This is a genomic window from Streptomyces spiroverticillatus (assembly GCA_014650415.1).
GTDB classification, from domain to species: Bacteria; Actinomycetota; Actinomycetes; order Streptomycetales; family Streptomycetaceae; genus Streptomyces; species Streptomyces spiroverticillatus.
Genome location: BMUX01000017.1, coordinates 1 through 195593, shown reverse-complemented (window position 1 = coordinate 195593; position 195593 = coordinate 1). Strand labels below are relative to the sequence as shown.

The window sequence follows — 195593 nt, the reverse complement described above, 5'->3', positions numbered from 1 at the left end:
CGGCTTCCTGAAAAGCGCAGCAGCGGTTCGGGGGTGACGGGTCGTCTGCGCTGGTTCAGGGTGGTGGGGCTTGAGCTGAGAGGCCGCTCCGCTTCTCCCCCTCAGAACCGGGGTCCTGGTTCTGAGGGTAGTGGGCTCGTTTGGTTTGGGGTGCAGGGAAATCTAAGTGGTCTTCGAGAGATCGGGGGGGGGCTTTCTGTGGTCGTGCTGGGCGGTGCGGTCCAGTTCCCGTGGAGGTTTTCCTGGATCAACTGGCTTTGTTCTTCGGTTAGTTGACCGTTCTTGTGTGTGGTGCGGATTTTGGAAAGCCACGGGCCGATCATGATGCGCTCGCTGTCCGCCTCGATCCATTCCCGGGCGCTGGGGTGGGCGGCCGTGGCGTTCCACGAAGGCCCGGAGTAGCAGGGTGTGTTGTGCGCAGGAGCGGCGGCGCGTGGGCTGGGAGTTGAAGAAGTGGGGAGCGGGACTTGGTCGGGGGTGGGGCCGAGGCGGGTGAGGAGGTCGCGTTGTCCGGGGTGGAGTGGGGCCGTCTCCGTGCCACGAGGCGGCCAGTCGGCCGCCGACGGTCCGGATCGGGTCTCGGTGGAGGGTGCCGCGCTCGCCCCGGTGGGGTGACCGCGCTGGTTTCGTCCGGTGCCGTTTCACCACCCGCCGGTGACCGGCCGTTCGGCGCGGGCGGGCCCGGCGGGCTGTGGCTCAGACGACCAGGACCCGGCGCCCCCTAGTGTGGCCGGTGCGGCTGTCCGTGTGCGCCGCCGCTGCCTCGCTGAGCGGGTACGACTTCTCGACCGGGATATAGAGCCTGCCCCGGGAGATAAGGTCAACGGCCTCAGCAAGCGCATCCGGCACACTTCCGGCCACACCGGAAAACCGAACGCCCCACTGCGGCGCACCAAGGTCAGCGATGGAGACAACCCGGCACGGATCCCCCGTCAACTCGACAAGCTCACGGACCACACCCGAACCAGACAGGTCGAGAGCCGCGTCGACCCGGCCCAGGTGCCGGACCCGTTCGACCCAGCCCTCGTGGTAGGTCGTGGCGAGGGCGCCCAGGCCGCGCAGGTAGTCCTGGTTGGTCGCCCCGGCGGTGCCGATCACCGTGATGCCGCGTGCGTGGGCGATCTGTAGCACTGCCGATCCGACGCCGCCGGACGCGCCGCTGACCAGCAGCGTCTGCCCGGGTTGCACGCCGACCTCGCGAATGATGCGCAGTGCGGTCTCCACTACCGACGGGTACCCGGCCGCCTCCTCGAAGGGCAGTCCCTCGGGTATTCGGGCCCAGGCCGACAGCACGGTGAATTCGGCGTATGTGTCGGTGCCTTCGCCGAACACGCGGTCGCCGATCTCGATCCCCTCGACGCCTTCGCCGATCTCGTCCACCACCCCGGCGGCGTCCAGTCCGACGCCGGCGGGCAGCTCGACGGGATGGGCTCCCAGGATCTGGCCCTCCCGGATCCTCCAGTCGGCGGGGTTGACGCCCGCGGCCCTTACGGCGATGCGTAGTTGGCCGGGGCCTGCGTGGGGCTGTTCGGCTTCCACCAGTTGCAGGACCTCGGGACCGCCGAACTCGGCGTAACTGATTTTCTTCATGCGGCCGAAGATAGACCTAACGGTTACTGTTTTGCAACGGTTAGGTATTCGTACCTGGTAGTGTCAGGGCATGACCGAGCCGTCCGGACGCCGCGAACGCAAGAAGGCCGCGACCCGTCAGAAGATCGCCGACACCGCGCTGCGGCTGTTCCTGGAGCGCGGGTACGACGCTGTGGGCATCCGTGACGTGGCGGCCGAGGCCGACGTGGCCGTCACCACCGTCTTCGCCCACTTCGCCTCGAAGGAGGCGCTAGTGTTCGAGCGCGACCAGGACTTCGAGCAGCGCCTCACACGGGTGGTGACCGACCGGCGTCCGCACGAGCCGCTTATCCCGGCGCTGCACCGCGAGGTCCAGGCCTTGGTGCGGCACTGCACGGCGGAGGGCAGTGCCCCCGTCCGGCGCATGATCGAAAAATCACCCGCGTTGTTGGAGTACGAGGAGTCGATGGGCCTGCGTCACGCGCAGGCACTGGCAGCGGCGCTGGCCGCCGACTCCCACCTGGCCCGGAGCACGACGGCCTGCCGGGCGACCGCACGGTTCGCCATCGACGCCTACGCGCTGGCCTGCCGGGCGGACGATCCCGGGGCCACGGTCGACGAGGTCTTCCGCATGATCGAGGCGGCCTGGGAAGCCACCGCGCCCTGAACCCGGGGAACGCGGCACGCGGCGGCCGGCGATCGGCGGCCCACAGCACCGGACCGAGCCGCAAACACCCGCACAGACACTCCATCCGGCCGGACAGCTCTTGGCCCACCGGCTGGGCGGGGCAAGGCCCCGAATCACGTCATCCACCGCAACGGGGCCCGCGAGCTGATGCGGGGCGGAGACGGCCACCCGGCAACGGCGTGCAACGCGGGCACCCTCTACCGCACCCGGGAAGCCGGCCTGCGGTACACCCAAGTACTCGCCGGACCCGACTGGGAGGCCGGGGTCACAGGTGATCTGTGAACCCGGCCTCGGCTGTCTTCGGTCAGAGTCAGTTGGGCGGGTGGAAGGGCTGTCNGTTGGGCGGGTGGAAGGGCTGTCCGGTGGGGGGAGTTCTTACGCCGGGTTCAGGGTGAGCTTGGATTCTGCGTTTTCGGTGATCGCTGATTCGCTGTAGAGCAGCGGGAAGTATTCGCCCGCGCCCCACTTCTGTGCGAGGTCGTCGTAGTGCGGGCTGCGTTCGTCTCCGGACTGGCCTGGTGCGTTGATGGCGAGCGAGTTGTCCCAGGAGCCGACGTCGAGCGCCATTTTGAAGGTCGGTCCCACGACCTGTATCCGGGGGGAGACGCTCGGGAGGTACATCGACATGCGGACCGTGTGGGAGGTGCCGTCCACCGGGATGGGGCCGACGTTGGGGCCGCCGAGGGGGTGCTGGAAGTACTGGATCTGTGCCGCGTCCCAGCGCCACTTGCCCGGGTCGGTGCCGAGGAATCCGCTTACCTGGTCGTACGCCTTGGGCAGGGTGTCGAGGAGCAGCTTGTCTCTTGCTTGGGCACCGCCCGTACCGAACCACTCCTTGGGATCGGCGAAGGATTCGGTCACGACTCGGAAGTCCTCGATGATTCCGCCTCGGGTCAGGTATTCCGCGGCCGGCTTCGGGAGCATCGTCTCAGCCCATGCCGGGTAGAGCACGTTGGTGATCCAGGTCTCGAAGAGAACTGTTTCCGCGGAATCTTTGCTCGCGATTCCGTCGTAGCCTCGCAGCAGGTCAAGTGCCTTCTTTGTGGTCGGGTCCGATGATTTCAGGTCGCTCAGGTAGGGCAGGATTTCTGTGGCGACCAGTGACTTCACATCGTTCTGCAGATCTGTGGTTCCTTTGATGGATACTTTGGAGGCGTTGGACAACACGTTGTCGATGCGGTCCTTGCGGTAGCGCTCTGCCCACTCGAGCCCGGGGGGGTTGTAACCGGCCGGGAAGTTGTATTCGTTGGCTGTGGCGAAGAATTCGGCCTTTGGGTTGAGCGCGCTGGGGAAGTCACTGCTGTTGCTGAAGCCGGTCCACTCGTAGCGTCCGTCGCCGGGCACGGGGAGCAGTCCGTCGTAGCCCTTTCCCTCGCGATTCGGTGAGAGTGCGCCGGGCACCCAGCCGACGTCCCCCTTCTTGTCCGCGTAGAGGAAGTTGGAGCCCGGAGTTTTCCACTTGCGCATTGCTGCGGAGAACTCCGTGAAGCTCTTGGCCTTCTGGAAGTTGAGACTGCCCAGATAGGCCGAGGTGCCCGGCTGTGTCCAGACCGTACGGATTGCGTACGCTTTATTCTTCGCCTTGTCCACCTTGATGACCGGGCCGTGGTGGGTGAAGGTGAGCAACGAATTCTGGTGGCCTTGGCCGGCCACCGGAATGTTTTCCTCTACGGTTTTCATTGGCGCCCAGCCGCCGAGGTGGCGGTACTTGGATGGGTCGTCCGGTTTCAGGTCGTACACGTAGAGGTCCGACTGGTCGGCGGCCAGGTTGGTCAGGGCGAACGAGGCGCTTCCGTTGTGCCCCATGCTGATGCCCGGGTTCCACGGCTCGCCCGCGCCGATGATGTTCAGGCCGGGAGCGGAGAGGTGGGTGATGTACCGGTTGCCTGGCAGTAAGTAGTTCAACCGGTGCGGGTCGGCCGCGAGGATGGGCCTGCCTGTTGAGGTGCGGGCCGGCGAAACGACCCAGGCGTTGCTGCCGCCTTTGGACTCTCGCAGCGCCTGGAGCCCCTTCGGCTCCCTCTGCATCGTGCCGTTGCTGAAGCTGACTGTCGCCGTGGCGAGGTCGTAGGTGTCAAGGACATCGTCCGGGAGCGAGCACAGGTCGAGGCCGTCCGGCACTTCGGGCTTGTGCTTCGGCTCCAATTTCGACAGGTATTTGCTCGCTTCTGGTCCTCCAAGACACATGAGCTTCGCCCGGGTGACTTCCTTGGTGATATTGCTGACCAGGCCATGGGTGCGGATCCGCACCAGGTCCTGGGGCTTCCACCGCGCGGGCTTGTAGCCCAGCTTGCGGAACTCCTCCGGTACGGAGGCCGGGTTCTTGTCCAGCCAGTCGACGTAGGCATTGACACCTGCGGCGAAGCGAGTCGCCACTTCCTTGGCCTGGGGGCCGTAGCTCGCCCACTCCTTTTCCATGTCGCCGCGGTAGAGGAACAGCCGTGAGGCGCGGTCCTGTTCCATGTAGTTCTTGCCGAGTACTTCGCTGAGCTCGCCGAGCCCCTTCCGGCGCCAGGTGTCCATCTGGAAGAGTCGGTCCCGCGCGGCGTTGAAGCCCTGTGCTTGGAAAAGATCACCGGTATTGGAAGCGGAGATGTGCGGAACTCCCCATTTGTCGATCGTCATGGAGACCGGCTTCTCAAGACCTGGTACCACGTAGGAATTACCGGGGCTATTTGCCGTGGCTGGCACGGGAACCACCAGTGGCACAGAAACGACGGTCGCGGCCAGCAGTATTCTTATTCGTGCTCTCATGTCGTCCTTTGCTTTTGCGGGTTGGGAGCGGATACCGGCTCCGGTCAACCTGCCAACTCCGCCGCCAATACTGCGGCTTGTGCCCGGTTGCGTACCTGCAGCTTTCCCATCAGGCGGCTTACCTGGGTTTTTACTGTCGACTCCGCCGTACCGAGTCGAGCGGCGATTTCTGCATTGGTCAGGCCCTCTCCGATGCAGGCGAGGACCTCGCGCTCACGGAGGGAGAGCAGATCGAGGACCGTGCGACGGCGCTCGTCTTTCTCGCGTTGCGGTGAGGCCGTCAGAGAAGCTACGTCGCCATGCTGTGACTGGGGCGCCCGGGAAGCGAATTCGGCGATGAATCGGCGTGTCACGGACGGCGCAATCAGTCCTTCGCCCCGGGCAACGGTCCGCACGGCGGCAATCAGGCTCTGGGCGTCTGTGTTCTTGAGGAGAAACCCGGAGGCTCCGGCGCTCAGCGCCCCGAAAACGTACTCGTCGAGGTCGAAGGTCGTCAATACCAGGACACCAATATTCATGCCCTGCGCCACCAGTCGTGTCGCAGAAACGCCGTCGAGCTTGGGCATCTGAATATCCATCAGCACCAGGTCCGGGCGTAAATCCCAGGCGAGCTGGACTGCCTGCTCGCCATCCACGGCCTGACCCACTACCTCGATATCCGGGCAGGTCTGGAGAATGAGAACCAGGCCGTCCCGTACCGCGGACTGATCCTCCGCCACCAGGACTCTGATGGGCCGACCGGACCAGCCGGCCGCCGGGGGCGTGGTGTGCTGCGGCGTCCCTGTCATGCCGGCCTCCTGGTCATGTCGACTTCTCTGTCCCCACGGGCAGGGTCGCGCGTACCCGCCACATCGACGGTGGAGCCGACCCTGGCTCTGCGAGGGGACCGGCCTCGAACTCCCCTCCCAGCAGATCCACTCGTTCCCGCATGCCGACCAGGCCGGCTCTCGAGCCCGGAATACGGGCTCCTCGTTGTGCGAGGTAGGTGTTGGTGACTTCCACGACGAGGGGCCCACCGGCCGGCAGGTTCAGAGAGATGGTCACGGCTCCTGCACAGCCGTGTTTCATGGCGTTGGTCAGCGACTCCTGCACGATGCGGTACGCGGCCAACTCCACGGGAGCGGGGAGGTCTTCCTTCGTGGACCGGGCGTCGTCGACGATGAACTCGAATCCGCTCGCGGCGCTGCCGAGCCGGGCCCGGGCGACCAGCGTGTCCAGTGCGGCCAGCGTGGGCGCCGCCGCAACCTCGTTCTTCGTGTCACCGCTGCGCAGCAGCATGATCATTCGCCGCATTTCCGCGAGGGCCTGCAGACTGGTGATCCTGATGACGCGCAGTGCCTCCATGGACGCTGTGGCGTCGTTGAGTGACTGGGCGGCCGTCGAATGGATCGCAATGGCGGACAAGTGGTTGGCCACCAGATCATGCAGTTCCCGCGCCATCATGGTGCGTTCGGCCTCGACGGCGTGCTGCCGGTCGGTTGCGGACTGCAACCTCGCCTGCTCGGCACGCAGGCGCTCGACGGTGGCGGTCGTCCGATGTTGACGGATCGTAAGGCCTGTCCAGGCGGGGGCGACGCAGACCAGTGCCGCGACCACGCCGACAAGCAGCGAATCCGGTTTGGGCACTGCGAACACGGCCCACGCTGTGAGTCCGACTGTGACGAGAATGCTGGCCGGTATCACCTGGCGGACGGTCCGGGAGGATCCGTAGACCACGCTCGCATAGACCAAGTCCGTGAACATCAGGAGGGTAATGATGAGCGAACCGATGTACTGGTCGGCCACGGCGGTGGCAGTGGCCACCACCAGGACCCATGGCTGAGCAATCCGGCGCAGGAGTTCGGCGCCGGCCATGACCACCAGAGGCAACAGCGGCAGGGCTCCGGGGTCTTGGCCGGTGGGAACGTTGGTGAACAGTCCCACATTCCACAGAACCAGTCCTGTGACCAGGCCACCCGCTGAGATCAGGACGTCGTCACGATGAGGCCGGGGTAATACGGGCAGCATGCGATCATCCCAGCATGTCGGGCTCCGCAGGCACCTCCTCTTGCAGGCGTAGCCCCTGAACGCGGCGTCCGTCGAAGGATGTAGTGGCTGCACCGAGCCGATTGACGGGAACTGGTCAGCCGTCAGTCATCCTTCGTGACGGGTTCTTTGAGCAGTCCCGCCTCGTGGACGAGCCGGGCGGCGGCAACCCGATGCGGAACATCGAGTCGGCGCATGACTGCGCGGACGTGTTCTTTGACCGTGTCACCGGTGATGCCGAGCCGTCGTGAGATTTCGGCATTGGTGAGCCCGGCGGCCAGCAGGTAGAGCACCTCCCGCTGCCTGGCGGTCAGTCTTTTCAGAGCGATGTCCGCCGGCACGGTCGTGGCCGGCCCCGGAGCGGCGGTCGGGGGGAGATGAAGGGCGGGAGGGGTGACGGGCGGTGAGGGGTATTCGAAGTAGACGTTGCCTCCGGAGGCAAGGATCCGCATGGCGGACAACAGCAACCTCGGTTGCAGGCCGTGGTGCAGAATGCCTGCAGCTCCGGCACGCAGGCATTCGGCCAGGAAGGTCCCGTGCCAGGCGGTGGCGATCACGGCGGCGGGGGGAGCATCGGGTGCTGCGCGGAACTGGAGCAGTGTTCTGGGTATTGCGGAAGTGTTCTGAAGCGAGTTCAGGAGCACCAGGTCGGTGTCCGCCGGGAGGCGGCGCACGTCGCCTTTCACCGGTTTTGATCGCAGCACGGTGACGTCGGGAAGTGACTGAAGTGTCGCCGTGAGCCGGTCCATGCCCTCGGTTTCACCCGTCACGTACACGCAGATCATCGTGCCTCCCGTGCCGCCCCCACCCTAGGGGGGGGTTGAGATCGTTCTCTGGTATTAGAACGTCTGCGCGCCGGGCTGACATGCTCTTCTGAGCGACTGCGCCTGGTTCAGGGGGATCCATGGTCCATGTACGGGGGTGCCCTACACAGGAGCCGAAGATGTCTGCGGTTCGGGTGGAGGAGGAGGCACCGGGGGTTGCCGCGCTGCATGTGTTCTCGTTGAGCAGGCACGCGCAGGAGGAGCACACGATCGGCGACGGGGCCTCGTGGCGCGTGTTGTTGAGCTCGCTTCTGGCGGAGTCCAGCGAGGCCGGTTTGAGCAGTGACCCCTACGGGCGAGTCAACGGCCACGGTGCGGACATGGACGTTGCGGTTTGTGTGGAGCAGCAGCGGCAGTTCGTCGCGTTGATGCAAGGCTCGTCGGTCGCCATCTCCGGGCGTGTCATTCCTGACTGGGTCGACGCGTCGTCGTTACTGCCGTTCAGCGCGTCGGAGCGCTCCTTCATCGAGGCGGCTCCGCAGGAGGTCCGGATGAGCCGCCTTGCTCAGCTGTGGACGCGCAAGGAGGCTTCCTTGCGGCTGTCTGGTGGCGGCTTCTCGCGGGCGAACGAGGTTGATGTGTTGTGCGAGGGCCGGGACGGCAAGGTCGTGGTGCCGGAGGCAGGGCCGGGCAGTTGGTACGGATCGAGGGTCGCCTACGTGCACGACGTGCCGACCGAGGCGGGTTTCGTCGTCTCGGTCGCGACTTCTTCTCCGGTTCGAGATGTCTATGTCTGGCAGTTGGATGCGTTGCCCGTGCCGGTCATGGCAGCAGCAGGGCATGCGGATCGACACCCGTCTGCGCTCCGTCCGGTGCACTCAGCTCCCGCCACACGGTGACGGCGATGCGATACGCGCCCGCCTGTTCGTAGAGGGTGGCGGCGGACTGGAAGTGCTGACGCGCCGATTCTTCCTCGTTTCGCGCACGGCAGGCGCGGGCCTTGACGACGGAGCAGCGTGCCCTGTCCAGTCCGGCCAGTCGTGCCAGTCCCGCGTCCATGATGGCCGTGTGCCGGTCGGCGCTCTCCTGATCGCCGTGGTGGAGCGCCACCAGTGTCCAGGCCGCCGCGAGGCGCATGCGGTCCGCGTGCGTGCCGGCCAGTTCCGCCACCTGACCGGCGCGTTGCAGCAGGTCGACGGCGGATTGCAGGTGGCCTGCCGCAATGTGCAGGAGGCCTGCGGACAGTTGGAGCCGGGCCCGCAGTGGCAGGTCGCTGGTTTGCGTCATGGACTGCTCGGCCTCGGCCATCAGCGTCAGGGCTGGTTCCGTCAGTCCGTTGACGTAGCGGGCGCAGGCTGCGGCCCACAGTGTGGTGGCCCTTGCTCGGTCCGAGGGCAGGTCCGTGTACGTCAGTACTTCGTCGGCGAGTTCCGCAGCCCGTTCCCAGTCGCCGCTTTCGGTGCACACCGACAGTAGGACCGCTTCGGCCTGGAGGGTTTCGTCTGGCGTCGGCGGGTCTGCGGACCGGGCAACGCGGATCGCTTCCTCGGCGAATCGGGCCGCCTCCGTGAGGGTTCCCGTGTTCTTGGCCGTGCGGGCCATCTCCACGACGACGCGGGTGTGCAGCGGGGGGAAGTCCCTGGTGAGGGGGTCGGCCAGCAGGGTTCGTAGCGTTCTCTCGTGGGCCTCGGACTCGCCGAGCCGCGCAAGGGTGGCGGCGAGTTCCCAGTGCGCCTCCCACCGCACGTCACCGAGTTCGGGTGTGTCGGCAAGGTCGACGATGTCGCTGAGTTCGTCCCGAGCCAGGTCCCAGTTGTTGTCGGACTGGTGGGCCCGGGCTGCTACCAGCCTGCCCACCAGCCCGAGCCGGTGCGGCTTCTGCCTCTCGGCCCTCGCCTCGTCGGGCAGCAGTGCCTCGGTCGGGAGGCTCAGCCGTTCGGCGATGAGACGGGCGACTTTGAGGCTCGGGGCTCGTCGGCCGCTTTCGACCAGGGAGATGTAGCTCGGGGACATCTCCTCGCCGGCGAGATCCGACTGGGACAGACCCTGCGCGCGGCGGATCTGCCGAACCTGCCGCCCGAAGTGTGGTTGCTGGATCTTCACAGTCATCGCTCATTCGAAGGTCGCGTGGCCAAGTAACTAATCGTGACCAGCAGCATAGCGAGTCCGATCCCACTTCGGTGCACAGGCGATTAACGATTGGGTCAAAATGAGTCATGTTAGAGTCACGTTTTGTGAATTCGCAGCGGATGCAGGAGCGCGGCCGACGGGCCGGATTCGTAGCTCTCCTGGGAGCGGTGGCCGCAGCGGCGGTGGGCGAGGCCATGATGTTCGTCGCTGTCCCCTGGTTCGTGCTGGAGACCACGGGCAGCGTGACACAGACCGGATTCGTGGTCGCAGTCGGCGCCGTGGGTGCCGGTGTGACGGGATTCGCGGCGGGCCCGCTCGTGGACCGCGTCGGGTTCAAGGCAACGGCCATCACCTCCTACCTGGTTGGCGGTGCGGCCGCGGCGACCATTCCACTCCTGCATGACGCCGGACGTCTGGACTTCCCCGCGTTGCTCGGTCTCGTTCTCGCGGCGAGCCTGTTCGACATCCCCGGGGTCACGGCGGTCTCGGGTCTGGTTCCCTCCGTGGCGCAGGCGGCCGCGGTGCCGCTCGAACGGGCCAACGCCCTGTTGACTGCCGTGCGGCAGATCAGTCACCTCTGCGGACCGACGCTGGGAGGTCTGGCCATCGCCCTGGTGGGGACCGCCAACGTCCTCCTGGTGAACGCCGCGGCCTGCACCATGGCCGCCGCGGTGGTCGCGCTGGGCGTGCCCGTCATCGCCGGACGGCGCGTCCGGGCCGAGACCGGGGGGTATGCGGCGCAACTGCGCTCCGGTTTGCGCACGTTGAGGCGACATCCCTTGTTGCGCGCGCTGACCATGTCGTCGACTGCGTTCAACGGTCTGGACAGTGCCTTCAGCGGGGTCGTGCTGGTCACGTACGCGTACCAGCACCTGGGTAGCGCGGCCAGTCTCGGAGTGCTCCTCACGGCCTTCGGTCTCGGTACGGCGGCGGGGCTGTTCGGTTACGCCGCCATGGGGCACCGGATCAGCCGCCGCCGCACCTTCTTGACCGCCGGCTGCTGTACGGGGCTGCTTGTCGCCCCCCTTGCCGCCCTGCCGCCGCTGCCCGTCGCCGCCGGGCTGCTGGCGCTGCTCGGTGCGGTCGCCGCTCCGGTGGCGCCGGTACGGATGACGGCGCTGCAGCACTCGGTGCCGGAAGGCCGGTACGGCCGGGTGGTGACTGCCATCGACACCTTGGCGCTGACCGCCGTGCCCCTGGGCTCGGCCGTCGCCGTACCGCTCGTTGCCGGCCTGGGGCTCCGTCCGGCGCTGCTCCTGCTCTCCGCGGCCTACCTGGTCGTTGTGGCCGTATGTGTGTGGACGCCCGCCTTTCGCATGATGGACGAGAAGACAGAGTCAGTAAACTTGACTTCCATTGACAATGCATGACTCGACGATGAGACTCATTCGAGGTCTCTGTGAGTCTGCTCCTAGGGGGACAAATGACATCAGCCCTGGTCCGGTCCGCCGACAGGACCGCGACTTCCGACATCCCGTACGCCGACCGCCTTCAGGCCTTACGGACCGTCCGTGATCTGCTCGCGGAGGAAATGGTGGAGCCGGGCCCTGTGCACCGCCTCCTGTGCGAGATATCCACGCACCGCGCGGCGAGCTACGAGATCGAGGCGGCGCTGAGCACTCTCGACGGAGCCGCCGACGAGGTCCGCTCCTACCGTCCTGGCAGAGTGCCGAGTGCGGCCGTCTTCATGCCGTCGAACGTCATCCTGTACTCCTACGTGCTGTACCTCCTGGTGCCCTCGCTGTATGTCGAGCAGATCGTGTTCAGACCCTCCAGCCAGGTGCGCGACCAGACCTCCCGGCTCCACGAACTGCTGGCACGTCACCATCGCCTGCCGGTGCGGCTCACCACCTCCAGCCAGCGCGGGTTCGTCAACGAGCACGCCCGGTCGGCCACTGCCGTGGTCTTCACCGGCGCCTTCCACAACGCCGAACGCATCCGCGCCCAGCTCTCCACCGGGCAGCTGTTCCTCCACCTGGGCGCCGGAGTCAACCCGTTCGTCGTCACTGCGGGCGCCGACCTCCACCGCGCCGTCGACGACGCGGTGGAGATACGGATGCTCAACGCGGGCCAGGACTGTCTGGGACCGGACCTGTTCTGCGTCCATGAATCCCTGCTCCCCGGATTCCTCGACGCGCTCACCACACGCTTGAAGGGGCTCCAGTACGGGCCCTACGACGATCCCGGAACGGACTACGGGCCCCTCTACTACGAGAGCGCGCTGGAGGACACGGCCGTGTTCCTGGCCCGCAATCGTGCCTCCATCGTGCACGGCGGCACCATCGACTTCTCCAGCCGCCGGCTCGACCCCGTCGTGGTCCTCGGGGACGGTGTGTCCCCCCGTACCCACGTCCCCGAGTTCTTCGCACCGGTCTTCAACGTGGTGGGCTACGACGATCCGGACGAACTGGCAGCGACCCTCACCACCGGTCCCTTCACCGAGCGCGCCCTCGGAGCGAGCGTCTACGGCGACGACCGCCACCTCACCGCGACCCTGCGCCGCAGGACCACCGTGACGGTCGACTGCTCGCTGCTGTCCGTCGACGACGGCAACGCACCGTTCGGCGGCTACGGACGCCAGGCCAACTACATCACCGACGGCGAAATGCTGTGGGCCGAACCCGTCCTGTTCTCCAAAGCTGTCGCCGACCACCTGCCGGAGGACGCCCGATGAGCCGGCCCGCACCTCGACCCACCTGCTGGTCCGCCATTGCCGACCACCTCGAACACCTCGGCACACGTACGGTGTTCTGCCTGCCCGGTGACGACATGGCCCTGCTCGCGGCCCTGGAGGACCGCGACATCGAGGTGGTGCTGTGCCGGGATCAGCGCAACGCCGTCTTCATGGCGACCGGTTACGCCCTGGCATCCGGAACCCCGGGCGTGTGCGCCATCGGCAAGGGGCCGGCTTTCACCAACGCGCTCACCGGCCTGCTGGAAGCACAGGCCGCAGCCGCCCCGGTCATCCTCGTCGCCGACGGCACACCTCTCGGCCGGCTGGGCACCGGCGCCTTCCAGGAGTTCGACCAGATGGGCGCCGTACGGCCCTTCACCAAGTGGGCGAAGCGGATCGACAGCGCGGACCAACTGGCAGCCGCCCTCGACAAGGCGACCGCGGTCTGCCTGAACGGCACCCCCGGGCCGGTGTACCTCGAGCTCGCCGAGCAACTGCCGTACGAGCCCCCGGCCCACCCCGTGCCCCGCAGGAGGGCCACGCCACAGCGGCTCGCGCCCGACAGTGACATGCTGCGCGAGGCCGCCAGTGTCATCGCCTCCGCCCGGCGGCCGCTGATCCTCGCGGGCGGCGGATCCCGGCACCGCAATGCGGGCCGCTGCATCGAGCGGCTGGCGGAGGTCATCGGTGCGGGCATGTTCACCACCGCGTCGGGGCGTGGCTCCCTCGACGAGAACCACCCGCTGTTCTGCGGTCTGGCGGGTTTGTACAGTACGGGGCCCGCTGCCGCCCTCTGGGCCGACACCGATCTCGTGATCGCGCTCGGCAGCCGGCTGGAGGAAACGGCGGTCTTCGGCTGGCCGGAGTCGCACGAGGTGCCGGTGATCCAGGTGACTGCGGACGAGTTGACGCTCGTGACCGGCAGGCCCGGCTGCGGTGTCATCGGTGACGTGTCCCGGGTGGTGTCCGGCTGGGCGAGCATCCTGGCCTTCGGCAACCCGGACCCCGTCTGGACCGATCAGGTACGTGAGACCCGCAATGAACTGCTGGCCCTCGCGGAGGAACGCAGTGCCGCAGCGGCGGCCGCCCCGCTCTCGGCGCCGCCGAAGGTCTCCCAGGTGCTCGACTCGCTGCGCGCGGTCGTCCCGGACGACACCGTCCTGGTCCAGGAGAACGGCCTGAACGACATGTGGTCCTATCACTTCCCGCACTGGTCGTGCGGAGCCCGCGGCGGATCCGTGGTGCCCAGCGAACAGACCCCTCTCGGCTTCGGCGCGGCGGCAGCCCTGGGAGTGGCCCACGCCGATCCCGCGCGCCCCGTCGCCGCGGTGGTCGGCGACGGAGCCTTCCATCTCTTCCGGGCCGAACTGCCCACGCTGGCCGACAGCAAGTGCCCGGTGCTCTACGTCGTGCTCGACAACGGCGGGTACGGGTGGCTGCAGACGAATCTGGACCAGGTTTCCGGCGGGGAGTCACGCTTCTCCTTCATTGCCGATCGTGCCTCCGGTCTCGACGCGCTCAGCCAGTCCCTGGGCCTCGGCCACTGGAGGGTCGACTCCTGGGGCGACCTGGAGGGAATCGTGCGCAAGGCCTGGGAGCAGTGCTCCTCGGGGGTCTCCACGGTCGTCGAGGTCGCGGTGTCGCTCGCCGACGCACCGCCCGGCGTCGAGGTACCCGCCGGAGACTTTCCCGACCGCGAAGCCCCCACGCGCGAGCAAGACTGACGGAACGAAGGAAGCCGAAGATGTCCCTTGTCCTGTTCTTTCCCGGGCTGACGCCCACCACCTATGACGCCATCAGCGAGTTCGCGACCACCCATGCGTACGCCAAGCAACGGTTCGCCGAGGCCGACGAGGTCCTCGGCTACTCCTTGATCGAGGCGTACAAGAAGGCCTCGATCTACGACTGGGAGGTCTACCAGAGCGGCGTCATGGCATTGGCCCTCGCGCTGGCCGACTGGGCCGAGGAGCACTATGCCGAGCAGCCCGGGTTGTGCGGCGGACAGAGTTACGGAGCGGTCATGGCCGCCGTGCGCGCGGGGACGCTGTCCTACGCGGATGCGCTCCGGCTGATGTCCCGGAGTGTCCGGGTGGAGCAGGACTACTTCGCTTCCCAGCCGGAACCGATCGGCTGCCACTTCTTCTACAAGCTCTCCTACGACACCGTCATGCGCCTGATCGAGGAGTTCCGGGCACAGGGCGAGTGGATGGAACTGTCCATCGCGTTCGACGCGTCGGTGCACGCGGTGTCCGCGAGCCTGGGTGCCATCGCCCGCTTCGAGGAGCGGGTCCGGCAGGAGGGCGGCATCCCCTTCTACACGGTCGACCGCGCAGAGCACTGCTCCGCCAACGCCGGTTTGCGGGACCGGCTGGCCAAGGAGGTGTACGGGTCGGTCACCTGGAACGACCCCGTAATCCCGATCATCTCGGACGTGGACGGTCGTCTCCTGACCGAGGGGGCGGCGGTCAGGGAGGATCTGCTCGACGGCTGGACGACTCCGATCCACTGGCAGACGATCGTGCAGGGCATCAGCCGAGGGGGCGGCGACCGGGTATGGATCCCGGGGCCTCGCAACATGTTCGCGCGGATCAGCAACCGGGTGTTCCCCACGCGAGTCATCTCGCCCAGGACGGCCCTCGCCGCATGACGAGTCCGGAAGGCCGCGGCGTCGCAGGGGCCCTGCCCCCAGCGAATCGCCTCCTGTTGTCGAGTGCGGTGCTGGTCGGGGCCCCCTCGGAGGTGCTCGACTTCCTCCTGCCGCTGTGGGCGGGCTCCCAGTTGCAGGTGGACGCCGTGGCCATCGGTGCGCTGGTTGCCGTGGAGGCGCTGCTGTCCCTCGTTGTGCGGCCCGTCGCCGGTGCGCTGTGCGACCGTCACGCGCCCCGGCACGTCGCGACCGTCGGGGCGTTGCTCTACGCGGTGTCCTTCGCCGGCTACGCCCTGGCCGATGCGCTGCCCTTGGCATTCGTCGCAGCCGCTGTGGGTGGCGCGGGCGGCGCTCTCTTCTGGGTGGCCCTGCGCACCTGGATCGCGGCCGGCATGCCGGGGGCGGCGCACACCGCCGCCTACGGTGCGCTGCTGTCGGCCGAGGGCAAGGGAGCACTGCTGGGCTACCTGCTCGCCTTCGCCCTGCTGGACCGGGGCGGATATTCCGTACTGTTCTGGGTCGGTTGCCTCGTGTGCCTGGTGGCCGCCGCGCTGCTCGCGCTGGCCCCACAGGCCGGTCCGGCAGAGAAACGTCGGCCCAGTATCGACGCATCGGATGCGTCGTCGTCCTCGGTGGGCAGCACGAAGGTGCTCATGGCTGTCACCGCTGTCACCGCCGCGGCGGAGGCGGGGCTGTGGATGGTGCTGCTGCTGAGGCTCCAGGGCCACTTCGGGATGGAGCCGGTGGAGATCGCCGGCGTGTTCGCGCCGGGCTTCCTCGTGTTCATTCTGTTGCCGCCGTACACGCACCACCTCACGGACCGCATCGGTCGTACCACGACCCTGGTGGTCTCTTTCACCGCCGCCGCGCTCTTCGCGGCCGGGCTGGGGGTGGTCTCCTCTCCCCTGGCCATCTCGGCGCTGTGGGCACTGACGGCGGCGTGCCTGGCGGCGCAGATTCCGGTCGAGCAGGCGACCGTGGCGGCGGTGTCGAAGGACCGGCCGGGGCGGGGAATCGGCCGTTATGAGAGCGCCCGGTTGGCCGGAGTCGTGGTGGGAACCGGTGTGCTCGGACCGGTGTACCAGAGCGTCGGCTGGACCACAGCGTGCCTGCTGGCGGCGTCGGCCTCCGTGTGCGGTGCGCTGGCCGCGCCCTATGCGATCCGGGCTCTGCGTCTGCCGCCTGCACCGGTGCCGGTCGGGGAGCGCCCCGAGGGCGGGCCGACCGCGTCTGCCGAGTCGGGTACCGGGCTCGTCCCGGGTTCCGACGCCACGTCGGTGCACGGTGACAGCGGGTCTGAGCCGCGCCGGCCAGGTCAGTCGGCTCAGGAGCAGGCGCGGACCGAGCGCCGCCGCTGGTACATCCACACCGCTGCGTTCGTGTCGAGCCAGGTGGTGCTGAGGCTGTTGGACGTGCTGCCCGATGTGACGCGGATCTGGGTGGTGGTGTACATCATCGACACGCTGTGGTCCTGGTCGTACACCGTCTTCCCCCGCGCCGCCAAGGGCGATCCGCGCGAGAAGTGAACGGTGCCGGCCGGTGCGCGAACGGAGGTCCGTCCCCGCACCGGCCGACGCGTCATGCCGGGGTGAGCTGCTTCTCGATGCGACCGACCACGTCGGACACGAATCGCATTTCCTTGAGCTCTTCCTCGGGGAGCTGCACGCCGAACCGCTCCTCCGCAGCCACGATGATCTCGACCATGGCCAGCGAGTCGACGTCGAGTTCCTCGACGAAGGACTTGTCCTCGGCCACCTGGTCGGGCTCCACGTCGGCCACTTCGTCGAGGATCTCGGCGAGGCCGGCCATGATCTCTTCACGCGTCATGTGTCTGTGCCTTTCATGAGGGGTGCGATGCCTCTCCGACAGGGCTCGCGGGGACGATCCGGGTGTACGGCGTTCAGCTGGACTCGGCTGCCGCGGGCTTCAGGGAGCGGTCGATGACGTGCTCCGTGAACTCCCGCTCGATGCCGATCAGGTTGAGCTGGCGGCGCAGGCTGTGGACGCTGAGGTCGGTCATGGTCAGACCGTCGGAGCGGTCCTCCACCGTGTCGCTGTCGATGTCGATGCGCAGGGCGATGGGCGCGGTCAGCTCCACGATCTCGCGGATCTCGTCGCCGTAGCCCTCCTGCACCCCCTGGCGCAGGGCGTGCAGACCGTAACTGACGTGCCGTGACTCGTCACGGCACATGGCGGTGAAGCCGGCCTTCACCCCGGGCAGCATCGACGTGTCGTGCAGTTCGTTGAGGATCGCTCGCTGGCCGACGAGGGCGAGGACCCCCTCGGTGATGAGGTGGAAGTGTGTCACCGCGCGCAGCCAGCGCCGGTAGTCCGACGGGTGCGCCTGGAGGTCGCGGACGATCTCGGCCTCGATGATGCTGAGTTCGCGATGCGAGGGCGTCAGCAGTTCCCAGGCCTGGACGAGCATCCGGCGCGGGTCCCGGTCCAGTCCGAGCAGCTCCTCGCCGAAGCGGAGCATCAGCTGTGTGTGCCGGGTCTCGTCGGCGATCTGGGTGCCGAGGTAGAGGTGGTCGACCTCCTCGGGGGCCCCGGTCAGGATGGGGCCGAGCAGGTCCAGGCCGGTGTACTCGCCGGTGATGAAGGTGGCGATCGACTCGGCCAGCGCGTCCCGAGTGGCCGTCGGCAACTCGTTGTCCCAGGCGATGCGGTCTCGCTCCAGGTCGATCGCCTGGGCCGACCACTGCTGCTTTTCCCAGCGTTCGTAGAGCTTCTGCGGTTTGGGGCGCTCGGCAGCCACGAGGTCGGCGTGGTGCAGCACATGGTCGAACGGCAGGTCCGGCATCTCCGTCAGGGACGCCTCGTCGAGCAACAGCGTGCTCCAGCGGGTCATCTCAAGGCTCCTTGCTCAGTCATATCTCATGACACTCTGCGTCGGCCAATGGGAACACCGTGACTATCAGAGAGTCAAGCACGAGTCATCTTCCTTGACTTCTGTGACCCGGATGTGCGACTGTCCCGGCGTCGGCGGGACAGTCGGCGCCGAACGAGATGGAGGCGAGTCTTGACACCCACAGCATCCGCTCCGACCGATCGGCGTGTCGTCATCACCGGCACCGGAGTGATCTCCCCGATCGGCGGCACCACGCGGGAGTTCTGGGACTCGCTGGTCGCGGGACGCAGCGGCATCCGTGTCATCACGCGTTACGACCCGGACACCCTCCCCACGCGGTTCGCCGGTGAGGTGGTGGACTTCGACGCCCGTACGTACATGCCCAACAAGGTGGGGCGCCGGCTCGACCGCTTCGCCCAGTTCGCTCTCGCCGCGGCCATGCAGGCGGTGCAGGAAGCCGGCTTGACGGTCACCGAGGAAAGCGCACCCCGTACCAGCGTCCTGGTGGGAACCGGTTACGGCGCGGGCCACTTCACCCGGAACGCCGTCCTCACCCTGCGGGACGAGGGGCGACGACGGATGAACGCCTACTTCGCCGCGGCCGGCTCCTCGGACAGCGCCACTGTCGAGATCGCCAACTGGCTCGGCGCCCGCGGCCCTTCCGGGGCCATGGTCGCGGCGTGCGCGACGGGCGCCGTGTGCATCGGCGACGCGATGCGGCTGATCCGGCACGGATACGCCGACGTCGTGGTGGCCGGTGGCAGCGACGACGCCGTCAACCCCCTCGACCTGGCGACCTCGGCCAACTCCGGTGCGCTGTCCCGGCGTACCGACCGGCCCGAACTCGCCAGCCGTCCCTTCGACCGCAACCGCGACGGGTTCGTGATGGGAGCCGGAGCAGGTGTCGTCGTCCTGGAGTCACTGGAGCACGCGGTGCGGCGAGGGGCAACGGTCCTGGGCGAGCTGGCGGGTTACGGCGTCACCACGGACGCGCACCACTCCACGCACCCCCACCCCGACGGACGCGACGCGAAACGGGCGATGCTCGAAGCGCTGGCCGACGCCGGGGTGAAGCCCGAGCAGGTCGACCATGTCTCGGCCCACGGCACCAGCACCCCGCTCAACGACCGCATCGAGAGCAAGGTCATCCGTGAGGTGTTCGGAGAGCGGGCGCCGAAGATCCCCGTCACGTCCATCAAGTCCATGACCGGGCACATGATCGGCGCCGCCGGCGCGGTGGAGCTGATCGCCGCACTGCAGACCGTACGCACCGGGGTGGTGCCGCCCACGGTCAACTGCGACGACCCCGAGGATCCGGAACTCGACTACGTCCCCCACCGGGCGCGACGGCATCCCGCCCGTGTGGTGATGAGCAATTCGTTCGGGTTCGGCGGGCACAACGCGGTACTCGTCGTGCGCGAGGCGCCCGCGGCAGAACTGACCCAGGAGAACCAGGGGGAGCACCGATGAAGGGCAGACGCGTCAGCCTCGACCGGCCTTCGGACGCAGACTACGAACTCATCGCGGACTGGCTGGGCCCCGCGTCCCAGGCAGCGGTCATGACCGCGGACGCCGGGGAGTACGTCACCCCGGACGACCTCAAGCAGCTCAACAGCACTGGTCGGATACGGCAGTTCGCCGTCCGTACCGATGACGGAAGGACCGTCGGTACGGTCAACTACCGCCAGCAGGGCCCGGTGGGCAACTTCGCCATCGGAGGGGCCATCGGCGATCCCGAGCTGTGGCAGCAGGGCCTGGGCGCCGAGGCGTTCGACCTGTTGATCGACCACCTCTTCCATGCGCGCAACGCCCACCGGATGCAGTTCACCACGGCCCTCTACAACAAGGGCGTGCTGCGCATGGTCACCCGGGCGGGCTTCGTCCTGGAGGGCATCCTGCGCGATCACCACTACCTCGACGGCGCCTACCACCACGCGGCGATCTGGTCGCTGCTGCGCTACGAGTACTACGACTCCCTGGCCCGTCAGGAACAGCGCAATCCCAGTTACGTACGCCCCGACGTGATCCCGGAGTCGGCCAAGGCCCAGGCGATGGACATCATGCTCAACCACCTGAAGCGCCCTCAGTCCGAGACGTCGATCCAGCTGTTGCTGGACGACGCGGCGGCCGCGGCCGCCTCCAGTGCGCCGGGGACGCGATGACCAGCCGACCCCAGCCCGAGGCCTACTGTCAGGCCGATCCCGTCTTCTACGACTCGGGCACGCGGCACAGCCCGGACGACGCCTCGGTCTTCGACCTCACCAGCGTGCCCGCCCCGGACGGCTGGCGTCGCAGCGAACGCGGCGTGTGGGTGGTCCACACCCCGCAGTCGTACCGGATGCCCCAGCAGGGCTGGAAGATCCATGTCTCCGGGCTGCCGGACAACGCCCGTCAGGTCATCGGCCTGTGCTGGGACTACTGCGTGGCACAGGGGCTGCCCTTCAAGTTCTTGCGCAGTCGCAACGTGGTGACCACCCACAGCCTGAAGTACGCTCCGCGTTCGGCCAGCGGCAAGATCGTCACGGTCTATCCCCGGGACGAGCGGCAACTGCGTGAGGCCGCCGAGGCGTTGGCGGAGCTGCTCGACGGCATTCCCGGCCCCTACATCCTGACGGACCTGCGCTGGGGCGAGGGGCCGGTCCACATCCGCTACGGCGGGTTCGTCGACCGGTACTGCACGGGTGCGGACGGTGCGCCCGTGCACGCCGTGGAACGGCCCGACGGCACCCTGGTGCCGGACGACCGGCGCCCGGTGTTCACCGTCCCCGACTGGGTGGAGCCGCCAGACTTCCTCACACCGCACCTGGACGCGCGCCGTGCCGCCGGTGCGGGGCAGGACTTCCCGTACCGGGTGGAGAGCGCGCTGCACTTCTCCAACGGAGGAGGGGTCTACCGAGCCCGGCACCACGATGGGCGCTCCGCCGTGCTGAAGGAGGCCCGGCCGCACGCCGGCTTCGACGGGCGCGGCCTCGACGCGGTCACCCGGCTGGAACGCGAGCACGCGTCCCTCAAGTCGCTGGCGGGCATCCCCGGCGTACCCGAGCTCTACGGGTACCACCGTGTGTGGGAGCATCACTTCCTCGCCGTACAGCACATGCCCGGCGACACGCTGCAGACCTGGGTGGCCCGTCACTATCCGCTGACGAAGGCCGACCCTTCGGAGGAGCAACTGGCCGCCTATGCCCGGCGGGCCGAGGTGATCACCGACCGTGTCACGCAGCTGATCGAGGCCGTGCACGCACGGGGATTCGTCTTCGGTGATCTGCACCCCTCCAACATCCTGGTGGACGACCAGGACCAGGTGTCCCTCGTCGACTTCGAACTCTCGGTCCCGACGGCGCAGGCGGAACGGCTCGGTCTGGGCAACCCCGGATTCTCGGGAACGAACCTGACCGGTCCGGACATCGACCGGTACGCGCTGGCCGCGCTGCGTGTGTGGCTGCTCCTGCCGCTCACCGCGCTCGCCGAGCTGGATCCCGGCCGCACGGCTTCCTGCGCGGATCTGGCCGAGCGTCGCTTCGGGCTGGCTCCGGGCAGCCTCGATGCGGCCCGCCGCACGCTGACCCCCGGCGCCGACCGGCTGGCCAAGGTGCCCGCATCGCTGCGGCGGCCCGCGGCCGTCCTGTTGGACATCCCCGAACCGGACTGGACGGCCGTGCGCAAGTCGCTGGCCTCGGCGATCCTGCTGAGTGCCGCCCCGGAACGCGACGACCGGCTCTTCCCCGGCGACGTACGGCAGTTCCACACGAACGGCAGCAACTTCGCGCACGGGGCGGCAGGAGTGCTGTGGGCCCTTCAGACCACCGGGGCAGGCCGCTACCCCGAGCACGAGGACTGGCTCATTCGTTCGGTCCGCGACGACCGCGCGCTGGCGCCCGGGTTCTTCGACGGGGCTCACGGCATCGCCTTCGTGCTCGACCGTTTCGGCCACCGGGACGAAGCGCTGCGCATGATGGACGGAGCGGGCAGCGCCGTTGCGGGGATGGACGACATCAGCCTGTACCGCGGGCTGGCCGGCATCGGACTGAATCTTCTCGACTTCGCCGTACGGACCGGATCGGCCGACCATCAGCGGCGCGCACTCGACGTCGGGGAACGGCTTGCCGACGCGGTCGAACGGGGCGTGGCCGCCAATGTCGCGGCCGCCCCCGGACACGGCAGTCGCGCCGGCCTGCTGCACGGCTGGTCCGGTGTTGCCCTGTACTTCCTGCGCCTGCACGGGGTGACGGGGGACGCGGCCCACCTGGACCTGGCGGTGCGCGCCCTGCACCGGGACATCGACCTGTGCGTCGAGTCGCCGGACGGCTCGCTCCAGGTCGACGGCGGGTTCCGTACGCTGCCGTATCTGGCCGTGGGCAGTGCCGGTATCGCCGTGGTGGCCGCCGAAGCGCTCGATCACCGCGCGGACGAACGCCTCGCAGGCTCCTTGCCCGCACTGCTGCGTGCCGCTCGCCCCGAGTTCACCATCGAACCGCACCTGTTCGCGGGCCGCGCCGGGCTGCTCGCCGTCCTCGGCGCGGTGTCCGGCCGCCACCCGGACGTCGGCCCCTACGTCGAGCAGCACCTTTCGCGACTGCACTGGCACGCCTTGTCCTACGAGGGGCAACTCGCCTTTCCCGGGGAGCAGATGCGTCGCCTCTCGATGGACTTGGCCACCGGGAACGCCGGAATGCTGCTGGCGCTGTCCGCGGCCGTGGACGGCCGCCGTGACTTCCTGCCGTTCCTTGCCCCTGATGCCGGTTCCGTGCGGACCGCGCACCCCAAAGCTCCGGACAGTCGCGAGACATCCGGTACCTGACCGACTCGACCTTTGAGAGGAGGAATAACCATGTCGATCGTTCTCGACCTGCAGGGCCTCCAGGCCCCCGCCGAGGAGGCTGCCGCGCTGGGCAGCACCGTCAGCAACAACTGTGGCTGACACGTCCTGCGGCCCATGACCGCCACGAGTCTTCGAGGGGAGGGAAAACCATGTCGATCGTTCTCGACCTGCAGGGCCTTGAGGCCCCCGCCGAGGAGGCTGCCGCGCTGGGCAGCACCGTCAGCAACAACTGTGGCTGATACGTCAGTCGGCCAATGACCCCAACCCATCGCCGGTGCGCGGGTCATCAGCCTGACGTTGCCTCCGTTGATACCACAAGTCTTTGAGGGGAGGAACAACCATGTCGATCGTTCTCGACCTGCAGGGCCTCGAGGCCCCCGCCGAGGAGGCTGCCGCGCTGGGCAGCACCGTCAGCAACAACTGCTGATGACAAGACGCGCGCCGGTGCGGGTCCTGATCCTTCAGGCCCGCGCCGGCGCGTGCGTTTCCAGCGCACGCACCATGAGGCCGACATGACACGGGAGTTGAGGATGAGCGGTCTGCTCGACGGCAAGCAACTGATCGTCACCGGAGTGATCAGTGAGAAATCGATCGCCTACAGCGTCGCGCGGCTCGCGCAGGAGCAAGGTGCCCGCGTCGTTCTCACCGCGTACGGCCGGCGCTCACTCGTGGAGCGGATCGCCCGCCGACTGCCGTCCGAGGCACCGGTCGTCGACCTCGATGTCACCGACGAGGAGCAACTGGCCTCTCTCGCCGAGCGTGTGGGTGCGCACGTCGACGGTGTGGACGGCGTTCTCCACTCGATCGCCCACGCGCCCGAGAGCTGTCTGGACGGGCGGTTCCTCACCGCACCCTGGCAGGACGTGGCCTCGGCCCTGCACACGTCGGCCTACTCGCTGAAGGCGCTGGCGGTCGCTGCCGCGCCGTTGCTGCGCCCGAAGGCGTCCTTGGTCGCGGTCGACTTCGATGCCGCCCGCACCTGGCCGGGCTACGACTGGATGGGGGTGGCGAAGGCCGGTCTTGAGGCGTGCGGCCGCTATTTGGCGCGTGACCTGGGCCCCAGTGGAGTCCGGGTGAACCTCGTCGCCGCGGGACCGCTGCGCACCCTGGCCGCGCGGGGCATCGGCGGAGACGGCGAAGCGTTCGAGAAGCAGTGGGCGGCGGACGCCCCGCTGGGCTGGGACGCCCATGACGCGGGGCCGGTGGCCCACACCTGTCTGGCGCTGCTGTCGGACTGGCTGCCCGCGACCACCGGCGAGATCATTCACGCGGACGGTGGTCGGCACATCGTGGGCTGAGCGTCCTTCGCGACGTGCCGGCCGTTCCGTCGGGTCAGGCGCCCATTCCCATCCCGCCGTCGACGGGGATCACTGCTCCGGTGACATATCCCGTGTTCTCGCTCGCCAGCCAGGCCACTGCGGACGCCACTTCCTCGGCGGTGCCGGTCCGGGGGACGGGACTCGCCGCCACCAGTGCCTTCTTGTGCCGGTCCGCCAGATCGGCCGTCATGTCGGTCTCGATCAGGCCGGGAGCGACGGTGTTGACGGTGATGCCGCGCGCGCCGAGTTCCCGGGCCAGGGAGCGGGCCATGCCGACGAGGCCTGCTTTGGACGCGGCGTAGTTGACCTGGCCCGCGTTGCCGGACTGTCCGACTTCGGAGCCGATCAGTACGATCCGTCCCCAGCGGCCGCGTCGCATGGCGGGAACGGCTCGCCGCACACAGCGGTAGGCGCCTGCGAGGTTGGTGTCGATGACCTGCCCGAACTGTTCCTCGGTCATCAGGGTCACCGGGGCGTCCCGGGTGATTCCGGCGTTGGCCACGAGAACCTCCACGGGCCCCAGTTCCCGCTCGACCTCGTCGAACGCCTCGTTCACGGCGTCGGGCGACGTCACGTCGCAGCGCACGGCGTACAGGCCTTCGGGGGCCTGCTCCCGGTAGGTCACCGCGACTCGGTGTCCCGCCGCGCCCAGGGCGCGTGCGGTGGCCAGTCCGATCCCGCGGTTCCCGCCCGTGACCAACACGGTCCGCGCAACAACCGACATGGAACCCTCCAATGATTGTCATGTTTCGTGACCTGAGATCTAATCTACTTTACTCATCATGACCTTTCTGGGAGTCGACGTGACAACTCTGGAGCGGACCAAGCATCGTCTGATCGGATCCACGGGTACGGAGGAGTCCGCGGCGCTCAGACGCCGTGTGCACACGGCGGCGGCGGAGTTGGTCCGGCGTGGTGTGCGTGCGGGAGACCGGGTACTGGTCCAGGCGGACAACTCCACGGACTACGTCGTGGCCCTGCTGGCCCTCATGCAGGTGGACGTCTCTGTCGTTCCCGTCGACCCCCGGCAGGCACCTGCCGATGTGGGCGCCGCGGCACGACAGTCCCGCGCCCGCTGGCTGCTGACGGACCGCCGGCCGCCGTCGGATCCTGTCGGCGGTCGCGTGCTGGTCACGGCCGAGCTGGGCAGGGCCGGCGCCGGGGACGGGGCGTACGACGGCGAGGTGGACCTCTCCTCCTGGTTCCGGCGGCGGGACGCGGTCGTGCTCTGGTCGTCCGGCACCACCGGCCGCCCCAAGGGCATCGTGAAGTCGGGGTCCGCCGTCCTGGACAACACCGAGCGCACGGCACTCGTCATGGGCTACAGCGCGCAGGACGTCATGGTGCCGCTGCTTCCGTTCTCGCACCAGTACGGGCTGTCGGTGGTCCTGCTGTGGTGGCAGGCGGGCTGCACGCTCGTCGTCACTCCGTACCAGCGCCTCGACCTGGCGCTCAGTCAGGCCGTCGCGCACGGGGTGACCTGCGTCGACGCGGCTCCGCCCACCTACCACGCGCTGCTGGGGGTCGCCCGGCGCCGACCGGCCCTGCGTGCCCAGCTCGGTGCGGTCCGCGTCTGGGGGGTCGGCGGGGCTCCGCTGCCCGCCCCGCTCGCAAAGACGTTCCGGGCCGAGATCGGCACGCCGCTCCTGGACGGGTACGGGCTGTCCGAACTCGGCAACGTGGCGCTCGCGACACCGGAGGTGCCGGTTGCCTGCGGGCGGCCGCTGCCGGGCGTCGGCGTCCGGGTCGTCGCGCCGGACGGACGGCCGGCCGCGCCCGGCGAGCTGGGGCGGATCGAAGTGCGCTCCCCCGGGCGGATGGAGGGGTACCTCACGGAGGAGGGCGAACTGGTGCCGGCCGATGACGGCTGGTTCCGTACAGGGGATGTGGGGTCCCTCGATGCGGGCGGCCTCCTGTATGTCAGTGGCCGTGACCGGGCAGTGCACCGGCTGGGCTACACGATCTTTCCGGAGAGCCTGGAACGCAAGGCCGAGGAATGCGGTCGCCAGATCAAGATCGTCCCCGTGGCCGACGTACGACGCGGTCACGCCCTGCACTTCGTGGTGGCCGACCCGGACGGTCACTCCGCACTCACCTGGCGGCGGCGCATCGCCCCCCACCTCGCCGATTTCGAACAGCCCAACGCCGTGCACGTCGTCGACAGCTTTCCTGTCAGCCTCAACGGCAAGATCGACACGACGGCGTTGCGCCAACTGATTGGCGTGGCCTCCTAGGGCGACGGCACCTGGGCCGGTATCTGCGGTGGTGCCGGCCACAGGCCGTCAAGTGCGGCTCGGGAGGCCGTCAGGTGCGGCTCAGGATCAAGCAGGCGTTGTTGCCGCCGAAGCCGAAGCTGTTGACTGCCGCGTGGGACAGTCGGTGGCCCCGCTGGGCCTCGGCGGGAAGGACGACCCTGCTGCTGGCTTCGGGGGCGGACAGCCCCACGGTGGGCGGTACGGTGCCGGTGCGCAGTGCCGTCGCGGTGGCGGCGATCGCGGCAACCCCCGAGATGTGCAGCAGGTGGCCGATGGCGCCCTTGTGCGAGCTCATCGGCAACCGCGCCAGTCCGTTCTCGGCACAGATCTGCTCGGCGGCCTGCAGTTCGGCGGCGTCGCCCTGTTGGGTGCCGGTGGCGTGGGCGTGCAGGTAGTCGAGGTCGCTGACTCCCGCGTCCGCCATGGCCGCGCGCATGCACGTGCTGATCGCGTCCGTGTCGGAGGCGACGGCCTTTCCCGCGGAGAGACGGCACGCGAGGCCCGCGACGGCGAGGTCTGCGTTCGCCCCTCTTCTGCGTGCCTGGCCGGCGTCCTCCAGGACCAGTGCCCCGCCGCCCTCGCCCAGCGATATTCCCTGCCGGTCCACGTCGAACGGCCGGGCCGGTTCCATCGACAGGGCCCGCACGACATCGAGGCTCGCGTACTCGTAGGGGTTCAGCGCGGTCCCGCCCGCCACGACGACGGCGGGCGCGTTGCCCGACCGGAGGATCTCCCGGGCCAGGCTCACCGCGAAGAGCGTCGAGGCACAGGCCTGCGTGATGTACAGCGCGGAGCCGGTGCCCAGGGCGCCGCTGCGGGTGGGGCCCATGAACTCGCGCTGGTCGGCATCCACGCCGTCGAGGGTCTTGGGCAGGGGCGACTGCCCTACCAGGATCACCTGGCTGCCCTCGGGGAGACCGGTCAACCGGGCCGCCTGCAACGCCTCTTCGACCGCGGCGAGCATGTACGCCTGTCGGCGGGGGCCTCCTGCCGGCGTTTCACCGCTCACCTCGCCCACCGCGTGCCCCCGGTAGGAGGCGGCACGAAAACGTCGCGCCCGCTCCAGCGCGCAGCGGCGCTCGGCCAGCCCCTGGCTGAAAGCGGCGGTGCCGTTCCCGAAAGCGGTGGCCAGCCCGATGCCGCTGATGACGATGTCACGCATTGTTCCACTGCCTTTCCGAGGACAGGGCGTTGAGCAGGGCGGACGGGGTGGCAGACGTCGTGGCGGGGAGTACCGGCGGCTCGCCCGAGCCCCATGCGGCGGCCACGGCCAGGCAGTCCCGGTGATGAGGGTCGTCCCCGGGCAGCAGAGCCGGCTCGCAGATCACCACTGCTCGATGGCCGGCCGAGGTCGCGAGTTCCACGACGGCCTCGGCGGAGACTCCGGCCAAGAGGTAGCAACTGCCTTGGTGGCCTGCTGCCGTGAGATAGGGGCGCACCAGTTCGGAGGTCTCCGGACGTACCGAGTCCGACGGTCGCAGGCGCCGGTGGGTTTCATGACATCGGGTGACCAGGCGACGCGCCGCGAAGATGCTGTAGTCGTCGCAGAGCACGTAGAGCGGAGCAGTGCTGCGCAGTTCGTCGTCGAGAGCACCGAACGCCGCTTCGAGAACGGCGCTCACGGCCTCCACCGGCGTCTTCACCGTTCTCGGTTGCCCGGTCAGCAGGGCCTCACCCGTGGCTCGGGTGGCGACGTGCAGCGCGGTCTCGTCCGTGGCGGCCAGCGCTATGCGTGAGTCGACCGCTGCGCCGACTGTCACCACGTTCGTTGTGCGTGACATTGCTCCTCCTTGCTTGCCCCATGCCGGTCATCAAATATTCCAGCATCCTGAAGCAGGAGTCATACTTTGTCAATCTTTGTTACATTAGCTCACTGTCACGCGTGATCTGCGGGTGTTGACAGAGGGAGAAGTGCCTCCACCATGAATCCGCCGTCCTGTGTCGGCTGAGCCAGCAGGCTCCCGCCGAGCGCCGCCGCGCGTTCTCTCATGCCCTGGATGCCCTTGCCGCTGCCGGGCGCTGAAGGCCCTTTCGTACCGGCTCTGTTGCGCACCACCATCAGGAGGTTCGCCCCCGCTCTGCGTATGACCACCGAGACAGGTGCATCGGGGGCGTACTTGCGCGCGTTGGTGAGGGATTCCTGGACGATGCGGAAGACCGCTCCCTCCACCGCCGGCGGGCACGCGAAGCCGTCCATGTCCCGCATGTCCAGGGCGACATGAGGGCCCGCGGCCGTGATCAGTGTCGGCAGGTGGGAGAGCCCCGGAGCAGGCGTGCTCTCGGTGCGTTCGGTCGGCGTCCGCAGCGCCGTGACCAGGGACCGCAAGTCGGCCAGGGCGGCCTGGCTGGACTTGCGCACCAGGGCCACCGACGGGCGCCGTTCGGGAGGGAGGCTCACCTCCAGCGCACCGGCCTGCAGCGCTATCAGGCTGAGGTGGTGGCCCACCGTGTCGTGGATGTCGCGAGAGAGACGGGTCCGTTCCTGCAGCATCAACTGCTGTGTCTCGAAAGCCTGTTGACGTGTTCTGACCAGGGCGAGTTCCGCCATCTTGGCCCGTAGGTCCCTTCGTGAGGCGACCAGCCGGGCGAGGATCACGGGCGTGATGGAGACCAGCCCCGAGAACATGGCGGTGAGCGCCACCGAGGACGGAGCCCAGTCCGCCGGCCCCAGGTGGGGCCAGGGAGCGAAGGACACGATGGTCATCGCACTCGCACCGATCGCAGTCGACGCGGAACCGGTGAGCAGAGCCACGTGGTACAGCGACACCATCGGTGCCAGCCACACATAGCCCAGGGATACAGCGGGAAGCGTCGCGATCAGTGCCGCCCACGGCCATCGACGGCACACCACCAGTGCGGCCACAGCAAGGCAGCTAGCGCCCAGAGCCCACGAACTGCCCCAGGAACGCGTGGCCCACACCTCCGTGGCAACCAGCGCCACCACCCCGGCAGTCACGGCAGGACGCCTGGTCACGATTGCCGGCACAGCTCTCGCGTTTCGGCGTTCAGGCCCATGTTGTGGGCGGCGACGGCCAGGGCGACCCGGGTCTTGGCCCCGAGCTTCGCCCGCAGCGAATGAACGTGGTACTTGACCGTCGCCAGGCCGATGCCGAGGACTGCGGCGGTCTCCGCGTTCGACATGCCTACGGCTACCAGGCAGAGGACGTCACGCTCCCGTGGAGTGAGGCGGGCCGGTGTGGTCGTGGCACGGAAGGGCATCGGCGCCTCATGGGGGCGGAGCGTGTCGGCGAAGGTGTGCTGCACCGTCGGCTTGAGCACACTGCCGCCGGCGGCAAGCACACGGACCGCAGCGATCAGCATGTCCGGATCGGAGTCCTTGACAAGAAAGCCGGCGGCCCCACTGTGCAGGGCGTCACGGAAGCGGCTGCCGTCGTCGAAGGCGGTGAGCATGGCTGTGGCCGGGGGCGAATCGAGCGCCAGGAGGGCCCGTATGACAGTGAGCCCGTCGATGTCGGGCATCACGGCGTCCACCAGAGCCAGGTCGGGTGCGGTCGCCCGTACCCGGTTCGTGGCGTGACGCCCCTCGCACTCCGCCACCACCTCGATGTCACCCGCCGACTCGAGTATCTGCCGCAGTGCGGCTCTCGTCAGCGCCTCGTCGTCCACGACGGCGACCCGTATCACTTATCACCTTTCGTACTGGAAGCAGGAGGCCCGGCGAACGGACGCCTCTAACCACCCTTCGCGGGGTTCGAGCTGCGCATCGCCTGGAACAGGCCCATCGCAACGAGCACGCCGCCCACGCACATCAGCACCACGCCGACCTTCGTCAGTGTGACGACGGGGGTCTCCACCCCGTCCGTGAAGAGGCGCAGGGCCAAGCCGATGGCGAAGGTGATGACACCTTCCAGCATGTTCTTCGACCCCTGCTTCATGTACGGTCACTCTCCTTCGAGAACGTGCGCCGCTGCTCCGCGCACCGCGTTTCAGTTCTTGATCAGCATAGAAACGCGCCGTGCTCGAATCCTCACCCTGCAGAAGGAACCGGAGTACACCGTTCGGTGGATCGAGATCCGGACAACCTGCAATTCACGTATCCATCGAAGGGTGTAGTTCACGCACCGTACGAGGGCAATCGAGATTTCCGTGCGGCAATGCCGCGGGTTGCCACCAGGATCGGTTGGTGCGGTACCAGTCGACGGTTTCGGCGAGGCCGGTGCGGAAGTCCTTCGTCGGGTGGTAGCCGAGCTCTCGGGTGATCTTTGTGCAGTCCACCGAGTAGCGGCGGTCGTGGCCCTTGCGGTCGGCGACGTGGTGGACGTTGCTCCAGTCGGCCCGGCAGGCTTCCAGGATCAGGCCGGTCAGCTCCCTGTTGGTCAGTTCGGTGCCGCCGCCGATGTTGTAGACCTCGCCGGCGCGGCCGCCTCTGCGGACCAGTTCGATGCCGCGTACGTGGTCGTCGACGTGCAGCCAGTCGCGGATGTTGCCGCCGTCGCCGTAGAGCGGTACCGATCCGCCGTTCAGGAGCGTGGTGACGAACAGGGGGATGATCTTCTCCGGGAACTGGTGGAGGCCGTAGTTGTTGGAGCAGCGGGTCACGCGCAGGTCCAGGCCGTGGGTGCGGTGGTAGGCGAGGGCGATGAGGTCGCTGGAGGCCTTGGCGGCGGAGTAGGGCGAGTTGGGGCTGACGGGGGAGGTCTCCGGCCAGGAGCCCTGGTCGATGGAGCCGTAGACCTCGTCGGTCGAGACGTGGACGAAGGTGTCGATGCCGTGGTGCAGTGCGGCGTCGAGGAGCGTCTGGGTTCCGGACACGTTGGTACGGATGAAGTCGGTGGCGCCGGTGATGGAGCGGTCGACGTGCGATTCGGCGGCGAAGTGCACGATCTGGTCGTGGGCGGCGACCAGTTCGTGGACCAGGGGGGCGTCGCAGATGTCTCCGCGTACGAAGGTGAATCTGCGGTCGTCCGCCACGGCGGCCAGGTTGCTGAGGTGTCCGGCGTAGGTGAGCTTGTCGAGGACGGTGATGGTCACGTCGTCGGTGCCGCGGGGACCGAGCAGGGTGCGGACGTAGTGCGAGCCGATGAATCCGGCGCCGCCGGTCACCAGGAGGGATGTGGCGCTCATGACGCGATCTGCACCTCGCTGTGGTCGCCGAGTACGAGTGTGTTGCCGGACGGCATGCGTGGGGCCGAGGTGACGGATGCGCTGCGGCCGACGAGGGAGGCGCTGACCCGGCGGATGCCTTCGAGGCGGGCGTCGCGCAGCACGATGGAGAACTCGATCTCGGTGTCCTCGATCCGGCAGCCCTCGGAGATGGAGGTGTAGGGGCCGATGTAGGAGTCGCTGATCAGGGTTCCCGCGCCGATGACGGCGGGGCCCACGATGCGCGATCTGCGGACCTGGGCGCCGGCTTCTATCCGGACGCGGCCGATCACCTCGCTGGCCGCGTCGACGCTTCCCTCGACGCGTTCCTCGATGCCCTCCAGGACGAGCCTGTTCACCTCCAGCATGTCGGTGACGTTTCCGGTGTCCTTCCAGTAGCCGTCGATGGTGGTGGAGCGGACGTCGTGCCGGTGGTCGATCAGCCACTGGATGGCGTGGGTGATCTCCAGTTCGCCGCGCCAGGAGGGCTTGATGGCGCGTACCGCTTCGTGCACCGCGGCGCTGAAGAGGTAGACGCCGACGAGGGCCAGGTCGCTCTTCGGCTGCCGGGGTTTCTCCTCGAGGCCCACCACACGGCCTTCGGCGTCGAGTTCGGCGACTCCGAAGGCGACCGGGTTGGGTACGCGGGTGAGGAGAATGCGGGCGTCGGGCCGCTCGGCGCGGAACTCCTCGACGAGCTCGGAGATGCCTCCGACGATGAAGTTGTCGCCGAGGTACATCACGAAGTCGTCGTCGCCGAGGAACTCCCGGGCGATCAGTACGGCGTGCGCGAGGCCGAGCGGGAGTTGCTGGGGCAGGTAGGTGACGCGCAGGCCGAACTTCGAGCCGTCGCCGACCGCGTCCTGGATCTCCTCGGCGGTCTCCCCCACCACGATCCCGACTTCGGTGAGGCCGGCGGCGGCGATGTCCTCCAGCACGTAGTAGAGGACCGGCTTGTTGGCCACCGGCACCAGTTGTTTGGGCGAGGTGTGGGTGATGGGGCGCAGACGGGTGCCTGACCCTCCGGAGAGGACGAGAGCCTTCATGCGTCCCACGCTAGGCGGGCCCGCTCAAGCCTTGCTGGGACGTGGGACGACCCTGAACGTCCCGTCGCCTCACAGTGGCGGGTTGCCGTGCTTGCGGGAGGGGGTGTCGGCGTATTTGGTCCGCAGCATCGTGAGTGCGCCGATGATCGCGGAGCGGGTCTCGGCCGGGTCGATGACGTCGTCCACGAGGCCGCGTTCGGCCGCGTAGTAGGGGTGCATCAGCTCGGTCTTGTACTCCTTGATCTTCTGTGCCCGTTCGGCGTCCGGGTCCTCGGCCGCCGCGATCTCGCGGCGGAAGATGACGCCTGCGGCGCCTTCGGCGCCCATGACGGCGATTTCGTTGGTGGGCCAGGCCAGGGAGACGTCGGCGCCGATGGAGCGTGAGTCCATGACGATGTACGCGCCGCCGTAGGCCTTGCGGAGAATCAGCTGGATGCGCGGGACGGTGGCGTTGCAGTAGGCGTACAGCAGTTTGGCTCCGTGCCGGATGATGCCGTTGTGCTCCTGGTCGACGCCGGGGAGGAAGCCGGGGACGTCGACGAGGGTGAGGATCGGGATGTTGAAGGCGTCGCAGAACTGGACGAAGCGGGCGGCTTTTTCGCTGGCGTGGATGTCGAGGACGCCGGCCGCCGAGACGGGCTGGTTGGCGACGATCCCGGTGACGTGACCGTCGAAGCGGGCCAGTGCGCAGACCACGTTCTGCGCCCAGGCTCGCTGGACCTCGAAGAACTCGCCGTCGTCGGCGATCTCCTCGATGACGGCACGGATGTCGTAGGCCTGGCCTGGGTGGGCCGGGACGAGGTGGAGGAGGTTGTCGGTGCGGCGGTCGGTGGGGTCGGCCGTCTCCTCGCGGGGGGCGGTTTCGCGGTTGTTGGAGGGCAGCAGCGACAGCAGGAAACGTACGTCTTCCAGGCAGCTCTCCTCGTCGTCGTAGGCGAAGGCCGCCACGCCGGAGACGGCGGTGTGGACGTCGGCGCCGCCGAGGCCGTTGTGGGTGATTTCCTCGCCGGTGACGGCTTTGACGACGTCGGGGCCGGTGATGAACATCTGTGAGATGTCGCGGACCATGAACACGAAGTCGGTGAGGGCGGGGCTGTAGGCGGCGCCGCCCGCGCAGGGGCCCAGCATCACGGAGATCTGCGGGATCACTCCGGAGGCGCGGGTGTTGCGCCGGAAGATGCCGCCGTAGCCGGCGAGGGCGGTGACTCCCTCCTGGATGCGTGCGCCCGCGCCGTCGTTCAGGGAGACCAGCGGGGCGCCCGCGGACAGCGCGAGGTCCATCACCTTGTGGATCTTCTGGGCGTGGGCCTCGCCGAGGGCGCCGCCGAAGATGCGGAAGTCGTGTGCGTAGACGAAGACGGTCCGGCCGTGGACGGTGCCCCATCCGGTGACGACTCCGTCGGTGTGGGGCTTCTTGCCCTCCAGGCCGAATCCGGTGGCGCGGTGGCGGCGCAGTGCCTCGATCTCGTGGAAGGAGCCCTCGTCGAGGAGGGTCTCGATGCGCTCGCGTGCCGTCAGTTTGCCCTTGGCGTGCTGCCGTTCGGTGGCCGCCGGGTCGGGTCCGGCGGCGGCGCGGGCCTTGATCTCGGCCAGTTCCGCGGTGCGGTCCTGGATGCGGACGGGAGAGACGTCGCTGATGGTCATGGGTTCCTCCGGGACTGTGGACAGGTGTGGTCAGGAGGCCCAGGAGCCCGGCGCGCGGTAGGCGGGCCGGGTGGGGTGGGGAAGTCTGAGGATCCGGGGTGCGGCGGCGGCCGGACCGCTGTCGTGGAGCCGGCGCAGACCTGCCATGAGTACGGCGGCCACGGCGGCCGTCTCCTCGGTGGTGGGGTTTCCGCGGGAGATGCGGAACGAGGCCATCGCCAGTGCGGTCGAGAGCGGTACGTCGTCGGCCGGGCGCGGTACGGCATCGGTTGAGCGCGGTACGGCGTCGGCCGGTCGAGGTACGGCGCCGGCCGAGCGCGGTGCGGCGTCGGTCGCGGCCGGTCCGGGCTGCGGCGTGCTGCGAGTCAGGCTCATGCAAAGGACCCTTCCGGTCTTCCCGGTTCGGGTCCCGGTGGGGTTCCGGGGAGAGCCGGGGCGGTCGTACGGCTTCTCTTGCCTGCGCTGCGGGGAACCCCCGGGGAGGGCGCGGCCGTGGGCCGCGGCGGCTCTCCCGCCTTCCCCGGAGGGGCCGGTCGTCGGGGATCAGAAGTTGCCGAGGCCGCCGCAGACGTTGAGGGCCTGTGCGGTGATGGAGGCGGCCGTGTCGGTGGTCAGGTAGCCGACCAGGCCGGCCACCTCTTCGGGGGTGGAATAGCGGCCGAGCGGGATCTTGGCGGTGAACTTCTGCATGATCTGCTCTTCGGAGGTGTCGTAGGCCGCCGCGTAGCCGGAGCGCACGCGCTGGGCCATGGGGGTTTCGACGTATCCCGGGCAGACGGCGTTGACGGTGATGCCGGTGGGGGCGAGTTCGTTGCCCAGGGCCTTGGTGAAGCCGACGACGCCGTGCTTGGAGGCCGAGTAGGGGGCGCCGAGCACGACGCCCTGCTTGCCCGCGGTGGAGGCGATGTTGATGATCCGGCCGCGGCCGGAGCCTTCCATTCCGCCGTTCTTGAGGACTTCGCGGGTCAGCCGGAACACGCTGGTGAGGTTGGTGGCGATGACGTCGTCCCACAGTTCGTCGGTGAGGTCGGCGGTGGGGCCGCCGCCGCTGCGCCCGGCGTTGTTGACGAGGATGCCGATCGGGCCGAACGCGGCGACGGCGGCGGCGACGAGCGCCTGGAGCGAGGCGGGGTCGCGGACGTCGGCGGCGGTGCCGTCGACGTCGAGGCCCTCGGCGCGCAGGTCGGCCACCGTCTCCTTGACCTGCTGCTCGGTGCGTGCGCAGAGGAAGACCTGATGGCCGCGGGCGGCGAGGTCGCGCGCCACGGCCAGTCCGATCCCGCTGGTGCCGCCGGTGACCAGGGCCACCGTGGGGGTCTGTGTCGTCATGGGTCTACCTCCGTGAAGGGCATGGGTGGGTCCGACCCTTTCCCGGCACGCTCGACGGCCGCCCGAGCGGCGCTGGAGGGAAGGGGTGGGCGCAGTGCCGCAAAAGTCTCGCTCGAATTCAGCTCAATTACCGGTGCATGCTGCGTCGAATTCCCTTCCCGGGATATTCCGGGAGGTTGTCCGCCCTGCTTCTTTCCGCGCAGGATGACGAAAGACCGAAAGCCCAGCACATTTCCTGCGGAAGGAATGCGATGAGCAGTCAGATCGACGCCGTGCGCCGAATGATCCAGGCGTACAACACCGGAGAAACCGGTGACGTGGCGGAATACATCCACGCCGACTACCTGAATCCCGCTTCGATGGAGCACATGGACCTGCGTGGTCCCGATTCCTTCGCCATGGCGGTGAAGTGGCTGCGGATGACGTTCTCCGAGGAGGCCCGCCTGGAGGAGGTGCAGTTGGAGGAGCGCGGGGAGTGGGTGCGCGCCTCGCTGGTGCTGTACGGCCGTCACGTGGGCGAACTCGTGGGGATGGCCGCCACCGGGCGGGTGTTCTCCGGGGAGCAGATCCACCTCATCCGTTTCGTCGACGGCAAGATCCGTGACCACCGTGACTGGCCCGACTACCAGGGCACGTACCGGCAGCTCGGCTCCCCGTGGCCGGAGCCGCAGGGCTGGCGGGCATGAGCATGTTCCTGGTCACGGGAGCCACCGGCAAGGTCGGCCGGGAGGCGGTGGATCAGCTGCTCGCGCTGGGCCACCCGGTGCGGGCGCTGAGCCGTGCGCCCGAGGAGGCGGGGCTGCCTGCGGGTGTGGAGGTGGTGGCGGGCAGTCCTGCCGATCCCGCCTCGCTGCGGGCCGCCTTCGAGGGGGTGTCGGCGGCGCTGGTGGTGCTCTCCGGTGATGTGGGCGGTGAGGCGGCGCATGTGGCGGCCGCCGCCCGGGCGGCCGGGACGCAGCGGCTGGTGCTGCTGTCGTCTGGCGGTATCGAGCATCCGCTGCCGCACGGCATCGCCCACGAGCACCGGGCCGCCGAGACGGCGATCGAGGAGTCCGGGGTGCCGTGGACGTTTCTGCGGCCGGGTCCCTTCCACGCCAACACCTCCTGGTGGATCGCCACGGTCCGCGACGCGGATGCGGTGCGCTGCTGGATCGGCAACAACCCCGGTGCTCCGATCGACGAGTTCGACATCGCGTCGGCCGCGGTGGTCGCCCTGACCGAGGACGGTCACCTGGGGAAGTCGTACCTGCTCACCGGTCCGCAGACGCTGACCTCGCAGGAGCAGGCCCGGATTCTGGGTGAAGTGCTGGGCCGGGAGCTGGAGTTCTCGGTGGCGCCGCCCGAGGAGGTGGTGGAGGTGTTCACCAGGATCACCGGGGACCGTGCGGCGGCGGAGTCCAACGTGGCGGCCCTGCACAGCCCCGAGGTGCCGTGGGCCAGGCCGACGCGGGCGGTGCGTGACCTGACCGGGCGCGAGCCGCGCCCCTACCGCCAGTGGGCCGTGGAGAACGCGGCCCTGTTCCGCTGAGCAGCAGCCGCACCGCAGCTGCGTATCCGAAGGAGTGTCAGATGAGCAGGATCCTGGTGACCGGCGCGACCGGTCTGCAGGGCGGGGCGGTGGTCCGTGAGCTGATCGGCCGCGGCCGGCCGGTGGCGGCGCTGGTGCGTGACCCGGCCGCCGAGCGGGCGCGGGCGCTGGCGGATCTGGGGGTGGAGCTGGTCCGCGGCGATCTGGACGACGAGTCGTCGCTGCGTTCGGCGCTGGAGGGGTTCCACGGTCTGTTCGCGGTGCAGAACTTCATGACCCCGGCCGGTCTGGGGGGTGAGGTCCGGCAGGGCCGGGCGCTCGCGCGGGCCGCGAAGGCGGCGGGGGTCGGCCATGTGGTGTACACGTCGGTGGGCGGTGCCGAGCGGGAGAGCGCGGTGCCGCACTTCGACTCCAAGCGGGGCATCGAGCGGTATCTGACGGGCACCGGTGTGCCGTTGACGGTGCTGCGTCCGACGTTCTTCATGGACAACTTCGCCGCTCACGGGCCGGAGTTGGTCGACGGCACGCTGGTGGTGCGGCTGGCGCTGAAGCCCGGGACGCGGGTGCAGTTCATCGCGGTCCAGGACATCGGGTTCTTCGCCGCGGAGGCCTTCGACCGGCCGCAGACGTACGTGGGGCGGTCGGTGGAGATCGCCGGTGACGCCCTGACGGCGACGGAGATCGCGGAGGCGTTCGCGGCGCGTTCGGGTCTGCCGGCCCGGTTCGAGGAGCTGTCGCTGGACGCGGTGGCGCACAACCCGTACATCCCCAACGCCCCCGACATCGCCCTGATGTTCGAGTGGTTCCAGGAGCACGGGTACCGGGCCGACATCGAGGCGCTCCGCGCCGAGCACCCGGGGCTCCAGTCCTTCGCGACGTACCTCAAGGGCATCGAGGTGCCCACCGCCTGACGGCGCGTCGTCCCCACACCCCCCCCCAGATGAACCAAATGAACCAGATGAAAGCGAGGCCGCCTTGGCCACCCTGATCCGGCAACCGTCCTCCTCGGCCCCCGACGTCCCGCAGGAGGTGTCGCAGGGCCAGGGTCCGCCGGACGCTCCCCCGGCACGGCCGGCGCGCAAGCCGTTCCGGCTCGGCGGCAGGGGGCGCAAGGTGACGCTCGCCGTGCACATCCTGTCGTCGGTCGGCTGGGTGGGCCTGTCCATGTCGATGGCCACGCTCGCGCTCATCGGGTACCTCACCTCGGACCCCGGGGTGGCCGAGGGCGCGTACTACGCCATGTACGTCTTCGACGAGAGCACCGTCTCCCTGGTCAGCCTGGTCTGCGGGGCCAGTGGCGTGCTGCTGGGGTGCGGCACGCCGTGGGGTCTGATGCGGCACTGGTGGGTGCTGGTGAAGTGGGTGCTGACCCTGGGCGTCGCGGCGTTCGCCTGGGTGTACACCCATCCGCTGGTGCTGACGGCCGCCGAGAAGGCCGCCGCGGCCGAGGGCGGCGTCTACCGGCCGGGCACGGAGGGCACGCTGCTCGCCTGGACCGTGCCGCCGGTGTTCGCCGTGCTGGTCTTCACGGGCGTGCTCTCGGTGTACAAGCCGTGGGGGCGCACCCGTCGCGGTCGCCGGTACGCGCAGACCCGGGCGGCCGGGCCCGTCCCGGCCTCCGGTTCCGGTGCGGGCGGGGTCAAGGCCACGGACGTGGCGGTGCGGGTCGCGGCCGTCGAGAGGCCGGCCGACGGTGTGGTGGCCCTGCGGCTGGTGCCCGTCTCGGGGGCCGCCACCGCGCCGTGGCGGCCGGGTGCGCACATCGACCTGGTGCTGCCGTCGGGGAAGGTGCGGCAGTACTCGCTGTACGGCGATCCGGCGGACGGTTCGGCGTACCGGGTGGCGGTGCTGCGGGAAGCGGCGGGCAGGGGCGGTTCGGCCGAGGTCCACGGCCTGTCGGTGCAGGACCGGCTCGCGGTGCGCGGTCCGCGCAACCACTTCCCGCTGGCCGACGCCCCCGCGTTCCTGTTCGTCGCGGGCGGCATCGGGATCGTCCCGTTCCTGCCGATGATCGAGGAGGCCGAACGCCGGGGCGCGGACTGGCGGTTGGTGTACGTGGGCCGCAGCCGTTCGTCGATGGCGTTCCTGGAGCAGGTGGAGCGGTACGGGGCCGAGCGCGTCCGGACGTACGCACGGGACGTGACGGGCCGCCCCGACCTGGCCGCGCATCTGTCGGCGGCCCCGGCGGGCACGGCGGTGTACTGCTGCGGCCCCGGTGGGCTGATGCGGGCCGTCGAGGAGCTGATGGAGAGCGCTTGCCCTGCGGGGAAGCTGCATCTGGAGCGGTTCGAGGCCGACGCGGACGGTGCCGGGGGCGAGAAGCTGCCCTTCGAGGTCGAACTCGCGGGCAGCGGTGCGGTGGTGCGGGTGGCGGCCGACCGGTCGGCGCTGGAAGCGCTGCGGGAGGAGGCGCCCGGTCTCGCGGCGTCCTGCGAGGACGGGCTGTGCGGCAGTTGTGAGCTGCGGGTGCTGCACGGGACGCCCGAGCACCGCGATCATGTGCTTCCGCCGGACGAGCGCGGGCGTACGGACGTGATGTACCCGTGTGTCTCGCGGGCCCGGGGCGAGCGGCTCGTGGTGGATCTGTAGTTGTAGCTGTTGCGGCCCGGGACGGATTTCGAGTCCGTCCCGGGCCGCTTCGCGTCCTGTGCGTTCAGGAGCTCTCAGCCGTCGAGGAGGTCGGCGAGGGCGTCGGCCGGGTCCTCGTGCGGTGCGGCGGCCGGCCACCAGCGGCCGTCCGTCTGCCGGTAGGGGTACCAGCGGCCGTCGCGGCCGTAGCGGAGCTGGAGCCCGCGGCCGGCCAGCGTCCAGTGGTTGTCGTGCACGTCGAGCTCGGGCAGCTCGTCCTGCTCCCAGCCCGCGGTCAGGGCGTGGCGGGCGCGGGCGGTGTCCTGCCGGGACGGCGTCCAGGCCTCTTCCAGTACGTCGAGTCCGGTGCTGCCGCCCAACCGCCAGGCCTCGGCGGCCCGTTCGAACTTCTGCGGGTTGCCGCAGGCCTCCCGCAGCCGGGCCAGGAGCCGGGGGTCGGGGCGGGTCGCGGCGATCCGTACGCAGTCCCGCCACAGGTCCAGCGGCGCGGGCGGTTCGGGGGTGAGTCCGTGTGTGTACGCGAGCAGTTCGCGGGCGCGCAGGGCGGCGCCGTTGATGAGCCGCTCCAGCGGGTCGGTGCCGATCTGCGCGGAGGACGCGCTGGCGATCACGGGGGGTGCGGGCAGTGGCGGCAGCGCGGGCAGTGCTCCGGGGGTGCGCCCGAAGAGTTCCTCGGCGGGGATGCCGTCGGGGAGCGGCGCGGCGACGGGCTTCGTCTCCGGCTTCGTACTGCTGCTGCCCAGGCCGCCCGCGATGGCGGCCATCAGGACGACGGACCGCAGTTCTTCCTGGGCCTCCTGCTCGCTGCGGCCGCGCAGCAGGAGCAGCAGGAAGGGGTCCTCGTCCAGCAGCCAGGACGCCTGGTAGCTGAGTGCGGCCGCGTGCGTGCAGACGTACTCGAAGGAGTCGCAGTCGCAGTCCGACTCCAGGTCGCCGTAGCCGGGCAGCAGGCTGACCCGGGCGTCCTCGGCGGCCTCCATCAGGTCGGGCGGCAGTTCGCCGGCGAGCAGGCCGTCGGCGACTTCCGGCAGTGCGGCGGTCTTCTCCCAGAGCGATTCCCAGGCGGCGTCGTCGAGTTCGTGCAGGGTGAGCACCGTACGGAACGGGTTGCCGTCCTCGTATCCGGTGGTGGACAGCTCTCCGGGGCTGACGGTGATCGGTCCGAGCTGGCCGGTGCGCGCGTAGGAGCGGCCCCTCTTCAGGGCGTCCTCGTCGAGGGAGGTGTCCTCCAGGGCGTCCGCCCAGGCCTTGCCCCACCAGGACTGGCCGCGCACCCGGCCGCCACGGCGTGCGGCGAAGGCCGGAAAGCCCCGTGCTTCCCTGTCGTTGCCGCTCATCCCTCGCTCCTCAGCTCGACCAGGTTGGCCAGCTCGTCGTTGGTCAGTTCCGTCAGTGACTGCTCGCCGGAGCCCAGGACCGCGTCCGCGAGGCCCTTCTTGGCTTCGAGGAGGGCGGCGATACGGTCCTCGACCGTACCCTCGGAGATCATCCGGTGGACCTGGACGGTGCGGGTCTGGCCGATGCGGTAGGCGCGGTCGGTGGCCTGGGCCTCCACGGCGGGGTTCCACCAGCGGTCGTAGTGCACGACGTGGTCGGCGCGGGTGAGGTTGAGGCCGGTGCCCGCCGCCTTCAACGACAGCAGGAACACGGGGACTTCACCGTCCTGGAAGCGGCGCACCATCTCCTCGCGACGCGGCACCGGGGTGCCGCCGTGCAGCAGCAGCGTGGGCACGCCGCGTTCGCGCAGATGCGCCTCCAGGAGTCGCGCCATGGTGACGTACTGGGTGAACACCAGGGCTGCGCCGTCCTCGGCGGTGATGGTGTCGAGCAGTTCGTCGAGCAGCTCCAGCTTCCCGGAGCGGCCGGACAGCCTGGTGTCCTCGGTCTCCTTGAGGAAGTGGGCGGGGTGGTTGCAGATCTGCTTGAGGCCCGTGAGGAGCTTGAGGACCAGGCCGCTGCGGGCGATGCCCTCGGTGGACTGGATCTGCGCCATGGTGTCGCGGACGTGCTTCTCGTACAGGGTGCGCTGTTCGGCGGTGAGGGCGACCGGGCGGTCCGTCTCGGTCTTGGGCGGGAGTTCGGGGGCGACGCCCGGGTCGGACTTCTTGCGGCGCAGCAGGAAGGGCCGGACCAGTTCGGCGAGGCGCTGGGCTGTGGGGCCGTACTCCCCCTCCTCCCCCGGCGGTGGTCCGAATTCGGCGCGCTCGGCGCGTTCGGCCTCGATGGCGGCGACCCAGCGGGTACGGAAGTGGCCGTGGCCGCCGAGGAGGCCGGGGGTGGTCCAGTCGAGGACGGCCCACAGTTCGGAGAGGTTGTTCTCGACGGGGGTGCCGGTGAGGGCGATCCGGGCGTCGGAGGGGATGAGCCGCAGTGCCTTGGCGGTGCTGGAGTGCGGGTTCTTGACGTGCTGGGCCTCGTCGGCGACGACCGCGCTCCAGCGGTGTGCGCCGAGGTGTTCCGCGTCGAGGCGCATGGTGCCGTACGTGGTCAGGACGAAGCCCGCATCGGCGCCGTCCAGGGTGCGCCCGGGGCCGTGGTAGCGGCGGACGGGGGTGCCGGGGGCGAACTTGTGGACCTCGCGCTGCCAGTTGCCGAGGAGGGAGGCCGGGCACACGACGAGGGTCGGGCCTGCGGTGTCCGGGTGTTCCTGGCGCAGCAGATGCAGGGAGATGAGCTGGACGGTCTTGCCCAGGCCCATGTCGTCGGCGAGGCAGCCGCCGAGGCCGAGCGAGGTCATGCGGTCCAGCCAGCGCAGCCCGCGCAGCTGGTAGTCGCGCAGGGTCGCGTTCAGCGCGGCGGGCGGCTCGACGGCCTCGCCGCCGGAGTCGGGGTCGGCCAGGCGGTGGCGCAGGGCAAGCAGCCAGGGGCTGGGGGCGACGCGGACCGGGGTGCCGTTGATCTCGGTGTGTCCGGTGAGGGCGGCGGCGAGCGCCTCGATGGCGGTGAGCGGCTTGAGGTCGCGTTCGCGCAGCTTGCGGGCGGTGTCGGTGCCGATCAGGACCCAGTCGCCGCGCATCCGCACCAACGCCTGGTCGTTGTCGGCCAGTTCGGCGTTCTCCTGCTCGGTCAGGGTCTGGCCGTCCAGGTCGAACTGCCAGCGCAGGCCGACCGTGCCGTCACCCCCGAAGAAGGAGCGCAGGTCGGTGGGCGGGGTGCGGTCGCCGCCGACGACGGCCCGGGGCACGAGGGAGCGGGTGGTGTCGGTGGGCCAGAGCACCTCGAAGCCCTGGGCGGCGAGCCGGTCGGCGACGCTGCCGAGCAGGTCGCGGACCTCGTGGTCGGCGAGGTCGAGGGCGGAGGGCACCGGCAGCAGGCGGGAGAGCGGTGGCCAGATCTCGGCGGCCCTGCGGACGGCCGCGACGGTGTTGTCCTGGGCGCGCCGTCCGAATCCGGCGGCCTCGACCGAGGCGAACAGTTCGTCGGCATCGGCGCTGCGGGTGGGGTCGTCGGGGCTGGAGACCTGGGGCACCAGGCGCAGCGTGGGCGGCTCGCCGTCGCCCGCGGGCACCAGGTCGACGCGCAGGGCGAGCCGGATGCCGGAGGCGAGCCCTTGGGAGATCTCCTCGGCCCAGGCGCGCAGTTGGGGTACGTACTGCGGTTCCACGGCGGCGAACGCCGGCCGGCCGACTGCGGCGGGGGCGGCGGCGGTGCGCGGCAGGGTGTCGGCGACCGCGTCGACGAAGGCGCGGATCAGGTCGGCGGTGTCGGGCAGCAGCAGGGGGCCGCCCTCGGGCACCGGCAGCGGGGCGGCGAGCGCCTCGGCCGGTGCGGCGGCGGCGAGTTCGCGCAGGTGCTGGACGTCGTCTGCGGTGAGCGGGCCGGCCCGCCAGGTGTCGTGGTTGGTGGCGGAGACACCGGCGAGGAGGCGGCTGCGGGCGGCGAGGTGCAGGCCTGCGGCGGCCACGGCGCCCCAGAAGGCGGCGGAGGGGGTGGGGGTGGGGTCGGCGGGGTCGCCCTCCGCCGCCCGGGTGTGCAGTCGGCGGGCGAGGGTGAGGGCGGGCAGCGCCTCTGCCACGGTCAGCCGCAGGACCGGGAGACGGCGCACGGTGAGGGTGCCGCCGTTGTCGACGACCAGGTCGGCCTCGCCGCGCTCACCGAGGTCCGGGGCGGGGTCGGGCAGGCCGACGGAGCCTGTGGCGGACAGATCGCCAGGACCGGTGGCGGTCAGGCCGTCGCGGCTGTGGAAGGCCAGCCGGCCGGTGCGTGCGGGGTCGCCCGGTTCGTAGACCACCGCGCACTGCGCCAGCAGGACTGCCTGCTCACGCGACATCCACACCATCAGTTGCGCCTCCTGATCCGGCTTTCCGGTCAACTCCCGCCGTCAACGCGGCGCTTGGTCCAGTCCTGTGCGTAGGCGTACCACACGGGAGCCGTGCGGTGCACATTCAGGCTGTGCCCGGTGGCCGGAACCGTGAGGGCCTCCAGCTTCGCCCGGGGCCCGTACAGCGGGTCGGCGGCGGCCTTGAGGGCGGCCGTGCTGGAGCAGTCGGCGCCCTGGCCGCCGCAGATGAGTTTGTCCTCCTGGCCGACGACGACGAGCACGGGGACGCGGATGTCGCGGTTGAGGGCGACGTCGCCGTAGGCGGGGTCGGCGGGGTAGACGCCGGGTTCGGTGGTGAGTTCGTCGTGCAGCAGCACCCGGGGTTCGGTGGTCTTCCGGTGGTAGAACCAGTCGGCCTTGCCGCCGGTGCGCAGGGCCAGATAGCCGTCGTCGAGGCGGCGGCCGGCCAGCAGCGGGTGCTGTCTGGCGGGCATGTACAGGCCGAACATCTCCTCGAACGAGGCGAGGTTGGGCGGGGCGCCCTCCCCGGTGAGGATCAGGCCGTCGACGGCGTCGGGGTGCTTGGCCGCGACCATGCGGGCCACCGTCGCGCCGAAGGAGTGGCCGACCAGGACGACCTTGCGGTAGCCGCGCTCGCGCAGGGTGCGGATGAGCTGGAGGGTGACCAGTTCGTGGGTGGTGTCGGTGTAGCGGGAGCTGTGCGGGGCGGAGCTGGTGCCGCTGCCCAGCCGGTCGAAGGCGAGCGCGGCGTGTCCGGCGGCGGTGGCGGCCTCCATGTAGGAGGGGCCGCCGGTGCGGCCGCGTACGGTCCAGTAGCTGCGGTCGTACGTGCCGCCGTGGACCAGCAGTTGGACGGTGGAGGTCCGGTTGCCGCGCGGGGTGCAGAGCGTGCCGGAGATCCGCTGGTCGGCGCGGGCTCCCTCGGTGACGGCCACCCGGGAGGTGAAGGGGGTGCAGGCCGCCTTGCCCGGCTTGTGGGCGGTCGCGGTGGTCGCGGGGCCGACGAGCAGGGGCAGCACGAGTGCCGCCGCGGCGGCTGCCGCCAGGGCTCGGGGGCGCAGGGCCATCGGGTTCTCCTCGGGGGTCGGTGCGGGGGTTCGGGGGTGGTCGTGCGCGGGAGCGGCCTGTGCGACGTACAAGAACCGGCGGTTCAGGGCCTGTTGCTCAGCGCGTGAGGTGGCGGTAGCGGTTCACGGCCAGGGGGAAGAAGACCGCGATCAGGGCGAGGGGCCACAGCACGGCCATCACGGTCGCGTGCTGCGCGATCCAGGAGTCGCCGCCCCAGCCGGGGTTCTGGAACAGCTCGCGGGTGGCGGCGACGGTGGAGGACAGCGGGTTCCACTCGGCGAGGGCGCCCAGCCAGCCCGGCATCGTGGCCGGTGCGACGAAGGCGCTGGTCAGGAAGCCGACCGGGAATTCGAGGGTCTGCACCATGGTGATGCCCTCGGGGCCCTTCATCAGGAGGCCGAGGTAGATGCCGACCCAGGTCAGGGCGAAGCGCAGGAGAAGGAGCAGGCCGACGGCGGACAGGGTCGCCGCGGTGGTGCCGTGCGCCTCCCAGCCCATCAGGAGGCCCACGCCGAACAGCACGGCGAGACCGAGCACCGAGTGGAGCATGTCGGTGACGCAACGCCCGACGAGGACGGCGGAGGGGGCCATCGGCATGGTGCGGAAGCGGGAGGTGACGCCGCGGTTCTTGTCGGCGGCGACGGCGGCCACCGATTCGCCCATCCCGAAGACCATGGTCATCACGAACATGCCCGGGATGAGGAATTCGCGGTAGTCGCCTCCGCCGGGCACCTGCATGGCGCCGCCGAAGAAGTAGCCGAACATCAGGACCATCATCACCGGGAAGAGCAGACCGCTGATGACGGTGCCGGGTTCGCGCCGCAGGTGCAGCAGCCCGCGCAGGGTGACGGTCCAGCCGTCGGCGAGCGCCCAGCGCAGCCGCGACAGCGGGCCTGCGGGCAGTTCGGGGAGGAGGATGCTCATACGAGGACGCCCTTCGGCTTCGTGTTCGGTCCGTCCTGCTGTGCGGTGGCCCGGTCGGTGCCGGTGAGGTGGAGGAACACCTCGTCGAGGGTGGGCCTGCGCAGGGAGATGTCCTCGGCGGTGACTCCGGCGAGGTCCAGGGCGCGTACGACGTCGGCGAGGGCGGTGGCGCGGTCGCGGACCTGGACGCCGACCTGCCGGGTGTCCGCGTCGACGACGGGCTCGCTCGCGCCGGTGCGGGCCACGGCCGCCGCGGCCCGCGCCAGTTCGTCGGCGTGCCGGACCACGATGTCGATACGGTCGCCGCCGATCCGGGACTTGAGCTGCTCCGGGGTGCCCTCGGCGACGACCTTGCCGGTGTCGATCACCGAGATGCTGTCGGCGAGTTGGTCGGCCTCCTCCAGGTACTGCGTGGTGAGCAGCACGGTGGTGCCGCCGCCGACCAGGTCGCGGACCGCTGCCCAGACCTCGTTGCGGCTGCGCGGGTCGAGGCCGGTGGTCGGCTCGTCGAGGAAGAGGACCGGCGGGGCCAGCACCATGCTGGCCGCCAGGTCCAGGCGGCGGCGCATGCCTCCGGAGTAGGCCTTGACCGGTTTGCCGCCGGTGTCGGCGAGGCGGAAGTGCTCCAGCAGTTCGTCGGCGCGGCGGCGGGCGGCGGCGGGGCGCAGGTGGTGGAGGCGTCCGAACATCACCAGGTTCTCGCGGCCGCTGAGGACTTCGTCGACGGCCGCGTGCTGGCCGACGAGTCCGATGCGGTGGCGGACCTGGGCCGACTGCCGGACGACGTCGAAGCCGGCCACCTCGGCCCGCCCCGTGTCCGGGGCCAGCAGGGTGGAGAGGATGCCGACGGTGGTGGTCTTGCCCGCACCGTTGGGCCCCAGCAGCCCGCACACCGTGCCCTGCGGGACGACGAGGTCGAGCCCGTCGAGGACCTTGGCGGTGCCGTAGCTCTTGCGGAGCCCTTCGGCGACCACGGCCGACCTGCTCGATTCCACGTCTCGTGCCTTTCGCTCGCTCGGGTGGGTGTGGGGGGGGCGGGGTACGGATCAGTACGGTCCGCTGAATCCGGCGTCCACCCCGGTCAGTACGGGCACGGTGATCCCGTCGGAGCCCACCAGGTCGAGGCAGGCCTCGGCGATCTTCGCGGCGCTGGGGTGGAAGGCCTCCTCCAGCGGCCAGGACACCGGGGCGGGGCAGTCGGGGGGCGTGATCCGGCGGACCGGGGCGCGCAGTTCGCCGGGGATGCGTTCGGCGATCACCGCGGCGACCTCGGCCGAGAAGCCGTAGCGTGCCCAGCTCGTGTCGGCGACGACGACGCGGCCGGTGCGGGCGACGGACTCGCAGATGAGGTCCTCGTCCAGCGGCCGGATGCTGCGTACGTCCACCACCTCGACGCTGACGCCCTGCCGGGCGAGGAGGTCGGCGGCGCGTTCGGCCTCGTGGACCATCAGCGAGGCGGCGACCACGGTCACGTCGGTGCCGTGGCGGGCCAGCCGGCCCACTCCGAAGGGCACCGGGGTGAGTTCCTCGGGCACCTCGCCCTCGATCGGGTAGAGCGAGCGGTTCTCCATCAGCACCACCGGGGTGTCCGCCTGGAGGGCGGCGGCCAGCAGTCCCTTGGCGTCGGCCGGGGAGGCGGGCGCGGCGACGTACAGGCCGGGGAAGTGGCCGAACGTCGCGTGCAGGCTTTGGGAGTGGGTGGCGCCCTGCCCCCAGCCGCGGCCGACGACGCCGCGCATGACGACGGGCACGCCGCCCTTGTCGCCGTACATGTAGCGCCACTTGGACGCCAGGTTGATCATCGCGTCCATGGCCAGGAACATGAAGTCGGCCCGGGTGTGCACCACGAGGGGGCGCAGTCCCTGGTCGGCGGCGCCGATGCAGATGCCGGCCACGGCGTTCTCGCTGTTGGGGGTGTCGACGACCCGCCGGGCGCCGAAGCGTTCGAAGGCCGGGCGGGTGGTGCCGTAGGAGCCCTTGTGGTCGTCGACGTTCTGTCCGGCGACCAGGATGCTCGGGTCGGCCTCCATCGCCTGGACGGTGCCCTCGGCGATCGCCTGCCAGTAGGTGAGCGTGCGGCTCATGGTGCGCTCCTGCTCAGTTCGCGACGGCCGGGCGCCCGTAGGCCCCGTCGGTCAGTCGGTCCGCGGTGGGGTAGGGGGCGGCCTTGGCGGCGGCGACCGCGCGACGGGCCTCGTCGCGGAACTCCGCGTCCCAGCGGGCGACGAGTTCCTCGGCAGTGGGTTCCTGGGCGGTCGGCTCCTGGGCGTCCGGCGCCGATGCTTGCAGGGCCGCCGTGCCGCGGCGGACCGGGCAGCGCTCCAGCCACTGTTCGACCTCGGGCTCGGGGCGGTCGATGCCGGTGTCGAAGCCGGGGCCGACGTGTTCGCGCCAGCGGTAGGTGTCCAGTTCCAGGACGTACGGGCCGAGGCCCGCCCGGCAGTGGGCGGTGGCCCGCCGGGTGGCCTCGTGGACGAGGGCGACGTCGTTGCCGTCGAGGCGTTCGGCGGTGATCCCGTACGCCCGGGCCCGCTCGGTGATACCGGTGCCCGGGGAGTTCGCCGGCTGGCGGGCCGAGAGCGGGGAGGAGATCGAGTACGCGTTGTTCTCGCAGACGTAGATGACCGGAACACGGTGCACGGCGGCGAAGTTGAGGGACTCGTGGAAGACGCCCTCCTCGGAGGCCCCGTCGCCGAAGAAGGTGACGACGACCTGCGAGGAGCCCTGCTGGGCGAGGGCCCACGCGGCACCGGTGGCCACGGAGATCATCTCGCCGAGGATGGCGGCCGATCCGGCGAAGCCGACGGACCGGTCGGTGAGGTGCACCGACCCGCCGCGCCCGTTCGAACAGCCCGTCTCCTTGCCGTACAGCTCGGCGACCATGCCGGTGAGGTCCCCGCCCTTGGCGAGGTACGCGGCGTGGCTGCGGTGCCCGGTGTAGACGAGGTCGTTCTCCCGCAGGGCGGCGCAGACTCCGACGGCGGCGGCCTCCTGGCCCACGGAGAAGTGCACCGGGGTACGCATCTCCTGCTCGTCGCGGTAGAAGTCGGCCAGTTCCTCCTCGACGCAGCGGATGCGCACCATCTCCCTCAGCAGCGCTGCCGGATGCGCCACCGGGTCCTCGGTTGTGTTGGGAATCGGCACGACCGACGCCACCTCCAGGCTCGACTCAACGACCGAGTGGTGATCGTCGCCGGGTTCGGTCGAGCACTTCTGGAGCCGGGGCGGAGCGGCGGGCGGCCCCTGCGCTCGACCGATCCTCCGCCGGGGCCGCCTAGCCTGCGCCGTGCCCGCGGCGCGCACGTGCCCGCGAGGGAAGAGGGGAGCTCGACGATGGTCGTGGCGGAGAAGGAGCTGGGCCGCCGGCTCCAGCTCGTCCAGGGAATCCACTGGTTGCGCGGGGCGCAGGGCGACCGGTACGCCGCGCTGCTGCGCGGGTACGACGCGGCGGGGCCGCAGGAGCACTACGCCGCGCTCCGGGAGGCCGGGCCGCTGTGGCGCAGCAGTCTGGGCACCTGGGTGGGTGCCCGGTACGGCGTCGCCGCCGAACTGCTGGCCCTGCCGGCGGCGGCCGGTGCCGCCTCGCCCGCGGTGGCCTGGGACGCGGGGCTGCCCGCCCCGGATCCGGCGGGGCGGCCCGACGCGGACCGGGTGCGGGAGCTGGCGCAGCAGGCGTGCGTACGGCTGTGGGAGGGGCCGGGCGGGGAGGCGGATCTCGTCGCCGACGTCGCCGCCCGTGTTCCCGCCGAGGTGCTGGCGGACCTGCACGGTCTCACGGGTGCGGACCGGGAGCGGCTGACCGGGGCGCTGACGGCGGCCTCCGGTGCGCTCGACGCGGCGCTGGCCCCGCCCGCCTACCCGGACGCCGTGCGGTTGTCGGCCGCCGTGGCCGAGCTGCGCGAGGTGCTGGGCGAGGGGGCCGTGCGGGAGGCGGTGGTGCAGGTGCGTGCAGCCCGGGAGTTGCTCGCCGGGGCGCTGGGCGCGCTGGTCGCCGCTCCGCAGGAGTGGGCGCTGCTCGTGGAGCGGGGTCGTGGGCGCGCGGCGCAGGTGGTGGCGGAGACGCTGCGGCACGATGCGCCGGTGAAGGTGCAGGTGTTCACGGCGGCCGCCGAGGCCGAGGTGGCCGGGCAGAGGATCGCGGCCGGGGACGAGGTGGCCGTGGTCGTCGGTGCGGCCAACCGCGACCCGCAGGCGTTCGAGGAGGCCGACGTCTTCGCTCCCGGCCGGGTCCTGCCGGACGGGGTGCGGGCGCTGGTCCCCGCACCGTACGGAAGTGCACTGGACCCGTTCGGGACGGCCGTCGCGGAGACGGTGCTGACCGCTCTCGCGGCGGCGCGCCCGGGGCTGCGGGCGGCCGGCCCTGCGGTGCGTTCCCGGCGGACCCCGGTGACGGGCGGGCTGCTGAGGCTTCCCGTACGGCTCTGACTTCCCGTACGGCTCTGAGGGGTCGCCCGTACGTGACACGACGCCCGGCCGGGAGCTGCCCGGCCGGGCGTCGTGCGTACGGGTCCCGCTCCACGATCCACGAGCGCTCAGGCGGACCGCTCGTACAGCGGGACGTAGAGGTTCGGATCGCTGGTGCTGAGCGCCCTCAGCGCGGCGCGGTGGGCGGTGAACTCGGGCCGGTCCAGGGCCGTACGGAAGGATTCCTCGTCCTGCCATTCGGCGACGTTGACGTACGCGCCGGGGTCCTGGAGGTGTCGCATCAGGCGGTGGCGTACGAAGCCGGGCTGGGCGGCGAAGAACGCGGACGTCTCGTCGAAGGCCTGCTCGAACTCCTCGGCCGGTCCGGTGACGGTGAAGCGGTTGATGAAGGTGATCAAGGCGGGGTCCTCGTCTCGGCTGCTCAGCGGGTGGTGGGCGTCGGCTCGGCCAGGGGCCGGACCGCAGGGGTGTCGGCGGCGGTGGTGCGCTGCGGGAGCCGGGCGAGCACCACGCCGAGGGCGATGACGGCCATGCCGATCACCTCGCGCCCGGAGAGCCGGTAGTTCTCCAGCACGACCATGCCCAGGGTGAGCACCACGGGCACGACGTACAGCACGCTGGAGGCCTTGGCGGCGCCCTCGTCGCGGATCAGCCAGGCGAAGCACATGTACACCAGGCCGGTGTTGAGGACGCCGAGCACCAGGAGCGCGCCGACGATGGCGAGGGAGAACTGCGGGGCGCGGTCGAAGCCGCCGCCCGGCATGTTGATCGCGGCCCAGCCCACCCCGATGACGGCCTGTGAGGTGGCCAGGACCAGGGGGTGCATGTCCTGGCCCTCCTCGGCGACCGGCCGCATCAGCTTCTCCATCAGCAGCATGGACCAGCCGTAGGCGAGCGCGGCGACGGCGTTGACGGCCGCGGCCGCCGAGAGCCACTGGGCCCCGGCGTTCCAGGGCGCGTACAGCACGAGGACTCCGGCGAAGCCGACGAGCAGACCCGCAAGGAGGGTCACCGGGAGGCGTCCGGTGCGGCGGCGCGCCAGGTACAGCACGACCACGCACAGCGGGACGCTCGCGTTGAACACCGAGACCATGCCCGCGTCGGCGCCCAGGGCGTCGTCCACGAGCTCGACCAGCAGGACGGGCAGCGCGTTGGCCAGGAAGGCGATCAGCACCAACTGGCCCCAGACCGCGGGGCGGCGCGGCAGCCGGGTGCCGCTGAACATCAGCACCCCGAGCATGGCGACGGCGCCGACGAGGATCCGGAAGAAGCTGAACTGCGCCGAGTTCAGGCCCTGGAAGACGATTTTGATCCAGAAGTAGCTGATGCCCCACATCAGCCCGACGACGCTGAAACGCGCCAGGGAGCCAAACCGCACGACTGTTTCTCCTTTTCTGTCCCGAGTTTTCTGTCCCGAGTGGGCTGTCATCTGTCCCGAGTGGGCTGTCTGTTACGCGTGCGCGGCGGCACCGGAGGGCCGGACGAACAGGGCGATGACGAACGCGGCCGCGGCGAAGGCGGCTCCGGCCAGGAAGCTGGCCGACATGCTGTGCACGAACACCTGGCCGAGGGCCTCCTCGGGCGAGGTGCCGGCCGGCAGGGACTGCTGGGCGTCCTGTCCGGCCTGGGTGCCGACGGTCACCAGCAGGGCGAGGCCGAGCGAGGCGCCGAGGGTCTGCAGGGTGTTGTGCACGCTGGAGGCGGCGCCCGCCTCGTCCTCGTGCAGGCCGGAGGTGGCGAGGATGACGGAGGGTACGACGCACCACGCCATGCCGGTGCCGAACAGCAGCAGTGCCGGCAGGACCTCCGCGGCGTACCCGAAGTCCGGGGTCAGCCGGGACAGCCACACGTTGGAGGCGATCAGCAGCAGGGAGCCGGCGAGCAGCAGGGTGCGCGGCCCGAGCCGCCGTTCCAGCCAGACGGCCGCCGCGGACATGCTCATCATCGCGGCGGCGACCGGCGTCAGCGCCGCCGCCGAGAGCAGCGGGCTGTAGCCGGCGAACTGCTGGAGGAACTGGACGAGGAAGAAGCCGGTACCGATCAGGGAGCCCTGGACGGCGAAGGTGGCGGCGAACGCCCAGGTGCGGTTGCGGTCGGCGAACAGGCGCAGCACCACGATGGGCTGACGGGCCTTGCGTTCGATGCGCCAGAAGAGGAGCAACAGTGCCGCTCCCGCGACCAGCGGGCCGGCGACCGTGGGGTCCGTCCAGGGGTGTTCGGCGGCCCGGGTCAGCCCGAACACGAGCGCCACCGCGCCCAGGGTCGACACCAGGGCGCCCGCCAGGTCGAACCGGCCGCGGCTGGGGGCGGTCTCCTCGATCACCAGCGGTGCCAGCAGCAGGATCAGCAGGCCGAGGGGGACGTTCAGCAGCAGCATCCACTGCCAGGAGCCGAGCGAGGAGAAGGTGCCCGCCAGCAGCAGTCCGCCCGCGGTGCTGGCGGCCCCGACGGCCATGTAGAGGGCGATGGCCTTTTTGCGTGCGCCTTCGTCGCCGAACATGCTCAGTACGAGGGCCAGCGCGCTGGGCGCGGCGAGGGCGGAGCCGATGCCCTGGACGGCCCGTACGGCGATCAGGAACTCGCCCGTGGTGGCGGCGCCGCGCAGCGCCGCGGCCACGGTGAACAGGGCGACCCCGGCGAGGAAGACCCTGCGCCGGCCCAGCAGGTCGCCCATGCGTCCGCCGAGCAGCAGCAGTCCGCCGAAGGTCAGCAGGTAGGCGTTGACGACCCAGCCGAGGCCGACGGGGGTCAGGCCCAGTCCCTGGCTCATGCCGGGCAGGGCGATCTGCACCATCGACTCGTCGAGCAGCACCATGGCGTTGCACCCGGCGAGCAGGGCGAGTGCGGTGCCCGCGCGCACCGTGCTGCGCCCGGGTGCCGCCAACAGCGGCCGGGGCACCGGGACTTTCGACGTGTGCACGGACATGCCTGGCCTCCTGGAAGGGTTCGACGGCGGACCGCCACTGCGGCGGAGCGGGGATGGGGCGGGCGTCGGGGCTCGCGAGAGCCGGCCGCGCGTGGTGGAGGCACAGGCTCTGACGCCTTTCGGCCAGGACACCTTCGCAACGGGCGCTAGAGCGGCCTTCGAGTACGGGTGGCTAGCGTCCGTGGGCATGACACATATCACCGGCAGTGGTGCATCGCGGCGCACGGTCGTCGTCACCGGGGGCGGGACGGGCATCGGGCGGGCGACCGCGCGGGCCTTCGCCGCCGAGGGCGCCGAGGTCCTGATCGTGGGGCGCACCGGGCGCAGCCTGGCGGCGACGGCCGCCGGTCACCCCGGGATCCGGACCTTGACGGCGGACCTCACGGCGCCGGGCGCCGCAGAGCACATCGCGGCTGCGGCCATGGAGTCGTGGGGGCGCATCGACGTACTCGTACACAACGCGGCGGCCGTGCTGCCCGAGCCCGCCGGATCCCTGACCCGGGACGCGGCGTGGCGGCAGGTGGAGACGAACCTGCTGGCACCGCTGTTGCTGACGCGGGCGGCGCTGGGCGGGCTGGAGGCCGCGGGCGGCACGGTGGTGGGCGTGGGCACTGCGGCCACGCTGGGCCGGCGGGCGTTCCCGGGTCTGTCCCTGTACGGGGCGACCAAGGTGGCGCTGGACTTCCTGGTGCGCACCTGGGCGGTGGAGCTGGCGCCGCGCGGCATTCGTGCGGTGGGGGTGGCGCCGGGCGAGACGGACACGGGGATCGGTGAGCGCATGGGCTGGAGCGCCGAGGAGATCGCCCGTCATCAGGAGCAGGCGGCCGCCCGCACGCCCTCGGGCCGGGTGGGCAGGCCCGAGGACGTGGCGTGGTGGATCGTACGGATGGCGCGGCCCGAGGCGGGCTACGCCAGCGGCACCGTGGTGGCGGTGGACGGCGCGGCCTCGGTGGTCTGAGGGGCGCGGGCGGACGTCTGCGTGGCGAGGACGGCGACCGTCATCCGCCGACCGTCCGAGGTGCGCGCGCGGCGGCCGTCATCCGCTCCAGGACTGGCACCAGGTCGTTGGGCGTCGGCTCGGCGAGGATCTCGGCGCGCACCTTGGCGGCCGCCTCGGCGAACGAGGGCTCCTCCAGCAGCCGCAGGACCGCGGCGCGCAGGCCGTCGGCGGTCAGTTCGTGGGCGGGCAGGGACAGCCCGTACCCCAGTTCCTGGACCCGGCGGGCCTTGGCGACCGTGTCCCAGCCGTACGGGAGCAGGATCTGCGGCACGCCGTGGAGTTCGGCGGTGGAGCGGGTGCCGATGCCGCCGTGGTGGACGACGGCAGCGCAGGTGGGCAGCAGGTCGTTGAGCGGTACGAAGTCCACCAGGCGGACGTTGTCGGGGACCGCGCCCAGCTCCTCGCGGGACGCTCCGCCGAGTGTCGCGACGATCTCGGCGTCCACGTCGGCGAGCGCGTCGAGCGCCTCGCCGAAGGAGAACGCGGTGTCGAGTTCGCCGGAGACCCCCAGGGTCAGGCAGACCCGTCGCTTTTCGGCCGGGGCGCGCAGCCAGTCGGGCACCACGGAGGCGCCGTTGTGCGGGACGTAGCGCACACCGGTCGTGGGCAGGCCGAGGTCGTAGCGGGAGCTGGGCGGGGTGATGTCGACGGTCCACTGGCCGGTGACCATCTCCTCGGCGAAGCCGAGTCCGGGCGCGTACCGCTCCAGCACCCGGCCGAGCCATTCGGCGGTGGGGTCCTGGGCGGTTCCCGGCGGCAGTTCGGCGTTCAGCCGCAGGAACTCCTGCCGGGCCCGCACGGTGATGTCCATGCCGTGCAGCAGGCGGGCGTGCGCCGCTCCCACGGCGCGGGCGACGACCGCCCCGGCGAAGGTGTGCTGCTCCCAGACGACCAGGTCGGGCTCCCAGTGCCGGGCGTAGTCCACGAGGCCGTCGAGCATGGCGTCGTTGCTCACCGAGGCGTACAGGGCGGGCACCGCGAGGGATTCCAGGGCGAGCAGTGACTCGTGGGTCCACTGGGAGCGGTCCTCGCCGGTGAAGTCGAAGCCCTGGACGAGCCCGGACCCCTCCTCCAGGAGCTGGCCGAAGAGGTCGGGTGCCCAGGGGTCGTCCATGTACCAGGGGCCGTCGCCGACGGGTACGGCGGTCAGGCCGGCCGCGGTGATCTGGTCGGTGATCTCGGGGTGGCTGGCCACCCGTACCTCGTGTCCGGCGGTCCGCAGGGCGGAGGCCAGCGGGACCATCGAGAAGTAGTGGGTGTGGTGCGGGAAGGAGACGAACAGGACCTTCATCGGGCGCGCTCCGGTGTGACGGAGAGGGTGTGGCGGAAGACGTTGCGGGGGTCCCAGGCGGCCTTGACGCGCTGGAGGCGCGGGTAGGCGTCCTTGTAGTAGAGGCGCTGCCAGGGCACCCCGGAGGTGTTCCACCGGGGGTCGGCGGCGTCGATGTCGGAGTAGTTGATGTAGCAGCCGTCGGTGTCGCGGCCGGGCACCGGGACGCCTCCGGTCGTGGCGAACACGTCGCGGTAGAGCCGTCGCAGCCAGTCGACGGAGGCCTGGTCGGCGGCGGGGTCCTGCCAGGTGTTCATGTAGATCGCCTTGAGGACGGAGTCGCGGTGCGAGGTGGCGGTGGCGTCGCCGGGGACGGTGTTGATGCGGCCGCCGTAGGAGTGGAAGGTCACGTTGGACAGGTCGTGCCGGTTGCCGGTGCTGTTGAGGTACGTGTAGAGGACGTCGGCCTGGGCGTCGTTGTGACCGCGGCGCAGGTACGCCGACTTCAGCTTGTGGCGGCCGATGTCGCTGTCCTGGGCCCCGGCCAGGTACTCGGCGGCGGCGATCCAGGGCTGGCTGTTGATCGGGGAGAAGTACGGGGTCCCGCCGACCCCTTCGGCGACGTCGCGCAGGTAGGCGCGCAGCAGTTGTTCGGCGTCGGGCCGGGTGCCGTCCATGTAGGCGTAGCAGTTGATCGCCGGGCCCGGGTCGCCGCTCTCGGGGCGGCCGTAGAGGACGAGTCCGCTGTAGAGGCCGGTGTACGGGGTGTCTGCGCCGCTGTTGCGTTCGTGCCAGCGGCCGTGGTTGCGGACCACCCGGCGGAAGGAGGTCCGGTCCATGCCCTCGCGGGGGAAGCTCACCATGCCGCCGAGGATGGCGCGGGGCGGGCGGGGCAGCAGCCGGGTCGGGTCGGTGCAGTGGCGGGGGGCGTCGGGGGAACGGAACCAGTAGCGGGTGACGACGCCGAAGTTGCCGCCGCCTCCCCCGGTGTGCGCCCACCACAACTCGCGGCGCGGGTCGGTGCGTTCGCGGGTGGCGACCACCGCGCGGGCGCGGCCCGCCGCGTCGACGACGACGACCTCGACGGCGTACAGGTAGTCGGCGGCCAGGCCGTGGGCGCGGGAGAGCGCGCCGTAGCCGCCGCCGGCGATGTGGCCGCCCAGGGCGACGCTGGCGCTGGTGCCGCCGGGCAGGGTGACGCCCCAGCCCGCGTCGAGCTTCTTGTACACGTCCATCAGCTGGGCACCGGCCTCGATCATGAAGGCGCGGCGGTCGGCGTCGTAGCGGACGGCGTTCATCGCGCCGAGGTCCAGGACGAGCCGTACGGCCGGGTCGCCCGCGACGTTCTCGTAGCAGTGGGCGCCGCTGCGGACCGCGATGCGGCGGCCGGTCCGTACGGCGTCGCCGACGGCTCGTACCGCTTCCTGCGTGGTGGTGATGAGGCGGAAGGCGTCGGGGTGTGCGGTGAACCGCTTGTTGCTGCCGCGCGTCGACAGCGCCGCGTACCGGGGGTCCCCCGGGGTGACGACCGCGCCCCCGCCCCCGGGCGTGGGGTGGGGGGTGGGGGCGGGGGTGTTCCGGGCGTGGGCGGGGGCGACGCCCGCGGCGGCGAGCCCGACGGCTGCGCCCGCCGTGAGAGTGCCGGCGACGAAACTCCGGCGGCTGGGAACGGTCATCGTTCACCTTTCTCGGGTGGCTGTCGGTGGGGTGCGCCCCGCCCGCGTACTGCCGCCGATGGTCGGGGCAGCGGCCGCAGTACGGCTCGGGTGTCGCTGGAGCGGTCGGTGTCGACCGTGGCTCCAGGCGGGTGGCCCACGCTGGGGCGGTCCGCGGCTCCGCCGCCCGTCCCTGCCAGGAGGCCAGATGAAGACCGACGCGACCCATATGACTGACGCGACCGACGCGACCAGCGCGACCCCTGCCCGGGCTGCCGCCCCGATCACCGCGCGGGCGCTGGCAGTTGAGGGCGCCTTCGTGTTCACGCCCCAGGTGCACAGGGACGAGCGGGGGATCTTCACCTCCCCGCTCCAGGGCGAGGAGTTCGCCCGGACGGTCGGCCATCCGCTGCCCGTCGTGCAGACGAACCACAACCGGTCGGCGCGGGGGGTGCTGCGCGGGGTGCACTTCACGACCACTCCGCCCGGTCAGGCGAAGTACGTGCACTGCGCGGCGGGCCGGGCGCAGGACTTCGTGGTCGATCTCCGGCTGGGCTCCCCCACGTTCGGCGCGTGGGACACGGTGGCGATGGACACCGTGTCCTTCCGCTCGATCTACCTCCCGGTCGGGGTGGGGCACGCGTTCGTGGCGCTGGAGGACGACACGGTGATGTCCTATCTGGTGTCGTCCCCCTACCGCCCCGGCCTGGAGCAGTCCCTCGACCCGTTCGACGCGGAGCTCGCCCTGCCCTGGCCGAAGGAGCTCGCGCTGACGCTCTCCGAGCGGGACACGCACGCCGTCTCGCTGGCCGAGGCCCGCAGGCGGGGCATGCTGCCGCGGTACGAGGACTGCCTGAAGGTGACCGCCGGTTACGCGTGAGCCGCCGCCCCGACCGGCTCGGCCGCCGCGGTGGCGGGCAGGAAACCCAGCAGGGCCAGCAGGGTGCGCGCCTCGACGTTGAGATGGCCGCCGTGCCGGACGAACCCAATGAGCTGACGCACCGTCATCCATGTGTAGGCGGGCGGCACTTCGAGCGGAAAGTCCTCGTCCGTCTCGATGAGCGCGTAGCGGATGCGGGCGTGGTAAAAACGCCCGCCCTCCTCGGACTGCACGGTGTCGAAGCGGATCTGGTCGGGCCGGGCGGAGAGCACGGTGTCCAGGAACTCCAGCCGGGGCGCGGGCCCCTGGCCGTCCCGCGCGCCCGGCCCGTAGTCGGCCGGCTGGCACTGCACGGTGGGGGCGAGCTCCACGCGGGCCATCGCCGCCGTCTCCGTACGGGCCTGCACCAGCAGGTGCAGTGCCCCGTTGACCCGCTTGGCCAGGAAGGCGGCCACGCCCCGGCTGTTGGGCATGAGCATGGGCTGCGACCAGCCGGCCACCTCCCGGTGCGAGGCCTCCACCCGGACGCCGAGCACGGTGAAGTGACGGCCCGTGTCGTGCGTGACGACCCCCTCGTGCATCGTCCACCGGGCGGTGTCCGCGAGGGGGACGAGCCGGCGGGTGAGGGTGCAGCGCTCCTTGGCCCGGGCCAGGTGCCGCAGCAGCAGGGCGCTGCCGTGCAGCGGCCTGCCTTGCGGGTCCCAGGAGGCGGCGAGCGCACCGTGGAAGGAGTCGGGGTCGGCCGCTGCGGCCGGGGAGGGCGGGCGCAGGCCGACGGCGCCCGACAGGACCGTACGGGTGTCCATGTTGATCAGGTCGTCGATCTGCAGCAGTTCGGCGATCTGGTCGAAGGTCAGCCAGCAGAACCCCTCCAGGAGGGGGACGTCCTCGTCGGTCTGCACGATCATGTTGCGGTTGCGTTTGGCGAAGAACCAGGCCGCCTGCTCGGACTGGAGGGCGTCGCTGAGGACGCGGCCGCGGCCGGGGTCGAGGAAGTGCCCGAGGTAGGGCACCGGCCGTCCGCCGTGCACCCCGGTGTAGTTGCTCCGGGTGGCCTGCACGGTCGGGGAGAGCTGTACGGGGACCCAGTTGCCGGGCTCCATCTTCGCCTGGAGCAGGCAGTGCGGGACGCCGTGGAACTCCTTGACCAGGATGCCGAGCATGCCCTGTTCCGGCTGGACGAGGATCGGCTGCTGCCAGGCGTCCACGGCCCGTCCCGCTCGTTGGACGTCGAGTCCCTGGACGGAGAAGAAGCGTCCGCTGCGGTGGACCAGATTGCCGGTCCGCTCCTCGAGCGACCAGCCCTCCAGCCGGTCCAGGGGGACCTTCGTCACCTGGTGCGCCTGCGCCGCGCAGGCCTGGGCGAACCAGTGGTGGAATTCCGCCGTGCTGGAGAACATGCGGGCCCTCTCGTCGGGTCGGCCGCGACCGCCGCACGACCGCCCGTTCAGCGTCGGCGACGCCGCTCGGCCCCTTCTCGATCCGGGATCGAGAAGGGATCGAGCGGCCTCGGCCACCGTGGGTGGCGCCGGGCCGGGCGCACCCGCCGGGCCGCCGGCGAGACCCGGTGACCGACCCGGGCCCCGGGCCCGACCGAGGACGACTGGAGTCACCGCCATGGCTGTTCCCTCCGAGGCCGCCGGTGGGCCGCTGCGGCTGGGCGTGCTCGGCTGCGCCGGGTTCGCGCGCCGCCGCATGCTGCCCGCGATGGCCGCCCATCCCGGGGTACGCATCCGTGCCGTGGCCAGCAGGTCGGCGCAGCGGGCGGCGGCCACCGCGGCGCCGTTCGGGGCCAGGCCCGTCACCGGGTACCGGGAACTGCTCGCCGACCCCGCGCTGGACGCCGTGTACCTGCCGCTGCCGGCCGCGCTGCACGCCCACTGGGTGGAGGCGGCCCTGTCCGCGGGCAAACACGTACTGGCCGAGAAGCCGCTGACCACGGACCCGGAGCAGACCCGTGCGCTGCTGGCGCGGGCCCGCTCGCTCGGTCTGGTGCTGCACGAGAACACCCTCTTCGTCCACCACGGCCAGCACGCGGTGGTTCGCCGGCTGCTGGCCGAGGGGGCGATCGGCGAACTGCGCGCCCTGCACGCCGCGTTCACGGTGCCCGCGCTCGCGCCGGGGGACATCCGGTACGCCCCGGACCTGGGCGGCGGCTGCCTGGCCGACATCGGCCTGTACCCGGTGCGGGCCGCGGTGCACCTGCTCGGCACCGGGCTCGAAGTGGTCGGCGCGGTGCTGTCGTCGGCGGCGGGGCAGCGGGTGGAGACCTCCGGCGCGGCGCTGCTGCGCCGGGCGGACGGGGTGACGGCACAGCTGACCTTCGGGATGGAGCACGCCTACCGGTCGCGGTACGAACTGTGGGGCAGCGAGGGGCGGATCACGGTGGACCGGGCGTTCACCCCGGCCGCCGACCACCGTCCCGGGCTCCTGGTGGAGCGGGCGGACGGCATCGAGACGCTGACCCTGCCGGCCGAGGACCAGGCGGCGGCCGCCCTCACCGCCTTCGCCGATTCCGTACGCGACGGGAAGGACGGTGCGGGCAACGAGGCGGACCTGCTCGCCCAGGCGGACCTGCTCGCGCGGATCCGGCACACGGCGGGCCTCGGGGCCGTCGCCTGAGCGGCTGCGGGACCGGTCCGCTTCAAGTGGGCCGGGCAGGTTCAGGCGAGGCAGTGGGGCGGCCGTCCGTGGTACGCGATCATCTCGCCCAGCGCCTTCTCCATGACCGGCATCGGCAGAGCCTCTGCCGCCTCGGTGCCGGCCAGTTCCGCGAAGGCGCGGTGCAGATTGGGCACCAGGCGCTCGGAGTCCAGCAGGTCCGCGTACGGACCGAGATCGGCCTCCCGTGCGGTCTCCACCGGGGTGAGGCCCGCGGCACGGCCCTGCGCGGCGAGTTCCGCCACCCGGCGCAGATAGCCCTCGACGGTGTCGAACACCTCGGGGCCGCAGACGGGGCCGTGGCCGGGCACGACGGTGGTCGCGCCGAACGCGCGCAGCCGCTCCAGGGCCGCCAGGGAGCCCGCGAGCGATCCCATCAGGAAGAACGGGGTCACCCCCGACATCACCAGGTCCCCGGTGAACAGGACCTTCTGCTCGGGCAGCCACACGACGGAGTCGTTGGAGGTGTGGGCCCGCGGCCCCACGTGCACCACCTCCGCACGGACGGATCCGACGTGCAGGGTCAGCGCGTCCCGGAAGGTGAGGGCGGGCGGCACCAGCGTCAGGGTGCCCCAGTCCACGTCGGGCCACAGCCCCGTCAGATGCAGGCCCGAGGCGATCATCTCCGTCCGGGTGCGTTCGTGTCCGACGACCAGGGCCTCGGGGAAGAGGTGGTTGCCGAAGGCGTGGTCGCCGTGGAAGTGGGTGTTGACGACGGCCTGCGGGGCGGCCGGGGTCAGCCGCAGCGCCGCCCGGCGCAGGGCGCGGGCCCGGGACTCCGTGGCGACGGTGTCGACGAGGGCGCTGCGGCCCTCGGAGACGATCACTCCGGCGTTGTTCAGGCACCATCCGCCGGGCGGCTGGACGAAGGCGTGGACGCCGTCGGCGACCTCGGTGGTGCGGTCGGTCACGGGGGCGGGGACGACGGCGGGGGCGGGGTGCGGCACGGCGGGACTCCTCACGCGGGGCAACGGGCGCAGCGAGTCTGACCCCGGCCGCTCGCAGCGCGGTCGAAGGGCCGCTGACCGGGCGTTCCGCCCGGTGCCTCACCCGGTGCCTCAGAGGTGGTCGCCCCAACCGCCCTGGATCATGGTCTGGAAGACCCAGCGGCCGTCCTGCTTGATCAGTACGTCCGCGTAGCGCATGCGGTGCTCCTCGTCGTCCACGGTCGCGGTGCAGTCGGTGAAGACCACCGCCATCGCGGCGGAGAGGAAGACCGGGGTGCGGGTGGAGGCGAAGGACGCGCCCTCCCCCAGGACGTGCCGCATGGTCTCGACGAACTGCCTGCGCTCCCACTGCGCCGACCGTCCGTCGCCCCGGGAGTCGTCGCTGACGAGGTTGAGCGGGAAGACGGCCATGTCGGCCATCTCCTCGACGCGGCAGGAGGTGCAGTGGTCGTCGTAGGCGGCGAACCAGGCGTCGAGTGCGGCGAGTTCCTCGGCGGTCGCCGCGTATCCGGTGTCGACGGGAAGGATCACAAGGACACACCTCTCACGCTGATCAAGTTTGACTAGTGCAGTGACCAATCATACACATTCAGCGACGAAAACGAAGTCGATCATTCCGGCTGCCCGGTCGGACCGCCGCCCGACTGCCCCGCCACCCCGCCGCCGACAGCGCTCCGGCGAGGCTCAGGCGTACCTCCACGGGGCACCGCGAGGCTCGATCGGAAACGTAACGACCGCTACCCGATGGGGGTTTCGCGAGATGACGCAGACAACGGTCGGCCGACCGACGGTTTCACCTCTTCAGGAGGCTGTGCAGAAGGCGGCGGACCGCCTGGTGGAGGCGGGTGCGGGAGGCGTCCAGTTCCGCGTCGCACGCGGCAGCGAGGAGTTCGTCGTGACCTCGGGCCTCGCCGAGCTGGGCACCGACCGGCCGGTGCCGGCCGACGGGCGCTTCCGGATCTCCTGCATCACCAAGCCGTTCGTGGCGGTGGTGGTGCTCCAACTCGTCGCCGAGGGCAAGATCGTCCTCGACCGTACGGTGGAGAGCTACCTGCCCGGCCTGCTGCCGTACGGCGAGAAGATCACCATCCGCAACCTGCTGCAGCACACCAGCGGCCTGTACAACTACGCGGACTCCTTCCAGAAGCCGGGCGACCGGTTCCTGCGCGACCGCTACAAGGACTACGACCCCGCCGACCTGATCGCCATCGCGGCGGCCAAGCCGCTGGAGTTCGAGCCGGGCACCAAGTTCGCGTACTGCAACACGAATTACTTCATCATCGGCCTGCTCATCGACAAGGTCACCGGCCGGTCCTACCGCACCGAGATCACCGAGCGGGTCCTGGAGCCGCTGAAGCTGACCGAGACGGTGCTGCCGGGCCACGACCCGAACATCCCCGGCCCGCACGCGCGCGGCTACATGCAGATCGGCGGCGAGGCCGTCGACGTCACGCTGATGAACCCCTCCGAGGCCGGCTGCGCGGGCGAGATCATCTCCACCACCCGTGACCTGGACACCTTCTTCTCGGCCCTGTTCAGCGGGAAGCTGCTGAACGAGCCGGAGTTCAAGGAGATGACCACGCCGCTGCCCCCGGAGATGATCGAGAACCTCCCGATGGGCATCGGCTACGGCCTGGGCATCATGAAGCTGGCGAACGACAACGACCTCGACCTGTGGGGCCACGGCGCCGGCATCCCCGGCTACGCCACCCTCGCGGCCACCACCCAGGACCTGTCGGCGCGCTGCCAGCTGTCCTTCACCATCGGCGACAAGGACTTCGGCCCGGAGGCCGAGGAGGCCGTCATCCGCGGCGTCAACGTCGCCCTCTGCTCCTGAGATGCCGGAGATGGCACCGGTCGCACAGGACAAGGACAGGGACACGGACAGGGTCGTCGTCGTCACCGGCGGCGGCACCGGGATCGGCGCGGCCAGTGCGCGGGCGTTCGCGAAGGACGGCGCCCGGGTGCTGGTCGTCGGCCGGACCGAGGCGCGGCTGAAGGAGACCGCGGATGGCCACGAACGGATCAGCACGCTCGCCGTGGACCTCCACGACGAGGACGCGCCCCGTCGGGTCGTGCGGCGGGCGCTGGAGGAGTTCGGCCGCCTCGACGTGCTGGTCAACAACGCCGCCGTCACCTCCTTCGCGGGGCTCCAGGACCTGGAGCCGGACACCGTCCGCGAGCAGATCGGCACCAATCTGCTGGCCCCCGTCTTCCTCGCCCAGGCCGCCCTGGACGCCCTGGAGGAGACCAAGGGCGTGGTGGTCAACGTCAGTTCGGCCGGTTCGCTGGGCCGCCGGGCCTGGCCGGAGAACTCCGTCTACGGCATGGCCAAGGTCGCCCTCGACTTCCTCACCCGTACCTGGGCGGTGGAACTGGCACCGCGCGGCATCCGCTGCGTGGGCATCGCCCCCGGTGTCGTGGACACCGGCGTCGGGGTGCGGGCGGGCATGCCCGAGGACGCCTACCAGGGCTTCCTGGAGCAGATGTCCGCGCGCATTCCGGCCGGCCGGGTGGGCCGTCCCGAGGAAATCGCCTGGTGGATCGTGCAGTTGGCGCGGCCCGAGGCGGCGTACGCCAACGGCACCGTGCTGGCGGTGGACGGGGCGCTCTCGGTGACCTGAACAGGCTCTTACGCAGTTGCGCCCGGCCGGGATCTCCCGGCCGGGCGCAACTGCGTGGTGCCACTGCGGTCCGTCAGCGGGCGACGGTGGCCGTCACGTAGCGGACCGGGACGTCGATGCGGACGGGGCCGCCGTCCTCGCGCAGTGCTTCGAGGGCGTCGATCAGGCGCGTGCGCAGGGCGGCGGCCTCCGGGGCGGGCAGGTGCTGCCACAGCAGGCGCATGCCCTGCGTGTGCGACCAGTCGACCCACGCCTCGCCGGACACCGCCGTCATCCGGACGTTCTCGTCGGTGATCTGCACGTCGGTGAAGCCCGCCTTGTCCAGGGCGGCCACCAGGTCCGCGGGAACCTCCAGCCAGGAGTGCAGCTGGCGGTGCAGCTGATCGGGGTGCCAGGCCGCGGGCAGATGCTCCAGCAGGGACATCGGGATCAGCTCGGTGAACATCGGCGGCAGGAAGGGGAAGGTGTCGCGGGTGAAGACGGGGCTGGTGAAGGCGACACGGCCGCCGTCCCGCAGCAGCGCGGCGTAGCGGGCGAGCGCCGCACGGGCGTCCGGCAGGAAGATCACGCTGTAGCTGCCGAGCACCAAGTCGAAGGATCGGTCCGGGAGTTCGGGGTACTCGCCGTCCATGACGCGCAGCTCGACGTTGCCCAGCCCCCGGCGTTCGGCCTGCCGGCCGGCCTCCTCGATCATCGCCGGTGCGATGTCGATGCCCAGCGCCGAGCCCTGCGGTCCGATCAGTGCGGCGGCGGGCAGCAGGGTGGCGCCGAGACCGCAGCCGACGTCCAGCAGTCGCTGGCCCGGCCGCGGGGCGGCCAGTTCCACCAGCCTGCGGCCCATGGGCGTGAAGAACTCCACGCCCAGCCGGTCGTAGGTCGCCGCGGCCTCGTTGAAGGCGTCGGTGACTTTCGTCTTGTACAGGGCGCTGTCCACGGGCAACTCCGGAAGTCGAGGTGGGGTGTTGGGGCCATCGTGCACAGCGCGGCACAAGGCGTGCTGGAGCGCCTGTACAGGCCTGCTCGATGCCGTACAGCCGTCAGGGGTACGGGAGTTCAGGCGCGGGCCGCGTCCAGCTCCGCGCACCACTGGCTCAGGCTGGGCGTGCCGAGCAGGCCGGTGCCGATCAGCAGTCCCGTGAACCCGGCGTCCAGCAGGGCGGCGGCGCGGCCCGGGTCGGTGATGCCTCCTGCGCTCACCGCGCACCGGGTGCCGGTCGCCAGGACGGCGGGCAGCAGGTCCGTACTGCGCCCGAGGTCCCCGGGGAAGCGTTCCCGGGTGGTGATGTCCTTGTTGTTGACGGCGACCACGCAGTCGGGACCGGGCGCCACCCTGGCGGCCTCGGCCTCGTCGGCGATCTCCACGAAGGGGGTCAGCCCGAGCTCCAGGGCGTGGTCGGCCAGCCGGGCCAGGACGCCCGCGGGCAGCAGCCTGGCGGTCAGGAGCACCGCCGAGGCGCCGAGGTCGCGGGTGCGTACGAGCTGGCTGCGACTGGTGACGAAGTCCTTGCGCAGCAAAGGCAGTCGGGTGAGTGCGGCGACCTCGGCGAGCAGGTCCTCGGTGCCGCCGAACCAGTGTCCGGTGACCACCGAGATGCACGGGGCGCCCGCCCGTTCGTAGCGGGCGACGATCTCGGCGACGGTCCGGCCGCCCAGCAGGTCGTTGCCGTCGGCGTCCTGGCGTTTGACCTCCATGATCACCGGGCGGTGTGCGGAGGCGAGCGCGTCGGCGAAGGTCAGGGTCACGGTGTCCTCCAGGCGCGGACCAGGTCCGCCGTCCGGGCCGCGTCGAGCAGGCCGTCGTCGTCCCGGGCGGCGGAGTCCACGTCGATGCCGCAGAAGCGCGGGTCGGCGAGGACGGCGTCGAACAGGTGCCGGTTGTCCGGGCGCAGGCCGCCCGCGAGCAGGAAGGGGCGGGTGGTGCGCCGGGCGAGGTCGGCCGCCGCACGGTCGTCCAGGGTGTGCGCGGTGCTGCCCACCCGTCCGTCGGCGGTGGCCGCGTCCAGCAGGAACAGGTCGGTTCCGGCGCGTTCGTAGGCCGGGATCAGGCTCGCCTCCGGGCAGGAGGTGCCGTGTACGTGCAACACCTTGACCAGGCTCACCCGCGCCGGGAGTTGGGCGCGCAGGGCGCGGACCAGGGCGGGGCGCTGGTAGCCGTGCAGCTGGATCCAGTCGATGCCGCTGTCGACGGCGGTACGGGCCAGGGTGTGGGCCTGGGAGGCGAAGGTGACCAGGACCGACCGCAGCCGGCCGGTGGCGCGGGCCTCGGCGGTCAGTCGGGCCAGGCGCGGGGCCGACAGGTCCGCGCGGCCGCCGGGCACTCCGTGCCACAGGCCCACCAGGTCCGCGCCCGCCTCGGCGACGGCCCGCACCTCGTGTTCGGTTCTGGCGCCGCAGATCTTGACGAGCACTACGCCGTCGCCGCCGTGCCGTGGGCCTCACGTGTTCCGTGGGCCTCCCGGGTGTTGTGGGCGCCCTGCGTGTTGTGGGCGTCCCGCGTGTCGTGGGCGTCCCGCACCAGGGAGCCGCCCGCGAAGCGCGGGCTGTCGTCGGGGAAGAGTCCCGGGTGCTGGGCCCGCAGATCGGCGATGATCCAGTCGTACGGCAGGTCGTCGTACTCCCCGTGGACGCGCAGGAACTCCATCTGCCGGCGGCCCTGTTCGTCGAAGGGGTGCAGATGGCTGTCGGCCGTTCCGTCGAACTCCAGGGGAGCCATCCGGTAGAGCCGGCACAGGGTCCGGTTGAAGACCGGGGTGGCCTTCACCCAGCGGCCCTCCAGGTGCACGGAGGTCAGGGCGTGCTGGTGGAACACGTCGCCGCCGAGCAGCTGCTTGAGCCGGTCGGAGGCGAGGTGGTTGCGTACGTCGGTGAGCACCAGGCGGGCCGGAATGCCGAGGGAGCGCAGGCCCGCGGCGTACAGCACGGACTTGTGCATGCACATGCCGGAGCCGCCGGTCGCCACCCGGCTGGCGCGCAGTCCCTCGCGGGACAGGTCGGCCCCGTACACCTCGTAGCGGATGCCGTCGCGGACCGCGTAGTACAGCGCCACCGCCTGCTCAATGGGGCTGGCGGCCGCCGGGACCGCGTCGCGGACGAAGGCGCGGACCTCGGCGCTCTCGTGGTCGATGAACTCGGTCGCGGCCAGGGTCTCGGCGGCCGGGGTCGCGGCGGCCACGGGTTCCGGTGGGGGATTCATGGGGGACGTCATCCGTTTCTGTCGGATCAGTGTTACTGCCGTACGGGTGTCACAGTCCGAGCATCGAGGCGATGCGGTTGCGCTGGATCTCGGAGGTGCCGGAGTAGATGGTGGAGGCGACGGAGTTGCGCAGTTCCTTCTCGATGCCGTACTCGGCCATGTAGCCGTTGCCGCCGAAGATCTGTACGGCGCCGAGTGCGGAGGCGACGTTGGCCTCGCTGACGACGAGCTTGGCGATGGCCACCTCCCTGGCGGCGTTCTCGCCCGCGGCGAGCTTGCGCGCGGCGCTGAACAGCCAGTGGCGGGCGCTCTCCAGGCCGATCTCCATGTCGACGATCCGGTGGGAGACGGCCTGGTGGGAGCCGATCGGCCGGCCGAACTGGGTACGGGTGCGGGCGTAGTCGAGGCAGCGCTCCAGCCGGTCGCGCATCTCCCCCGTGTTGACGGCGAAGGAGCACAGGATCTCCCAGCGCATCACGTGGTCCAGGACCAGGAAGCCGCCCCCCGTCCGGCCGAGCACCCGCGAGGCGGGGACGCGGCAGTCGTCGAGGAACAGCTCGCCCAGCGGCGAGGTGCGCAGCCCCATCTTGGGGATCGGTCTGCCGAAGGACAGGCCCGGGGTGTCGCGGTCCAGCAGGAAGGCGGTGATGCTGAGCGGGCCCGGACGGTCGCTGGTGCGGGCGTAGACGGTGATCAGGTCGGCGACGGGCCCGTTGCTGACGAACGCCTTGCTGCCGTTGAGGACGAAGGAGTCCCCGTCGCGCACCGCGCGGGTGCGCATGGCCAGGGCGTCGGAGCCGCTGTCCGGCTCCGTGATGGCGTGCGCGCCGATGAGCTCTCCGGTGCACAGCCGGGGCAGGTAGCGCTCCTTGAGCTCCTGCGAGCCGAAGCGTTGCAGGGGTACGCCGGTGCTGACCATGTGGCTGGTCACGGAGAAGTTCAGTCCGGCGTCGCGGCAGCCCTCGCCCAGGCCCTCCAGTACGTAGACGGTGGTGAGCAGGTCCTGGCCGAGCCCGCCGAGGCTCTCCTCGAAGGGCAGGCCGAGGATGCCGGTGGCGCGCAGCAGGTCCCACTGCTCCCGGGGGAATTCCGCCCGGGAGTCGCGTTCGACGTGTCCGTCGCTGATCTTGCCCAGCAGCGGCTGGAGGCTCGCTCTCAGCCGCTGCTGGTCCTGGCTCCACGTCGTCATCAGTACTGGGAGAACTCGGGTGCGTCGAGGTTGTGGACTTCGTCGCCCTGGAGCGCCGGGGTGAACACGCAGACCAGGCGCAGGTCCTCGTGCGGGCTGGCGATCAGCCAGTGCGCGTCGTGCTTGTCGAGGGCGTAGAGGGTGCCCGGGGTGATGGGGTGCGAGTCGCCCGCGGTGTCGACGACCTCGCCGCTGCCGTCGATGCAGTAGCAGGCTTCCAGGTGACGGCGGTACTCCAGGCGGGACTTGGTGCCGGCCCGCACGACCGTGTCGGTGACGGTGTAGCCGAGACCGTCGGAGGCGGTGAGGAAACGGCGGCTGGTGCCGTTGCCCCAGTCGACACTGCGGACGTCGTCGTGCTTACGGATGATCATGACGGGCTTCCTTTCGCGGATGGGTCAGACGGACGGACGGCGCAGTTCCCGTACGAAGGAGGCGAACTCCTCGACGGGGTCGCGCCCCTCATGGATGGCTTGTTCGATCCGGGCGACGCCGGCGCTGCCGACGACCGCCGCGTCCGCGCCGATGCGGCCCAGCGCGGCGATGTCCGCGCCGGTGCGCACGCCGAAGCCGACCGCGACCGGAAGGGCGGTCTCGGCGCGCAACGCGGCGAGCGCGGCGGCCAGTTGATCGGGCCCGGCCGTGGCGGACGTACCGCTGCGGCCGTAGTGGGCGACCAGGTAGACGTACGCGGAGGCCTGGCGGGCGGCGGCGGAGACGGTCTGCGGGCCGGAGACGGCGTAGCAGGTGGTGACGAGCGGCAGCCCGGTCTCGTGTGCCGACTCGACGTGGGCGGCGCGCAGTCGGGGCGGCAGTCCGTGCAGCAGCAGCGCGTCGCAGCCCGCGTCGGCCACGGACCGGTGGAAGTCCCCGAGGTCGCTGTCCTTGACGCTGTGGCTCCAGTCTGCGAGCAGCGCGATGCGCAGCCGGCGCAGGCCTGGCCGGACGGCGGCGACGGCGTCGAGCACGGCCGCGAGGGTGGCCCCGCCGGCCAGTGCCCGGTCGGCGGAGCGGCGGATCACCGGCCCGTCGGTGGCCGAGTGGGGGAAGGGGACGGCGAGTTCCAGGCAGTCGACGCCCTGTTCGTCGAGCATCGCGACGAGTTCGGGCAGCCGGGCCAGCGGGGGGTCGCCGGCGTTGACGAACACGGCCAGTCCCGGCCGCCCCGGGTCGCGCCCGGCGAAGAATCCGGGCCGGGCGTCGGGGTACGGGGCTGCGACCGGCAAGGGCTCAGGCATGTGCGGCCTCCAGGGACCGCAGCCGCTCCAGCCGGTCGAGGGCAGCGCCGCTGCGCAGGACGTCGTCGGCGGCGGCCAGCGCCTGGTGCCAGTCGCCGGTCTGCCGGCCGGCCACGGCGAGCGCCGCGGCGTTGAGGCAGACCGTCTGGTGCGCCGCCGCGTTGCCCCGCCCGGCGAGCACGTCGAGGAAGAGTGCGGCGCTGCCCTCCACCCCGCCGTCGGGCACGGCGAGGTCGGCCAGCTCTCCGGCGCCCAGCCCGAGCGGCCGGGGGCTGAGCGTGAACTCCGTGTCCGCCCCGTCCTCGTAGGCGTGGACGGTGTTGGCGGTGAAGGCGAGCAGCTCGTCGGCACCGGCGTCGTTGACGGCCAGCCAGACGGTCCGCCCGGTGCGCGAGGCGTACGAGGCGGCGTGCCCCAGCCCCTCCAGGTGCCGGGGCCGGGAGACGCCGGTGACCTGGGTGCCGGTGGGGATGCCGGCGAGGAACGGCCCGAGCGTGTTGACGAAGGGTCCGAGGGCCCGCAGGTCGAGCGGTGCCACCGCCCGTGCGAGCAGGGCGATCTCCGGCGGGTAGACGAACAGGCCCGCGAAGGCGATGCCGCAGTGCTCGAGGACGGTGTGCGTCTGCGCGTGGGAGGTGGTCGGCGTGATGCCGAGCCGGGTGAGCAGGTCCAGGGAGCCGCAGCGGCTCGTGTACGCCCGGGAGCCGGTCTTGACGACGGGGACGCCCATGGCGGCGGCGACGAGGGCGGCCGCCGTGGAGATGTTGAACGTGGCGGGGCCGCCGCCGGTGCCGACGATGTTGACGGCTCCGGCGAAGTCGCCGGCGGGCGCCGTCGGGCGGCGCTCGTCCAGCGACTCCAGCAGCGCGTGCAGGGTCGCCCGGCCGGGCATCTCGGTGGACAGCGAGGCGAGGAGGGCCGCGGCCTCTCCGCGCAGCAGACCACCGCTGTGCAGCCGGTCCCAGAACGACCGCCACACCGGCAGTTCCACGGGGACGCGGCCGATGAGCGAGACGACGGCCTCGTGCATGGCTACACGGCCCCCGCGCTGCGGGGTGCGAACCGCTCGACGAACGCGGTGATCGCCGCGACGGTGGTGAAGGAGTCCGGGTCGAGGTCGACGGTGTCGGCGTCGATGCCGTAGCGGTCCTCCAGCCAGGCGATCACCTTGAGCAGCCCGAGGCTGTCGACGACTCCGTTCTCCAGGAGGTCGTAGTCGTCGGCCAGTTCGGCTGCGGGCACGTCGGGCAGGAACTCCTCGACGATGAACGCCTTCACTGCCTGGGCATGGATCATGGTCAGTTCTCCTTGGTGAGAGTGGCCCGGGCGGCGAGACCGCGGTCGACCTTGCCGGTCGAGGTCCTGGGCAGGGGGTCGTCGGTGATGCGCAGGGCCGTGGGAACGGCCGCGCGCGGCAGCCGACGAGCCAGGTGCCCGCGCAGCGTCAGGCTGTGGAGGCCGGAGCCCGCGGCGCGCCGCACGACGGCGTGCAGCAGGTGTCCGGCGCCGGCGTCCGCCACGGCCAGTACGGCCGCCTCGGTGACGTGGGGGTGGGCGAGCAGGACGCTCTCCACCTCCTGGGCGTTGACCCGGACACCGCGCACCTTGACCTGGTGGTCGGTGCGCCCTTCGAGGGTGAGGGTGCCGTCCGGGTGCCGGCGCACCAGGTCGCCGGTGCGGAAGTACGGGCGTGCTCCCCCGCCCGGCGGGGGCGGGACGAAGACCGGGGCGGCGGCGGCCGCCCCGAGGTAGCCGTCGGTCTGGAAGGGGGTGGAGACCAGGAGTTCACCGGTGCCCGCTCCTTCGACGACGTGTCCCCGTACGTCGACGAGACGGTGCTCGACGCCGGTCAGGGGGCGGCCGAGCGGGAGCGGGGCGCGGCTCTCGGCGCGGGCGTCGCGCACCTCGTACCAGAAGCTGTCGTTGGTCTCGGTGCACCCGTAGACGTTGTGGAGCCGGGCGGCGGGCATCAGGTCCGGCAGTCCGGCCAGCAGCGGGCCCGGCATGGTGTCGCCGGTGAAGACCGCGTGGCGCACCCCCGTCAGCGTCCGTCCGGTGCCTTGTGCCGCTTCGGTGAGCAGCCGGTAGAGCAGGGGGACCCCCTGGACGACCTCGGGCCGGTGGGTGTCGAGCAGGTCCAGCAGGCGGGGGCCGTTCAGGGCCTGTTCGGCGTCGACGAGGACGACCCGGCCGCCGTGGGCGAGGGTGGTCCAGACGTCGAGGAGGCACAGGTCGAAGTTGAGCGGGGCGTAGTTGAGGACGGTGGTGCCGGGCCCGATGCCGAAGGCGTCGGCGGCCCAGTGGACGAACGCGCCGATGCCCTCGACGCCCAGGGGCACGATCTTGGGCGCTCCGGTGGAGCCCGAGGTGGTCAGCAGGAGGGCGGGCCGGCCGTTGGGCTGCTGTGCGTCGGTGGGCACCAGGTGTCCGGTCGGGGGTACGTCGTCGGCCTCGGCCGCGTCCAGTACCTCGCCCACCCCGGCCTCGGCGTACAGCCGCTCCAGGGCGTCGGCACCGAGGGTGGCCGAGGGCAGCAGGACGGTGCGGCGTTCCAGCAGGCAGGCCAGGACCAGCGCGACGGTGTCGGGAGACTTCACGGCGAGGGCCGCGACCGGGGCGTCGCCGGGCGTCGCGCGCAGCCGGGCGCGCTGTTCGCGCACACGGTGCAGCAGCGTGCCGTAGCTGGTCTCCGTGTCGCGCCAGACCAGGGCCGTGGCGTGCGGGGTGCGGCGGGCGTGCGCGAGGAAGCCCTCGGCCGGTCCGGGCGCGTACCCTGCGGGTGCGCCCCGGGTGTGTGCGGTCTCCGCCGTGTTCACGCTGCTGCCCACAGCCCCTCCCCCTGTCCGTGTCGTCTGCGTCGTCTGCGTCGTCTGCGTCGTCTGCGTCGTCTGCGTCGTCTGCGTTCGATGGTGGTGATCCGCTCTGGAGAGCGGATCGAGCCCCGCTGCACCCGGGGCGCCCCGGCACGGGCGGGACCCGGGCCGGGGCCCGTGCGTCAGACGGCGGCGCGCGCGTTCAGCGCCTGGTTGACGACCTCCAGGTACTGGCCCGGGGTGCGGGCCTCGGAGACGGCCTCCTCGTCCAGGACCACCTCCCACTGACGCTCGATCAGGCCCGTGGTCTGCAGCAGGGCCAGCGAGTCGTAGCCGAGGTCGTCGAAGGGGACGTCCGTGATCTCGCCGTCCAGGTCCACGCCTTCGTCGGCGCCGGCGGACTCGCGCAGCAGGGCGGTCAGGTCGGTGATTTCGAACCGGGTCATGGTGATGCCTCGTTTCTGTGGGTGCGTGAATCCGTGCGGTGCACGGCGGTGGGGGGTGAAGTTGTCCGCGTACGGCGGTGGGGGTGACGTTGTCCGCGTACGGCGATCCGCTGTCTCAGGCCCGGACCACGGCCGCGGCGTTGAACCCGCCCCGGCCGCGCGCCAGCACCAGTGCCGTCCGCAGCCGGACCCCGGTGCGCGGGGCGCCGGTGACCAGGTCCAGGGGGCAGTCGTCGGCCGGGCGGTCGGTGCCGGTGGTGGGCGGGATCACCTGGTCGCGCAGCGAGAACAGGGCCGCCGCCAGGTCGAGGGAGGACCCTCCGGCGGAGAGCCGGCCGGTCATGGTCTTGGGGGCGGTGACGGGTACGCCCCGCTCGCCGAACAGCGCGCAGATCGCCTGTGCCTCGGCGCGGTCGGCGGCGCGCTCGCCCGCGGCGTCGGCGAAGACCACGTCGACCTCCTCGGGCGTCAACCCGGCGTCTGCCAGGGCGAGTTCGGCCGCCGCACCGAGTCTGCTGCCGCCGGTCTCCGGGGGCGGGTCGAAGGTGGCGGCGTACCCGGCGATCGACCCGTACACCCGGGCTCCCCGGTCGCGGGCGCTGCGCGCGTCCTCCAGCACCAGCAGGGCGCCGCCCTCACCGGGTACGTAGCCGTCGGCGTCGGCGGAGAAGGGCAGGAAGGCACGGTCGGGGTCGTTGCTCGTACTCATGCGGCCCTCGGCGACGTGGGCGACCCAGCCCCACGGGCACAGGGCGGAGTCGACGCCGCCGGTGACCACCAGCGAGGAGCCCTTGCGCAGTTGGCGGCGGGCGTGCGCCACGGCGTCGAGCCCGCCCGCCTGTTCGGTGACCAGGACGCCGCTGGCGCCGCGCAGTCCGTGCAGGATGGAGATCTGGCCGGTGTTGACGGCGTAGAACCAGGCGAAGGACTGGTAGGCGCTGACGTGCTGGCCGCCCCGGCTCCACAGGGCCTGAAGTTCGCGCTGACCGAATTCGAAGCCTCCGGCGGAGCTGGCGGTGACCACCCCTGCCGCGTACGCGGGCAGGTCCGCCGGGTCGACCTCGGCGTCGTCCAGCGCCTCCTTGGCGACCGCCAGGTTCAGTCGCGTCACCTGGTCGGTCTGGGCCAGCAGCCTGCTGCGTACGTGGTCCTCGGCGACGAAGCCGGGCACTTCGCCCGCGAGGCGGACGGGGTAGCTCGTCGCGTCGAAGCGGGTCAGCGGCCGGATGCCGTTCTCGCCGCGCAGGACGGCGTCCCACCAGGCGCGGGCGCCGAGCCCGTTGGGGGCGGCGACGCCGATTCCGGTGACCACGGCCGTCGGGCGCTGTGGTGTGTCCCGGTGGGCCTCGCGGGGGCGGTCGAGAGTGGTCGCGTCGCTCATGCGGTGACTCCCAGGTGCGGGCGGGTCAGGATCATGGCGCTCTGGAATCCGCCGAAGCCGCTGCCCACGGTGAGCACCGTGCCGGTGGGCTGTTCGCGGGCCACCAAGGGGGTGTAGTCCAGGTCGCACGCGGGGTCGGGCTCGTGCAGGTTGGCGGTGGGGGGCACGACGTCGTGGGCGATGGCCAGGGCGCTGGCGGCCACTTCCAGGGAGCCGATGGCCCCCAGGGAGTGGCCGATCATCGACTTGATGGAGCTGATCGGCACCTCGTGGGCGCGCTGTCCCAGGGCGCGCTTGAAGGCCGCCGTCTCGTGCCGGTCGTTCTGCTTGGTGCCGGAGCCGTGGGCGTTGATGTAGTCGACGGCGCCGGCGTCGAGCCGGGCCTCGTCCAGGGCAGCGGTGATGGCCTCGGCCATCTCCACGCCGTCGGTGCGCAGTCCGGTCATGTGGTAGGCGTTGCTGCGGCTGGCGAAGCCGGATATCTCGGCGTAGACCTGTGCGCCTCGGCGGCGGGCGTGCTCCAGCTCCTCGATGACCAGGACGGCGGCCCCTTCGCCGAGCACGAACCCGTTGCGGGTGCGGTCGAAGGGCCGCGAGGCGGTCTCGGGTTCGTCGTTGCGCGGGCTGGTGGCCTTGATCGCGTCGAAGCAGGCCACGGTGATCGGGGAGATCGGTGCCTCGGTGGCACCGGTGATCATGACGTCGGCGCTGCCCTCGCGGATCAGTTCCACGGCGTGGCCGACGGAGTCCAGGCCCGAGGTGCAGCCGGTGGACACCAGCGACACCGGCCCCTGGGCCCCGGCCAGCCGGGCCACTTCGGCCGCCATCGAGCTGGGCACGAAGTAGTCGAAGAGGTGCGGTACGGCCCGGGTGTGGTCCAGCACCCAGTCCGCGCCGTTGCGGCTCACCTGTGCGTACTGCACGTCCAGGCCGGTGGTGCAGCCGACCGCACTGCCCAGGGTGACGCCGGTGCGCAGCGCGTCGAGTTCGCCGGTCAGCCCGCTGTCGGCGAGTGCTTCCGCGGTGCTGACCAGCGCGAACTGGGTGGCCCGGTCGAGGCGTTCGCTCTCGGCGGGGGTGAATCCGTGGTCGGCGGGGTCGAAGTCCGCCTCCGCGGCGATACGGGAACGGAACTGCGCCGGGTCGAACAAGGTGATGCCCCGGGTGGCGGTGCGGCCGGAGGTGAGTACCGACCAGAACTCCTTGGTGCCCACGCCGCCGGGTGCGACCACGCCGATTCCGGTGATCACGACGCGCCTCATCGGCTTTCCTTCACTGTTTCTCTCCAGAGGTCACGGCGACAGCGCGGATCGCTGCCGCAGGGGGGAACCCGGTCCTGTGGGTCAGAGCAGCCCGTACCGCCGGGTCACGGCCCGACGCGTACCGCTTGTCAACGCGTCGCGGTGGCGTGCGTACCGCTGCTCAGCGCGTCGCGGTGGCGTTCTGCGCGAACTCCTTGGCGAGCGCGAGGGTTGCGCCGGAGTTGCGGCCCAGTGCCTCGCGGACGTAGCGGCGGGCGGCGGCGACGTCCGCCTCGGGCCCCAGGATCCGCTCGATGTTCTCCGGCCGCAGGACGACGCTGTGCTGCGAGGTGACCTTCACGCCGGTCCCCTCGGGGCGCAGGGACCATTCGCCGGTGTGGGCGGCCATCAGCGCGGGCGTCGCGGTCTGCTTGTAGACGATGCGCTTGTCCTCGGGGAAGCAGACGCGCACCGATTCGGTGGTGTGCACCGAGCCGTCGGCCGTGCGGGTGTCCATCGACATGACCTGCACCCCCGGCGTCTCCTCGACCAGGTCCAGGCGGTCCACGTGGGGGACGCGCTCGGGCCAGTCGCCCACCCGGTACAGGAAGTCGTAGACGCGCTCGGCGGGACCTTCGACGTGCACCGAGTCCTCGAAGGACAGCACGAGGTCGTCCAGTTCGCGCCAGCGCTCGGCGAGCGCCTTGAGGCGGCCCAGTTCCGAGGTGCTGTTGGTGTCGGTGGCGCGCTGCACCCACTCGACGTCCTCGGCGCGGTCGTCGGCCACGGTGAAGTCGTGCAGCAGGGTCAGCCGGGTTGCCAGTTCGCCGGTCTCCTCGACGATCCAGGTGCCGCCCATGCCGGTCAGCGGGGCGGCCGGGATCTCCTGGCGGAACTCGATGCGGCGCCGGCCCGGGTCCAGTTCGCGGCGCGAGGACCACGTCTTCACCGTGCCGTTGGCGGTGGCCCACATCCGCAGCCGCTCCGTGCCGCCCTCGCCGCTCGCGCCCTCCAGGCGTTCGACGTGAATGTTCGGGGGGAAGTACAGCGGCCACTTCCCCGTGTCGGCGATGATCCCGTAGACGACTCCCGCGGGCGCGGCGATCTCCACTTCGTGCGATGTGCGGTGCACCTTCTCAGCGGACACCTGTTCCACCCCTTCTCTGCTCTGCTTGGCGGTTTCGACGGTCTCCGGACCCGCTGGAGGCCGGGCGGAAGGCGGCTGGAGGGCGGGCCTGCCGCCCGGTCCGCGCGGTCGCCGGTCGAGGGATCCTCCAAGGGGGTGCGACCCGCGGCGCACAGCATGGGGGCAGTCAAGGACCGAGAGGGAGAACCCATGACCACCGCGCCCGACCTCGCACCCGAAGCCACCGCCTGGAGTGCCGCGCTCCACGCCGAGGTGCAGCAGTTCTACGCCCACCAGATGCAGCTCCTGGACCTCGCCGAGGCACAGAGCTGGGCCGACACCTTCACCGAGGACGCGACCTTCGCCGTACCCACGCTGCCCGAGCCCGTGCGGGGCCGGGCCGGTCTGGCGGCGGCCACCACCCGCAGTCACGCCGAGCTCGCCGCGGCCGGCCAGCGCCACCGGCACTTTCTGGGGATGCTGGACGTGCGGCCGCGCCCCGACGGTGCGGTGGACGTCCGCTCGTACGCCATCGTGTACGTCTCGGACATCGGCGGCGCTTCCCGGGTGCACCGGGTGTGCGTCTGCGAGGACGTCCTGGTGCGGGACGCGGACGGCGGGCTCAAGGTGTCGGCCCGTACGGTCACCCGCGACGACCTGGCCTGAGACGCCCGAGGGGCCGCGTGGAAGGGCCCGTGCCAGAAACCCCTGGGTTCCGGCACGGGCCCTTCCGTGTTCACAGGACGTCGGCGGCGACGAGTCCCAACTCCTTGAGCATCGGCAGGTAGTTGAAGACGTCGTGGTGCTCGATGATCTGGCCGGCGTCGTTGAACTGGAGTTCCTCCAGCATGAACCAGGACACCTTCTTGCCCGTGGGGGCCTTGCCGAGGAATTCGCCGAGGTGGGTGGCGGTCACCGTGATGCGCAGGATGACGCGGTCGCCCTCCGCGACGATGGACCGTACGTCCAGGTGCAGGTCGGGGAAGGCGGCGAGGCCTCCTCGCATGGCGGCGGCCATCTGCTCGGTGTCGACCGGGCGGTCCTCGGAGAAGTGCCGGATGTCCGGGGACCAGTGCGTGAAGATGCCGTCCAGTTCCCAGCGGTTCCAGGCGGCGGCGCAGGCGAGCGCGATCTCCTTGTTGCGTTCCTGCACGCCGGAGTTGTTGTGTTCCCGTACGCCGGAATCGTTGTGTTCCTGCGCGCCGGAACCGGCGGGACGCTCGTTCACCGTTGCGGTCATGGTGGGCTGTTCCCCTCGTCTGCTGCGGGTCGGTGGTTCAGGGCGCGGTCGTCGGCTTGGGAGTCTCGGGAGTCAGGACGTGTTTGCCGATGCTGGTGCCGTCCAGCAGGGCGCGCACCGCGCGGGCGGTGTGCTCCAGCGGGTGGCGGCCCGCGATGCGCGGGGTCAGGACGCCCGCCGCGGCGAGCCGGCACAGCTCGGTGTAGTCGGCGCTGAAGGCGGCACCGGGCTTGACGTAGTACATGCTCATCCGGCGGCCGCCGGTCAGCCCCAGGTGCCGGGCGAAGAAGCGGGCCACGGTGCGGCGCAGCGCCGGGACGTGCGGCCTGAACCACTGGCCGGGACGGTATCCGGCCACCGAGGAGTCGAAGGAGACCAGGGTGCCGCCGCGGGCGAGCATCGACCAGCCGGCGTCGAGTCCCCGGCCGCCGATGTGGTCGAAGACGGCGTCGACACCGCCGGGGACCAGCGCGCGCACCTGGGCGGCGAGGTCGGGGGTGCGGTAGTCGAGCGGCTCCGCGCCCAGTTGGCGTACGGCGTCGTGCTTGGCGGCGGAGGCGGTGGCGACGACCCGCAGCCCGTGGTGGACGGCGAGCTGGGTGAGCAGGGCGCCCACGCCTCCGCTCGCCCCGTGCACCAGAACGGTCTGGCCGGGGCGCAGGCGGGTGAGCCGGTGCAGCATCTGGTAGGCGGTGACCCCGTTGGCGACCAGGGCCACGGCCACGTCGGCGTCCAGTTCCTCCGGGACCTCGGTCAGGTCCTTGGCCGGCAGGGCGACGAAGCGCTGCCAGGAGCCCTTCCGGGGCATCGCGGCGACCCGGTCGCCGGTCTTCCAGCCGGTGACGCCGGGGCCGACCTCGACGATCCGCCCGACGAGGTCGTAGCCGGGCACGAAGGGGAAGCGCGGCGGGAACGGGTGGAGGTGCTGGAGCATCTGGACCTCGGCGAAGGACACCCCGGCTGCTTCCACGGCGACCACGACACCGCCCTTCTCCGCTGCGGGCCGGGGGCCCTCCACGGTGCGGATGTGCTCCTCGGGCGTTCCGCTGCCGGTCATCCGCACGAGGGTGTTGGCGGTGGCGGTGCCCGACGTGCCGGGTGCGCCGGCCGCGGGGCGCTCCGCGGGTGCCGCGCTCATGCCGCACCGCCCGTCGGCTGCGGGGCGAAGTCGTCGGCGTGGTCGGCGGCCCAGCGGGCGAAGGTCAGCGCCGGGCGGCCGGTGACCCGCTCGACGGTGTCCCTCGGTACGGGCGGGTTGTCGACCGCGTCGGCGAGGTAGCCCAGCACCATCTCGACCACCGGCTGGGGCATGGCCTGCCCCATGGCCTTGCGCGCCTGCGCCGGGGTGATCTCCTCGAAGGCGAGGGGGCGGCCGAGGACCTGGGCGATCTGGCGGACCTGGTCGGCCTGGGTGACGGCCTCGGGTCCGGTGAGCACGTAGGCCTGCCCGGTGTGACCGTCCGTCAGGAGGGCGGTGGCCGCGACGGCGGCGACGTCGTCCTCGTGGATCAGCACGCGTGCCGCGTTGCCGTAGGGGGCCCGTACGACGCCCTCGGTACGGATGGAGTGGCCCCACTTCCACAGCAGGTTGGTGGCGAACTCGTCGGGGCGCACGAAGGTCCACTCGAGGCCGGACTGCTCGACGGCGCGCTCGACGGCACGGTGGTACTCGCCGCTGTGGTTGTCGCCCGAGGTGTCCAGGACCGAGGAGGAGGAGAGGACGACGATCCGGCGCACCCCCGACTCCTTGGCCAGGGCGACGACCTCGCGGGCAGCCTCGGGCACCGGGAAGAGGTAGAGGCGGTCCACGCCGTCGAGGGCCGCGCGCAGCGTCTCCGGCTTCTCCAGGTCTCCCTCGAAGACCTCGACCTGTTCGGGCAGACCGGCGGTCGCCGGGGTGCGGCTGACCGCGCGCACCGACGCACCCGCCGCGACGAGCCGAGCGACCACGAGCCGGCCCACGGCTCCCGTCGCTCCAGTCACCAAGATTGTCACGTGCCTGCTCCAGCCTGTTGGGCCCGGGCGTCCCGGGGGCTTGCGCTCGGTAGTGCTGCCCAGCTTCCGGCGTGCCGGTGGAGGGGTCTTAGAGGGCTCTTCGAGGCGGCCCGCCCGGTTCCCGGTCCCGGGCGGTGCGGACCGCGCCGGTGAACTCCGGGTCGAGCATGGTGCGGGCGGTGAGGTCGCGGGCGGGGTCCAGTCCGGTGTCCTGGCAGGCGGTGCTCACCAGGTAGCGGCCGTCCAGCACCGGGTGGGTGGTGAAGGCCCAGGCGCCGCCGGGCGCCGGGGAGCCGTCGGCGGTGACGGGGGTGCCGTCGTCGCCGAAGCCGAACTCGGTGAAGCCCAGCCGCATCCCCTGCCCGAGGGCCTTGGTGTAGGCCTCCTTCAGGGTCCACAGCCGCAGCAGACCCCGGGCCTGCAGCTCGGGCGTCAGCCCGGCCAGCAGGGCCGCCTCGGCGGGGGTGCACATGCGTCGCCCCAGTACGCCGAAGGGGATCTCGCGGTCCACGGGTTCGGCGTCCACGCCGATCCGGCCGGTGCGGCTGACCGCGACCACCAGGAGGTCGCCGGTGTGGCTGAGGCTGACGTCGAGCTGGTCGAAGCCGCGGAGGAAGGGCCTGCCGCCGATCCGGTACGCGAGTTCGAGCGCGGCCGGGTCCGTGTCCAGGACCGCGGCGGCCGTGTGCTTGACGAGCATCCGGGAGGTGACGAAGCGGTAGCGGGCCACCGCGTTCTCGGTACGCCGGTAACGCTGCCAGTCGCGGCCCAGCAGGGGGCGCAGCGCGGGGTCGGTGAGCGCGGCGGTCAGCCACTCGCCCCAGGTCGCGGTGACGACGACATGGCCCTCCCGCTCCAGGCGTGCGCGCACCGCCGCCCAGGACCGGCCCGGTGCGGAGCCGGGCATGTGCAGGGGCGGCGCAGGCGTGGTGCTGTCGGCTGTGCTTGGGCGGGGCATCTCGCTCGGGTGGGGCACGTCGTTTGGGCGGGGCATCTCGCTCGGGTGGGGCACGTCGCTTCGGTGGGACACGTCCCGCTCCCTCCTCAGTACGTGGGTGCGCCGCCGTCCAGGGCGCAGTCGCGGTCGCTGCGGCCGCGGCGGGCGAGTTCGTCCAGGACCTGTGTCACGCAGTCCTCGGGTGGTGCGGGTGCGGTGATGCCCAGCCTTCTGGCCAGCCGGGACAGTGCCAGCACCGCCCACGCGGGCTCGGCGAGGAAGGCGTCGGTGCCGTCCTGGCCCTCCCAGACGCCGAGCACCGCGGCCGCCCCCTGGAGCAGCGCGAACCGGTCACTGAGCACCACGGCGGCCGGGTCGAAGGCGTCGGGCAGGGCCGTGCAGCGACGGCGCAGTTCGTGCAGCTCGCCGGTGAACGCCCGGGCGAGAGCGGCCAGTACGGTACGGGCGCCGTCGGCGCGCGGAACGTGGGCCAGGCGTTCGGCCGAGGAGAGCAGAGCGGCGGAGAGGAGGTCCCCGCCGTCGGCGGCCGGCGGCAGCCGGTGCTTCAGCTCCGGCAGGTCCGCGCCCGTACGGAACAGTGCGGGCGGCGGGGCTGCGCCCCGGAACCAGGAGTGCGCGGCGAGTCCGCGCAGTTGGGGGACGATGACGGCGTGGCAGGCAGCCGTGCCGGTGTGGCCGAGGCTCGCGTGCGGCAGGTCGCGGGCCAGCTTGTCGCGGACCGCGTGCGCGCTGCCCGGCGTGTGGCCGTGCGTGCCCAGGACGCCGATCAGGTCCTCCAGGTTCTCCCGCAGTACGTCCAGGACGACCTGGCTGAGGGCGGCGGTCGTCAGGGGGGTGCGGCCGGCCGGCAGGCTCAGCGCGCGCAGGGCGACGGTGGCCATGCTGTCGCAGGCGAGCAGGTCGGCGAAGAGCGGGGCGAGCGCGGTGTGCCGCCGTCGGACCGTCCGGGTGTCGCGGCCGGCGAACACGGTGTGCGCGGCGAGGCGCAGTACGGTCTCGGCGGCGGCGACGGCCGCGCCCGCCACGAGGCAGCGGTCGAGCTGGAAGGTGCGCAGGGCCAGCGCGGTCCCTTGGCCGGGGCGGCCGAGCAGGGTGTCCGCGGGCAGCGGGCAGTGCGTGAACTCCAGGGCGGACAGGGGGGTGCCGCGCAGGCCGGAGGCGGGCGCCCCGGGCAGCGTACGCACGGCGTCGGCGGGCAGCAGGCCGGGTTCCAGCAGGAATACGGAACGGCCGGGTGCGGTGCGGGCGTGGACGACCCAGGCGCCCGCCCGGTGGGCGTCCCTGACGAGGTCCTTGCGGCCGTGCAGGATCCAGCCGTCGCGGGCCCGGTGTGCGCTCGGTCCGCCCCGGGTCAGGGCGTTGGCGTGGGCGAGTTCGCCGGTCACAACGGCCAACCGTCCGCCGTTCAGGAGGAGTTGTGCGGTGCGTCGGCGTTGCCGGGCGTCGCCCACGGCCCAGACGGGTGCGGCGGCGGCCAGCGGGGCGGCGCCCAGCCCGAGTGCGAGGTCGCGGCGGAAGACCGGGCGCAGCGCGGCCAGGAGCAGGTCGGCGCGGGTGAACAGGCCGCCGGCCGCGACCGGTACGCACTCGGCTCCGACGCCCGCCTCGCCGAGCAGGGCCTCGGTCGGCTCCGGTGGCGCGCCCCGGGTGTCGGCGGCGGCGAGGGCGGCCGATGAGTGCGGGTTGGCCGGGTCGCGGGGGTCGCCGAGGAGGGCTTCGAGCCGGGCGGCGCGCTGTTGTGCGGCTGCCAGGAGTGGTGCGCCGCCTTCGGGCCGCCCCGGTCGGGGGGTGGTGACGGGTGGCCGGTTCACAGGGTGCGGACCGCTGTTTCCGCGTGCCGCTTGGCGAGGTTCAGTACGGCCCTGCTCTGCCCGCCGAGCAGGTCGCGCGCGTGGGCGCGGGCCGCGGTGGCGGTGACGAGCGGGTCCTCGCGCAGCAGCATCTGGTGGTGGGCGAAGGCGGTGACGTCCCGTTCGCCGGGCACCACCGACCACTCGGTGGTGTGTGCCTGGAACGGCTGCTGCGGCGCGGTCTCCTTGGCGATGATCCGCAGGGCGTGCGGGAAGCAGATCCGGACCGTCTCGGCGCTGCGCACCAGGGCGCCGCACCGGGTCTCGGTGCGGACGTGCTGCACTCCGGGCTGCTCCTCGGCCACCTGGGCGCTCAGCAGGTGCGGGACGCGGCCCGGCCAGTCGGCGATGGAGCACAGGAAGGAGTAGACGAGTTCGGCGGGGCCCTTGATGCGTACGGACTCCTCGAAGGACAGCAGCAGTTGCTCCAGCCGGTCCCAGCGTTCGGCGACGGCTTTGAGCCGTGCCAGTTCGGCCGCGCTGCGGGCGTCGGTGGCCCGCACCGCCGCATCGGCGTCCACGGGTCCGCCCCGGTCGAGGGTCATGTCGTGGTGCAGGGCGAGCCGGCAGCGTCCGGCCGCCCTGGCCTCGACCCGCCAACTGCCGGTGTGGGCCAGCAGCGGGTCCGCGGGCACCTCGTGGCGGAAGTCGATGCGCCGGGCCCCGGCGTCGAGGGTGCGGCGGACGAGGCAGGAGCGCACGGTGCCGTGGAGCTGGGTCCAGGCCTGGAACCGGTCGTGGACCCCGTCGAAGTCGAGCCGTTCGACGTGGATGCTCGAACGCAGGAACAGCGGCCGGCGGGGGCTGTCGGCGAGCAGTGCGTAGACGGCACCGGCCGGGGCGTCCACGTCCACCGAGTACGTTCTGTGCTGCACGCGTGCAACCGGCATCGGCCCCGTCTCCTTCCGACGTCCGCTGCGGCGTCTGCGTCGAGGTTCACCGGGAGGCCCGGAGAACCCCTCGAACCTTCCTCGACCGGCGCCGGTGCGGGCGGGAGTCCGCGCAGGGCTCCCACCGCAGGGTGCTCCTACCGCGTGGTGCGCCCCACGATCCGGCAGGCCCTGCCCAGCAGTCGCGGCAGTTCGTCGTCGCGGACGAAGAAGTGGCCGCCGGGCAGGGTGCGGTGGACGAAGCGCCCGCCGGTGAAGGCCCGCCAGCCGTGCATCGTCTCCGCGGGCACCAGCGCGTCGGTGCTGCCGCCGACGGCCAGCAGCGGCAGCGGTACGGGTCCGCCGGTGGCCGGGTCGAGGGCGGCGGCGCGCAGGTCGGCGGCCAGCCGCAGATCGTCCCGGAGCACCGGCAGGACCAGCCGGTGCCACACGTCGCCGGGCACGGTGTCCTCGGGCACCGCCTCGAACTTCTCCAGCACCCGCAGCAGTTCGTGGTCGGGGGCCTCGGCGGCGGAGATCAGTTCGCCCGGGTCGCCCGGCGGCGGGCAGGCGCCGACGGCCAGCAGGGCCGGCAGCGGCAGCCCGGCCGCGTGCAGGGCGCGGGTGAGGGTGTAGGCGACCAGTCCGCCCAGGCTGTGCCCGTACAGGATGTACGGGCCGGGCGGCCGGGGCGCGAACAGGTCGTGCAGGTCGGCGAGGAGGGCCTGACGGGTGGTCACCCGGGTTTCGCGGCGCCGTGCTTCGCGGCCGGGCAGTGTCCGCGCCTCGGGGTGGGCCGCGTCCGCCAGCAGGGTGTTCCAGCGGCGGAACGCCGAGGTTCCGGCTCCCGCGTGCGCGAAGCACACCAGCCGCACACCCCGCCCTCCTGCCGTGTCCGTCCCTGGCTCGTGCACTGCCGTCGCCCCTCTCCGCCTCGTGGACACCGGCCCTCAGGCCGCGTACAGGTCGAACGTGGAACCACGCCGGGCTCCGCCGAGCACGTCCAGTGTCGGGTCCACCGCGAGCATCGCCTGGTGGAGCCGCTGGAGCTGCGGCGAGGGCTCGACGCCGAGGTCCTCGATGAGCCGGGTGCGCAGCCTGCGGTAGACGTCCAGTGCGGTGGCCTGGCGGCCGGACCGGTAGAGCGCCACCATCGCCTGCGAGTGCAGGCCCTCGTGCTGGGGGTGACGGGCGATCAGTTCGGTGAGCTCGGCGAGGAGTTCGGTGTGGCGGCCGAGCCGCAGGTCGACGTCGATGCGCCGCTCGACGGTCACCAGCCGGCTCTCCTCGAGCCGCATGACGTCGATCTCCAGGATCGGTCCCACCCGTACGTCGACGAGGGCCGGGCCCTTCCAGAGCGCGAGCGCCTGCCGCAGCCGGGCCGCGGCCAGCGGGTCGTCGCCCGCCTCGATGGCGCTCTGCCCCTCGGCGACCAGCCGCTCGTACTCGTGGACGTCCACGCTGGGAGCGGGGATCTGCAGCAGGTAGCCGCCGTGCCGGGTGGCGAGGACCTCCTTGGCGGCGCCCGGGTTGCCCGGCCCCATGGCCGTGCCGAGCCTGCGGCGGAGCTGGAGTATGTAGGTCTGCAGCGTGGTCAGTGCGCTCTGCGGCAGCTCGGTGCCCCACACCTCCTCCATCAGGGTGGGTACGGGCATCACCCGCCCGGGGTAGAGGGCGAGCAGCGCCAGAATCTGACGCGGCTTGCCGGCCGTCGGAACAATCGAACCCCCGTTGACCTCAGCGCTCAACGGACCCAGAACCTGAATCTGCACGGTTTCCTCAGCTCGCTGTCGAGTTCACATGGATAAAGCCTGCGACGGAGGCACAGTAGCGGGACCCCAGGCGGCCCCACGGATTCCTTGAGCGCTCGTCGAGTCCGTCTCCAACAAAGCACGTTCGCCGATTTCCTGAACTGCTGGAATCCATGATTCCCGGGAGCGGGACGCGCCCCGGAGCTGCGGTCACGTCCCTTTTCGTACGGGCTCGAAGGTTTTCGGCATGCCACTGCACCAGCCTCGGTTGAATTCCGCTCAAGGTATGCTCCAGCGGAATTCAGGCCGTGACTGGTTTAACGCAGGGATGACGTGGAATTCCGCGCGAAGAAGAGCGGAAGGAAGGAGAGCGGAAGGAAGGGGAATACCGTCTCGGAACCTGCTTCTCAGCCGACGCGGTCGCCGTGGAATTCCGCCGCACTGAGAGGAGCGTCGGGGCCGGCCATGAGGATCGACCGCTGCAGCCTGCGCAGGACGGCCGAGGGCTCCAGCCCGAGTTCACGCACCAGGGTCTGGTGCAGCCGCTGGTAGACGTCGAGGGCCTCGCCCCGGCGGCCGGAACGGTGCAGGGCGAGCATGAACTGGCCGTGCAGGTTCTCGTGGGTGCGGTAGCGGCCGGCCAGCACGGTCAGTTCCGCCAGCAGTTCCCGGTGCCGCCCGATGCGCAGGTCGGCCTCGATGCGCTGGTCGAGGGCGCACAGCCGGGTCTCCTCCAACCGCCGTGCCTCGGTGTCCAGTTGCACACCGCTGTCCACGTCGGCGAAGGCCGGTCCCGACCACCGGGACAACGCCTCGCGCAGCAGCCGGGCCGCGCCGGGGAAGTCGCCCGCGTCCATCGCCTGGGACCCCCTGACGACCAGCCGGTCGAACTCCCGGACGTCACTGGTGCCGCCCCCGCTGTGCAGCAGATAGCCGCCGGGCAGCGTGAGCAGTACGTCCTTGGCGGTGCGTCGTCCCGCACGGCCCGGCGCACCCTCCTGCCCCTTCTCCTGCCCCTGTTCCAGGGCTGCCGAGATGAGGGACCTCAACTGCAGCACGTACGTCTGGAGCGTGGTGCGGGCGCTGCGCGGCGGTGTGCCCGCCCACAGCTCCTCGATCAGGGCCGAAACCGGAACGACCTGGTCGGCGTGGAGTGCGAGGAGCGCCAGCACTTGTCGCGCCTTGGGGGCGGTGGGGGTGATGGAGTAACCCTGCTCCCGGACCGCAAGAGTGCCCAGTAGTGCGATGTCCACGAGATTTCCCCTGTCCAAGGCCATGGATGAGCGACCTCAGTAAAAAACAGGGCCATCGGTTTGTCAACAGAAAACCGACCACACCGTCCTGTCTGCGCTTACGTTCCAGCAGGCTCTTACTTACTGCCCTCACCTGCACCTTTACTAAACCTACAAGATTCCGAAAAGGTGCTGGATCAAGCCATGATCCACTCACTGCAGGCCGATGGGCCCCATAAACAAACCCTGGGGTCTTCTTTATGTGGTCCGTGCACGCAAAAGGCCCGGCACCGCTGACGCGCGCGGCACCGGGCCCTTCCCCGACGTCCTAGCGGGGCCCGCTGCCGCCCGCCTCGAGCCGCGCCAGCAGGGGATCCGGCGCGACGGACGGCAGCAGCACCCGCCAGATGCGGCTCACCGTCCCCGCCGAGAGCCACTGCGCGTCCCGCGCACCGAGCACTTCGACCCCCACGGTGGCGGCCACCACGGTGGTCACCACGTCCTGGGCCGCCACCCCCGGGCGCAGCTCCCCCTTGGCCTCGGCCTGGACGAGCTCCTGCTCCACCCAGCACCGCCAGTGGTCCCGCAGATCGGTTCCGGCCGGGTGGGACAGCTCGCAGCCCAGGGAGAATCCCGTACGGAGCACCACGTCACGGCAGAGTGCGTCGGCGAGCCGGTGCGTGGTGTCGACCAGCAGCTGCACATGGCCGGCCTCGGCCGGGAATTCCGTGCGGATGACGGCCAGCAGCCTGCTCAGCGCCTCCGCCTCGACGACGTCGGCCAGGGCGGCCTTGCTCTCGAAGTGGAAGTGCAGTGCGCCCGCACTCACCCCGGCACGCGCGCAGATCGCGGTGAGCGACGCCCTGGAAAAGCCCTCCCGGCCGAAAACCTCCGCCGCGGACCGGATCAGGGTTTCTCGTGTACGCGCCGCACGCTCCTGTTTGACCATCGACCGCTCCATCACTGCAAGGGGGGTACCGGGTCCGCCGAAGCAAGGGTGAAGAGGCGGAGAACCACGGCACTTGTCGAAAAGGGCCGGGGTCGAGGCGTACGAGCACACCCCACCACCGCGGCCGCCGCCACGGTGCGGCCCCCCTTGCGGGCCAACATAACAAACCGCGCGTGCCGTTTCTACTGAACGGCCAGGACAACGCACACCCACGGCGCGGGCGACCGAACCGCCCCACAGCCCGCCGGAGAGACGCGGGAGGATGCGGCAGCCTCTCGAGAACCGCTCGAGGCACGCTGGAGGCAGCGGGCCGCCGAGCCCCGCAATCCCCGCGCGCACCGCCTCGGATACCGGCCCCCACCAGGGCGGACAAACGAACCGGAAGAGGGTCGTCCGGCGAAATCCACTGCCCTGGTAGACATCCCGGTCGGTCGATATCTTTCGACCGGACGCCACTCGGACACATCGCGCACCATTCCAGGGGGAGCAGTGCCGGCGAGCACGTTTCAGGACGAACTCACAGCGTTCGACACACGGACGGGAAGGTGCTGCGCGGACTCCGCACTGCGCCCGGACCGCCCTCGACCCGCGACGCTGACCAGCACCGTCCCTCGCGAACTGGTGCACCGGTCCGCCGTGGCCGAAGTGCTGCTCACCGGCTGGCGACGGGTGGACGACACCCGCTTCGTGATATCCGCCCAGTGGCCGCGGGGCCACAGCTTCTTCACCCCGGTCGCCGACGGCCGCCACGACCCGCTGATCGGCTGCGAGACCCTGCGCCAGATCGGCATCCTGCTGGGGCACGCGGAGTTCGGTGTGCCGTTCGGCCACCAGTTCCTCATCCAGGACCTCCACTTCGCCGTCCGGCCGCAGCACCTGGAGGTGGGGTACGAACCTGCCGCACTCAGCGTCTCCGTCACCTGTACGCAGGTCGTCCGGCGGGGCGAGAACCTCTCCCGCATGCGCTTCGATGCCGTCTTCCACCGCGACGGCCAGGTCGCCGCGACGGGCGGCGGGTCCTTCTCCTGCCTCGCACCGAAGGTCTACCGGCGGCTGCGCGGCGCACACGTACCGGCCAGCGATTGCCGGCCGTCCGCGCCGGGTTCCCCGACGGCTCCGGCACGGGTGGGGCGCCTCTCGCCCATGGACGTCGTCCTGTCCCCCACCGAGGCACAGAACCGCTGGCTGCTGCGGGCCGACACCCGCCATCCCGTCCTCTTCGAGCACGCCGTCGACCACGTGCCGGGCATGGTCCTGATCGAGGCGGCCCGGCAGGCCACCGCGGTGGTGCTGGATCGCCCCCACTACCTCCCGGTGAACCTCGCCTGCGAGTTCGCGCGCTACACCGAACTGGCGCAGCCCTGCACGATCGAGGCCCGGCCGCTGCCCACACCCTCCCCGGAAGGCGGCCGAAGCGTCCTGGTGACCGCGGTGCAGAGCGGTGTCCCGGTCTTCACCTGCACCGTCACGGCCGCACCGGACGAGGGCTGACGTCCTCGGGGGCGACCCCGCGGCACCCCACCGTAAGATACGGACTGAGCGGTTTTTTTGACCGCCCGAACCACCCCGAGGAATCAGGAGGCGCCGTGGCCGAGCAGGTCCGAGCCATTCGTACCCGCCGCACGATCCTGACGGCGGCGGCCAGAATCTTCGAGGTGCACGGGTACCAGGCGGCCACGATCGCCCAGATCCTCAAGGAGGCGGGGACGACCAAGGGCGCCCTGTACTTCCACTTCGTCTCGAAGGAGGACCTGGCCCAGGCCGTCCTGGCGGAGCAGGACCACAGCATCCAGGTTCCGCACCGCGTCTCCAAGGTGCAGGAGATCGTGGACATCGTGATGCTGCACGCCCATCGCCTGCAGACGGACCCGATCGTCCGCGCCGCGGTCCGGCTGACGATGGATCAGCAGTCGGAGGGCCTGGACCGCAGCGGCCCGTTCCTGCGCTGGGTCGAGGTCGGCGTCCCGCTGCTGGAGGAGGCCCAGGCCAGGGGCGAACTGCTGCCCCACGCCGTGCCCGCCGAGACGGCCGCCGTCATCGTGGGCTCCTTCGCCGGCATCCAGTCCATGTCCCAGGCCATCTGCGAGTACCGCGACCTGGTCACCAGGGTCTCCGCCATGCTGCGGCACGTACTGCCCAGCGCGGTGGCCCCCTCCATCCTCGCCTCGCTCGACCTCGCCGAGACCCGGGGGGCCAGGGTCTACGAGGAGGCCCTGCAGGCCTCCCTGGCGCAGCAGGCGCAGGAAGCGCTCGACACCGTCGGCTGAGAGCCGGTGGCCCGAACCCGGCCCCCGGCCCTTGCCGACACTCCGTCAGGGGCGGCCCGCCGCGGCGTCCTGGGCGAAGTACGCCGACAGCGGCGCCTCCAGGTCGCCGCCGTCCGACGTCCATGCCAGGTAGCCGTCGGGCCGTACCACCGCTGCCTCGTACGGCACTTCGGGTACGGGCTCGGCCCGGACCACCTTCAGCGTCCGGCCCCAGGCACGCGCCCGGTCGAGGTGGCGGGCTCCCCCGTCGCCGAGGAGCAGCAGCAGCGGCCTGCCCTCCTGGAGCAGTTCGATCACGTCGGTGTCCCCCGTCGCGGTGGTGAGCGCCAGGTTGGCCAGGAACGTGCCGGCTGCCGGGCCGCCGTCCCCGGCGGGGGCGGGCAGCACCGTGTCCTGGGCGCTGATCAGGTCGCTGAGCCGGCGTCCGCTCTCCTGGTCGGTGAGCAGCAGCGAGCGGAACACCCCGCGCAGGGCGTCGAGTTCGGATCCCGGGCGCATCAGCGCGAGCTGGGCCCGGGTGTTGTCGATGACCCGCTGGGCCGCCGGGCGGCGTTCCGCGTCGTAGGTGTCGAGCAGTCCGGGAGCCGCCGTGCCCCGCACCGCGAGCGCCAGCTTCCAGCCCAGGTTGAGCGCGTCCAGCACTCCGGTGCTCAGGCCCTGCCCGCCGATCGGGAAGTGCACGTGCGCCGCGTCGCCCGCCACGAAGACGCGTCCCGCACGGAAGGTGCGGGCGAGGCGGGTGACGTCGCTGAACCTGCCCAGCCAGCGCGGCCCGGTCATGGCGATGTCCCGCCCGGCGATCCGGGAGACCTCCCGGCGCAGTTCCTCCAGGGTGGGAGGTGCGTGCCGGCCGGGGTGCGCGCCCCGGCAGTCGAGGGTGCGCACATGGGTGAGGCCCCCGGCGTCGCGCTTGGCGACGATCCAGCCGTGTGCGGTGTGCTGCCAGCCGTCGGGCAGCGCCCCGGGGTCCGTGAGGGTCACGGCTCCCATCAGGGCGGACACCGTGGCCGGCTCGGTGTCGGAGGTGATGGCCGCGTGTTCGCGCACCGCGCTGCGGGCTCCGTCGGCCCCCACCGCGTACTGCGCCTCGACGCGCACGCTGCGGCCGTGCGGGCCCTCGGCCTCGATCCGTACGCAGCCGTCCTGCTCGGCGACCTCGGTGACCCGGTGCCCCCGCAGGATGCGGGCGCCCGCCGCCCGGGCCCGCTCCTCGAAGCCCCTTTCGAACTGTGCCTGGGGGTACTTGAGGAGGGGTTGCGGTTCCCGGTCGGGGGCCGTGATCACCAGTCCCGGCAGGCCCGCGAAATGGAAGGGCATGCCTTTCGTGCCGCTGCCGGGCGGGGCTGCGGGACCGGGCAGGTGGCCCCGCCTGGCCAGGCACTGCACCGCCCGCGCGTGCAGCGTGTTCGCCTTGGGCCGCTCACTGACGTCGTCCCGTGCTTCCAGGAGTACGGTGCCGACTCCCTGGCTCGCCAACTCGGCTGCCAGCAGCATGCCGACGGGTCCCCCGCCGACCACCGCCACCTGCGTCCGTAACCGACCGTTCTCCTGCACAGCGGTGCCCCCCTCGGCCCTCGGTGAATGGCGCAGAATATACCGGGCGTCCGGTTTCTTTACCATCCCGAGAGGTGCCGAAGAGTCCCCCTGCCCCGCTAGCGCACCCCCTCCGGGTACCGGTCCGGCGCGAAGGGGTTCGGCTCGTCGTCGGCGAGTACGCCCACGAAGGGGTCGCCCTCCCCTGCGAAGGCGTACGCGCCGCCCTCGATCCGTTCGATCAGCCCGCGGGTCCAGCGCACACCGGCGTCGGCGGAGTGCACCCACAGGTTCATGATCTCGCCGATGTGGCCAAGCTGTTCGGGCCCGGCCTCCGGCGTGTAGTACCCGGTGACGGCGGAGCGCCACTGCTCCAGCCCGGAGACGCGCTCCTTCAGCAGGGCGATGGCCTCGCCGCGGGGCAGGTCGACGATGAAGCCGAGGCCGGCGGAGAGGTCGTCGGACTTCTGCTCGTGCGAGCTCAGGGCGTCGCGCAGCAGTTTGAAGTACTCCGCGGTGCCCTGGTCGTTGAGCTCGTACTCCACGCGGGGCGGGCCGCCGGCAGTGCTGGGCGCGATCTCGTGGGCGATGAGGAGCCCCTGCTTCGTCATCTGCTTGAGCGCGTGGTAGATCGAGCCCGGCTTGGCGCTCGACCACTCGTGGGCCCCCCAGTACTCGAGATCGTTGCGCACCTGATAGCCGTGCGCCCGTCCGTGCTGGCGGACCGCGCCGAGAACCAGCAGCCGGATCGGTGACATGGGCATCCTCCTTCTCCTCGTACGCAGTTGTGCCCGGATGAGTTCTATCCAAGTTTGACTAGTCCCAAATCTACGGTACCTTCAGCGCGACTAATCAAGTTTGACCAAACGGCGGTGAGGCCCTATGGTGGCATCACTAGTCAAGTTTATCCACTGACTGAAGGAGGGTGCTTTGTCTGACCGCGATCTGGCGATCGTCGTCGAAGGTCTGCGCAAGAAGTACAAGGACAAGCAGGCTCTCGACGGCCTCGACCTCACGGTGCGGGCCGGGACCGTCCAAGGGATCCTCGGCCCCAATGGCGCCGGCAAGACCACGGCGGTACGCATCATGTCCACGCTGCTGCGCGCCGACGAGGGGCGCGTCGAGGTGGCGGGCATCGACGTGCGCACCCGAGCCGACGAAGTGCGCTCCCGGATCGGGCTGCTGGGCCAGAACGCCGCCGTCGACGAGGAGCTCAGCGGCCGCCAGAACCTGGAGATGTTCGGCCGTCTCTACCACCTCGGCGGCCGGCGCGCCGGTGCACGGGCGGACGAGCTGCTGGAGCAGTTCGGCCTCACCGACACCGGCACCAAGGCCATCAAGCAGTACAGCGGCGGCATGCGGCGGCGCCTGGACCTGGCGGCGTCCCTGATCTCCCGGCCGCAGGTGCTCTTCCTGGACGAGCCCACCACCGGGCTCGACCCACGCGGCCGCACCGAGGTGTGGAACGCGGTGCGCTCCCTGGTGGGCGGCGGTACGACCGTACTGCTGACCACGCAGTACCTGGAGGAGGCCGACCAGCTGGCCGACCAGATCGCGGTGATCAACCGCGGGCAGGTCATCGCCGAGGGCACGGCCGACGAACTGAAGACCAAGACCGGCGGCGACCGCATCGACGTCATCCTGCACGACGTGGCGCAGCTGGAGCGCGCCGCCGCCCTGCTGCCCGGCGCCGTGGACAAGGACGAGGACCGGCGGATGGTCAGTGCCTCGATCAGCAACCGGATGGTGGCCCTGACCGAGACCGTACGGGCGCTGCAGGAGGCCGGCATCGAGGCGGAGGACATCGCCGTGCGCCGGCCGACCCTCGACGAGGTCTTCATGCACCTGACGAAGGAGGAGGCCGCATGACCGCGACCCACCACGCACCCACGACGGCCCCGGTGAGCACGACGCACGGGAGCGGTTCGAAGCTGAGCTGGGCGTTCGCCGACTCCTGGACGATGACCCGGCGCGAGCTGGCGCACTGGGCGCGCCAGCCCGTGCAGGTGGTCGTCGGGCTGGTCTTCCCGGTGATGATGCTGCTGATGTTCGGCTTCCTGATCGGCGGCGGCAAGGGCGTCGAGGGGGACTTCACGTCCTACCTGGTGCCCGGCATGCTCACCATGACCATGGCCTTCGGTCTTGAGGCGACCATGCTCTCGGTCACCCAGGACCTCGGCAAGGGGGTCATCGACCGGTTCCGTTCGATGCCGATGAACTCCGGCTCGATCCTGGTCGGCCGGAGCATCGCCGACATGCTGCAGTCGGTCGTCGGCCTGGCCGTGATGATCGGCGTCGGCGCCGCGATCGGCTGGCGCTGGAACAACGGATTCGCCTCCTTCATGGCCGCGGTGGGCCTGCTGCTCCTGCTGCGGTTCGCGATGCTGTGGATCGGCCTCCACCTGGCGATGGTCGCCGGCAAGCCGGAGATGGTGCAGGCCGTGCAGATCCTGGTCTGGCCGATGGCCTTCCTCTCCAACGCCATCGCCACGCCCGCCTCGATGCCCGCCTGGCTCGGCGCGGTCGTCGAGTGGAACCCGATGTCGGCGACGGCCACCGCGGTGCGCGAACTGTTCGGCAACCAGAGCGCGGCCGGGGACTCCTGGGCCGCGACGAACGCGGAGCTCCTGGCCGTGGCCTGGCCGGTGCTCCTGGTCGCGATCTTCTTCCCGCTGGCGGTCAAGAGGTTCCGGGACCTCAGCCGCTGACCCATGACCGGCCCCCCGGCTCCGCCCCCCGTCGGGGCCGGGGGGTCGCTTCCGGCGGCGCCACCGTCGTACCGCCCTTCCGGCCGCACCACAGCCTTGGAGAAAACAGGAACATGCCCCACACCTCCGCCACGTCCTCCCCCGTGCCGCACGCTGCCGACAGCCACGACCTGATCCGCGTCCACGGTGCGCGCCAGCACAACCTCAAGGACGTCAGCATCGCGCTGCCCAAGCGCAGGCTGACGGTGTTCACCGGGGTCTCCGGCTCGGGCAAGAGCTCGCTGGCGTTCGCCACGATCGCCGCCGAGTCCCAGCGGCTGATCAACGAGACCTACCCCTCGTTCGTACAGAACCTGATGCCCAGTCAGGCGCGGCCGGAGGTCGACGTCCTGGAGGGGCTGACGGCGGCGATCATCGTCGACCAGCAGCGGATGGGCTCCGACCCGCGCTCCACGGTCGGCACCGCGACCGACGCCAACGCCATGCTGCGCATCCTCTTCAGCCGGCTCGGCGACCCGCACATCGGGCCGCCGAGCGCGTACTCGTTCAACACCGCGTCGATCAGCGGAAGCGCCTCGATCACCGTGGCGGGCGGCGGCAACAAGACGGAGACCGCCGACTTCAGCCGCACCGGCGGCATGTGCACGCAGTGCGAGGGCCGCGGCACCGTCTCCGACATCGACCTCACTCAGCTGTACGACGACTCCAAGGCGATCGCCGAGGGGGCGTTCACCATCCCCGGCTGGAAGTCCGACAGCTGGTGGACGGTGCGTACGTACGCCGAGTCCGGCTTCCTGGACCCGCACAAGCCGATCCGCGAGTTCACCGAGCAGGAGATGCAGGACTTCCTGTACCGGGAGGCGACCAAGGTGAAGGCGGGTGACTCCACCGTCACCTACGAGGGGCTGATCCCCAAGATCCAGAAGTCGTTCCTGTCCAAGGACCGGGCGTCGATGCAGCCCCACGTACGGGAGTTCGTGGACCGCGCCGTCACCTTCACCACCTGCCCCTCCTGCGAGGGGACCCGGCTCAGCGAGGGGGCCCGCTCCTCGAAGATCGGGCAGGTCTCGATCGCCGAGGCCTGCGCGATGGAGATCCGCGACCTGGCGAAGTGGGTACGCGACCTGGACGAGCCCTCGGTGGCGCCGCTGCTCGACGCCCTGCGGCAGACCCTCGACTCGTTCGTGGAGATCGGGCTGGGCTATCTCTCGCTGGACCGGCCCTCGGGCACTCTGTCGGGCGGCGAGGCGCAGCGCGTCAAGATGATCCGCCACCTCGGCTCCTCGCTCACCGATGTGACGTACATCTTCGACGAGCCCACCGTCGGCCTGCACCCGCACGACATCCAGCGGATGAACGACCTGCTGCTGCGGCTGCGCGACAAGGGCAACACCGTCCTGGTCGTCGAGCACAAGCCGGAGACGATCGCCATCGCCGACCACGTCGTCGACCTCGGTCCGGGCCCCGGTTCGGCGGGCGGCACGATCTGTTTCGAAGGCACCCTGGAGGGGCTGCGCGCCTCCGACACCGTCACCGGGCGCCACCTCGACGACCGGGCGGCCCTGAAGGACACCGTCCGCACGCCCACCGGGGCGCTGGAGATCCGCGGGGCCACCGCGCACAACCTCCAGGACGTGGACGTCGACATTCCGCTCGGCATCCTCACCGTCGTCACGGGTGTCGCCGGTGCCGGCAAGAGCTCCCTGGTCCACTCCTCCATCCCCGCCGGCAAGGGCGTCGTCTCGATCGACCAGAGTCCCATCCGTGGCTCCCGGCGGAGCAATCCGGCCACGTACACCGGTCTGCTGGAGCCGATCCGCAAGGCGTTCGCCAAGGCGAACGGCGTCAAGCCCGCCCTGTTCAGCGCGAATTCCGAGGGCGCCTGCCCCACCTGCAACGGTGTCGGTGTCATCCACACCGACCTGGGCATCATGGCCGGAGTCTCCACCCCCTGCGAGGACTGCGACGGCAAGCGGTTCCACGCCTCGGTCCTCGAACACCGCCTGGGCGGCCGCAACATCAGCGAGGTCCTCTCGATGTCGGTGACCGAGGCCGGGGAGTTCTTCGCCGCGGGTGAGGCCCGGCTTCCGGCGGCGCACAAGATCCTCGAACGCCTCGTGGAGGTGGGTCTCGGCTACCTCAGCCTCGGCCAGCCGCTCAACACGCTGTCCGGCGGCGAGCGGCAGCGGCTGAAACTGGCCACGCACATGGGCGACACGGGTGGCGTGTACGTCCTGGACGAGCCGACCACCGGTCTGCACCTCGCGGACGTCGCCCAGCTCCTGGGCCTGCTCGACCGGCTCGTGGAGTCCGGGAAGTCGGTCATCGTCATCGAGCACCACCAGGCGGTGATGGCCCACGCCGACTGGATCATCGATCTGGGTCCCGGCGCGGGCCACGACGGCGGCCGCATCGTCTTCGAGGGCACCCCCGCCGATCTCGTCGCCGCGCGCGGAACCCTCACGGGCGAGCACCTGGCCGACTACCTCGCGGGGGCCGCGCAGGACGACCGGGCGTAAGGCGGCTCGGGGCCGCGGTCCCCCGCCGGGACCGCGGCCCACCGTACCGGCGCACCACCGAAGGACAGGTCTGCTCGCGGGGGCCGGCACGCACCGGCCCCCGCCACCCAGAGGGGATTGCCGTGACCGTACAGACATCCGGAACGTCCGAGGGACGGGAGCGGACCGGCCGGAACACCGTCCGCGCAGCGCGCGCACACGCTCACGCACGCGCGGTGCGGTCATGACGACGGTGCCGCAGGTGTACGAGGCCTGTGAACGGGCCCGCACCCGCCTGACCGAGGCGGGCGTGTGGGACGTGGAGGGCGACCTGACCGCACTGCGGACACGCTTCCTGACCGAGGAGTCGCCCATGGCACTGGCCCGTTTCGAGACCGCCGTGGCGGAGCGCTGCCGTCGCATCCCGCTCGGGCACCTCATCGGCGCTGTGCCCTTCGACGGTCTTGAACTCGTCGTCGGGAGCGGGGTGTTCGTTCCCCGGTACGAGAGCACCAGCGTGGTGGAGTGGGCGGCGTCCGAGGCGACGCTGCCGCGCGGCGGGAGGGTGCTCGACCTGTGTTCCGGCGTCGGGGCGCTGGGTCTGGCCCTGTCCAGGCGTCGCCCCGACGCGTCGGTGACGTGCGTGGAGCGCGACGACACCTGCCTGCAGTACCTGGCCCGCAACGCGGCGCGCAACGAGTCGGTGCTGGGCCCGGTCTTCGTGCAGGCGGCCGATCTCACCGAGCCCGGCTGTCTGGACGCCCATCTGGGCACCACCGACGTGGTCATGGCGAACCCGCCCTACGTCTCCCCGCTGTGGCGGCTGCTGCCCGAATGGTCCGAGCACCAGCCGCGGAGCGCCGTCTACAGCGGGGCCGACGGCCTCCTGCTGATCCGGCGCATCGTCGAGCTGTCGACGGCGGTGCTGCGCCGGGGCGGATGGCTGGCGATCGAGCACGACAAGGCACAGCCGGCGCAGGTGAGCGCGCTGCTGCGGGGCGACTTCTTCGAGGAGATCACCACGCTCGGCGACACCGCGGGCGAACCTCGGATCACGGTCGCCCGGCGCACCGGGTGAGCCTTGCGGTCCGTACGGCAGCGGCGGCTGAGCGCCGTACGAGATGAGCACTGCGGTCCGTACAGCGGTGACGGCTGAGCGCCGCGGACCGCGGTACGGCAGCACCCGCCGTCAGCCGGCCCGGAAAGCATCCAGGTGGTCGGCGGCCCAGGTGCGGAAGTCCCCGGCCGGCCGGCCGAGGAGTGCGGGGGCGGTGCCGTCCACCTCGCTCTTGCTCCCTGCGCGCCCGCGTTCCGCGCTCTCCACCAGGGCCCCGGCGATCTCCGGGGAGTACCGTGCGGTCAGCGCGGTACGCGCCTGATCGGCGTCCAGTTCCTCGAACTGGAGCGAACGGCGCAGCAGTTGGGCCAGTTGCCGCGTCTGGTCGACCGCGCTGAGTGCTTCCGGTCCGGTCAACGGGTAGGCCCTGCCCTCGTGTTCGGCCCCGGTGAGCACCCGCACCGCCGCCTCGGCGACGTCGCGCGGATCGACGCAGGCGTTGAGCGAGGTCCCGTACAGGGCCCGGACGGTGTCGTCCGTACGGATCGAGCGCGCCCAGGACAGGGTGTTGGACATGAAGGCGCGCGGGCGCAGCAGGGTCCAGGCCAGGCCGCTGTCGACCAGCAGTTGCTCGTTGCGGCGCTGCCACCGGGTGATCAGGTCGTCGGCCCCTTCGTCGGCGACCGCGGCCGCCGACAGCTTCACCACGTGCCGTACCCCGGCCGCCCCCGCCTCCCTCAGGAAGACCGCGTCGCCCTCTGCGGAAGGCACGGACAGCAGCAGGACCCGGTGCACTCCGCGCAGGGCCTCCGCCAGCGAGCGGGCATCCGTGAAGTCCCCGTGGACGATCTCCGCCGACTCCGGGGCGCCCGTGACCCGTCCGGGCTCCCTGGCCATGACGCGCACCGGCGAAGCGGCGGTCGGCTCGGGGAGCCTGCGGAGCACTTCCCTCCCGACGGTTCCGGTCGCTCCGGTCACCAGCAGCACGAGGTTGCCCTTCCGCCCAAGGACCTTCCGTGGTGACCGAAGTGGTCCCGAGCGGTCCGCGTTGATCAAATCAGCGTGACCGGATCAAGGTCCAGGCGGTATCCGGACAACCGGATGCGCAGAAGGCAGCCATGCGTACGGTCTTCCCGAACTAGCCCTTGTGCGTCAGGGGGGTCGGGGGAAGCCCTTCCAAGTCCCTTACGAGATCGATCACTTCGTTGATCGACTTGATGCTCTTCTGCGAGAGGCCCGCGGTGCCCAGGGCGACGTGCTGGACCTGGGCGTCCCGGAGCACGCCCAGCATGCCGAGGTCGGCGTCCACGGTCTCGGTCACGGCGTCGTCGAAGAAGTACGCCGGGGACACGCCGAAGAAACGGGCCAGGCCCTCAAGGTGACGCAGCGTTGGGTTCGCTCGCTGACCCTTGCGCAGCAGCCAGATGTAGCTGCCGGAGATCTTGATGCCTCTCGCGGAGATCGCGCGGGCGACTTCCTCTGTGCTGTACGGAGCGCTTCCTGCTGGGACAACGACACTGAACAGATGGTTCAGTTTGTCGGCCAGCGATGAGCCCACCTCATCGCTTGCAGTGGTCACGGGGTCTCCCCTCTCGGACACATCACTTTATTCATCGACCGGTACGCGCGTCGAGATCTGGAACAACCAACACGGGTTGACTGCCCTGCCGCGCATTGCCTAGCGTGACGCTCTCATCAACTGATGTGGACAGTGCGGCTCCAAGGTTTGCCATGCCAGTCGGAATCGACTGCCTGACGCAGCTGGAGGGGCCGTCGCGTTCTGACTGGGGGGCAGGCCGGTGGGTGCATCTTGAAAGCTCCCGCTTCGGACCCGTCGCCACCGGCAAGTGCGCACACTAGCGCAGAGCCGACGCGCTTCGACGCCCAGGCCGCCGCGCAGCAGATGCACCGGCACCTGAGCAGTCCCGCGCCCCTCCCACCGGTGGTCCGCTTCCCGTCGGCGCCCCTCGACGCGCAGTCCGCTCCGGCGGCCGCCACCGGCGCGTTCATGCCGGACGCGCTGACCGACCGGGGCAACGCGAAGCTCTTCGCACGGCTGAACGCGCACCGGTTCCGCTATGTGCTGGGCATGGGCTGGCACATCTGGGACCAGTACCGGTGGAAGCGGGTCGGCGGTACGGAGGCCGCGGTGTGGGCCGCCGGCGACATGGCCGAGGGCATACCCGAGCACGATCCCTTCAACCGGTTCGACGCGCGTTCCATCGCGGCACACCGCCGGTACTCCGCCTCCACCTCGGGGATGAAGGCGATGCTCTACCAGGCGCAGGCGGCTCCGGACTTACGGCTGGACCCCGGCCTTCTCGACGGCGACCCCTACGCCCTGTGCACCCCGGCGGGCACCGTCGACCTGCGGTCCGGTGAGCTGCGTGCGCCTGACCCGCTCACGGACATGCACTCCCGTGCCACGTCGGTCGCTCCGCAGAAGACGCCGACCCCCCGCTGGCACCGCTTCCTCCACGACACCTTCGGCGACGACGAGCGAGGGCTGGAGACGATCCGCTTCCTGCACCTGCTGCTCGGCTACTCGATCACCGGGGACGTCGGGGCGCAGGTCCTGCCGTTCCTCTACGGGCTGGGCGCCAACGGCAAATCGGTTCTGCTGGAGGTGCTCACGAGCCTGCTCGGGGACTACGCGAACGCTGCGCCCCCCGGCTTCCTGATGGAGAAGGGGAAGTTCTCCGAGCACTCCACGGAACTCACCGAACTCCACGGCAGACGCATCGTCGTCTGCTCCGAACTCAAGCCGAACGACAAGTTCAACGAGGCCCGGGTCAAGCTCCTCACCGGCGGCGACACGATAACCGCCCGCCGGATGCGGCAGGACTTCTTCACCTTCACCCCCACCCACAAACTCTGGTTGCTGGGCAACCACCGCCCCGAGGTCGGCACCGGCGGGTACGCCTTCTGGCGGCGCATGCGGATCATCCCGTTCGAGCGGCAGGTCCCCAACGCCCGCAAGATCGACAACCTGGCCGCCGAGCTGGTCCACGACGAAGGCCCCGGCATCCTGTACTGGCTCATCGAGGGAGCCATGCAGTACCTCGCCACCCGGGACCCGCTGACGGGGCCCGCCACGGTCCGGGTGGCCACCGCCGCCTACCAGGCCACCGAGGACCACATCGGCCGCTTCCTCCAGGAGTGCTGCCGGCGGGGCAACGGCCAGGAGCTGCGCGTCGAGCAGAAGCTGCTGTACGAGACCTACGGCCGCTGGTGTTCCGAGGAGGGCATCCGTCCCTCGACGAGCAGGGCCTTCGCGAGCCGCATCCGGCAGGAGATCGGCCTGGCCTCCCCCTCCGGAATGATCAAGAACAACGTCACGAAGCTCTATCCGGGGCTGGGCCTGCTCGACGCGTACGCCCGCAACCGGGACCAGGCCCCGTAACCGTCCCGCACACATCCCGGACATCCTGGGCCGCTGCCTGCCCATCGCTGGTCCTGGTGTCCTGGTGAGGTTGACGGGACTGATGGGGTTCACGGGGTCAACGGGACTGACGGGACTCAACTTGCTCTTATGAGTCACTGAGCACTGAAGGTCTCCTCATGCGCGCGCGTAAGGACACCAGGGGCTGTGCAGCTGATAAGTGCAACCTTGAGTCCCGTCAGTCCCGTTCGGGCCGCCGCATGTGCGCTGACCTGGGCTTACGATGACGGGACTGATCCAGGCCGGGCCGCTCCGGCGGGACCGGGCCCGCTGTGACGGGGCCGCCCCACCGCAGGCGTACCGCCGTTTCGGCAATTCCGTGGGCGAGTCCCGTCAGTCCCGTCGGGTCCGTCACGTCTGTTCGGTCCCGTGGGCCGGCCGATCGGCAAGGGGCACCGCCGTCACGGCGCGACGCAGTTGCTCCATCCTGGTCGGCATCGGTTCCCACCCGTGCTCCGCGCCCATCAGCCAGTTCAGCGCGGTCATTCCGCGGGCGAAGGCCTGGGTCAGGCCTTGCGGGCGCAGGGTGATGCCCGGCGGTCCGGCTTTGGTGGGCACCAGGGTCACCCACAATCCGGTCTGGCCGCCCTGCAACGGCCCCGAGTCGATCAGTTGCCGTCGGACGTCGAGCCAGCGTCGTACGGCTGCCTGCGCCCCCTTCCCCAGGGCGTACCACTCGACTTCGGGCAGAGGATCCACCGTGCTTCGTGCCGCCACGATGCGTTGGTAGGTGGCTTCGGAGACCTGGTGGCGCTGCCCCCACAGCACCGCGCGTACGGACGCGGGGCCGACTTCGGCGAGTTCGGCGATCTTCTCCGCCCGGTTCGGCGGGCCCTTCTGCTGCCTGCGACGCAGTCCCACGGCCTGCTCGTCGGGAGCCAGATCGGTCAGCCGCAGGGCGGCCAACTCGCCGGACCGGGGGGCGGCGGCGAGCACAATCGCGACCATGGCCAACAGCCGGGTGCGGTCTTCGAACGACAGCGCGATGCCGTCCCGTTCCAGTGGTCCTGTCGCGGCCAGGTCCGCCAGCCGCCGGTAGAGCGTGCCGAGAGTTTCCGGGCGCACCGCGGGCTTGAGGTCGGTCTGGGGTATCGACGGCAGCCACACGTCCGTGCGGTCGGGCGACACCAACTGGGCGAGGATCTTCAGGCAGTCCCGGACGATCCGCAGTGTCGCGAGCGGCAGTTCGGCGGGCCGCCCCTGCTCCGGTGCGAGCTTGCGAAGGCCTCCGGCCCGAGCAAGCTCCCAGAATGCGCGGAGCGCCGGAGTGGTAAAGAGCTGTGCCGCCGTGTGGTGCGCCTGTTCAGGGAACTGGCCAATGTCCAAAGCCCGGTCCCACATCCCCACGACCATCCACAGCTGACGGGCGCGTCCGTGGGAGAGCTTCACCGGAACACCGACCGGCCCGATCACGGATTCCCGGGCTTCCCAGAGTTCGGCACTGCGTGGTGCCACGCGTATGAGGGCATCGGCCAACTGGGACACGGACCGTATCCGGTACGGATGTTGATGCATGAGCACCTCCTGGTCCGCCCCATTCTCCGTTCCCCTCCCCCTCTCCCCGTCCCCCTCTACCCACTCCGCAGTGACGTCCACGACGACGGTGCGCCCACGGGGAACGCGGAGCGTTCCCGGTGAACAACGGAGTTGTTCGTGGGCCGGCGGAGCCGGCCAGGGCTGGCCGCGCGGAGCGCGGCAGGGCTTTCCGCCGCGTAGCGGCGGCGCGTCGTGTCGGCGGAGCCGACCGCGCGCAAGAAGGAGGGATTGTCCGACACGACCGGGCCGCCTCCCGGCGGAGCCAGGTCATGTTATTTGAAGAGGAAATCCACGTCACCGGCCCCGGAGGACCTGTCGTCTCGTAGATTTCTCCATGCCACCACGCATCTGCGATGGAAGTTCGCACCAAGGCTTTGCAGATACCAGCCCAGGCCCCCTACTCTGCGGCACATGCAGTCCTACACCATCGGACAGGCCGCGCGTCTGCTCGGCGTCAGCCCCGACACGACCCGACGCTGGGCGGATGCCGGACGCGTCGCCACCCACCGCGACGAGAGCGGCCGGCGGCTGATCGACGGCCGTGACCTGGCCGCGTTCTCCGTCGAGGTCGCCCAGAACGGCACCGGCGAGGACGACACGTCCTACACCTCCGCCCGCAACGCGTTTCCCGGCATCGTCACCGCGGTCAAGCTCGGCGACGTCGCGGCGCAGGTGGAGATCCAGGCCGGACCGCACCGGCTGGTCTCCCTGCTGACCCGGGAGGCCGTCGAGGAGTTGGGGCTGGAGGTCGGCATGCAGGCCACCGCCCGCGTTAAGTCCACCAGCGTGCACATCGACCGCGTCTGATCCACCGCTGCGTCCGGATCCACCGCTTCGTACAGATCCACCGCTTCGTACAGTCCCGTCGCCGTCCCCGGCGGAGTTGCGTGACATCCGCTCGGCCGGCCCCTGCCGGCCACTCCACAAGGAGTCCCACCCTCATGTCCCTGCTCCACACGCGGCGTCGTGCCGCCGCCGCGGTCGTCACCGCCGCCCTCCTGGTCCCGCTGGCAGCCTGCGGCGGCAACGACAAGAAGGACACCGCCGGCAACGCGTCGCCGTCCGCCGACGGCGGTGCGAAGGCCGCCGAACTGACGGTGCTGGCCGCGGCTTCGCTGACCGATGTCTTCAAGACCGCCGGTGCCGCGTACGAGAAGGCGCACCCGGGCACGAAGGTGAAGTTCTCCTTCGCGGGCTCGCAGGAGCTGGCCGCACAGGTCAAGGCCGGTTCGCCCGCCGACGCCCTGGTGACCGCCGACACCAAGACCATGGACGGGCTGAAGACGGACGCCGGAACGCCGACCGTCATCGCCAAGAACCGCCTGGTCATCGCGACCGGCAAGGGCAACCCCGAGAAGGTCGGCAGCCTGAAGGACCTCGCGAACACCAAGCTCAAGGTCGTGCTCGCCGCCCCCGAGGTCCCCGTCGGCCGGTACAGCAAGAAGATCCTCGACGCCCAGAAGATCACCGTGAAGCCGGTCTCCCAGGAGCCCAACGTGCGCGCGGTCCTCTCCAAGGTCGAGCTGGGCGAGGCCGACGCCGGTCTCGTCTACAAGACCGACGCCACGTCGGCCGCGGGCAAGGTCGAGGCCGTCGACATCCCGGACGCGCAGAACGCGGTCGCCGAGTACCCGGCGGCTACGCTCAAGTCCTCGAAGAACCTGGACGCCGCCGTCGAGTTCGTGAAGTGGCTGTCCGCCCCGGAAGCGCAGAAGATCCTCCAGGACGCCGGCTTCCAGAAGCCGTAACTTCCCTCTGTGCGGGCGGCCCCGATCGGGGGGCCGCCCGCACAGCTCTCCCAGCTCCAGGAATCCGATGAAACGTCTCAGCCGCCGCACCGCAGGCACCCGCCCGCCGATCGCCCTGGCCCTTCCCGCGCTCGTGGCGGTCGCGTTCCTGCTGCTGCCGCTGGTCGGGATCCTCTCCCGTACCTCCTGGGGCGAACTCGGCGCGCACCTGACCAGCCCCGGCACCACGGAGGCCCTCCAGCTCTCCCTGATCGTCTCGGGGTGGGCCCTGCTGCTGTCGCTGGCCCTGGGCGTGCCGCTGGCGTGGCTGCTGGCCCGGGTGGACTTCCCCGGCAAGGCGTTCGTCCGCTCCCTCGTGCTCCTGCCGATGGTGCTGCCGCCCACCGTGGGCGGCGTGGCCCTGCTGCTGGCCTTCGGCCGGCGCGGGGTCCTGGGCCCGTGGCTGGAGGACTCCTTCGGGATCACGCTGCCGTTCAGCACGGCGGGCGCCGTCGTCGCGGCGACGTTCGTGGCGATGCCGTTCCTGGTCATCAGCCTCGAAGGCGCCCTCGGCGGGCTGCGTCCCCGGTACGAGGAGACGGCCGCGTCGCTGGGTGCCTCGCCACTGCGGGTCTTCCTGACCGTGACGCTGCCCATGGTCGCTCCGGGTCTTGCGGCGGGCGCGGCCCTCACCTGGGCCCGCGCCCTGGGCGAGTTCGGCGCGACCATCACCTTCGCCGGCAACCTCCCCGGCTCCACCCAGACCCTGCCCCTCCAGGTGTACCTGCTGCTCCAGGAGAGCCCGGAGGCGGCCACTTCGGTGTCGTTGCTCCTGCTGGTCATCGCCATGACCGTCCTGATCGCCCTGCGCGGACGCTGGACCGGCACCCCCGACAGGACGGCGAAAGCACCACGCCGCCCAGCCGCTTCCGACGAGGCGGAGCCGGCGCCCGAGCGACTCCCCGTCCCCGTGGACGCCGTACGCCACCTCTGGCCGCTGCGCGCCGAGGTCACCGGCTTCAACCGGCTCACCCTCGCCGCGGAACCCGGCACGACCATCGCCGTCGTCGGCCCCAACGGGGCGGGCAAGACCACCCTCCTGCGCGCCCTGCTCGGCCTCACCCCGCGCGCCCACGCGCAGTTGCACCTCGGCGACACCGATGTCACCGCGCTTGCCCCGCACCGGCGCGGCGTCGCCTGGGTGCCCCAGGACGGCGCCCTCTTCCCGCACCTCAGTGCCCTGAACAACACCGCGTACGGGCTCCGCACCCACCAGGTGCCCCGGAGCGAGGCCCGCCGCCTCGCGCAGGAGTGGCTGGACCGTCTCGGCGTCGGCCACCTCGCCCACCGCAAGCCCTCCCAGCTCTCCGGCGGCCAGGCCCAACGCGTCGCCCTCGCCCGGGCGCTGGCCGCCCGCCCGCGCCTGCTCCTCCTCGACGAGCCCCTCGCCGCCCTCGACCAGACCACCCGCGCCCACGTCCGCCACACCCTGCGCACCCACCTCGCCGGTTTCGGCGGTGTCTGCCTGATCGTCACCCACGACCCGGTCGAGGCGGTCTCCCTGGCCGACCGCGTCCTCGTACTCGAAGACGGTCGTACGTTGCAGGACGCGGCGCCCTCCGACGTCACCCGGCATCCCCGCTCCCCCTGGGTGGCCCGCATGCTCGGCCGCAACGCCTGGCCCGGCACCGTCACCGCCGACGGCCTCGCCCTCGACGACGGCGGCACCCTCATCACCGCCGACCCGCTCCCGGAAGGCACCCCCGCGCTCGCGGTGATCGCTCCCGAGGCGGTCTCCGTGCACCGCGACAAGCCCGGCGGCAGCCCCCGCAACGTCTGGGAGGGCACCGTGCGGGAGATCACCACGAGCGGCAGCAGGCTGCGCGTGCTGATCGCCTCCGCGCACGCGCCGGACGTGGTCGCGGAGATCACCCCGCAGGCCGCCGCCGAACTCGGCCTCGCGGACGGCACGGCGGTGTGGACCAGCATCAAGGCGACCGAGACGACCGTCGTCCCGCTCTAGCACGTACGCATTCGTCGCGGCCTGCACCGCGAGCCCGGCCCCTCAGTGCCGAATCAGACCGCCCAAAGGCACCGGAGCGACGTGTCCGGTCGCCGGAAGGGTCTGTGCCAGCGCCAGCCCCACATCGACGAGCGACGAGCGACCGAGCCCGGCGATCTCGGCCACCGGGGTCCAGACGGCTCCGGCCGTGTCGCCGTTCGGTTCGGGGCGGAGTCGGCCGCCTTGGATGCGTACCCGGTAGAAGATGCCGACGTTCTGCAGGTCGGACCGGCCGGGGCTCCAGCGTGCCGCCGCCGGTACGACCCTGGAGTCCACCCCGAGCAGGCGCTCCACCACCGCGTCGAGCCCGGTCTCCTCGGCGACCTCCCGGACCACCGCGTCGAACGGGTCCTCCGCGTGCTCGACCCTGCCGCCCGGAAGCGTCCAGGTCCTCCTGCCGTCGGGCTCGACCGCCTGAACGAGCAGCACCCGTCCGTCCTCGATGCATACGGCGTACGCCGCAAGCCGCATGTCCATCCCCGGAGGCTAGCCCCGCATCGGACAAGGCACACTGTCGGGGTCGTGACCCCTGCCCACGGAACCGGCCAGGAGCGTGAAGTGCAGCCCGAATCAACGGAGTTCGACCACCTTCTCCACTGTGTCCCCGACGTCGATTCGGCCACCGAGGCATACACGGCGGAGGGCACCCCGCCCACAACATCCGTGGCGGGCTTGGAACTTCGCCCCTGGGCGGATGCCCGCTGAGCCTCAGCCGCGCCGCCCCGGAGCGCCCACGCGCAGTCCGTCCATGACGAAGTCCAGGAGCCGGGTGGCGCGCGGCTGCCAGTCCTCGTGCGGGTCGAGCAGCCAGAGACCCGCGATGGTGAGGAGGAAGTCGTCGCCGGTCACGCCCGGACGGATGGTTCCGGCCTCCTCGTTGGCGCGGAGCAGGAGGTCGGCCGCGGCGGTCACCGGAGTGTGGCCCGGTTTCTTCGGGCCGCCCGGTGCGCCGGTCGCTTGGCGGAGCGCGTCCGCCAGACCGGCCTTGGCCATGGAGAACTCGGCGAGGCGGTCCATCCACTCCCGCAGCGCCCGGTCCGGCTCGCGGCTCGCGAGCAGGTGGGCCGCCGAGTCGGCGACCTGCTGCATCTCGTGGCGGTAGATCTCCAGAACGAGCGATTCGCGGTTGGGGAAGTTGCGGTAGAAGGTGCCCTGGCCGACGCCCGCCTTCCTGGCGATCGCGCTCAGCGCGGCGTCCGCGCAGTGCGTCAACTCGACCAGTGCCACCGCCAGTATGCGTTCGCGGTTGCGCTGCGCGTCCGAGCGCACAGGCGAGTCCTGCTTCCGTGACACGGGCTGGTCCTTCCCCTGCGGCACCGGCTCCTCGCTTTCGGGTTCGCGGCTGAACTCCGCCTTGCTGGGCGGACAGTTGTCCGTTACGTTGCCCCGTAGTGGACAACTGTCCGGTTGAGTTCACCATAGCGGCGAAAGCCCTCCGCAGCCCCATGCTCGCGGACCCGCCTCCGATGCGTAAGCCCCCTCGTTCACCTGCTGACTCGTCTGCCTGCCGGACCGCCTTCTCGGCGCTCTCCGGCACACGCGAAAGAGGACTGACCGTGGCCCTGCCGACCACCGGCTCCACCACTCTGATCATCAACGGCGAGAAGTACCCGCTCTCCGTCGACCACCGCACCACCCTGCTCGACGCACTGCGCGAGCGCTTGGATCTCACGGGTACGAAGAAGGGGTGCGACCAGGGCCAGTGCGGCGCCTGCACGGTGCTGATCGACGGGCGCCGCTCCCTGTCCTGCCTGCAACTCGCGGTCGCCGCCGACGGGCGGGAGATCACCACGATCGAAGGCGTGGCGGACGGGGACCAGCTCCACCCCGTGCAGCAAGCCTTCCTCGACCTCGACGGCTACCAGTGCGGTTACTGCACGCCGGGGCAGATCTGTTCGGCGCTCGGGGTGATCGAGGAGCACGCCGCGGGCTGGCCGAGCGCCGTCACCGCGGATGTACGCCCCGAGGCGGGCCCGTCCGCGCTCACCGACGAGGAGATCCGCGAGCGGATGAGCGGCAACCTGTGCCGTTGCGGCGCGTACGTGTCCATCGTCCGCGCCGTGGCCCGGGCTGCCGCGTCCGCCCGTACGCCCGAGTCCACGGAGGTGCAGGCATGAGGGAGTTCGCCTATCAGCGCGCACACGACGTGCCCGGTGCGGTCGCCCTGCTCGGCACCGTGCCCGACGCCCGCTTCCTCGGGGGCGGCACCAACCTCGTCGACCTGATGAAGACCGGCGTGGAACGCCCCGCACTGCTCGTCGACGTACGTCAACTCCCTCTTGGTGAGATCGAGTTGACCGAGGACGGCGGGCTGCGGATCGGTGCGACCGTCACCAACAGCGATGTGGCCGCCCACCCCGAAGTGCGCCGCCGTTACCCGGCGTTGGCGCAGGCCGTCCTGGCGGGCGCCTCAGGGCAGTTGCGCAACATGGCCACGGTCGGCGGGAACCTGCTCCAGCGCACCCGCTGCGGCTACTTCGCCGACCCCACCCACACCTCGTGCAACAAGCGTGTCCCCGGCAGCGGCTGCGCAGCCGTCCGGGGCGAGCACCACAACCACGCGATCCTCGGTGCCTCCGCGCACTGTGTGGCCACCCATCCCTCGGACATGGGTGTCGCCCTCGCCGCCTTCGACGCCGTCGTGTCCTTCGAATCGGCGGACGGGCAGGGCGAGTTGGCGCTGTCGGACTTCTATCTCCCGGTGGGCGAGACCCCGCATCTGGAGACCGCGCTGCCGCCCGGCGCGCTGATCACCGCCGTCACGCTCCCGCCGGCGCCGGTGGCCGCCGCCTCGCGCTACCGCAAGGTGCGGGAGCGTGCCTCCTATGCCTTCGCCATCGGTTCTCTCGCCGCCGCTCTCGACGTACGCGACGGCGTCGTGCACGAGGTGCGTCTCGCCTTCGGGGCGGTCGCGTCCCGGCCGTGGCGGGCGCGGGAGGCAGAGCGGGTGCTGACCGGCGGCCCGGCGACTGCCGAGGCGTTCGCCGCCGCAGCGGACGCCGAGCTGGCCGCCGCCGAACCGCTGCCGGACAACGGCTACAAGGTGCCCCTGCTGCACAACCTCGTCGTGACCGTCCTGACCGAACTCGCCGAGGAGGCCGCCCGATGACCGCAGTGACACCCCTGCGAGGCGCCGTCGGCACCGCGCACACCCGCATCGAGGGCCGGGACAAGGTCACCGGCGCCGCCCGGTACGCGGGAGAGCTGCCGTTCGCCGAACTCGCCCATGGCTGGCTGGTGTTGTCGACCGTCGCCCGTGGCCACATCCGCTCGGTCGAGGACGGCGCGGTGCTGGAGCTGCCCGGAGTTCTCGCCGTCCTGCACCACGGCAACGCGCCACGGGTGGAGACCGACTACTCCGGGCTGATGGGGATGAGGCCCGACCCGTCCGTCGCGCTCTTCCAGCACGACCGGGTGCCGTGCGCGGGCTGGCCCGTGGCGCTGGTCGTCGCCGAGACCTCCGAGCAGGCCAGGGAGGCCGCCGAGGCGCTCGAAGTGCGGTACGACGAGGAGCCGCACGACGTCGGCCTCCGCACCGGCCACCCCGGCACGTACACACCGGCGGACGCCCCGCACGCACCGGCGGTGACTGCGAAGGGTGATCTGGAGGCTGAACTCGCGCGTTCCACCGTGGTGTTGGAGGCCGAGTACAGCACGCCCGAGGAGCATCACAACTCGATGGAGCCGCACGCGGCGACGGCCCGCTGGGAGGGTGGCCGGCTGGAGGTCGTCGACTCCAATCAGGGCGCGGTGTGGGTACGGAACGAGCTCGCGAACCTGTTCTCACTGGACCCGGGCTCGGTGCGGGTGCTGTCCGAGCACGTCGGCGGCGGCTTCGGCTCCAAGGGCGTCCGGGCCCACCAGGTCGCCGCGGTCATGGCCGCGACCCTCCTCCAGCGGCCGGTCCGGGTCGTGCTGACCCGCCGTCAGATGTTCTCGCTGGTCGGCTACCGCAGCCCCACGGCACAGCGCGTCCGGCTCGGGGCGGACGCCGACGGGCGGCTGCGCGTGCTGGAGCACCAGGCGCTGAGCCAGTCCTCGACGGTGTACGAGTTCCTGGAGCCGAGCGCCGCGCCGGGGCGGGTGCTGTACGACGCCGTCGCCCACCGCACGGCCCACGAGCTCGTACGGCTCGACGTGCCGACCCCGACCTTCATGCGCGCGCCGGGTGAGGCGCCGGGTTCGTTCGCGCTGGAGTCGGCGATCGACGAGCTCGCCGAGAAGTGCGGGATCGACCCGATCGAGCTGCGGGCCCGCAACCTGCCCGAAGCGGGTCCGGTCTCCGGGCTGCCGTACGCCGGGCGCGGGCTGCTCACCTGCTTCCGGGAAGGCGCCCGCCGGTTCGGCTGGGCGGACCGCGACCCTCGGCCCGGCCTGCGCCGCGAGGGCCACTGGCTGCTCGGCACCGGCACGGCTGCCGCCACCTTCCCGGCGGGTGCCGTCCCGTCCACTGCGGCGATCACCGCGCAGGCGGACGGCACGTACACCGTCCGGATCACCGCCGCGGACATCGGTACCGGCGCGCGGACCGCACTGACCCTGATCGCCGCGGACGCACTCCACGTCGGCACCGACCGCGTCCACGTCCTCATCGGCGACAGCGACTTCGGCCCCGCGATGATGGCCGGGGGCTCCATGGGCACCAGTTCCTGGGGCCGGGCGATCATCGCCGCGGCGGACGCGCTGCGCGAGCGGCTCGCGCTCACCGACGGCGTCCTTCCCGAGGGCATCCCTCCCGAGGGCATCACCGAGCGCTCGGACACCACGGCTGCCCTCGCCGCCCGCCCGCCGAAGGAACGGCACTCCTACGGCGCCCAGTTCGCCGAGGTCGCCGTCGACGTGAGCACCGGCGAGGTGCGCGTGCGCCGCATGCTCGGGATCTTCGCCGCAGGGCGCATCATCAATCCGCTGACCGCGCGCGCCCAGTTCACCGGCGGGATGGTCTGGGGCATCTCGATGGCGCTGCACGAGGAGGCGGTCCGGGACCGGGCGTCCGGCGGCCTGGTCGGCAACGACCTGGCCGGCTATCACATCGCCGCGCACGCCGACGTCCCCGCCCTCGAGGCGGACTGGGTGGACGATCCGGACCCGGACGACCCGGCCGGGATCAAGGGCATCGGCGAGATCGGCATCGTGGGGGCCGCCGCCGCGATCGCCAACGCGGTCCACCACGCGACCGGCGTTCGCCACCGCCGGCTGCCGATCCGCCCCGACCGCGTCCTGCAGGGGGAGGCCTGACGTGCTGGATCTGGCACGGGAGTTGAGCCGCTGGATCGAGGAGGGCCGGGACTTCGCCGTCGCCACCGTCGTGGCCGTGAGCGGGAGCGCGCCGCGCGGCCCCGGCGCCTGTCTCGCCGTCGACCGCGCGGGCACGGTCATCGGCTCGGTCTCCGGAGGCTGCGTCGAAGGCGCCGTCTACGACCTGTGCGCGCGGGCGATCGAGGACGGCAGGACCGTGCTGGAGCGGTTCGGGTACAGCGACGAGGACGCCTTCGCCGTCGGACTGACCTGCGGCGGGGTCATCGACATCCTCGTGACACCGGTGCTCGCGGACGCACCGGGCAGGCTGGTGTTCACCGCCGCCCTGTCGGCCGCCGCCGAGGGCGGTTCGGCGGCGGTCGTCCGGGTCGCCGCCGGGCCGCCGCAGCTCCTCGGCCGCGCACTTCTCGTACGCCAGGACGGATCGTACGAAGGAAGCCTCGGCGGCGCGGCGGGCCTGGACCGGACGGCGGCGGCCGAGGGCCGGGCGCTGCTGGACGCGGGCCGCACCGGCACGCTGGAGCTCGCGGCGGACGGCACGCACTGCCCCGGCGGGCTGACGCTGCTCGTCGAGTCGAGCGTGCCGCCGCCGCGCATGATCGTCTTCGGCGCGATCGACTTCGCGGCGGCGCTCGTGCGCGCGGGCAAGTTCCTCGGCCACCACGTCACGGTGTGCGACGCCCGCCCCGTCTTCGCCACCCGGGCGCGCTTCCCCGAGGCGGACGAGGTCGTGGTCGACTGGCCGCACCGCTATCTGCGGCGCACGCGGACCGACGCGCGGACGGTCGTGTGCGTGCTCACCCACGACGCCAAGTTCGACGTGCCGCTGCTGGCGGTGGCGCTGCGTCTGCCGGTCGCGTTCGTGGGGGCGATGGGCTCGCGCCGCACCCACGAGGACCGAGACCGTCGGCTGCGCGAAATCGGCTTGGGTGAGCGGGAGTTGGCGCGCCTGCACTCGCCCATCGGCCTCGATCTCGGCGCCCGTACGCCCGAGGAGACGGCCCTGTCCATCGCGGCGGAGATCGTGGCGGCCCGGCACGGGGGCACCGGCGTTCCCCTGACGGGCTCGCGCACACCGATACACCGGACGGAGGCGGCCCCGGAGGACGCCGTGGCCGCCTGACGGTTGACGCGCACGGGCGTCCGGCCGGGGCGGTCAGGACTCCGTACGCGGCAGCTCCGGGACGAAGCCGGTCGTGCCCGTTTCGCTTCGCTGTGCAGGGTCGGGGGGCGTGCGCGGTGACCAGGGAGCGGGCCACCGCGAGGCCGATGCGCGGCCCCCGGCGCCCTGGTCACCGTCACGGACACGTCCGTACCCAGGGGACGCGTGGATCGCGATCTGCCGCCCGAGGACTTCGCCGCCGGCCTGCCCGGAGCACCCGGCCCGCTGCACGGCTGCGAGATCCGGCGGCCGGGAACCCCGGCCCTGCGGGAGAGCTTCCCCGGCTGCGGGTCGACGTCGAGGCCGGGTTCGGCGTCGTCGAGATCTGCCGCATCGCGGCCGACCGCATGACCGAGGAATGGGCCGCGCCGGGCCTGATCGCCCCGATGCGGCAGCCGGCCCCGGCTGAGCCCGCGAACCGGGTCGGCCCGGACTCGGGTCAGCTCTGCGTCTGGACGATGTTCACCATCCACGGGACGCCGAACCGGTCCGTACACATGCCGAAGACGTCACCCCACATCTGCTTGGCCAGGGGCACGGCCACGGTGCCGTCGGCCGACAACTTCTCCCAGTAGCCGCGCAGCGCCTCGTCGTCGTCACCGCTGAGGCTCACCGAGAAGCCGCCGGCGCGGGTGTACGTCATGCCGGGAGGGGTGTCCGCACCCATCAGGGTGTAACCGCCGGGCGTCTCCAGCATCGCGTGCATGATCTGGTCCGCCTGCGGTGTGCCGGACATGCCGCTTTCACCGAACGTGTGCAGTGCGAGGGTGCCGCCGAAGACCTCCTGGTAGAACTCGAACGCCCGCCGGGCGTCCCCGTCGAAGCTGAGGTAGGGGTTGAGACGCGAGGCCATGGCAACTTCCTTTCAGGCAGAGGATCGGAATGGGCATTTTCTCACGTTATGTACGTTTAGCAGCTTTCATCCGCAGGCCGAGCCTGTCGGTACGGCGAGGTCGGCCGGGCTGGAGTGTGAGGGGCGGAGGAGGCGGGCGATCAGCAGTGCCGCTGCGAGGGTCAGTCCCGCGCTGAGCACGGCGGCGATCCTCAGCTCGTGGGCGAAGGCGTCGTCGCGCAAGGCCTCGGCGGTGTAGGCGGGCAGCGCCCGGGCGGTGTCGACCGCGCCGTCCAAAGCGCCTTCGGTGGCGGCCAGTTGGTCGGGGCGAGGTTTGCCGGGGCTCGGGATTCCATCCGGGTGCGGCAGACGGCGGTGCCGATGCTGCCGAGGATCGCGCTCACCGCGACCTGGTAGGACGGCGGCGAACCGGCCGTCCTGGAGCCGGACTGCTGCACCACGTGGGCCTGGAGGCCCCTGGACACCATCACCCGCGGACTGCCGTACAGCACCGTGGGCCGGACCAGCTCCCGCCACGTCCGAAGCCGTGTGGCGGTACTGCTCAGTCAGCGTGCGCGTGTCGGGGCGAAGGGGATTCCTGAAGCTCTGCCGCGGACGGCGACCATCAGGGACTCGCCGAGAAAGCTCACGCCGATGGAGAGCTGGAGGGGGCGTGCGTTCTCGTGCAGGCCCATCTTTACAGCTTTACCGCGAGGACGCCGAAGCCCGCGGTGACTGCCAGGGTGCCGATCACCACAAGAAAGGTGCGGCCGGTGTAGCGCTGCCACAGGGCGCCTCTCTTGACGGCGAGTTGGACCGTGGCACCGCGGAGCGCCCCGAGGGCTGCGCCGAGGGTGACGCCCGCGACATGCCTCAGATCGTCGATCCCGTGGCCCGCCGCAGGGCGGTGGCGCAGGCCGTGCTGTCCGTCGTCGCCGAGCACGGACTGGAGCATGCGTCGCTGCGCAACGTGGCCGACGAGGCCGGTCTCGCCGTGGGCTCGGTCCGGCACTGCTTCGCCGACCACGACGAGTTGATGATCTTTGCGATGCGGGAGTTGAGCCGGCGCATCGGCGAGCGCATCCGTGCCCACGCCGACCGGCTCCTGGATCCCGACAGCCGCATCGACCGCCGGGCCGCGACGGAAGGACTCCTGGCCGAGTTCCTCCCCTTGAGCGAGGACCGCCGCCAGGAGTCGGCACTCTGGCTCGCCTTCACGGGTGCCGCGCACACCCGCCCCGAACTGCGGCCCTGCGCAGCCGAGATGCAGACGGAGCAGCACGCCCTGCTGTCGCGCGTGCTGCACGAGGCCCGGCGCACCGGCGGGCTTCCGGCCGACGTGGACGTCGTACTGGAAAGCACGCAGCCGGCAGCCCTGCTCAACGGTCTCACTCTCCAGGCGACGCTGCTGCCGGACCGCTTTCCGCCGAAGCTGCTCCGGCAAGTGCTGGGGCGGCACTTGGATGCCCTGCAAGGCGGCGGCTGATCCGCGGGCGCTTGGGGACAGTCAGCGAGGGTCGTTGAGCCAGTCGCCCGGGATCAGGTCGCGAACGCGGTCGAGGGCTTCCGGGGTTCGGCCGCGGGCCAGGAGGACCGTACCGTCGTCATCGCGTACGAGGACGTCGTGGCCCAGGAACCATCGGGTCTCCTCGCCCACGGGGTACGACGGGAACGGCAGCCGGACGAAATTCGTCGCCGGGAGAAGTGCGAGGTCGTCGTCGTCCGGGGCGTCGAGGAAGTCGCAGAGTTCCTCGTCCTCGTGCTCGGCGTGGAGGGACTCGGACAGGACGATTTCGACGAAGCAGAGGGAAAGACGCTCCAGCCACGGCTCCCACCGCTCGGCGCTCTTGTCGGCGAGGTCGGGTCGGATGAACACCGCGGGGTCGTCCTCCAGGAGGCTGTCGAGGAGGATGCCCCAGGACGCGGCTCCCTGGTTCTCGTGGCGGAAGACCAGGGCCTGCTCGGCGTCGTCGACGTACAGTTCCGCAGGGCTCAGCAGGACATCGTGGTTGCTGGTGAGGTCCTGGCGGCGCCCGAAAAGCAGGTACGCCTCGCGCAGCACCGCCGGCAACCGGACCCCCAGCCTCTCCTCGGCGGCGTCGAGATCGGCCTGCGCCCATCCGTCCCCGCTTCCCGGAGCGGCTCCGAGCCAGTGGGCGTCGAAGTCCCGGATGAAGGCCCATGCGCCGCTGCTGCTCTCCACGCCCTTGGTGAGCGACGGGAGAAGATCGAACTCTTGTTTCATGCAGGGACGGTATCCGACCGGCCGGCCAGTGCGAGGAGTGCGGCAGGCTCCGTCACTCGGTGATCTGGGTGATCCGCCCGGAAGGGCTGTACTCGGCCGGTGGGAGCTCCTGGTCCAGGGGATGTACGAGGGCGAGACGGTCCGCCGTTGAAAGGCATCCGGGCATCGTTCCGGGCCGGCTCGTGGGATGCCGTGGCGGCGAATTTCTGCTTTCGCGGGTCAGTACGTCCTGATCGCCTTGAGGATGTCGGCCGCGCCCTGGGCCAGGAGGTCGGCAGCCAGGTGGGCGCCGAGTTTTGACGGGGAGTCGGCGGGGGCGGAGCCGGTGGCGGTGACCTGGGTGCGGCCGTCGAGGGAGGTGACGGCGGCGGACAGGTGCAGGAGGCCGTCGTCGCCGATTCTTCCCCAGGCCCCGACGGGGACGGAGCAGCCTCCGTGGAGTTCCGCGAGCAGGGCGCGCTCGGCGCGGACGCACGCGTCGACCTGCCGGTCCCCGGTATGGGCGAGGAGGCGGGCGGCGGCGGAGTCCGTGCGGACCTGGATGCCGAGTGCGCCCTGTCCCGGGGAGGGCGGGAACACGGTGGGGTCGAGGGCCTGGTGGACGTCGGGGGTGAGGCCGAGGCGGTTGAGGCCGGCCGCGGCCAGGAGCACGGCGTCCAGCCCGTCCCGGCCGCCGGTCCTGGCGAGTCGTCCGGGCACGTTTCCCCGGATGGGTATGACGTTCAAGTCCGGCCGGAAGTGGAGGAGTTGGGCGATGCGGCGTGGGGAGCCGGTGCCGACTCGGGCTCCGTGCGGGAGGTCGTCGAGGGTGGAGCCGCAGAGGACGTCGTGGACGTCCTGGCGGGGTCCCGGGGTGACCAGCAGCATCGTGCCGTCGGTCACCGCGGTGGGGAGGTCCTTCAGTGAGTGGACGACGACGTCGACGCGTCCGGCGACGAGGGCGGCTTCCTGGTTGGTGGAGAACGCCGATCCGCCGGAGGTCTTGGCGACCTCGGCGAGGGTCGGGGTGATCCGGTCCTGGTCGCCACCTTCGAGGATCGTCTCCCGTTTGAACCGTACCTCCGGGTACTGGGCCGCGAGCGGGGCGAGCCACTCCGCGACCTGCGTGCGTGCGAGCTTGCTCGCCCGGGATCCGATCCGCACCACTGCGTTCATTGGGGTCAACTCTTCGTCGTCATGGGGTGGTTGACACCACACCCTAGGGGCGTCGCAAGGGTGCACATGCCGACAAAATGTCACCCTCCTGCCCCTGGTCGCCCGCGACGCCTCCCGCGGGGTGTGCGGTGCGGGGTCGACCAGGACGGTGACGGTGGCACCGGTCCGCGCGCTCGGTGTTGAGTACGCGTACTCAGGCGGGCCGCCGACCGTCGCCCGAGCATGGCAAGCATGGAGTTCTTCGCGGACCTCGTCCTGGCCGTACTGCTGTCGGCCCTCAAAGCCGTGGCGTTGGTGGCCGTCTGGTTCGTCGAAGGCATGAAGCAGTGGGCCGCCCGGGGGCAGTCGGTGCCTGATCCCACAGGCCGGTACTTGCTCGTGCTGAGTACGGGGTCGGCCGGTTCGGCAGTGACGGCCTACGGCTTGGCCCGGGCCGAACTGCCCTTGGCCTCCACGACCCAAGCAGTCATGGCCACTCTGCTCGCATTGCTGCTGCTCCTGGTCGCAGGCACCGCATACGGCAAGCGGCTCGCACGGGATCTGCGGCGGCGTCGGCTTCGCCAAGAACGGTTGCGCTGGCACGAGTCCCAGCGCGAGGACCGCACGCCTGTGTCCACATCGTTCCGCCGACGGAGGCGGCGGCTGTGATCTCTCGCGGTGATGTTCGACTTCCCCGACCCGACAGTGAACGCCGTCGTCGACGGCAGGCTCGTCAGCGGTCGACCGGGAGCACTCGGTCCAGACCGCTCTCGTGCAGGATCCGCGTGACGGTGTCGGTGAGGGTGCTCGCCGCGTCGATGACGGTCTCCAGGGCGCCTGGCAGCAGGTCCCTCTCCCGGTACCAGGAGCGGAGGTGGTCGGGGGTGACCTGCCTCAGGTACTCGGCATCCGGTTTGGAGGCGTGCCGCAGCAGCGTCTGCTCGTACGGCACATCGAGGTAGTAGCAGCGCGAGACACCCCGGTGGGCGTGCACCAGGTTCTGGAGCATGGGGGCGTAGCGGTCGGCGTACAGGATGCCTTCGACGACGACGTGGAAGCCGTGGTCCAGGGCGTAGCGGGCGGTGAGGTCGATCAGGCCGATGTTGGCGCCGCCGGGCCGGTCGTGTTCGCGCAGCACGGTCCGGCGGAGGTTGTCCTGGCCGACGACGGCGAGGTTGCGGCCGAACCGCTCGCGCAGGCCGGCCGCGACGGACGACTTGCCGGAGGCGCTGTTGCCGCGGACGACGATCAGGCGCGTGTCCCCGGTGCCGACGGTTTCGCGCGCGGGCTCAGTCATCGATGCCCGGCCGGAGGCGGAGCTCGTGGATGCGCTCCCAGTCCATGAGCAGACGGAAGCGGCGGTGGGCCGCCAGATCTTCCGTGTCGGCCGGTTCGTCGCCGCGCCGGACGCGGGCGTCGCCGGACTGCGTGAGTTCCGTGAGGGCGGTGCGGACGGTGTCGGCGTCCCGGCCGGTGGCGGCCGCCAGGCGGTCCAGGGAGGTGAGGGCCTCTTCCGGTGCGCCCAGATCGTCGGCCAGGTGGTCGATGAGGCTGTGGGCGAGCGTGCCGGTCCGCATGCTCCAGCGGAACTTGCCGAGGTGCTGGGTGAGTTCGGGGTCGAGGGGCAGCACGTCGTCGGGCAGCGGGGGCACGTCGGGCATCCACCACCGGGTGCCGTCCGGAGCTTCCGCACGGCGGGCCAGGCCCCACTTCACGTAGAGTTCGGACAGGTCCCGCACTGTGGTGGGCACGGGGAATCCGGCCGTCGTGAGCATGGCGGCGAACCGTTCCCGACAAGCCGCTTCGTACGCCTCGCGGCCCTCCGGCGCGTCCTCGTAGTCCCACTCCCCCGTCGGGCCGGGCACGGACGGGTCGGCAGTCATCCGCAGCATTTCCTCGGCTTTCCGTTTCCGTCGAATCCCATTGAATTCCGTCGATGTCGTCTCGGGGGGTTCGCTGGTCGCAGCGTAGGCAGGGAGCGCGGCGGGCGCGGCAGATCTCACGGACCTCACCCTCATGGGTGGCGGCAGGGGGCTACGGGGAGGTGTTCGCGCAGGGCTCCAGGAGGGGGCACCACAACTCGGCGGACCTCGGGCGCGGTTCGCGCATCACGCTGCCCCGGCGCTATGACCGCGCGGGCCCCGGAGTATGCCGAGAGTGAAGCCGTGCCGCAACTCCCGTTTCCCGGGCAAGGATCATGGTTCCGGTTCCGTGAAGTGATGGGGGTTCCTCGTGGGCATGGCCCTGCGCCGCGTGATGCGTTCTTCGCCGTACTGGCCCGTGGTGACGCACGGCACGCTGAGGCGGGTGCTGCCCGGGTTCGCCGTCTCCTCGCTGGGCGACGGCATGGCCGTCGTGGCGGTGAGCTGGCTGGCGATCGAGCTGGCGCCGGAGGCGGACCGGAGTATCTGGGTCGCTCTGGCGGCCGCCGCCTACACCTTGTCCGGGGCGGCGGGCGCGCTGCTCCTCGGCCGCTTCCTGCGGCATCGGCCACCGGCTCAACTGGCGGGGTGCGACGCGGCGTTGAGGGCGTGCACCCTGGGTTCCATACCCGTGTTGTACGCCTTCGGTGCGCTGAACATCCAGGGGTACGTCGCGCTCCTCGCGCTCTCGTCCGTTCTGCACTCGTGGGGGCAGGCGGGGGTGTACACGCTCATCGCGAGGGTGTTGCCGCAGCGCGACCATCTCGCGGGCAACGCCGTGCTCTCCGGGCTGGGGTCGCTCGCGACGGTGGCGGGGCCTCCGCTGGCCACGCTGCTCATCGTTTTCGGCGGGCCCGCGACCGTGCTGGCCGTGGACGCGGCGACCTTCCTGGTCCTCGCGCTCACCTTCCTGCTCGCCGTACCGAAGGGCGGCGTGCCCGAACCGGAGGAGGACGAGGCGTCGCGGTCGGCCGGTTTCGCCGTGGTGCGGCGCATTCCCGCGCTGTCCGGACTGCTCGCACTGAGTTTCGCCTTCTTCCTCCTCTTCGGTCCGGTGTACGTGGCGTTGCCGTTGCACGTCTCGGACGACCTGGCGGGCTCGGCGGGGGTGCTGGCGTCGTTCTACACGGCCTTCGGGATCGGTGCGGTGGTCGGCTCCGTGCTCACGGGGTTCCTCAGCAAGTGGAAGCTGTGGCCCGTCACGATCGGCATCGTCATCTGTTTCGGACTACTCATGCTGCCGATGGGGCTGGGGGCGCCGACGGCGGTTTCGGTGGTCTGTTTCGGTCTGGCCGGGCTGCTCTGGCCGCCGTACTCGACGCTGTCGACCACCCTGTTCCAGCGCTCCACGCCCAGTGCGCTGCTGCCGCAGGCGCTGGCCGCGAGTTCGGCGGTGCGGGTGATGTCGGTGCCGCTGGGCACCGCACTCGGCGGGCCGCTGGTGGCGGGCCTCGGCGCGGCCGGTGCGCTGCGGGTGTCGGCCGGGGCGATCGCGGTGGTGGGTGTGGTCGCGGCGGTCGCCCTGGCGGTGGGGTCGGCGCGGGGGCGGCGCGAGGGGCCGAAGGGTGGAGGCGCGGCGGACGTGGATGACGTAACGAAGTCGGAGGAAGCCGGTGATGTGACGATGCGTCAGGCTTGATCGCCGTCGTCGAGGTCCTTCCGGTGGACGTCCGTGGGTCGGGCGGGTGCCGGCCGGGGGCTTCGAGCGTGCGGAACGTGGCGATGAGCCTGCCGAAACGGCCCTGACTTCAGATGCCCGACTGCTCGCGGGCTCGAAGCGCTTGGACGGGGACTCCGTGTCCTCTCATGCCCGGCTTGCGGGCCGAGGACTCGTCGGTCTCCCCGGTGGCGACGGCCCGGGCACGGATCTCCGGTCCGCGTCACGCTGCCGCACGTGGGCTCCGTGGGGCACGCCCTGCTCTTCCTGGTCCCCCCGGGCCGGGAGCCGTTGTCCGTGCACTACGCGGGCCATGCACTGCGGCAGCAGGAGGTGCCGAGGGACGAGCACGCCCGGGCGGCGAGTCGGCCGCCCACCTGCCGTACTGGACCGCGAAGCTGGTGGGCGGCCCCGAGGTGCTCGCCCTGCGGGACGGTCGCAGCAGGCCGCCCCTGGTGGCCGGCTGCGGCGGCCGGGCCCCTCGCCCGGCAGGGCCACCCCTCTTCGGTCGCCGGAACGGCACCTGCGGCCGACCGTCCCGCCGGGTCGCCAACCCCTGTGCCGGGTCACGCTTGCCCACCAGAACGACCTTCGCTGCCGGGCCCGACGGTCGACGTGCCGGAAGCGGAAGTCCGCCCAGGGGCGGCCGCGTTCGGCCCGGCCTTCGCCTGCGCCGAGGCGGACGGGGCTCCCTCCACTGCTCCGTCCACCTCTTCGACATGAGGCTGCCGCCCAGGGTCAGGCGAGGGCGGCCGCGAAGCGTGGCAGGGTGAGCCTGCCGGCCTTCGAGGCGGAGGAGCCCGTGGCGACCCAGTCGCCGGTCTTGGTCAGGACCTTGGTCGCTCCCTCGGTGCCGACGGCCGCCTGCTGGGTCGCGTCCGATTCCCCGTCGGCGAGGGCGACGACGGTGGGCACCTGGGTGAGGAGTTCGACCGTACCCTGCATCACCTTGCCCGCCGTCTTGCCCGCCTTCGCGGACTTGCCGACCAGCTCGGCGCCCTGCTTGCCCGGGAACTTGAAGGCACCCGACGCCTCCGACGCGGTACGCCACCTGCCGCACCAGGACCGCGTGGGCGATGTCGATCAACCTAGCCAGGCCCGGGGAAGCAACTCGTACCAAGTGGGCTTCTAGCGGGTGGACTTGGCGGTTCTGTGCCGACGTGGCGATAGCGGGCGCCATGTCGATTCGGCGCCCGTCCAGGGACGGGCCCGCCAGGTGTACGGCGGGACTCCTGCGGGGTCGAGGTCCGCGTCGGGCCAGCGTCGGCGCAGCGTTGCGGCGGTGGACCCGCACCAGCCGGCCAGGTCGGGCAGGACGCGATGCGCGTCGGCGGCCGATGCGCCCGCTTCCAGCAGCAGCACCAGTTGGGCGCGGGAGGCGTCGCCCGGCGGCCGTGCGTCCCGCTTGTCCAGCTCGCCGGCGCGGACCGCCACCCAGCTCATGGCGGCGGACGCGAGGCCGAGGCCGAAGCGCCGGTCGTCCTGTGCCTCCGGGACGGTGCGGGCCAACGCGGTGCGGTGGGCGATGAGTTGGCGCGGGCCGGAGACCGCCATCCACAGCGGGCCGGGTACGGCGAGTTCGGCCGCGGCCTCGTGCAGGTCGCGCTCGGCGGCGTACGGCATCGGGACGCCGGAGGCGGCGGCCCGCTCGGCGATGGTGCGCCACGCGCCTCCCCACGCGTGCTCGCGGTCCCCGAGCGCCTGCGCGGGGCTGCTCAGTGCGGTGCGGCGGGCGGCGTACGCATGGCCGCACGCGACAGGCGACAGTCCGCGCCCGGCACGTAGGGCCCGCGCCCGGCAGGCAAAGGCCCCCACCCGGTCGGCAAGGGACGGGGCCCAGTCAGCAAGGACCCGCGCCGTGGCCCGCTTTGGCCGCGGGTACAGATCGGGCGGACGTTCTTGGGCCTGCACGACAAACTCCCCGCGCTCGCGCTCGCATAGCGTCGGGAGCACGTCTCCCGGAAGGAGCCCGAGGTGAGCCGAGACCTGCACGATCGCGCGGTCGTCGCCGACACGCACAACGACCTGCTCATGTCCGTGGTGGAGCGACCGCCGCACCGGTGGGCGGAGTTCTTCCGCGAGCGGTGGCTTCCGCAGCTCCTGGAGGGCGGGGTGAACATCCAGGTGCTGCCCGTCTTCGTGGACACCCAGTTCCGGCCGGAGGGCGCGCTGCGCCGCACGCTGCGGATGATCGAGTGCGCCCATGCCCTCGCCGAGGGCAACGCCGACCGCGTGCAGCTGTGTCTGGACGGCGAGGACATCGACACCGCACTCGCCCACGGCCGGATCGCCCTGGTGCTCGCGCTGGAGAGCGCCCCCGGTGTCGACGCGGACGTGGAGCTGTTCCGCACCCTGCACCGCCTGGGGGTGCGGGTCGCCTCGATCGCGCACTGGGGCCGCTCGGCGCTCGCCGACGGGAGCGGCGAGGACGCCACCGGCAGCAGGCTCACGAGCGAGGGCGTGGCGGCGCTGGCTGAACTGGAGCGCCTGGGCGTCGTGTTCGACGTCTCCCACCTCGGGGCGAATGGCGTGGCACACGTACTGGAGTTGGCGACGCGTCCGCTGATCGCCTCGCACTCGTCGGCCCGTGCGCTGTGCGACCACCACCGCAACCTCACCGACGAGCAGATCCTCGGGGTGGCGGCGACGGGCGGCGTCGTCTGCGTCAACTTCGTGCCGGACTTCCTGGCCCGCGACCGTGCCGCCCAGACCGTCGACCGGGTCGTCGACCACATCGAGTACATCGCGGCACTGGCCGGGATCGAGCACGTGGGCATCGGCCCGGACTTCCTGAAGGAAGTCGCCGCCGACACCACCCCGCCGTGCTGCGACGGAACGGACTACACGGGAATCCCCCTGGACTCCTCCCTGCCCGGCCTGGACGGACCGGCCGAACTGCCCGCGCTGACAGAGGCGTTGGTCAAGCGGGGAATGGAAGAGGACAGCATCCGCGCGGTCCTGGGCGGCAACGTGCAGCGCGTCTTCCGGGCCGAGCTGGGGCGGGGCCGCTGAGTGGCGTGACGTGATACGGGAGCACCTCTCCCGCATACGGGAGCGCCTCTCCCGGCAGCGGCCGCCCCCGGGGAAGTCCCGCCTCGCGCCCGGCGGGAAGCCTGGCGGGAAACCGGCCCTGGCGGGAACCCCGCCCCTCCGGTGTAATACGCCCCCATGGATGCAGGCACGGCGGCGATCTTGGGCGCGGCCATCGGCGCGTTGGGCGGTCTGGGCGGCGGCTGGCTCACCGTATTCGGTCAGGGGCGGCACCAGCGGCGGCAGCAGGCCGCCGAACGGGAGCGGTGGCGCAACGAGTTGCGGCGCGACGCGTACAACACGTGCATCGCCAGCATGAAGCGGCTGTCGGCGTCCTGGTGGAAGTTCTCCGACCAGATGTGGAGCGAGAACAGCACTCCCGAGCAGTGGCAGTCCGCCTTCGTCGAGGCCCACGACGCCTGGACGCAGTTCAGTGCCGCCGTGGCCGCGGTCGCCGTGGCGGGACCGCACCGTGTGGTGGATGCGGCGGACCAACTCCGTTCTGCGATGTACGACTTGGAGAAGTGCGGGCTGCACTGGTACCGGGCCGCGCAGAGCCAGGGCCACGGGCGGCTCGACGAGAACAGCTTCCGTTTCCGGCAGGCGATGAACGCGAAGAAGGCACCGGACCGGGCGTTCCAGAAGGCGGCCCGGGAAGCGCTGGGGACGGAGCAGCCTTAGCAGCACGCTGAGGGACCTGCGGTCCCCCAGCGTGCGACGGGTCAGGCAGGGGCCGCCACCGTGGGACGGGCCGTGAGGCGTCCCGTGCGGCCCAGGGCCAGGACGGCTGCGGCGCAGAATGCGCCGGTCAGGGTCAGGGCCGTCCAGACCGTCCACAGGGCCTGGTGGCGGGTGGCGTAGTCCCACAGTCCGCCGGTGGCCAGGTTGCCCAGGGTGATGCCGAGCCCGGAGACGGTGTTGTAGAGGCCGTAGTGGGTCGCGACGAGACGGTTTCCGGACAGTGCGACGACCGTGTCCATCTCGAACGGGTAGACCACCGCGCTGCCCGCCGACAGCATGGCCACCGCCAGCGCGAGCGCCACGAGCTGCGCCGCGCCGGGCACGGCCGGACCGGCCGCGGCGGTCAGGGCGAGCGGGGTGAACGCCAGGCCCATCAGTGCCAGGCCCCGCACCAGGGCCTGTTGGTGGCTCCAGCGGGCCTTGGCCCATCCGGTCAGGCGCAGCTGGCCGGTGACGGCCACCGCTGCGGACAGGACGAACAGCAGGCTCGTGGCCTGCGTCCCGCGCGCCCCGAACGCCTCCCCCGCCGCCAGCGGCAGCGCGAGGTAGACCTGGAAGGTCAGGACGTACGAGCCGATCATCGCGCAGGAGAACAGCAGGAACGGACGGTTGGCCACCACCGTGCGCCACTGCGCCAGCACCCCGCCTCCGGAACTCGTGGCACTCCCCTCCGGGCGGAGGGCGGGCAGCCGCCGCCACTGCAACACGGTCAGCGCGGCGAAGATCGACGCGGCGACCAGGCACACCAGGCGGAAGTCGGCGGCCAGCAGGGCGAGTCCGACCAGGGGGCCCAGCAGCATCCCGGCCTGGTAGTAGACGTTGAAGGTGGCGAACGCCTCCACGCGCCGGTCCCCGGCCTCGGCGGCGAGGCAGGCGCGCACGGCAGGGTTGAACAGGGCCCCGGCGAACCCGGTGGCCGCCGAGGCGAGCACCAGCACCGGCAGGCTGTCCACCAGGCCGAGCAGGGCGAACCCGGCGGTGCGCAGCAGGCATCCGGCCATGATCGGGGTCTTGGGGCCGAGGCGGTCGGCGATCGTGCCGCCGATGAGGAACATGCCCTGCTGGGAGAAGTTCCGTACGCCCAGGACCAGTCCGACCGCCCACGCGGCCAGGCCCAGCGGTCCGGCGAGGTGGGCGGCCAGGTAGGGCATGAGCATGTAGAACGCGAGGTTGATGGCGAACTGGTTGACCATCAGGAGTTGCGCGGCGGGCGTGAAGCTGCGGGTCGAGGTCCAGAGGGTCTTCATCGGGCCGCCTCCGCCGTTCCCGGGTCCGTGCCCGTTGCGGGGTCGACGACGGTACGGCACGTCGTCCACCGCTCCACCGTCCGCTCGCCGGGGTGGGCGATCTCGTCCGGCGCGTCGGCGGGCGTACGGTCCAGCAGGTGGTGGGCCCGGCACCAGGCGTCGTCGAAGACGGTCTGGGCGTACCGGTGCGGTCCGTCGGGGAAGACGGCGGCGATCCTCGCCTCGGCCGGGAGCGTGGCGGCCAGGTGCCTGGCGACCAGGGACACCGCGCCCACGCTCCAGCCGCCGCTCGCGTACCGGGAGCGGGCCAGGGCCCTGGCCGCCCACACCGCTTCGTCGGCGGCCACCCAGTGGACCTCGTCGAACAGGGTGTGGTCCACGTTGCGCGGGTGGATGCTGCTGCCCAGCCCGCGCATCAGCCGTGGCGCCGCCTGCTGTCCGAAGATCGTGGATCCACAGGTGTCCACCCCCACCACCTTCAGCGCGGGGAAGAACTGCCGGAGCACCGAGGCGACGCCCGCCGAGTGCCCGCCGGTGCCCACGCTCACGACCAGGGTGTCGATCCGCCCGAGCTGGGCCACGAGTTCGTACGCCAGGGGTGCGTACGCGTGGACACTGTCGGGGTTGTGGTACTGGTCCGGGCACCACGCACCCGGGTGTACGGCCAGGAGTTCGCGGACGCGGTCGCGGCGGGCCTGCTGCCAGCCGCCGACCGGGTGCGGCACCCGGACGGTGTGGATCTCGGCGCCGTAGGCGGTGAGGAGGCCGGCGACCAGCGGTTCCATGCCGGGGTCGGTGACCACGGTGACCGGGTGGCCGTGGACGATCCCGGCGAGCGCCAGGCCGAGGCCCAGGGTGCCGGAGGTGGACTCCACGATCCGCCCGCCGGGCAGCAGGTCACCGCGTTCACGGGCCCGCTCCACCATGTAGAGGGCGGTACGGTCCTTGATCCCGCCGGGGTTGCGGCCTTCCAGCTTGGCCCAGAAGCCCCGGCCGGGGGCCGTGAAGGGGGCGCCCACCCACAGCACCGGGGTGTCACCGACCAGCGCGGCGGGGCTGAGCACGCGGCCGGGGGAACCCACCAGCAGTTGGGCGGGCGCCGGTCCGGCGGGCGAAGAAGAGGTCGAGGGGGACAGCACAGAGGAATTCATCGCACGGTTCTCCAGCCGGCCGCCGCACCCGCGCGGCAACGGCGGGGGCGACCGGGAATGTTCGAGGAACGAAACCTTCAGGGCACGAGCACCGGGCCGACGCGGACGGCCCCCCGGTGCGGGCCCGCTCAGGTCCGCCAGACCCCGAGGGCCGCCCGCACTCGCCCCGGATCACCGCCGTCCGGAAGCGGGGACAACCCCACCGACGCCTCCCGTCGCACGGCCGCCCGGTCCAGCACCGGCCGCTCGACGAGAGCCGGTGGAGGAAGATCCGTACGGCTCGACGACGCGGCGGGCTCGTCGTCTCCCGCACATCCCGCGTCCGTGCCGTGCGTGCAGGGCGAGGACACCGCTGCCGTCGGCGGCGGGTACGCGGACGCGCTCGTCCCGGGCAGGGTGTCGGCCCGGACCGCGCCGGAGGCCTGCGGGCCGTGCGCGCAGCCGAGCAGGTGGAGCAGCCCGGCGAGCACCGTGACCAGAACCAGCCGCCACAGTGCGGGCCGGGGTCCTCGCAGACCCGTCGACTCCCACATGGGACGCATCGTAATCACATGACTACGTAAGGTGCCCGTCAGTGCTCCCCGCCCGCGACCGGGTGTGGACGCTGACGGCGTAGCCGGCGGCGGGGGTGTAGGGGGCGCCGTCCCAGGTGGCGTGGCGCTCGCTCAGGGTGAGTCCGGCTTCGGTGCACCAGTGGTCGAAATCGGCGAGGGTGAGCGGGGGTTCGGGCAGCGGGAGGTGGGCGGCGTCCAGGCCCATGCCAGTGACCAGCAGGCCGCCGGGGCGCAGCAGGGACGCCAGGTGGCGGACTACGGTGGGTTCGGTGCCGGGGGCCAGCAGGGGGATGACGTTCCCGGCGGCCAGGACCAGGTCGAACTCCGGTTCAAGGCCGAGGGTGTCGAGGCGGGCCAGGTCGCCGAGGAGCCAGTCCTGGGCGGGGGCTTCGCGGCGGGCGACGGCGAGCATCGAGGAGTCGATGTCCACGCCGGTGCAGCGGTGGCCCAGTTCGGCGAGCCGGATCGCGATCCGGCCGGTGCCGCAGCCGGCGTCGAGCACGCGGGCGGCGGGCTTCAGCAGGGCGTCGCAGAAGGTGGCTTCGCCGTGGACGTCGTGGCCCGACTCGGCGAGCCGTGCGAAGCGCCGGGCGTAGTCCTCTCCGGCTCGCCCTTCGGTCAGCTGTGCCCAGCGGTCCTGCTGTTCGGGCATGGTCGTCCCTTGTGTGTCGGCCTCGCCCGTTTCGTCGGAGCGGGAGGTGGCGCTGTCGTTGTCCGCCCTCATGGTCACAGATGCCTTGGGGGGCGGGGGCCACGAGGGCAGGGCGGTCGCGGGACCTGGCCTACGCTTGCCCAGGAAGCAAGGGGAAGCGCATGACTCTGAAGGCGGGCCAGCGGGTGCTGCTGGCGGCGGACACCAGACTGACCGATTCGGCCGAGGTGTCGGGGGTCGTCGTCGGGTTCCTGTCCCTGGCGGCGGGCATCGGCGGGACCGTCGAGCAGGTGGACGTCCACCACCCGCAAGCGGGCGACGACGTACGCGAGTACGAGCGGCTCAAGTCGCTGCTCGACGCCTACGGCGACACGATGCCGCCGGGCAGCCGGAAGCGGTTCCAGGAGCAGGTCGCCTCCCTGGAACCCACCTGGACCGCCTTCCAGGAACTGGCACCCCGCGTGAGCGTGCGGGTCCGCTTCGACAACGGGTTCCTCCTCGACGGGGCCGACGAGGGCGCTTTCGTCCCTGCCTGAGAGGGCGCTTTCGTCCCTGCCTGAGAGGGCGCGCGTCCCGGGCAACCGCTCCCCCCGTCAACTCCCGCGGCTCCTCCCGGGCCTTCACTCGTTGACCCCACGGAGGCAACGAGGAGGGGGCGTCGGATGGACACCGGTCAGGGACGGGTACTCGCGGTCGACGGGCTTCGGTGTGTGACTCCGACGGGCAGAGTGCTGCTGGTGGAGGCCCGCCTGGAGCTCGCGGCGGGCGCCTCGGCGGCCGTGACCGGCGCGAGCGGGAGCAGCAAGAGCACGTTGCTGATGTGTCTGCTGGGTCTCGTACGTCCCGGCTCGGGGCGCATCGAGGTGGCCGGGACCGACCTCGCCCGGCTGTCCGGGCGCCGCCTGGCCCGCCACCGGCGCCGCACCACCGGCATGGTCTTCCGGTTCGGCGAACTCCCGCCGGAGCTCTCCCCGTTGGAGAACGTCGCCCTCGCCGCCCTCCTCGCCGGCACCCGCCGCTCGTCGAGGACGTACGGGAGTTGATGACCTTCGTGCGAGGTCACCGCAAGACCGACGACCCCTTCGACCTCGTCCTCGGCGGCGTCACCCCCACCGACGCCGCCGAGGCCCGGGACGTGATCGGCCCGCTGCGCGATGCCGGGGCCACCTGGTGGGACGAAAGGCAGCTCGACCCCAGCCCCGGGGTGGACAGCCTGGATGCGGTGCTGCGGCGCATCGGGGCGGGGCTGCCCGTACTGGACTAGTTGGCGCTAGACCCCGGTCGCCTCGAACTGCCCGTTCCCCGTGGACACCGCTTGTTCAGGAGTCTTCGACGAGGATGAGGCTGTTGCCGTCCGGGTCGCGCACGGTGAACATCGGCGGCGCCGCGGGCCCCATGCGCAGGACCTCCGCGTCCGCGTCGACGCCGCGTGCGACCAGGTCCGCGTGAACGGCGTCGGCGTCCCCGGTCGACAGGCGGATGCCGGCCGGGATCCCTGCGGGAACGAGCGCGATGGTCGTGGACGCGCCGGGCGGTGCCACCTCGATCCAGCGGCCGTCGCCGAAGGGGGCGTCCCGGCGTACTTCGAAGCCGAGCTGGTCGACGTAGAACTCGACTGCCTTCTGCTGGTCGCTGACGTGAATCGCGACCGTGGCGATCTGTGTGATGTGTGTGGTGCTGCTCATGGTGTGCCTCCTGGTTGCGTGGCGTTCCTTGGCGTTCCCCAGTAGGACCGGGGCGGGCGGGGAAACTCATCGGCGGCCGCACCGGTCCCGGGGGCCGTGTTCGCCCGCGCCGTACATGACATGTACACCTGGGCGGGGGGTGATCGGCGTTCGGCGGCCGCTGTGCCGTCATCTGGTGCGGGCACGCTCGCGCGGGATCTTCACAAGCGTCACCCGACAGAGGAGAACTGCGTGTTCCGCTCCCCCATCGCCCCGCCGGTCGCACTGGCCGTGACCACCCTGCTCGCGGTGACGGCCGTGGCCGTGCCCGCCCAGGCGGGCGACCGTTCTGGCGGCGGTGCGCTGCCCGCTGTCACTCCGCGCGCCGAGACGCCGGTGCTGCACGACGACCCGCAGGGCGGCAACGCCGACGCCGACGACCCGGCGATCTGGCGCAATGCCGCCGCCCCCGGCCGCAGTCTCGTCATCGCGACGGCCAAGGAGGGCGGCCTGCGCGTGTACGACCTGGACGCGCGGCCCGTGCAGTCGGTCGCCGCACCGCCCGCCGTCGGGGCGGACGACGCTCCGGGCCGGTTCAACAACGTCGACCTGGTCGCGGGCCTGCGGCTGTCGTCCGGGCGGGCCGACCTGGCAATCACCAGCGACCGGGGCCACGACCGGCTGCGGTTCTACCGCATCGACCGCGACCGTACGGGCGGACCGCTCACCGATGTCACCGACCCGGCCGCTCCCGCCGTCTTCTCCCGGGACCAGGCCGAGGTCAACGAGCAGCGGACCGCGTACGGGCTCGCCACCTGGACCGACCGGTCCAGCGGACGTTCGTACGCGCTGGTGAGCCGCCGCGAGCGGACCAGCATCGCGCTGCTGGAGCTGCTGCCCGTCGCGGGCGGCAAGGTCACGTACCGCAAGATCCGCACGGTGGACCTGCCCTCCGCCTTCCGGCTGCCGAACGGCAGGACGTGGGCCCCGTGCGCCGAGCCCGGTGAGCTGCCCCAGGTCGAGGGCATGGTGGTCGACCCGGCCGACGGCACCCTGTACGCCGGTCAGGAGGACGTCGGCATCTGGCGGCTGCGGGCCGACCTCACCGGGAAGCCGCAACTCATGGACAAGGTACGGGAGTTCGGGGTGCCCGGCACCTACGACGAGCAGACCGAGGAGTGCGTGGCGGGCGCCGACCCCGGCTTCGGCGGCACCCGGCTCCGCGCGGACGTCGAGGGTCTGACGCTCGTCACCGAGAAGGGCGGCGGCGGACACCTCCTCGCCTCCAGCCAGGGCGACAACACCTTCGCCGCCTACGACCGCGAGGACCACAACGCGTACGAGGGCGGCTTCCGTGTCGCAGCCGCGGGCGGCGGCAGGCCGGACGGCTCCGAGGAGTGCGACGGGGCCGCCGCCCTGAACGCACCCCTCGGGTCCCGCTACCCGCGTGGCCTTCTCGTCGTGCAGGACGGCCACGACTCCCCCGCCTCGCCCGCCGAAGGTGACCGCCCCGCGACCAACTTCAAGTTCGTCGACCTCGGCACGGTGCTGGACACCCTCGACGACTGACCCGGTCTCACTCCGCACGGTTGCCCGCCGTGCCGAGGACGGCCCGCATCTCCGCCGCGATGATCTCCGGGAACGGCGCCCCGTCCTGATTGCCCAGGACGACGCCGACCCAGCCGGTGTCCGGGTAGATGTTCCAGCTCGCGAAGCTGCCGGGGTTCACCCCGGCACGCCCCTTCAGCCACTGGCCGTCGACGATGCCGACCGGCATCTGGTACGCCCCGAACGACGCGTCGACGGGGACCGCCGCCCCGCGTGCCAGGCCGCCGCCCTGCGGGGCGTGCGGGATCTTGGGACCGGTGAGCAGTTCGGCGTAGTGCCTGTCCAGCAGGGTCCCGTCCAACAGGGCGTGCGCGAAGCGGACGAGGTCCGGCGCGGTCGCGAAGCCGCCGTCGCCGGGTGCGTCGACGAAGGTGCGGGCGGGGTTCTTGCCCAGCTGGTACGGGTCCGGGCTGCCCTTGTCCAGGTTGCGGACGGCATCCACCAGGCTGCCGTCCGCCTGCCGCATGTACGAGTGCGCGATGTGCCGGTCGGTGAGCCACTGGGGTCTGGTGAAGTACCCGGTGCCGGTCATGCCGCAGCGCCGGAAGACGTTCTCCTCGACGTAGTCCCAGTACGACGTGCCGGTCACGGCCTCCACGATCATCGCGGGGATGGCGATCTCGGGCCCGGCGTGCTCGGTGGGGGTGCCGGGGGCGGCCACGAGCTTCGCCTGCCGGGCCCAACTCTCGCTGTACTCGCGCACCTCCGCACGGCTGTGGAAGACGCGTTCGAGGTCCTCGGGCGGATTGGCCAGACCGGAGGTGCCGGAGAGCAGGTGGTGGAGGGTCACCTGGTCGGCGATCTCCTTGGCGAAACCCTTGAGGTGCGTGCCCACCGTGTCCCACAGGTGCAGCTTGCCCTGCTGCACCAACTGCAGGACCGCCACGGGGCCGAACGGCTTGCCCGCCGAGGAGAGGTTGAACGCGATGCCCGGGTGGTTGCGGATGCCTCTCTCCTTGTCGGCCATGCCGTAACTCCGCGACAGCACCGTGCGGCCGCGGTGCGAGAGCATCACCACGCCGGAGAACGTGCCGTCCGCCGCCAGCTTCGCCACGTACCGGTCGTAGGCGCCGCCGGGCCGGGTCTCCGGCGGGACGGTGTCCGAACCGACCGCTGCCGGAGCGGCGTGGGCGGGCCGGGCACCCACGAGTTGCGCTCCGCCGGACGCCGCACCGGCCGCTGCGACTCCGCCCCAGCCGAGCAATTGCCGCCTGCCTACCCCACGTACGGAATTCGGTCCCATCCCACGCTTCCCTTCCGGTGCCCCGCCGCGATGTCGCTCTGCCTCCCGGCTGCCCGACCGGTGGACCGGCCGTGCGAGCAGGGTGGGTTCGTGGCCCCACTGAAGCCGGTGCGCTGTTGCGTGGGCGTATGCGCTTTTCGATACGTTCACGAAAGGTGCGGGGGGGGCATGGACACGGCCGGCCCGGGGTCCGGGCCGGCCGTCGGGTGCGTGGCCCGGCAGTGGGCGGACGGCTCAGTCGCGGTCGCCCGGGATCAGGAACAGGTGGACCGACTGGTCCTTGGCGCGGAACCGCTCATTGCCCGCGCCCTTCTTCGCCCGGTCGGAGACGATCACCACGTGGTCGGCCGACACCCAGGACACGCCCTCCGGGTTGCCGTAGACCGTGCGCCCCTTGCCGTCCGTGGGCAGGGGGTGCACGGTGCCCGCGTCGACCTCCCACTTCTTGGCGGAGAGCCGGCCCACCCACAGTGCGGACGACGCCTGCGAGAGGACGGCGATCCGGTCGTCGCGCACGGACACGCTGCTGTAGTCCTCGAAGGGCAGCGACTCGGGGAGGCGGATGGTGTCGGTGCGGGTCCAGCGCTTGCCCTCGCGCCGGAAGACGTGGATGCGGCCGCCGCCCGGTGTCCTGCCCTTCTTGCCGCCCGCGCACTGGTTGCCCTCGCAGAGGGCGAGGAGGTATCCGGCGCCTGCCCGGTCCACCCATTCCAGGCCTTCCATGCCCTTGTTGGCGTCGGTGAGGTCGAAGTCGAGGAGCGCGGACCCGAGGGGGCGCAGTTTCGCGTCGTACTCGTGCACGCGGGCACGGTAGCCCTTGGGCTTGACCGGTTCGGCCTCGGTGAGGGTGAAGTAGTGGTCGTGCAAGGTGTCGTGGGCGAGGTCCTCGTACCCGGCGTTCGCCGAACTGCCCTTCTTCTGCGCGAGGTTGGCCTTGAGGACCTCGTTGTCCGGTGCCTTGGAGGACAGTTCGCTGCCGACCCGGATGAGCGAGGGCAGGTTGTCGCAGACGATCAGGAAGGCGCCGTCGTGGTGGAGGACGCCGCTCGCCTCCAGGCGGGTGCCCGCGCTGTCGCCGATCAGGTCCTGGATCTTGGCTTCCTTGACGAGGCGCAGCTCGCGGGCCTTCGCGGACGCGGTCTTGTCCTTGGTCTTCGCGGAGGTGGTCTTGGCCTTGACCTTCGCAGACGTGGTCTTGGCCTTCGCGGCGGTCTTGCTCTTGGCCGGCTTCTTGACGGTCATGAGGGCAGTACCTCCATCGCGCCGGGGAACTGTGCCCCGCTGGCGCCGTTGGGATAGGTCTTGCGCAGCTCGGCGAGCTGCTGGCGGGCGTGGTCGTAGCGCATGCGCGTGTAGTGGAAGATCCCGTACGTGAACTGCGATCCCCGGCTCAGCTCCCACTGGCGGAACCCGGCGCGGTACACCTCGTCGTTGGTGAACTGCCGCCCGGTGAAGGGCTGTCCGTGCGGGCTGGTGGACTCGCCGTACGCGGCGGGCGAGATCAGCTGCCAGAGTCCGTCGGTGCGTCCGGAACCCTCCGCGCCGATCAGCTCGGCTACCTTCTCGGGGCCGAACTCCGTGTCCAGCAGGAATTCGAGGTGGTCGAGGTAGTACTGGCAGAAGTCGTGGTGCCGCAGCAGGTTGGTGAACAGCGGCAGGTGTGACGTCTCGTGCGGCGCCTTGGTGATGCGGCAGTAGTTGCGGCTCATCGCGGGCCAGTCGAGGAGGTCTGTGTACTGCCACGGGGTGGAGAAGAAGTCGATGCCCGAGCTGTTGTCGTAGTCCCAGGGGATGAACGTGAAGTACGGGCGGGCCATGAAGCCGGTGGCGTCGCCGAGCCTGCCGGAGTTGTAGAGGTAGTAGTTCGACGGGGTCGCGAAGTAGTTGTCCCAGCTGCCGAGGAGGACGTTGGCGCCCGCCCAGCGCAGGAAGGCCGGTACGTTGAGGACCCGCTCGACCGACTCACGGAAGGCGTCCGTCGCGAACTTGCCGTCGCCGCCGGGCAGTTGGATGCCGTTGACGGTGCGGACGAGAGTGGCGAGGTCGTCGTAGGTGCTGGTGGCGGGGTTGTCCTCGTTGGTCTTGAGGCGGTACGTACGGTCGTCCTCCGCGCTGCCCTCGGTGAAGTACTGCCTGCCGGTGTCGGAGCCGTCCGCGGTGGAGCGGTGCTCCAGGGTCGCGCAGCCGACGTCGCCGCAGTACGCCTTGTAGAGGTTGCCCTCGGAGTTCTTGCCGAAGTGGTCCTTCAGGAACTTCTTGTCGACCTGCTCGATGACCGAGAAGAGCCCCATGTAGCGGTCGTTGATCGAGAAGGTCGCGTACGTGTGCTGCGCGGCCGGGATCCCCGCGCGCTCCAGCAGCCGCCAGGCGACGGCCTCGCGCATCTGCGACGGGTCGTTGTACATCGCCTTGAGGTTGACCCGCTCCATGCCGTACAGCCGGTCCTCGCTGTCGCCGACCTCGAAGTCGATCTTCCAGGAGCGTTTGGGGGCGTGGGCCGTGAGGTTGCCGCTGTTGACCATCGAGAAGGACGAGGTCGCGAGCAGTGTGTCGTCCGGGGCGTCGGCCCTCGCGAGGGTCAGCCGGGCGCCCTGGGGCGCCACCATCACGTCGTCGGCGGTGAGGACGCCGGGCGGCCAGCCGGTGACCTTGACCTGATACATGTCCTGAGCGAAGAACTCCGTTTTGTTCTGCGCCGCGTTGAGGAGTTCGTCGACGATCCGGCCGATCGCGGTGGGACGGCCGTCCCCGTCGCGCAGCAGGAGGCTGCCGTCCGTCGGGGCACCGGGTACGTCCCCCTGCCCTGCCTGCTCGGCGAGCAGCAGATCGTACAGGGCACTGAACTCGGCCTTCGTCCGCAGTGCGGCATCGGCCGGGCCTGCCGTGGCGTTGGCCTGCCGGGCGAGCCGGTGCACCGTGCCCGGTGGCAGTGCGGTGATCGCGACGGTCTGGTTCTTGAACGCGTCCCGGAACGTGCCCTTGCCGATGGTCCTGTCCATCCCGGCCTCCCTGGGTGAACCTCCCTCTCTACTCCGGGCACCCCGTGCCCGCCAGGGCCAGAACCGGCCCCGGACGCGCCGAGGGGGCCCACCGGTGACCGGTGGACCCCCTCGGGACGCGTGGTGTGCGTACCGGACGCCAGGACGTCAGGACGCCGGAGCGGGCTTGGGCTCGCCGGGGTTGACCACCACGACGCCCTCCCCCTCCAGCTTCAGCTGTACGGCTTCGCCGGAGCCGCCCTTGACCATGGACCCGATGCTCTGCGAGCGGTGCAGCGAGGTGCTGAGCTGCGGGGTCCAGGCGACGACGGCGTCCGTGTCCACGTACACCGGTGCCTGCGGCGACACCGGCAGCACCAGCGGGGTGCCCGCACTGGTCAGGGCCAGTCGGCCGGTGCCCTTGAACGTGCAGTTGAACAGCCCGCCGCCGGCCATTCCGGCGCCCTTGACGGTGGTGATGTCGTAGTCGAGGGAGGCGTCGAAGCACAGGATGTTCTTGCCGTTGACGGTCAGGCCGTGGTTGTCGTCGACGTCGACGAGGAAGCAGTGCGCCGCGTCGGACGCGAACCACGCCTCGCCCTCGCCCTTGACCGTCATGAGGGCCAGGCCCTCGCCGGTCACGGCGCGCTTGAGGAAGTTGCCGACGCCCTGGCCCTGGCGCTCGAACTCCAGGGCCCCGCGCCAGGCGACCATCGTGCCCTGCCGGGCGCGCGCCTCGCCCTTGACGGCGTACCGCACCGCCATGGCGTTCTCCTGCGTGAGGCCGGGGGCCGACGCGGGCTGGATGAGGTTCTCGGGATCGAAGAGATTTCGCTGCATGGGAGGCCCAGTACCCGGCGTCGGCCGGTCAATTCGCCGCCCGTACGTGGCCACGCATACGGAGTCGGACGCTCCGCGACGCGGCGAACCTCGCAGGTCGGGTCAGGTCGGGTCAGCGGCGGCCGGTGGCCAGGACGACGAGGAACTGGCCGCCGCCCGGCTCGACGCCGGCGGTCAGCTGCAGCCCCGGGACCAGCCGGGAGAGCCGGTCCACCAGCCAGTCCGCCGCCTCCTGGGCGTCCCGCTCGGTCGGGCAGCGGCCCACCATCTCGCGGCCCCCCTTGCGCTCCAGCCGTCCGGCGACGGTGAGCAGCGGCGCGGGTTCGTAAACGTGCAGGTGCTCCGGCCACTCGATGACCACCTTCACCGCGCCCTTGCGGGAGTTGCACGCGCGGTGCGCGAGGCGCTCGGCGACCTTGGCCTTCCGGTCGGTGGTCCGGCTGTCGACGCTGGGTCCGCGGTCGTCGTTCACCGACTCGTCGGGGTCGACCGGTTCATCGCACACCCAGCAGCGCCAGTTGTCGCGCTCGCCCACATCATCAAGGAGACTCATCCGAGCAAACTAGCCTGCTCGGAGGCCTTTGCCCGCATCGGGGCCGCCGGCCGGCACTCAGGCGCAGGCGTCCTCGGCGGCGACCTGGCGCACGGTGCGCAGCGTCGAGCGGAGGGTGTCCAGGTCGGTCGAGCCCAGGGCGAGGCGGAGGGCCTGTGGGGGGTTTGCCGACGTGGCGAAGGGTTCCGCCGTGGTGACCGAGATGTTGCGGCGGGCGAGGGTGGCGGTGAGGCGGTCGGCGCGGGCGTCGTCGGGGAGCGGCAGCCAGGTGAAGTAGGAGGAGGGGTGGCCGACAAGGGGGAGGCCGGCCAGTTCCTGGCGGGCGATGGCCTGGCGGGTCGTGGCGTCGGCCCGCTTCTGTGCCTCCAGTTGGTCCGCCGTGCCGTCGTCGAGCCAGCGGCAGGCGAGGGCGGTGGTGAGGGCGGGGGTGTTCCAGGTGGTCGCCCGGACGGCGCGTTCGAGCGGGGACACCAGGGGCGGCGGGGCCAGGACGAAGCCGACCCGCAGGCCGGTGGCGATGCTCTTGGAGAGTCCTGATACGTAGACGGTGATGTCGGGGGCGGTGGCGGCCAGCGGGGGTGGGGGCGCCTCGGCGAGGTAGGCGTACGAGGCGTCTTCGAGGAGGAGTGCGCCGTGCCGCCGGGCGATTCCGGTCAGGCGGGTGCGGTCGGCTGCGGGCATGACCCAGCCCAGGGGGTTGTGGAGGGTGGGCATGGTGTAGATCGCTCGGACCGGGCGGGTCGCGCAGAGCTGTTCCAGGGCGTCGAGGTCCGGGCCTTCGGGTGTGGTGGGGACGGGTGCCAGGTCGAGGTGGAGGGCGTGGGCGAGGACCTTGAAGCCCGGGTAGGTGAGGGCGTCGACCGCGACGACGTCGCCGGGGTTCAGGGTGGCCATGAGGGTGATGGTCAGGCCGTGCTGGGCGCCACTGGTGATGAGGACGTCCTCCGCGTCGGCGGTGATTCCCCGGCGGGTGAGGTGGCGGGCGACCGAGGCGCGGTCCTGGGGGCGGCCGCGGTGCGGTTGGTAGCGCAGGAGGGAGTCGAGGTCGCCGGAGGTGGCCAGTTCCCGCAGGGCCTGCCGCAGGAGGTCGGCCTGACCGGGCAGCGACGGGCAGTTGAAGTTGAGGTCGACCGCGTCGGTGGCGACGGCCTGCTGGTCGATGCCGTGACCTGCGGGGACGGCGAGTTCGCGGACGAACGTGCCGCGCCCCTGCTCCCGGCTCACCAGGCCCATCGCCTCCAGCTCGGCGTACACCCGGGTCGCGGTCACCACGGCGATGCCCTCGCGGGCGGCGAGCGCGCGGTGGGTCGGCAGCCGCAGGCCCGGGGCGAGGTGCCCGGTCCGGATGTCGGAGGCGAGGGCGTCGACGAGCTTCTTGTAGCGCGGGGCTGCCATGCACCGGATTGTATCCATGACAATTCTTTGACTGTCCTGCGTACGGATCCCTACCGTCGAATCCCGCCACCTACGTACGGAAGGGACTTCCGCCGTGCACATCGCCATCCTCACCTTCGAGGGCTACAACGAGCTCGACTCCCTGATCGCGCTCGGCGTGCTCAACCGCATCAAGGCCGACGGCTGGCGCGTCACCCTCGCCACCCCCACCCCCAAGGTGACCTCCATGAACGGCGTGGTCGTCGAGCAGATGTCCACCCTCGAGGAGGCCTGCGCCGCCGACGCCGTCATCGTCGGCAGCGGTATCGCCACCCGCGAGGTCACCGAGGACCCGGAGATCATGAACGTCCTGCGGGGCCTGGACCCTTCGCGCCAGCTCATCGCTGCACAGTGCTCGGGCGCGCTCGTGCTGGCCCGGCTCGGGCTGCTCGACTCCGTCCCCGCCTGCACCGACCTCACCACCCGGCCGTGGGTCGTCGCCGCCGGGATCGAGGTCCTCAACCAGCCCTTCTACGCCACGGAGCGCATCGCCACCGCGGGCGGCTGCCTCGCCTCGCCCTACCTGGCCGCCTGGCTCATCGCCCGCCTCCGCGGCCAGGAGGCCGCCGAGGGTGCACTGCACTACGTCGCCCCGGTCGGCGAGAAGGAGGAGTACGTCGCCCGCGCCTGGCGCAACATCTCCCCCTACCTGCCCGCTCCGGCCCCGGCGCTCGCCTGAAGCACCGGCCGGGGCAGACGCTGGAACGTCAGTTGACGGCCTGCTGCTGCCCGATGTCCAGGCTCCGCTGGCGAAGCCTTTCCAGAAACGCCACGAGACCGAAGACGACCCCCATCGCCAGGCCGCCCAGCCCTGCGAGGAGCGGGCTGTCGGGTTCTCCCTCGGGAGAGATCAGCAAGAAGAAGAGCCCGAACAGGACGGCCATGACGAGACCTGCGCCGACGGGTCGGCGGGCCACCCACCTCTGGATGCGCGTCGGGGGTGTCTGACCGCCGAGGGCTCGGTCCAGGGCCCGAAGGGCGTTGCGTGGGGAGCCTTGCGAGTTCTTCATGGCCGAAGGGTACGACCGGGTGTTGCGGCTGTGGTCGGGGGTGAGTTGGTCAGGACACCTGAGGCACTCGGAAGCGGCGGCGGTACTCCGTCGGGGTCGTGTTCAGGCGGCGGCGGAAGGCCCGTACGAGCGTGTCGGTCGTGCCGAAGCCGCACAGGGTCGCGATGCGGTCGAGCGTGGCGTCGGAGGACTCCAGCTCGTGGCGGGCCTTCTCGACGCGTACCGATTCGATGTACGCGTGCGGGGTCATGCCCAGTTCGCTCTTGAACACGCGGGTCAGGTGCCGGTCGCTGACATGGGCGTACTCGGCGAGGTCCATGACGGTGAGCGGCTCGGCGATGTGGCGCAGGATGTGGTGGCGCAGGTCCTCGATGCGCCGGGTGGTGGAGACCTGCTCCAGCGGGACGCTGAACTGGCTCTGGCCGCTGGGGCGTTTGAGGTACATCACGAGCTGGCGGGCCACCCGCAGCGCGACGGCCTCGCCGAGGTCGTCGGCGATCAACGCGAGGGAGAGGTCGAGGCAGGCGCTGATTCCGGCACCGGTCCAGACATTGCCCTCGCGGATGAAGATCGGGTCGGCGTCGACCTCCACCGCCGGGTGGTCGGCGGCCAGTTGCTGCGCGGTCGACCAGTGCGTGGTGGCCCGTTTGCCGTCGAGCAGCCCGGCGGCGGCGAGCAGGTGCGCGCCGACGCAGACGGAGGTGATCCGGTGCGTGCGCGCGGCGAGTTGCTTGACCCGGCCCACCAGGTCGGGGTCGACGAGGGGGTGGACGCGGCCTTCGGCGTCGACCTCCACCGCGCCCGGCACGATGAGCGTGTCGATGCTGCGGGCGGCGGCCTCGTCGAAGGTGAGGTCGGGCAGGACGCGGACACCGGCGCCGGTGGTGACCGGGTCCATGGTCTCGGCGGCGAGGACCACGTGGTACCCGGCGGCCTCTGCCGTCTCGCGGCGGGACAGGGCGAAGACCTCCGGCGGCCCGGTGACGTCGAGGAGGTCCACTCCCTCGAAGACCACGATCACGATGAGCCGTCTCGCGGTGTCCGCCATGCTTCTCCTCCTGGTGCGCTCGATACCGCCGTGCGGGATGACCGCAGGTCGGTATCTGCATGTTAGACGTCATTGTTGACATCGGGTTGAGCTCATAGCGTTGTGGTCACAGCCCCGGACCTGCACGAACCGGCTGCGGGCTGTGCTTCTCCTTCACGATTCAAAGGCGGTACACCCATGTCCAGGACCACGCTGCGCGAGCTGAACGGCTTCGACCAGGCACCCGCGAAGCTGGCCGAGTCGACCCTCGTCCTGATCGACTTCCAGAACACCTACACCCAGGGCGTGATGGAGCTCGACGGCTGGGAGGAGTCGCTCGAAGCCGGCGCGCAGCTTCTGGCCCGAGCCCGTGCGGCAGGCACGAAGGTCGTGCACGTCATCAACGACGGCGGCGAGGGCACCCCGTACGACATCCGGGTCGAGATCGGTCAGATCCACCCGAAGGTCGCCCCCGTCGACGGTGAGCCGGTCATCGTCAAGCAGGTCCCGAACGCGTTCGTCGGCACCGACCTGGCGAGCCACCTCGAAGAGGGCCAGGACGTCGTCATCGCGGGCTGGATGACGCACATGTGCGTCGCGTTCACCGCCCAGGGCGCGTTCCTCAACGGCAACCGTCCCACGGTCGCCGCCGACGCCACCGCGACCCGCTCGTTGCCCGTCGCGGGCACCGACGTCCCGGCCGAGCAGGTGCACCAGGGCGCCCTCGCCACCATCGCCGACCTGTACGGGGTCGTCGTCGCCTCCCAGAAGGAGATCGTCTGATGAAGCCGCTGCGCACCCTCGTCGCCCTGGGCGCCACCGCCCTGCTCGCCGTCTCCGTGACCGCGTGCGGCGGGGCCTCCCAGGCCGCCACCGCCACGGACAAGAAGCCGTCGCCGGCCGCGACGCCCACCACCGGTGAGAACGTCGCGAAGAACACCACGACGCTCCGTCAGCTGATGAAGCTCGACGAGACCCCGGGCACGCTGTCCAACTCCGCGCTGGTCCTGGTCGACTACCAGAACGTCTACACCGGCGGCACCATGGAGCTCACCGGCTGGAAGGAGGCGGTGAACAGCACCAAGGCCCTCCTGGAGCGCGCCCGCAAGGCTCACACGCCCGTCATCCACATCGTGGAGAAGGGCTACGACCTCAAGTCGAAGGCCGGGCAGATCATTCCGGCCCTCAAGCCCGCCAAGGGCGAGGCTGTTGTCGAGAAGGCCGTCCCCAACGGCTTCCACGACACCAAGCTCGACAAGGAACTCAAGAAGACCGGCCGCAAGAACGTCATCATCGCCGGCTTCATGACGCACATGTGCACCCTGTTCACCACCGAGGGCGCCGTCTACAACGGCTACAACCCGACCGTGGTGGGCGACGCCTCCGCGACCCGGCCGCTGCCGGTCAACGGCAACCCCAACGGCATCCCGGCCAAGCAGGTCCACGAGGCCGCGCTGGCCACGATCCAGGACCGGTTCGGCGTGGTCGTACCGAAGCAGAGCGACATCAAGTGACGCTCTGAGCAACCCACTTCGGCGGGGGAAGAGGTCCGGACCTCTTTCCCCGCCGAAGGGTGCGATCCCCATGTCGCACCCGCACTCCCCACGTCCCCCCATCCCCCCCAACCCGTTTGAAGGTCCCCCCATGCATGCGCTCCCCCCATCGAAGTACCACCAGAAACAGCTCAGCAAGACCTCATGGAGAAAACGAAGATGGCTACCCGCAGAGGGTTCATAGGCAGCGCCACCGGTATCGGTACGGCCGCCCTGCTCGGCTATTCCGCAGCGCCGAGCTTCGCGGACGTCCCGCCGCCGTCCGACGGCGCCGCCGCCGAGGTGGTCAGCCAGCAGACGGCACGTTCGTCGATGCTCGCCGTCAATGCCGGAATGCGCGCCAACTACGCCACCCTGAAGGCGGAGTTGATCAAGCACCTCTCCCCCGTGGTCGTCGTGCAGAACGACGCCAAGGGCGGCAAGTTCACCCTCGTGACCGCGAACGGTCAGGAGTCCGCCAACCCCGTGTCGGAGACGTTCGAGCTGGCGAAGTCCATCGCTCACGTCCCGCTCGGCATCTTCTCGGTGATCGCCTCCTACCTGGCGGACAAGATCCCGAACCTGCCCAACGCGAACCGCATCGACCCCCACGACCTCGTCATGGTGGCGTTCAACGACGACAAGTCCACCGCGTGGATCACCCCGCTGCAGGCGTACGCCACCAGGCTCACCACGGCCCGCCACCAGCTCCCCTCCGCCGGCCTGCCCCCGGCACTGCAGACGTCCTGCAACAACATCCTGACCGCCGGACTGAAGTTCATCAGCACCTCGATCGCGGCCAAGACCTTCGACATGGCGTCGTTCGAGGCCTTCTCCGGCAGCGTCTACCCGGACATCCGCGTCAACATGGAGCACGCCTCGCAGGCCCAGATCAAGGGCGTGCAGGACATCATGAAGACCTGGCGCGCCAAGGTCGGCGAGGCGGCGTGGGCGGACCTGTACTGCGTGGTCCTGTCGCAGTGGACCACCAGCGTCCTCAACCAGAACACCATCATCCTCAAGGACTGCATGAACGCGGCCAAGGTCGCCACCCACCTGATCGACCTGCCGGGCCTGGAGACGCCCGCGGACCCGATCTTCACCGCGCTCGACAACCTCGCGCGGATCGTGCAGGACAACGTCGCCGCCGAGATGGTCTTCCCCAAGGACACGAAGGTCGCCGACGCGCTCAAGGGCCAGCAGGACCTGCTCTCCGACGAGATCCTCAACCAGCTCGGCAAGGCGGCGACGACGCAGAAGGCCGCCACCTACAACACCGTCGCCGCGGGGGTGTGCCCGGTCCCCCACTAGCCGCTTTCCGGCCACCGTGTCCGGCGGACGCTCACGCGAACGTCGCGGACAGCCGCCGGACACGGTGATCGCCTAGGGTCGAAACACCGACTCCCTTGTCCAGAGGACGTGTTCCGACCGGTGACAGCGCACATGACCGCCCTCCGCCCGCTGCCGGACCTGCTCCGCGAGCACGCCCGCACCCTCGGCGCGAAAACCGCCTTCCAGGACCGGCGCTCCCGGGTCACGTACGAGCAACTGGAGCTGCGCACCGGCCGGTTGGCGGGACATCTCGTCCGGCTCGGTCTGCGGCACGGCGAGCGGGCGGCGGTCCTGCTGGGCAGCCGGGTGGAGGCCGTCGAGAGCGTCCTGGCGATCACCAGGGCGGGCGGGGTCGGGGTGCCGCTGGACGCACGGAGCACGACCGCCGAGCTGGCACATCTGCTGGACGACAGCGGGGCCCGGTTCGTCTTCACCGAGCGTTCTGCGCTGCGGCAGTTGAGGCCGCTGCTGGCGGAGCGGGCCGGGCTGGGCGTGATCCTGGTGGAGGACGACGAGGAGGCCCTGGACACCGGGGACACCGGGGAGCCGGGGATCCTGTCGTACACACCCCTGGTCACCACCGATCCGCCCGCACCCGCCCCCGACGATCTCGGGCTCGACGAGGTCGCCTGGCTCCTCTACACCTCCGGGTCGACCGGCCTGCCCAAGGGCGTGCTGTCCACCCAGCGCAACCGGCTCTCCTCCGTGGCGTCCGCCTTCGCGTCCGTCCTCGGGCTCTCGGCGGACGACCGCCTGCTCTGGCCCCTGCCCCTGCACCACGCCATGGGGCAGATCCTGTGCGTCCTCGGCGTGACCGCGACGGGGGCGTCCGCCGTGCTCCTGCCCCGGTTCACCGTGACGGACGTACTGGATCAACTGCGTTCAAGCGAGGGGCACTTCACTCTTCTGGCCGGTGTTCCTGCGGCCTACCACGGGCTCCTCGACGCCGTACGGGACGAAGGGCTGGGCGCGCCCGGACTGCGCGGATGCGTCAGTGGGGGCGCGCCCGTGTCCGCCGCGTTCCAGCGGGAGTTCGAGGAGGTCTGCGGGGTTCCGTTCCTCGATCATTACGGGAGTACGGAGGCGGGTCCCGTCACCATGACGCCACCGGGCACGCCCCTGGCGGAACGGGAGCCGGGCTCCTGCGGCCGTCTGGCACCGGGGATACGGGCCCGGATCGGCGACGGCAGCGAACTCATCGACAGCGAGGGCGAGTTGTGGGTGGCCGGGCCCGGCGTCATGGCCGGGTACCACCGGCAGCCCGAGGCCACCGCCGAGGTGCTGCGCGACGGCTGGTACCGCACCGGCGACCTGGCCCGGATCAGTGCCTCGGGCGAACTCACCCTCACCGGCCGGGCCGGCGAGCTGATCAACCGGGGCGGCAAGAACATCCACCCCTCCGAGGTGGAGGCCGTACTGCTGGCCCTGCCGGGGGTACGGGACGCGGCCGTGGCCGGTGTTCCGGACGGCGTGCTCGGCGAGGTCCCGGCCGCCTATCTGGTCCCGGCGGGCGGCGGCGCCCTCGACCGGAGGCGGATTCTCGCCGCCTGCCGGGAGCGGCTCTCCCCGCACAAGGTGCCGGTCGTCCTGTACGAGGTGGCGGCGATTCCGCGTACCGCGTCGGGCAAGGTGCGGCGGTTCGCGCCCGCGGACGTGCCCGCGCGACCGCTGCCGGTCGAGGAGCCGCCCGTCCGGGCGGACGACAAGGACCTGTTGGCTCTGGTACGGGCCGAGGTCGCCGCCGTGCTCGGCTGCGCGGTGGACGAGGTGGACCGGGGCACCGCCTTCCGTGACCTGGGCATGGACTCGCTGACGTCGACGGTGCTGCGCGACCGGCTCGCGGCGGCGACGGGTCTGCCGCTCTCCGAGGCGGCGCCCTTCGACTTCCCCACGGCGGCCGAACTCGCCGCGCATCTCGCCGGGAGGGCGCAGCCTGTCCCCGCCGGTCGCCCGGAAGCGTCCGGCCCGGACGAGGACCCGGTGGTCGTCATCGGCATGGCGTGCCGGTTCCCCGGCGGGGTGGAGAGCCCCGAGGACCTGTGGCGGCTGGTCGAGGACGGGGTCGACGCCATCACCCCGTTCCCCGCCGACCGGGGGTGGGACGTGGACGCGCTGTACGACCCGGACCCCGGACGGGCGGGCCGTACGTACGTACGCGAAGGCGGCTTCCTCTCCGACGTCGACCGCTTCGACGCGGCCTTCTTCGGCATCTCGCCCCGCGAAGCACTGGCCATGGACCCGCAGCACCGGCTGCTGCTGGAAGTCGCCTGGGAGGCGTTCGAGTACGCGGGGATCGACCCCCACGCGATGCGCTCCACGCCCACCGGGGTGTTCGCGGGCCTCATGTACAGCGACTACGCGACCCGTTTCGCCCGTACGCCAGAGCGCGTCGAGGGCTATCTCGGCATCGGCAACGCGGGCAGTGTCGCGTCCGGGTGCATCGCCTACACGTTGGGCCTGGAGGGCCCGGCCGTCACCGTGGACACGGCGTGCTCGTCCTCCCTGGTGGCCCTCCACCTGGCGGCGGCGGCCCTGCGCCGGGGCGAGTGCACACTGGCCCTGGCCGGAGGGGCGACGGTGATGTCGTCCCCGCAGTCCTTCGTCGAGTTCAGCAGGCAGCGCGCCCTGTCCCCGGACGGCCGCTGCAAGGCCTTCGGCGCGGGGGCGGACGGCACGGGCTGGGCCGAGGGCGCGGGCATGATCCTCCTGACCCGCCTCTCGGAGGCCCGCCGGGCGGGCCACCGGGTACTTGCCGTCGTACGCGGCTCCGCCGTGAACCAGGACGGCGCGAGCAACGGCCTGACCGCACCGCACGGCCCCGCCCAGCAGCGGGTCATCCGGCAGGCCCTGACCGACGCCCGACTGGAACCCGCGGACATCGACGCGGTGGAGGCACACGGCACGGGCACCCGCCTCGGCGACGTCATCGAGGCCAAGGCCTTCCTGGAAACCTTCGGCCGAGCAGGCTCACGGGAACACCCGCTGTGGCTGGGCTCCGTCAAATCAAACATCGGCCACACCCAGGCGGCCGCAGGCATGGCCGCCGCCATCAAGACAATCCAGGCGCTGCAACACGGCGTCCTGCCCCGCACCCTGCACGCCGACCAGCCGAACCCCGGGGTGGACTGGTCATCGGGCGCCGTCTCGCTCCTCACCCACGCGGTCCCGTGGCCACACACCGGGCGCCCCCGCCGGGCAGGCGTGTCGTCCTTCGGCATCAGCGGAACCAACGCGCATGTGGTGCTGGAGCAGGCACCGGTGGAAGGGCGGGTGCCCGGGAAGCCGGAGACGCGGGCACAGCGGCCGGACCTGGGCACCCGGGCCTCCGAGACACAACCCGCACAGTCCGCAGAGGCGTCCGGTCGTACAGAAGTCGCCGGGATCGTGGGGCGCGCGGGGTCCGATGACCTGGGGCAGAAGCCGTCCCGCAGTGTCGCCCCCACCCGGGTGACCGGCTCGCCCGGTGTGCCGGAGGCCGTGGTGTTTCCGTTGTCCGCCAGGTCCGGCCCGGCGCTCCGGGCGCAGGCCCGGCGGCTCCGTGAGCACCTGGTCGGACGTCCCGGCGCGGACCTGCTGGACCTCGGGTTCTCCCTGGCCACCACCCGTGCCCGGTTCGGGCATCGTGCGGTGCTGGTGTCCGGGGAGCGTGAGGACCTCCTCGCCGCGCTCGACGCGGTGGCGGAGGGGCGTCGGCGGCCGGGGGTGAGCACCGGCGGCCCCCGTCCGGCGGGGCGGGTCGCCTTCCTCTTCACCGGGCAGGGCAGTCAACGGGTCGGCATGGGGCGGGAGTTGTACGCGTCGCATGACGTCTTCGCCCGTTCCCTCGACGAGATCTGTGTACGGTTCGACCCCGTGTTGCCGCAGGCTCTGCGCGACGTGGTGTTCGACGGCGCAGGCTGCGGGCTCCTGCACTCGACGCGTTTCGCGCAGCCCGCGCTCTTCGCCCTGGAGGTGTCCCTGTTCCGGTTGCTGGAGTCCTGGGGCGTGCGCCCGGACCTGGTGGCGGGGCACTCCGTCGGCGAGCTGGCGGCGGCCCATGTCGCCGGGGTGTTGTCCCTGGAGGACGCCTGCGTCCTGGTCGCCGCCCGGGGGCGGTTGATGGATGCCCTGCCCGCCGGTGGGGCGATGGCTTCCGTACGGGCGATCGAGGGTGAAGTCCGTGCGTATCTGGCCGACGGTGCGCGGGGGCTGGACGTGGCGGCCGTCAACGGGCGTTCCGTCGTCGTCTCGGGTCACGAGGACGCCGTGCTGGAGGCCGTCGCACACTGGCGCCAACAGGGCCGTGAGACCACCCGGCTGCGAGTGAGTCACGCCTTCCACTCGGCGCACATGGACCCCATGCTCGACGCCTTCGGGCACGTCGCGCAGGAGATCAGCTACTCCCCGCCGACGCTCCCCCTCGTCTCCGCGCTCGCGGACCGGCCCGCGAGCGCCGAGGAGATCCGTACCCCCGGCTACTGGGTGGATCACCTGCGCCGCCCCGTCCGATTCGCCGACACCGTACGGCACTTGAGGGACCAGGGGGCCACCCACTTCGTGGAGCTGGGTCCGGACAGCGTGCTCACGGGGCTGGTACGGGACTGCCTGCCGGAGGGGTACCCCGGCCCCGCCCCCGTGACCGTACCGACACTGCGCGGCCCCCGCCCGGAGACCGGCGCACTGCTCGCCGCCGTGGGCCGACTCCACGCCCACGGTACGGACGTGGACTGGCCTGCCGTCTTCGCCGGACGCGGTGCACGGCGTACGGCACTGCCCACCTACGCCTTCCAGCGCGAGCGGTACTGGCTGGAGGCCGACCCGCCGGGATCGCAGGAGGCGCAGTCCGGCACCGCCGCCCATCCGTTCCTGCGCGCGGTGACGTCCACGGCGGACGACGACGGGCTGCTGCTGAGCGGCCGGCTGTCCCTGCACGACCAGCCCTGGCTCGCCGACCACGCCGTACGGGACACCGTCCTCCTGCCCGCGACGGCCTTCGTCGACATGGCGATCCACGCCGGGGACCTGGCAGGGGCGGACGCACTGGAGGAACTCACCCTGACCGCACCGCTGTTGCTGTCCGCCGAAGAGACGGTCGAGCTTCAGGTGAAGGTGGCGCGGGCGGAGAGCGACGACGGGTGCTGGACCGTGGCCTTCCACGCGCGGACGCACACCTCCGGGCCCGACGACCGCCCGTGGACCCGTCATGCCTCGGGAGTCCTGTCCGCCACCACCGCTCCCCCGACCCCGGACCTCGACTCCCCCTGGCCCCCGCCGGAAGCCGTCCCGCTGCCGCTCGGTGCCGGCTTTTATGAAGCGCTGGCGCAGGGTGGGTTGCACTACGGGCCAGCCTTCCAGGGGCTGCGGGCAGCCTGGCGACACGGCGACGACCTCCTCGGCGAGGTCGAGCTTCCGGAGGATGTTCGGGAAGGCGCGGATCAATTCCCCCTGCATCCGACCCTGTTGGACGCGGCCTTGCACACTCTGACGCTAAATCAGGGCGCGCCAGGGACGTCCGGCGAGCAGGCCGCGCTGTCGCTTCCGTTCGCCTGGAGCGGTGTACGGCTGTACGCGTCCGGCGCTCGTTCCGTGCGGGTGCGGGTGTCCCGGAAGGAGGGAGGCAGCGGTGTCCGGCTGGAGCTGAGTGACGCGGCCGGGGCCCCGGTGGCGACGGTGGCCTCGCTCGCGCTGCGGCCGCTCGCCCCGGAGCAGTTGGGCAACGTACCAACGTCCCAGGACAGCCTGTTCCGCCTGGAGTGGACACCGCTGGCGGACTCCGTCAACGGGCCGGTCGGTGAGCCGCACGGGTACGGGCTCATCGGATCGCCCGGTCCACAACTGAACCTGCTGCTGCGGCAGTTGGGGATCCGGCCGACGGTCCACCCCGACGCGACCTCGGCGGGAGCCGACGCACCGGCCCTCGTCCTCGCCTGCCCGCCCTCCACTGCCGTCCACGGGCCGGACCGTGCGGCGGCCGCGCACCGTGCCGCAGACTGGGCACTGCGACTCGTTCAGGACTGTCTCGCCGAGGAGCGGCTCGCCAACTCGCGCCTCTGCGTCGTCACTTCAGGTGCCATCGGCGACACGGACGACGCTCTCGCCCTCGCACCGGTATGGGGGCTGCTCCGCTCGGCGCAGACGGAGAACCCGGGCCGCTTCCAGCTCGTCGACGTCGACGACCGTCCGGCGTCCGCCACGGGCCTGGTCCGCGCGCTGGCCCTTGCCGAGCCGCAGACAGTCGTACGGGACGGCGTGGCGTACGTACCGCGTCTGGTCCGTGCTTCTCCGGCGCGGCCGCGCGTACGCCTCGACCCGGACGGGACGGTCCTCGTCACCGGCGGGTCCGGGTCCCTGGGGACGGCCCTCGCCCGGCACCTCGTTGCCGCGCACGGAGTACGTAACCTCCTGCTCGCGGGACGGCGCGGCGCCGACGCGCCCGGAACTGCCGAACTGTGCGCGGAACTCACCGCGTTGGGCGCCCGGGTGACGGTCGCGGCCTGCGACGTCGCCGACCGCACGGCGCTCGCCGCACTGCTCGCCGACGTACCGCAGGAGCACCCGCTGACCGGCGTGGTGCACACCGCAGGGGTGCTGGACGACGGGGTGCTCCCGGCGCTCACCGGGGACCGGCTCGACCGCGTACTGCGGCCGAAGGTGGACGCGGCGCTCGCCCTGCACGAGTTGACGCGCGGCAGCGAGCTGGCGGTGTTCGCCCTGTTCTCGTCGGTGGCCGGGGTGTTCGGCTCCGGCGGGCAGGGGAACTATGCGGCGGCGAACGCGTTCCTGGACGCGCTGGCGGAACACCGCCGGGCACTCGGGCTGCCCGGAACGTCGCTGGCCTGGGGGCCCTGGGAGCAGAGCGGCGGCATGACGGCCGGGCTGCGGGAGGCGGACCTGCGGCGGATGGCGCGGTCGGGGTTCGTGGCGCTGGGGGCGGAAGAGGGCCTGGCGTTGTTCGACGCTGCCGTCGCGGGTGAGGACGCGGCCGTCGTCGCCGCGCGTCTCGACCCGGCCGGGGTGTCCTTCGCGCCCGGGGCACCGGTCTCCCGGGTACCGGGCCGACGCCCCGTGCGGAGGGCGTCCGCAGCGCTCCCGGGCGTCGGCACGCGGCCCCGAGTGGCCGCCGCGTCCGGGGCCGAACGCGGTGACCTGCTCCTCTCCCTGGTCCGTACGGAAGCGGCCCTGGCGCTCGGCCACGGCTCGGCGGAGTCCGCGGTCGAGCCGGACCGCGCCCTGGCCGAGCTGGGCCTCGACTCGCTCGCCGCCGTCGAACTGCGCAACCGCCTCGCGGAGCTGACCGGGCTGACCCTCCCGGCCACGCTCCTCTTCGACCACCCGACACCGCGCGGCCTTGCCGCCCACCTGGCGGAGCTGTTCGACGCGAAGGGGACCTCCGAACCACCGGGTGCCAACCGGCCGGACGGCGTCGCGGCCGCCAGGACCCCGGAGGCCGACTCCCTCTCCGCCCTCTTCCGTACCGCGTGCGCCGGGGGCCGGGCGTGGGAGGGGATGGCGCTGCTGACGATCGCGGCACGGCTGCGCGAGAGGTTCGAGGCGGGTCCGGGCCCAGCGCCCCTCACCCTGGCCGCCGGGGGTTCCGCGACCCGTCTGATCTGCTTCCCGGCGCTCAGCGCGCTGTCGGGGCCCCACGAGTACGCCCGGTTCGGACCGGCCCTGAAGGACCTGCGCCCGGTGTCGGTACTGCCGCACCCGGGCTTCCTGCCCGGCGAACCGCTGCCCGCCACCCGGGACGTCTTCGTGGCCGCGCAGGCAGCGGCCGTGCGTGCCTGCGCGGGGGACGAGCCGTTCGTCCTGCTGGGGCGGTCGGCCGGCGGCTGGGTGGCGCACGCGGTCGCGGCCGAGCTCGAACGGACGGGGGTGCGGCCGTCCGCCGTCGTACTGATCGACACCTATCCCGGCGAGGACAACGGGCTGGGCGAGCGGGGCTGCGACCGGCCCGCGCTCTCTGCGATGACCCTCGGGATGCTGGAGAACTCGGCGCGGTTCGCCCCGGCCGAGCCCGACCGGCTCACCGCGATGGCCGGATACCTGGAGCTGTACGCGGGCTGGCGGCCCACCGCCGTGAAGGCCCCGACGCTCTTCGTACGGGCCTCGGACCCGCTGCCCGGCATCGAGCCGCCCGCACCCTGGAGCCTGCCGCACGCCGAGGTCAGCGTGCCCGGGGACCACTTCACCGTGCTGGAGGACCACTCCCGCTCCACCGCGCTGGCCGTCGACGCCTGGCTGGCCGAACGGCTCGGGGAGGCGCGCACCTGAACGGCGCAGGCCGGCAGGGGACCCGTGGGCGGACCGACCTACTGTGAAATTTCGGACCGAGCAACCGAGCAACCGAGCAACCGAGCAACCGAGCACCGAGCAGAGACAGGACGGAGACCCCGTGGGCGGCGAGCGGCGCGACACCGGCGGACGGCGGAAGGTCTGGGTCGCGGGGGTGGCTTCCCTGGCACTGGCCGGTGCGGGCATCGGCGCCTGGGCGGCGTTCGGAGGTGACCAGGGGCCGCGGACCGGTCCGCCGACCGCCTCGGAGGTCGAGTCCGCCGCTGAGTCCTTCCTGGCTGCCTGGGCGGACGGTGACGTGACGGTGGCGGCCGAGCAGACCGACGACGCGAAGGCCGCCGAAGCCGCACTGCGCGACTTCACCGGACGCGCCCGTCTCGAAGCACGGGACCTGCGGGCCGGTCAGGCGGTCGGGGCGCGCGTGCCGTATGCGGTGAAGGCGGAGTTCGGGCACGAGGGGGCGCGGGCGGACCTGACGTACGAGACGGCGCTCACGGTGGTGCGGCGCGCCGGGGACGGGGAGGCGGTCGTCCACTGGGAACCGCGCGTGCTGCACCCCCGGCTGACCAGGGGCACACGGCTCGCGGTGCGGGAGACGGGGCCCGCGCCGGTCCGGGCGGTGGACCGGGAGGGACGGGTGCTGGACGTGCGGGAGTTCCCCTCGCTGGGCCCGGTCGTGGAGGGGCTGCGGCGTACGTACGCGAAGGAGGCGGGCGGCAGACCCGGGCTCGAACTCCGCGCAGAGCAGACCGCTCCGGCCTCGGCGTCGACGGGTACGGATTCGGAGCCTCCCCGTGACACGGTCCTGCTGTCCGTCCCCGCCGGTGCGCCCGCGCAACTGCGCACGACCCTCGACTCCCGCGTGCAGAAGGCGGCCGAGCGTGAGGTCGCGGCGCGGGCCGACGCCTCGATCGTGGTCATGAAGCCGTCGTCCGGCGAGATCCTCGCGGTCGCCAACTCCCGTACGGGCGGCCCGAACACGGCCCTCGAAGGGCGGCTCGCGCCGGGCTCGACGATGAAGATGATCACGGCGTCGCTGCTGCTGGAGAAGCGGCTGGCCGCGCCGGACAAGCCGCATCCGTGCCCGAAGACGGCCTCGTACGGCGGCTGGCCGTTCCACAACGTGGACGACTTCGACATTTCCGGCGGTACGTTCCGCAGGAGCTTCGCCGCGTCCTGCAACACCGCTTTCATCACGCAGGCGGCCAGGCTCGCGGACGCGGACCTGTCCCGGCAGGCGCAGGACGTCTTCGGGATCGGGGGGCCGTGGACGGTGGGGCTGCCCGCGTTCACCGGGTCCGTGCCCGTGGAGCACGCGGCGTCGAAGGCGGCGGCGCTGATCGGCCAGGGGCAGGTGCGGATGAACCCGCTGACCATGGCGTCGGTCGTCTCCACCGCCCGTACGGGACGGTTCGTACAGCCTCGTCTCGTCGCGCCCGGGGTCGGTCACCGCGCGCCCGCCACGGCGCGGCGCGCGCTGGACGGGGCCGCGCACGAGCAGCTGAGGGACCTGCTGCGTACGACGGCGACGTCCGGTTCGGCGTCCGGGTCCATGCGGGGGCTGAAGGGGGACATAGGGGCGAAGACCGGTTCCGCCGAGGTGATCGGGCAGGAGAAGCCGAACGGCTGGTTCGCGGCCTGGCACGGCGATGTCGCCGCTGCTGCGGTGATGCAGCGGGGCGGGCGGGGCGGCGAGTCCGCGGGGCCGCTGGTGGGCGCGGTGCTGAGGGCGGTCGACGCGAGGTAGGCGAGGGGCGGGGATCTGCCCGGTCTTGCGCCAAGAGCTTGCGCCATGGGGTGAGTTCCCGATAGAAACTCTGTCGTACGAGTGAGTTCCGAAAAGAGACTCACTTATCTCGCCGGAGAAGGGCGCAGCATGAACGAGACCCCGACAGCCCCGGGGGACGTCCGCCCCAGCCCCCACACCCTCCAGAAGGAGACCGCCCCGGCAGCCTCCAGCGCCCCCGTCACCCTCACCAGCCCCACCACCCCCACTAGCCCCACCAGCCCCTCCACCTCCACCGGTCACTTCTGGCGCTACTGGGCCGCCTCCACCGTCAGCAACGCGGGCACCGCCGTCACCGCACTCGCCCTGCCCCTGGTCGCCCTCGTCGTCCTGGACGCCACCGCCTTCCAGGCCACCCTGCTGGCCGCCGCCGGTCAGATCTCCTGGCTGCTGCTCAGCCTTCCGGCCGGGGTGGTCGCCCGGCGCGTTCCGCTGCGCAGGCTCCAAGTCACTCTGGATCTCGTACGGTTCGCCGCCCTCGGGTCGCTGCCGCTCGCCTGGTGGTTCGACGGGCTCACGTACGGGCACCTGCTGCTCGCCGCGCTGGTCACCGGTGCCTCCACCGTCCTCTTCGACATAGCGAACTCGACCTTCCTGCCCGCCGTCGTCCCCGCCGGTCAACTGGCCGCCCGCAACAGCCTCATGTCCGGCACGGGCGCCGTCACCGAGACCGGCGGCCCCTCCGCGGGCGGCCTCCTCGTTCAGGCCGCAGGCCCGGTCGGCGCGCTCCTCGTGGACGCCGCCAGTTACCTCGTCTCCGCCGTGCTGCTGCGCACCCTCCCCGAACGCCGCCCCGCGCCCCGTACCGGCGAGAGCGCGCTGCGGCAGATCCGCGAGGGGTGGCAATACGTGACGCGGCACCCGGTGATGATGCCCTGCATGCTCTGGGCGACGGCCACCAACTTCGTCTGCGCGGCCCTGGTCGCCCTCACCCCCCTCTACCTGGTCCGCGAGGCCGGGCTGACGCCCGCCCAACTCGGTCTGGTGCTCGCCATGGACGGGGTCGGCGCACTCGCCGGGTCCACGGTGGCCGTACGGATCACCCGGCGGTTCGGCACCGCGCGCGGGGTCGTCGGTGCCTCCCTGGCGGGCGGCGTCGCGGCGGCGGCCCTGATCCCGCTGACCACGACCGCCGCCGACGCGTACTGGTTCGCCCTCGGCAACGCGGGCTTCGCCTTCGGCGTCGTCATCGGTTCGATCACCACCCGCACCTACCGGCAGACCCAGTCCCCGCCCGAACTCCTCTCCCGGGTCATGGCCACCGTCCGCTTCGTCTCCTGGGGCGCGCAGCCCGTCGGCGCCCTCACCGCGGGCCTGCTCGCCACGTACGCGGGAACGCACACCGCTCTGTGGGTGGTGTGCACGGCGGCCGTCGTGCCCCCGCTCTACCTGCTCACGACCAGGGCGGGCCGCCGCCGGGACTTCGCCTGACGAGAGCGGCTGCCTTCGAGGGGGTGGCCGGGTAAGTGCCTCAGCCGCTCTCGCCCCGCAGGTGCGCGAGCACGGCCAGGACGCGGCGGTTGCCCTCCGTCGGGTCGAGGTCCAGCTTCATGAAGACGTTGCCGGAGTGCTTGACCACCGACGCCTCGGTGACACGCAAGCGGTGCGCGATGGCCTGGTTGTTGAACCCCTCGGCCATCAGCGCGAGCACCTCGCGCTCGCGCGGGGTCAGCCGGCTCAGCGGCCGGTCCGCCGTCTGCTGCGCCAGGAGGAGACGTACGACCTCGGGGTCGACGACCGTCTGCCCGTCGGCGACCCTGCGCAGCGCGTCCATGAAGTCCGCGACCTCGCCGACCCGGTCCTTCAGCAGGTAGCCGAGACCGCCGACGCCCGGGCCACCGCCGCCCAGCAGCTGTGTGGCGTAGGCGGTGGCGACGTACTGGGAGAGCACGAGCACGGGCAGGTGTGCGTGGCGGGCACGGAGATCGAGGGCCGCTTTGAGGCCCTCGTCCCGGAAGTCGGGGGGCATGCGGACGTCGGTGATCACGACGTCGGGTGCGTGCGCGTCCACCGCCCGGGTCAGGGCGGGGGCGTCGCCGACCGCCTCGACGACCTCGTGGCCGCTGCGGTGAAGCAGTTCGACCAGCCCCGCACGGAGCAGGACGGCGTCCTCGGCCAGGACTATGCGGAGCACGGGACCTCCACCAGGACTACTCGGGACACAGGGCCTGCGCCAGGACTAGGCACAGCACGGGACCTCCGCCAGGACCAGGCACAGCACGGGACCTCCGCCAGGACCAGGCACAGCACGGGACCTCCGCCACGGCTACTCGGGGCACGGAACCTCCACCCGGATCTCGGTCGGACCGCCGACCGGGCTGGTCACCAGCAGGCGGCCGCGCAGGATCGCCAGGCGGTCCGCGAGACCGGACAGGCCGGTCCCCCGGGCGGGATCGGCCCCGCCCTTCCCGTTGTCGGTGATCAGCAGGACGAGCCGGTCGTGTTCCAGCCTGCCCGAGACGGAGATCTCGGTCGCGCCGCTGTGCCGGGTCGCGTTGGTCAGCGCCTCCGTCACCGTGAAGTACGCCGTCGTCTCCACCAACGCGGCTATTCTGCGCGGCAGTTGGATGTCTACGGTGGCCGGGACGGGCGAGCGCAGGGCGACCTCTGTGACGGCGGCGGCCAGGCCGTGGTCCGTGAGCACCTGGGGGTGGATACCGCGCACCAGGTCGCGCAGCTGGTCCAGGGCGCGCCGGGCCTCACCCCGGCCGCGCGCGACCAGTGCGGCGCCCTGCGGGCTGGACTCGGCCACCTCCATTTCGGCGAGACCCAACGTCATGGTCAGGGCGACCAGTTGCTGCTGCGCCCCGTCGTGGAGGTCACGCTCGATGCGGCGGCGTTCCGCCTCGAAGGCGTCCGCCAGGCGTACCCGCGAGCGGGTCAGCTCCACGACCTTCCGCGACAGCTCGTCCTCGCGCGGCGACAGCAGGAACCAGGCCACCCGCAGTTGCGCCGCGGTCAGCCAGCCGGCCCCGTAGGCGGACAGCACCACACCGAGGAGCCCCACGAAGGTGTACGGGACGGCCGCCAACGGATGGGGAACGGCCTGCCCGGGAATCACCATCACCGTCTCGGGCGCCAGCGCCCAGACCACCACGGGCGCCACGGTGAGGGCGCAGGAGAACGCCAGCAGCGCGACCAGGCCGAGGCCGGCTCCGGCGAAGACCACCGCGAGCAGGGCCGCGTAACCGAGTTCGCGCCAGGTGGCACGCTCGGTGAACAGATGCCGAAGCCGCCGCCACCCCGTGGCCCCGTGCAGCGGCTCGTGGGGTCGGGCCAACGGCACCGGCGCGACGAGCCGCAGCCTGCGGCGCTCCACCGCCGCGACGGGCACCCCCACCAGCGCGGTGCACGCGAGCAGCAGCAGCCCGACACCCACCACCGAGAGCAGCACCCCGAGGGAGACCAGCAGCGCGAGCCCCAGCAGGACTCCGACGCCGAAGAGGACGCCGGTCAACAGATGCGCCCAGCAGCGCCACGGCCACGGGGAGAGCAGGAAGCCCTTCGGCCGCCGCGCGAGCACTTCCCGCAGGGCCGCGTCGGGAGCGGGTGAACTGCCGTGCTCCTGCGTTCCGTTCGGTTCCTTCGCGGAGGACATGGGCACCCCTTCCCTGCCGAGCCGTACTTCCAACAGCGCGGACCGCCGGGGGAGTTCCCCCTGCCGTCACGGGAGTTCCCCCGCCCGCGCACATGATCGTCTCCACAGTAGTGTCCGCGTTCGGCCGTGTCGGTAGGGGAAACCCGACCCTGCGAGCTCCGGTCAGATCCACTGCGTTCCGCCCCGTCGCGCTGGTCTGCTGACGGCATGTCACTCCTCACCGGCACAGTCGTGTCGGCCGCTCGGTTGGCCGATGTCTCCAAGACGTACCCGGGGGCCGCCTCCCCCGTCCTGCACCACGTGTCCATGGACTTCCCCGCGAAGTCGATGACGGCGGTCATGGGCCCGTCCGGCTCCGGCAAGTCCACCCTGATGCACTGCGCGGCCGGACTGGACCGGCCCGACTCCGGCCGGGTCCTGCTCGGCGAACTGGACCTGACCTCCTGCGACGAGCAGGCCCTCACCTCCCTGCGCAGGCACCGCATCGGCTTCGTCTTCCAGCAGTTCAACCTGCTGCCGATGCTGACCGTGTACGAGAACGTCGCCCTGCCCCTGCAACTGGCCGGCCGGCCGCCGCAGCGGGCCACCGTGCTCGAAGCCCTCGACCGCGTCGGCCTGGCCGACGTCGCCGGACGCCGTCCCGCCCAGCTCTCCGGCGGACAGCAGCAGCGGGTGGCGGTGGCCCGCACGGTGGCGACCCGGCCCGAGGTCGTCTTCGCCGACGAGCCCACCGGATCGCTGGACCGGGCCACCGGCCGCCGGATCATCGCCCTGCTGCGGGCCCTCGTCGACGAGGACGGGACCACGGTGGTCATGGTCACCCACGATCCGGTGGCCGCAGCGGCGGCGGACCGGGTCTACTACCTCGTCGACGGCCGGGTCGCCGAGACACTGGCCGGTCCGACGGTCGAGCGGATCACGGCGTGGCTCACCCGCTGGGAGGGCTGAATGCGGCACCTTTCCGTACGGTCCATACGGCACCATTTCCCGCTGTTCCTGGGCACGTTCGTCTCGCTCGTGCTCGGCGTGACGCTCATCGGCCTGGTCTGCTCCGCCCTCGGTGCCACCTTCGGTATCGCCCAGCCGTCCGGCCGCCCCTCGGTCACGCTGCCCGACGGTGAGGGGAGGGAGCACACCGTCTCCGGCGGTGCCGTCGACCTCGGCGGCATCCAGACCGTCCTGGTGATGACCGCCGTGGTGTGCCTGTTCCTCACCGTCTTCGTCATTTCCGGGACCTGCGCCCTCAGCATCGCCTTGCGCCGCCGGGAGTTGGGCCTGCTGCGGCTGGTGGGAGCGGGGGCCGGGCAGGTGCGGCGCATGGTGATCGGCGAGTGCCTGGCCGTCGCCGTCCCCGCCGCCGCGGTTGGCTGTCTCCTGGTCGTCATCGTCTCGCCCCTCTCCCTGGCCGCCTTGAACGCCACCGGGCTCTCACCCGTCGCCCTCCAGGACCCGCCCCTGGCCGGCCCGCTGGCCATCGCCTCCGGCGCCGGTCTGCTCATGGCCGTACTGGGAGCGCGCGGCGCGTCCCGGCGGGCCTCGCGGGTCCATGTGACCGAGGCGCTGCGGGAGGCCGAGCTGGACAACCGGCCGATGACTCCAGGCCGTTGGACCGGGGGCCTGCTGATGCTCGCCGCCGGTGGCCTCATGATCTTCCTGACACCCGGGGCCGACACCGAGGCCGCGACGCCGCTGGCCCTGTTCGGCACCCTGGCCCTGACCTTCGCCGCCTCGCTGCTGGGCCCGCTCTACCTGACGCCGCTCGTCCGGCTGCTCGCCCCGCTGGTGCGCCGGACCGGTTCGGTGCCCGCCGGACTGGCCCTGGCCTGCGTCTCCACGGCGCGGCTGCGCACGGCCTCCCTCACCGGTCCGGTACTGGCCGTCCTCGCCGTCGTCGGGATCTTCACCTCGGTGCTCGCCACCACGGGGGCCACGGTCAAGGCCGACGACCGGCACCGTACGGCGGGCCAGTTGATCGTCGAGGCAACGGGCACGGGCGGACTCTCCGAGGACGTGCTGTCCGCACTCGCCGCAGACCGGCGCGTCGCGGCCGTGTCGTCGCCCGCCCGCCTGGACGTGGCCGTCGCCGACCGTACGTCGGTACGTCTGGACCGGGGCGCCGTGGTGGACCTCGCGGCGTACGCCCGCACCCACCGGGTCGACGTGGTCGAGGGCGGCGTGGCGGCGCTGCGCCCCGGGGAGGTCGCCGTGTCCCGGGAGTACGCGGGCTGGTACGGCTACCACGTCGGCTCCCGGATCACGTACGGGCTGTACGGCCGAAAGCCCTTGCCCGGCAAGGTGGTTGCGGTGCTGGAGGCCGGTGCGGACCTGCCCCAGGTGCTGCTGCCCGACGGGACGGCCGGAGCCCCGCGCCCCGGACGCGCGACGCTGCTCCTGGCCGAGGGCTCGGAGGATGCCGCCCGGGACCTGGCACGACAACTGGGCCCCGACCTGGTGACGGTGACCCCCACCGACCGGTGGTTCGCCACCGTGTCGAACGAGCAGGAGCGGCTGAACACGCTGGTCCTGCTGATCCTGGCGGGCCCCGCCTCCCTGTACGCCCTGATCTCCGTCGCGAGCACGCTCGTGATGTCGTACAGCAGGCGCGGCCGGGAGCTCGCCGTACTGCGCCTGGTCGGCGTGGCCGACGCGCAGGTGCGCCGGGTCGCCGTGTGGGAGGCGTTGATCACCACCGGTCTGGCCGCGCTGGTGGCCGCCGTCGTGGTCGGTACGGGTCTGGGCGTGTACCGGGCCTCACTTGCCGCGCGCTACGGCCTGGCTGAACTCGCCGTCCCGTGGGGCACGTTGACGCTGCTCGGCCTCGACTGTCTGGGCGTGGGCACGGCCGTGTCCCTCGCCGCCACCGGCCGCCTGCTGCGGCAGGGCCAGATCGCGGCGCTCGCCGCGCGGGAGTGAGGGACAGCAGTACAAGTACGCCCACCCCAGTCAGACCCCCGAGGAAGCACTCCATGGACACCACCCTCATCGTCACCAACGACTTCCCCCCGCGCCAGGGCGGCATAGAGACCTTCGTCCACGCCATGGCCACGCGTGTGCCGGACGGCAACGTGGTCGTCTACACCTCGTCCGAGCCCGGCGCGGCTGCCTTCGACGCCGCCCTGCCCTTCCCCGTGCTGCGCGATCCGGCCCGCATGCTGCTGCCCACGCCCCGGGTCGCCCGACAGGCTCTGCGGCTGGTGCGTACGTACGGCTGCGACCGGGTGTGGTTCGGGGCCGCCGCCCCGCTCGCGGCGATGGCCCCCGCCCTGCGGCGTGGCGGTGTGCGGCAGATCGTCGCCACCACGCACGGCCACGAGATCTGGTGGGCCCGGGTGCCCGGGGCCCGCCGTCTGCTGCGCCGGGTCGGCGAGCACGTGGACGTCGTCACCTACCTCGGCGACTACACCCGCGACCGCATCGCCCCCGCGCTGGGCCCCCGGGCACGGCTGAGCCGTCTGGTGCCCGGGGTCGACGCGGCAGAGTTCCGGGGCGCGTCCGCCGTACAGCAGGGGCACGCCGTGCGGGAGCGGTTCGGGCTCCAGGGGCGCAAGGTCGTGCTGAGCGTCGCGCGGCTGGTCCCGCGCAAGGGCCAGGACATGCTGATCCGCGCCCTCCCGCAGATCCGGCGGGCCGTGCCGGAGGCGGTGTTGCTGCTGGTCGGCGACGGGCCGGACGAGCAGCGGCTGCGGCGGCTGGCCCGCGCCTGCCCGGCGGGGTCCGTCGTCTTCGGCGGCGGGGTCCGGCACACGGACACCCCGGGCTACTACGCGGCCGCCGACGTCTTCGCGATGCCGTGCCGCACCCGCCGGGCCGGTCTGGAGGCGGAAGGGCTCGGGATCGTCTACCTGGAGGCCTCCGCGAGTGGGCTGCCGGTCGTGGTGGGCGACTCGGGCGGCGCCCCGGACGCCGTACTGGACGGCCGCACCGGCACGGTCGTCGACGGCCGTGACGTACGGGCCGTGGCCGACGCGGTCGTACGGCTGCTGCGCACGTCCGAGGGGCCCGCGATGGGTGAGCGGGGCAGGCGGTGGGTCGAGGACCACTGGACCTGGGACGCTTCGGCCCGGCACCTCAACGGGCTTCTCCGGTCGCCTCGTTGACGTACTTCCTCATTGGCCGGCGCCGCGCAGCCGGGTGAGCAGAGCTCCACCGTACGAAGCGGCCAACGGAGCCAGGAACCACATGAGGAAGGCGTACGGAGTCAGCCAGGCGACGCCCACGCTGAGCAGGAACCAAGCGCCCACCGCCCAGGACCCGTTGGCGTGCCGCCGGGTACGGGCGGGGTCCGCGTCGCCGACCAGGCCGGACCCGGCGGCGATCTCCTTGATGACGGCCTCGCAGAGGACCATGGCCGCCATGGTTCCGGCGAACAGGGTCTGCGCCAGCGGGTTGGTGATCGAGAGGCCCATGACCGCCGTCGGGAACGGGAGGAACGCGACGAGCAGCAGGAACGGCGCGTGCCACCCCACGAAGGGCTTCGACAGGACGACGACCTGGTCCATCAGCTTGTGGTGCCGCCGCCACACCGACCACAGCAGGACGAACGCCAGCGCGAACGCCAGGTAGGAGCCCCGCTGTTCCAGCAGGAAGTGGCCCAGCGCCCGGGCCGAGGTCAGCTCCTCGGCGTCCGGGCGCTCCAGTTCGACGGCGAGGAGCGTCATGGCGATGGCGAACAACGCGTCCGTGAAGAAGACGAGCCTCTCGGGGGAGAGCCCCGGCTCCGGTCGGGCACTTCCTGTCATCCGCACTCCCAGGCTTCGCAGCGATGCGGGTGATGGTAGGGAACAACAGGTCGTCGCCGAAGGTGAACCGCTGACGACGACCCTTCCGGGGGGGCGCAGGGCCCTCAGCGACGCAGGGCCCTCAGCGGCGCAGCACCTTGCGGGACAGCATGTTGCCGAGCAGCTGTGCCGCCTGGACCAGGCCGATCAGGATGAGCACGGTGACCGCCATGACCCGGTCGTCGAACCGCAGATAGCCGTGGGTGATGGCCAGGTTGCCCACTCCCCCGCCGCCGACCGTGCCCGCGATCACCGAGAAGTCGATCAGGGCGACGAGCATGAAGGTCATGCCGAGGACCAGTGGTCCGAGCGCCTCGGGGACCAGCACGGTCAGCAGGATGCGGATCCGGCTGGTGCCCATCGCGCGGGCGGCCTCGATCACGCCGGGTTCGACGCCGACCAGATTGCTCTCCACGATCCGGGCCACCCCGAAGGTCGCGATGACGGTCATCGGGAAGATGACGGCGTCGGTGCCGACCGCCGTGCCCATCAGCTCGCGGGTCAGGGGGTTGAGGATGACGATCGCGATCAGCGCGGGGACCGGCCTGATGACGTTGACGAGGAAGCTCAGCGTGACGAAGACGAGGCGGTTCTGGAAGACGCCTCCCTTGCGGGTGGCGTACAGCGCGAGACCGACGGCCGTGCCGAAGAGCGTGGCGAAGAGGAGGGTGGCGAGCACCATGTAGACCGTCTCGCCCGCCGCGTCGACGATCTTGGGCCAGAGGACGTCCCAGTCCTGTTGCATTACGCGCTCACCGCCTGGTTCCGCTGGTTACGTTCCGTACGTTCGGCGGAGGCGAACTCCGTGCCGTTCGCGTCGAGTTGAGCGAGTACGGAGTCCGCCACGGCCGCGTCCACACCGTGTTCGCGCAGCAGGCCCGGGAGCAGGCCGAGGACGGGAGAGGCGTGCAGGGCGGCCCGTACGAACGCCTGGGTGGTGGGGTGCTGCGGACGGGTGAAGACCTCGTGGACCTCGCCCCGCTCGACGACCCGGCCGTCCTCCATGACGGCGACCCGGTCGCAGATCGCCGTCACCACCTCCATCTCATGCGTGATCACGACGATGGTGACGCCGAGTTCGGTGTTGACCCGCCGGAGCAGCTCCAGCACCTCCTGGGTGGTCTGCGGGTCGAGCGCGGACGTCGCCTCGTCGCAGAGCAGCACGCGGGGCGAGGTGGCGAGCGCGCGGGCGATGCCGACGCGCTGGCGCTGGCCGCCGGAGAGCTGCTCGGGGTAGCGCTTGGCGTGTTCGTCGAGGCCCACGAAGCGGAGCGCCTCCAGCGCCTTGGTGCGGGCCTCGGCGCGTGAGCTGCCGGACTGGCGCAGCGGAAAGGCGACGTTGCCCAGGACCGTACGGGAGCGGAACAGGTTGAACTGCTGGAAGATCATGCCGATGTCCCTGCGGGCGGTGCGCAGTTGGCGTTCGCCGAGCGTGGTCAGCTCCTGGCCGCCGACGGTGACGGAGCCCGTTGTCGGCCGCTCCAGCAGGTTGATCAGCCGGAGCAGGGTGGACTTGCCGGCGCCGCTGTGTCCGACGATGCCGTACACACTGCCCGCTTCGACGGCGAGGTCGACCGCGTCGACGGCGCGCACGCCGCCCGGGAACTCCTTGGCGACGGCGTCGAGCCGGATCATCTCCTGCCCCGCCGTCACGGCATCACTTCTTGAGCTGCTGTGCGACACGGTCCAGCTCCTTCTCCAACTCGGCCTGGGACAGGTTGAGATGGACACCGGTGCCGTTGGCGAAGCGCTGGTAGGCGTCCTGGACCGGCTTGCTCGCGTAGATCTTGGCGATCTTCGCGAAGTCCGGGTCGTCCTTCTCCGCCTCGCGGACGGCGATGACGTTGACGTACGGGCGGATCGCCGGGTCCTTGGGGTCGTCGTGGAAGAGCGCCGACTTGGCGTCGATCTTGGCGAGGCTGGCGACTCCGTCGTTGATGATCGCGGCGTCCACGTCGGGCAGCAGGCGTGGCGTCTGCTGGGCGTTGACCGCGGTGAACGTGATGTTCTTGGGGTTCTTGGCGACGTCCTCGGGCGTGGCGTACAGACCGGTGCCCGGCTTCAGCTCGATGACCTTGGCGCGGTCGAGCAGGTGCAGCGCCCGGCCCTCGTTCGCGGGGTCGTCGGGGTGGGCTATCTTCGCGCCGGGCTTGAGGTCCTGGAGTTTGGTGATCTTCTTGGAGTAGATGCCCATCGGTACGACGGTGGTGGCCGACAGCGGCACGATGGCGGTCTTGTTCTCCAGGTTGGACTGGGCGAGGAAGACCAGGTGCTGGAAGGCGTTGAGGTCGATGTCACCGGCGGCCAGCGCCTTGTTGGGGAGGGAGTAGTCGTCGAAGGAGACGGGCTCGACGTCGAGCCCCTCCTTCTTGGCCTCCTGAACGAGCGTGTCCCACTCCTGGGCGTCGCCGCTGACCCCGACCTTGATCGTCTTGCTGTCGCCGCCCCCGATCAGGCCGCAGCCCGACAGCAGAACGGTGAGGGCGGTGGCGGCGGCCGCCGCGACGGCGGCGGTACGGCGACGGGGCGCAAGTCGGTGCATCGGGTTCACTCCAGGGGTGGCAGGGGTGCGCGCGCCGCGGCCTTGTGGGCCGCGCTCGCGCCGGTGGTTCGGCCGACGGATCTGGGCGGTCGGCGACGTCGGCGGCAGGCCGATCCCGCCGGGACGGGCCGTCGACGTCAGCGACGCTATCCCACCGATTGGGCGGAATCGGGCCCGTACGTGAACCCCCTGTTTCAGCTTCAATAAACGCTGACCTGCGGCTTTTCACAGTCGTCTTTACAGTGCTCTTCACCGTGGGCGGAGCTCGTCACGGGTGACGACGGGGTCCTCCCGGAACGTCAGCCGCGCCAGGCACCGGCCGCCGCGGCCTCCTTCACGAACAGGGCGAAGGACCGGGGCGGCCGACCGAGTGCGGCCTGCACCCCGTCGGAGAGACGGCTGTCCATGCCCCGCCGGATCGGGGCGACCGAGTCGGCGTAGTCCTCGGCGTCCGCCTTGGGCCAGCCCTCGGCGACCAGCCCGGCCACGAAGTCCTCGTGCGACAGGGAGACATAGCGCACCGGGCGACCGGTGGCGTCGGAGATGAGGTCCACCACCTCGCCGACAGTGAGCGCGCTCGGCCCCGACAACTCGTAGGTCTTGCCCACGTGCTTGTCCTCGGTGAGAGCGGCGACCGCGACAGCGGCGATGTCCTCGGCGTCCACGAAGCTCGCAGCACCGTCGCCCGCGGGCAGGCGCAGCTCCCCGCCGAGTACCGCGTCGCGGAAGAAGCCCTCGCTGAAGTTCTGCGCGAACCACGCCGGCCGTACGACGGTCCACTCCAGACCGCTGTTGCGCACGGCGTCCTCGCCGTCGATGTGGGTCCTGCCCGCGATGCTGTCCTCCTTGGCGTATCCGGGGACGTCGGCGCCGCGGCCCGACAGAAGCACGATGCGCTCGACCCCCAGCTCTTTCGCGCGCCGCACGAACGGCCGCGTCAGCCGCTCGCCGTCCTGCGGCACGACGAAGACCTTCCGCACGCCGTCCAGAGCGGCATCCCATGTGCTCCGGTCCGTCCAGTCGAAGCGGGGGTCGCCGGAGCGCGATCCCACGCGCACCGTGACGCCCTTTGTGCCGAGTTGGGCCACGGCACGTCCGCCGACCTTGCCCGTGCCACCAGTGATCAGAATCGGGTGTTCAGTCATGGGACAACCCAATCCTCAGGCGGACGGCGGGGCCATGGCCGGGACACCCAGGTCGATGTTCGAGCCTCTACATTGGGCGGGGTGGACACCTTGGCGAAGCTGCTGGACGGGGTACGGGCGCACGGTGCCGTGTTCACCCGGACGGTCATGAGCCCACAGTGGTCCCTGCGTTTCGCGAGCGGCGCCCGCCTGACCCTGGTCGCCGCGTTCGACGGACGGATCTGGATCACTCCCGCCGACGGCGAGCCGATGGAACTGGGCCCGGGCGACATCGCCGTCCTGCGGGGCCCCGCCCCCTGCACCGTCGCGGTGGATCCCGCCTCGCCGCCCGGCCGCACCATCACCAGCGCGGACTACTGCGCACGCACCGCACAAGCGGTCGCGGTCGGCGAACTGGCCCTCGACCCGCGTACGTGCGGTGTCGACGAGACCGGTTCGGCCCTTCTGGTCAGCGGTGCCTACGAGGGGCGGACCGGCATCAGCGACCGTCTCCTGGACGCCCTGCCGGACGTCCTCGTCGTACCGGAAGCCGACAGCGACCGTACGCTTCTCGCTCTCGTCGCAAAGGAGGTGCGCCGCGACAAGCCGGGCCAGCAGGCCGTCCTGGACCGACTGCTCGACCTGATGCTGGTCTCCACGCTGCGCGCCTGGTTCGACCGCCCTCAGAACCATGCACCCGTGTGGTACCGGCCCACGGACGACTCCGTCGTCGCGAGCGCCCTCCGGCTGATGCACGAGGATCCGGCGCACCCGTGGACCGTGGCGACCCTCGCGGCCAAGGCGGGTGTCTCCCGGTCGGGTCTGGCCCGCAGCTTCGTCCGCCACGTCGGTGAGCCGCCCATGACGTACCTGGCCACGTGGCGCGTCGCCCTGGCCGCCGACCTGCTGCGCGACACCGACGACACGGTGAGCTCCATCGCCCACGAGGTGGGGTACGCCAACACCTTCACCCTCAGCGTCGCCTTCAAGCGATGCCGCGGAATCACCCCCACGCAACACCGGGCGGCCGTCCGCCGCCTATGAGGCCGGCCTCTCGCCCAGCGCCTTCGAGCTGGGGTTCGCGCGGCCGGAGGGCATCGCCATCAGGGCGCGCAGTCCGTCGCGCAGTACGTCCGGCGAGGCCTCGCCGAAGAGGGCCTGCTGGGCGATGAAGCCCTGGGCCACGGCGATCATCGTGCGGGCGACGTGGTCGGCCGGGACGTCGTCGGGCATCTGGCCGGCCGCACGGTAGCCGTCGACCAGGCGCACCCATGCGCCGCGCATGTCCGCGAAGCCCTGGTGGAGCAGGGCCGCCAGGCGTTCGTCGCGGAGGGTCTCCGTCCAGACCTGGAGGACCAGGCCGGGGAAGGCGGCGCGGCCGTCGACGCGCAGGCCGTCGCGGGCGGTCATGACCGTACCGACGACCTGGGCCAGGAGTTCGTCCGGCGGCGGCGGGGGGCTCTGCCGAGCGGCGGCCTCGAAGGCGCCCCGGACGTCGCGGAAGACCTCCTCCGCGATGGCCACGATGAGCTCGTCCTTGCTGCTGAAGTACCGGTAGACGGCCCCCGGCGAGAGGCCGATCTCGCGCAGTACGTCCTGCATGGACGCGGCGTGGAAGCCCGAGCGGGCGAAACAGCGCGTCGCGCCGTCGAGGATCTGCCGGCGGCGGGCGTCGAGGTGTTCCTGGGATACGCGGGCCATGCGCCCAACGTAAAACGAACGTTCCTTCTTGACAAGGAGGCGGGGAGGGTGGTCACTGGAGGGAGACGTAAAACGAACGATCCTTCTCTTTAGCTCGCGGGAACGAGGGACTCCCATGACCGCTTCCACCACTGGCTCCGCGTCCGGCTCTACGTCCGGATCCACTACCAGCTCTGCGTCCGGTTCCACGACCGCCCCCACGACTGCCTCGCTCGGCCTGTCCCGTCGCACGCTCGCGGCCCTGCTCCTCGCGCCCGTCGTGGCCGCGCTCGCCCTGTGGGCGTTCGCCTGGCCCGCCGCGCGGATCGCCCCGCGCGACCTGCCGATCGGCATCGCGGGGCCGGCCGCTGCGGCGGAGCGGCTCCAGCAGGGCTTCACGCAGGGCCTCGCGCAGACCGAGGGGGCCTTCGAGGTGCACCGCTACCCCGATGCCGCCGCCGCCCGCACCGCCGTCGAGAACCGCGAGGTGTACGGGGCCCTCGTCGCGACCCCGCGCGGTGTCGACGCCCTGACCGCGTCCGCCGCGAGCCCCGTCGTCTCCCAACTCCTGCGGGAGGCCGTCGTGTCCAAGGCCCCTGCCGGAACCGCTCCCCGTGTGACGGACGTCGTGCCCGCGCCGCCCGGCGATCCGCGAGGCAGCGCTCTCGGCGCGAGTGTGCTGCCGCTGGCGCTGGCCGGAGTGGCCGCCGGGGCCCTGGTCAGCCTCCTCCAACTGCGCGGCACACGCGGCGTGTTGGTGCTGCTGGGTGCGTCCGTACTGGTGGGAGCGGTGGCTGCGGCTCTCGTGCACGGCTGGCTCGGGGTCCTCACCGGGAACGGGTGGGCGGTGGCGGGCGTCCTCGCGCTGACCGTCCTGGCGGTGGCCGCGCCCATCGCGGGGCTCGCCTCGCTGCTGGGCCGGGCCGGGCTGGCGCTCGGCGGGCTGCTCATGGTGCTGGTCGGCAACCCGTTCTCCGGGGTGACGAGCGCCCCGCAGATGCTGCCCGAACCCGCCGGATTCCTGGGCCAGTTGCTGCCGCCCGGGGCGGGAGGCTGGCTGCTGCGGTCCGTGTCGTTCTTCGACGGGGCGGGGGCGGGGGCGTCCGGTCTGACGCTCGCCCTGTGGGCGGGCCTGGGGCTGCTCGCCGTACTCGTCGCGAGGGGGCGCGCCGAGGAGCCCGCCGCCGCCGCACCGAACTCCGATGCGGAACCGATCCCGGCGAAGAGGTGAGGTTACGGGTGCGGCTCGGCGGGGGCGCCGGACCCCGATCCGGAACCGGCCCTCGCGAGGGGGTACGGCTACGGGCGCGGCTCGACCCGGACACCGGGCCCCGATCCGGAACCGGCCCTCGCGAGGGGGTACGGCTACGGGCGCGGCTCGACCCGGACACCGGGCCCCGATCCGGAACCGGCCCTCGGCGGTGAGGTACAGGCACTGCCCGGCCCGGACGCCAGGCCCCGATGCGAAACCGGTCCTCACGAAGCGGTACGGCCACGGGCGCGGCTCGACCCGGACACCGGGCCCCGATCCGGAACCGGCCCCCGGCGGTGAGGTACAGGCACTGCCCGGCCCGGACACCGGGCCCCGATCTGGAACCGACCCCCGCGAAGGGGTGCGGCTACGGGCGTTGCCCGGCGCGGACACCGCCCTCCCCCGGCAGGACCGTGCCCTCGTTGATGCGTACGTCGGCGAGGGCCGCCCGTGTGAGGCCCCGTACCCCTGACAGGTCCGCCCGGCAGAGGTTCGCGCCGGTCAGGGTCGCGCCGGAGAGGTCGGCGCCGGTCAGGGTCGTGCCGAGCAGGCGGGCGTCGGTCAGCTTCGTGGCGGAGAGGTTGGCCCCGGTGAGGGTGGCTTCGGAGAGGTCGGCGCCGGTGAGGGTCGCGTCGGTCAGGCGGGCGTCCGTCAGGGTCGCGCCCGAGAGGTTGGCCCCGGACAGGTTCGCGCCGAGCAGGTCGGCGCCGGTCAGCGTCGCCCGGGGCAGGATCGCTCCGGCCAGCGTCGCGCCGAAGAGGTCGGTGCCGGTGAGGGTGGCGTCGGCGAGGCGGGCGTCGGTCAGGGTCGCCCCGGAGAGGTGGGCCCGGGTCAGCGTCGCCTCGGACAGGTCGGCCCCCGTCAGGGTCGCGTCGGTCAGGCGGGCTTGGGTGAGCGTCGCGCCCGAGAGGTCGGCGCCGGTCAGGGTCGTGGCGAACAACTCGGCGCCGGTCAGGTCGGCTTCGCGCAGGTGGGCGCCCGCGAGGTGGAGTCCGCTGAGGTCGAGGACCTCGCGCGGGTCCACATGCGTACGTGATTCCCGCCGGGTGAGGGCGGTCAGTGCGGCCTGCACGTCCGCCCCGAGCACCTGGGGCAGCGGGACTTCCGGGTCACGGCCCTCGGCGAGGAGCGCGGCCTTCGGGGCGCGGTCGCGGAGGAAGTGGCCCAGTACGCGGGCGGCGTCGGTGGCCGCCTGCTCCGGGGCGTCCTTGACGATCTGCTCCAGGGCGAGGATTCCGCCGATGCGTACGTACCGCTGGGTCGAGCCGAGCCGCTCGAGCGCCTTGGTGAAGCGTTCGGTGATCTGGCCGCGGCGGGTGAGCCGGTAGGTGCGGGCCGTGTAGAGGAGGGCGACGGCCGCGCCGACCGCCGCGATGCAGGCGACCAGTGCGGTCCTCAGCCCGGTGACCAGCGCCGCCGAGCCCTTCTCCAGTTCGGCGGGGTCGAGGTACTTCGCGTCCAGGAGGTACGGGCCCTTCCACACGAGCCAGGGGAAGCCCAGCACCAGCACCAGCGCGCCCACCGTGAACAGGGCGGCCGTGCCGCGCCGCCGGGCCCGGGTTCTGCGCCGCAGCCGGGCGCGCCGCTGCTCCAGCTCGGTGCGGTGGGCGCCTCAGGTCAGCCGGGCGCGGAGGGAGGAGAAACGGTTCGCTATAGCCATAACCCGTACCTTCGCCCACCGGCCCGCCCGATGCCGAAAGCGCCCGGGCCTGCCCCTGTGTCTTGTTCCTTCGGCGGACGCGTGTTTCACTGCGCCGCGTGACTGACACACCATCAGCTGATCAGGCCGACTACGTCGTCGTGGGCGCGGGCAGCGCCGGTTGCATCGTGGCGCGCAGGCTCGCGGACACCGGGGCGAGCGTGCTGCTGGTGGAGGCGGGTGCGGCGCGGCTGGAGCGCTCCCGGATGATCCGGGTGCCGGGGATGATCTCGATGATGCACTCCGTCCCCCAGATCAAGAAGCGCTTCGACTGGGGCTACTACACCGTCCCCCAGGAGCATGCGGCCGGGCGTCGGATACCCGTCACGCGCGGCAAGCTGCTCGGCGGTTCCAGCGCGATCAACGGCATGCTCTTCGTCCGCGGTCATCGCCGCAACTACGACGACTGGGCGGCCGCGGGCTGCACCGGCTGGGCGTACGAGGACGTCCTGCCCGCGTACCGGCGCATGGAGGACTGGGAGGGCGGCGCCAGCGAGGTCCGGGGCGCCGGAGGGCCCGTGGCGGTCACCCGCCAGAGCGGCCTCACCCCCGCCTCCCACGCCCTGGTCGACGCACTCGGCGAATCCCTGGGGACACCGCGCAACGACGACTACAACGGTACGGAACAGACGGGCGTCGGCATCGTCCAGATGAGCGCCCGCGACGGCGTCCGCTTCAGCGCCTCGCACGCGTACCTGGGTGACGACCGCCCGCCCGGCCTGCGGATACGTTCCGCCGCCACGGTCACCCGGGTGGTGCTGGAGGGGAACCGGGCGGTGGGCGTGGAGATCGCCGAGGGCGGCCGAAGGCGGGTGCTGCGGGCCGGGCGCGAAGTCGTACTGTCAGCAGGGGTGGTGGGCTCGGCACAGTTGTTGCTGCTGTCCGGGGTGGGGCCCGCCGAGCAGTTGCGCGGACTGGGCATCGACGTCGCCGCGGACCTCCCGGTCGGGCAGAACCTGCACGACCACCTCTTCGTCCCCATGACGTTCCTCGCGCCGAGCGCCCAACACCGGGGCACGGCCGCGCACTTCTTCGCCGGGATGCTCGCGGAGACCCTGCGGGGCGGCAGTTGGCTGGGACGTACGGTATTCGAGGCGATGGCCTTCGTACGGACGGACGCGGCCGAAACCCCCGCCGACCAGCCCGACTTGCAGGTGCACGCCCTGCCCTGGTCGTATCCGAGCCCCAACCAGGACGCGCCCGTACGGCACTCCGTGGACGCGCGGCCCGCGCTGACCGTGATGCCGACGCTCATCTACCCCAAGAGCCGGGGCGAGCTGCGGCTGGCCTCGGCCGACCCGACGGCCGACCCGCTGATCGACCCCGGATACCTCTCCGACGCGGACGACGCGCGTTTCCTGGTGGCCGGGATGAAGCTCGTACGGGAGGTCATGGCGCACAAGCGGCTGGTGGAGGTCGTCACCGGCGAGCTGCATCCCGGCCGCGCGCTCGCCGACGAGGCGGCGCTGACACGCGAACTGCCGCAGCGCATCCACTCCGTGTACCACCCGGTGGGCACCTGCCGGATGGGCGGGCCCGACGACCCGGCGGCGGTCGTCGACCCGGAGCTGCGGGTGCGGGGCATCGAGGGGCTGCGGGTCGCGGACGCCTCCGTGATGCCGACGATCACCGGGGGGAACACGAATGCTCCGGCGATGCTGATCGGGGAGCGGTGTGCGGAGTTGATGACGGGGGCGGGGGTGGTGGCGGGGTGAGTGGCTGCCAGCCCGACGCGCACAGGGAGGCGGCGACCGCGGTCGTGTAGCGGGCGGCGGTGAGCCACTGGGTGGCGAAGCCGTCGGTGTCGGCGGGCAGGAGGCGGCCGAAGTGGTCGCGCTCGCGCGGGGCCGCCGATGCGCAGAGGGCGGTGAGGAGTCCGGCGGCCGTGGGGAAGCCCGCGCGGCGGGTGCGGGCCGCCTCGGCGGAGACGTGGCCCTTGCCGTCGCTCTTGCCGTTGCCCTTGCCGTCGCTCTGGCCGAGCATGCCGAGGGCGGCGCGGCCCGCCAGCACGGTCTGCTCGACGCGGCGCTCCAGGAGGTACGGGGCGGAGTGCGCGGGTGGGGGCTGGGTGACGTGCGCGGGGGCGGCGGCCGCTTCGGGGAGGTCGGCCCGGCTCAGCCGGTCGAGGCCGAGGTCGACCGTCCCGTCTCCGGTGGGGTGCGAGCAGGCGAGGAGGGCGAGGCGGGGGTGGGGTGCGGGGACGAGGCGGCCGATGATCCGCAGGCGGGTGCCCGGGGCTGCGGCCAGGAGGTTCAGGTTGTCGCGGTGGGCGAGTGCGGGTTCGTCGTCGGCGACGGTGAGGCGGACGGTCGGGCCTCCGGCGCAGCGGGCGAGCAGGGCGGTGTCGCCCGACTCTCTTACCGGGCCGAGGAGTTCGACGTCCAGGAAGAGCAGGCCGCTGCCGCCGCCCTCGGGGTAGGAAGTGAACTCCAGGGCACGGGAAGCCTGTTCCGCAGGCGGTGTCTCCCACAGCGCGGCGAGCGGCGACTCCGTCCACGCGACGCCCCGGGCGGCAACGGCCTTGACGCCCTTCCCGGCACCCAGTCTGCCGTCCGGCGAGACCGTCGCCCCCAAGACCGCCAGGCCCGCCCGGCCCAGTTCCCGGTGGGTGAGCGCGGTGTCCCCCAGGCGGACGGCCCGGTCGGCGACGCCCAGGGCGCGGCCGGCGCCGCCGGGTGCCACGTCGCCGACGGTGAACAGGCGGCCGTCGGCGCCGACGACCCAGGTGCGGGCGCCGCCGTGCCCGGAGTCGGTGATCACGGGTTCGGTGAACAGACCGTACAGACGCAGCGATCCGTCCGGGCTGTACGGGCGGCGCGCCTGCCCTCGGAGGGCGGCGAGTTCCGCACCGGAGGCGGTTCTCAACCTGTAGGCGATTTCCAGGAGTTGGGCCAGGGCGGTGGCCAGTTCGGCGGTGCGGTAGGAGGGGTCCCCGGAGCGGGCCGCACGCAGCAGCGTCACGACGGAGAGCGCCTCACCGGCCCCCCTCGGAAGCCGGCTCAGCCGGGCGGTGTGCGCGGCCCGAAGAAGCCCCGCCTGCGCGACGGCACCGGCCCCGTCGACACCGGCCTCCAACACGGCGGCACCGGCCGCCCAGAGGGCATCGGCGGCGGCACGCTCGGCGGGGGTGGCTGTTGGGGGCGGAGAGGTGGGACGGCCGGTGGGGTCCGGCGCGACGTCGGAGCCAGGGGCCGTGGCGGGGTCGGGTTGACGGGTCGTACGGGTGGGCTCCTGGGCGGGATCCGCCGAAGGGGCTGAGGAGCCCGATGCGGCGTCTGGGGCGGGGCCCGAGGCGGGGGCCCGGGGTGAAGTCGGGTCGGAGGGTGCGGTGGTGAGGGACGGGTCGGCGACCGGCGCTGCGCACGCGGCGGCTGCGCGGTGGACGCAGGCCGGGGCGAGGAGGCAGGCGCAGATGAGGGCGTCCGGTGTGGTCACCGTGCCGTCCGGGGCGTACAGGCGCAGCTCGGTCTCGTCGTCGACCGTGACGACGACCGTGTCTCCGTCGCGGTGGGCCGGGCGGGCGGCGAGCTTGGTGACCGCCGCGTCCAGGCGCTTGCGCAGCCGGGGCGTGAGGCTCTCCACCAGCGCGGCCGTGACCTCCGGCGCGACGGGTGGCAGCGGGGTGGTGGTCATGCGGTCTTCTCCCCTATCCAGCGGGCCAGTTCGAGTGGGCTGAGGGCCGCCACGGGCATCCCGGCGGCCACGAGCTGCCCGGCGACGCCCGTCGAGTAGCGGGGGCGGCCGGCGTCGTCGAGGCTCGCACAGCCGAGCACGTGGCAGCCGGTGGCGACCAGGGCGCGCACCTCGGCCAGCAGGCCGCCGAGCGGGGCGCCCTCCTCGAAGTCGCTGATGACGACGACGAGGGTGCGGCTGGGCACCGCGACCAGGCTGCGGGCGTGCCGCAGTCCGGCGGCGATGTGCGTGCCGCCGCCCACGCTCACCTCCAGCAGGAGGGAGAGGGGGTCGTGCACATGGCCGGTGAGGTCGACGACCTCCGTGGAGAACGCCAGGAAGTGGGTGCTCAGGGTCGGCACCCCGGCGAGCACGGAGGCGGTCAGCGCGGACCAGATCGTGGACGCCTCCATGGAGCCGGAGACGTCGGTGACCAGGATCAGCCGCCACTCCGCCGACTTGCGTCCCCGGCTGCGGAACACCGGTTTCTCGGGGATCACTTGGACCGTTCCGTCGGCGGTCCGGCGGGCGGTGGCGAGGTTGGCGCGCAGGGTGCGCGGCAGGTCGAGCCGGCCGCCGGGGCGGCGGGTGGGCCGGGCCAGCATCGTGCCGGTGAGGGCGGGGCGCAGCCGGGTGGCGAGCTGCCGGGTCAGTTCGTCGACGAGATGGCGGACGAGGGGGCGGAGCGCCGCGAGGCGGGCTTCGGGGAGGCCGCCGGCGTACCGCAGGACCGTACGGAGCAGCTCCACGGAGGGCGTGACGGCCGCCGGGTCGAGCGCGGCGAGGACGTCCTGACGGCCGGTCGCGGCTGCGGCGGCGAGGACCTCCTCGCGGACGCCCGGCCCGAAGAGCGCGGCCAGCTCCTCCGACCACTCCCGGACGCCGGGGTACGACGGTTCGCGGCCCCCACGCCGTCCGGCGCCCGCACCGGGCAGGCCCGCACGGGACCCTTCGCCGCGGCCCGAGCCGTACAGCTCGTCCAACGCGGTCGCCAAACGGGCGGCACCGGACGGCAGTTGGTCGGGCCGCCTGCCGAGGACGAGCCGCCACCGGTCGGCGGGCGCGAGGGTACGCGCGGGGCCGCTCTGCTGTGGGTGGCCTGCCTGCGGCGGGAACCCGTCCTCGTACGACGGGGCCGGTACCGGCAGCCCCAGCGCGGCCAGAAGATCACGGGCCGCGAGGTCGGCGGCCGTACGGCGGGCCAGTTCGGCGGGGTCTTCCGCATCCCGTGTGTCGACCCGTTCGCCCAGCCGGTCCTCGACAGTGTCGAGCAGGCGGTCCCGGGCGGCCGGGCTCAGCGTGTCGAAGCCTCCGCGCAGGGCGGGCAGCCGGGCGAGGAAGGCGGTGTCGTCCAGCTCGACGACCCGGTGCAGCAAGGGGTCCAGGGCGCCGACCCCGACGGTCAGCAACGGTCCAGCCGCCGTCAGGAGACCAGTGAGGCGGGCGGTGAGGGCCGCCCGCGAGGCGCTGTCCACGGCCCCGTCCACCCAGGATGCGACGCGCCCTCCGAAGGCTCCGGCATCCTCGTGCCCCGTGAGGACCCGAACCGCTCCGGCGGCCGCGGCGATCAGGGGCGTGCCGTCGGCATCCAGCCGGGCGAGGGCATCACCGAGCCGAATACCGCCCAGCCGGTCGGCACGCTGCGCCAGTTCGAGCAGCGCGCGGGCATCCCCGGGCTCGTCCGAGCCGACGAGCCCGTCGACCTGACGCACCGCCGCGGAGGTCAGGAGTTCGGCGGCATGCGCGGCAGGGGTGACGGGGGCGACGCCGGGCGCGGGAGGGCTTGCGGGTGCGGGAGGGCCCTCGGCCAGGCGAGCGTTCTCAGGCGCAGAAGGGTCCTCGGGCGCAGGACGGCCTTCGGGTGCGCGAGGGTCCTCGGGTGCGGGACGGCTGTCCGGTGCGCGGGGATTCTCGGGCGCGGGACGGCCGTCCTGCGCTGCCAGGCCCGGCAGGTGGCCTGCGGTGATGCGGTCCAGCAGGTCGAGACCGGTGAGGAGTTCGGGCAACGTGGCGCTCGCGGGGAGGACCGTCGAGAGTTCCGTCAGGCGTTCGTCGGCCAGGGCCGGGAGCCCGCACTCGGCGGCCTCGGTGAGGCCGCGGACGACCTGGGCGGCCGTCGGACCGCCCTCCGCCCGCTCGGCCGCATGCCGCTGCCGCAGTACGCCCTCGGCCGCCTGTGCCGGGGTGACGCCGCGGGTCCCGGCCGCCGTGAGCATCGCGGCCGTCGCCGGGGTCCACCGCACCTGCCAGCGCGTCGTGAGTCCCTCGGTGCCCGCCGCGCCGGTCACGGCCTGCTCCTGCGCGTACGGGATGCCGCACACCGTCAGCCTGCGCAGCAGCAGTTCGCGGCGCCGGTCCAGGGCGGAGCGCGCCGGGTCGAGCCGCAGGTCGCGCGGGTTCTTCTCGTACGCGTCCCCCGGGCCCGGGAGCGAGAGCGCCGCGGCCTCGGCCTCGACGGCGGGGCCGAGTCCGCTGCGCGGCGCACCGGGCGCGGGCCGTCCCGTACGGCCGCCGACGAGCACCTGCTCCAGGGCCTTGGCGACGGCACGCCCCGTGCCGTAGGTCTCGCCTCGCCCCAGCACCGTCTGTACGGCTTCGAGGAGTTCGCCCCGCCCCGGGGCGGGCAGGTCGCGCAGGCGGGCGAGGTCACCGGCGACGCGGACGACCTCGCGGGCGTCCGCCGGGCCGTAGGGATGCCCCTGCTCACGCAGCGCGGCGCAGACGCGGACCGCCGTGCGGATCAGCGCCTCGTGCAGCGTGTCCGGGTCTCCGGCGGCGTCCAGGACCGTGTGCTGCCACTCGGGGTCCCGGATGCCGGCCGGGTAGCCGGACCGGGAGTCGAGCAAGGGGTACGCGTACGGAACCAGAGACACCGTGCAGGCCGCCGGGCCAACGCCGTCCTCCGGCCCGTTCTCCGGCCCGTTCTCCGGTCCGTTCTCCGGTCCGTTCTCCGGTCCGTCGGGCGCGTCCGAGGGCTCGGGCGCATCGGTTGGGTCGAGCAGCAGCGCCGGAGTGTGGAAGGCGCCCACGACCACGGCGGGCCGCCGACCCTCTGCGAGGGCCGTGGCCACATGCCCTCGCATGCACGCCTCGCGCGCCAGGTCCGTACCCTGTACCCCCTCGCTCGCCTCGGCCTCGGCCCGCAGCGCCCAGCCGGTGAGCAGGGCGGCTCGGCGGAGTGCCTCGGGCGGGGAGCCGGGTGCGTGGGCCTCCACCAGGCGGTCCCACAAGTCGTCGCCGTCCCGGCCGGTGAGCCGGGACCGGAGTGCGGCGGACAGCCCGTACCCCTCCCCCAGGGCGGAGTCGGGAACGGCATCGGATCCGCCCCGTACCCACGCCCGGTCGGCCAGCGGGAGGTCGCAGGCCACGGCCGGAACCCCGTTGCGCGCCGCCCAGCGCAGGGCGACCAGCTCCGGCGAGAAGTCCGCGAACGGGTAGAAGGCGGGCCCGTGTTCGGCCGCCGTACCACGCCCGTCCTCGTCGGCGGGCACGGCGGCCAGCGCCACCGGGGCCTCGGTCTCCTCGTGCGCGAGCCAGCCCAGCCACGGCTGGAACTCGGCAGGCAGCTCGACGAGAAGGACGTCGGGGGCCGCCGCGTCCAGCATCGCCGGGAGGGCGACGGCCAGCGAGGGCGCGTGGTGGCGCACGCCGATCAGGAACGGCTCCCCTGGCCCGTCCGCAGCGAGGGCCGCCACGGCGGCTTCCGGGGCGACGGGCCCGGCGGCCAGTGCCGGTGCCGGGGCCGAGACCGGGGCGGAAACCAAGCCCTGGGCCGGGGCCGAGGCCTGTGGGGTGGTCGGCGCACCTGCGGTGACGGACGACGTCTCGGCCGTCGGCCGCATCTCGCGCGCGGGCGGCACACTTGTCGTGAGCCGCACCTCGGACGTCGAGGCGTCCACGGGGGTGGGCGGCGCCTCTGCCGAGGGCGGCGCCTCAGTCGGGGGCGGCGCATCCGCAGCGGGCGACACCCGTGCCGTCGGCGCCGCCGCAGCGTCGGTCCCCGCCCCCGGCATGGTCGGATCGTTCATCGGTCAGTTCTCCAGCACCGTGCGCAGGTCCCACAGGGCGCGCCAGGTGGCCGAGCCCTGTTCGGCGCGTCTGCGGACCGGGCCGTCCCAGTAGCCCAGCAGCCGGGCCGCGTCGGCGGGGTCGTCCTTGCGGACCACGCCGAGCAGGTGGCCGGGCAGGAGGGAGAGCACGTCCCGGTCGCCCGGGAAGTAGGCGGCGGCCAGGCCCAGGGAGCCCGCGACGGAGACCGCCTCCGCCGTGCTCATGACCGTCGAGGGCCGCTCGACCTCCCAGCCCTCCACGGAGCGGCCCTCGCGCAGGTCCCGGAAGGCGGTGACGAGGGCTTCGAGGATCGCGTCGTCCACCTGGTAGGCGGCGCCCACGCGTTCGACGGCCGCCTGCGACTGGCGCCGGACGAGCGCGGTTTCGGCGTCGACGTCCCCGATGGGGCCCACCGTCTCGAAGTTGAAGCGGCGCTTGAGCGCGGCGGACATCTCCGAGACGCCCTTGTCCCGCAGGTTCGCGGTGGCGATGAGGGTGAACCCGGGGGCCGCGTGCACCTGCGCGCCCTCGCCGCCCGCGAGTTCGGGCACCGCGATCCGCCGCTCGGAGAGCAGCGAGACCAGGGCGTCCTGCACCTCCGGCAGGCAGCGGGTGACCTCCTCGACGCGGGCGACGGCTCCCCGGGTCATGGCGGTGAGCACCGGCGAGGGCACCAGGGCCTGCCGGGAGGGGCCCTGGGCGAGCAGCAGCGCGTAGTTCCAGCCGTACTTGAGCTGGTCCTCGGTGGTGCCCGCGGTGCCCTGCACGGTGAGTGCGCTGGTTCCGCAGACGGCCGCCGACAGCAGCTCGGAGAGCATGGACTTGGCCGTGCCGGGCTCGCCCACGAGGAGCAGTCCGCGCTCTCCGGCGAGGGTGACCACGCACCGTTCGACCAGGGCGCGTTCGCCGACGAACTTCTGCTCGATCACCAGACGGCGGGGCACCCCGGCCCCGGGCCTGGCCCCCTTCGGCAGGCTCAGCGTCTCGCCCGCGCTGCCCGTCACGAACGTGACGACCGCACGCGGGGTGAGCAGCCAGCCGGGCGGCCGGGGCCCGGTGTCGTGGGCGGCGAGGAAGGCCAGCTCGGTGGCGTACCGGTCCTCGGGCAGGGTGACCTGGCGGTGTTCCCCGCCGGGGAGGTCGGTGGTCGTGGTGGTTGTGGTGTCGTTCGTCATCGGCGGCGGCCCTTCCGGGGTGCGCGGGTGTCCAGTTCTTCGAAGGCGGGGGCGTCGCCGCCGCGCACCCGTGCCCAGGCGGCTGCGTACAGCGCGGGCACGGGGAGGTCGGGCAGGGTCCGGGTGGACCCCGTCACGGGGTACAGGCGTTCCTTCCAGGTCTCCAACGGCAGCCCGGGGGCACTGCGTTCGAGCCAGCCGCAGGGCAGGAAGAGGGTCCGGCCGGCCCGGGAGCGCTTCGCCTCCACGACGAGGTCGGTGGCGGCGAGCTCAGCACAGGCCTTCTTGATCCGGGCGGGCTTCCACTCCGTCCAGCGGACGATGTTGCGGTCCGTCGGGTCGGGCAGGGCCAGCAGCATCAGGTACAGGGCGGCGGCGTCCGCGCCGAGGCCGAGGGCGTCGCCGGCTTCGGCAACCAGACCGGGCACGGTACGTGTCGGGTCCTGGCCCGGGTGGTGCGCGGGGTCGCCGGACGCGTCCACCGAGGCCGGGGAGCCGTCGGACGCACCCGTCGAGGCCGGAGCGCCGCCGGGAGCACCCGCCGAGACCAGCGCCTCGGCCTCCTCGCCCAGCAGCGCGCGCAGGGCGAACAGATCACCGGTGCTGTGCGCTCCGACGGTCCCCGCGACCAGCCCGAACGCCGGGTCGTCCGGTCCTGCCAGGCCGGCCGGACGGATCAGCAGCCGCTCGTAGTCACGGTGGGCGGGGGCCAGGAGCAGCGCCGTACCTGCCCGGACCAGGCCGTCGGCCTCCGCGCCGCCGGACTCGGGGAGTCCGTGGGCGGTACGGATCGCGGGGCCGATGGAGTGCCCCGACTCGGTCCAGTCCAGGCCGAGTTCGAGCACCAGGCGCGGGTCGGCGAGACGTTCGCGCAGGACTGCGAGCCCTGCGGGCAGGTGTGCCCGCAGGGGGTGCCCGTACGGCAGCGTGTAGGCAAGGGTGCGCAGGGCGGTCCAGGCCGTGAGGAGCGCGCCGCGTGCTTCGACCCGGCGCAGAGCCGGTCGGCCGGTGTTGCCGGGGACGTCGGTGCCGTGGGTGAGCCAGGTCCGGGTGCCCGCGTTGAGGACCAGGTCGACGGCGCTCGGGGTGGTGCCCGACAGGTCGAGGTCCAGTTCCTCGGGAACGCGGACGAGGGCGCCCAGGCGCTCCTGCCAGACCTCGGCGGCGGCCCGGACGTCGGGGCCCGTCGACCACAGCTCGGCCGGGTCGGCGGGCAGCAGTGCCCGCAGCAGGGCGTGCCGGTCGTCGTGCGGCAGGGCGCCCAGCCTGGCCTGCGCGGCTTCGAGGGCGCGGGTCTTCACCGCGAGCACGGCGAGCGCCTCGGGGCCGGGTTCGTCGACGGCTGCCGACAGCAGGGCGGCGGACTGGAGGGGCCCGATTCCGGTGGCCGTGTGGAACGCCTCTGCGGCTTCCGGACGCCAGGGTGCCGGGCCCTGCTCCCGTACGAGCGCGACGAGCCGGGTGAGCCGGTCACGGGAGACGCCGTGTCCGAATACGCGCTCGTGGTCCCGGGTGAAGCCGGGCACGGGGCCGAAGGCGCCGGTCGGGTCGTGGTCCAGGGCGAGCCAGTGTGCCGCGTCGCTGCGTTCGTTCCAGCCCCGGTTTGCGACGACCACGACCGTACGGGCGCCTCGGCGCAGTACCTGCCCGAGGCGGACCACGGCGTCCCGGTGTCCCGAACCGGACGTGCCGGCCGGGACGGGCTCGACGAGTTCCACCTGCCGGACCGTGCCCGCCGGGTCGGCCAGCGGGCCCGCGGCGAGTGTTTCCAGCAGGACGAGGAGCGCGGCGCGGTGCTCGGGGGTGGTGGTCTCCGAGGCGGCCCGGTAGGCCAGTTGGGGCAGCCTGTCGAGGAGGGAGGTCCAGTCCTGGGAGTCGCTGAGCACGGTGTGCGCGTCCCGCTGCCAGCCGTCGACGGAGGTGAACGGGGACTTGTCCGGCACGGGCGGGCCGAACGCGGGCTCGCCGCCGAGGACGTGGTTGACGGCGAGGATCTGCCGGATCGTGGTCCAGTGGCGTCCCGCTCCCCACCAACTGATGTGGATCCGCTCGGAGTCCCAGGCGGTGGCCTCGCGCAGGGTGGTGTCGTCGGCGTGCTCGGGCTCGTGGTCGAAGAACATGCCCCGGGTGCGTGCGGAGTCGCGGGGAGCCGCCGGCTGCGCGGGCTTGGGCGGTTCGAGGTAGCGGGCGGCCGCGGCGGCCCGCTCCACCGCGTTGCGGACGAGCGCGGTGACGCCCGTGCGGAGCCGTGCGTCGGTCACCTCGGGCAGCACCTCGGCGACGGCCTCCTCGCTCATCTCCTGCACCGAGGGCCCGGTGTACTTCTCGGCGGCCCGGAACGCCTCCCGGTGCCGGGCGACCTCGGCGGCGACCTTCTCGAACAGCTCCGCCGCCCGGGAGTCGGTGAGGTTCCGCAGTGCGGCGGAGCCGTGTTCGTCCCTCGGGCGCAGGGCGTGCCAGTAGGCGACCGGGGGCACGTAGGGGGTGCCCGCCGCGTCGTTCCCGCCGCGGGACTCGGTGCAGACGGACCACAGGCTGCCGCCGGTGCCGTCCGTGTCCGCCGGGTGCGCTTCGACGTAGCGGTTGTTCCGGGCCGCGACCGGCCGTGCACCGCCGGGCAGGGCGAGTGCGCCCAGCGGCACCCGGGAAACGCCGTCGGAGAGCGGCTCCGGCAGGGCGACGGTGCGGCCGTCGGGGGTCCCGGCGACGATCCGGTGCCCGTCGGCGGGCTCGGCCGTGCCGGGTTCGGTGACCGTGCGGCGGACCCAGCGGCCCAGGACCGTGCCGTCCGTGCCGAACGGGGTGTGCTCCAGGCCGGGCTGGAGGGGCAGCACCTGGCAGTGCTCGGCGAGCAGTCGGGTGCCGTCCTGCACTCCGGAGCCGAGGAAGGCGGGGAGGGAGGCGCGGCCGTGCGTGCCGGTGGCCGGGTCGTACTCCAGCCACACCCGCCGGGTGCCCTGGTGGCCCTCCCGCCAGAGGCCGGTGCCGTCGGAGATCACGGCGCGCTCGGGCGGCAGGGTGGTGTCGCCCGCGTGGAGGGCCTTGCCGCCGGTGGCGCGGCCGCCGCCGGGCAGCGGCAGGCAGACTTCCTCGGAGGCTGCCCAGCGGGAGAGGTGCTGGCCGCCGACGGTGAACACCTCGGCGGGGCGGTGCGACCAGTAGCCGCGCTGCTTGCCGTCCTCCCACCACAGGACCAGCAGCTCCCCGTCGACGTAACGGAATGCATGCGTCCGCCAGGGGTCGACGGTGGTGGGCACCTGGAGGGTGTGCTTCAGCAGCACGCCGTCGGGGCCGACGACGACGGCCCGTTCGAGGGTGTGCAGGATGAGCGCGGGCCAGGAGCCGGTGACGCCGACGCTCTCGGAGTGGTACTGCCGCTGCCGGGTGGCGGTGGCCTGGGCGACCTCGGCGGCCAGTTCGGCGTAGGTCGCGTCGAGTGCGGGCCAGCCCAGTTCGTCGAGGACGCCGGTGCGCAGGGTGGACGCGAGCAGCGGTACGACGTCGTGGCCCTGGAGGAGTCGAACGACCTCCGGGGCGACGTCGGCGACCACGGGACGGAACGCCGAGAGCTGGTGCAGGGCGACGCGCAGCCCGGGGAGTCCGCGCGCGGCCGTGTACTCCTGGGCGCGGGCGGTGAGCCACTCCCGGAGGATCTCCGAGAGCACCGGGTGTGTCACCAGCTTCGCCAGGCCGGAGTCGTTCGACCGCTGGTGGCGTCGGTCGCCGAGGCTGCCGACGTTCCGGCTCAGCAGGGCGCGGAAGAAGGGCTGTTCGGCGACGGCGGTGAGGTCGCGTGCGCCGGGTGTGGTGTCGGTGAGCCACGAATCGACCGCGACGGAGGGCGGCTGCGCGGTGGACGTGTCGTGCTCGTCCGGCTCGGTGACGGGGATGCCGGAGGCCAGGCAGAGGTCGAGGAGGTCCAGGTCGGCGTGGCGCTGCCAGCGGCCGTGGAACAGCTCGACGGGGTCCTGGTCGGCGCGCAGCCGGTCCGTCATCCGGGCGGTCAGGTCGAGGGTCTGCGGGCTGCGGGCGGGGACGGCCCGGTTGCGCCTGCGGTGTGTCTCCCAGCGGGCGAGCCAGTCCGCCGGGGAGACCGCTCCGGCGGAGGCAAAGGTGCCGGTCAGCAGGTCTTCCGCACCGCACTCGGCCAGCAGCGCCAGCCACTGGGACTCGCCGTCGCCGTCCCGGCCGCTCTCGCTGAAGGTCTCCGGGAAGAAGCCGAGGAGCCTGATCCGTACGGCCTCGTCCTCGCGGGCGAGGGCGACGAGCGCGGAACGGTAGGCCGTCCAGAAGGAGGCGGGGGCGCGGACGACTCCGGGGGATCCGATGAGGTCGCCCACCAGCTCGCGTTCGGCACGGTCGCGGTCGAGACCGGCGGCCTTGACCAGTGCGCGCACGTCCTGCGGCAGCGCCGCGTACGGCGGCATCCCGGCCGCGCAGCGCTCGACCAGCAGCCTGCGGAACTGCGCCCAGGCGTCGGCCGGTTCGAGCCGGGCGGCCAGGTCGCGTACGTACTGGCGCAGCGCCTTGACGGTCAGCGCACCGGCGAAGGCGAACTCCAGGAAGACGGCCCGCTGCCGGTCCTCGTCGACGGTCAGCCCGTGCACCCGCTCGGCCTCGCGGGCCTTGCCGAAGAAGGAGGCGGCGTAGGAGGTGTTCTCGGCCTGGAGGAAGAGGCGGGCCACCTGTTCGTAGAAGGTGGGCAGGAAGTGGGGCACGGCCCGGCCGAGCCGGGTGCCCAGTTCGTCGAAGCCCTCCTTGGCCGCTCCGGCACGGGTCTTGGCCTGTCGTCCCAGCCGTTCGATGTCCTTGACCAGGGCCAGGGCGTGGTGTCCGTTGGCCGGGTCGTTGACCAGTGCCCAGGCCGGGAAGCCGAGCGTCTCGCGGCGCACCTGGCCGACGACCGGGGCCTCGGTGGTCCGGGCCAGCCCGAGGAACTCCAGGGCGAGGTCCTCGGCCTCACCGAGGGTGCCGGGCACGAGGCGGACCACGGGGCGGTCGCCGAGGGCGGTGTGGGTGTAGGTGCGGGCGGTGAGCGCGTCGGCGTCGTCCCGGTCGGTGGTCCCGGCGGGGAGGATCGCGCCGGCGTCCAGCAGGGCTGCGGCGGCGGGGGCAGTGCTCTCCGCCGGGGCCTGGGCGGGGAGGGACACCACGCCCGCGTCCGTGCCCGTGAGGGTCCCCGTGCCCGCGTCCGTGAGAAGCCCCGCGCCCGTGCCCGCAGAAGTGCTCGTCGTAGTGCTCATGCCGCCCGCTCCTCGTCCTCGACGTCGCGGCCCGCGTAGAGCGCCGCCGCCATGCGCATGCCCTCGGACCACGCGACGGGGCCGACCTCGGCGGCCGTCAGCGCGCGCCCCGCGGGGTCGGTCCAGCCCAGCGGGCCCGTTTCGGTGTCGTACTCGCTGTAGCCGTCGTGCTCGCCGATCCAGATGCGCGCCTCGACGGTCCTGCCGTCCTCGACGACCGGGCAGACCGCGTAGCCGCCGCGCGAGCGGTAGCCGAGCTGGGTGACGCGGCCGTGCAGGAAGCGCAGTTGCTTGAACACGCCGCCCGCGTAGGTGTCCACGGAGGTGGTGTCCGGGGCGAGAGCGGCCGGGCGGCGCCACACCTCGCGGAACAACTGCTCGACGTTCTGCCCCACCCCCAGCTCGACCGCGAATTCCCGCAATTCCTCCAGGTCGTCGAGGAGCACCGGGTGGGGCACGCTGACGACGTCCGGGGTGATGCGGACGGTGTCGCCGTCCAGGTCGACGAGGCCGAGTCCGCGGTCGGGGTCGACGTCGCGCAGGAATCCGGCGATCCCGCCGTCCGCGCCGCAGACCACCACGTCCCGCAGGGCCGCCTGCCAGGCCGGATCGGGCCAGACCCGGGCGAGCACGGCCGTGGGAACGGGCAGCGAACGCACCATCCACTGCTCCACGTCGGTCAGGCACTGACGCTCGTGCCACTCCAGCCACTCGGTCAGCTGCCGGAGCCCGACGACCGCCGGGTCGTCCTTCACCTTGGCCGGTACGGACTTCAGCCGTCGGCCCTTCCCGTTGCGGCAGACCACCTTGCCCGCCTCCAGGGCGACTTCGTAGTCGCCCGCCGGAACCCACCCCATGCGCCTGCTCTCCCCTGTGTCACGGCCCGCCGCCGAACGACGGCACGCTGATGAAACCCGCCAGCGGCAACGCACCGTGACGATGGAAAGAGACTGTAGGTGCACCCACTGACAATGGGTCCGAACACCCATGCCCACGCCCGACCACGAACCACGAGGCCACCATGACCCCGGAACCCACCAAGCCCGACGTCGAACTCCCCGAGGGCGCCGCCCCCGAGGAGCTGACCGTCCGTGACCTCGTCGTCGGGGACGGGCCCGAGGCGAAGCCGGGCCGGGTCGTACGCATCCACTACGTAGGGATCACCTTCGCCTCCGGCAAGGAGTTCGACGCCTCCTGGGACCGGGACGAGCCGTTCAAGTTCGCGGTGGGCGGCGGCCGGGCCATCAAGGGCCTGGACCGGGGAATCCGCGGCATGCGCGTGGGCGGCCGCCGCGAGATCGCCGTCCCCCCGCGCCTCGGCTACGGCAAGGAGTCCCCCACCTCGCTCATCCCGCCCCACTCCACCCTCCTCTTCGTGGTCGACCTGCTCTCGGTCGCCTGAGAGCCGCCTGCGCATATTCCGCTTCTGCCGAGGCACCGGACATTCGGCAGGCGCACCGGACGATCAGCATGCGCACCGAACGAATGGAGAACCTCATGCACCACCACAGCCGCACCTTCCCCGGAGCGCGCCGGTGAACGGAGGCATACCGCCGCTGCGGGACCGCAGATTCGCGGCGGCGTTCATTGTCGTGGTGCATGCGATGGTGGGGGTTTTCGTGACCGGCCTGGTCGTCTCCTTGCTGACGACGAGCACCGTCGTGCAGGGCGCGGGAGTGCTCGTGGGCGGAGCTTTGGGAGCCGCCTTCGCCGCCTGGCGCATCCGACGCACCCCCGAGGAGGAACGCGAGGACGACGGCGGCTACTAGCGCCCCGGCACATCACGGCGTCATCGGCCGGCTCCGGTCACCCGCTCAGGGCCCGGCCACCAGATACGTGATCAGCGCCGCGTCCAGCGCGCCGTCGTACCGGTACAGGACGGAGATGCCGCGGCCGCCGGTCTCCTCGGGAAGCAGTTCGACGACGTACGAGGACGAACCCGGACCGGAGTCGGGGACCGACTCGCCGCGCCCGGGGGCCGACTCCAGAGACAGCCGGACGTCCTCGACGGCGGCGCGTTCGCGCGGGCTCAGGTCCAGGCGGGCCTTCTCGGCGGCGTCGGAGTAGAAGGCGTGGGTCACCGGCCGCCGGCCTTCGCGTCGAGCCTGCGGCGGAGCTCGGCGGCGACGTCGTCGTCGGTACGGGCCAGGGCGGCCGCGCCCTCGGGGTCGCAGCGCAGCAGGACCCGGTGCCGGTAGCGTTGGACGAGGCGGCGGGCCTGGGTGAGGTCGTCGAGGTCGGCGTCGGCCAGCCGTTCCTCGAACTCGTCCACCTCGGCGGACGTCCCGTACGTCCGCAGGGCCAGGCGGAGTTCGCGGACGGTGGTCATGGGCGGTGCGGGGACGGGCCGGTGGTGGTGTTCGGGTTGTGCGGTCATGGTCGCCTCCTCGTCGTCCCTCTCGACGCTACTGGGCCCGGGGCGGGCTCCGCACGTGCTTGGTGGAGACATCCGGCACCCGCGATGGCAAGATCGGCGCAACGCACGCGCACCGGAGCACCACAGCACCACAGCACCGCAACCGCACCACGATTCCGTGAGGCCCGCCCCCGGGTGTCGGCCGAACCTCTCGTCTGGAGGCGTTTTGTCCGCTCGCACCGTGCTGCCCCTCGTCACTGCCGTCACCGCTGTGGTTGTCTTAGCGACCGGCTGTACGAGTACGAAGAACACCGGCTCCGGCGGGTCCGGGGTCGCCCTCGTCAAGGAGGGCAAGCTCACGACCTGCACCCATCTTCCGTACGAGCCCTTCCAGTTCCGCAAGGACAACAAGGTGGTCGGCTTCGATGTCGACATCGTCGATCTGGTCGCCAAGGAGCTGGGCGTCACCCAGGAGATCGTCGACACGCCCTTCGAGGGGATTCAGACCGGCGAGGACCTGAACGCCGGCAAGTGCGACCTCGCGGCCGCCGGGATGACCATCACCGCGGTGCGCGAGCAGAACCTCGACTTCTCGGGGCCGTACTTCGACGCCACCCAGGCCCTGATCGCGAAGAAGGGGTCGCCCTACACCTCCCTTGCGAGCCTGAAGGGGAAGAAGCTGGGTGTTCAGCAGGGGACGACCGGTGAGACGTACGCGAAGAAGAACGGCGCGGGCGTCGAGACGGTGCAGTTCGAGGACGTGGCGCTGCTGCTGACCGCCGTGAAGACGGGGCAGGTGGACGCCGGGATCAACGACAACGGCGTGCTCTTCGAGTACGTACGAAAGAACGCCGACACCGCCGTCACCGCCGAGTTCGACACGGGCGAGAAGTACGGGATCGGGGTGAAGACCGGGAACACGGCCCTGCGTCAAGAGATCGACAAGGCGGTCAAGGCGGCGCGGGCGGACGGTCGTTACGACGCGATCTACAAGAAGTGGTTCCCCGCCGCTCCCAAGAAGCAGTGAGGGGCCTCCGCCGATGTCCACGCCCAAGTCCGCGCCCACGCCCACGCCCAAGTCCGCACCGAAGTCCAAGTCCATGTCCCGAAGGCAACGGACCCGGGTCGTGCGGGGTGTTCAGTACGCCGTACTGCTCGTCGTCGTGCTCGTGGTCGCCCTGGCCGCCGACTGGGGCGAGATCCGGCGCGCCTTCTTCGACGTCGAGGTCGCCAAGGCCCAGTTCCCCGAGATCATCACCACCGCGCTGGTCAACACCGTCCTGTACACCCTGCTCGGCTTCGGCTTCGGTCTGGCCCTCGGGCTGCTGCTCGCGCTGATGCGGCTGTCGAAGGTGCCGCCGTACCGGTGGCTGGCCGTCGCGTACATCGAGTTCTTCCGCGGGGTGCCCGCGCTGCTGGTCTTCATCGCGCTCGGCTTCGGCGTACCGCTGGCCTTCCAGGTGTCGCTCAACCAGTACGTGACGGTCATGCTGGCCCTCGGTCTGGTGGGCGCCGCGTACATGGCGGAGACGATCCGGGCGGGCATCCTCGCCGTGCCCAAGGGGCAGACGGAGGCGGCCCGTTCGCTCGGGATGTCGCAGGGCAGGGCGATGGTGTCGATCGTCATCCCGCAGGCGCTGCGGATCGTACTGCCGCCGCTCACCAACGAGTTGATCCTGCTGACGAAGGATTCGTCGCTGGTGTATCTGCTGGGGCTGTCGCTGTCGCAGTACGAGCTGGCGAAGTTCGGCAGGGACGCGCTGAACCAGAACCGCAGCCTGACCCCGATCCTGATCGCCGGGCTCTGCTACCTGGTGATCACCCTGCCGCTGGGCCATCTCGTCCGGCGGCTCGAAGCGAGCACGGCGAGGGCGAGGTGAGTGGGGTGGAGAAGTCTTCGAGGGAGGACAAGGAGCACGGGGCCGCGATCGAAGTGCGTGACCTGCACAAGTCGTTCGGGGCGCTGGAGGTGCTCTCGGGCATCGACTTCAGCGTCGCGTACGGCGAAGTGGTGTGCGTCATCGGACCCTCGGGGTCCGGGAAGTCGACGCTGCTGCGGTGCGTGAACCTGCTGGAGGAGCCGACCTCGGGCACGGTGTGGGTGGCGGGCGACGAGGTCACCGACCCGGACGTGGACATCGACCGGGTGCGTCGGGGCATCGGCATGGTCTTCCAGTCCTTCAACCTCTTCCCGCATCTGACCGCCCTGGAAAATCTGACGCTCCCTCAGCGTCGCGTGCTGGGACGGGACAAGGCGGAGGCGGCCCGCATCGGGCGGGACCGGCTGGCCCGCGTCGGCCTCACCGACAAGGAGGCCGTCTACCCGGCGAAGCTCTCCGGCGGGCAGCAGCAACGCGTCGCCATCGCACGGGCGTTGGCGATGGACCCGCAGCTGATGCTCTTCGACGAGCCGACCTCCGCTCTCGACCCGGAGCTGGTCGGCGACGTGCTGGCGGTGATGCGCTCGCTGGCCGACGAGGGCATGACGATGCTCGTCGTCACGCACGAGATGAGCTTCGCGAGGGAGGTCGCCGACCGGGTGGTCTTCATGGACGGCGGCGTCATCGTCGAGGAGGGCCCGCCGGAACAGGTGATCGACTCGCCGACGCACGCCCGCACCCGCTCCTTCCTGGCCCGGGTGCTCGACCCGGCTGCGGCGGGGCTGGGCGGTCCGGGGGAAGACGGTACGGACGGCGCTCGACCCTGACACCGTGTGAGGCCCTCAACCCGGAGACAGCACTTCACCGGCGGGTCCCCGCCCGGCCGGACCGGCCGGAGCGGGGACCCGGTCCACCGAGAGCCTGATCGAGAGCGAGGGACGGTGGAGTCGGCCGCCACGGTCGCCCACCGGGGCCCGATGGCCGCGGTCCTGCCGACGGCGCAGGCACTGGGCCTGTGGATCGAGGCCAACGGCCACCGTTCCGCCGGGTACCCCCGGGAGATCAGCCTGGAGTGGTCACGGGTTGCTGAACCCCCTCAGCCGCGGTCGCAGCCCGAGAACGGTCAGCGCCGCTGCTGCAACGAGCGTGCCGCCCGCGAGCAGGAGGGGGCCGGCCAGGAGGGAGCGCCCTTCGGCGGTGGCCTGTTCGTAGTGGGTGCGGTTGATGGCGATGGCCCGGTCGAGGGCGGTCGTCCAGGCGCCGAAGTGGGCGTTGGACTGACCTTCCTGCCAGCCGATGCCGAAGGCGACGGCCTCGCGCTCCTTGCCCTGGGCGACCAGGGCGCGCAGGGTGCGGTCGTCGCGCTGGTAGACGGCGTAGGCCGCCACCGTGCGCTCGGCGGCCTCGCGTTCGCCGGGGAAGGTGATGTTGTCCAGCTCGCGCCGGAACTCGCCGCCGAAGCGCAGGTCGGTGCGGTCGGCGCGGTAGGCGGCCCAGGTGCGGGAGAGGTCGTTGTTGTACGTGCCGAAGGTCGCGCCCCGAATCTCGTACAGGTTCTGGGACTTGGCGAAGTACGAGCACTCGTACGTGTCCCGGCGATCGGCGAACAGAAGGTAGCGGCTCTCGTCGGCGTTCAGGTCGTACGCGGTGGCGCGCGCCCGGGAGAGGGCGACGACCGAGTCGAAGGCGTCGTGGCGGGCGATCCGCAACTGCTCGGAGGAGGAGAGCAGGACGTGGCCGCCGAAGGTCAGGGCGAGGAGCGTGGCGAAGGTGGCGGCCAGCAGGGGCGGGTTGAGGATGCGCTGGAAGCGGCGGGCCAGGTGGAGCTGGAGGCCGACCAGGAGGGCGAGGAGGGTGACGCCGAGGAGGAGGGCGACGGCGCACTCGACGGTGATGCGGTCCCGGGCGGAGGTGACCTCGGCGGTGTAGGTGCGGTTGTTGACGTCGGTCAACTCCCTTGATTCAGGGAGGAGTTGGGTGCGGAGGAGTTCGGTGGCGGCGTGGTAGTCGTCGCGGGCGGGCTGCTTGCCGGCGGGGCGGCCGTCGTTCTCCAAGGCGCGGCCGATGAACTCCTGGTAGCGGGCGAAGTTCTCGGTGAGGGCCTCGACGGTCCGCGAGGCGTGCGGGTCGCCGTCGGCGGCGACGGCGAGCGTGCGCAGCTCACGGCTGATGGTGCGCCTCGAAGTGCCGTACAGCTCAAGGGCTTTGCGGTACGGAGTGGCCAGGCGTCCGGCGCCCGCGTCGCCGCTGGCGAGGAGGGTGTTGGCGGCCTGGGCGTCCATGTCGTTGAGCGCCAGGTTCAACCCGGCGGCGCTCGTGATGCGCGGAACGTGCCTCTCGGCGATGGCCTCCAGCGAGGACGAGAGCGCGAGGCCGCCGGTGGCCAGGAGGATCAGCAGCGCGCCTGCCAGTGCCAGGACCGCTGTACGGAGCAGTCGCAGACGGGCCGGGAGCGTCGCCCGACGAGTCCTCAACCATGCCCCGATTCGCGGCCGTTGGGGCTGCGGGCCGCCCGGCACCGGCCTTCCTGGTGGCTCGGTGCCGGGGGGTCCCACCTCGCGCACGACCGTCCCGCGCTGTGTGTCCGCTTCGGTCCGGGCCCCCACGCCCGGACTCCGCGCTTCTTCGGCGGTGATGGACACGCGCCCTCCAACCTCACACGGCGCGGACGGCCGTCCGCTCCCCCTGATCGGCAATCCTCTGCCGCTACGGGGCGCAGGGCTGCGCCCGTTGACGGCGCTCTGACGCCACGGTGCACGCTTCTGACGGCCGCTTGACGGGGCCGGACCGCCGCCCCGGTCAGGGCCTCACGGCTGTGCCCCTGAAGGGGCGCGGGGCTGTGCTGCACTTACGGCTCCACCCCGCGGGCGCGCCTCTTCAGGGGCGCGGGGGTGTGCCGACGTGCGGCTCCGCCGCGCGGGCGCGCCCTTCCCGTGCGGGCCGCTTGCTCTACCGCGCCCCTTCAGGGGCGCGGGGAACTGCGCGCCCAGCCACGACGCACCCGCACGGAACCGTGCAATTGCCCCCGCGGGTTTAGGTGAAGGGGCGGGGCTGGGGACCCCATGGCCCAGCGGGCCGGAGCTTCACCTGCCCGGTACCGGGAAGCGCCCCGTGGGCCCCGGGCCAAGCGCACCCCGCGTGCAAGGTGTGGGCGGGGGCGGCACCCTGGCGGGCCGGGAGCGGGAGGGGCCGCCCCCTTGCCCGCCCGTCCCGCCCCCGGGGGGCGGCCCCGCCGCCCAAGAGGGCTACAGGGAAAGGGGCGGAGGCGGCCCCTCCGCCACAGGGGCGAGGGAGACGGGAAAGCCGGACTCGGTGCGCAGGGTGAGGACCATGGTGAGGCCCCCGCCGGGCGTGTCCTCGGCGGCGAGGGTGCCGTCCATCGCCTCGACGAAGCCCCGGGCGACCGCGAGACCGAGGCCGACTCCGGCGCCGCGCGGGGAGTCCCCGTACCGCTGGAAAGCCTCGAAGATACGGTCCTTCGCCTCGTCGGGGACGCCGGGACCCCGGTCGGTCACGCGGAGTTCGACCCGGTCGGCCAGCGCGCTCGCGGCGACCAGGACGGGGGTGTCCTCGGGGCTGTACTTGACGGCGTTCTCGACGACGTTCGCGACGACCCGCTCCAGCAGCCCCTTGTCCGCCCGGACCATGGGCAGGGTTTCCGGGATGTCGAGGAGGACGCTGTCGTCGGGGATGCCGACGAGCGCCATCGGGACGACTTCGTCCAGGTCGATGGTGCGGACGAGCGGGGTGACGGTCCCGGTCTGGAGCCGGGACATGTCCAGGAGGTTCCCTACGAGGTGGTCGAGTCGGTCGGCACCCGCCTCGATGCCCGCGAGGAGTTCCGCCTCGTCCGACGCCGACCAGGCGATGTCGTCGGAGCGCAGGGACGTGACGGCGGCCTTGATGGCGGCGAGCGGGGTGCGCAGGTCGTGGCTGACGGCGGCGAGCAGGGAAGTGCGGATCTTGTTGTCCTGGGCGAGCCGCCGGGCGTCCTCGGCCTGACCGACCAGACGCTGACGGTCCAGTACGACGACGGCCTGCGCCGCGAAGGCACCGAGGACGCGCCGGTCCTCGGCCGGGAGGACCCGCCCGGACAGTGCGAGCGCGAGGTGATCGCCGACCGGCATCTCGACGTCGGCAAGCTCGGGACGGTCGACGGGGGCGGGCCCGGTGCTGCCGACACAGGTCCACGGCTCGACGTCGCTCTCCCGCTCCAGCAGGGCCACGGACTCCATCCCGAAGGTCTCCCGCACCCGCTCCAGCAGCGCGTCGAGCGTCGTCTCGCCGCGCAGGACGCTGCCCGCGAGGAAGGAGAGGATCTCGGACTCGGCGCGCAGCCGGGCGGCCTGGTGGGTGCGGCGGGCGGCGAGGTCCACGACGGAGGCCACCGCGAAGGCGATCGTCACGAAGACCGCGAGGGCGACGATGTTCTTGGGGTCGCTGATGGTCAGCTGCCCGACGGGCGGCGTGAAGAACCAGTTGAGCAGGAGCGAGCCGACGACCGCCGAGGCGAGCGCGGGCAGCAGTCCGCCGAGCAGGGCGGCGGCGATCGTCACGGACAGATACAGCAACATGTCGTTCGCCAGGCCGACTTCGGGCGCGAACGTGCTCAGGAGCAGGGTGAGGAGGACCGGTCCGCCGAGGCCGGTGAGCCACCCCCACAGGGTGCGGTGGCGGCCGAGCCGGGCACCGCGCGCGGCCGGCAGCGGACGGCGGCGCCCCGCCCCGGCCTCGTCGTGGGTGACGATGTGCACGTCGAGGTCGGGCCCCGACTCCCGGGCGACGGTGGAACTCACCCCGGGCCCCAGAACGTACTGCCAGCTTCTTCGCCGACTGACCCCCAGCACGATCTGCGTGGCGTTGACACCCCGCGCGAACTCCAGCAGCGAGGCCGGTATGTCGTCACCGATGACGTGATGGAAGGTGCCGCCGAGTTCCTCCACCAGGGTGCGCTGGACGGCGAGTTCCTTGGGCGAGGCGGAGGTGAGGCCGTCGCTGCGGCCGATGTAGACGGCGAGGACCTCGCCGCCCGCACCTTTCTCGGCGAGCCGCACGGCACGACGTACGAGAGTACGGCCCTCGGGCCCACCGGTCAGACCGACGACGATCCGCTCGCGCGAGCCCCAGATCGTGGAGACCTGATGGTCGGTCCGGTACTCCTGGAGGTACTCGTCCACCCGGTCGGCGGTCCACAGCAGCGCCAACTCCCGCAGGGCGGTGAGGTTTCCGGGCCGGAAGTAGTTGGAGAGGGCCGCGTCGATCTTGTCGGGCTTGTAGATGTTGCCGTGGGCCATGCGGCGGCGCAGCGCCTGCGGCGACATGTCGACCAGCTCGATCTGGTCGGCACGACGGACCACTTCGTCGGGTACGGTCTCGCGCTGACGCACCCCCGTTATCGACTCGACAACGTCGCCCAGGGACTCCAGGTGCTGGATGTTGAGGGAGGAGACGACGTCGATTCCGGCAGCGAGGAGTTCCTCGACGTCCTGCCAGCGCTTGGCGTTGCGCGAGCCGGGGACATTGGTGTGGGCGAGCTCGTCGACGAGGGCGACTACGGGCCGGCGGCTCAGGACCTCGTCGACGTCCATCTCGGTGAACACCGCACCCCGGTGGGTGAGTTCACGCCGCTCGACCTGTTCCAGGCCGTGCAGCATGGTCTCCGTACGGGCGCGGTTGTGGTGCTCCACGAAGGCGACGACGCAGTCGGTGCCGCGCTCGACCCTGCGGTGGGCCTCGGAGAGCATGGCGTACGTCTTGCCGACGCCCGGTGCCGCACCGAGGTAGATCCTGAGTTTGCCGCGTGTGCCGCTTCCGCTGCGTGTGCCGCGTCCCATGGCTGTCGTGTGTCTCTCATGCCTCGAAGCGGTAGCCCATGCCGGGTTCGGTGATGAGATACCGGGGGTGGGAGGGGTCGGGTTCCAGCTTGCGCCGGAGCTGGGCCATGTAGACCCGGAGGTAGTTGGAGTTCCTGGCGTGGGCCGGGCCCCAGACGTCCTGGAGGAGGCGGCGCTGGGAGATGAGGCGGCCCGGGTTGCAGATGAGTATTTCGAGGAGCTGCCACTCGGTGGGCGTGAGCCGTATGTCCCGGCCGCCCCGGCTCACCTTCTTGGCCACCAGGTTCACCGAGAAGTCCCCGGTGTCGACGACCGCCGCCGCCTCGGGCGCCTCGCGGCCCGGGTTCGTACGGCGCAGGGAGGCCCGGAGCCTGGCCAGCAGCTCGTCCATGCTGAACGGTTTGGTGAGGTAGTCGTCCGCCCCCGCCTCGAAGGCCTCTATCTTCTCGGGCGAACTGCGGCGCGCGGAGAGGACGAGGACGGGTGCCCCGGTCCAGGCGCGCAACGCCTTGATCACGTCTATGCCGTCCATGTCGGGCAGTCCGAGATCGAGCAGGATCGCATCCGGCTGGCGCGCCGCCGCGAGACGGAGTGCGCTGGCGCCGTCGGGGGCGGCGTCGACCCCGAACTCCCGCGCCTGAAGGTTGATCACGAGGGCCCGGACGAGTTGAGGGTCGTCCTCCACCACCAGCACCCGACTCATCGGCGTGCGGCCTTCCTGTCGATACGGTGGCAGTGGGTGGGACCCTGTCTGAACGGGGTCCCGCCCGCTGCCGCGTGGTGCGGTTGCTAAGCCCATCAGCCCTTGTTCACCAGGGTCTTGAGGGCGAGGTTGAGCTTGAGGACGTTGACGCGGGGCTCGCCGAGGAAGCCGAGGGTGCGACTGTCGGTGTTCTCGGTGACGAGCTTGTCGACGGCGGCGAGGTCGAGGTGGTTCTTCTCGGCGACGCGGTGGGTCTGGAGTTTCGCGTACGTCGGGGAGATGTGCGGGTCGAGGCCGGAGCCGGAGGAGGTGACGGCGTCGGCGGGGATGTCGGAGGGCTTGACGGTGTAGCCGTTCACCGAGTTGTCCTTGATGACGGCCTGCTGGGCGGAGAGGACCTTGTAGCAGAGGGTGGCCTGCTCGTCTTCGGTCTTGTACGCGGA

At 71.7% G+C, this 195593-nt stretch carries 175 protein-coding genes; 67 read left to right on the top strand and 108 right to left on the bottom strand.

The window, feature by feature from the left end; translation table 11 throughout:
- Nucleotides 1-696: 696 nt before the first annotated feature.
- The gene (locus IE269_RS34255; protein WP_189827160.1) at nt 697-1590 is read right to left on the bottom strand and encodes an NADP-dependent oxidoreductase; all 894 of its coding nucleotides are present in this window, start codon (nt 1588-1590) and stop codon (nt 697-699) included.
- Nucleotides 1591-1660: 70 nt separating this feature from the next.
- On the opposite strand from IE269_RS34255, the gene IE269_RS34250 reads away from it, so the two are divergent.
- Nucleotides 1661-2236 carry a TetR/AcrR family transcriptional regulator gene (locus IE269_RS34250; protein ID WP_189827159.1) on the top strand — a complete coding sequence of 192 codons (576 nt, stop codon included), beginning with the start codon at nt 1661-1663 and terminating at the stop codon, nt 2234-2236.
- A gap of 396 nt (nt 2237-2632) precedes the next feature.
- On the opposite strand, the gene IE269_RS34245 is transcribed toward IE269_RS34250, so the two are convergent.
- The 4 genes from IE269_RS34245 to IE269_RS34230 all read right to left on the bottom strand — a co-directional run bounded on the left by IE269_RS34245 (nt 2633) and on the right by IE269_RS34230 (nt 7821).
- A complete protein-coding gene (locus IE269_RS34245) occupies nt 2633-4882 on the bottom strand; it encodes a penicillin acylase family protein (RefSeq protein WP_229898424.1) in 2250 nt (749 codons plus the stop codon).
- Nucleotides 4883-5055: 173 nt separating this feature from the next.
- Nucleotides 5056-5799 carry a response regulator transcription factor gene (locus IE269_RS34240; RefSeq protein ID WP_189827157.1) on the bottom strand — a complete coding sequence of 248 codons (744 nt, stop codon included), beginning with the start codon at nt 5797-5799 and terminating at the stop codon, nt 5056-5058.
- 13 nt (nt 5800-5812) lie between these two features.
- Entirely contained in the window at nt 5813-6934 is a 1122-nt protein-coding gene (locus IE269_RS34235; protein WP_308436998.1) for a sensor histidine kinase, read from the bottom strand.
- A 206-nt stretch (nt 6935-7140) separates the two neighbouring features.
- Entirely contained in the window at nt 7141-7821 is a 681-nt protein-coding gene (locus IE269_RS34230) for a response regulator transcription factor (RefSeq protein WP_189827155.1), read from the bottom strand.
- Nucleotides 7822-7979: 158 nt separating this feature from the next.
- Here IE269_RS34230 and IE269_RS34225 point away from each other — a divergent pair, with 158 nt between their 5' ends.
- Complete coding sequence (locus tag IE269_RS34225) at nt 7980-8699, top strand: 4'-phosphopantetheinyl transferase family protein (RefSeq protein WP_189827154.1); 720 nt, start codon at nt 7980-7982, stop codon at nt 8697-8699.
- Here IE269_RS34225 and IE269_RS34220 read toward each other — a convergent pair.
- Complete coding sequence (locus tag IE269_RS34220; RefSeq protein WP_189827153.1) at nt 8623-9909, bottom strand: helix-turn-helix transcriptional regulator; 1287 nt, start codon at nt 9907-9909, stop codon at nt 8623-8625. The two genes, IE269_RS34225 and IE269_RS34220, sit on opposite strands and share 77 nt — an antisense overlap.
- Before the next feature lie 107 nt (nt 9910-10016).
- Here IE269_RS34220 and IE269_RS34215 point away from each other — a divergent pair, with 107 nt between their 5' ends.
- From IE269_RS34215 to IE269_RS34195, 5 genes are read left to right on the top strand one after another with little or no spacing between them, the layout of a single operon-like run.
- Nucleotides 10017-11300, top strand: a complete 1284-nt coding sequence (locus IE269_RS34215; RefSeq protein ID WP_474184249.1) for an MFS transporter — start codon at nt 10017-10019, stop codon at nt 11298-11300.
- Nucleotides 11301-11353: 53 nt separating this feature from the next.
- Nucleotides 11354-12604: an aldehyde dehydrogenase family protein gene (locus IE269_RS34210; protein WP_189827151.1), complete on the top strand. Its 1251-nt coding sequence runs from the start codon at nt 11354-11356 to the stop codon at nt 12602-12604.
- Nucleotides 12601-14328, top strand: coding sequence for a thiamine pyrophosphate-binding protein (locus IE269_RS34205; protein ID WP_189827150.1), 1728 nt, complete (start codon nt 12601-12603; stop codon nt 14326-14328). Before IE269_RS34210 ends, IE269_RS34205 begins: the two co-directional genes overlap by 4 nt.
- Before the next feature lie 20 nt (nt 14329-14348).
- The gene (locus tag IE269_RS34200; RefSeq protein WP_189827149.1) at nt 14349-15251 is read left to right on the top strand and encodes an ACP S-malonyltransferase; all 903 of its coding nucleotides are present in this window, start codon (nt 14349-14351) and stop codon (nt 15249-15251) included.
- Nucleotides 15248-16777, top strand: coding sequence for an MFS transporter (locus IE269_RS34195; protein WP_189827148.1), 1530 nt, complete (start codon nt 15248-15250; stop codon nt 16775-16777). The genes IE269_RS34200 and IE269_RS34195 overlap by 4 nt, the downstream gene beginning before the upstream one ends.
- A gap of 52 nt (nt 16778-16829) precedes the next feature.
- Here IE269_RS34195 and IE269_RS34190 read toward each other — a convergent pair whose 3' ends face one another.
- The gene (locus tag IE269_RS34190) at nt 16830-17078 is read right to left on the bottom strand and encodes an acyl carrier protein (RefSeq protein ID WP_189827147.1); all 249 of its coding nucleotides are present in this window, start codon (nt 17076-17078) and stop codon (nt 16830-16832) included.
- A gap of 73 nt (nt 17079-17151) precedes the next feature.
- On the bottom strand, nt 17152-18102 hold the full coding sequence (locus IE269_RS34185; protein WP_189827146.1) for a ribonucleotide-diphosphate reductase subunit beta: 951 nt from the start codon (nt 18100-18102) through the stop codon (nt 17152-17154).
- A gap of 171 nt (nt 18103-18273) precedes the next feature.
- Between IE269_RS34185 and fabF the strand changes: the two genes are divergently transcribed.
- From fabF to fabI, 7 genes are all read left to right on the top strand, one after another.
- Nucleotides 18274-19572 carry a beta-ketoacyl-ACP synthase II gene (fabF, locus tag IE269_RS34180; RefSeq protein WP_189827145.1) on the top strand — a complete coding sequence of 433 codons (1299 nt, stop codon included), beginning with the start codon at nt 18274-18276 and terminating at the stop codon, nt 19570-19572.
- On the top strand, nt 19569-20264 hold the full coding sequence (locus IE269_RS34175) for a GNAT family N-acetyltransferase (protein ID WP_189827144.1): 696 nt from the start codon (nt 19569-19571) through the stop codon (nt 20262-20264). The genes fabF and IE269_RS34175 overlap by 4 nt, the downstream gene beginning before the upstream one ends.
- Nucleotides 20261-22900 carry a class III lanthionine synthetase LanKC gene (gene lanKC / locus IE269_RS34170; RefSeq protein WP_189827143.1) on the top strand — a complete coding sequence of 880 codons (2640 nt, stop codon included), beginning with the start codon at nt 20261-20263 and terminating at the stop codon, nt 22898-22900. Before IE269_RS34175 ends, lanKC begins: the two co-directional genes overlap by 4 nt.
- A 30-nt stretch (nt 22901-22930) precedes the next feature.
- Nucleotides 22931-23020 carry a class III lanthipeptide gene (locus IE269_RS34165; RefSeq protein ID WP_189827142.1) on the top strand — a complete coding sequence of 30 codons (90 nt, stop codon included), beginning with the start codon at nt 22931-22933 and terminating at the stop codon, nt 23018-23020.
- A gap of 50 nt (nt 23021-23070) precedes the next feature.
- A complete protein-coding gene (locus IE269_RS34160; RefSeq protein WP_189827141.1) occupies nt 23071-23160 on the top strand; it encodes a class III lanthipeptide in 90 nt (29 codons plus the stop codon).
- An 83-nt stretch (nt 23161-23243) separates the two neighbouring features.
- Complete coding sequence (locus IE269_RS34155) at nt 23244-23348, top strand: class III lanthipeptide (protein ID WP_189827140.1); 105 nt, start codon at nt 23244-23246, stop codon at nt 23346-23348.
- Nucleotides 23349-23451: 103 nt separating this feature from the next.
- Nucleotides 23452-24219, top strand: a complete 768-nt coding sequence (gene fabI, locus IE269_RS34150; protein WP_189827139.1) for an enoyl-ACP reductase FabI — start codon at nt 23452-23454, stop codon at nt 24217-24219.
- Nucleotides 24220-24253: 34 nt separating this feature from the next.
- On the opposite strand, the gene fabG (IE269_RS34145) is transcribed toward fabI, so the two are convergent.
- Complete coding sequence (fabG, locus tag IE269_RS34145) at nt 24254-24964, bottom strand: 3-oxoacyl-ACP reductase FabG (protein ID WP_189827138.1); 711 nt, start codon at nt 24962-24964, stop codon at nt 24254-24256.
- 58 nt (nt 24965-25022) lie between these two features.
- Between fabG (IE269_RS34145) and IE269_RS34140 the strand changes: the two genes are divergently transcribed.
- Nucleotides 25023-26474 (top strand): class I adenylate-forming enzyme family protein, encoded by a 1452-nt coding sequence (locus IE269_RS34140; RefSeq protein WP_189827137.1) that lies wholly within the window; start codon nt 25023-25025, stop codon nt 26472-26474.
- A 70-nt stretch (nt 26475-26544) separates the two neighbouring features.
- Here IE269_RS34140 and IE269_RS34135 read toward each other — a convergent pair whose 3' ends face one another.
- The 10 genes from IE269_RS34135 to fabG (IE269_RS34090) all read right to left on the bottom strand — a co-directional run bounded on the left by IE269_RS34135 (nt 26545) and on the right by fabG (IE269_RS34090) (nt 35617).
- Complete coding sequence (locus tag IE269_RS34135; RefSeq protein ID WP_189827136.1) at nt 26545-27657, bottom strand: beta-ketoacyl synthase N-terminal-like domain-containing protein; 1113 nt, start codon at nt 27655-27657, stop codon at nt 26545-26547.
- Nucleotides 27650-28276 (bottom strand): flavodoxin family protein, encoded by a 627-nt coding sequence (locus IE269_RS34130; protein WP_189827135.1) that lies wholly within the window; start codon nt 28274-28276, stop codon nt 27650-27652. The genes IE269_RS34135 and IE269_RS34130 overlap by 8 nt, the downstream gene beginning before the upstream one ends.
- Nucleotides 28277-28371: 95 nt before the next feature.
- Complete coding sequence (locus IE269_RS34125; protein ID WP_189827134.1) at nt 28372-29358, bottom strand: sensor histidine kinase; 987 nt, start codon at nt 29356-29358, stop codon at nt 28372-28374.
- Nucleotides 29359-29465: 107 nt separating this feature from the next.
- Nucleotides 29466-30140, bottom strand: coding sequence for a response regulator (locus IE269_RS34120; RefSeq protein WP_189827133.1), 675 nt, complete (start codon nt 30138-30140; stop codon nt 29466-29468).
- A 47-nt stretch (nt 30141-30187) separates the two neighbouring features.
- Nucleotides 30188-30391 carry a DUF5708 family protein gene (locus IE269_RS34115; RefSeq protein WP_189827132.1) on the bottom strand — a complete coding sequence of 68 codons (204 nt, stop codon included), beginning with the start codon at nt 30389-30391 and terminating at the stop codon, nt 30188-30190.
- Nucleotides 30392-30545: 154 nt separating this feature from the next.
- Entirely contained in the window at nt 30546-31580 is a 1035-nt protein-coding gene (rfbB, locus tag IE269_RS34110) for a dTDP-glucose 4,6-dehydratase (RefSeq protein ID WP_189827131.1), read from the bottom strand.
- The gene (locus IE269_RS34105) at nt 31577-32644 is read right to left on the bottom strand and encodes a glucose-1-phosphate thymidylyltransferase (protein ID WP_189827130.1); all 1068 of its coding nucleotides are present in this window, start codon (nt 32642-32644) and stop codon (nt 31577-31579) included. The genes rfbB and IE269_RS34105 overlap by 4 nt, the downstream gene beginning before the upstream one ends.
- Nucleotides 32645-32713: 69 nt before the next feature.
- Entirely contained in the window at nt 32714-34288 is a 1575-nt protein-coding gene (locus tag IE269_RS34100) for an acyl-CoA carboxylase subunit beta (protein WP_189827129.1), read from the bottom strand.
- A 30-nt stretch (nt 34289-34318) separates the two neighbouring features.
- On the bottom strand, nt 34319-34663 hold the full coding sequence (locus tag IE269_RS34095) for an acyl-CoA carboxylase epsilon subunit (protein WP_189827128.1): 345 nt from the start codon (nt 34661-34663) through the stop codon (nt 34319-34321).
- A 168-nt stretch (nt 34664-34831) separates the two neighbouring features.
- Complete coding sequence (fabG, locus tag IE269_RS34090; protein ID WP_189827127.1) at nt 34832-35617, bottom strand: 3-oxoacyl-ACP reductase FabG; 786 nt, start codon at nt 35615-35617, stop codon at nt 34832-34834.
- A 251-nt stretch (nt 35618-35868) separates the two neighbouring features.
- On the opposite strand from fabG (IE269_RS34090), the gene IE269_RS34085 reads away from it, so the two are divergent.
- From IE269_RS34085 to IE269_RS34070, 4 genes are all read left to right on the top strand, one after another.
- Nucleotides 35869-36303 carry an ester cyclase gene (locus IE269_RS34085; protein ID WP_008404516.1) on the top strand — a complete coding sequence of 145 codons (435 nt, stop codon included), beginning with the start codon at nt 35869-35871 and terminating at the stop codon, nt 36301-36303.
- Complete coding sequence (locus tag IE269_RS34080; protein WP_229898425.1) at nt 36300-37145, top strand: NAD(P)H-binding protein; 846 nt, start codon at nt 36300-36302, stop codon at nt 37143-37145. The genes IE269_RS34085 and IE269_RS34080 overlap by 4 nt, the downstream gene beginning before the upstream one ends.
- A 41-nt stretch (nt 37146-37186) precedes the next feature.
- Nucleotides 37187-38056: an NmrA/HSCARG family protein gene (locus IE269_RS34075; RefSeq protein WP_189827126.1), complete on the top strand. Its 870-nt coding sequence runs from the start codon at nt 37187-37189 to the stop codon at nt 38054-38056.
- A gap of 64 nt (nt 38057-38120) precedes the next feature.
- Nucleotides 38121-39734: a PDR/VanB family oxidoreductase gene (locus tag IE269_RS34070; RefSeq protein ID WP_229898426.1), complete on the top strand. Its 1614-nt coding sequence runs from the start codon at nt 38121-38123 to the stop codon at nt 39732-39734.
- Nucleotides 39735-39808: 74 nt separating this feature from the next.
- Here the strand turns inward: IE269_RS34070 and IE269_RS34065 are convergent, their stop codons facing one another.
- Genes IE269_RS34065 through IE269_RS34035 form a run of 7 tightly spaced genes read right to left on the bottom strand, consistent with a single transcriptional unit; the run spans nt 39809 to nt 49152 of the window.
- Nucleotides 39809-41071: an SWIM zinc finger family protein gene (locus IE269_RS34065; RefSeq protein ID WP_189827125.1), complete on the bottom strand. Its 1263-nt coding sequence runs from the start codon at nt 41069-41071 to the stop codon at nt 39809-39811.
- Nucleotides 41068-44013 carry a DEAD/DEAH box helicase gene (locus IE269_RS34060; RefSeq protein WP_189827124.1) on the bottom strand — a complete coding sequence of 982 codons (2946 nt, stop codon included), beginning with the start codon at nt 44011-44013 and terminating at the stop codon, nt 41068-41070. The genes IE269_RS34065 and IE269_RS34060 overlap by 4 nt, the downstream gene beginning before the upstream one ends.
- A 29-nt stretch (nt 44014-44042) precedes the next feature.
- Nucleotides 44043-45155 carry an alpha/beta fold hydrolase gene (locus IE269_RS34055; protein WP_318299680.1) on the bottom strand — a complete coding sequence of 371 codons (1113 nt, stop codon included), beginning with the start codon at nt 45153-45155 and terminating at the stop codon, nt 44043-44045.
- A 25-nt stretch (nt 45156-45180) separates the two neighbouring features.
- Nucleotides 45181-46008: an ABC transporter permease gene (locus IE269_RS34050; protein WP_189827123.1), complete on the bottom strand. Its 828-nt coding sequence runs from the start codon at nt 46006-46008 to the stop codon at nt 45181-45183.
- Nucleotides 46005-47003 carry an ATP-binding cassette domain-containing protein gene (locus tag IE269_RS34045; RefSeq protein ID WP_189827122.1) on the bottom strand — a complete coding sequence of 333 codons (999 nt, stop codon included), beginning with the start codon at nt 47001-47003 and terminating at the stop codon, nt 46005-46007. The genes IE269_RS34050 and IE269_RS34045 overlap by 4 nt, the downstream gene beginning before the upstream one ends.
- A gap of 51 nt (nt 47004-47054) precedes the next feature.
- Entirely contained in the window at nt 47055-48092 is a 1038-nt protein-coding gene (locus IE269_RS34040) for an alpha-ketoacid dehydrogenase subunit beta (RefSeq protein ID WP_189827121.1), read from the bottom strand.
- 13 nt (nt 48093-48105) lie between these two features.
- Complete coding sequence (locus tag IE269_RS34035; protein WP_229898427.1) at nt 48106-49152, bottom strand: thiamine pyrophosphate-dependent dehydrogenase E1 component subunit alpha; 1047 nt, start codon at nt 49150-49152, stop codon at nt 48106-48108.
- A gap of 189 nt (nt 49153-49341) precedes the next feature.
- On the opposite strand from IE269_RS34035, the gene IE269_RS34030 reads away from it, so the two are divergent.
- On the top strand, nt 49342-50433 hold the full coding sequence (locus tag IE269_RS34030) for a cytochrome P450 family protein (RefSeq protein ID WP_189827120.1): 1092 nt from the start codon (nt 49342-49344) through the stop codon (nt 50431-50433).
- A gap of 107 nt (nt 50434-50540) precedes the next feature.
- Here the strand turns inward: IE269_RS34030 and IE269_RS34025 are convergent, their stop codons facing one another.
- The 3 genes from IE269_RS34025 to IE269_RS34015 form a co-directional block, all read right to left on the bottom strand.
- Nucleotides 50541-50831, bottom strand: a complete 291-nt coding sequence (locus IE269_RS34025; protein ID WP_189827119.1) for an antibiotic biosynthesis monooxygenase family protein — start codon at nt 50829-50831, stop codon at nt 50541-50543.
- Between the two features lie 23 nt (nt 50832-50854).
- Nucleotides 50855-51811 (bottom strand): DMT family transporter, encoded by a 957-nt coding sequence (locus IE269_RS34020; protein WP_189827118.1) that lies wholly within the window; start codon nt 51809-51811, stop codon nt 50855-50857.
- Nucleotides 51812-51883: 72 nt separating this feature from the next.
- Complete coding sequence (locus IE269_RS34015) at nt 51884-53359, bottom strand: MFS transporter (protein ID WP_189827117.1); 1476 nt, start codon at nt 53357-53359, stop codon at nt 51884-51886.
- A gap of 187 nt (nt 53360-53546) precedes the next feature.
- Here IE269_RS34015 and IE269_RS34010 point away from each other — a divergent pair, with 187 nt between their 5' ends.
- Nucleotides 53547-54317: an SDR family NAD(P)-dependent oxidoreductase gene (locus tag IE269_RS34010; protein WP_189827116.1), complete on the top strand. Its 771-nt coding sequence runs from the start codon at nt 53547-53549 to the stop codon at nt 54315-54317.
- Between the two features lie 40 nt (nt 54318-54357).
- Here the strand turns inward: IE269_RS34010 and IE269_RS34005 are convergent, their stop codons facing one another.
- Entirely contained in the window at nt 54358-55650 is a 1293-nt protein-coding gene (locus tag IE269_RS34005; protein ID WP_189827115.1) for an activator-dependent family glycosyltransferase, read from the bottom strand.
- Nucleotides 55647-57305 carry an FAD-binding oxidoreductase gene (locus IE269_RS34000; RefSeq protein ID WP_189827114.1) on the bottom strand — a complete coding sequence of 553 codons (1659 nt, stop codon included), beginning with the start codon at nt 57303-57305 and terminating at the stop codon, nt 55647-55649. The genes IE269_RS34005 and IE269_RS34000 overlap by 4 nt, the downstream gene beginning before the upstream one ends.
- 187 nt (nt 57306-57492) lie before the next feature.
- Here IE269_RS34000 and IE269_RS33995 point away from each other — a divergent pair, with 187 nt between their 5' ends.
- Nucleotides 57493-58164, top strand: coding sequence for a dTDP-4-dehydrorhamnose 3,5-epimerase family protein (locus IE269_RS33995; RefSeq protein ID WP_229898428.1), 672 nt, complete (start codon nt 57493-57495; stop codon nt 58162-58164).
- Here IE269_RS33995 and IE269_RS33990 read toward each other — a convergent pair.
- A complete protein-coding gene (locus tag IE269_RS33990) occupies nt 58155-59564 on the bottom strand; it encodes an NDP-hexose 2,3-dehydratase family protein (RefSeq protein ID WP_189827113.1) in 1410 nt (469 codons plus the stop codon). The two genes, IE269_RS33995 and IE269_RS33990, sit on opposite strands and share 10 nt — an antisense overlap.
- Nucleotides 59565-59781: 217 nt before the next feature.
- On the opposite strand from IE269_RS33990, the gene IE269_RS33985 reads away from it, so the two are divergent.
- On the top strand, nt 59782-60786 hold the full coding sequence (locus tag IE269_RS33985) for a Gfo/Idh/MocA family protein (protein ID WP_189827112.1): 1005 nt from the start codon (nt 59782-59784) through the stop codon (nt 60784-60786).
- A gap of 41 nt (nt 60787-60827) precedes the next feature.
- Here IE269_RS33985 and IE269_RS33980 read toward each other — a convergent pair whose 3' ends face one another.
- Entirely contained in the window at nt 60828-61772 is a 945-nt protein-coding gene (locus IE269_RS33980; protein WP_229898429.1) for an MBL fold metallo-hydrolase, read from the bottom strand.
- A gap of 111 nt (nt 61773-61883) precedes the next feature.
- Complete coding sequence (locus IE269_RS33975; RefSeq protein WP_189827111.1) at nt 61884-62303, bottom strand: nuclear transport factor 2 family protein; 420 nt, start codon at nt 62301-62303, stop codon at nt 61884-61886.
- Nucleotides 62304-62532: 229 nt separating this feature from the next.
- Here IE269_RS33975 and IE269_RS33970 point away from each other — a divergent pair, with 229 nt between their 5' ends.
- Together IE269_RS33970 and IE269_RS33965 are read left to right on the top strand one after the other, a co-directional pair.
- On the top strand, nt 62533-63609 hold the full coding sequence (locus IE269_RS33970; protein ID WP_229898430.1) for a serine hydrolase domain-containing protein: 1077 nt from the start codon (nt 62533-62535) through the stop codon (nt 63607-63609).
- A gap of 10 nt (nt 63610-63619) precedes the next feature.
- Complete coding sequence (locus tag IE269_RS33965) at nt 63620-64396, top strand: SDR family NAD(P)-dependent oxidoreductase (protein WP_189827110.1); 777 nt, start codon at nt 63620-63622, stop codon at nt 64394-64396.
- A gap of 73 nt (nt 64397-64469) precedes the next feature.
- On the opposite strand, the gene IE269_RS33960 is transcribed toward IE269_RS33965, so the two are convergent.
- The 14 genes from IE269_RS33960 to IE269_RS33895 all read right to left on the bottom strand — a co-directional run bounded on the left by IE269_RS33960 (nt 64470) and on the right by IE269_RS33895 (nt 77044).
- Nucleotides 64470-65330 carry a class I SAM-dependent methyltransferase gene (locus IE269_RS33960; protein ID WP_189827109.1) on the bottom strand — a complete coding sequence of 287 codons (861 nt, stop codon included), beginning with the start codon at nt 65328-65330 and terminating at the stop codon, nt 64470-64472.
- 119 nt (nt 65331-65449) lie between these two features.
- Nucleotides 65450-66139 (bottom strand): beta/alpha barrel domain-containing protein, encoded by a 690-nt coding sequence (locus tag IE269_RS33955; protein WP_189827108.1) that lies wholly within the window; start codon nt 66137-66139, stop codon nt 65450-65452.
- Entirely contained in the window at nt 66136-66804 is a 669-nt protein-coding gene (locus IE269_RS33950; RefSeq protein WP_189827107.1) for a phosphoribosylanthranilate isomerase, read from the bottom strand. The genes IE269_RS33955 and IE269_RS33950 overlap by 4 nt, the downstream gene beginning before the upstream one ends.
- Nucleotides 66804-67589 (bottom strand): transglutaminase-like domain-containing protein, encoded by a 786-nt coding sequence (locus IE269_RS33945; protein ID WP_229898431.1) that lies wholly within the window; start codon nt 67587-67589, stop codon nt 66804-66806. Before IE269_RS33945 ends, IE269_RS33950 begins: the two co-directional genes overlap by 1 nt.
- Before the next feature lie 49 nt (nt 67590-67638).
- Complete coding sequence (locus IE269_RS33940) at nt 67639-68778, bottom strand: acyl-CoA dehydrogenase family protein (protein ID WP_189827106.1); 1140 nt, start codon at nt 68776-68778, stop codon at nt 67639-67641.
- On the bottom strand, nt 68778-69152 hold the full coding sequence (locus tag IE269_RS33935; RefSeq protein WP_189827105.1) for an ectoine synthase: 375 nt from the start codon (nt 69150-69152) through the stop codon (nt 68778-68780). Before IE269_RS33935 ends, IE269_RS33940 begins: the two co-directional genes overlap by 1 nt.
- Nucleotides 69153-69176: 24 nt before the next feature.
- Nucleotides 69177-70016 (bottom strand): tryptophan synthase subunit alpha, encoded by an 840-nt coding sequence (trpA, locus tag IE269_RS33930; RefSeq protein ID WP_189827104.1) that lies wholly within the window; start codon nt 70014-70016, stop codon nt 69177-69179.
- On the bottom strand, nt 70009-71046 hold the full coding sequence (locus tag IE269_RS33925; protein ID WP_189827103.1) for an anthranilate phosphoribosyltransferase: 1038 nt from the start codon (nt 71044-71046) through the stop codon (nt 70009-70011). The genes trpA and IE269_RS33925 overlap by 8 nt, the downstream gene beginning before the upstream one ends.
- A gap of 2 nt (nt 71047-71048) precedes the next feature.
- Complete coding sequence (locus tag IE269_RS33920; RefSeq protein WP_008404419.1) at nt 71049-71312, bottom strand: acyl carrier protein; 264 nt, start codon at nt 71310-71312, stop codon at nt 71049-71051.
- A 2-nt stretch (nt 71313-71314) separates the two neighbouring features.
- Entirely contained in the window at nt 71315-72844 is a 1530-nt protein-coding gene (locus IE269_RS33915; protein WP_189827102.1) for an AMP-binding protein, read from the bottom strand.
- A gap of 167 nt (nt 72845-73011) precedes the next feature.
- Nucleotides 73012-73275: an acyl carrier protein gene (locus IE269_RS33910; protein WP_189827101.1), complete on the bottom strand. Its 264-nt coding sequence runs from the start codon at nt 73273-73275 to the stop codon at nt 73012-73014.
- A gap of 115 nt (nt 73276-73390) precedes the next feature.
- Complete coding sequence (locus IE269_RS33905) at nt 73391-74656, bottom strand: ketosynthase chain-length factor (RefSeq protein ID WP_189827100.1); 1266 nt, start codon at nt 74654-74656, stop codon at nt 73391-73393.
- A complete protein-coding gene (locus tag IE269_RS33900) occupies nt 74653-75918 on the bottom strand; it encodes a beta-ketoacyl-[acyl-carrier-protein] synthase family protein (RefSeq protein ID WP_189827099.1) in 1266 nt (421 codons plus the stop codon). The genes IE269_RS33905 and IE269_RS33900 overlap by 4 nt, the downstream gene beginning before the upstream one ends.
- Before the next feature lie 160 nt (nt 75919-76078).
- Nucleotides 76079-77044 carry an aromatase/cyclase gene (locus IE269_RS33895; protein WP_189827098.1) on the bottom strand — a complete coding sequence of 322 codons (966 nt, stop codon included), beginning with the start codon at nt 77042-77044 and terminating at the stop codon, nt 76079-76081.
- A gap of 189 nt (nt 77045-77233) precedes the next feature.
- Between IE269_RS33895 and IE269_RS33890 the strand changes: the two genes are divergently transcribed.
- A complete protein-coding gene (locus tag IE269_RS33890) occupies nt 77234-77689 on the top strand; it encodes a nuclear transport factor 2 family protein (protein WP_189827097.1) in 456 nt (151 codons plus the stop codon).
- Between the two features lie 70 nt (nt 77690-77759).
- On the opposite strand, the gene IE269_RS33885 is transcribed toward IE269_RS33890, so the two are convergent.
- From IE269_RS33885 to IE269_RS33840, 10 genes are all read right to left on the bottom strand, one after another.
- Complete coding sequence (locus tag IE269_RS33885; protein WP_229898432.1) at nt 77760-78263, bottom strand: ester cyclase; 504 nt, start codon at nt 78261-78263, stop codon at nt 77760-77762.
- 37 nt (nt 78264-78300) lie between these two features.
- Nucleotides 78301-79401: a zinc-binding dehydrogenase gene (locus IE269_RS33880; protein WP_189827096.1), complete on the bottom strand. Its 1101-nt coding sequence runs from the start codon at nt 79399-79401 to the stop codon at nt 78301-78303.
- Nucleotides 79398-80258 (bottom strand): NAD(P)H-binding protein, encoded by an 861-nt coding sequence (locus IE269_RS33875; protein ID WP_189827095.1) that lies wholly within the window; start codon nt 80256-80258, stop codon nt 79398-79400. The genes IE269_RS33880 and IE269_RS33875 overlap by 4 nt, the downstream gene beginning before the upstream one ends.
- Nucleotides 80259-80346: 88 nt before the next feature.
- A complete protein-coding gene (locus IE269_RS33870) occupies nt 80347-81216 on the bottom strand; it encodes a 4'-phosphopantetheinyl transferase family protein (RefSeq protein ID WP_189827094.1) in 870 nt (289 codons plus the stop codon).
- An 86-nt stretch (nt 81217-81302) separates the two neighbouring features.
- A complete protein-coding gene (locus IE269_RS33865; protein ID WP_189827093.1) occupies nt 81303-83027 on the bottom strand; it encodes an acyl-CoA dehydrogenase family protein in 1725 nt (574 codons plus the stop codon).
- The gene (locus IE269_RS33860) at nt 83024-83956 is read right to left on the bottom strand and encodes an aromatase/cyclase (protein ID WP_229898433.1); all 933 of its coding nucleotides are present in this window, start codon (nt 83954-83956) and stop codon (nt 83024-83026) included. The genes IE269_RS33865 and IE269_RS33860 overlap by 4 nt, the downstream gene beginning before the upstream one ends.
- 137 nt (nt 83957-84093) lie before the next feature.
- The gene (locus tag IE269_RS33855; RefSeq protein ID WP_229898434.1) at nt 84094-84810 is read right to left on the bottom strand and encodes a thioesterase II family protein; all 717 of its coding nucleotides are present in this window, start codon (nt 84808-84810) and stop codon (nt 84094-84096) included.
- A gap of 75 nt (nt 84811-84885) precedes the next feature.
- Nucleotides 84886-85707: an AfsR/SARP family transcriptional regulator gene (locus IE269_RS33850; RefSeq protein ID WP_189827091.1), complete on the bottom strand. Its 822-nt coding sequence runs from the start codon at nt 85705-85707 to the stop codon at nt 84886-84888.
- 386 nt (nt 85708-86093) lie between these two features.
- Nucleotides 86094-86939 carry an AfsR/SARP family transcriptional regulator gene (locus tag IE269_RS33845; protein WP_189827090.1) on the bottom strand — a complete coding sequence of 282 codons (846 nt, stop codon included), beginning with the start codon at nt 86937-86939 and terminating at the stop codon, nt 86094-86096.
- Between the two features lie 307 nt (nt 86940-87246).
- Nucleotides 87247-87867: a ScbR family autoregulator-binding transcription factor gene (locus tag IE269_RS33840; protein WP_189827089.1), complete on the bottom strand. Its 621-nt coding sequence runs from the start codon at nt 87865-87867 to the stop codon at nt 87247-87249.
- Between the two features lie 489 nt (nt 87868-88356).
- Here IE269_RS33840 and IE269_RS33835 point away from each other — a divergent pair, with 489 nt between their 5' ends.
- Complete coding sequence (locus IE269_RS33835) at nt 88357-89358, top strand: ScbA/BarX family gamma-butyrolactone biosynthesis protein (protein WP_189827088.1); 1002 nt, start codon at nt 88357-88359, stop codon at nt 89356-89358.
- 95 nt (nt 89359-89453) lie between these two features.
- On the top strand, nt 89454-90134 hold the full coding sequence (locus IE269_RS33830) for a ScbR family autoregulator-binding transcription factor (protein WP_189827087.1): 681 nt from the start codon (nt 89454-89456) through the stop codon (nt 90132-90134).
- 45 nt (nt 90135-90179) lie between these two features.
- Here IE269_RS33830 and IE269_RS33825 read toward each other — a convergent pair whose 3' ends face one another.
- Together IE269_RS33825 and IE269_RS33820 are read right to left on the bottom strand one after the other, a co-directional pair.
- The gene (locus IE269_RS33825; protein ID WP_229898436.1) at nt 90180-91688 is read right to left on the bottom strand and encodes an FAD-dependent monooxygenase; all 1509 of its coding nucleotides are present in this window, start codon (nt 91686-91688) and stop codon (nt 90180-90182) included.
- Nucleotides 91689-91786: 98 nt separating this feature from the next.
- On the bottom strand, nt 91787-92425 hold the full coding sequence (locus IE269_RS33820; RefSeq protein ID WP_189827085.1) for a PadR family transcriptional regulator: 639 nt from the start codon (nt 92423-92425) through the stop codon (nt 91787-91789).
- Nucleotides 92426-92597: 172 nt separating this feature from the next.
- Here IE269_RS33820 and IE269_RS33815 point away from each other — a divergent pair, with 172 nt between their 5' ends.
- From IE269_RS33815 to IE269_RS33800, 4 genes are all read left to right on the top strand, one after another.
- Complete coding sequence (locus IE269_RS33815) at nt 92598-93536, top strand: ATP-binding cassette domain-containing protein (protein WP_189827084.1); 939 nt, start codon at nt 92598-92600, stop codon at nt 93534-93536.
- On the top strand, nt 93533-94375 hold the full coding sequence (locus tag IE269_RS33810; protein WP_189827083.1) for an ABC transporter permease: 843 nt from the start codon (nt 93533-93535) through the stop codon (nt 94373-94375). The genes IE269_RS33815 and IE269_RS33810 overlap by 4 nt, the downstream gene beginning before the upstream one ends.
- Nucleotides 94376-94488: 113 nt before the next feature.
- A complete protein-coding gene (locus tag IE269_RS33805; RefSeq protein ID WP_189827082.1) occupies nt 94489-96894 on the top strand; it encodes an ATP-binding cassette domain-containing protein in 2406 nt (801 codons plus the stop codon).
- A 223-nt stretch (nt 96895-97117) separates the two neighbouring features.
- Nucleotides 97118-97951 carry a N5-glutamine methyltransferase family protein gene (locus IE269_RS33800; protein WP_189827081.1) on the top strand — a complete coding sequence of 278 codons (834 nt, stop codon included), beginning with the start codon at nt 97118-97120 and terminating at the stop codon, nt 97949-97951.
- Between the two features lie 111 nt (nt 97952-98062).
- Here the strand turns inward: IE269_RS33800 and IE269_RS33795 are convergent, their stop codons facing one another.
- Together IE269_RS33795 and IE269_RS33790 are read right to left on the bottom strand one after the other, a co-directional pair.
- Nucleotides 98063-98917, bottom strand: a complete 855-nt coding sequence (locus IE269_RS33795) for an NAD(P)H-binding protein (protein WP_189827080.1) — start codon at nt 98915-98917, stop codon at nt 98063-98065.
- Nucleotides 98918-99068: 151 nt separating this feature from the next.
- Nucleotides 99069-99509 (bottom strand): helix-turn-helix domain-containing protein, encoded by a 441-nt coding sequence (locus IE269_RS33790; RefSeq protein WP_229898437.1) that lies wholly within the window; start codon nt 99507-99509, stop codon nt 99069-99071.
- A gap of 324 nt (nt 99510-99833) precedes the next feature.
- Between IE269_RS33790 and IE269_RS33785 the strand changes: the two genes are divergently transcribed.
- Nucleotides 99834-101333, top strand: coding sequence for a DNA primase family protein (locus tag IE269_RS33785; protein ID WP_189827079.1), 1500 nt, complete (start codon nt 99834-99836; stop codon nt 101331-101333).
- A gap of 390 nt (nt 101334-101723) precedes the next feature.
- Here IE269_RS33785 and IE269_RS33780 read toward each other — a convergent pair whose 3' ends face one another.
- Nucleotides 101724-102827, bottom strand: a complete 1104-nt coding sequence (locus IE269_RS33780) for a hypothetical protein (protein ID WP_189827078.1) — start codon at nt 102825-102827, stop codon at nt 101724-101726.
- Between the two features lie 492 nt (nt 102828-103319).
- Here IE269_RS33780 and IE269_RS33775 point away from each other — a divergent pair, with 492 nt between their 5' ends.
- The 3 genes from IE269_RS33775 (at nt 103320) to IE269_RS33765 (ending at nt 106658) form a co-directional block, all read left to right on the top strand.
- Nucleotides 103320-103715, top strand: a complete 396-nt coding sequence (locus IE269_RS33775) for a TOBE domain-containing protein (protein WP_189827077.1) — start codon at nt 103320-103322, stop codon at nt 103713-103715.
- A gap of 134 nt (nt 103716-103849) precedes the next feature.
- Nucleotides 103850-104656: a molybdate ABC transporter substrate-binding protein gene (modA, locus tag IE269_RS33770; protein WP_189827076.1), complete on the top strand. Its 807-nt coding sequence runs from the start codon at nt 103850-103852 to the stop codon at nt 104654-104656.
- A 67-nt stretch (nt 104657-104723) separates the two neighbouring features.
- Nucleotides 104724-106658, top strand: coding sequence for an ABC transporter permease (locus IE269_RS33765; protein ID WP_189827075.1), 1935 nt, complete (start codon nt 104724-104726; stop codon nt 106656-106658).
- A gap of 42 nt (nt 106659-106700) precedes the next feature.
- Here IE269_RS33765 and IE269_RS33760 read toward each other — a convergent pair whose 3' ends face one another.
- Both IE269_RS33760 and IE269_RS33755 read right to left on the bottom strand, forming a co-directional pair.
- Nucleotides 106701-107174, bottom strand: a complete 474-nt coding sequence (locus IE269_RS33760) for an NUDIX hydrolase (protein WP_189827074.1) — start codon at nt 107172-107174, stop codon at nt 106701-106703.
- 231 nt (nt 107175-107405) lie between these two features.
- Nucleotides 107406-107990 carry a TetR/AcrR family transcriptional regulator gene (locus IE269_RS33755; RefSeq protein ID WP_189827073.1) on the bottom strand — a complete coding sequence of 195 codons (585 nt, stop codon included), beginning with the start codon at nt 107988-107990 and terminating at the stop codon, nt 107406-107408.
- Nucleotides 107991-108253: 263 nt separating this feature from the next.
- Here IE269_RS33755 and IE269_RS33750 point away from each other — a divergent pair, with 263 nt between their 5' ends.
- From IE269_RS33750 to IE269_RS33735, 4 genes are read left to right on the top strand one after another with little or no spacing between them, the layout of a single operon-like run.
- Nucleotides 108254-108814 (top strand): (2Fe-2S)-binding protein, encoded by a 561-nt coding sequence (locus IE269_RS33750; RefSeq protein ID WP_229898438.1) that lies wholly within the window; start codon nt 108254-108256, stop codon nt 108812-108814.
- Nucleotides 108811-109806, top strand: a complete 996-nt coding sequence (locus IE269_RS33745) for an FAD binding domain-containing protein (protein ID WP_189827071.1) — start codon at nt 108811-108813, stop codon at nt 109804-109806. The genes IE269_RS33750 and IE269_RS33745 overlap by 4 nt, the downstream gene beginning before the upstream one ends.
- Nucleotides 109803-111935 carry a xanthine dehydrogenase family protein molybdopterin-binding subunit gene (locus IE269_RS33740; RefSeq protein ID WP_189827070.1) on the top strand — a complete coding sequence of 711 codons (2133 nt, stop codon included), beginning with the start codon at nt 109803-109805 and terminating at the stop codon, nt 111933-111935. Before IE269_RS33745 ends, IE269_RS33740 begins: the two co-directional genes overlap by 4 nt.
- Before the next feature lies 1 nt (nt 111936).
- Nucleotides 111937-113079 (top strand): XdhC family protein, encoded by a 1143-nt coding sequence (locus tag IE269_RS33735; RefSeq protein ID WP_189827069.1) that lies wholly within the window; start codon nt 111937-111939, stop codon nt 113077-113079.
- A 478-nt stretch (nt 113080-113557) separates the two neighbouring features.
- Here IE269_RS33735 and IE269_RS33730 read toward each other — a convergent pair whose 3' ends face one another.
- The 4 genes from IE269_RS33730 to IE269_RS33720 form a co-directional block, all read right to left on the bottom strand.
- A complete protein-coding gene (locus tag IE269_RS33730) occupies nt 113558-113971 on the bottom strand; it encodes a VOC family protein (RefSeq protein WP_189827068.1) in 414 nt (137 codons plus the stop codon).
- A gap of 66 nt (nt 113972-114037) precedes the next feature.
- Nucleotides 114038-114247, bottom strand: coding sequence for a hypothetical protein (locus tag IE269_RS33725; protein ID WP_189827067.1), 210 nt, complete (start codon nt 114245-114247; stop codon nt 114038-114040).
- Between the two features lie 269 nt (nt 114248-114516).
- Nucleotides 114517-114645, bottom strand: coding sequence for a hypothetical protein (locus IE269_RS43445; RefSeq protein ID WP_268253641.1), 129 nt, complete (start codon nt 114643-114645; stop codon nt 114517-114519).
- A 2-nt stretch (nt 114646-114647) separates the two neighbouring features.
- Nucleotides 114648-114893 carry a hypothetical protein gene (locus IE269_RS33720; RefSeq protein WP_189827177.1) on the bottom strand — a complete coding sequence of 82 codons (246 nt, stop codon included), beginning with the start codon at nt 114891-114893 and terminating at the stop codon, nt 114648-114650.
- Between IE269_RS33720 and IE269_RS33715 the strand changes: the two genes are divergently transcribed.
- Nucleotides 114870-115436, top strand: a complete 567-nt coding sequence (locus tag IE269_RS33715) for a TetR/AcrR family transcriptional regulator (protein WP_229898439.1) — start codon at nt 114870-114872, stop codon at nt 115434-115436. The genes IE269_RS33720 and IE269_RS33715 overlap by 24 nt on opposite strands.
- Before the next feature lie 21 nt (nt 115437-115457).
- Here IE269_RS33715 and IE269_RS33710 read toward each other — a convergent pair whose 3' ends face one another.
- A complete protein-coding gene (locus IE269_RS33710) occupies nt 115458-116195 on the bottom strand; it encodes an SMI1/KNR4 family protein (protein ID WP_189827065.1) in 738 nt (245 codons plus the stop codon).
- A gap of 219 nt (nt 116196-116414) precedes the next feature.
- Nucleotides 116415-117350 carry a hydroxymethylbilane synthase gene (hemC, locus tag IE269_RS33705; RefSeq protein ID WP_189827064.1) on the bottom strand — a complete coding sequence of 312 codons (936 nt, stop codon included), beginning with the start codon at nt 117348-117350 and terminating at the stop codon, nt 116415-116417.
- A gap of 231 nt (nt 117351-117581) precedes the next feature.
- Between hemC and IE269_RS33700 the strand changes: the two genes are divergently transcribed.
- Nucleotides 117582-117998 carry a DUF6234 family protein gene (locus IE269_RS33700; RefSeq protein ID WP_189827063.1) on the top strand — a complete coding sequence of 139 codons (417 nt, stop codon included), beginning with the start codon at nt 117582-117584 and terminating at the stop codon, nt 117996-117998.
- A 64-nt stretch (nt 117999-118062) separates the two neighbouring features.
- Here the strand turns inward: IE269_RS33700 and IE269_RS33695 are convergent, their stop codons facing one another.
- Together IE269_RS33695 and IE269_RS33690 are read right to left on the bottom strand one after the other, a co-directional pair.
- Entirely contained in the window at nt 118063-118626 is a 564-nt protein-coding gene (locus IE269_RS33695) for a kinase (protein WP_189827062.1), read from the bottom strand.
- Nucleotides 118619-119212, bottom strand: coding sequence for a DUF6042 family protein (locus IE269_RS33690; protein ID WP_189827061.1), 594 nt, complete (start codon nt 119210-119212; stop codon nt 118619-118621). The genes IE269_RS33695 and IE269_RS33690 overlap by 8 nt, the downstream gene beginning before the upstream one ends.
- 355 nt (nt 119213-119567) lie before the next feature.
- Between IE269_RS33690 and IE269_RS33685 the strand changes: the two genes are divergently transcribed.
- Nucleotides 119568-120890 carry an MFS transporter gene (locus IE269_RS33685; protein WP_189827060.1) on the top strand — a complete coding sequence of 441 codons (1323 nt, stop codon included), beginning with the start codon at nt 119568-119570 and terminating at the stop codon, nt 120888-120890.
- A 756-nt stretch (nt 120891-121646) separates the two neighbouring features.
- On the opposite strand, the gene IE269_RS33680 is transcribed toward IE269_RS33685, so the two are convergent.
- Complete coding sequence (locus IE269_RS33680) at nt 121647-121856, bottom strand: hypothetical protein (RefSeq protein ID WP_189827059.1); 210 nt, start codon at nt 121854-121856, stop codon at nt 121647-121649.
- Between the two features lie 180 nt (nt 121857-122036).
- Nucleotides 122037-122723, bottom strand: a complete 687-nt coding sequence (locus IE269_RS33675) for a hypothetical protein (RefSeq protein WP_189827058.1) — start codon at nt 122721-122723, stop codon at nt 122037-122039.
- A gap of 159 nt (nt 122724-122882) precedes the next feature.
- On the opposite strand from IE269_RS33675, the gene IE269_RS33670 reads away from it, so the two are divergent.
- Nucleotides 122883-123920 carry a dipeptidase gene (locus IE269_RS33670; RefSeq protein ID WP_189827057.1) on the top strand — a complete coding sequence of 346 codons (1038 nt, stop codon included), beginning with the start codon at nt 122883-122885 and terminating at the stop codon, nt 123918-123920.
- A 156-nt stretch (nt 123921-124076) separates the two neighbouring features.
- Nucleotides 124077-124619, top strand: coding sequence for a hypothetical protein (locus IE269_RS33665; RefSeq protein WP_189827056.1), 543 nt, complete (start codon nt 124077-124079; stop codon nt 124617-124619).
- A gap of 41 nt (nt 124620-124660) precedes the next feature.
- Here the strand turns inward: IE269_RS33665 and IE269_RS33660 are convergent, their stop codons facing one another.
- From IE269_RS33660 to IE269_RS33645, 4 genes are all read right to left on the bottom strand, one after another.
- A complete protein-coding gene (locus IE269_RS33660) occupies nt 124661-125926 on the bottom strand; it encodes an MFS transporter (protein WP_189827055.1) in 1266 nt (421 codons plus the stop codon).
- Nucleotides 125923-127077: a PLP-dependent cysteine synthase family protein gene (locus IE269_RS33655; protein ID WP_189827054.1), complete on the bottom strand. Its 1155-nt coding sequence runs from the start codon at nt 127075-127077 to the stop codon at nt 125923-125925. The genes IE269_RS33660 and IE269_RS33655 overlap by 4 nt, the downstream gene beginning before the upstream one ends.
- Nucleotides 127078-127205: 128 nt before the next feature.
- Entirely contained in the window at nt 127206-127610 is a 405-nt protein-coding gene (locus IE269_RS33650) for a hypothetical protein (protein WP_189827053.1), read from the bottom strand.
- A gap of 22 nt (nt 127611-127632) precedes the next feature.
- On the bottom strand, nt 127633-128283 hold the full coding sequence (locus IE269_RS33645) for a class I SAM-dependent methyltransferase (RefSeq protein WP_189827166.1): 651 nt from the start codon (nt 128281-128283) through the stop codon (nt 127633-127635).
- A gap of 161 nt (nt 128284-128444) precedes the next feature.
- Between IE269_RS33645 and IE269_RS33640 the strand changes: the two genes are divergently transcribed.
- The 3 genes from IE269_RS33640 (at nt 128445) to IE269_RS33630 (ending at nt 129547) form a co-directional block, all read left to right on the top strand.
- Nucleotides 128445-128819, top strand: a complete 375-nt coding sequence (locus tag IE269_RS33640) for a hypothetical protein (protein WP_189827052.1) — start codon at nt 128445-128447, stop codon at nt 128817-128819.
- 126 nt (nt 128820-128945) lie between these two features.
- Entirely contained in the window at nt 128946-129326 is a 381-nt protein-coding gene (locus tag IE269_RS33635; RefSeq protein ID WP_189827051.1) for an ATP-binding cassette domain-containing protein, read from the top strand.
- Complete coding sequence (locus IE269_RS33630; protein WP_189827050.1) at nt 129326-129547, top strand: hypothetical protein; 222 nt, start codon at nt 129326-129328, stop codon at nt 129545-129547. The genes IE269_RS33635 and IE269_RS33630 overlap by 1 nt, the downstream gene beginning before the upstream one ends.
- Before the next feature lie 55 nt (nt 129548-129602).
- On the opposite strand, the gene IE269_RS33625 is transcribed toward IE269_RS33630, so the two are convergent.
- Nucleotides 129603-129968, bottom strand: coding sequence for a VOC family protein (locus IE269_RS33625; protein ID WP_189827049.1), 366 nt, complete (start codon nt 129966-129968; stop codon nt 129603-129605).
- 231 nt (nt 129969-130199) lie between these two features.
- Here IE269_RS33625 and IE269_RS33620 point away from each other — a divergent pair, with 231 nt between their 5' ends.
- Nucleotides 130200-131516, top strand: coding sequence for a phytase (locus tag IE269_RS33620; RefSeq protein ID WP_229898440.1), 1317 nt, complete (start codon nt 130200-130202; stop codon nt 131514-131516).
- 7 nt (nt 131517-131523) lie between these two features.
- Here the strand turns inward: IE269_RS33620 and IE269_RS33615 are convergent, their stop codons facing one another.
- The 6 genes from IE269_RS33615 to IE269_RS33590 all read right to left on the bottom strand — a co-directional run bounded on the left by IE269_RS33615 (nt 131524) and on the right by IE269_RS33590 (nt 138564).
- Nucleotides 131524-132702, bottom strand: coding sequence for a serine hydrolase domain-containing protein (locus IE269_RS33615; RefSeq protein WP_229898441.1), 1179 nt, complete (start codon nt 132700-132702; stop codon nt 131524-131526).
- A 330-nt stretch (nt 132703-133032) separates the two neighbouring features.
- Nucleotides 133033-134040 (bottom strand): hypothetical protein, encoded by a 1008-nt coding sequence (locus IE269_RS33610; RefSeq protein WP_189827046.1) that lies wholly within the window; start codon nt 134038-134040, stop codon nt 133033-133035.
- Nucleotides 134037-135797 (bottom strand): CotH kinase family protein, encoded by a 1761-nt coding sequence (locus IE269_RS33605; RefSeq protein ID WP_189827045.1) that lies wholly within the window; start codon nt 135795-135797, stop codon nt 134037-134039. The genes IE269_RS33610 and IE269_RS33605 overlap by 4 nt, the downstream gene beginning before the upstream one ends.
- A 147-nt stretch (nt 135798-135944) precedes the next feature.
- A complete protein-coding gene (locus tag IE269_RS33600) occupies nt 135945-136616 on the bottom strand; it encodes an AIM24 family protein (protein ID WP_189827044.1) in 672 nt (223 codons plus the stop codon).
- Nucleotides 136617-136728: 112 nt separating this feature from the next.
- A complete protein-coding gene (locus IE269_RS33595; protein WP_189827043.1) occupies nt 136729-137169 on the bottom strand; it encodes a hypothetical protein in 441 nt (146 codons plus the stop codon).
- 57 nt (nt 137170-137226) lie between these two features.
- Nucleotides 137227-138564 (bottom strand): aminotransferase-like domain-containing protein, encoded by a 1338-nt coding sequence (locus IE269_RS33590; protein ID WP_189827042.1) that lies wholly within the window; start codon nt 138562-138564, stop codon nt 137227-137229.
- Between the two features lie 94 nt (nt 138565-138658).
- On the opposite strand from IE269_RS33590, the gene IE269_RS33585 reads away from it, so the two are divergent.
- Entirely contained in the window at nt 138659-139282 is a 624-nt protein-coding gene (locus tag IE269_RS33585) for a DJ-1/PfpI family protein (protein WP_189827041.1), read from the top strand.
- Between the two features lie 28 nt (nt 139283-139310).
- Here the strand turns inward: IE269_RS33585 and IE269_RS33580 are convergent, their stop codons facing one another.
- On the bottom strand, nt 139311-139613 hold the full coding sequence (locus IE269_RS33580) for a hypothetical protein (RefSeq protein ID WP_189827040.1): 303 nt from the start codon (nt 139611-139613) through the stop codon (nt 139311-139313).
- 49 nt (nt 139614-139662) lie between these two features.
- Nucleotides 139663-140661 (bottom strand): GlxA family transcriptional regulator, encoded by a 999-nt coding sequence (locus tag IE269_RS33575; protein ID WP_189827039.1) that lies wholly within the window; start codon nt 140659-140661, stop codon nt 139663-139665.
- 177 nt (nt 140662-140838) lie between these two features.
- Between IE269_RS33575 and IE269_RS33570 the strand changes: the two genes are divergently transcribed.
- From IE269_RS33570 to IE269_RS33545, 6 genes are all read left to right on the top strand, one after another.
- Nucleotides 140839-141423 carry an isochorismatase family protein gene (locus IE269_RS33570; protein ID WP_189827038.1) on the top strand — a complete coding sequence of 195 codons (585 nt, stop codon included), beginning with the start codon at nt 140839-140841 and terminating at the stop codon, nt 141421-141423.
- Entirely contained in the window at nt 141423-142154 is a 732-nt protein-coding gene (locus tag IE269_RS33565; RefSeq protein ID WP_189827037.1) for an isochorismatase family protein, read from the top strand. The genes IE269_RS33570 and IE269_RS33565 overlap by 1 nt, the downstream gene beginning before the upstream one ends.
- A gap of 198 nt (nt 142155-142352) precedes the next feature.
- The gene (locus tag IE269_RS33560; protein ID WP_229898442.1) at nt 142353-143483 is read left to right on the top strand and encodes a hypothetical protein; all 1131 of its coding nucleotides are present in this window, start codon (nt 142353-142355) and stop codon (nt 143481-143483) included.
- Between the two features lie 132 nt (nt 143484-143615).
- On the top strand, nt 143616-151757 hold the full coding sequence (locus IE269_RS33555) for a type I polyketide synthase (RefSeq protein WP_189827036.1): 8142 nt from the start codon (nt 143616-143618) through the stop codon (nt 151755-151757).
- Between the two features lie 121 nt (nt 151758-151878).
- Nucleotides 151879-153525 carry a penicillin-binding transpeptidase domain-containing protein gene (locus tag IE269_RS33550; protein ID WP_189827035.1) on the top strand — a complete coding sequence of 549 codons (1647 nt, stop codon included), beginning with the start codon at nt 151879-151881 and terminating at the stop codon, nt 153523-153525.
- A gap of 129 nt (nt 153526-153654) precedes the next feature.
- The gene (locus tag IE269_RS33545) at nt 153655-154995 is read left to right on the top strand and encodes an MFS transporter (protein WP_189827034.1); all 1341 of its coding nucleotides are present in this window, start codon (nt 153655-153657) and stop codon (nt 154993-154995) included.
- Between the two features lie 40 nt (nt 154996-155035).
- Here IE269_RS33545 and IE269_RS33540 read toward each other — a convergent pair whose 3' ends face one another.
- Nucleotides 155036-155698, bottom strand: coding sequence for a response regulator transcription factor (locus IE269_RS33540; protein WP_189827033.1), 663 nt, complete (start codon nt 155696-155698; stop codon nt 155036-155038).
- Nucleotides 155699-155830: 132 nt separating this feature from the next.
- Nucleotides 155831-157162 carry a sensor histidine kinase gene (locus tag IE269_RS33535; protein ID WP_189827032.1) on the bottom strand — a complete coding sequence of 444 codons (1332 nt, stop codon included), beginning with the start codon at nt 157160-157162 and terminating at the stop codon, nt 155831-155833.
- 207 nt (nt 157163-157369) lie between these two features.
- Between IE269_RS33535 and IE269_RS33530 the strand changes: the two genes are divergently transcribed.
- The 3 genes from IE269_RS33530 to IE269_RS33520 are packed head-to-tail and all read left to right on the top strand — an operon-like array spanning nt 157370 to nt 161259.
- Nucleotides 157370-158110, top strand: a complete 741-nt coding sequence (locus tag IE269_RS33530; protein ID WP_189827031.1) for an ABC transporter ATP-binding protein — start codon at nt 157370-157372, stop codon at nt 158108-158110.
- Entirely contained in the window at nt 158111-160075 is a 1965-nt protein-coding gene (locus IE269_RS33525) for an FtsX-like permease family protein (protein ID WP_189827030.1), read from the top strand.
- Nucleotides 160076-160128: 53 nt separating this feature from the next.
- Nucleotides 160129-161259, top strand: coding sequence for a glycosyltransferase family 4 protein (locus IE269_RS33520; RefSeq protein ID WP_189827029.1), 1131 nt, complete (start codon nt 160129-160131; stop codon nt 161257-161259).
- Nucleotides 161260-161268: 9 nt separating this feature from the next.
- Here the strand turns inward: IE269_RS33520 and IE269_RS33515 are convergent, their stop codons facing one another.
- From IE269_RS33515 to IE269_RS33495, 5 genes are all read right to left on the bottom strand, one after another.
- Nucleotides 161269-161901: a TMEM175 family protein gene (locus tag IE269_RS33515; RefSeq protein WP_189827028.1), complete on the bottom strand. Its 633-nt coding sequence runs from the start codon at nt 161899-161901 to the stop codon at nt 161269-161271.
- Between the two features lie 121 nt (nt 161902-162022).
- Nucleotides 162023-162685: a methionine ABC transporter permease gene (locus IE269_RS33510; protein WP_189827027.1), complete on the bottom strand. Its 663-nt coding sequence runs from the start codon at nt 162683-162685 to the stop codon at nt 162023-162025.
- Nucleotides 162685-163575: a methionine ABC transporter ATP-binding protein gene (locus IE269_RS33505; protein ID WP_189827164.1), complete on the bottom strand. Its 891-nt coding sequence runs from the start codon at nt 163573-163575 to the stop codon at nt 162685-162687. Before IE269_RS33505 ends, IE269_RS33510 begins: the two co-directional genes overlap by 1 nt.
- Nucleotides 163576-163597: 22 nt before the next feature.
- Nucleotides 163598-164482 (bottom strand): MetQ/NlpA family ABC transporter substrate-binding protein, encoded by an 885-nt coding sequence (locus tag IE269_RS33500; protein WP_189827026.1) that lies wholly within the window; start codon nt 164480-164482, stop codon nt 163598-163600.
- Nucleotides 164483-164781: 299 nt separating this feature from the next.
- A complete protein-coding gene (locus tag IE269_RS33495) occupies nt 164782-165627 on the bottom strand; it encodes an SDR family oxidoreductase (protein ID WP_189827025.1) in 846 nt (281 codons plus the stop codon).
- An 81-nt stretch (nt 165628-165708) separates the two neighbouring features.
- Between IE269_RS33495 and IE269_RS33490 the strand changes: the two genes are divergently transcribed.
- The gene (locus tag IE269_RS33490) at nt 165709-166650 is read left to right on the top strand and encodes an AraC family transcriptional regulator (protein WP_189827024.1); all 942 of its coding nucleotides are present in this window, start codon (nt 165709-165711) and stop codon (nt 166648-166650) included.
- Here the strand turns inward: IE269_RS33490 and IE269_RS33485 are convergent.
- On the bottom strand, nt 166645-167307 hold the full coding sequence (locus IE269_RS33485; RefSeq protein WP_189827023.1) for a TetR/AcrR family transcriptional regulator: 663 nt from the start codon (nt 167305-167307) through the stop codon (nt 166645-166647). The two genes, IE269_RS33490 and IE269_RS33485, sit on opposite strands and share 6 nt — an antisense overlap.
- A gap of 115 nt (nt 167308-167422) precedes the next feature.
- On the opposite strand from IE269_RS33485, the gene IE269_RS33480 reads away from it, so the two are divergent.
- A complete protein-coding gene (locus tag IE269_RS33480) occupies nt 167423-168517 on the top strand; it encodes an ABC transporter permease (protein WP_229898443.1) in 1095 nt (364 codons plus the stop codon).
- Between the two features lie 388 nt (nt 168518-168905).
- On the opposite strand, the gene IE269_RS33475 is transcribed toward IE269_RS33480, so the two are convergent.
- Nucleotides 168906-170060: a pentapeptide repeat-containing protein gene (locus IE269_RS33475; protein ID WP_189827022.1), complete on the bottom strand. Its 1155-nt coding sequence runs from the start codon at nt 170058-170060 to the stop codon at nt 168906-168908.
- Between the two features lie 236 nt (nt 170061-170296).
- Between IE269_RS33475 and IE269_RS33470 the strand changes: the two genes are divergently transcribed.
- Nucleotides 170297-171952, top strand: coding sequence for a GMC family oxidoreductase (locus IE269_RS33470; protein WP_189827021.1), 1656 nt, complete (start codon nt 170297-170299; stop codon nt 171950-171952).
- On the opposite strand, the gene IE269_RS33465 is transcribed toward IE269_RS33470, so the two are convergent.
- From IE269_RS33465 to IE269_RS33445, 5 genes are read right to left on the bottom strand one after another with little or no spacing between them, the layout of a single operon-like run.
- Entirely contained in the window at nt 171864-173870 is a 2007-nt protein-coding gene (locus IE269_RS33465) for a hypothetical protein (protein ID WP_229898444.1), read from the bottom strand. The two genes, IE269_RS33470 and IE269_RS33465, sit on opposite strands and share 89 nt — an antisense overlap.
- Nucleotides 173867-177937, bottom strand: a complete 4071-nt coding sequence (locus IE269_RS33460; protein ID WP_229898445.1) for a vWA domain-containing protein — start codon at nt 177935-177937, stop codon at nt 173867-173869. Before IE269_RS33460 ends, IE269_RS33465 begins: the two co-directional genes overlap by 4 nt.
- A 3-nt stretch (nt 177938-177940) precedes the next feature.
- Nucleotides 177941-179134 (bottom strand): ATP-binding protein, encoded by a 1194-nt coding sequence (locus IE269_RS33455; RefSeq protein ID WP_189827020.1) that lies wholly within the window; start codon nt 179132-179134, stop codon nt 177941-177943.
- Nucleotides 179131-184377 (bottom strand): hypothetical protein, encoded by a 5247-nt coding sequence (locus IE269_RS33450; RefSeq protein WP_189827019.1) that lies wholly within the window; start codon nt 184375-184377, stop codon nt 179131-179133. The genes IE269_RS33455 and IE269_RS33450 overlap by 4 nt, the downstream gene beginning before the upstream one ends.
- Complete coding sequence (locus IE269_RS33445) at nt 184374-185234, bottom strand: DUF4132 domain-containing protein (protein WP_189827018.1); 861 nt, start codon at nt 185232-185234, stop codon at nt 184374-184376. Before IE269_RS33445 ends, IE269_RS33450 begins: the two co-directional genes overlap by 4 nt.
- Nucleotides 185235-185398: 164 nt before the next feature.
- Here IE269_RS33445 and IE269_RS33440 point away from each other — a divergent pair, with 164 nt between their 5' ends.
- A complete protein-coding gene (locus IE269_RS33440; protein ID WP_189827017.1) occupies nt 185399-185779 on the top strand; it encodes an FKBP-type peptidyl-prolyl cis-trans isomerase in 381 nt (126 codons plus the stop codon).
- Between the two features lie 133 nt (nt 185780-185912).
- A complete protein-coding gene (locus tag IE269_RS33435) occupies nt 185913-186146 on the top strand; it encodes a hypothetical protein (protein ID WP_189827016.1) in 234 nt (77 codons plus the stop codon).
- Between the two features lie 45 nt (nt 186147-186191).
- Here IE269_RS33435 and IE269_RS33430 read toward each other — a convergent pair whose 3' ends face one another.
- Both IE269_RS33430 and IE269_RS33425 read right to left on the bottom strand, forming a co-directional pair.
- The gene (locus IE269_RS33430) at nt 186192-186458 is read right to left on the bottom strand and encodes a hypothetical protein (protein ID WP_189827015.1); all 267 of its coding nucleotides are present in this window, start codon (nt 186456-186458) and stop codon (nt 186192-186194) included.
- Complete coding sequence (locus IE269_RS33425; RefSeq protein WP_189827014.1) at nt 186455-186754, bottom strand: hypothetical protein; 300 nt, start codon at nt 186752-186754, stop codon at nt 186455-186457. Before IE269_RS33425 ends, IE269_RS33430 begins: the two co-directional genes overlap by 4 nt.
- Before the next feature lie 205 nt (nt 186755-186959).
- On the opposite strand from IE269_RS33425, the gene IE269_RS33420 reads away from it, so the two are divergent.
- The 3 genes from IE269_RS33420 to IE269_RS33410 all read left to right on the top strand — a co-directional run bounded on the left by IE269_RS33420 (nt 186960) and on the right by IE269_RS33410 (nt 189440).
- On the top strand, nt 186960-187760 hold the full coding sequence (locus IE269_RS33420; RefSeq protein WP_229898446.1) for an ABC transporter substrate-binding protein: 801 nt from the start codon (nt 186960-186962) through the stop codon (nt 187758-187760).
- Between the two features lie 73 nt (nt 187761-187833).
- Nucleotides 187834-188613 carry an amino acid ABC transporter permease gene (locus tag IE269_RS33415; RefSeq protein ID WP_189827161.1) on the top strand — a complete coding sequence of 260 codons (780 nt, stop codon included), beginning with the start codon at nt 187834-187836 and terminating at the stop codon, nt 188611-188613.
- The gene (locus IE269_RS33410) at nt 188610-189440 is read left to right on the top strand and encodes an amino acid ABC transporter ATP-binding protein (protein WP_438817653.1); all 831 of its coding nucleotides are present in this window, start codon (nt 188610-188612) and stop codon (nt 189438-189440) included. The genes IE269_RS33415 and IE269_RS33410 overlap by 4 nt, the downstream gene beginning before the upstream one ends.
- A 249-nt stretch (nt 189441-189689) precedes the next feature.
- On the opposite strand, the gene IE269_RS33405 is transcribed toward IE269_RS33410, so the two are convergent.
- From IE269_RS33405 to IE269_RS33390, 4 genes are all read right to left on the bottom strand, one after another.
- The gene (locus tag IE269_RS33405; protein WP_189827011.1) at nt 189690-191087 is read right to left on the bottom strand and encodes a hypothetical protein; all 1398 of its coding nucleotides are present in this window, start codon (nt 191085-191087) and stop codon (nt 189690-189692) included.
- 771 nt (nt 191088-191858) lie between these two features.
- Nucleotides 191859-194447: a DUF4118 domain-containing protein gene (locus tag IE269_RS33400; RefSeq protein ID WP_189827010.1), complete on the bottom strand. Its 2589-nt coding sequence runs from the start codon at nt 194445-194447 to the stop codon at nt 191859-191861.
- Between the two features lie 16 nt (nt 194448-194463).
- Nucleotides 194464-195150 (bottom strand): response regulator, encoded by a 687-nt coding sequence (locus tag IE269_RS33395; RefSeq protein WP_189827009.1) that lies wholly within the window; start codon nt 195148-195150, stop codon nt 194464-194466.
- A gap of 95 nt (nt 195151-195245) precedes the next feature.
- The coding region (locus IE269_RS33390) for a potassium-transporting ATPase subunit C (RefSeq protein ID WP_189827008.1) at nt 195246-195593 on the bottom strand (348 nt) is incomplete at its 5' end.

Coding starts and splice junctions, on each gene's coding strand:
- IE269_RS34255 (WP_189827160.1), bottom strand. CDS start 1,590: ATGAAGAAAATCAGTTACGCCGAGTTCGGCGGTCCCGAGGTCCTGCAA.
- IE269_RS34250 (WP_189827159.1), top strand. CDS start 1,661: ATGACCGAGCCGTCCGGACGCCGCGAACGCAAGAAGGCCGCGACCCGT.
- IE269_RS34245 (WP_229898424.1), bottom strand. CDS start 4,882: ATGACGATCGACAAATGGGGAGTTCCGCACATCTCCGCTTCCAATACC.
- IE269_RS34240 (WP_189827157.1), bottom strand. CDS start 5,799: ATGACAGGGACGCCGCAGCACACCACGCCCCCGGCGGCCGGCTGGTCC.
- IE269_RS34230 (WP_189827155.1), bottom strand. CDS start 7,821: ATGATCTGCGTGTACGTGACGGGTGAAACCGAGGGCATGGACCGGCTC.
- IE269_RS34225 (WP_189827154.1), top strand. CDS start 7,980: ATGTCTGCGGTTCGGGTGGAGGAGGAGGCACCGGGGGTTGCCGCGCTG.
- IE269_RS34220 (WP_189827153.1), bottom strand. CDS start 9,909: ATGACTGTGAAGATCCAGCAACCACACTTCGGGCGGCAGGTTCGGCAG.
- IE269_RS34215 (WP_474184249.1), top strand. CDS start 10,017: ATGTTAGAGTCACGTTTTGTGAATTCGCAGCGGATGCAGGAGCGCGGC.
- IE269_RS34210 (WP_189827151.1), top strand. CDS start 11,354: ATGACATCAGCCCTGGTCCGGTCCGCCGACAGGACCGCGACTTCCGAC.
- IE269_RS34205 (WP_189827150.1), top strand. CDS start 12,601: ATGAGCCGGCCCGCACCTCGACCCACCTGCTGGTCCGCCATTGCCGAC.
- IE269_RS34200 (WP_189827149.1), top strand. CDS start 14,349: ATGTCCCTTGTCCTGTTCTTTCCCGGGCTGACGCCCACCACCTATGAC.
- IE269_RS34195 (WP_189827148.1), top strand. CDS start 15,248: ATGACGAGTCCGGAAGGCCGCGGCGTCGCAGGGGCCCTGCCCCCAGCG.
- IE269_RS34190 (WP_189827147.1), bottom strand. CDS start 17,078: ATGACGCGTGAAGAGATCATGGCCGGCCTCGCCGAGATCCTCGACGAA.
- IE269_RS34185 (WP_189827146.1), bottom strand. CDS start 18,102: ATGACCCGCTGGAGCACGCTGTTGCTCGACGAGGCGTCCCTGACGGAG.
- IE269_RS34175 (WP_189827144.1), top strand. CDS start 19,569: ATGAAGGGCAGACGCGTCAGCCTCGACCGGCCTTCGGACGCAGACTAC.
- lanKC (WP_189827143.1), top strand. CDS start 20,261: ATGACCAGCCGACCCCAGCCCGAGGCCTACTGTCAGGCCGATCCCGTC.
- IE269_RS34165 (WP_189827142.1), top strand. CDS start 22,931: ATGTCGATCGTTCTCGACCTGCAGGGCCTCCAGGCCCCCGCCGAGGAG.
- IE269_RS34160 (WP_189827141.1), top strand. CDS start 23,071: ATGTCGATCGTTCTCGACCTGCAGGGCCTTGAGGCCCCCGCCGAGGAG.
- fabI (WP_189827139.1), top strand. CDS start 23,452: ATGAGCGGTCTGCTCGACGGCAAGCAACTGATCGTCACCGGAGTGATC.
- fabG (WP_189827138.1), bottom strand. CDS start 24,964: ATGTCGGTTGTTGCGCGGACCGTGTTGGTCACGGGCGGGAACCGCGGG.
- IE269_RS34140 (WP_189827137.1), top strand. CDS start 25,023: ATGACCTTTCTGGGAGTCGACGTGACAACTCTGGAGCGGACCAAGCAT.
- IE269_RS34135 (WP_189827136.1), bottom strand. CDS start 27,657: ATGCGTGACATCGTCATCAGCGGCATCGGGCTGGCCACCGCTTTCGGG.
- IE269_RS34130 (WP_189827135.1), bottom strand. CDS start 28,276: ATGTCACGCACAACGAACGTGGTGACAGTCGGCGCAGCGGTCGACTCA.
- IE269_RS34115 (WP_189827132.1), bottom strand. CDS start 30,391: ATGAAGCAGGGGTCGAAGAACATGCTGGAAGGTGTCATCACCTTCGCC.
- rfbB (WP_189827131.1), bottom strand. CDS start 31,580: ATGAGCGCCACATCCCTCCTGGTGACCGGCGGCGCCGGATTCATCGGC.
- IE269_RS34105 (WP_189827130.1), bottom strand. CDS start 32,644: ATGAAGGCTCTCGTCCTCTCCGGAGGGTCAGGCACCCGTCTGCGCCCC.
- IE269_RS34100 (WP_189827129.1), bottom strand. CDS start 34,288: ATGACCATCAGCGACGTCTCTCCCGTCCGCATCCAGGACCGCACCGCG.
- IE269_RS34095 (WP_189827128.1), bottom strand. CDS start 34,663: ATGAGCCTGACTCGCAGCACGCCGCAGCCCGGACCGGCCGCGACCGAC.
- fabG (WP_189827127.1), bottom strand. CDS start 35,617: ATGACGACACAGACCCCCACGGTGGCCCTGGTCACCGGCGGCACCAGC.
- IE269_RS34085 (WP_008404516.1), top strand. CDS start 35,869: ATGAGCAGTCAGATCGACGCCGTGCGCCGAATGATCCAGGCGTACAAC.
- IE269_RS34080 (WP_229898425.1), top strand. CDS start 36,300: ATGAGCATGTTCCTGGTCACGGGAGCCACCGGCAAGGTCGGCCGGGAG.
- IE269_RS34075 (WP_189827126.1), top strand. CDS start 37,187: ATGAGCAGGATCCTGGTGACCGGCGCGACCGGTCTGCAGGGCGGGGCG.
- IE269_RS34065 (WP_189827125.1), bottom strand. CDS start 41,071: ATGAGCGGCAACGACAGGGAAGCACGGGGCTTTCCGGCCTTCGCCGCA.
- IE269_RS34060 (WP_189827124.1), bottom strand. CDS start 44,013: ATGGTGTGGATGTCGCGTGAGCAGGCAGTCCTGCTGGCGCAGTGCGCG.
- IE269_RS34050 (WP_189827123.1), bottom strand. CDS start 46,008: ATGAGCATCCTCCTCCCCGAACTGCCCGCAGGCCCGCTGTCGCGGCTG.
- IE269_RS34040 (WP_189827121.1), bottom strand. CDS start 48,092: ATGAGCCGCACGCTCACCTACTGGCAGGCGATCGCCGAGGGCACCGTC.
- IE269_RS34030 (WP_189827120.1), top strand. CDS start 49,342: ATGGTCGTGGCGGAGAAGGAGCTGGGCCGCCGGCTCCAGCTCGTCCAG.
- IE269_RS34015 (WP_189827117.1), bottom strand. CDS start 53,359: ATGTCCGTGCACACGTCGAAAGTCCCGGTGCCCCGGCCGCTGTTGGCG.
- IE269_RS34010 (WP_189827116.1), top strand. CDS start 53,547: ATGACACATATCACCGGCAGTGGTGCATCGCGGCGCACGGTCGTCGTC.
- IE269_RS34005 (WP_189827115.1), bottom strand. CDS start 55,650: ATGAAGGTCCTGTTCGTCTCCTTCCCGCACCACACCCACTACTTCTCG.
- IE269_RS34000 (WP_189827114.1), bottom strand. CDS start 57,305: ATGACCGTTCCCAGCCGCCGGAGTTTCGTCGCCGGCACTCTCACGGCG.
- IE269_RS33995 (WP_229898428.1), top strand. CDS start 57,493: ATGAAGACCGACGCGACCCATATGACTGACGCGACCGACGCGACCAGC.
- IE269_RS33990 (WP_189827113.1), bottom strand. CDS start 59,564: ATGTTCTCCAGCACGGCGGAATTCCACCACTGGTTCGCCCAGGCCTGC.
- IE269_RS33985 (WP_189827112.1), top strand. CDS start 59,782: ATGGCTGTTCCCTCCGAGGCCGCCGGTGGGCCGCTGCGGCTGGGCGTG.
- IE269_RS33970 (WP_229898430.1), top strand. CDS start 62,533: ATGACGCAGACAACGGTCGGCCGACCGACGGTTTCACCTCTTCAGGAG.
- IE269_RS33965 (WP_189827110.1), top strand. CDS start 63,620: ATGGCACCGGTCGCACAGGACAAGGACAGGGACACGGACAGGGTCGTC.
- IE269_RS33945 (WP_229898431.1), bottom strand. CDS start 67,589: ATGAATCCCCCACCGGAACCCGTGGCCGCCGCGACCCCGGCCGCCGAG.
- IE269_RS33940 (WP_189827106.1), bottom strand. CDS start 68,778: ATGACGACGTGGAGCCAGGACCAGCAGCGGCTGAGAGCGAGCCTCCAG.
- IE269_RS33935 (WP_189827105.1), bottom strand. CDS start 69,152: ATGATCATCCGTAAGCACGACGACGTCCGCAGTGTCGACTGGGGCAAC.
- trpA (WP_189827104.1), bottom strand. CDS start 70,016: ATGCCTGAGCCCTTGCCGGTCGCAGCCCCGTACCCCGACGCCCGGCCC.
- IE269_RS33925 (WP_189827103.1), bottom strand. CDS start 71,046: ATGCACGAGGCCGTCGTCTCGCTCATCGGCCGCGTCCCCGTGGAACTG.
- IE269_RS33920 (WP_008404419.1), bottom strand. CDS start 71,312: ATGATCCATGCCCAGGCAGTGAAGGCGTTCATCGTCGAGGAGTTCCTG.
- IE269_RS33910 (WP_189827101.1), bottom strand. CDS start 73,275: ATGACCCGGTTCGAAATCACCGACCTGACCGCCCTGCTGCGCGAGTCC.
- IE269_RS33905 (WP_189827100.1), bottom strand. CDS start 74,656: ATGAGCGACGCGACCACTCTCGACCGCCCCCGCGAGGCCCACCGGGAC.
- IE269_RS33900 (WP_189827099.1), bottom strand. CDS start 75,918: ATGAGGCGCGTCGTGATCACCGGAATCGGCGTGGTCGCACCCGGCGGC.
- IE269_RS33890 (WP_189827097.1), top strand. CDS start 77,234: ATGACCACCGCGCCCGACCTCGCACCCGAAGCCACCGCCTGGAGTGCC.
- IE269_RS33885 (WP_229898432.1), bottom strand. CDS start 78,263: ATGACCGCAACGGTGAACGAGCGTCCCGCCGGTTCCGGCGCGCAGGAA.
- IE269_RS33880 (WP_189827096.1), bottom strand. CDS start 79,401: ATGAGCGCGGCACCCGCGGAGCGCCCCGCGGCCGGCGCACCCGGCACG.
- IE269_RS33870 (WP_189827094.1), bottom strand. CDS start 81,216: ATGCCCCGCCCAAGCACAGCCGACAGCACCACGCCTGCGCCGCCCCTG.
- IE269_RS33860 (WP_229898433.1), bottom strand. CDS start 83,956: ATGCCGGTTGCACGCGTGCAGCACAGAACGTACTCGGTGGACGTGGAC.
- IE269_RS33840 (WP_189827089.1), bottom strand. CDS start 87,867: ATGGTCAAACAGGAGCGTGCGGCGCGTACACGAGAAACCCTGATCCGG.
- IE269_RS33820 (WP_189827085.1), bottom strand. CDS start 92,425: ATGTCACCGATCCGGCTGCTGGTTCTCGGCGCGGTCCGCCAGCACGGA.
- IE269_RS33810 (WP_189827083.1), top strand. CDS start 93,533: ATGACCGCGACCCACCACGCACCCACGACGGCCCCGGTGAGCACGACG.
- IE269_RS33805 (WP_189827082.1), top strand. CDS start 94,489: ATGCCCCACACCTCCGCCACGTCCTCCCCCGTGCCGCACGCTGCCGAC.
- IE269_RS33800 (WP_189827081.1), top strand. CDS start 97,118: ATGACGACGGTGCCGCAGGTGTACGAGGCCTGTGAACGGGCCCGCACC.
- IE269_RS33785 (WP_189827079.1), top strand. CDS start 99,834: ATGCACCGGCACCTGAGCAGTCCCGCGCCCCTCCCACCGGTGGTCCGC.
- IE269_RS33775 (WP_189827077.1), top strand. CDS start 103,320: ATGCAGTCCTACACCATCGGACAGGCCGCGCGTCTGCTCGGCGTCAGC.
- modA (WP_189827076.1), top strand. CDS start 103,850: ATGTCCCTGCTCCACACGCGGCGTCGTGCCGCCGCCGCGGTCGTCACC.
- IE269_RS33765 (WP_189827075.1), top strand. CDS start 104,724: ATGAAACGTCTCAGCCGCCGCACCGCAGGCACCCGCCCGCCGATCGCC.
- IE269_RS33760 (WP_189827074.1), bottom strand. CDS start 107,174: ATGGACATGCGGCTTGCGGCGTACGCCGTATGCATCGAGGACGGACGG.
- IE269_RS33745 (WP_189827071.1), top strand. CDS start 108,811: ATGAGGGAGTTCGCCTATCAGCGCGCACACGACGTGCCCGGTGCGGTC.
- IE269_RS33740 (WP_189827070.1), top strand. CDS start 109,803: ATGACCGCAGTGACACCCCTGCGAGGCGCCGTCGGCACCGCGCACACC.
- IE269_RS33730 (WP_189827068.1), bottom strand. CDS start 113,971: ATGGCCTCGCGTCTCAACCCCTACCTCAGCTTCGACGGGGACGCCCGG.
- IE269_RS43445 (WP_268253641.1), bottom strand. CDS start 114,645: ATGGGCCTGCACGAGAACGCACGCCCCCTCCAGCTCTCCATCGGCGTG.
- IE269_RS33710 (WP_189827065.1), bottom strand. CDS start 116,195: ATGAAACAAGAGTTCGATCTTCTCCCGTCGCTCACCAAGGGCGTGGAG.
- hemC (WP_189827064.1), bottom strand. CDS start 117,350: ATGAACGCAGTGGTGCGGATCGGATCCCGGGCGAGCAAGCTCGCACGC.
- IE269_RS33700 (WP_189827063.1), top strand. CDS start 117,582: ATGGAGTTCTTCGCGGACCTCGTCCTGGCCGTACTGCTGTCGGCCCTC.
- IE269_RS33695 (WP_189827062.1), bottom strand. CDS start 118,626: ATGACTGAGCCCGCGCGCGAAACCGTCGGCACCGGGGACACGCGCCTG.
- IE269_RS33690 (WP_189827061.1), bottom strand. CDS start 119,212: ATGACTGCCGACCCGTCCGTGCCCGGCCCGACGGGGGAGTGGGACTAC.
- IE269_RS33685 (WP_189827060.1), top strand. CDS start 119,568: ATGGCCCTGCGCCGCGTGATGCGTTCTTCGCCGTACTGGCCCGTGGTG.
- IE269_RS33665 (WP_189827056.1), top strand. CDS start 124,077: ATGGATGCAGGCACGGCGGCGATCTTGGGCGCGGCCATCGGCGCGTTG.
- IE269_RS33660 (WP_189827055.1), bottom strand. CDS start 125,926: ATGAAGACCCTCTGGACCTCGACCCGCAGCTTCACGCCCGCCGCGCAA.
- IE269_RS33655 (WP_189827054.1), bottom strand. CDS start 127,077: ATGAATTCCTCTGTGCTGTCCCCCTCGACCTCTTCTTCGCCCGCCGGA.
- IE269_RS33650 (WP_189827053.1), bottom strand. CDS start 127,610: ATGTGGGAGTCGACGGGTCTGCGAGGACCCCGGCCCGCACTGTGGCGG.
- IE269_RS33645 (WP_189827166.1), bottom strand. CDS start 128,283: ATGCCCGAACAGCAGGACCGCTGGGCACAGCTGACCGAAGGGCGAGCC.
- IE269_RS33640 (WP_189827052.1), top strand. CDS start 128,445: ATGACTCTGAAGGCGGGCCAGCGGGTGCTGCTGGCGGCGGACACCAGA.
- IE269_RS33635 (WP_189827051.1), top strand. CDS start 128,946: ATGGACACCGGTCAGGGACGGGTACTCGCGGTCGACGGGCTTCGGTGT.
- IE269_RS33630 (WP_189827050.1), top strand. CDS start 129,326: ATGACCTTCGTGCGAGGTCACCGCAAGACCGACGACCCCTTCGACCTC.
- IE269_RS33625 (WP_189827049.1), bottom strand. CDS start 129,968: ATGAGCAGCACCACACACATCACACAGATCGCCACGGTCGCGATTCAC.
- IE269_RS33610 (WP_189827046.1), bottom strand. CDS start 134,040: ATGACCGTCAAGAAGCCGGCCAAGAGCAAGACCGCCGCGAAGGCCAAG.
- IE269_RS33605 (WP_189827045.1), bottom strand. CDS start 135,797: ATGGACAGGACCATCGGCAAGGGCACGTTCCGGGACGCGTTCAAGAAC.
- IE269_RS33600 (WP_189827044.1), bottom strand. CDS start 136,616: ATGCAGCGAAATCTCTTCGATCCCGAGAACCTCATCCAGCCCGCGTCG.
- IE269_RS33595 (WP_189827043.1), bottom strand. CDS start 137,169: ATGAGTCTCCTTGATGATGTGGGCGAGCGCGACAACTGGCGCTGCTGG.
- IE269_RS33590 (WP_189827042.1), bottom strand. CDS start 138,564: ATGGCAGCCCCGCGCTACAAGAAGCTCGTCGACGCCCTCGCCTCCGAC.
- IE269_RS33580 (WP_189827040.1), bottom strand. CDS start 139,613: ATGAAGAACTCGCAAGGCTCCCCACGCAACGCCCTTCGGGCCCTGGAC.
- IE269_RS33575 (WP_189827039.1), bottom strand. CDS start 140,661: ATGGCGGACACCGCGAGACGGCTCATCGTGATCGTGGTCTTCGAGGGA.
- IE269_RS33570 (WP_189827038.1), top strand. CDS start 140,839: ATGTCCAGGACCACGCTGCGCGAGCTGAACGGCTTCGACCAGGCACCC.
- IE269_RS33565 (WP_189827037.1), top strand. CDS start 141,423: ATGAAGCCGCTGCGCACCCTCGTCGCCCTGGGCGCCACCGCCCTGCTC.
- IE269_RS33560 (WP_229898442.1), top strand. CDS start 142,353: ATGGCTACCCGCAGAGGGTTCATAGGCAGCGCCACCGGTATCGGTACG.
- IE269_RS33555 (WP_189827036.1), top strand. CDS start 143,616: ATGACCGCCCTCCGCCCGCTGCCGGACCTGCTCCGCGAGCACGCCCGC.
- IE269_RS33545 (WP_189827034.1), top strand. CDS start 153,655: ATGAACGAGACCCCGACAGCCCCGGGGGACGTCCGCCCCAGCCCCCAC.
- IE269_RS33535 (WP_189827032.1), bottom strand. CDS start 157,162: ATGTCCTCCGCGAAGGAACCGAACGGAACGCAGGAGCACGGCAGTTCA.
- IE269_RS33530 (WP_189827031.1), top strand. CDS start 157,370: ATGTCACTCCTCACCGGCACAGTCGTGTCGGCCGCTCGGTTGGCCGAT.
- IE269_RS33525 (WP_189827030.1), top strand. CDS start 158,111: ATGCGGCACCTTTCCGTACGGTCCATACGGCACCATTTCCCGCTGTTC.
- IE269_RS33520 (WP_189827029.1), top strand. CDS start 160,129: ATGGACACCACCCTCATCGTCACCAACGACTTCCCCCCGCGCCAGGGC.
- IE269_RS33515 (WP_189827028.1), bottom strand. CDS start 161,901: ATGACAGGAAGTGCCCGACCGGAGCCGGGGCTCTCCCCCGAGAGGCTC.
- IE269_RS33510 (WP_189827027.1), bottom strand. CDS start 162,685: ATGCAACAGGACTGGGACGTCCTCTGGCCCAAGATCGTCGACGCGGCG.
- IE269_RS33505 (WP_189827164.1), bottom strand. CDS start 163,575: ATGATCCGGCTCGACGCCGTCGCCAAGGAGTTCCCGGGCGGCGTGCGC.
- IE269_RS33500 (WP_189827026.1), bottom strand. CDS start 164,482: ATGCACCGACTTGCGCCCCGTCGCCGTACCGCCGCCGTCGCGGCGGCC.
- IE269_RS33495 (WP_189827025.1), bottom strand. CDS start 165,627: ATGACTGAACACCCGATTCTGATCACTGGTGGCACGGGCAAGGTCGGC.
- IE269_RS33485 (WP_189827023.1), bottom strand. CDS start 167,307: ATGGCCCGCGTATCCCAGGAACACCTCGACGCCCGCCGCCGGCAGATC.
- IE269_RS33480 (WP_229898443.1), top strand. CDS start 167,423: ATGACCGCTTCCACCACTGGCTCCGCGTCCGGCTCTACGTCCGGATCC.
- IE269_RS33465 (WP_229898444.1), bottom strand. CDS start 173,870: ATGACCACCACCCCGCTGCCACCCGTCGCGCCGGAGGTCACGGCCGCG.
- IE269_RS33460 (WP_229898445.1), bottom strand. CDS start 177,937: ATGAACGATCCGACCATGCCGGGGGCGGGGACCGACGCTGCGGCGGCG.
- IE269_RS33455 (WP_189827020.1), bottom strand. CDS start 179,134: ATGACGAACGACACCACAACCACCACGACCACCGACCTCCCCGGCGGG.
- IE269_RS33450 (WP_189827019.1), bottom strand. CDS start 184,377: ATGAGCACTACGACGAGCACTTCTGCGGGCACGGGCGCGGGGCTTCTC.
- IE269_RS33445 (WP_189827018.1), bottom strand. CDS start 185,234: ATGGGGTGGGTTCCGGCGGGCGACTACGAAGTCGCCCTGGAGGCGGGC.
- IE269_RS33440 (WP_189827017.1), top strand. CDS start 185,399: ATGACCCCGGAACCCACCAAGCCCGACGTCGAACTCCCCGAGGGCGCC.
- IE269_RS33425 (WP_189827014.1), bottom strand. CDS start 186,754: ATGACCGCACAACCCGAACACCACCACCGGCCCGTCCCCGCACCGCCC.
- IE269_RS33415 (WP_189827161.1), top strand. CDS start 187,834: ATGTCCCGAAGGCAACGGACCCGGGTCGTGCGGGGTGTTCAGTACGCC.
- IE269_RS33400 (WP_189827010.1), bottom strand. CDS start 194,447: ATGGGACGCGGCACACGCAGCGGAAGCGGCACACGCGGCAAACTCAGG.
- IE269_RS33395 (WP_189827009.1), bottom strand. CDS start 195,150: ATGAGTCGGGTGCTGGTGGTGGAGGACGACCCTCAACTCGTCCGGGCC.